The sequence below is a fragment of the Spirillospora sp. CA-128828 genome (assembly GCF_050945415.1).
GTDB lineage: Bacteria > Actinomycetota > Actinomycetes > Streptosporangiales > Streptosporangiaceae > Spirillospora.
Genome location: NZ_CP191986.1, coordinates 1,712,631 through 1,943,316, shown reverse-complemented (window position 1 = coordinate 1,943,316; position 230,686 = coordinate 1,712,631). Strand labels below are relative to the sequence as shown.

Annotated in this window: 195 protein-coding genes, 2 tRNA genes and 1 riboswitch (2 of these 198 only partly in view); of the genes, 81 read left to right on the top strand and 116 right to left on the bottom strand. The window is 71.7% G+C overall.

Annotated features, from left to right (window positions below; genetic code table 11):
* The 6 genes from ACQPXG_RS09780 to ACQPXG_RS09755 all read right to left on the bottom strand — a co-directional run.
* Positions 1–700: the 5' portion of a nuclease-related domain-containing protein gene (locus tag ACQPXG_RS09780; protein ID WP_433467309.1), read on the bottom strand. 14 nt of this gene lie to the left of the window's left edge; only the first 700 of its 714 coding nucleotides appear in the window; the start codon lies at positions 698–700; the stop codon falls past the left edge of the window.
* Positions 701–737: 37 nt separating this feature from the next.
* Positions 738–1,451 (bottom strand): hypothetical protein, encoded by a 714-nt coding sequence (locus ACQPXG_RS09775; RefSeq protein ID WP_433467308.1) that lies wholly within the window; start codon positions 1,449–1,451, stop codon positions 738–740.
* Between the two features lie 5 nt (positions 1,452–1,456).
* On the bottom strand, positions 1,457–3,418 hold the full coding sequence (locus ACQPXG_RS09770; RefSeq protein WP_433467307.1) for a helicase HerA-like domain-containing protein: 1,962 nt from the start codon (positions 3,416–3,418) through the stop codon (positions 1,457–1,459).
* A gap of 28 nt (positions 3,419–3,446) precedes the next feature.
* Positions 3,447–3,773, bottom strand: coding sequence for a hypothetical protein (locus ACQPXG_RS09765; protein ID WP_433467306.1), 327 nt, complete (start codon positions 3,771–3,773; stop codon positions 3,447–3,449).
* 30 nt (positions 3,774–3,803) lie between these two features.
* Complete coding sequence (locus tag ACQPXG_RS09760) at positions 3,804–4,967, bottom strand: hypothetical protein (RefSeq protein WP_433467305.1); 1,164 nt, start codon at positions 4,965–4,967, stop codon at positions 3,804–3,806.
* 106 nt (positions 4,968–5,073) lie between these two features.
* On the bottom strand, positions 5,074–5,652 hold the full coding sequence (locus ACQPXG_RS09755; protein WP_433467304.1) for a hypothetical protein: 579 nt from the start codon (positions 5,650–5,652) through the stop codon (positions 5,074–5,076).
* 101 nt (positions 5,653–5,753) lie between these two features.
* On the opposite strand from ACQPXG_RS09755, the gene ACQPXG_RS09750 reads away from it, so the two are divergent.
* The 3 genes from ACQPXG_RS09750 (at position 5,754) to ACQPXG_RS09740 (ending at position 11,378) form a co-directional block, all read left to right on the top strand.
* On the top strand, positions 5,754–6,401 hold the full coding sequence (locus ACQPXG_RS09750; RefSeq protein WP_433467303.1) for a hypothetical protein: 648 nt from the start codon (positions 5,754–5,756) through the stop codon (positions 6,399–6,401).
* A gap of 129 nt (positions 6,402–6,530) precedes the next feature.
* The gene (locus ACQPXG_RS09745) at positions 6,531–10,478 is read left to right on the top strand and encodes a hypothetical protein (RefSeq protein ID WP_433467302.1); all 3,948 of its coding nucleotides are present in this window, start codon (positions 6,531–6,533) and stop codon (positions 10,476–10,478) included.
* 315 nt (positions 10,479–10,793) lie between these two features.
* Positions 10,794–11,378 carry a hypothetical protein gene (locus ACQPXG_RS09740; protein ID WP_433467301.1) on the top strand — a complete coding sequence of 195 codons (585 nt, stop codon included), beginning with the start codon at positions 10,794–10,796 and terminating at the stop codon, positions 11,376–11,378.
* A 105-nt stretch (positions 11,379–11,483) separates the two neighbouring features.
* Here the strand turns inward: ACQPXG_RS09740 and ACQPXG_RS09735 are convergent, their stop codons facing one another.
* Both ACQPXG_RS09735 and ACQPXG_RS09730 read right to left on the bottom strand, forming a co-directional pair.
* Positions 11,484–15,428 (bottom strand): hypothetical protein, encoded by a 3,945-nt coding sequence (locus tag ACQPXG_RS09735; protein WP_433467300.1) that lies wholly within the window; start codon positions 15,426–15,428, stop codon positions 11,484–11,486.
* Between the two features lie 113 nt (positions 15,429–15,541).
* Complete coding sequence (locus ACQPXG_RS09730) at positions 15,542–18,169, bottom strand: ATP-binding protein (protein ID WP_433467299.1); 2,628 nt, start codon at positions 18,167–18,169, stop codon at positions 15,542–15,544.
* A 152-nt stretch (positions 18,170–18,321) separates the two neighbouring features.
* Here ACQPXG_RS09730 and ACQPXG_RS09725 point away from each other — a divergent pair, with 152 nt between their 5' ends.
* The gene (locus ACQPXG_RS09725) at positions 18,322–20,124 is read left to right on the top strand and encodes an AAA family ATPase (protein WP_433467298.1); all 1,803 of its coding nucleotides are present in this window, start codon (positions 18,322–18,324) and stop codon (positions 20,122–20,124) included.
* 42 nt (positions 20,125–20,166) lie between these two features.
* Complete coding sequence (locus tag ACQPXG_RS09720) at positions 20,167–21,468, top strand: hypothetical protein (protein WP_433467297.1); 1,302 nt, start codon at positions 20,167–20,169, stop codon at positions 21,466–21,468.
* Between the two features lie 139 nt (positions 21,469–21,607).
* On the opposite strand, the gene ACQPXG_RS09715 is transcribed toward ACQPXG_RS09720, so the two are convergent.
* Positions 21,608–22,117 (bottom strand): hypothetical protein, encoded by a 510-nt coding sequence (locus ACQPXG_RS09715; protein WP_433467296.1) that lies wholly within the window; start codon positions 22,115–22,117, stop codon positions 21,608–21,610.
* A 43-nt stretch (positions 22,118–22,160) separates the two neighbouring features.
* Complete coding sequence (locus ACQPXG_RS09710; protein ID WP_433467295.1) at positions 22,161–23,168, bottom strand: hypothetical protein; 1,008 nt, start codon at positions 23,166–23,168, stop codon at positions 22,161–22,163.
* A 276-nt stretch (positions 23,169–23,444) separates the two neighbouring features.
* Here ACQPXG_RS09710 and ACQPXG_RS09705 point away from each other — a divergent pair, with 276 nt between their 5' ends.
* From ACQPXG_RS09705 to ACQPXG_RS09685, 5 genes are all read left to right on the top strand, one after another.
* Positions 23,445–24,593 carry a hypothetical protein gene (locus ACQPXG_RS09705; protein ID WP_433467294.1) on the top strand — a complete coding sequence of 383 codons (1,149 nt, stop codon included), beginning with the start codon at positions 23,445–23,447 and terminating at the stop codon, positions 24,591–24,593.
* 209 nt (positions 24,594–24,802) lie between these two features.
* Positions 24,803–27,136 carry a protein kinase domain-containing protein gene (locus tag ACQPXG_RS09700; protein WP_433467293.1) on the top strand — a complete coding sequence of 778 codons (2,334 nt, stop codon included), beginning with the start codon at positions 24,803–24,805 and terminating at the stop codon, positions 27,134–27,136.
* A complete protein-coding gene (locus tag ACQPXG_RS09695; protein WP_433467292.1) occupies positions 27,133–28,260 on the top strand; it encodes a response regulator receiver protein in 1,128 nt (375 codons plus the stop codon). Before ACQPXG_RS09700 ends, ACQPXG_RS09695 begins: the two co-directional genes overlap by 4 nt.
* Before the next feature lie 97 nt (positions 28,261–28,357).
* Positions 28,358–30,259: an AAA family ATPase gene (locus tag ACQPXG_RS09690; protein WP_433467291.1), complete on the top strand. Its 1,902-nt coding sequence runs from the start codon at positions 28,358–28,360 to the stop codon at positions 30,257–30,259.
* The gene (locus ACQPXG_RS09685; protein WP_433467290.1) at positions 30,256–31,002 is read left to right on the top strand and encodes a 4Fe-4S single cluster domain-containing protein; all 747 of its coding nucleotides are present in this window, start codon (positions 30,256–30,258) and stop codon (positions 31,000–31,002) included. The genes ACQPXG_RS09690 and ACQPXG_RS09685 overlap by 4 nt, the downstream gene beginning before the upstream one ends.
* Here the strand turns inward: ACQPXG_RS09685 and ACQPXG_RS09680 are convergent.
* On the bottom strand, positions 30,906–31,793 hold the full coding sequence (locus tag ACQPXG_RS09680) for a hypothetical protein (protein ID WP_433467289.1): 888 nt from the start codon (positions 31,791–31,793) through the stop codon (positions 30,906–30,908). The two genes, ACQPXG_RS09685 and ACQPXG_RS09680, sit on opposite strands and share 97 nt — an antisense overlap.
* 45 nt (positions 31,794–31,838) lie before the next feature.
* Between ACQPXG_RS09680 and ACQPXG_RS09675 the strand changes: the two genes are divergently transcribed.
* Positions 31,839–32,231, top strand: coding sequence for an FHA domain-containing protein (locus tag ACQPXG_RS09675; RefSeq protein ID WP_433467288.1), 393 nt, complete (start codon positions 31,839–31,841; stop codon positions 32,229–32,231).
* Positions 32,232–32,425: 194 nt separating this feature from the next.
* Here the strand turns inward: ACQPXG_RS09675 and typA are convergent, their stop codons facing one another.
* Positions 32,426–34,279, bottom strand: a complete 1,854-nt coding sequence (gene typA, locus ACQPXG_RS09670; protein WP_433467287.1) for a translational GTPase TypA — start codon at positions 34,277–34,279, stop codon at positions 32,426–32,428.
* A 191-nt stretch (positions 34,280–34,470) separates the two neighbouring features.
* Positions 34,471–34,606, top strand: a riboswitch (cyclic di-AMP (ydaO/yuaA leader).
* A 7-nt stretch (positions 34,607–34,613) separates the two neighbouring features.
* Between typA and ACQPXG_RS09665 the strand changes: the two genes are divergently transcribed.
* Positions 34,614–35,627 carry an NlpC/P60 family protein gene (locus tag ACQPXG_RS09665; RefSeq protein WP_433467286.1) on the top strand — a complete coding sequence of 338 codons (1,014 nt, stop codon included), beginning with the start codon at positions 34,614–34,616 and terminating at the stop codon, positions 35,625–35,627.
* A gap of 57 nt (positions 35,628–35,684) precedes the next feature.
* Here the strand turns inward: ACQPXG_RS09665 and ACQPXG_RS09660 are convergent, their stop codons facing one another.
* The 3 genes from ACQPXG_RS09660 to ACQPXG_RS09650 are packed head-to-tail and all read right to left on the bottom strand — an operon-like array spanning position 35,685 to position 38,190.
* Positions 35,685–36,077, bottom strand: coding sequence for a (deoxy)nucleoside triphosphate pyrophosphohydrolase (locus ACQPXG_RS09660; RefSeq protein WP_433469933.1), 393 nt, complete (start codon positions 36,075–36,077; stop codon positions 35,685–35,687).
* 5 nt (positions 36,078–36,082) lie between these two features.
* Positions 36,083–36,871, bottom strand: coding sequence for a Mut7-C RNAse domain-containing protein (locus tag ACQPXG_RS09655; protein WP_433467285.1), 789 nt, complete (start codon positions 36,869–36,871; stop codon positions 36,083–36,085).
* A 38-nt stretch (positions 36,872–36,909) separates the two neighbouring features.
* Entirely contained in the window at positions 36,910–38,190 is a 1,281-nt protein-coding gene (locus tag ACQPXG_RS09650) for an amidohydrolase family protein (RefSeq protein ID WP_433467284.1), read from the bottom strand.
* Between the two features lie 61 nt (positions 38,191–38,251).
* Here ACQPXG_RS09650 and ACQPXG_RS09645 point away from each other — a divergent pair, with 61 nt between their 5' ends.
* Complete coding sequence (locus tag ACQPXG_RS09645; RefSeq protein ID WP_433467283.1) at positions 38,252–38,794, top strand: MarR family winged helix-turn-helix transcriptional regulator; 543 nt, start codon at positions 38,252–38,254, stop codon at positions 38,792–38,794.
* Between the two features lie 18 nt (positions 38,795–38,812).
* Here ACQPXG_RS09645 and ACQPXG_RS09640 read toward each other — a convergent pair whose 3' ends face one another.
* The 8 genes from ACQPXG_RS09640 to ychF all read right to left on the bottom strand — a co-directional run bounded on the left by ACQPXG_RS09640 (position 38,813) and on the right by ychF (position 51,163).
* Positions 38,813–39,871 (bottom strand): NlpC/P60 family protein, encoded by a 1,059-nt coding sequence (locus ACQPXG_RS09640; protein WP_433467282.1) that lies wholly within the window; start codon positions 39,869–39,871, stop codon positions 38,813–38,815.
* Entirely contained in the window at positions 39,868–40,503 is a 636-nt protein-coding gene (locus ACQPXG_RS09635; protein WP_433467281.1) for a hypothetical protein, read from the bottom strand. The genes ACQPXG_RS09640 and ACQPXG_RS09635 overlap by 4 nt, the downstream gene beginning before the upstream one ends.
* Complete coding sequence (locus ACQPXG_RS09630) at positions 40,503–42,944, bottom strand: type IV secretion system protein (RefSeq protein WP_433467280.1); 2,442 nt, start codon at positions 42,942–42,944, stop codon at positions 40,503–40,505. Before ACQPXG_RS09630 ends, ACQPXG_RS09635 begins: the two co-directional genes overlap by 1 nt.
* Positions 42,941–45,424: an ATP-binding protein gene (locus tag ACQPXG_RS09625; RefSeq protein WP_433467279.1), complete on the bottom strand. Its 2,484-nt coding sequence runs from the start codon at positions 45,422–45,424 to the stop codon at positions 42,941–42,943. The genes ACQPXG_RS09630 and ACQPXG_RS09625 overlap by 4 nt, the downstream gene beginning before the upstream one ends.
* A gap of 166 nt (positions 45,425–45,590) precedes the next feature.
* A complete protein-coding gene (locus ACQPXG_RS09620) occupies positions 45,591–48,389 on the bottom strand; it encodes a TcpE family conjugal transfer membrane protein (RefSeq protein WP_433467278.1) in 2,799 nt (932 codons plus the stop codon).
* Between the two features lie 56 nt (positions 48,390–48,445).
* Positions 48,446–48,568 carry a hypothetical protein gene (locus tag ACQPXG_RS09615; protein WP_433467277.1) on the bottom strand — a complete coding sequence of 41 codons (123 nt, stop codon included), beginning with the start codon at positions 48,566–48,568 and terminating at the stop codon, positions 48,446–48,448.
* Between the two features lie 11 nt (positions 48,569–48,579).
* Positions 48,580–49,605, bottom strand: coding sequence for a conjugal transfer protein (locus ACQPXG_RS09610; RefSeq protein WP_433467276.1), 1,026 nt, complete (start codon positions 49,603–49,605; stop codon positions 48,580–48,582).
* Between the two features lie 466 nt (positions 49,606–50,071).
* Entirely contained in the window at positions 50,072–51,163 is a 1,092-nt protein-coding gene (gene ychF / locus ACQPXG_RS09605; RefSeq protein WP_433467275.1) for a redox-regulated ATPase YchF, read from the bottom strand.
* A 154-nt stretch (positions 51,164–51,317) separates the two neighbouring features.
* Here ychF and ACQPXG_RS09600 point away from each other — a divergent pair, with 154 nt between their 5' ends.
* Positions 51,318–52,697, top strand: coding sequence for a DNA recombination protein RmuC (locus ACQPXG_RS09600; protein ID WP_433467274.1), 1,380 nt, complete (start codon positions 51,318–51,320; stop codon positions 52,695–52,697).
* Positions 52,694–53,293: a DUF6542 domain-containing protein gene (locus ACQPXG_RS09595; RefSeq protein WP_433467273.1), complete on the top strand. Its 600-nt coding sequence runs from the start codon at positions 52,694–52,696 to the stop codon at positions 53,291–53,293. Before ACQPXG_RS09600 ends, ACQPXG_RS09595 begins: the two co-directional genes overlap by 4 nt.
* On the opposite strand, the gene ACQPXG_RS09590 is transcribed toward ACQPXG_RS09595, so the two are convergent.
* On the bottom strand, positions 53,275–54,255 hold the full coding sequence (locus ACQPXG_RS09590) for a 4-hydroxy-3-methylbut-2-enyl diphosphate reductase (RefSeq protein ID WP_433467272.1): 981 nt from the start codon (positions 54,253–54,255) through the stop codon (positions 53,275–53,277). The two genes, ACQPXG_RS09595 and ACQPXG_RS09590, sit on opposite strands and share 19 nt — an antisense overlap.
* A 108-nt stretch (positions 54,256–54,363) precedes the next feature.
* Here ACQPXG_RS09590 and ACQPXG_RS09585 point away from each other — a divergent pair, with 108 nt between their 5' ends.
* A complete protein-coding gene (locus tag ACQPXG_RS09585; protein ID WP_433467271.1) occupies positions 54,364–55,251 on the top strand; it encodes a hypothetical protein in 888 nt (295 codons plus the stop codon).
* A gap of 51 nt (positions 55,252–55,302) precedes the next feature.
* Here ACQPXG_RS09585 and ACQPXG_RS09580 read toward each other — a convergent pair whose 3' ends face one another.
* Both ACQPXG_RS09580 and ACQPXG_RS09575 read right to left on the bottom strand, forming a co-directional pair.
* A complete protein-coding gene (locus ACQPXG_RS09580) occupies positions 55,303–56,526 on the bottom strand; it encodes an MFS transporter (RefSeq protein ID WP_433467270.1) in 1,224 nt (407 codons plus the stop codon).
* A gap of 20 nt (positions 56,527–56,546) precedes the next feature.
* Positions 56,547–56,972 (bottom strand): MarR family winged helix-turn-helix transcriptional regulator, encoded by a 426-nt coding sequence (locus tag ACQPXG_RS09575; protein WP_433467269.1) that lies wholly within the window; start codon positions 56,970–56,972, stop codon positions 56,547–56,549.
* 125 nt (positions 56,973–57,097) lie between these two features.
* Between ACQPXG_RS09575 and xseA the strand changes: the two genes are divergently transcribed.
* On the top strand, positions 57,098–58,306 hold the full coding sequence (gene xseA / locus ACQPXG_RS09570; RefSeq protein WP_433467268.1) for an exodeoxyribonuclease VII large subunit: 1,209 nt from the start codon (positions 57,098–57,100) through the stop codon (positions 58,304–58,306).
* A gap of 13 nt (positions 58,307–58,319) precedes the next feature.
* Complete coding sequence (locus ACQPXG_RS09565) at positions 58,320–58,556, top strand: exodeoxyribonuclease VII small subunit (protein WP_433469932.1); 237 nt, start codon at positions 58,320–58,322, stop codon at positions 58,554–58,556.
* Positions 58,557–58,559: 3 nt separating this feature from the next.
* Here the strand turns inward: ACQPXG_RS09565 and ACQPXG_RS09560 are convergent, their stop codons facing one another.
* Complete coding sequence (locus tag ACQPXG_RS09560; RefSeq protein WP_433467267.1) at positions 58,560–59,213, bottom strand: DUF4245 domain-containing protein; 654 nt, start codon at positions 59,211–59,213, stop codon at positions 58,560–58,562.
* Positions 59,214–59,233: 20 nt separating this feature from the next.
* On the bottom strand, positions 59,234–59,899 hold the full coding sequence (locus tag ACQPXG_RS09555) for a TetR/AcrR family transcriptional regulator (protein ID WP_433467266.1): 666 nt from the start codon (positions 59,897–59,899) through the stop codon (positions 59,234–59,236).
* Between the two features lie 179 nt (positions 59,900–60,078).
* Here ACQPXG_RS09555 and glpX point away from each other — a divergent pair, with 179 nt between their 5' ends.
* Complete coding sequence (glpX, locus tag ACQPXG_RS09550; RefSeq protein ID WP_433467265.1) at positions 60,079–61,113, top strand: class II fructose-bisphosphatase; 1,035 nt, start codon at positions 60,079–60,081, stop codon at positions 61,111–61,113.
* A 16-nt stretch (positions 61,114–61,129) separates the two neighbouring features.
* Here the strand turns inward: glpX and ACQPXG_RS09545 are convergent, their stop codons facing one another.
* Positions 61,130–61,741 carry a DUF1707 SHOCT-like domain-containing protein gene (locus ACQPXG_RS09545; protein WP_433467264.1) on the bottom strand — a complete coding sequence of 204 codons (612 nt, stop codon included), beginning with the start codon at positions 61,739–61,741 and terminating at the stop codon, positions 61,130–61,132.
* A gap of 82 nt (positions 61,742–61,823) precedes the next feature.
* Between ACQPXG_RS09545 and ACQPXG_RS09540 the strand changes: the two genes are divergently transcribed.
* The 3 genes from ACQPXG_RS09540 (at position 61,824) to ACQPXG_RS09530 (ending at position 64,945) form a co-directional block, all read left to right on the top strand.
* A complete protein-coding gene (locus tag ACQPXG_RS09540) occupies positions 61,824–62,777 on the top strand; it encodes an ABC transporter ATP-binding protein (RefSeq protein WP_433467263.1) in 954 nt (317 codons plus the stop codon).
* 49 nt (positions 62,778–62,826) lie between these two features.
* The gene (locus ACQPXG_RS09535) at positions 62,827–63,624 is read left to right on the top strand and encodes an ABC transporter permease (RefSeq protein WP_433467262.1); all 798 of its coding nucleotides are present in this window, start codon (positions 62,827–62,829) and stop codon (positions 63,622–63,624) included.
* A 91-nt stretch (positions 63,625–63,715) separates the two neighbouring features.
* On the top strand, positions 63,716–64,945 hold the full coding sequence (locus ACQPXG_RS09530; RefSeq protein ID WP_433467261.1) for an MFS transporter: 1,230 nt from the start codon (positions 63,716–63,718) through the stop codon (positions 64,943–64,945).
* Between the two features lie 59 nt (positions 64,946–65,004).
* Here the strand turns inward: ACQPXG_RS09530 and ACQPXG_RS09525 are convergent, their stop codons facing one another.
* Both ACQPXG_RS09525 and ACQPXG_RS09520 read right to left on the bottom strand, forming a co-directional pair.
* Complete coding sequence (locus ACQPXG_RS09525) at positions 65,005–65,235, bottom strand: hypothetical protein (protein WP_433467260.1); 231 nt, start codon at positions 65,233–65,235, stop codon at positions 65,005–65,007.
* A gap of 29 nt (positions 65,236–65,264) precedes the next feature.
* Positions 65,265–66,689, bottom strand: coding sequence for a PLP-dependent aminotransferase family protein (locus ACQPXG_RS09520; protein WP_433467259.1), 1,425 nt, complete (start codon positions 66,687–66,689; stop codon positions 65,265–65,267).
* Between the two features lie 114 nt (positions 66,690–66,803).
* Between ACQPXG_RS09520 and ACQPXG_RS09515 the strand changes: the two genes are divergently transcribed.
* The 4 genes from ACQPXG_RS09515 to ACQPXG_RS09500 all read left to right on the top strand — a co-directional run bounded on the left by ACQPXG_RS09515 (position 66,804) and on the right by ACQPXG_RS09500 (position 72,313).
* Positions 66,804–67,745: a DMT family transporter gene (locus ACQPXG_RS09515; protein ID WP_433467258.1), complete on the top strand. Its 942-nt coding sequence runs from the start codon at positions 66,804–66,806 to the stop codon at positions 67,743–67,745.
* Between the two features lies 1 nt (position 67,746).
* Positions 67,747–69,417, top strand: coding sequence for a fumarate hydratase (locus tag ACQPXG_RS09510; RefSeq protein ID WP_433467257.1), 1,671 nt, complete (start codon positions 67,747–67,749; stop codon positions 69,415–69,417).
* 149 nt (positions 69,418–69,566) lie between these two features.
* On the top strand, positions 69,567–70,832 hold the full coding sequence (locus ACQPXG_RS09505; RefSeq protein ID WP_433467256.1) for a serine/threonine-protein kinase: 1,266 nt from the start codon (positions 69,567–69,569) through the stop codon (positions 70,830–70,832).
* 80 nt (positions 70,833–70,912) lie between these two features.
* A complete protein-coding gene (locus tag ACQPXG_RS09500) occupies positions 70,913–72,313 on the top strand; it encodes a class II fumarate hydratase (RefSeq protein ID WP_433467255.1) in 1,401 nt (466 codons plus the stop codon).
* Between the two features lie 61 nt (positions 72,314–72,374).
* Here ACQPXG_RS09500 and ACQPXG_RS09495 read toward each other — a convergent pair whose 3' ends face one another.
* The 4 genes from ACQPXG_RS09495 to ACQPXG_RS09480 all read right to left on the bottom strand — a co-directional run bounded on the left by ACQPXG_RS09495 (position 72,375) and on the right by ACQPXG_RS09480 (position 76,708).
* Positions 72,375–73,259, bottom strand: a complete 885-nt coding sequence (locus tag ACQPXG_RS09495; RefSeq protein ID WP_433467254.1) for a lytic transglycosylase domain-containing protein — start codon at positions 73,257–73,259, stop codon at positions 72,375–72,377.
* Positions 73,260–73,766: 507 nt separating this feature from the next.
* Positions 73,767–75,083 (bottom strand): PhoH family protein, encoded by a 1,317-nt coding sequence (locus ACQPXG_RS09490; RefSeq protein ID WP_433467253.1) that lies wholly within the window; start codon positions 75,081–75,083, stop codon positions 73,767–73,769.
* Positions 75,084–75,158: 75 nt separating this feature from the next.
* A complete protein-coding gene (locus tag ACQPXG_RS09485; protein ID WP_433467252.1) occupies positions 75,159–76,046 on the bottom strand; it encodes an isoprenyl transferase in 888 nt (295 codons plus the stop codon).
* 140 nt (positions 76,047–76,186) lie between these two features.
* Positions 76,187–76,708 carry a hypothetical protein gene (locus tag ACQPXG_RS09480; RefSeq protein WP_433467251.1) on the bottom strand — a complete coding sequence of 174 codons (522 nt, stop codon included), beginning with the start codon at positions 76,706–76,708 and terminating at the stop codon, positions 76,187–76,189.
* A gap of 115 nt (positions 76,709–76,823) precedes the next feature.
* Here ACQPXG_RS09480 and ACQPXG_RS09475 point away from each other — a divergent pair, with 115 nt between their 5' ends.
* Together ACQPXG_RS09475 and ACQPXG_RS09470 are read left to right on the top strand one after the other, a co-directional pair.
* Positions 76,824–78,362, top strand: a complete 1,539-nt coding sequence (locus ACQPXG_RS09475; RefSeq protein WP_433467250.1) for an MFS transporter — start codon at positions 76,824–76,826, stop codon at positions 78,360–78,362.
* The gene (locus tag ACQPXG_RS09470) at positions 78,343–78,984 is read left to right on the top strand and encodes a TetR family transcriptional regulator (RefSeq protein ID WP_433467249.1); all 642 of its coding nucleotides are present in this window, start codon (positions 78,343–78,345) and stop codon (positions 78,982–78,984) included. The genes ACQPXG_RS09475 and ACQPXG_RS09470 overlap by 20 nt, the downstream gene beginning before the upstream one ends.
* A gap of 1 nt (position 78,985) precedes the next feature.
* Here the strand turns inward: ACQPXG_RS09470 and ACQPXG_RS09465 are convergent, their stop codons facing one another.
* The 4 genes from ACQPXG_RS09465 to ACQPXG_RS09450 all read right to left on the bottom strand — a co-directional run bounded on the left by ACQPXG_RS09465 (position 78,986) and on the right by ACQPXG_RS09450 (position 84,732).
* On the bottom strand, positions 78,986–80,173 hold the full coding sequence (locus ACQPXG_RS09465) for a C40 family peptidase (protein WP_433467248.1): 1,188 nt from the start codon (positions 80,171–80,173) through the stop codon (positions 78,986–78,988).
* 210 nt (positions 80,174–80,383) lie between these two features.
* A complete protein-coding gene (locus ACQPXG_RS09460; protein ID WP_433467247.1) occupies positions 80,384–82,366 on the bottom strand; it encodes a thioredoxin domain-containing protein in 1,983 nt (660 codons plus the stop codon).
* 46 nt (positions 82,367–82,412) lie between these two features.
* The gene (locus ACQPXG_RS09455) at positions 82,413–83,771 is read right to left on the bottom strand and encodes a dihydrolipoyl dehydrogenase family protein (RefSeq protein WP_433467246.1); all 1,359 of its coding nucleotides are present in this window, start codon (positions 83,769–83,771) and stop codon (positions 82,413–82,415) included.
* Positions 83,764–84,732 (bottom strand): ribonuclease Z, encoded by a 969-nt coding sequence (locus tag ACQPXG_RS09450; protein ID WP_433467245.1) that lies wholly within the window; start codon positions 84,730–84,732, stop codon positions 83,764–83,766. Before ACQPXG_RS09450 ends, ACQPXG_RS09455 begins: the two co-directional genes overlap by 8 nt.
* 80 nt (positions 84,733–84,812) lie before the next feature.
* On the opposite strand from ACQPXG_RS09450, the gene ACQPXG_RS09445 reads away from it, so the two are divergent.
* Positions 84,813–85,289 (top strand): pyridoxamine 5'-phosphate oxidase family protein, encoded by a 477-nt coding sequence (locus ACQPXG_RS09445; protein ID WP_433467244.1) that lies wholly within the window; start codon positions 84,813–84,815, stop codon positions 85,287–85,289.
* A 67-nt stretch (positions 85,290–85,356) separates the two neighbouring features.
* On the opposite strand, the gene ACQPXG_RS09440 is transcribed toward ACQPXG_RS09445, so the two are convergent.
* Genes ACQPXG_RS09440 through mca form a run of 3 tightly spaced genes read right to left on the bottom strand, consistent with a single transcriptional unit; the run spans position 85,357 to position 87,328 of the window.
* A complete protein-coding gene (locus tag ACQPXG_RS09440; protein ID WP_433467243.1) occupies positions 85,357–86,163 on the bottom strand; it encodes a hypothetical protein in 807 nt (268 codons plus the stop codon).
* Positions 86,164–86,219: 56 nt separating this feature from the next.
* Positions 86,220–86,465: a hypothetical protein gene (locus ACQPXG_RS09435; RefSeq protein WP_433467242.1), complete on the bottom strand. Its 246-nt coding sequence runs from the start codon at positions 86,463–86,465 to the stop codon at positions 86,220–86,222.
* On the bottom strand, positions 86,465–87,328 hold the full coding sequence (gene mca, locus ACQPXG_RS09430; RefSeq protein ID WP_433469931.1) for a mycothiol conjugate amidase Mca: 864 nt from the start codon (positions 87,326–87,328) through the stop codon (positions 86,465–86,467). The genes ACQPXG_RS09435 and mca overlap by 1 nt, the downstream gene beginning before the upstream one ends.
* Before the next feature lie 181 nt (positions 87,329–87,509).
* Here mca and ACQPXG_RS09425 point away from each other — a divergent pair, with 181 nt between their 5' ends.
* Together ACQPXG_RS09425 and greA are read left to right on the top strand one after the other, a co-directional pair.
* On the top strand, positions 87,510–87,893 hold the full coding sequence (locus ACQPXG_RS09425; RefSeq protein ID WP_433467241.1) for a DUF4307 domain-containing protein: 384 nt from the start codon (positions 87,510–87,512) through the stop codon (positions 87,891–87,893).
* 210 nt (positions 87,894–88,103) lie between these two features.
* Complete coding sequence (gene greA, locus ACQPXG_RS09420) at positions 88,104–88,604, top strand: transcription elongation factor GreA (RefSeq protein WP_433467240.1); 501 nt, start codon at positions 88,104–88,106, stop codon at positions 88,602–88,604.
* 75 nt (positions 88,605–88,679) lie between these two features.
* Here greA and ACQPXG_RS09415 read toward each other — a convergent pair whose 3' ends face one another.
* Complete coding sequence (locus ACQPXG_RS09415; protein ID WP_433467239.1) at positions 88,680–89,213, bottom strand: Lrp/AsnC family transcriptional regulator; 534 nt, start codon at positions 89,211–89,213, stop codon at positions 88,680–88,682.
* A gap of 128 nt (positions 89,214–89,341) precedes the next feature.
* Here ACQPXG_RS09415 and hppD point away from each other — a divergent pair, with 128 nt between their 5' ends.
* The 6 genes from hppD to ACQPXG_RS09385 all read left to right on the top strand — a co-directional run bounded on the left by hppD (position 89,342) and on the right by ACQPXG_RS09385 (position 97,144).
* A complete protein-coding gene (gene hppD / locus ACQPXG_RS09410; RefSeq protein WP_433467238.1) occupies positions 89,342–90,433 on the top strand; it encodes a 4-hydroxyphenylpyruvate dioxygenase in 1,092 nt (363 codons plus the stop codon).
* Between the two features lie 103 nt (positions 90,434–90,536).
* Complete coding sequence (locus tag ACQPXG_RS09405) at positions 90,537–91,337, top strand: RDD family protein (protein WP_433467237.1); 801 nt, start codon at positions 90,537–90,539, stop codon at positions 91,335–91,337.
* A 100-nt stretch (positions 91,338–91,437) separates the two neighbouring features.
* Complete coding sequence (locus ACQPXG_RS09400) at positions 91,438–92,304, top strand: RDD family protein (protein ID WP_433467236.1); 867 nt, start codon at positions 91,438–91,440, stop codon at positions 92,302–92,304.
* Positions 92,305–92,385: 81 nt separating this feature from the next.
* Positions 92,386–93,999 carry a M1 family aminopeptidase gene (locus ACQPXG_RS09395; RefSeq protein ID WP_433467235.1) on the top strand — a complete coding sequence of 538 codons (1,614 nt, stop codon included), beginning with the start codon at positions 92,386–92,388 and terminating at the stop codon, positions 93,997–93,999.
* A gap of 135 nt (positions 94,000–94,134) precedes the next feature.
* Positions 94,135–95,586, top strand: coding sequence for a M1 family metallopeptidase (locus ACQPXG_RS09390; protein ID WP_433467234.1), 1,452 nt, complete (start codon positions 94,135–94,137; stop codon positions 95,584–95,586).
* A 136-nt stretch (positions 95,587–95,722) separates the two neighbouring features.
* Positions 95,723–97,144, top strand: a complete 1,422-nt coding sequence (locus ACQPXG_RS09385) for a M1 family metallopeptidase (protein WP_433467233.1) — start codon at positions 95,723–95,725, stop codon at positions 97,142–97,144.
* Positions 97,145–97,149: 5 nt separating this feature from the next.
* Here the strand turns inward: ACQPXG_RS09385 and ilvA are convergent, their stop codons facing one another.
* The 3 genes from ilvA to ACQPXG_RS09370 all read right to left on the bottom strand — a co-directional run bounded on the left by ilvA (position 97,150) and on the right by ACQPXG_RS09370 (position 100,577).
* Positions 97,150–98,373, bottom strand: coding sequence for a threonine ammonia-lyase (gene ilvA, locus ACQPXG_RS09380; protein ID WP_433467232.1), 1,224 nt, complete (start codon positions 98,371–98,373; stop codon positions 97,150–97,152).
* Between the two features lie 78 nt (positions 98,374–98,451).
* On the bottom strand, positions 98,452–99,402 hold the full coding sequence (locus tag ACQPXG_RS09375) for an ROK family protein (RefSeq protein ID WP_433467231.1): 951 nt from the start codon (positions 99,400–99,402) through the stop codon (positions 98,452–98,454).
* Positions 99,399–100,577 carry an FIST signal transduction protein gene (locus ACQPXG_RS09370; protein ID WP_433467230.1) on the bottom strand — a complete coding sequence of 393 codons (1,179 nt, stop codon included), beginning with the start codon at positions 100,575–100,577 and terminating at the stop codon, positions 99,399–99,401. Before ACQPXG_RS09370 ends, ACQPXG_RS09375 begins: the two co-directional genes overlap by 4 nt.
* A 209-nt stretch (positions 100,578–100,786) precedes the next feature.
* On the opposite strand from ACQPXG_RS09370, the gene ACQPXG_RS09365 reads away from it, so the two are divergent.
* The gene (locus ACQPXG_RS09365; protein WP_433467229.1) at positions 100,787–102,169 is read left to right on the top strand and encodes a sigma 54-interacting transcriptional regulator; all 1,383 of its coding nucleotides are present in this window, start codon (positions 100,787–100,789) and stop codon (positions 102,167–102,169) included.
* A 37-nt stretch (positions 102,170–102,206) separates the two neighbouring features.
* Positions 102,207–104,258: a vWA domain-containing protein gene (locus ACQPXG_RS09360; protein ID WP_433467228.1), complete on the top strand. Its 2,052-nt coding sequence runs from the start codon at positions 102,207–102,209 to the stop codon at positions 104,256–104,258.
* 60 nt (positions 104,259–104,318) lie between these two features.
* On the opposite strand, the gene ACQPXG_RS09355 is transcribed toward ACQPXG_RS09360, so the two are convergent.
* Both ACQPXG_RS09355 and ACQPXG_RS09350 read right to left on the bottom strand, forming a co-directional pair.
* A complete protein-coding gene (locus ACQPXG_RS09355; RefSeq protein ID WP_433467227.1) occupies positions 104,319–105,425 on the bottom strand; it encodes an alpha/beta hydrolase fold domain-containing protein in 1,107 nt (368 codons plus the stop codon).
* An 80-nt stretch (positions 105,426–105,505) separates the two neighbouring features.
* Entirely contained in the window at positions 105,506–106,654 is a 1,149-nt protein-coding gene (locus ACQPXG_RS09350; RefSeq protein ID WP_433467226.1) for a cystathionine gamma-synthase, read from the bottom strand.
* Positions 106,655–106,809: 155 nt separating this feature from the next.
* Here ACQPXG_RS09350 and ACQPXG_RS09345 point away from each other — a divergent pair, with 155 nt between their 5' ends.
* Positions 106,810–108,972, top strand: coding sequence for an MMPL family transporter (locus ACQPXG_RS09345; RefSeq protein WP_433467225.1), 2,163 nt, complete (start codon positions 106,810–106,812; stop codon positions 108,970–108,972).
* A 134-nt stretch (positions 108,973–109,106) separates the two neighbouring features.
* Here ACQPXG_RS09345 and ACQPXG_RS09340 read toward each other — a convergent pair whose 3' ends face one another.
* Positions 109,107–110,495: a cystathionine beta-synthase gene (locus tag ACQPXG_RS09340; protein WP_433467224.1), complete on the bottom strand. Its 1,389-nt coding sequence runs from the start codon at positions 110,493–110,495 to the stop codon at positions 109,107–109,109.
* Between the two features lie 186 nt (positions 110,496–110,681).
* Here ACQPXG_RS09340 and ACQPXG_RS09335 point away from each other — a divergent pair, with 186 nt between their 5' ends.
* The 3 genes from ACQPXG_RS09335 (at position 110,682) to ACQPXG_RS09325 (ending at position 113,722) form a co-directional block, all read left to right on the top strand.
* Positions 110,682–111,818: an SGNH/GDSL hydrolase family protein gene (locus ACQPXG_RS09335; RefSeq protein ID WP_433467223.1), complete on the top strand. Its 1,137-nt coding sequence runs from the start codon at positions 110,682–110,684 to the stop codon at positions 111,816–111,818.
* Positions 111,819–112,100: 282 nt separating this feature from the next.
* Positions 112,101–113,321, top strand: a complete 1,221-nt coding sequence (locus tag ACQPXG_RS09330; protein WP_433467222.1) for an acetyl-CoA C-acetyltransferase — start codon at positions 112,101–112,103, stop codon at positions 113,319–113,321.
* Between the two features lie 173 nt (positions 113,322–113,494).
* The gene (locus tag ACQPXG_RS09325; RefSeq protein WP_179843986.1) at positions 113,495–113,722 is read left to right on the top strand and encodes a DUF4287 domain-containing protein; all 228 of its coding nucleotides are present in this window, start codon (positions 113,495–113,497) and stop codon (positions 113,720–113,722) included.
* 161 nt (positions 113,723–113,883) lie between these two features.
* On the opposite strand, the gene ACQPXG_RS09320 is transcribed toward ACQPXG_RS09325, so the two are convergent.
* From ACQPXG_RS09320 to ACQPXG_RS09310, 3 genes are all read right to left on the bottom strand, one after another.
* On the bottom strand, positions 113,884–114,696 hold the full coding sequence (locus ACQPXG_RS09320; protein WP_433467221.1) for a Bax inhibitor-1/YccA family protein: 813 nt from the start codon (positions 114,694–114,696) through the stop codon (positions 113,884–113,886).
* Positions 114,697–115,084: 388 nt separating this feature from the next.
* Positions 115,085–115,157, bottom strand: a tRNA-Leu gene (locus ACQPXG_RS09315).
* 113 nt (positions 115,158–115,270) lie between these two features.
* A complete protein-coding gene (locus ACQPXG_RS09310; protein WP_433467220.1) occupies positions 115,271–116,620 on the bottom strand; it encodes an NAD(P)/FAD-dependent oxidoreductase in 1,350 nt (449 codons plus the stop codon).
* Between the two features lie 234 nt (positions 116,621–116,854).
* On the opposite strand from ACQPXG_RS09310, the gene ACQPXG_RS09305 reads away from it, so the two are divergent.
* Positions 116,855–117,508 (top strand): DUF4232 domain-containing protein, encoded by a 654-nt coding sequence (locus ACQPXG_RS09305; RefSeq protein WP_433467219.1) that lies wholly within the window; start codon positions 116,855–116,857, stop codon positions 117,506–117,508.
* On the opposite strand, the gene ACQPXG_RS09300 is transcribed toward ACQPXG_RS09305, so the two are convergent.
* Positions 117,505–118,326 carry a uracil-DNA glycosylase gene (locus ACQPXG_RS09300; protein ID WP_433467218.1) on the bottom strand — a complete coding sequence of 274 codons (822 nt, stop codon included), beginning with the start codon at positions 118,324–118,326 and terminating at the stop codon, positions 117,505–117,507. The two genes, ACQPXG_RS09305 and ACQPXG_RS09300, sit on opposite strands and share 4 nt — an antisense overlap.
* A 139-nt stretch (positions 118,327–118,465) precedes the next feature.
* On the opposite strand from ACQPXG_RS09300, the gene ACQPXG_RS09295 reads away from it, so the two are divergent.
* Complete coding sequence (locus ACQPXG_RS09295) at positions 118,466–119,230, top strand: DUF2510 domain-containing protein (protein WP_433467217.1); 765 nt, start codon at positions 118,466–118,468, stop codon at positions 119,228–119,230.
* A 4-nt stretch (positions 119,231–119,234) separates the two neighbouring features.
* Here ACQPXG_RS09295 and ACQPXG_RS09290 read toward each other — a convergent pair whose 3' ends face one another.
* From ACQPXG_RS09290 to eno, 4 genes are all read right to left on the bottom strand, one after another.
* A complete protein-coding gene (locus tag ACQPXG_RS09290; protein ID WP_433467216.1) occupies positions 119,235–120,191 on the bottom strand; it encodes an exopolyphosphatase in 957 nt (318 codons plus the stop codon).
* A gap of 73 nt (positions 120,192–120,264) precedes the next feature.
* Positions 120,265–120,786, bottom strand: coding sequence for a DUF501 domain-containing protein (locus ACQPXG_RS09285; RefSeq protein ID WP_433467215.1), 522 nt, complete (start codon positions 120,784–120,786; stop codon positions 120,265–120,267).
* Between the two features lie 133 nt (positions 120,787–120,919).
* On the bottom strand, positions 120,920–121,384 hold the full coding sequence (locus tag ACQPXG_RS09280) for an FtsB family cell division protein (protein ID WP_433467214.1): 465 nt from the start codon (positions 121,382–121,384) through the stop codon (positions 120,920–120,922).
* 83 nt (positions 121,385–121,467) lie between these two features.
* Positions 121,468–122,751, bottom strand: a complete 1,284-nt coding sequence (gene eno / locus ACQPXG_RS09275) for a phosphopyruvate hydratase (RefSeq protein WP_433467213.1) — start codon at positions 122,749–122,751, stop codon at positions 121,468–121,470.
* Positions 122,752–122,966: 215 nt separating this feature from the next.
* On the opposite strand from eno, the gene ACQPXG_RS09270 reads away from it, so the two are divergent.
* The 4 genes from ACQPXG_RS09270 (at position 122,967) to ACQPXG_RS09255 (ending at position 127,142) form a co-directional block, all read left to right on the top strand.
* Positions 122,967–124,010, top strand: coding sequence for an ABC transporter substrate-binding protein (locus ACQPXG_RS09270; RefSeq protein ID WP_433467212.1), 1,044 nt, complete (start codon positions 122,967–122,969; stop codon positions 124,008–124,010).
* Positions 124,007–124,783: an ABC transporter ATP-binding protein gene (locus tag ACQPXG_RS09265; protein ID WP_433467211.1), complete on the top strand. Its 777-nt coding sequence runs from the start codon at positions 124,007–124,009 to the stop codon at positions 124,781–124,783. Before ACQPXG_RS09270 ends, ACQPXG_RS09265 begins: the two co-directional genes overlap by 4 nt.
* On the top strand, positions 124,773–125,648 hold the full coding sequence (locus ACQPXG_RS09260) for an ABC transporter permease (protein WP_433467210.1): 876 nt from the start codon (positions 124,773–124,775) through the stop codon (positions 125,646–125,648). Before ACQPXG_RS09265 ends, ACQPXG_RS09260 begins: the two co-directional genes overlap by 11 nt.
* Before the next feature lie 177 nt (positions 125,649–125,825).
* The gene (locus ACQPXG_RS09255) at positions 125,826–127,142 is read left to right on the top strand and encodes a sensor histidine kinase (protein ID WP_433467209.1); all 1,317 of its coding nucleotides are present in this window, start codon (positions 125,826–125,828) and stop codon (positions 127,140–127,142) included.
* Positions 127,143–127,147: 5 nt separating this feature from the next.
* On the opposite strand, the gene ACQPXG_RS09250 is transcribed toward ACQPXG_RS09255, so the two are convergent.
* The 7 genes from ACQPXG_RS09250 to mfd all read right to left on the bottom strand — a co-directional run bounded on the left by ACQPXG_RS09250 (position 127,148) and on the right by mfd (position 136,653).
* Positions 127,148–127,504 (bottom strand): tetratricopeptide repeat protein, encoded by a 357-nt coding sequence (locus tag ACQPXG_RS09250; RefSeq protein ID WP_433467208.1) that lies wholly within the window; start codon positions 127,502–127,504, stop codon positions 127,148–127,150.
* Positions 127,505–127,583: 79 nt separating this feature from the next.
* Entirely contained in the window at positions 127,584–127,802 is a 219-nt protein-coding gene (locus ACQPXG_RS09245; protein WP_433467207.1) for a hypothetical protein, read from the bottom strand.
* A gap of 64 nt (positions 127,803–127,866) precedes the next feature.
* Positions 127,867–128,811 (bottom strand): NADP-dependent oxidoreductase, encoded by a 945-nt coding sequence (locus tag ACQPXG_RS09240; protein WP_433467206.1) that lies wholly within the window; start codon positions 128,809–128,811, stop codon positions 127,867–127,869.
* Positions 128,812–128,898: 87 nt separating this feature from the next.
* Complete coding sequence (locus ACQPXG_RS09235) at positions 128,899–131,367, bottom strand: penicillin-binding protein (protein ID WP_433467205.1); 2,469 nt, start codon at positions 131,365–131,367, stop codon at positions 128,899–128,901.
* A gap of 70 nt (positions 131,368–131,437) precedes the next feature.
* Positions 131,438–132,412 carry a MazG family protein gene (locus ACQPXG_RS09230; RefSeq protein ID WP_433467204.1) on the bottom strand — a complete coding sequence of 325 codons (975 nt, stop codon included), beginning with the start codon at positions 132,410–132,412 and terminating at the stop codon, positions 131,438–131,440.
* Positions 132,413–132,417: 5 nt separating this feature from the next.
* Positions 132,418–133,074 (bottom strand): hypothetical protein, encoded by a 657-nt coding sequence (locus ACQPXG_RS09225; RefSeq protein ID WP_433467203.1) that lies wholly within the window; start codon positions 133,072–133,074, stop codon positions 132,418–132,420.
* A 57-nt stretch (positions 133,075–133,131) separates the two neighbouring features.
* Entirely contained in the window at positions 133,132–136,653 is a 3,522-nt protein-coding gene (gene mfd, locus ACQPXG_RS09220; RefSeq protein ID WP_433467202.1) for a transcription-repair coupling factor, read from the bottom strand.
* Between the two features lie 228 nt (positions 136,654–136,881).
* Here mfd and ACQPXG_RS09215 point away from each other — a divergent pair, with 228 nt between their 5' ends.
* The 4 genes from ACQPXG_RS09215 (at position 136,882) to ACQPXG_RS09200 (ending at position 141,181) form a co-directional block, all read left to right on the top strand.
* Positions 136,882–137,760 carry a class I SAM-dependent methyltransferase gene (locus tag ACQPXG_RS09215; protein WP_433467201.1) on the top strand — a complete coding sequence of 293 codons (879 nt, stop codon included), beginning with the start codon at positions 136,882–136,884 and terminating at the stop codon, positions 137,758–137,760.
* A 110-nt stretch (positions 137,761–137,870) separates the two neighbouring features.
* Entirely contained in the window at positions 137,871–139,340 is a 1,470-nt protein-coding gene (gene cysC / locus ACQPXG_RS09210; protein ID WP_433467200.1) for an adenylyl-sulfate kinase, read from the top strand.
* A 103-nt stretch (positions 139,341–139,443) separates the two neighbouring features.
* Entirely contained in the window at positions 139,444–140,409 is a 966-nt protein-coding gene (locus ACQPXG_RS09205) for a sulfite exporter TauE/SafE family protein (protein WP_433467199.1), read from the top strand.
* Positions 140,387–141,181 (top strand): WecB/TagA/CpsF family glycosyltransferase, encoded by a 795-nt coding sequence (locus tag ACQPXG_RS09200; protein WP_433467198.1) that lies wholly within the window; start codon positions 140,387–140,389, stop codon positions 141,179–141,181. The genes ACQPXG_RS09205 and ACQPXG_RS09200 overlap by 23 nt, the downstream gene beginning before the upstream one ends.
* 21 nt (positions 141,182–141,202) lie before the next feature.
* Here ACQPXG_RS09200 and ACQPXG_RS09195 read toward each other — a convergent pair whose 3' ends face one another.
* Positions 141,203–141,742 (bottom strand): hypothetical protein, encoded by a 540-nt coding sequence (locus tag ACQPXG_RS09195; protein ID WP_433467197.1) that lies wholly within the window; start codon positions 141,740–141,742, stop codon positions 141,203–141,205.
* 180 nt (positions 141,743–141,922) lie between these two features.
* Here ACQPXG_RS09195 and ACQPXG_RS09190 point away from each other — a divergent pair, with 180 nt between their 5' ends.
* Entirely contained in the window at positions 141,923–143,182 is a 1,260-nt protein-coding gene (locus tag ACQPXG_RS09190; RefSeq protein ID WP_433467196.1) for a hypothetical protein, read from the top strand.
* A gap of 111 nt (positions 143,183–143,293) precedes the next feature.
* On the opposite strand, the gene ACQPXG_RS09185 is transcribed toward ACQPXG_RS09190, so the two are convergent.
* The 4 genes from ACQPXG_RS09185 to ACQPXG_RS09170 form a co-directional block, all read right to left on the bottom strand.
* Entirely contained in the window at positions 143,294–145,627 is a 2,334-nt protein-coding gene (locus ACQPXG_RS09185) for a fibrinogen-like YCDxxxxGGGW domain-containing protein (RefSeq protein WP_433467195.1), read from the bottom strand.
* 286 nt (positions 145,628–145,913) lie between these two features.
* Positions 145,914–146,807 (bottom strand): sulfotransferase domain-containing protein, encoded by an 894-nt coding sequence (locus tag ACQPXG_RS09180; protein WP_433467194.1) that lies wholly within the window; start codon positions 146,805–146,807, stop codon positions 145,914–145,916.
* A 2-nt stretch (positions 146,808–146,809) separates the two neighbouring features.
* Positions 146,810–148,420, bottom strand: coding sequence for an oligosaccharide flippase family protein (locus ACQPXG_RS09175; RefSeq protein WP_433467193.1), 1,611 nt, complete (start codon positions 148,418–148,420; stop codon positions 146,810–146,812).
* On the bottom strand, positions 148,395–149,753 hold the full coding sequence (locus ACQPXG_RS09170) for an O-antigen ligase family protein (RefSeq protein WP_433467192.1): 1,359 nt from the start codon (positions 149,751–149,753) through the stop codon (positions 148,395–148,397). The genes ACQPXG_RS09175 and ACQPXG_RS09170 overlap by 26 nt, the downstream gene beginning before the upstream one ends.
* Before the next feature lie 196 nt (positions 149,754–149,949).
* Here ACQPXG_RS09170 and ACQPXG_RS09165 point away from each other — a divergent pair, with 196 nt between their 5' ends.
* Positions 149,950–151,047, top strand: coding sequence for a hypothetical protein (locus tag ACQPXG_RS09165; RefSeq protein WP_433467191.1), 1,098 nt, complete (start codon positions 149,950–149,952; stop codon positions 151,045–151,047).
* Between the two features lie 183 nt (positions 151,048–151,230).
* Positions 151,231–153,081: a Wzz/FepE/Etk N-terminal domain-containing protein gene (locus tag ACQPXG_RS09160; RefSeq protein WP_433467190.1), complete on the top strand. Its 1,851-nt coding sequence runs from the start codon at positions 151,231–151,233 to the stop codon at positions 153,079–153,081.
* 25 nt (positions 153,082–153,106) lie between these two features.
* Here the strand turns inward: ACQPXG_RS09160 and ACQPXG_RS09155 are convergent, their stop codons facing one another.
* The 10 genes from ACQPXG_RS09155 to ACQPXG_RS09110 all read right to left on the bottom strand — a co-directional run bounded on the left by ACQPXG_RS09155 (position 153,107) and on the right by ACQPXG_RS09110 (position 163,606).
* A complete protein-coding gene (locus ACQPXG_RS09155; RefSeq protein ID WP_433467189.1) occupies positions 153,107–154,003 on the bottom strand; it encodes a glycosyltransferase family 2 protein in 897 nt (298 codons plus the stop codon).
* 64 nt (positions 154,004–154,067) lie between these two features.
* Positions 154,068–155,330 (bottom strand): sulfate adenylyltransferase subunit 1, encoded by a 1,263-nt coding sequence (locus ACQPXG_RS09150; protein ID WP_433469930.1) that lies wholly within the window; start codon positions 155,328–155,330, stop codon positions 154,068–154,070.
* Positions 155,331–155,374: 44 nt separating this feature from the next.
* A complete protein-coding gene (gene cysD, locus ACQPXG_RS09145; protein WP_433467188.1) occupies positions 155,375–156,292 on the bottom strand; it encodes a sulfate adenylyltransferase subunit CysD in 918 nt (305 codons plus the stop codon).
* Between the two features lie 122 nt (positions 156,293–156,414).
* Positions 156,415–157,401: a 3'(2'),5'-bisphosphate nucleotidase CysQ gene (locus tag ACQPXG_RS09140; RefSeq protein WP_433467187.1), complete on the bottom strand. Its 987-nt coding sequence runs from the start codon at positions 157,399–157,401 to the stop codon at positions 156,415–156,417.
* A gap of 122 nt (positions 157,402–157,523) precedes the next feature.
* On the bottom strand, positions 157,524–158,996 hold the full coding sequence (locus tag ACQPXG_RS09135; RefSeq protein ID WP_433467186.1) for a sugar transferase: 1,473 nt from the start codon (positions 158,994–158,996) through the stop codon (positions 157,524–157,526).
* 251 nt (positions 158,997–159,247) lie between these two features.
* Complete coding sequence (pth, locus tag ACQPXG_RS09130) at positions 159,248–159,823, bottom strand: aminoacyl-tRNA hydrolase (protein ID WP_433467185.1); 576 nt, start codon at positions 159,821–159,823, stop codon at positions 159,248–159,250.
* Positions 159,824–159,946: 123 nt separating this feature from the next.
* The gene (locus tag ACQPXG_RS09125) at positions 159,947–160,570 is read right to left on the bottom strand and encodes a 50S ribosomal protein L25/general stress protein Ctc (protein ID WP_433467184.1); all 624 of its coding nucleotides are present in this window, start codon (positions 160,568–160,570) and stop codon (positions 159,947–159,949) included.
* A gap of 217 nt (positions 160,571–160,787) precedes the next feature.
* The gene (locus ACQPXG_RS09120; RefSeq protein WP_433467183.1) at positions 160,788–161,768 is read right to left on the bottom strand and encodes a ribose-phosphate diphosphokinase; all 981 of its coding nucleotides are present in this window, start codon (positions 161,766–161,768) and stop codon (positions 160,788–160,790) included.
* Between the two features lie 167 nt (positions 161,769–161,935).
* Complete coding sequence (gene glmU, locus ACQPXG_RS09115; protein WP_433467182.1) at positions 161,936–163,378, bottom strand: bifunctional UDP-N-acetylglucosamine diphosphorylase/glucosamine-1-phosphate N-acetyltransferase GlmU; 1,443 nt, start codon at positions 163,376–163,378, stop codon at positions 161,936–161,938.
* A gap of 155 nt (positions 163,379–163,533) precedes the next feature.
* Positions 163,534–163,606, bottom strand: a tRNA-Gln gene (locus ACQPXG_RS09110).
* A gap of 480 nt (positions 163,607–164,086) precedes the next feature.
* Between ACQPXG_RS09110 and ACQPXG_RS09105 the strand changes: the two genes are divergently transcribed.
* Positions 164,087–165,040 carry an acyl-CoA desaturase gene (locus ACQPXG_RS09105; RefSeq protein ID WP_433467181.1) on the top strand — a complete coding sequence of 318 codons (954 nt, stop codon included), beginning with the start codon at positions 164,087–164,089 and terminating at the stop codon, positions 165,038–165,040.
* 17 nt (positions 165,041–165,057) lie between these two features.
* Positions 165,058–165,840, top strand: coding sequence for a TetR/AcrR family transcriptional regulator (locus tag ACQPXG_RS09100; RefSeq protein ID WP_433467180.1), 783 nt, complete (start codon positions 165,058–165,060; stop codon positions 165,838–165,840).
* Here the strand turns inward: ACQPXG_RS09100 and ACQPXG_RS09095 are convergent.
* Positions 165,832–166,194, bottom strand: coding sequence for a VOC family protein (locus ACQPXG_RS09095; protein WP_433467179.1), 363 nt, complete (start codon positions 166,192–166,194; stop codon positions 165,832–165,834). The genes ACQPXG_RS09100 and ACQPXG_RS09095 overlap by 9 nt on opposite strands.
* Positions 166,195–166,369: 175 nt before the next feature.
* Positions 166,370–167,161, bottom strand: coding sequence for a trans-aconitate 2-methyltransferase (locus ACQPXG_RS09090; protein ID WP_433467178.1), 792 nt, complete (start codon positions 167,159–167,161; stop codon positions 166,370–166,372).
* Positions 167,162–167,265: 104 nt separating this feature from the next.
* Between ACQPXG_RS09090 and ACQPXG_RS09085 the strand changes: the two genes are divergently transcribed.
* Complete coding sequence (locus ACQPXG_RS09085) at positions 167,266–168,069, top strand: patatin-like phospholipase family protein (protein WP_433467177.1); 804 nt, start codon at positions 167,266–167,268, stop codon at positions 168,067–168,069.
* Between the two features lie 43 nt (positions 168,070–168,112).
* Positions 168,113–168,616: a MarR family winged helix-turn-helix transcriptional regulator gene (locus ACQPXG_RS09080; RefSeq protein WP_433467176.1), complete on the top strand. Its 504-nt coding sequence runs from the start codon at positions 168,113–168,115 to the stop codon at positions 168,614–168,616.
* Here ACQPXG_RS09080 and ACQPXG_RS09075 read toward each other — a convergent pair.
* The 12 genes from ACQPXG_RS09075 to metG all read right to left on the bottom strand — a co-directional run bounded on the left by ACQPXG_RS09075 (position 168,613) and on the right by metG (position 179,443).
* Positions 168,613–169,728: an amidase gene (locus ACQPXG_RS09075; RefSeq protein WP_433467175.1), complete on the bottom strand. Its 1,116-nt coding sequence runs from the start codon at positions 169,726–169,728 to the stop codon at positions 168,613–168,615. The genes ACQPXG_RS09080 and ACQPXG_RS09075 overlap by 4 nt on opposite strands.
* A 57-nt stretch (positions 169,729–169,785) precedes the next feature.
* Entirely contained in the window at positions 169,786–171,543 is a 1,758-nt protein-coding gene (locus ACQPXG_RS09070) for an ABC-F family ATP-binding cassette domain-containing protein (protein ID WP_433467174.1), read from the bottom strand.
* Between the two features lie 50 nt (positions 171,544–171,593).
* On the bottom strand, positions 171,594–171,797 hold the full coding sequence (locus tag ACQPXG_RS09065) for a hypothetical protein (protein ID WP_433467173.1): 204 nt from the start codon (positions 171,795–171,797) through the stop codon (positions 171,594–171,596).
* 3 nt (positions 171,798–171,800) lie between these two features.
* The gene (locus ACQPXG_RS09060; protein WP_433467172.1) at positions 171,801–171,992 is read right to left on the bottom strand and encodes a hypothetical protein; all 192 of its coding nucleotides are present in this window, start codon (positions 171,990–171,992) and stop codon (positions 171,801–171,803) included.
* A gap of 2 nt (positions 171,993–171,994) precedes the next feature.
* Positions 171,995–172,453, bottom strand: a complete 459-nt coding sequence (locus ACQPXG_RS09055) for a hypothetical protein (RefSeq protein WP_433467171.1) — start codon at positions 172,451–172,453, stop codon at positions 171,995–171,997.
* 43 nt (positions 172,454–172,496) lie between these two features.
* Positions 172,497–172,712: a hypothetical protein gene (locus ACQPXG_RS09050; protein WP_433467170.1), complete on the bottom strand. Its 216-nt coding sequence runs from the start codon at positions 172,710–172,712 to the stop codon at positions 172,497–172,499.
* 113 nt (positions 172,713–172,825) lie between these two features.
* A complete protein-coding gene (locus tag ACQPXG_RS09045; protein ID WP_433467169.1) occupies positions 172,826–173,749 on the bottom strand; it encodes a 4-(cytidine 5'-diphospho)-2-C-methyl-D-erythritol kinase in 924 nt (307 codons plus the stop codon).
* A 21-nt stretch (positions 173,750–173,770) separates the two neighbouring features.
* Positions 173,771–174,895, bottom strand: a complete 1,125-nt coding sequence (locus ACQPXG_RS09040; protein ID WP_433467168.1) for a glycoside hydrolase family 26 protein — start codon at positions 174,893–174,895, stop codon at positions 173,771–173,773.
* A gap of 52 nt (positions 174,896–174,947) precedes the next feature.
* Positions 174,948–175,829, bottom strand: coding sequence for a 16S rRNA (adenine(1518)-N(6)/adenine(1519)-N(6))-dimethyltransferase RsmA (gene rsmA / locus ACQPXG_RS09035; RefSeq protein ID WP_433467167.1), 882 nt, complete (start codon positions 175,827–175,829; stop codon positions 174,948–174,950).
* A 58-nt stretch (positions 175,830–175,887) separates the two neighbouring features.
* On the bottom strand, positions 175,888–176,694 hold the full coding sequence (locus tag ACQPXG_RS09030; RefSeq protein ID WP_433467166.1) for a transglycosylase family protein: 807 nt from the start codon (positions 176,692–176,694) through the stop codon (positions 175,888–175,890).
* Between the two features lie 134 nt (positions 176,695–176,828).
* The gene (locus ACQPXG_RS09025) at positions 176,829–177,653 is read right to left on the bottom strand and encodes a TatD family hydrolase (protein ID WP_433467165.1); all 825 of its coding nucleotides are present in this window, start codon (positions 177,651–177,653) and stop codon (positions 176,829–176,831) included.
* On the bottom strand, positions 177,650–179,443 hold the full coding sequence (gene metG, locus ACQPXG_RS09020) for a methionine--tRNA ligase (protein ID WP_433467164.1): 1,794 nt from the start codon (positions 179,441–179,443) through the stop codon (positions 177,650–177,652). Before metG ends, ACQPXG_RS09025 begins: the two co-directional genes overlap by 4 nt.
* Before the next feature lie 56 nt (positions 179,444–179,499).
* Here metG and ACQPXG_RS09015 point away from each other — a divergent pair, with 56 nt between their 5' ends.
* Positions 179,500–181,125 carry an ArnT family glycosyltransferase gene (locus ACQPXG_RS09015; RefSeq protein ID WP_433467163.1) on the top strand — a complete coding sequence of 542 codons (1,626 nt, stop codon included), beginning with the start codon at positions 179,500–179,502 and terminating at the stop codon, positions 181,123–181,125.
* Here ACQPXG_RS09015 and ACQPXG_RS09010 read toward each other — a convergent pair.
* On the bottom strand, positions 181,122–182,942 hold the full coding sequence (locus ACQPXG_RS09010; RefSeq protein WP_433467162.1) for a hypothetical protein: 1,821 nt from the start codon (positions 182,940–182,942) through the stop codon (positions 181,122–181,124). The two genes, ACQPXG_RS09015 and ACQPXG_RS09010, sit on opposite strands and share 4 nt — an antisense overlap.
* Positions 182,943–183,153: 211 nt before the next feature.
* On the bottom strand, positions 183,154–184,506 hold the full coding sequence (locus ACQPXG_RS09005; protein WP_433467161.1) for a glycosyltransferase family 2 protein: 1,353 nt from the start codon (positions 184,504–184,506) through the stop codon (positions 183,154–183,156).
* A gap of 311 nt (positions 184,507–184,817) precedes the next feature.
* Between ACQPXG_RS09005 and ACQPXG_RS09000 the strand changes: the two genes are divergently transcribed.
* Positions 184,818–186,593: a hypothetical protein gene (locus ACQPXG_RS09000; protein WP_433467160.1), complete on the top strand. Its 1,776-nt coding sequence runs from the start codon at positions 184,818–184,820 to the stop codon at positions 186,591–186,593.
* 144 nt (positions 186,594–186,737) lie between these two features.
* Here the strand turns inward: ACQPXG_RS09000 and ACQPXG_RS08995 are convergent, their stop codons facing one another.
* Together ACQPXG_RS08995 and rsmI are read right to left on the bottom strand one after the other, a co-directional pair.
* Positions 186,738–187,040, bottom strand: coding sequence for a hypothetical protein (locus ACQPXG_RS08995; protein ID WP_433467159.1), 303 nt, complete (start codon positions 187,038–187,040; stop codon positions 186,738–186,740).
* Positions 187,041–187,180: 140 nt separating this feature from the next.
* On the bottom strand, positions 187,181–188,017 hold the full coding sequence (gene rsmI / locus ACQPXG_RS08990; RefSeq protein ID WP_433467158.1) for a 16S rRNA (cytidine(1402)-2'-O)-methyltransferase: 837 nt from the start codon (positions 188,015–188,017) through the stop codon (positions 187,181–187,183).
* A gap of 212 nt (positions 188,018–188,229) precedes the next feature.
* Between rsmI and ACQPXG_RS08985 the strand changes: the two genes are divergently transcribed.
* Positions 188,230–189,921, top strand: coding sequence for a dolichyl-phosphate-mannose--protein mannosyltransferase (locus ACQPXG_RS08985; protein WP_433467157.1), 1,692 nt, complete (start codon positions 188,230–188,232; stop codon positions 189,919–189,921).
* 7 nt (positions 189,922–189,928) lie between these two features.
* Here ACQPXG_RS08985 and ACQPXG_RS08980 read toward each other — a convergent pair whose 3' ends face one another.
* Positions 189,929–191,122: an MFS transporter gene (locus ACQPXG_RS08980; RefSeq protein ID WP_433467156.1), complete on the bottom strand. Its 1,194-nt coding sequence runs from the start codon at positions 191,120–191,122 to the stop codon at positions 189,929–189,931.
* A 113-nt stretch (positions 191,123–191,235) separates the two neighbouring features.
* On the opposite strand from ACQPXG_RS08980, the gene ACQPXG_RS08975 reads away from it, so the two are divergent.
* The 3 genes from ACQPXG_RS08975 to bla all read left to right on the top strand — a co-directional run bounded on the left by ACQPXG_RS08975 (position 191,236) and on the right by bla (position 194,356).
* Positions 191,236–192,252, top strand: a complete 1,017-nt coding sequence (locus tag ACQPXG_RS08975) for a LacI family DNA-binding transcriptional regulator (RefSeq protein WP_433467155.1) — start codon at positions 191,236–191,238, stop codon at positions 192,250–192,252.
* Positions 192,253–192,260: 8 nt separating this feature from the next.
* Positions 192,261–193,295, top strand: coding sequence for a magnesium transporter CorA family protein (locus tag ACQPXG_RS08970; RefSeq protein ID WP_433467154.1), 1,035 nt, complete (start codon positions 192,261–192,263; stop codon positions 193,293–193,295).
* Positions 193,296–193,402: 107 nt separating this feature from the next.
* A complete protein-coding gene (bla, locus tag ACQPXG_RS08965; protein WP_433467153.1) occupies positions 193,403–194,356 on the top strand; it encodes a class A beta-lactamase in 954 nt (317 codons plus the stop codon).
* 48 nt (positions 194,357–194,404) lie between these two features.
* Here the strand turns inward: bla and ACQPXG_RS08960 are convergent, their stop codons facing one another.
* A complete protein-coding gene (locus ACQPXG_RS08960) occupies positions 194,405–196,054 on the bottom strand; it encodes a penicillin-binding transpeptidase domain-containing protein (protein ID WP_433467152.1) in 1,650 nt (549 codons plus the stop codon).
* 112 nt (positions 196,055–196,166) lie between these two features.
* Between ACQPXG_RS08960 and ACQPXG_RS08955 the strand changes: the two genes are divergently transcribed.
* The 3 genes from ACQPXG_RS08955 to ACQPXG_RS08945 all read left to right on the top strand — a co-directional run bounded on the left by ACQPXG_RS08955 (position 196,167) and on the right by ACQPXG_RS08945 (position 200,830).
* Positions 196,167–197,129 carry a LysR family transcriptional regulator gene (locus ACQPXG_RS08955; RefSeq protein ID WP_433467151.1) on the top strand — a complete coding sequence of 321 codons (963 nt, stop codon included), beginning with the start codon at positions 196,167–196,169 and terminating at the stop codon, positions 197,127–197,129.
* Positions 197,126–198,028, top strand: a complete 903-nt coding sequence (locus ACQPXG_RS08950; RefSeq protein ID WP_433467150.1) for a serine hydrolase — start codon at positions 197,126–197,128, stop codon at positions 198,026–198,028. Before ACQPXG_RS08955 ends, ACQPXG_RS08950 begins: the two co-directional genes overlap by 4 nt.
* Positions 198,029–198,118: 90 nt before the next feature.
* Positions 198,119–200,830: an AAA family ATPase gene (locus ACQPXG_RS08945; RefSeq protein WP_433467149.1), complete on the top strand. Its 2,712-nt coding sequence runs from the start codon at positions 198,119–198,121 to the stop codon at positions 200,828–200,830.
* A 7-nt stretch (positions 200,831–200,837) separates the two neighbouring features.
* On the opposite strand, the gene ACQPXG_RS08940 is transcribed toward ACQPXG_RS08945, so the two are convergent.
* Entirely contained in the window at positions 200,838–202,142 is a 1,305-nt protein-coding gene (locus tag ACQPXG_RS08940; protein ID WP_433467148.1) for an amidase, read from the bottom strand.
* Between the two features lie 437 nt (positions 202,143–202,579).
* Between ACQPXG_RS08940 and ACQPXG_RS08935 the strand changes: the two genes are divergently transcribed.
* From ACQPXG_RS08935 to ACQPXG_RS08925, 3 genes are all read left to right on the top strand, one after another.
* Positions 202,580–204,940 carry a phosphoketolase family protein gene (locus ACQPXG_RS08935; protein ID WP_433467147.1) on the top strand — a complete coding sequence of 787 codons (2,361 nt, stop codon included), beginning with the start codon at positions 202,580–202,582 and terminating at the stop codon, positions 204,938–204,940.
* On the top strand, positions 204,928–206,013 hold the full coding sequence (locus tag ACQPXG_RS08930) for an acetate/propionate family kinase (RefSeq protein ID WP_433467146.1): 1,086 nt from the start codon (positions 204,928–204,930) through the stop codon (positions 206,011–206,013). The genes ACQPXG_RS08935 and ACQPXG_RS08930 overlap by 13 nt, the downstream gene beginning before the upstream one ends.
* Before the next feature lie 72 nt (positions 206,014–206,085).
* A complete protein-coding gene (locus ACQPXG_RS08925; protein ID WP_433467145.1) occupies positions 206,086–207,300 on the top strand; it encodes a PP2C family protein-serine/threonine phosphatase in 1,215 nt (404 codons plus the stop codon).
* Between the two features lie 8 nt (positions 207,301–207,308).
* Here the strand turns inward: ACQPXG_RS08925 and ACQPXG_RS08920 are convergent, their stop codons facing one another.
* Positions 207,309–207,791 carry an Lrp/AsnC family transcriptional regulator gene (locus tag ACQPXG_RS08920; RefSeq protein ID WP_433467144.1) on the bottom strand — a complete coding sequence of 161 codons (483 nt, stop codon included), beginning with the start codon at positions 207,789–207,791 and terminating at the stop codon, positions 207,309–207,311.
* Positions 207,792–207,894: 103 nt separating this feature from the next.
* Between ACQPXG_RS08920 and ACQPXG_RS08915 the strand changes: the two genes are divergently transcribed.
* Positions 207,895–211,374, top strand: a complete 3,480-nt coding sequence (locus ACQPXG_RS08915) for an indolepyruvate ferredoxin oxidoreductase family protein (RefSeq protein ID WP_433467143.1) — start codon at positions 207,895–207,897, stop codon at positions 211,372–211,374.
* Between the two features lies 1 nt (position 211,375).
* Here the strand turns inward: ACQPXG_RS08915 and ACQPXG_RS08910 are convergent, their stop codons facing one another.
* Entirely contained in the window at positions 211,376–212,182 is an 807-nt protein-coding gene (locus ACQPXG_RS08910; protein WP_433467142.1) for a DUF6338 family protein, read from the bottom strand.
* Between the two features lie 258 nt (positions 212,183–212,440).
* Between ACQPXG_RS08910 and ACQPXG_RS08905 the strand changes: the two genes are divergently transcribed.
* Genes ACQPXG_RS08905 through ACQPXG_RS08895 form a run of 3 tightly spaced genes read left to right on the top strand, consistent with a single transcriptional unit; the run spans position 212,441 to position 214,781 of the window.
* Positions 212,441–213,688 carry a protein kinase domain-containing protein gene (locus ACQPXG_RS08905; RefSeq protein WP_433467141.1) on the top strand — a complete coding sequence of 416 codons (1,248 nt, stop codon included), beginning with the start codon at positions 212,441–212,443 and terminating at the stop codon, positions 213,686–213,688.
* The gene (locus ACQPXG_RS08900; RefSeq protein ID WP_433467140.1) at positions 213,685–214,269 is read left to right on the top strand and encodes a hypothetical protein; all 585 of its coding nucleotides are present in this window, start codon (positions 213,685–213,687) and stop codon (positions 214,267–214,269) included. The genes ACQPXG_RS08905 and ACQPXG_RS08900 overlap by 4 nt, the downstream gene beginning before the upstream one ends.
* A 47-nt stretch (positions 214,270–214,316) precedes the next feature.
* On the top strand, positions 214,317–214,781 hold the full coding sequence (locus tag ACQPXG_RS08895; protein ID WP_433467139.1) for a MarR family winged helix-turn-helix transcriptional regulator: 465 nt from the start codon (positions 214,317–214,319) through the stop codon (positions 214,779–214,781).
* Here ACQPXG_RS08895 and ACQPXG_RS08890 read toward each other — a convergent pair.
* Positions 214,745–215,443: a helix-turn-helix transcriptional regulator gene (locus ACQPXG_RS08890; protein ID WP_433467138.1), complete on the bottom strand. Its 699-nt coding sequence runs from the start codon at positions 215,441–215,443 to the stop codon at positions 214,745–214,747. The genes ACQPXG_RS08895 and ACQPXG_RS08890 overlap by 37 nt on opposite strands.
* A 133-nt stretch (positions 215,444–215,576) precedes the next feature.
* On the opposite strand from ACQPXG_RS08890, the gene ACQPXG_RS08885 reads away from it, so the two are divergent.
* From ACQPXG_RS08885 to ACQPXG_RS08870, 4 genes are all read left to right on the top strand, one after another.
* Positions 215,577–216,116, top strand: coding sequence for a DUF2231 domain-containing protein (locus ACQPXG_RS08885; RefSeq protein WP_433467137.1), 540 nt, complete (start codon positions 215,577–215,579; stop codon positions 216,114–216,116).
* The gene (locus tag ACQPXG_RS08880) at positions 216,113–216,541 is read left to right on the top strand and encodes a hypothetical protein (RefSeq protein WP_433467136.1); all 429 of its coding nucleotides are present in this window, start codon (positions 216,113–216,115) and stop codon (positions 216,539–216,541) included. Before ACQPXG_RS08885 ends, ACQPXG_RS08880 begins: the two co-directional genes overlap by 4 nt.
* 72 nt (positions 216,542–216,613) lie before the next feature.
* Positions 216,614–217,219 (top strand): DUF2975 domain-containing protein, encoded by a 606-nt coding sequence (locus tag ACQPXG_RS08875; protein WP_433467135.1) that lies wholly within the window; start codon positions 216,614–216,616, stop codon positions 217,217–217,219.
* Positions 217,219–217,446, top strand: coding sequence for a helix-turn-helix domain-containing protein (locus tag ACQPXG_RS08870; protein ID WP_433467134.1), 228 nt, complete (start codon positions 217,219–217,221; stop codon positions 217,444–217,446). The genes ACQPXG_RS08875 and ACQPXG_RS08870 overlap by 1 nt, the downstream gene beginning before the upstream one ends.
* A gap of 107 nt (positions 217,447–217,553) precedes the next feature.
* On the opposite strand, the gene ACQPXG_RS08865 is transcribed toward ACQPXG_RS08870, so the two are convergent.
* Positions 217,554–218,978: an MFS transporter gene (locus ACQPXG_RS08865; RefSeq protein ID WP_433467133.1), complete on the bottom strand. Its 1,425-nt coding sequence runs from the start codon at positions 218,976–218,978 to the stop codon at positions 217,554–217,556.
* A 65-nt stretch (positions 218,979–219,043) separates the two neighbouring features.
* On the opposite strand from ACQPXG_RS08865, the gene ACQPXG_RS08860 reads away from it, so the two are divergent.
* The gene (locus ACQPXG_RS08860) at positions 219,044–219,541 is read left to right on the top strand and encodes a winged helix-turn-helix transcriptional regulator (protein WP_433467132.1); all 498 of its coding nucleotides are present in this window, start codon (positions 219,044–219,046) and stop codon (positions 219,539–219,541) included.
* Positions 219,542–219,563: 22 nt separating this feature from the next.
* Here the strand turns inward: ACQPXG_RS08860 and ACQPXG_RS08855 are convergent, their stop codons facing one another.
* From ACQPXG_RS08855 to ACQPXG_RS08800, 12 genes are all read right to left on the bottom strand, one after another.
* The gene (locus ACQPXG_RS08855; protein ID WP_433467131.1) at positions 219,564–220,181 is read right to left on the bottom strand and encodes a GTP-binding protein; all 618 of its coding nucleotides are present in this window, start codon (positions 220,179–220,181) and stop codon (positions 219,564–219,566) included.
* Positions 220,162–220,581 (bottom strand): DUF742 domain-containing protein, encoded by a 420-nt coding sequence (locus tag ACQPXG_RS08850; protein ID WP_433467130.1) that lies wholly within the window; start codon positions 220,579–220,581, stop codon positions 220,162–220,164. Before ACQPXG_RS08850 ends, ACQPXG_RS08855 begins: the two co-directional genes overlap by 20 nt.
* A 6-nt stretch (positions 220,582–220,587) precedes the next feature.
* Entirely contained in the window at positions 220,588–221,007 is a 420-nt protein-coding gene (locus tag ACQPXG_RS08845; RefSeq protein ID WP_433467129.1) for a roadblock/LC7 domain-containing protein, read from the bottom strand.
* Positions 221,004–223,706 (bottom strand): nitrate- and nitrite sensing domain-containing protein, encoded by a 2,703-nt coding sequence (locus tag ACQPXG_RS08840; protein WP_433467128.1) that lies wholly within the window; start codon positions 223,704–223,706, stop codon positions 221,004–221,006. The genes ACQPXG_RS08845 and ACQPXG_RS08840 overlap by 4 nt, the downstream gene beginning before the upstream one ends.
* A gap of 72 nt (positions 223,707–223,778) precedes the next feature.
* Positions 223,779–224,144, bottom strand: a complete 366-nt coding sequence (locus tag ACQPXG_RS08835; protein ID WP_433467127.1) for a hypothetical protein — start codon at positions 224,142–224,144, stop codon at positions 223,779–223,781.
* Between the two features lie 39 nt (positions 224,145–224,183).
* The gene (locus ACQPXG_RS08830; RefSeq protein ID WP_433467126.1) at positions 224,184–224,681 is read right to left on the bottom strand and encodes an ATP-binding protein; all 498 of its coding nucleotides are present in this window, start codon (positions 224,679–224,681) and stop codon (positions 224,184–224,186) included.
* A 135-nt stretch (positions 224,682–224,816) separates the two neighbouring features.
* Positions 224,817–225,398, bottom strand: coding sequence for a PadR family transcriptional regulator (locus ACQPXG_RS08825; protein WP_433467125.1), 582 nt, complete (start codon positions 225,396–225,398; stop codon positions 224,817–224,819).
* Positions 225,399–225,527: 129 nt separating this feature from the next.
* A complete protein-coding gene (locus ACQPXG_RS08820; protein ID WP_433467124.1) occupies positions 225,528–227,405 on the bottom strand; it encodes a fatty acyl-AMP ligase in 1,878 nt (625 codons plus the stop codon).
* 6 nt (positions 227,406–227,411) lie between these two features.
* Entirely contained in the window at positions 227,412–229,229 is a 1,818-nt protein-coding gene (locus ACQPXG_RS08815) for an acyl-CoA dehydrogenase family protein (RefSeq protein ID WP_433467123.1), read from the bottom strand.
* 45 nt (positions 229,230–229,274) lie between these two features.
* A complete protein-coding gene (locus ACQPXG_RS08810) occupies positions 229,275–229,715 on the bottom strand; it encodes a nuclear transport factor 2 family protein (RefSeq protein ID WP_433467122.1) in 441 nt (146 codons plus the stop codon).
* A gap of 34 nt (positions 229,716–229,749) precedes the next feature.
* Positions 229,750–230,580: an SGNH/GDSL hydrolase family protein gene (locus ACQPXG_RS08805; protein ID WP_433467121.1), complete on the bottom strand. Its 831-nt coding sequence runs from the start codon at positions 230,578–230,580 to the stop codon at positions 229,750–229,752.
* 35 nt (positions 230,581–230,615) lie between these two features.
* Positions 230,616–230,686, bottom strand: partial view of an SGNH/GDSL hydrolase family protein gene (locus ACQPXG_RS08800; protein WP_433467120.1) — the 3' portion only. Its footprint extends 562 nt past the window's final position; the window shows 71 of its 633 coding nt (coding positions 563–633); its start codon lies off the right edge, out of view — the gene reads right to left on this strand; it ends in the stop codon at positions 230,616–230,618.

The following is a 230,686-nucleotide window of genomic DNA, read 5'->3' as shown; positions in this document are numbered from 1 at the left end:
CCTCCCAGAGATTCCGCATGGTCTCCTGGGCCTCCTCGGCCGCTCTGAAGACACGCGGGGCACGGTCCAGCACCCCTTTCAGGTCTTTGGCGGAGCACACCCACACTCCGTTGGCGGCGGTGAACGGCCGGTTCCGCATCCCGGGCACGCACACGACGGCGAGCACCGTCCTGCCGCCCATCTTGCGGGACAGCCGCCGGGCCTGGTTCGCCGCCTGCCGGACGGGGTCGCCGTGCAGCACGCGCGCCCCCACCCGCATGGTCCCGTTGTCGGCGGACACCTGACCGTGCCCGGTCTTCACCTCGATGGCCGCGGCCCCGCCGCCGCGGGTGAAGACCACCGTGTCGCAGTCGCCGCCGCGGTTGCCCAGAACGAGCCCGTACGCCGCCGCGATCGATCCCGTGTGCCGGACGGCGGCACGCACCTCCCTCTCGGAGCGCGCGCCGATGGCGGACCGGCGGGCCTGCCGCAGCACCCGCGTGGCGCGGATCCACGCGTACCCGCAGCCCACCAGCGCGGCCACTCCCGCGATCGCCGCCAGCACCCGCGGCACACTGGCGTCGAAGACCAGCAGCCCCAGGAAGCATCCGGCCGCCGCGACGGCCAGCGCCACTGCCGCGGCCGCGTAGAGCGAGCCGACGGTCCGGTGGCGCCACATCTGCCGGGAGACGAAGGCTCCGGCCCGCCCGACCTCGTACATTGTGTCTCTCCTGGGACGCTCGTGTCCGGAACCCGGATCAGGCGCGGGCGCGCAGCCGTTTGCGCCGGGCCCGCTCGGCGTCCGCCCGGCGCGGCGTCGGCCGGCCCTTCGGGTCCTGGGGGCCGCGGGCCGACTCGTCCGCCTTCTCCGCCTTCTCCGCGCCGGCCCGGCGCCGCCGGATGTTCCGCAGCGCCTTGAACCAGATGACGCCCTGCTCCGACCCGTCGCGGATCACCGATCGGATCTCCCGCGCCAGTTTCCGGACGAGCCGCCAGAACCCCAGCGCGAAGCCGGCGATCATGAAGTTCAGCACCGCCCCGAGCCCGGCCACCTGTCCCCAGGCGGCCGCCTCGCGCACGCCGCACCGTCCCGTGCTGAAGAGCCCGCCGGGGCACTCGCTCGGGATCATCACCACGAGGGCTCCCGCGGCGGCGGCGAGGGCGCACAGCGCGGCGGCGGCGGTGTACCTGCCGATCGTCTTCTTCCAGCGGCGGTGGAGCCGCACGGTGAGCCGGACGACCGCGCCGGCCGCGACACCGGCCGCGCCGGCGGTGATGAGGTCTCCGGCGTCGAAGGTGACCACATCTCCGTACTGGAGGATGAGGAGCTCGATCGACAGGCCGGCCAGGACGAATCCGAGCAGCACGATGATCGAGGCTTCGAGCGCGATCGCCAGGGGATCGAACCGGCGCGTCCGCGCCTCGTCGGGTGGCGGCGCGTCGTCCTTCGGCCGGCGGCGCGGCCTCCTCACGGCCTTCACATCGGCCCCGTCGTCTGCTGGGGCGGGAGACCGGGCGCGGTGGGGACCGGCACCGCGAACGGGTCCGGCGGCTGGTAGCGGTCCAGTTCCTGCTTCCGCATCGGAATGATCACGTACTCGACCCGGCTGGCGGGCTTGTTCACCCGCAGATAACCCTCACCGGTGCCGAGGGCGCGCAGTTCCTTGGGGGCGACGATGTACTGCTCCTCCCCCATGGCCTGCAGGTTCTGGGTGTGCCCGTCCTGGCCGACGCGCTCGCTGAACTTGTTGTTGTCCCGCATGCCGAGGAAGTCGGCGCATTTCTCCGCGGCCTCGGGGGACGACTGGGCCATCGCGACCAGCCAGTTGATGTTCTGGGTGAGCCGGGACCAGTCGTCGCCGTCCTTGTCGATCCAGTCCGTCGGGCCCTGGGTGCAGAGGATCATGTTGAACAGCGCGGACCGGACTCGCGACAGCATGTTCATCGCGATCTCCCGGTCGATGAAGTTCGCCTCGTCCACCACGATCAGCCGTGGCCGGTCCTTGGGGGCACGGCCCTGGATCCGCTGCGCGGCGTAGACCGACAGGCGCTGCAGCGCCGAGGAGGAAAGGATCTTGGCCATGTCGGGCTGACCGAGGGAGTTGAGCCCGATGTAGGTCAGCCCCTCCTTCCGGACGTCGATCATCTGCCGGTCTCCGGCCGGGACGAGAATGCGCCGGCCGGCGCCGGAGTCGTACAGCCCGGTCAGCTTGGTGCCGAAGCTGGCCGCGGAGACGCCCTCGTCGCGGGACGGCCGGAGCACGTTGGTGTAGCGCTCCGTGCAGTACCCGATACCGCGCGCCCGGTCGATCGTGAGGACGTGCTCCTTGACGGCGGCCTTCATGGTCTCGCCGTGCTCCATGATCTTGCCGATCCCCAGCATGGTGGGGTGGCCGAACGTGTCCGGCGCGATCTCGTTGGCCTCGTAGCACATCTGGACGACCTGCTGCAGGACCTTGCGGTTCAGGGCCTGCCAGTACGCGTCGTCGAACTCGACCATCGTCATGATGGTGTCGAACGCCTCGTCGGCGGACATGCCGGCCAGGGCGTTGAACCAGTAGGACGGGCTGTCGTCGCCGAGGGCGATCTCCTGCATCGGCACCCGATGCGCCTGCCCGTAGGCGCGCAGGAAATCACGCAGGCCGCCCGGCTCGGTGTCCTCCTTCATGTCGATGACGGTCACGTCGAAGCCCATGTCGAGCGCCGCCCCGATGATCCACATCAGCGTGACGGTCTTCCCGCTGCCGGTGGAGCCGACCACGGCGCCGTGCATGCCCATCTCCTGGGTGCTCAGCCACACCGGCCGGTCCCTGGCGCCCAGGCCGAGCGGGACGGCCTTGGCCTTGTACGGCGTCCTCCGGGCCTTCTCCGTCGCGTGCGGGCCGTGCACCGCGGAGATGTCGGCCACGGTCACCCGTGTGGACACCCGCTTCTTCAGCATCTCGCGCCGGCCGTCCCGCGGAGTGATCGGGTCGTCGACCAGCTCCTTGTGCCGGAACCAGGTGCCGTCGAAAACGTCGATGAACTTCTTCTTCTTGCGCAGGAAGGACGCGAGCCCCGCGATCGCCGAGCCCCTGGCCTTGCCGACGATCAGTCCGAAGCAGCCCGCGAGGACCGCTGTCAGGGACAGCAGCACGGTGACGGGCACCTTCCCGGGCTGACCCGGGCCGAAGTCGGCGAAGCTGGCCAGCCAGTAGCCGTACGCGTACGCGTTCTCCTTGGCCCGCAGGGCGAACCCCACCACTCCCGACAGCGTCACGATGGCCCAGTCCCGGCGGGCCAGGAATCGGCGCAACGCGATCAGCAGCATCCAGGCGCAGAGGGCCGGAACGAGCACGGCCAGAATGACCGCGAACACCAGCAGGACCACGGTGGGGAAGACGTAGCCGCCGCCGGCATAGTCCGTGGGCCTGCTGTCCGGCCCCCTCGGGTCCGCCATGTTCACTCCCTACACTGAGATGCCTGTCTCAGTTGTTGCTGTTGCTGACGGTGTTGACGCTGGAGAAGACCTTGCCGACGAGGTCGCCCATCATGTTGACCCCGGTGAGCGTGAGATTGAGGTTGAACAGAAGCCCGCCGATGAGCAGGGCGAAGATGAGCGACTTGAACGCCTCACCCGGCCTGCCCCGGCCGATGCCGTTGATCATCCGGAAGACTCCGAACACCACGATGACGACGGCGATGGCGCCGCAGATCGCGACCAGTGCCTTGCCCGCGGGCGAGTCGTCCAGGAAACTGTTGGCGCCTTTGTCTCCGACAGGCGCCGCGAGCAGGTAAAAACCAGGAGCTGACATCCTCATTACCTCCATGTTGTGAGGTCCCGGTCAGTTTTTCTGTGCGTTGTAGTAGGGCTCCAGATCCGCCGCGGAACCGGCCGGTCCCCAGGCGAGCACCGGCGGCTGAGCCCCACTGGCTCCGACCAGCAGGTCGAAGTCGGCGAAGTTAGTGAACGGCTGTACGTTGCTCTTCTTTCCAGGAACCGTCCCGATTTGATCCGTTCTGGCAAGCATGAGACGTACCCGAACGATGATTTGTTCGTCGGTGGATTTGATCGCCGAGAGAACCTGTACGGCCTGAGCGGAGTTCGCCAGGCCGAACCCGGATAGGCCCTGGTAGCTGTGTGAGTTGTCCTGGTCGCCGGTGACGGCGAGCAGGCCCGCCGAATCACCTGTGGCGTAGGCCGTCGCCCACCGCAGGATCTGGTTTTTCGCCTCCTCGCTGACCTGGACGGTCAGTCCGGAGTAATTGGTGTAGTCACCGGTTCCCTCCGGCTTGCCGGCCCCGTTCTTCCAGACCGAGAAGGCGGGTGAGGCGGCCAGCCGCGGCCCCGAGGTGTCGAGCAGCACCGGCACGTCCAGCTGGAGCACGTCCGAGACAGGTGCGGGCGTCTCGGTGCCCCCGGTCGGCGGAGTGGGCCCAGAGCTGATCGAGGGAGTGATCTGTGGGGTGGGCGTCGTGCCCGGGGACGGCGCGCCCGCCGCTCCCGTCTGGGACGCCCCACCGCTCGGCGTCGAGGACGGTGAGCCGCCCGGCGTCGAGGGCGACGCGCCACCCGGCGTCGAGGACGGGGTCTGCGAGGCCCCCTGTCCCGGATCGCTCATGACGACGAGGAAGTGATGGACCTCGAAATCGGTGAAGCCGAGCTTCTCCGATCCGAAATGCTGAGGGGTGAACCCCACCCAGTTCAAAGACCGGTAGTCGAGGGCGGCGGCGCGCCTGCCAGGGGTCTGCGCGGACGCCTTCTGCGGGTCGAAGGTGTCGGCGTGGGGCACGTCCTGCTCCTTGCCGGCCAGGAAGTTCACCGCCGCGGTGTAGGCCAGGTCGCGGCCCTGCGGGTCGACCGCCGACAGATCGGGCGTGGTGCTTCCCTTGGAGAAGGCGACGACCAGGGCGACGATGCTCAGGCCTGCCGCGAGGAAGAGCGCACCCAGGATTCTCCTGGCCCGCCTGCGAGCGGTCGGCTCGCTTGAACGCCGGGCGGGCACCATGGTGAAACGAGTGGGTGACTGTTCCGGCATTGTGTCTCTCCTCGATTTGTTCACGCTGCAGCCAGGACCGTGCGGCACTCACGCGGATGCGCAAGTGCCGGTCGGCTCAGCGCCTGCGCTTCGGGCGACGGCGGCCGCTGGACAACTGGGTGGACGCCTTCAGCCCGCGGCCGCCGCCGACGCGGGGACGCAGCCGGTCCGCCCCGGGCATCTTCTGCTGCGGGTAACCGCGCGAGTCCCATTGGACGGCGTCCACCGGAACACCGCCGGGCAGCATCCGGACGGTGCCCGCGGCGGTGCGGCGAAGCGGCGCGATGCCGACGTACAGCCGGACCTGCCGGCCGTCGACGACGAGCCTCCGGTTGCGGGTCCCGTTAACCTGCAGCCCCAGCCACTTGGCCAGCGACTCCCCGCGCAGCGGGGAGAAGTTGACGGCCGACCAGCCGGCCGCTCCGCCGAGCACCGGTCCGTACATCAGCGCGTTCAGGCCAGGGCCGAGGACCATGAAGGCGATCAGGAAGCCGAGCGACGATCCGATGACCACCGCGATGAGTGTGGTCAGCCGGACGGTACGGGGCAGCGTGACGCTCTTGTTCAGGCTGCCGATCACCGCGGGCGGCGGCTTCAGCATGTTGGTCGCGGCCAGCATCGCCGGCCCCCTGACGCGGTCGTCCTCCTCGCTCATGCCTGGGACCGTGCGCGGTTGCGCTCCGGGCGCCATAACGATTCGCAACATGTCGCCGTCCGCGGGTTGCTCGGACGCCCTGGTCGGCGACGGTCAGAGGCATGCCGAAGTTGACCGACTACGCTCGCCAGGGCTTCCGGCGGCGTCGCCTCCTGAGCGAGAGCGAGCTGCCCGAGTGGTGGAACATCGCCGTGTGGGCCGGTGTCGGGGGCATCGTGCTGATGCTGGTGGCCGGTGCGGTGTTCGGCCGTGACGATTCGTCCGGTACCACCACCACCGCTCAAAGCCAGGCGCCGCGCTACCAGGTCCAGACGCTGGATCCCCGCGGTCTCAGCGCCTCACCGAGCCCGGGAAGCACGACGCCCGGCGCCGCGCCCACACAGGTGCTCCCGACGGGGCCCTCCGCGAAGAACTTCACCGCGACCGCCGCGACCAAGATCCCGATGACCGGCGGCGGCACGACCGTCGTCCCCGCCGGCGCCCTGAACGCGGCCATGGCCGCCGCCCAGGCCGCGGTGACCGGGAACTGGAAGGACGTCCCCCTCATCGGCACGACACGGCCTCCGGCCAAGAAGGCCATGCCGCAGGGATCGGTGGTGAAAGGGATCAGCGTCACGGATCCCTCGATGACCGGAAACAGCCAGTACCGGTTCAGTGCGACGATCACGCATGCCGGCGGGGCCCGGCCCGACGTCGTGGAGCTTCTGGTGGAGCCGGACGGGAGCGGATACGCCGTCCGGGCGAGGTAGCGCTTCCCGCGTCCCGCGCACGGCCTTCCCTTGCCGCCGCCACGAACCGACGGACGGTCATGATCGATCGGCTCCCACGCCGGGGGCGACCGCAGAGCTGAGCAAGGTACCGAACAGAGGTAGCGGCCGATGCCCTGGATGGACGAGAACAGCATCCCCGGGGGGCAGTCCGACCCGCCGGTCGAACTGCAGCGTCTGAACGGCGATGAACTGCTCGACGACTCGTCGGAGGAGCCACCCGCCCCGACGGCCGCGGGGGCGGAGCTGCGGCCGGTGGCCGAGGGTGAGCAGCTGGACGACCTGGCCGAGCTCACGCCCGAGGACGCCGCCACGCTGGGGTCGGACCCTCGCATCGGCGCGTCGTTCCAGCGACCGGAGAACGTCTCCGACATCCTCGCCGCGCATGCACGCGACGACCGGGGGACGGACGGGCAGGGCAAGAACCCGTACGGCGACGCGGCGGTTCTGGGCGGGCAGGTCAAGAACGATCCCTCGAACCCGCTCGGACTGCAGCGGATGCTGGACGCGGCCGCGCAGGCGGCACAGCTGGCCAAGGACCTCAAGAACCCGCCCACCGGCTCGCCGTCGGAGCCGCCAGCGGCCAACAACGGCAACGGAGCGACCACCGGCAAGGACACGCTCAAGAAGGCGGCGGGCGACTTCGCCGAGGGCAAGCTGCGCGAGGCCGCCGAGAAAAAGGGCCTTCCGACGAACTATGTTCCGTCGATGCCAGAAGGCGACAACCTGGCGGAAAAGGGCCTCAACCTCTTGGGGCAGGCCGCCGACATCGGCGCCCGAGCCGTGTCCGATCGGTACGCGCCCCAGGCATACGACACGGTCAAGGACTCCAGCGCCGGCGGTGGCGCACTGGACAAGCTGGAAGCGTCCAAGATCGGGCAGAAGATCCCGAAATCGTTCTGGGACGGTTTCCGGCGCCGTAAGGGCGGCCAGAACGCGGCCGGAGCCGGTCAGGGCGGTCAGGGCGGCCAGAGCAGGGCCGACGGTTCCGAGAAGAGCAAAGACAAGAGCCACGGGAAGCTCAAGATCCTTCTCGCCGTCACCCTGCCGGTCGTCGCCGTCCTGGTCTCCATTCTCCTGATCGCCGCGCTGATCCTGGGCGTCAACGTCGACGACGACGTCGCAGAGTCGCAGCCGGAGCAGGCCTCGGACAACAAGGTTTCCGAGTACTTCCCGGGGAATTGGCAGCGGATCCTGAAGCAGGCGTCGGAGCAGACGTCGGGCAATGCGCAGGACTACTCCGAGGTGCCCTGGACGATCCTGGCGGGTCTGGTCAAGACGCAGACCGATTTCGCCCGCTACAGCCCCTACGACAACGTCGACCGTGACCCCGGGCGCAAGTCCAAGGAGGTTCCCAGCGGGAACGGTTCCGGCGGTAACGGCGACGGTGTGAACACCGACGTCAGCAACACCGTGGGGGCGGGACCGGGGCCGGTCCAGGGGATCTCCGGTGAGGGCTCGGCAGCCACCGTGCCCGGCACCGGCAGTAACCATGTCGCGCCGCCGGACGGGGATCTGAGCCACCAGCTGGGCTGGTTTCTGTGGGCGCTGCGAATGCAGGAGTCCAACGGTAACTACACCATCGGAGCCGGCACGAGCCAGAGCACCGCGTGTGGCGCCTACCAGTACATCACCAGCACCTGGAACAACTACGGGGGTTACACCAGGGCGTGTGACGCTCCGCCGAGTGTGCAGGACCGGCGGGCCAAAGAGGACGTGCTGCGCAAGTGGAACCAGTACCACAAGTGGCAGCCGATCGCGGTCGACCACTTCACCGGGAGCTGGGGACCCAACCCGGAGAAATGGGGTCAGTGCCCGGGGGCGTGTGACTTCAACCCGACGGCGTGGGAGTACGTCGACGGCGTGATGACCAAGATGCGGGCCGCGGCGCGGGACCACCCTGCCGGCGGCGTACAGCCCGCCTCCTTCCGCATCGCGCCCGGGTCCGACACGCCCGGCGGGTCCGGGACGCCGTCGGCCGCCCCCCGCGCGGATGCCAGGCCGGCACAGGGCAGGCCCGCACAGGGCGCGCCGTCACAAGGCGGATCGGCAGAGGGCCGCCGCCCCGGCGTCTACGCCTGGGGTTGCGATGTGGAGAACCCCGACCCCGATATCGGCGGCAAGGACAACCAGGGCACTGGGCCGTATCTGTTGACACCGGCGGCGGCGGGTCAGATGCGGTCTCACTTCCTCGATCCACAGAATCCCTGCCAATCTTCCTACTTCGTCGCGTACTCCCTGGTCAAGGCGGCCGAGCAGGTGCACCGCGACCCGAAGAGCCCCAAGTGGAAGGCGGACGGGAACGCCAAGGACCAGGAGAACGCGCGCAAGTACTGGAGCAAGGTGATCGCGTCCTCGGGGATCTTCATGGACCGCTCGGCCAACCCCGACGGGCCGTGCGCGGTGCCCCCGCCCGACGACCCGGAGAAGCCGTGGTCGATCAGCTTCAAGATCATCACGGTCTGGCGGTGCGAGGCCAACCGCATCCAGGACCTGTACCTGGTCACCGGCGGCAAGTACGACAACGGCGAGTTCAAGTACGCCGTCCAGGACAACCGGGCCGCCGCGGTGGAGACCCTGGTCAACGAGGCGATGTCGGTCAGCTACGGGGCCGGCAAATGGAAGACCGACAAGTGCGACAACGGCAAGGACTCGCGCCAGGGCGTCTTCCCGATGACCAAGAAGGAGGCCGAAGAGGCCGACCTGGAGGACCGCTGCGATGTCGACAAGAACATCGCCGCCGCCGCCAAGCTGGTGCTCTCGGTGGAGAAGACCAAACCCGAAGACCGCCCGCACGACCTGGGCGTCTTCCAGCCGATGATCGGCGGCTGGCAGAAGATCAGCATCGCCATGGGCACCGACCTGGAACTGTTCTCCCTCATCGGGCCGGGCCAGAACAGCTTCAAAGCGACTGATGAGTGCACCGCGGTGATGCGCAAGTTCCTCACCGACATCGCCCCGCACGCCACCGAGTTCGGCAAGATGGACAAGGCCCCAGACGCCGACGAGGTCTACAGCAAATGGCAGCCGAAACTCGAGGCCCTGGAACAGGCGCACAACATCAAGGACCCGAGCAGCGATCCCGCCTGCCAGATCGGGTCCTGGGCTCCCGGATTCAACAGCTCGCTGGCCCAGATCGCCACCGACCTGGTCGGCAACGGGACCGACAGCGCCAACCTCAGCGGCCTGGGCAACTACTACCAGGCTCGGGAGGACGCCAACCAGGAGACCCCACCGGTCGTCGGCGAGGACACCCTGGTCATTCCCCGGCTGGCGCTGCGCCCGCTGAAGCCGATCGGCGCGCCGGTGGCCGCCGACGCCACCCAGGCATGGTCCCGGCTCGGCAACACCGACGGAGTGCTGCTTCCCCTTGAGCAGGTCGCCGTCGAGTACGCCTGGTTCTTCGGCGGCGTCATTCCTCCGTTCAGCAGCGCGGGCAAGTTGATCGGCTCCCTCGCCACCGGCGAGGGCACGACGGGAGACTCGGGCACCGTCCAGACAACGGTCGGACCCGACGGATGCCCCGAGGACGTCCCCTCAAACGCTCTGCACGACGGGGTGGTGAACAAGGGGAAGGGGAAGGGGAAGGACTCTGGCGAGCTCACCGTCCACCAGCTATGCGTGGACTCCGTGAAGGAGGCCCGCACCCCCCAAGCCGCAATGGCCATCAAATGGGCACTGACCCACCTCGGCTGGCCCTACGCCTCGCTCACCCCCGGCAAACCCGGCTACGGGAAGCGGAACGAACCCGGCTGGGCCGACTGCTCCAGCTTCGTTTCCCGGGCCTACCGCGACAGCGGCGCCATCCCGAACCTTTACCCGAAGGGCAGCAATGCCCCCATCACCGACACGTTCAGGACTGTCCGCTGGACGCACAAGATCTCGCTGAATCAAGCAAAGCCCGGTGATCTGGTGGAGCCGCATCCCGGCCACGTGGCAATGCAACTCGCCGACGGATACAAAGTGCACACCAACCAGACCGGAGACGTCTCCAAGGTGGAACGCGCCTACACCGACGGCGTCTACTGGGTTGGCTGGATCGACCCCAGCAAGGTGTAATTCACAAACCGCGACCGCTACCTCCATGTGATAGAAATCTCTCCCTTGCCAGAGGGGTCTTATCTACTAAACAGCCTCTCCCTGCACCAGGCAGGGAGAGGCTGTTTGATTTTGGCGCGAAATCGGTCCACAAAGCCTATCCATATGGATGCATCGAGCAGTCGACTTGCGATCACGGTGCGCTATAAGCGATAATTGACGGGTACCATAGCAAACGGAGCCCGTTCCGGTCTCGTTTGCGCACGTCACATAAGACGCGCGCAGAGGCCGGGATGTCATCCGGCCTCGCGCGCCTTTCATCCGGAAGGATTAACCATGAGCGCGAAGCCGAACAACAACTGGCGGCCTATCGCCATCATCGGCGCCGTGGTCGCCGCAGTCGGACTGCTCGCCGGCCTGGCGTTCGCCGCGCTGACGACGAACTCGGACAGCGACAGCGAGGTGCACCGTCCCACGGCCTCGGCCACCACTCCGGCGGCCGAACCCGTCAAGATCATCGCCTCGGTGGACAACGGCATGCCGGGCAACGACCGACAGTTCGCCATGCTGGAGTTCGAAGTCAACCCGGAGGGCGGTCAGATCACTGGGACGTACACGAAGGTGACCATCAACGGCTCCGGCAACCCGGTCGGGATGGACCACCCGACCCCGATCGGCGGCACCGGCGGGGCCACCACGTTCGAGCTCCAGGTGCCCGACGGGACCGTCAACGGCAACCTCCTCGGCGACAACTCGCCGGGGACCATCCTGAAGTTCGACCGGACCTTCGGCGTGGAGAACTACGAGTGGAAGATCATCCGCTCCGCGCAGGAGTTCAAGGACGCGGTCGCGACGTACCTTCAGCGGTTCGCCGACTGCTCCAAGAAGCACGCGGTCGACCCCTGCGAGGGCGTCGTTTGAGCCGCGCGCAGCAGCGCGCAACAGCGCGCAGCGCCAACATCAGCCGGCCTCCACCCCCGTGACGGGAGTGGAGGCCGGTACTGTTTTGGGATCAGCGGCTTTCGGCTACGTCCTGGACATCTCGTCCTGGTACATGTCCCGCAGCACCCTGCGAATGTCGACCGGGGTGTTCGCGTTCGCCGCCAGCCGGGGGTCGACCTGAGTCATCCGCCTGCTGGCCTGCAGGGACTGCTGAAGGTCTTCCAGCCGGTGAAGCACAACGTCATTATCCGCACTCTCCATACGCGCATGGCCCTCGAGCGTACGTCGGAGATCATCTAGGTCGTCGATGATGGCTCCGGCGCCACTGGCGTTTTGCGGTATCTGTGAGATGGCGCCGACCAGCCTGTCGAGCTCCTCATGCCAATGCTGCTGTGCCTGTTGGTTCTGCCTGCCGATCTGGTCGGCGAGCCGCGCCAGCTCGTCGGTGTCGATCATGGTGCTCGGATCGGCCATCTGGACCCGCAGATCGCAGACTCCGCGCGCCGTCCGGGACGCGTCGACAGCGTCACGGAACATCGCGCTCAGCCTGTCGACCCGCTGGGCAGAGTCCTGGTACTCCGTGGTGAGACGAATCTCTTCCGCATTGAAGAATTCTGGGGTGAGCACGAAGCGCGTATCGTGCAGATCCTTCGTTTGCCGAGCGTTGTTCACCATGGAGGCGATTTCCCGCTCGATCTGACTCTGAACATTTCCAGCCGACGTGGCGGTGCCGTCCGGCAGGTCGATACGAATATTGTTGAAGTCCAGCTCGTTCTGCGCGGCTTGCATCACGCCGCTCACCGCCCCCAGATCGCGCAGGTTGCGGACGTCGGGGGTCGGCATGTCGACGTCAGCGGCCCAGTTCCGGGCCATCTCCACGGCGGCGGTCTCCCCCCGCCGGGGGGCGAGGGTGATGCGTGTGATCTCGTCGTCCTTGCCCCCTTCGAGCCAGCGCTCCACCCGCACCTTCACCTCGGGAAGGCGCGTGTCGAGTCCGTTGGCTTCGAGGATGTTGACGATCTCGCCGTCATCGGTCATGTAGCCGCGTTCCCTGACCTGCGCCGTCATCCGGGCGATCTGCTGATCCTTGGTCTCCAGGACCCCCTCGGCGGTCATCTGGGGCCGCCGGTCGCGCGCGGGGAGCATCAAGAACGCCCCGAGTTGGCCGAACTGCTCGGCCGTGAGGCCCTGTGGCCGCCCGTTCGCGAACTCCACATCGGGGGCGATCAGCCCTTGGTTGCTGATCTGGAGTTGGTTGGCATTCAGGCCCATCGCGTTCGCCGCGTCGGCGAGCGCCCGCATCTTCTCCTCGTCGTTGACGAACCCGGTGAACTCCGGGTTGAGCCCTCCGTGCATCCCGGCTCCCCACAGCCGGGCTCGATGCATGTTCAGGCCGTCCTCGGTGTGCTCTCTCTCCAGCCGCCGCTGCTCCTCGGGGTCGCTGACCCGGATGATATTGCGATGCCAGTCGTCGGCCTGCCGCAGGCCCGTCCGGGCGCTCGCCGCCGTGGGCATGCCGGCGGCCGAGATCGGCGTGCCCGACCCGTCGCCGTTCGGGCCGCCGTTGCGCGCGCCGGAGATCAGGCCGCCGGCGGCCTGACCGCCGCGCAGGGCCGCGGCACTGCCGGTGAAGGCCATCAGCGGCAACGTCGCCAGCACCGCCGGCGGTGCCACCATCGTCAGGCCGGCCAGGCCCGCGGTCAGGCCGGCGTACGCCGCCGCACGCTGCCCGGGCGAGCCCGACGCTGCCTTCTGCTGCAGCGTGTTGACGCCCCGCTGCAGACGCGCACGCGTGCCGTCGTACCGGTCCTTCGCCCAGTCGGTGATCGGGCGGGTGGCACGCTGCGCGCCCCGTTTGGCGACGCCCGCCACCGCCCGCGTCGCACGGTTGTTGACCAGACGCCGCTGCAGCGACTTCTCGTCCAGCGCGGCCAGCCGCGCCTTGCCCACGCCGAGCCGGCCGAGCCGTTGGCCCACCTGCTGGCCGGGGTTGCGCGCCATCCTCCGGTCGCCGCTGCTCTTCAGGATGATGGCCGAGGCGAATCCCGTGGCCCCGGTGGTGGACGAGATGTCCCCGAGGCTGAGGATCCTGCTGATCTTCCTGAACAGGAACAGCGCCACCAGCGGAGCCGCGCCTTGCGCGACCTGCTGGAAGAAGTTCGGAGTGCCATCGTTGGTGGTCGCCTCGACGGCCTGATACGTGGTGTCGGTGAGCATCACCATGAACGTCAGGCCCAAGGTGAACAGGAAGTCACCCGCCGCCGCCGCGCCGGTCAGCTTGAGCAATCGCATGCCTTGTGGCAGGCCCGCGCCTATCAGCAGTAATGTGATCGGCAAAATCATTACCAGACCTGCCAAGCCCACACTCGAGACCGTCATACCGATCGCCATGGGTCCCATGACGAACAGGAAGACGAAGGCGACGATCATCGCCATCAGGCCCTGGGTGAGCCGCTGAGCCTGGTTCTTGCCCAGCCATGCGGAGGCGAAGTTCCAGTCGGCACGGCATTCCGGCTTGGTCGAGTAGCAATCTCCCAGCTTGTCCTTGAGCTCATCATCGCCGTTGAAGTAGAACGGGCCCATCGTGCCGTTGTCACACATGAAACAGAGCACGTCGATGCCAGCGACACTGAACTGAGTCCCGCTCTTGTCGTCTTCGTAGCTGATGTCGCTGAAGAGCTTCTTGCAAGCCTTCGATTTATCCGCGATCTTGGTGGCCGCGTCCCATTGCAGGATCGTGTGCCCGCCGTCGTCGTCGCCGTCGTCGCCGTACCTTCCGCCGTCGGGGCCCTTGCAGGCACCCCAGGCGATGAAGATCATCTGCTCGTCCGCGCCGGGGTCGATGTAGTACCCGCGGGCCATGCTCGGCTGGGTGGTACCCGGCTCGTTACCGGTCGACAGGTCGTAGGCGATCAACTTCTTGTCGTTGCCCACGTCGGATTTGGCTTCGAGGAAGCGGCATGACGCATGGGCCGGCGAGGGGAACTTCTTCGTTCCCTCGCCGAACTGTGCGGCCTGCCAGGAGCGGACGAGCGAGATCTCCCACATCTTGCTCACCTGGGCCATGGCCGTTTTGCCGTCGTCACCGATAGTGGTGCCGGCATTCTCGCTCGAGTACTGCTCGTAGAGCGTCTTGTCGAGTTTCGCGCAGGTGACCGGCCCGGCCCCGGCTTCAGAGTGGTTGTCGTAGAACACGGGGTTGGTATCCGTGCCGTCGTTGAATCTCCCGAGCTGCTGCAGGCTGTTCAGAGAGTCCGCCGCGGTGCCGAACCAGCCCTGCACCGTCGTGGCCGCCCACGGCGCGGTGTACGGCGCCGTCGGATTGTCCTGGTGCTGGTCGGCCTGGTCGCCCATGAAGAAGATCACCCCGTTCGCGGCGAGGAAGACCGCGATCAGGCGCATCCCGGACGCGGGCCCCTTGCGGGCCCCGCTGGTCCAGCGTTTGACCACCGCCGCCAGGACGAACAACCACGAAGGGATCAAGAACCAGGCCGCGTACAGGGAGAAGGTCCGGAAGACCGAGTTGATCGCCTTCGCCGCGTCCGGCTGGCAGATCATGTCGAAGGTGTAGCCGAACCCCATGAGAGAGCCGATGATCCGCCAGCACAGGCCCCCGGCCATGAACATCAGGCTGGCGATCATCGAGACGAACCGCTGGGTCTTGAAGATCCGGGCGTTGTCCACCACGAAGAGCTCGAAGGACGTCCACCGGTGCAACGGCAGGTAGTCCCTTTGCTCGTTGTAGACGGAACAGGCGTCGCCGCCCCCGTTGCCGTCGTCCTCTGTGGGCCTCTGGGCCGCCGCGAGCAGGCGCCCGTCGGCGCTCGTCCCGGTCTGCGCCGCCGGCGCGGACGCCGGTGCAGGTGCAGACGCCGGTGCGGGCACGGATGACAGGGCGGGCGCGGATACCGGTGCGGGCGCGGACGCCTGCGGCTTCTGATTGCCGGGCGTGTTGCCGGGCGTGATACCACTCCCCTGACCGGACAGCATGGCCAGGCCACCGAAAACGGTCACGGCCAGCAGCCACACCAGTAGCTGCTTCCCGCGGCGGGGACGTTCACGAGCTGCCTTCGCGCCTCCCCGCGCCGCTCCAGCGGAGCGGGCCTCCCACCGCGGCTCGCCGCCGCGGGGCGGGCCTGGCCTCAGCCGACGAGCCATTGATTCTGCTCCTCCCCCGCCTGCGGCGCGGTGGTGATGTCGTGCCCCGTGTGCGCCGCCGCTGTGACGTCCTGTCCGTTCGAAGCGGGTGCCGGAGAACCGCCCTGCTCCATCCGCGTCGCGGCCTCGACGGCCGCCTCGTACTCGGCCCGCTCGACCTCTTCCCGCTCCCGGCGTTGCTCCTCGCGTTTGCGGCGGTCCTCGGGGTTGGTGCTGTACGCCTCGGCCGCCTCGGGCGGCGTGGGCCCGAGCACGACCTGGGCGTGCCGCTGCCACAGATCACGGAAGATGCCCCGGGCCCAGCGCGCCGGCTTGCCGTTCTCCGCCGGCAGCGGGCCGAACTCACGGATCTGCGCGAGCCGTTCGGGGGTCGGCTGCAGACCGCACAGGCTCAGCGCCGTCTCCGCCTCCCGCTTCTCGTTCAGCTTCAGGACCAGCACCCGGCTGAGGTAGGACTCCAGGTCCTTGGTCACCACGTCAGCGATCCGCTGGGTGAGGAACACCGGCATGATGTTCAGCGACCGACCCTCACGGGAGATGCGCTGCAGGGACGCCAGACCCTCGGCCTGCGAGAGGAAGGTCCACGCCTCGTCCACGATCAGCACACCGGAGCGGTTGGCGATGAGGATCTCCAGCGAGGCCCGGATGACCAGGCGTACCGCCGCGAGGGCGATGCGCTCCGACACCGAGTACTCGCTCGGCGTCTTCCCCTCGGGCAGGCCGAGCTCGCGGTCGAAGTCGACCAGCGTGAGCCGCTGCGACATGTCCAGGCGGGGCAGCGGCTGGAGCGCGATGCCGAGGGAGAACATGGAGGACGCCTCCATCTGCTGCTCCACCAGGCTGCGCACCCGCTCGGCGTCGTCGCCGGGGACGAACTTCAGGGCGTCCCACACGCAGCGTGCGCCGTTGAGCGCGCCCCGCTTCAGTCCGGAACCGAGCGCGAGCCGTTCCGACAGCGAGAGGCCGTCACGGGAGTCGTCCAGCGCGGACAGGATGTGCACGTTCGCGATCTCGGCCGCGATCGTCGGCGGCGCGTACCGGAACGGGTCGAAGGCCCCGGGGGACTCCTCCAGCGCCGACATCGACACCCGCCCCGCGGGAATGCCCAGCCGCTGGACGTAGTCCACCATCCCGTAGAGCGAGTCGCCGCCCTTGGGGTTCACGAAGATCACCGGCAGGCCGTTCAGCGCGGACTGGGTGGCGACCGACTGTGCGAAGAAGGTCTTGCCGCTGCCCGGGTCCCCGAAGATCCCGAAGACCGGGGGCAGGTTCTTGCGGGGCGCGCCGAGCGGATCAACGAAGAACGGCGTGCCGTCCGGGTCGATGAGCCCGCCGAAGACCCCGGCGTCGTCACCGAGGTCGGAGAATGCCTGAAGCCCCGCGTGCGAGACCATCGGCACGTTGACGTCCTGCAGGAACGGGTTCACCCGGACCGAGGAGCAGGGCAGGGTCTCCTCCAGCGCCTGGATCTGCCGGTGCTCCAGGGCCTTCATCTGGATCCCGTAGTACTGGTTGAGGAACTCCAGGTATGTCTCGGTGGCCTCGGTCATCTCCCGGGCCATGATGAAGCTGCACCTGGCCAGCATCGGCTGGTTGGAGTTCGCGAGGTAGTCCTCGACCTCCTTGGCCTGCTGGAAGGTCTGGGACAGCTCCACCTTCTCCAGGTCCTGGGTCTTGCGCTCCTCTTCCATGTTGGACATGATCCGGCGCTGCGCCCGGCGGGCCCGTGCCCGCGTCAGGTTCGCCGGTTCGAGCTCGGCCCGGATCGAGATCACGTGCGGCGCGTCGCCGGGATGGCTGATCACGTCCAGCGCCCACTGGGCCTCCGGGGACGGCATGACCGGCTGGTCGAACCGCATGACGGCGGCCATCTCCAGTTCCCCGATGCCGGCGACGCCGAGCCGCGTCGGCATCTCCTCGATCACCGCGTCGGGGCCGCGCCCGAGGTTGTACCAGGACTCCAGCTGGTCCATCTCCTGCCGGGTCGGCAACTGCGCGTCCGCCCGCTTGAAGATCGACTCGATGTGCTCCTGATCCTTGACATAGTCGGACAAATCGGGGGTGTCGTCGGCCATGGAGTCCTTGACCAGGTCAGTCAGCGCCTGGACGGTCGACATGGCCCCCTGCGAGCCCGAGCCCTTGCCGGCGCGGGACGCCTTGTCCATGATCGACGACCGCAGTTCCACACCGATGAAGAGGACGCGCTTGGGCGCCAGGAAGCCGAAGGCGCCGGCCTGGTAGGCGCGCAGTTCCTCGGTGTTCTCCTTCGGCGGCGTCACCAGGTCGTCCCAGGTGATCGAGACGAGGTGGACGTTCCGATTGTTGGACAGCGTCGCCAGCCCGCCCACCGGCTGCCGGGAGGTCCGGCCCAGGTCACCGAGGAGCCTGGCCAGCGGCGCGGCCATCGACAGCTGCTCCGCCGGGTCTTCCCACTTCATCGGCGACAGCCGCACGGTGCGGTACATCCACACCTCGCCGTTGTAGCCGACGTAGATGCCGTCGGCGGTCCGCCATGCGTACGGAGTGGTCCACATGGTGGCCGTGTCAGCCTCGGAACGACCCGCGCGGCTGGTCCCGGTGAGTCGCCCGAGCGCCGCCCTCAGGTTGGCCATGCGTGTCATCTCCCAGGTTGTGATTGCTCTCAGGGAGACAGTCCGGCATCCGAGGCTGGCGGCAGCCGACATTGTCCGCACAGTCGCTTATAGAGAAACTCCGGCCGGTCCGCCGGCCGGGTGACAACCAGAGCACCTGAGGACACTGAGTGATGGCAACTGCGCCGAACCTCGTCGTGGCGGGGGATCCTGGCGTCGCCCGCAGCCTGCGGGCGACCGGCCGGTTCTCTTCGGTCTTCGACGCCGCCTCCGCGGCGGAACTTCGCGACCTGTCCAGGAGTGGGAGGGTCGGCTCGCCGGCCGCGTTCATGTTCGCCCCTGGGTTCGTCGAGGACCTCCCGGGGGCCGGGGTGGCCGTCCTTGCGAACGGGCTCGCCGGCAACGGGTTCACCGTGCTGGTGCACGGATACTTCGCCGAACGCGGCGACGTCTTCGACCCGGGGGTGAAGGTCACCGGAAGACAGCTCAAGATGTCGGACCTGCTGGCGACCTTCGGCATTAGCGATCCGCCGCCGGCACAGCCGGCCGATCCGCCGCAGGCACAGCCCGATCCGCCGCCGGCTCCCGCACAACCGCCGGCGCCGCCCCGAACGACCCCTCCTGCCCAGACGCCGGCCGCCGACCAACCTCCGGTCGCCGCCCAGCCTCCCGCGGCCGGTCAGCCCTTCGGGGCGGCCCAGCCGCCGGCCACCGGCCAAACGCCTGCCACCGGCAGGCCTCCCGCGGCCGGTCAGCCCGCCGCCGGCGGCTGGCCATCGGCTCCCGCGCAACCGCAGGGCTTCGGCCAGGCGCCGGGTGCCGTGCCGCCGTCGGCCGGACAACCCGCGCCTCCGGCCCCGGCTCCGAACCAGCAGCAGCCGTGGCCCGCGCCGACACCGGGACAGCCGCCCCTCCAGGGGCAGCCACCCGCCGCGGGAGCGCCGCCGCAGCAGACGCCCGGGTCAGGGGCCGCGACGAGGCACGACCAGAACGCGCTTCCGGCCCAGCCGCCCTCGAACGCCCAGCCGATCTCGAACGCCCAGCCGACCTCGAACGCCTGGCCGGGCCCGCAGCAGACGCCCCCGCCCGCACCGGCCGCGGCCCCGGCGCCCGCCCCGAGGCTGGGACGGGTCATCGCCGTCGCCTCGGCCAAGGGCGGCGTTGGCAAGACCAGCACGGCCGTGAACCTGTCGGTCTACGCGGCCAGGCATCTGCAGGCGGCCGGCCGGCCGGGGTCGGTGGCGCTGGTGGACACCAACTTCCAGCAGGCCGACGTCGCGCGCTACCTGAACCTGGAGTCGCCGACGGTCCTCGACCTGCTCCGGGTCAACGGAGCGTTCACGGCGATGAGCGTGCGCGAGCATCTCGCGCGGCTCCCGGACGTCGAGCTGTACACGCTGCTCGGGCCGATCGACGTCACCATGGCGGACCCGGCCTTGATCAACGCGATGCTGTACAAGCGGATCCTCGGGGTGCTGCGGCAGGCGTTCGACTACGTGTTCGTCGACACGCCGGTCGCCGAGCTCTACCACATGACGTTCACCGACCTGATCCTGCCCGAGGCCGACGCGATCCTGATCCCGGTCGAGCCCAACCGGGTGACGCTGGAGGCCGCCCGTGCCTGGCTCGGGGCGATCACCATGCCCCGGCACTCCCGGAGCGGCGGCGTCGATCCCGAGAAGCTGTCGCTCATCCTCAACCGGGCCCGCACCGACGTGGACTGCAGCCCGGAGGACGTCATGGACCTGTTGCCGGGCTGGCGGTTCGTCGGAATGATCCCGGAGGACCCGGAGTGGACGCAGGCGGCCAACAACCGCCGGCTGAACGCCCTGCAGATCGGCCCGGACCTGGACGCGACCTTCCGCGAGATCCTGCAGTTCGTCACCGGGGATCCGGTGTTCGGCCAGCCCATGGCGACGCAGGCGAGCGGCCGGGGCGGCATCTGGAGGAAGCTCCTCGGCATGGACCCCAAGTGACCATCCTCCCGCCGGCCAGATACGAAGAAAGGAAACGGCCATATGCCAGCGCAAAATGAGCCCGCCACCGGGATGGACTTCTGGGCGGCCATCGGCGTCGGCCAGGAGCCGGAGGACGAGCCGGAAGAGAGCCCCGCGCAGGACCAGCTCCTGGTGAACGGCGCCGCCGCCCCGGCGGACACGGCCGCCCCGGAGTCCCCGGCAGGGGCCGAGGAGCAGAAGCCGCAGGACGACTGGGCCTCACTGTTCTCCGCCTGGGACGACTCCGCCGGCGGCGCCCCGCCCGCGGCGGCGCAGCCCGCCGCGCCGCCGGCCGCTCCGAAGACCCAGGGGCGGAAGCCGAAGAAGCCCGAGGACGCCGCGGGGAAACAGCCCCCCACGGACGTCAAGGTCGCGCAGGCACCGGAAACGCCGGCCCCGGAGGCGGGACAGGCTCCGTCGTCCGCACGGGCGTCGTCGGCTCCGCCGAGCACGCCTTTCGCGCCGGCCGGGCAGGCGGCGCAGCCCGCGGCGCCCCCGCAGGCTCCGAAGACCGCGCAGACCTCGCGGGAGGTGAACGGCGCCACGGCGCAGGCCGCGCCCGCGGCGGATCCGGCGTGGACCACCGCGGAGCGCATCGCCACCTCGCTCCGCCCGCGGGTGGCCGAACTCTGGCTGGAGGTGCTCACCCGGCACACCGACGGGGATCCGGCCATGGCCAGCAGGGTCTACCACGTCCTGAACGGCACCCACCTGCTCGGTGAGCTGATGCGCGACGAGACGATCGACGAGGTGCACGTCCACGGCACCCAGGTCACCGTCTGCGGAGCGAACGGCATACGCCAGATCCCCGGGTTCCCCAACCTCACCGCGTCCCGCCGGGCCGTCAAGACGATCGCGGCCTCGCGGGAGAAGAGGGGCCTCGTCGTCTCGAAGGTCGGCGACTCCGTCGTGATCAGCCGGCGGGACGGCACGGTGCCGAACACGGACGTCCTGCTGGCCGGCGGAGTCGTCACCGAGGACCAGATCGCCCGGATCCGCGGGGCGCTCGGGCAGATGCAGGCGGTGACCGTCACCGGCCCCGCCGCGCGGATCGTCATCCGCGCGCTCGCCTCGCTGATCCCGGACGGCAGCCGCGTCTTCCTCGGGGCCTACGCGGCGCTGCCCGCCGGGTGCGTCACCGCGGTGAGCCCGATGGAGGCCGACTACGTGCTCGGGGTGCGTCCGGGAGCGGTGGCCGAGGAGATGGCGGCCGCGGGTCAGGTCGGCGCCCTCATCGCCAACCCGGAGACGCAGTTCCAGCCGGCGCTGCGGTTCGCCGTCACCGGCCCCTCCGCGGCCCCGGAGAAGCTCGTCGACCGCTGAGATAGCCAAGGCCGCCCAGACCACTGGCCGGCCCGCCTCCGCGGTGGTGACGCCGCCGCGGAGGTGGCGGCCGGGTCTCTGCGGAAACGCCATGGGGCGCCGCCCGCCACGTCTGCGGCGGGCGGCGCCCCATGGCGCGTCAGCCCAGGTGTACGGCGCCCTTGTGCTCCCAGTCCCCCACTTCGAGCACCCGGGCACGGGCCGCGGCCTCGGCCAGCGGCGCGATGAGGCGGCCCAGAGAGGTGCGCTTCGGGGTCCCGGGCACGTCGGCGAGTTCGGTGACCCGCCGGACGCCGGTCTCCCCGTGCAGTTCGAAGCCGCGGACCGGATGCACCCAGAGCTTTCCCTGCTCCGTGTCCATTACCGGCATCGCCCGGTCGCCGGGGGCGACGGCGATCTCCCCGAGCACCCAGCCCGTGCGCCGGGCCGCGTCCGAGAAGGCGATGATCTGCTCCAGGTCGCGCCGCAGCCGCGGCAGGCAGGAACCGGCGAACGAGACCGGCGGGCTGCCCAGTGCCACGGCGCTGCGGCAGCCCAGCCGGCCGGCGATCTCGCCGACCCGCTCGAGGACACTGCGGTGAACGAGGCCCACGTCCGCTCCATCCACGGTCAGCAGCACCACGTTCACGCGGCCCTGCGAATCGGCCATCGGATTCCCCCTGCCCGGACGGCCCCCGGCCGTCCGGGACCGTTCAGGCGGTGCGCATGTCCACAACGCGGTCGGAGTCCAGGATGAAGCTCGCGGCCTCGTCCGGCGTGACGCCCAGCACGTCGACGACCAGCCGGATCGGGCCGACCTTCTCGGCGTCACAGCGGTGGCATCTGGTGCGGTTGTCCCCGTACACCTTCATCGACGGGTTCTCGTCGCCGTTGCTGTGCCGCCGCGGGCGGGGGCAGTGCCACAGGTTCTCGTCGTCGGACGAGGACCCGAGCCGCGTCAGCACCGTCCGGACGTCCACGGCCTTGGCCTCGGCGATCCGCTGGTTGTGCGGCGACACGGGCAGGGGCGCGACGATGTCGGCGGCGCGGCGTCCGGCCCGCAGCTCCTGGCGGTACTTGCCCGCCTCCCGCCGCAGCTTCTCCAGGTCGACGCCCTGGGCCGGATCGTCCTTGACGATCGGGACGGGTTCGGTGCCGGTGGACAGGTAGGGGAAGCGGTCGTCGGACCGCCGCCGCAGCGCCGCGACGAGGACGAAGGTGGCCAGCGCGTCCCTCGCCGACTCCGGCGGGACCATGCGCAGCCGTGCCGCGTACCGGATCACCGTGGCGGCCTCCGGCGCGACCAGCTGCTGCGAGCCGGAGCCGACCTGCACGGTCGGGACGCCTTCCGCGTCCGGACCGCCGACCTGGCCCCACATCAGGTGCCCGGGCGGCCGGCCCGCGTCGGGGAACGCCTCACCCTTCGGGTCCAGCCGGGAGAACTCCAGGACGGTCCCGCCGGCGTAGGCGTCGACGCGGCGGCCGGCGAACCCGCACAGGGCCGCGTACGGAATGAGGCAGTCGGGGCTCTCGGGCGCGAGGAAGATCACCCGGGATCGGAAGTCCGCCGCGGTCAGGCCGCTCGCCCGCAGCCCGGCCATGGTCGCCGCGATCACGTCATCGTCCTCGCCCGGAACCAGGTCGACCGACTTGACCCCTTCGATCGCCGGAGGTGAACCGGTCGTCCGAACGGCCAGCACGTAATCGCTCAACTGGTGCATCAGGTCTCCTTTGTAGTGTGCCGCCCCCGTGTGTCACGCATGACCGTCCCGGCAGTGGGGCGACTCGCACGTCTTTCTTTGCGTTTCGTTGGCCTGGACGCTGTCGTCTGATTCTCTGGTACTTGCCGATCCGACCTGGCCCGAAACGGTTAAGGGGTGAGGAGTGGACACCGGACCAGTGCCACCGGTGCCGCACCTGGCCGGAAGCGGCCGGGTGCCGACGTTACCGCCGGCCGTTCGCGCGGTCGGCGGCAGGACACGGAGAAGGGTGCAGAAGTGCCAGCACAAACCAAGGAAGAATTCTACGTCCGGCGCCTCTTCGACGACGACGTCCCTGTGTTCGTGGACGCGACCAAGAACGTCCGGCAGGATCTTCCGTACCCGCTCAGCGCCAAGAAGGCGCTGAAGGCGACGTGCGGGGTGCGGACGGACAACGAGGTCGTGGCGTTCAGCCTGCGCAACTACACCGGCAAGCAGGCCGAGCGGGAGGTCGAGCACGTCGAGAGCACCGTCGACGGGAGGGTGACGGCGCAGAACCAGCTGCGGCTGCGAATGCCCCGCAGGACTCTGCACGGCCTGAACGAGACGGCGCGCGCCCTGTCGGTCGTCCTCGGCGACGAGGTGATCACCGAGCTGGACGGCGACCTCTACGTCCTCACCCTCGCCCGCAACGGCAACGAGGGCGAGCTGACCCTGGCCGGCAAGCTGGCCAGGTCGGAGGGCGGCTACGTCCGGTCCGAGCTGTCCGACGCCGATACCGAGTTCGAGCTCCCGGTCGCGGGGGTGCGGCTGCGCATCTTCCTGCGCTCCCCGGTCCGCGAGCGCATCATCGCCTACGGTTTCAGCGGCTACCTCACCCGCAAGCCCGGTGAGATGGAGACGGTGACCCGGGCGACCGCGCTGGCCCTCAACAGCATCCTCGGCCTGGCGACGTTCCGGATGCTCTCCCAGCTGGAGCGCATCGACGTCCCGCCCGTGCCGCGCGGCAACGCGGCACGCCCGCGCAAGGCGGCCGACCGGGTGACCTTCACGGTCCCGGCGCTGCTGTTCACCGAGGACGGGACCCCGGCGGCCCGCGGCCACGCCGCCGCCGAGATCGATCTGGACCAGGTGGACCCGGTGACTGGGGGCCTGCAGCTCCACGTCACCGCGGGCGACCAGCTGGAGTGGAACCCGGCGGTGGCCGAGACGGTGCAGTTCGACGCCTACGAGCGGGTGCTCACCGAGACCATCGGTGCCATGCTCCACTCGGTGCTCGGCGCCGACACGGTCCGTGACCTCGCCTACGACATCATGCTGGGCGACCTCGGACCGGATTCCATCACCCGCCTGCGGGCGGCGACCACGGGCCTTCCGGGGCTGGCCGCCAAGCCCAGCCAGGCCGAGGTGCGGTCCGCACAGCCGACCGGCGCGCCCGCCGCCTGACCCGGCACGGTCCTCACCGTTCGCTCAGCCCGGTTGTGCCGGGGCCGCACGGCCCCGGCACTCCGGTGTGGGAGCCTGGCCGCACGAACGGTCCTCGCGCGATGCGGGATCGCCGTGCGGCGGGTTCCGGCGGGGGCGCGGGCCAGGCTCTAAAGTCTCCTGTAGCGGCCCCTTCGGGCCATCGAGGACAAGGGCTGGACGGGACGGCTGTGGGCGAGTTCGATGGCACACCGCCGCGGGACACCCGGCGGGATGCCGGGACGACGCGGCGGGACGCGCGGGTGCCCGGGCAGCGCCCGGCCGCGGAGACCCGGCGGGAGGGGCACGCTCCCGGGGGTCCGCTCATGCGGCTGCCGGCCGTGCTCGGCGAGCGGTACACGGTGGTCGCCGAGCTGCCCGTGACGGGCGCCGAGTCCGACCTGCTGCTGGTGCGGGACGAGCACGGCGGCGAGTACGTGGCGAAGATCTTCCGCCGCGGGTACCGCGCCGACCGGGAGGTGTGGGCGAAGCTGCCCACGCTGGACTCGCCGAACGTGCTGCGCGTCCTGGAGACGGGCCACGCGGACGGGCGCGACTACGAGGTCGCCGCCTACGTGCCGGACGGCAACCTGCGGACGCTGATGGAGGAGGGACCGCTTCCCGGGGAGACGGCCGGCGAGGTCGCCGCGCAGCTCGCCGCCGGTCTCGCGGCGCTGCACCGGGCGGGCATCGTCCACCGGGACCTCAAGCCCGAGAACGTCCTGGTGCTGGGCAAGGAGCCGCTGCGGCTCGCGATCGCCGACTTCGGGCTGAGCAAGGTCCTCGACCAGAGCGTGGTGTTCGCCTCGTCGTCGCGGACGCTGGCCTACGCGGCGCCGGAGTCGCTGTCCGGCCAGGTGTCGCCGGCGCGCGACTGGTGGTCGCTCGGCATGATCGTCCGGGAGCTGGCGACGGGCCGGGCGCCGTTCCAGGGGCTGAGCGAGACGGTCGTGGTCGACCATCTCGCGACGCGGCCGGTCAGCGCGGACGACGTTCCCGACCCGAGGCTGCGGCTGCTGTGCCAGGGGCTGCTGACCCGGGACCCGCGCAGAAGGTGGGCGGGCGAGCAGATCCAGGCCTGGCTGGACGGGGGCTCACCGCAGGTCGCCGAAGAGACCGTCTCTGCAGGCAGCGGGCTGCCGTTCCGGGGGCGGCGCTACACAGACAGGGGCGAGCTGGCGCGCGCCCTTGTCGAGAACTGGGACCACGCCGCCCAGTACTTCTTCGGGCGTGGAGAAACGGGCGAAGCCTGGCGGAGCTTGCGTGAGTGGCTCGCGGACGTCCCGGACGACGGCCGCATCGCGCTCGTCGACGACTACCTCATGACCGCCCTGCCGCCGGATGTGAAGCTCGTCCACCTGGTGCGGTGGCTGGACCCGGCGATGCCCCCGCATTTCCTCGGCCGGCGGGTCACCGCCGCCGACCTGCCCGGCCTCGCGGCCCTGGCCGATGACCGGCGCCATCCCGACCACCGCACCGCCTGCCTCATCGGGCGGGGGCTGTGGGAGCACGGCCTGCTGCGGGTGTTCGCGGGATTCGAGGGTGGCGAGGACCTCGCCCGGGTCGACGACCAGTGGCGCGCCCACGCGTCGGCGTGGAACGACCTGGCGCGCTGGCTGCGCGGGCAGGGAGCCACGCCGCCGGGTCTCGCGCGGCGCCTGCCCGACGCCGGGGCAGAGGACCCGCCCGTCGTTCTCCTGACGCTGCTCGCCCTGGCGGCGCGTCCGGCGGAGGGCCACCGCCTGATCGCCGAGGGCGCGGCGCGGGCGCGCGCGTCGGTCCCCGAGCCCGTCCCGTGGTTCGCGTGGATGGCGGACGGGGCCGGCGACGACCCGCTGCGGCTGCTCGCTCTGACGCGCGCCGCTCCCGAGGCCGTCGCGGCGAGCGAGTCGCGAGCGCGTGAACGGCACGCCGCCGAGCAGCGGGACGAGGCGCTCCGCACGCACCGGGCCGACCGCGAACGACGGCGGCTCGCCGGGCGCAACGCGGCCACGGGGAAGGCCGTCGCGCTGACGTTGCCGTTCCTGCTCTTCTGGCTGCTGGGCAGCTGGGTGATCGGCTCCCTGTTCGGCGGCGGCGAGGATGACGGGACGGCGTCGGTCGGCCTGCACAGTTCCTCCTCGGGCATCTCCTTCGGCGTCCTGGCGGCCCTCTCCTTCTTCGCCTGGGCGGTCCAGTGCGGCGGCGAGGTGCTCCTGGCGCGCGTGCAGGGCAAGGACTACCTCCCCCACGGGCCGTGGGGGATCCTTTCGGGGATCCTCGGCGCGGGCGGCCGCGGGCTGTCCTCGGCGTCCCAGACGATGTCGGGCGCCGCGCAGCGGACCGGGCGGCGCGGCTGCGGGTGCGTGCTCATCGCCGCGACGGTGCCGCTGCTCCTCTTCCTTCTGCTGCTCGCGGCGGTCACCTCCATCGCGAGCCTGCTGTGGGCTCTCGTCCTCGTCGCCGCCCCCGCCGCGCACGCCCTCGCGGCGGGTGTGCGGCTGCACCGCTGGCGGCAGGAACGGACGAACGGGGGAGCCCCTTGAGCAGCGGGATCGACGCGGACATCGCGCTGGACGCCGCGGTGGTGCTCAGCCTCGGCATGACACGCCTCCTCGGGGGCGGCGCGGGCCTCGCCGGACGGGGCACGGAGGCGCTGGCCGCGCTCGCCGCCGGACGCGCCGAGGCGCGGGCCGCGGCGCTCGCCGAGGCCGAGACGCACGAGCGGGCGCTGCGCGAGGTCGTGGAGCGCAACGCGCGCATCGCCGCGCTCACCGAGACCCGCGCGAAGATCGGCGCGAACGTGCCGCTGCCCGGCCGGCTCGACCCGGGCGAACGGTCCCCCGAGGAGCTGATCGCCTGGTGCGCCGCCACCGACCCCGTCCTGGACGAGGCCGAGCGGCACCTGTCCGAGCATCTCGCCGCCCAGGTCGGCACGCAGATCTTCGAGGTCCCGGCCGAGGGGCTCACGGCGGACGTCCGGCGCGGCGCGCCGCCGCCACCGCGGACCGGCGACGTCCGGGACCACCTCGAACGGATCATGACGCGGCTGCTGCCCGACGCGGAGGACGCCGAGCGCCGGGCGGTCGTGGAGGCCGCGGGGCTGCTGGCCGGCGTGGCGACGCCGGAAGAGGCGGAGGGCGTCCTGCACGAGGTGCGGCTGCGGATCCAGGACGCCAACCGCCGCACCAGGGAGCGGCGGGACGAGGAGCGGCGGCGGGCGGCCCAGCAGGACGCCGCCGAGCAGGCCGAGGCCGAGCGCCGCTACGTCCTCGGCTCGATCACGGCCGCGTTCGAGGACATGGGGTACGAGGTCCAGGCCGGGTTCGAGACGCTGACCGCCGACGACGGCACCGTGACGCTGACCAAGGGCGCCTGGCCCGACCACAGCGTGCGCATGCGCGTGGACGGCGCCGCCCACGTGCGGGCTTCGATGGTGCGCGAGCGCCCCGCCGAAAGCGAGGACGACCGGCGGGTGGACGTCGAGCGGGAGCGCGAGTGGTGCACCGCGTTCGAGGCCGCCCGGGAGCGCCTGGCGGAGGCCGGGATCCGCTCCGACGTGGCCTGGCGGCTGGAGCCCGGGGTGCGTGAGCTGCCCGTTCCGGCGGAGTCACGGCAGACTGGGAGCCGTGCGGGGCAACGCGTACGCTCTCGCGAGCGTCACAAGTGAGGTGCGGGGGGCGCACCGGCGAAGCGGAGTGGAGTCGACGGGATGAGCGGAGCGAACCGGGGGCTACGGGGGCGCCGCCTCCCACGGAGGAGCACGGATGAGCATTGAATCTCCGACCCTCGGGGGCCGGTTGCAGGGCTGGCCGCCGTTCATCCGGGAGCTGGACGCGACACTGTCGGTGCACTCCCAGTACGTGCTGTCCGGAAACCTCCACGACAGCTTCCTCGCGCCGCCGCAGGAGGGCGGGGGCCCGGCGCGGCTGCTGCCGCTGCGCGGGCTGCTGTGGGAGACGCTGCGGTCCAGCGGCGCGTCCTGCATGATCGTTTACGACCCGGTGGACGGCCTGCAGGTGTACCCGGAGGGAGCCGGGGACGCGGCGCAGGCGGCCGAGACGCTGCTCGGCAAGATCAAGCCGGACGAGAAGCCGTCGCTGGAGGCGCTGACCCGGCAGCTGGCCGCGATCGCCCGGCCGAAGGAGAACGTCCGCGCCGCGTTCGTGATCGACTCGGCGTCCCGCATCGCCCGGACCCCGACGGACCTGGAGCCGGCCGAGCGTGACTTCTTCCGCTTCTGCACGAAGCTGTCGCGCAGCGCCCGGCCCGTGCGGGTGACGGGGGCGCGGCCGAAGCCGCTCTACAACCCGATCATCTGGCTGGTGGAGCGGCCCGGCGATCTGCCGCCGTGGCTGACGGCCGACAACGAGAACATCCGCGAGATCACCATCCCGCGCCCGCACCTCGGCGACCGGCAGGAGACCGCGCGGCTGCTGGCCCGCGCCTTCGGCGTCAGCGACGTCGGATCGGACGAGGTGGCGGCCGCCGCCTGCGACGCGTTCGCCGAGCAGGCCGACGGGCTCACCCTGCAGTCGATGATCGAGGTGACCCGGCTGGCGAAGGAGCGCAACGTCGACCTCGCCGACCTGCCGGACGCCGTCCGCACCTACAAGCTCGGCGTGCTCGACAACCCGTGGAGCCGCGGCCATCTGCGGCGCCGGGTGCTGGACGGGGAGAAACGCGTCCCGGAGCGGGTGATCGGCCAGCCGCAGGCCGTCACCAAGACCCTCGACATCCTCAAGCGGGCGGTACTCGGGCTGTCGGGCGCGCAGGCGACCAGGTCCGGGAGCCGGCCGCGCGGGGTGCTGTTCTTCGCCGGCCCGACCGGCACCGGCAAGACGGAGCTGGCCAAGGCGATCACCGAGCTGGTCTTCGGGGACGAGTCGGCCTACCTGCGCTTCGACATGAGCGAGTTCTCCGGTGAGGGCTCCGGCGACCGGCTGATCGGGTCGCCGCCCGGCTATGTGGGGCACGAGGCCGGCGGCGAGCTGACCAACGCCGTCCGCGAGGACCCGTTCCGGGTGATGCTCTTCGACGAGATCGAGAAGGCGCACCCGCGGATCCTGGACAAGTTCCTGCAGATCCTGGAGGACGGCCGGCTCACCGACGGGCGCGGCAACACCGTGCACTTCTCCGAGTCGATCCTGATCTTCACCTCGAACCTCGGCCTATTCGTGCCGGGACGGGACCTCACGACCCGGGACGCCGCCCATGGCGCCCCGGACCGTGTGCAGAACATCACACCGGGGATGTCCTACGACGAGGTCGAGCAGCGGATCAAGGGCGCCGTCGCCGATCACTTCACCGAGGTCCTGAACCGGCCGGAGCTGCTCAACCGGTTCGGCGACAACATCGTGGTGTTCGACTTCATCTCCGGCGAGGCGGCGCACAAGATCTTCGACCTGCAGTTCGCGAACATCTGCCGGCGGGTCACCGAGGAGCACCGGCTCGTCCTCGTCGTGAAGGGGGACGCGCTGGAGACGCTCCGCGGATGGTGCACGGAGGAGCTCGACAAGGGCGGGCGCGGCATCGGGATGGCCCTGGAGTCGCACTTCGTCAACCCGCTGGCGCGCGCGCTGTTCGACCGGGAACTCGTCCCGGACGAGAAGATCACTGTGACCGGGGTACGGCGCGAGGGCAGCATCGTCCATCTGGACCTCCAGTGAGCCCGGGACGTCCGGCGGACGAGGGCCCCGGCGAGACGCTGCTGCTCGCCAAGGCGCACTATCCGGTGACCACCCTCGGCCCGGGCACCCGGGCGGGCATCTGGACGCAGGGCTGCACGCTGCACTGCCACGGCTGCCTGTCCCGTGACACCTGGGAGGCCGACCCGGGGAAGGCGGTTCCCGTCGAGGCGGTCCTAGGATGGCTCGCGTCACTGCCGGAACCGGTCGACGGGGTGACCATCTCGGGCGGGGAACCGTTCCAGCAGCCGGCCGCGCTGGCTACCCTGCTACGTGGGATCCGCGCGTGGCGGGACACCCTCGGCCGTGAGACGATTAAGTTGGACATATTGATTTACAGCGGATATGTCTACTCTCGGCTCTCGCGCACCGGTGAGACGCGCGAGATCCTGGACATGTGTGACGCCGTGATCACGGGGCCGTACGTCGACCGGCTCAACCCTGGGGGGCGACACCCCGGGGACGGCTCTCTACTCTGGAGAGGGTCGGCCAACCAGCGCGTCGTGCCGCTGTCCCCGCTGGGACGCGAACGGTACGAAACGGTGGCCGGCGTCGGGAAGACTGGAGAAGGAACAGGGCCCCGAGTACAGGTGTCCGTGGACGAAGGGCCGGAGGGAAGGCGGGTGTACTACATCGGGATCCCGCGAAGAGGTGACATGGAGCACCTCACGTCGAGGCTCGACCGCGCCGGGGTGCGCTCGGGGGATGTGTCATGGCGACCTTGAAATGCCCTGTCTGTGACGAACCGTTCCAGCCGGGCGACCTGCTCTGCATGAGCTGCGGGGCCAACCTCGCGCGCGCCGGTGGCGGCGCGCCGCAGCAGGGCCAGGGCGGATACGACCCGCAGCGGGTACCTCCGCCGCCGGGGCCGCAGCAGGGGGGCCAGCAGTACGGCGGGCCTCCCCAGCACGGCCAGCCCCAGCATGGGCAACCGCAACACGGGCAGCAGCAGTATGGGCAGCAGCAACAGCAACAGCCGCCCGCGGACCCGTGGGGGGCACCGCAGCAGCAGCCCCAGGACCAGTGGGGGCCCCCGCAGCCACAGCAGCAGCCCCAGGACCAGTGGGGCGCGCCGCAACAGCAGCAGCCGGCCCCCGATCCGTACCAGCAGCAGCCCCAGGACCAGTACGGCCAGGGGCAGCAGGGACACGGGCAGCAGCAGTACGGGCAGCAGCCCCAGCAGGGCCAGCAGCAGTACGGGCAGCCGCAGCAGCAACCGCCCCAGGACCAGTGGGGGGCGCCGCAGCCACAGCAGCAGCCCCAGGACCAGTGGGGCGCGCCGCAACAGCAGCAGCCGGCTCCCGATCCGTACCAGCAGCAGCCGCAGGACCAGTACGGCCAGCCGCAGCAGCAGTACCAGCCCCCGGACCAGTACGGCGCCCCGCAGCCCGGCGGGGGCGACCACCAGTTCGGCCCGCCGCAGCAGCAGCCCCAGTACGGCCAGCCCCCGCAGCCGCAGCACGGGGGCCAGCCTCCGCTGCCGCCGCACGGGCGTGAGGCGACGCTGCTGCCGCACGAGCAGAACCAGCCGCGCCCGGCCGCGCCCGACAGCACGGCGTTCATGTGCCCGTACTGCGAGGCGGTGCTGGCCAACCCGGGCGCCGCGCAGTGCGACTCGTGCCTGCGCCCGCTGCCGCAGAAGGGCACGCCCGTCCTGCGCGTGCAGTTCCCGACGGGTGAGCTCAAGGTCTCCGTCGGGCAGCACCTGGTGCTCGGCCGCGACGCGGGCCAGTCGCCGGTGGCGGCCACGTTCACGCAGTACGACAACGTGTCGCGGCGTCACTCGACGGTGTGGCTCGACCCGTCCGGGACGGCGTGGGTGCGCGACGAGGGTTCGACCAACGGGACGTTCGTCAACGGCGAGCGGCTCCCCCGCGGTGTGGAGGCCCCGCTCCGCGACGGCGACCAGCTCCGCCTGGCCGCCGACGTGACCGGAACCATCCAGCTGGCCTGAGCAGTACGCTACGGCGAACGGCGGCCCCGGGGATCCGATCCCCGGGGCCGCCGCCGTTCATGGTCCGGACATGCGAACGGGGGCCGCCCGGTACCGGACGGCCCCCGTCCCCTTCGGCGCTCGGTCGGCCGGAAAGCTCGGTCCACCGCGGTCAGCCGTAACGTCGGTCCGCCGTAACGCCTGGTCTTCTCCGGTCAGCCGGCCCGCTTGGTGCGGGCGCGGGTGCGCTCGCGCTCCTTGGCGTCCAGGACGACCTTGCGGATACGGACGGCGGTCGGGGTGACCTCCACGCACTCGTCCTCGCGGCAGAACTCCAGCGCCTCCTCCAGCGACAGGTTCCGGGGCGGGGTGAGCCGCTCCAGCTCGTCGCCGGTGGAGGAGCGCATGTTCGTGAGCTTCTTCTCCTTGGTGATGTTGACGTCCATGTCGTCGGAGCGGGAGTTCTCCCCGACGATCATGCCCTCGTACACCTCGGTGGTCGGGCCGACGAAGAACGTCCCGCGCTCCTGCAGGTTCGTGATCGCGTACGCGGTGGCGGCGCCGGACCGGTCGGCGACCAGCGACCCGGACGGGCGGGTGCGCAGCTCGCCGAACCAGGGCTCGTAGTCCTCGAAGACGTGGTGCGCCATGCCGGTGCCGCGCGTCTCGGTCATGAACTCGGTGCGGAACCCGATCAGGCCCCGGGCCGGGACGAGGAACTCCATCCGGATCCAGCCGGTGCCGTGGTTCGTCATGTGCTCCATGCGGCCCTTGCGGACCGCCATCAGCTGCGTGACGGCGCCGAGGTGCTCCTCGGGGATGTCGACGGTGAGCCGCTCGACCGGCTCGTGCCGCTTGCCGTCGACGTCCTTGGCGACGACCTGCGGCTTGCCGACGGTCAGCTCGTAGCCCTCGCGGCGCATGTTCTCGACCAGGATCGCCAGGGCCAGCTCGCCGCGGCCCTGCACCTCCCAGGCGTCGGGACGCTCGGTCGGGAGCACCCGGATCGACACGTTGCCGACCAGCTCGCGGTCGAGCCGGTCCTTGACCATGCGGGCGGTGACCTTGGTGCCCTTCTCGCGGCCGGCCATCGGCCCGGTGTTGGTGCCGATCGTCATCGAGATGGCCGGCTCGTCCACCGTGATCAGCGGCAGCGGGCGCGGGTCGTCGGCGTCGGCGATGGTGTCGCCGATCATGATCTCGGGGATGCCGGCGATCGCGATGATGTCACCCGGCCCGGCCTCGTCGGCGGGCTTGCGGGCGAGCGCGTCGGTCATCAGCAGCTCGGTGATCCGCACCCGCTCGATGCTGCCGTCGTGCCGGTACCAGGCGACCTGCTGGCCCTTCTTGATCGTGCCGGCGTGCACCCGGCACAGCGCGATCCGGCCGAGGTAGCTGGAGGCGTCCAGGTTCGTCACGTGCGCCTGCAGCGGCGCGTCCGGGTCGTAGGACGGCGCCGGGATCGTCTCGGTGATGACCTTGAACAGCGGCTCCAGGTCGTCGCTGTCCGGCATGTCGCCGTCGGCGGGCTTGCCGAGCGAGGCCCGCCCGGCTCGGCCGGACGCGTACACGATCGGGAAGTCGATCTGGTCCTCGTCGGCGTCGAGGTCCATGAACAGCTCGTACGTCTCGTCCACGACCTCGTCGATGCGGGCGTCGGGACGGTCGGTCTTGTTCACGACCAGGATCACCGGCAGCCGAGCGCCGAGCGCCTTGCGGAGCACGAACCGGGTCTGCGGGAGCGGGCCCTCGCTCGCGTCCACCAGCAGGACGACGCCGTCCACCATGGACAGCCCGCGCTCGACCTCGCCGCCGAAGTCGGCGTGGCCGGGGGTGTCGATGATGTTGATCGTCAGCCCGTTGTGCTTGACGGCGGTGTTCTTCGCGAGAATGGTGATCCCCTTCTCGCGTTCAAGATCGTTGGAGTCGAGCACCCGGTCGTCGACGTCCTGGTTCTCGCGGAAGGCCCCGGACTGCCAGAGCATGGCGTCGACCAGCGTCGTCTTGCCGTGGTCGACGTGGGCGACGATCGCGACGTTCCGGAGGTCGTCGCGCGTGGAGATGGGCATGCGGGTTCGCCTTGCGTGAGAGTTCGGGAGTCGCCGCAGACGCGCGGCACCGATCCATTCTACTCGGCGGTGCGTACCACCCTTTACGCGTCGTTCGCACCAGCGCTCACAGCAGCCCCGATTGGCCAACTTTGCTCATCCTTTGTAATCTGCCCGTGATCCGGTCGTCCGGAGCCCCTCCCCCCGGGGCTGCGGCCGGAACGCCGAATCTCCCGATCGCGGGAGAACCGGGGACCCAAACCCCCTGGGGTGAATCGACGCACGTCGTAGGGCGACTCCTGGCCCGAACCCGTCAGCTAACCCGGTAGGCGTACGAGGAGAGGAGAACACCGGCTTGGCTCCGGATCTTCGCCGGCGGCGCCGCCTCGCGCCCGCCGCCATCGTCACCATGCTCCTGGCCGGCCTCGGCGCCGCCCCGCCCGTCACCGCCCACGCCGCGCAGCCGTTCCGGCTCGCCGCCGCGTCGTCGCCCAGCCCGACCCCGACGACGGAGAAGGGCCTGCGCAAGACCCTGGACGCGCTGAACGAGGAAGCCGAGATCCTCACCGAGAAGTTCAACAAGGCCCGCGTCGACTTCGGCAAGGCCAAGAAGGCGCAGCAGGCCGCCACCGCGGAGGCGCAGCGCCTGCGCACCCTGGCCGAGCCGGCCCGCGAGCAGCTCGGCCGGATGGCCGCGGCGAACTACATGGCCGGCGGCCCGGACGTGCTCTTCGGCTCCGGCGGATCGGCGGACGGGCTGTCCGACCGCGCCTACCTCGCGCAGAACCAGGCGGCCGCCGTCCTCGCGCTGAAGAAGCAGATCGCGCAGGCCGACGCCGCACAGCGCACCGCGGAGGCCAAGACCGCCCAGCTCAAGAAGGCGTGGGACGACGCCAAGCAGGCGCGCGGGGCGGCCAAGGCCAAGGTCACCGAGGTGATGAAGCGGCTCGACAAGCTGACCACCACCCACGTCAGCGACCCGCGCACCGGCCTCACCGCGACCGTGAAGGGCTCCGGGCTGCCCGCGAAGGTGGCCCGCAAGGCGCTCACCAAGCTCGGCAGCCCGTACGTGTGGGCCGCCGCCGGGCCGAGCAGCTTCGACTGCTCCGGCCTCGTCGTCTGGGCCTACGCGCAGGTCGGCAAGTCCGGCCTGCCGCACTACACTGGCGACCTCTTCGCGCTGGGCACGAAGGTCTCGCGCGGCGAGCTGCGCTCCGGCGACCTGGTGTACTTCGGCAGCAACCTGCACCACATGGGCATCTACCTCGGTGACGGGAAGTTCCTGCACGCCCCGCAGACCGGCGATGTGGTGAAGATCTCCAATCTCTCCGACCGCTCCGACTTCGCCGGCGCCAACCGCATCACCTGACGCCATCGCCCCGAGACGTACAAGGGCCTCCCGCGGCGCGGCGGGAGGCCCTTGTATTCATCCTCGCAAGAGGCCCTCGCGGACGAGGGCGCCGATGACGGGACGGTCGCCTGGAAGCCAGTCGACGTCGTAGACCTCGTGCGGGGCCAGCCAGCGCAGGGCCAGGTGTTCCAGGGCCTGCGGCTCGCCTTCGACGATCTCGGCGGTCCAGACGCGCAGAAGGGCGCGTTCGCTCAGCCGCCAGTCGCCGCCGACGCGGCGGCCCAGGCGCACCTTGACGGCGAGTTCCTCGTCGCACTCGCGGACCAGGGCGTCCTCGTCGGACTCGCCCGGATCGACCTTTCCGCCGGGCAGCTCCCAGCCGCCCGCCATGTGCGGCGGCTCGGCCCGCTGCGCGCCCAGCAGCCGCCCGGCCGAGACGATCGCCGCGCCCACGACCACGAGATCGATCGCGATCAGCTCCCCTCCGTCACGGCGGCCCTTGTCCGACCGTTACCCCGAACGGCGTCGACCAGACGCGTCGACTCCCGGACGATCTCCTCCAGGTGGTCGCCGTGCGCGCCGCGCCAGTACACCTGCCCGCAGTCGGCGCAGCGGCCGTAGACGTCGTAGCTGCGGCGGGTGCCCGCTTCGAGGTGCCGTTCGATCTCCTCCTTGTCGACCGGTACCAGTTCGCCGTTGCAGGCGGTGCAGCGCGTCCACGGGCGCAGGACGGGGGCGAAACGGTCGAGCAGGTCGCGGAGCTGGTCGTCCGGCCGGGAGCCGCGGACGTACGCGCCGAACCACAGCGCGCGGCGGCGGAGCAGCCCGCGATCCTGCGTGAGCAGGACGCGGCGTTCCTCGTTGGCCTGGACGACCAGCGCCGGGTCGTCCATGTCGTTGTGGTAGGCGGTGTCCAGGCCGAGCAGGCGCATCCGCCGGGCGAGCGTGCCCAGGTGAACGTCCAGGAGGAAGCGGGGCGCGACCTGCCCCGGCTCCAGCGGCACGGGCTGCGGGCGCGGGACGGCCGCCACGTTCGCCTCGGCGCCGGCGTCCGGCCGGGTGGCGGGCCCGGCCGGCTCGCCGTCGACGGTCATCGGCCCCGCCTCGGGCAGCGGCACGCCGAGCGACTCCACGAGGTGCCCCAGCGTCGAGGTCCCGTCGTGGGACACCCTGGTCACGGCCTCCCGCCGCGCGGCGGGCAGGAACATCAGCAGCTCGTCGGCGACACGGATCGTAATCTCGGGCTCCACGACGCTCAGCATGCCACGCGCCGCCTGCGAATCCCGCCGTATTATCCGCCTCAGGCGGCGGCGAGGCGCGCGGCGGAGTCCGCCAGGGAGGTCAGCAGGGACGGGACGTCCTGGTCCTGCAGCACTCCCCCGCGCTTGACCACCCGGCCGCCGACGAGGACGGTGTCGACGTTGCGCGTGTCCGCCGACAGGACCACGGCCGCCACGGGATCGTGGGCCGCCGCCACGCCGAACGTGTCGGTGCGCAGGACGAGAAGGTCGGCCTGCTTGCCCGGTGCCAGCGACCCGGTGACGTCCGCGAGCCCCGCGACCTCGGCGCCCTCGATCGTGGCCGTCCGCAGCGCGTCGGCCACGGTGAACCCGATGCCGGCGGCATCGGGGCGCCCGCGCTCAAGGAAGTACGCGGCCCGCATCATGCTGAACATGTCGCCGGGGCAGCTGGCGACCGTGTCGGCGCCGAGGCCCGTCGGGGCGCCCGCGGCACGGGCCCGTCCGGTGGGCGGCGCGCCGATGTTCAGGGCGGCCTCGACGCCGGGCGCGACGGACACCGTGCCGCCGCTGCCGGCGATCCGTCTGAGCGCCTCGTCGGTGTAGAAGTTGGCGTGCACGTACGTCGTCGGGTGGTCCATCAGCCCGTTGCCGCCGAGGAACGCCAGCCCGCGCGCGGCGCTCTCGGCCCCGTGGCCGCCCATGTGCGCGGTGACCGGGAGCCCGAGGTCGCGGGCCAGCCGCCATTCGGCCAGCGCGCGCTCCTCGCCCGCGATCTCGGGGCCGAGCGCGGCCAGCGCCATGGTGATCGTCCCGTCGGCGTACTCGCGGTGGACGCGGGCCGTCTCGGCGGCGAGCGCGTCGAGGTCGCCGTCGCCGCCGTAGCAGTAGCCGAACACCGCCCTGATGCCGGATGCGCGCAGCGCGGCGACGTTCGCCTCGGTGTGGCCGGGGCTGAGCTGGATGTGCGACCAGTCGACCAGAGTCGTGATGCCCGAGTCGAGGCACTCCAGTGCGCCGGCGAGCGTCCCGGCGTACACGTCCTCAGGACGGTATCGGGGCGCCAGTTCGCCGAGGACGCGCTGCAGGTAGGCGGGGAGGTCGGTGTCGGGGAGGATCGCGCGGATCCCCGCCTGCCAGGTGTGCCGGTGGGTGTCGACGAACCCGGGCATGACGATGCGCCCGGTCACGTCGATGACGTCGGCGCCCGCCGGAGCGGCCAGGCCGGGGCCGACCGCGGCGATGCGGCCGTCCTCGACGAGCACGTCGGCGTTTCCCAGCACCGCCGGCTCGGGTGCGGTGTCGATGACGAGCCCGTTCGTGAGCAGTAGAGTCGTTGCCATGCCGAAAAGCTTAAGAGTTAGCTTTTCCAAAAGCAACTGAGCGAGCGAGTATTCTCGGTGCGTGCAGGCGGACGAGGGTGCGGGCAAGAACGACGGCGCGGGCAGGGACGACATCGACGTCGTGGCCGAGGCGTGGCGGCGCGACGGCATGTCCGAGCCGCTCATCGCGATGCTGGAGGTCGGCAAGCGCGCCGGACGCATCGCCATGCTGGTACAGCAGGCCCTCCGCGGCCCGCTCGCCGAACTCGGCCTCACCTACGCCGAGTTCGAAGTACTGACCGTCCTGCGCCGAGAGGGCGAGCCGTACCGGCTGCGCCCCAGCGAGCTCACCCGGTCGGCGTTCCTCACCTCGGGCGGAACGAGCAACGTCCTGCAACGGCTGCAGAAGGCCGGCCACGTCGAACGCGAGGCCAACGCCGGCGACGCCCGCAGCCGCTTCGTGCAACTGACCGCAGACGGGCTGCGCATCACCGAACAGGCCCTCGCCGCGTCGGCCGCCGCACACGAGGAAGTCATGGCCCGGGTGCCATCGGAGGAGATCCGGGACGCCGCCGACGCGCTCCGCGAAATCCTCCTCGTCATCGGCAGCCGCCGGTTCCGCTGAGCACCACGCTCCGCCGCCCTACTGCCGCGCGGCCAGGGCGTCCACCTTCTTCTTGAAGTCGGGCCGCGCGAGCGGACGCGTCACGCCCACCCAGTCCGACCGCTTGTAGGACTTCACGCCGATCGCGGGAACGCAGGTCGAACAGCTCGCCACGATCATCTTGCCCTTTCCGATGACCATGCCGACATGACCGGGGTTGTTCGACGACGTCCCCGGGCCCGAGTTGAAGAACACCAGGTCGCCGGGCAGCTCCTTGCCTTTGCTGATCTTCACGCCGAACGGCCACTGCTCGAACGTCGTGCGGGGGATGTTCAGGCCGACCTGCCGGTAGGCGGCCTGGATGATGCTGGAGCAGTCCCACGCGTCCGGCCCGGTCGCGCCGAACACGTACGGCTTGCCGCGCTGCGCCAGCGCGAAGGCGATGATCTGCTTGACGAGGGCGCTCATGTTGGCGGGGAGCTCGTTGTCCTCGCAGTTGACGCCGTTCGCCTGTACGACCTTGAAGTCACCGCCGACATAGCGTTTCGCCCAGCTCAGGACGAGGTCGACGTAGTCCCACGAGTGGTTGTACTGGAAGATCGCGGTCTTCATCCGCTGCGGGGCACCGTTGTGCTTGAGGTAGGCGGCGGCCGAGGGGATCGCGTCCGCCGGGTCGTAGCGGTCCTTCTTGCCGTCCTTGTTCCCGTCGACCGCGAACTCCTTGAACGTCCCGGCCAGGAACTGCATCGGCCCGCCCGCGCCCGCGTAGTTCTCCCCGCTGCTGACGCCCGGCATGGTCGACCTGCCGTGGTCGGTCTCCACCTTGCCGACACCGGCCAGCACGTTCCATGGGATGCCGTACTGCTTGCCAGCGGCCTGGTACAGCGACAGATAGTTCGATGGGACGGCCTTCGCGTCGTTCGCCGCCGCGGGCTGCGTGCCCGCGTCGGCCACGTTCACGCAGTTGCCGCCGCCGCCAATCCCGCCGCCGAAGATGAACTGGCTCACGCCGAACAGGATCGGGACGAAGACCAGTGCGGCGAACATCACCGCGGCGACGCCGAGGGCGGCCGCGATCAGCAGCCTCCGGGGAGTCATCCGGTGTCACCGGCCTGGCCGGCATCCGCGGGCTGGAAGGAGTACACCTTCAGCGCACCGCCGTCCCGCGCCACGGTCACGGCGTACTGCTTGCTGTCGTCGCTCGTCTTGCCGCTCCTGGTGACCTGCTGGTGGCCGGTCACCAGAAAGATGATCGAGTTGTCCTCGATGTCGCGGACCCGGTCGAGCGACGCCGATCCCTGCGCGACGAGCTGCACTCGCTGCCGCTCCTCCGTCATCGCGGGGGTCGCCGCGTCCTGCCCGAGCCGCTGCTTCAGGTCGTCGGTGGTCAGGCCGGTGAACCGACCCATGTAGGTCTCGGGGGTCTCGTCGTAGCGGTAGGTGCCGTAGGCGGCGACGAACCGCTGCGCCAGGTCCGCCGCCGTGGCGAACTCCTGCCGGGAGAACGTCAGCAGCCGGTAGATGTCGAAGTCGCCCGGGTTCACCGCCTTCTGGATCCCGGACGGCGTGGACGACGGGCCCGGCGCGCGAGTGGCCGTGGCGCTCGGGCGGGCATCGGGCTCGCCCGACGATCCGCCGGGCGACGCGACCGTCAAGTAGACGCCGACGGCGGCGAGCACGACGACCAGGCCCGCGAACAGAAGCTTGCGCCGGCGGTCGGTCAGGTTCATCACTCGTCCCGCCGGTCGACCGGGCGCAGCCAGAACGGGATCGGCGGGCCGTCGCCCGAGCCGCGCTTGCCCCACAGCGGCGGGGGCTGACGCCGTCCGCCCGGTGCGGGACGCGACGGGCTCCCGCCCGAGCCACCACCCGAGCCACCGCCTGAGCTGCCGCCCGAGCCACCGCCCGAGTTGCCGCGCTGCCGGGGAACGTTCGACCCTCCGCCGCCGGAACCACCGGAACCACCGGAACCGCCCGAACCACCGCTCCCGCCGGGGCCGCCGCGGCCACCGGGCTCGCCCCGCCTGCCGGGCTCACCTCGCCTGCCGGGCTCGCCACGCCTGCCGGGCTCGCCACGCCTCCCCGGAGCGCCCTGCACACCGGGCGCGCCCCGGACGCCGGTACGGCCGGAGCCGCCGTTTCCGCCCGAGTCGCCGCCGTCGGTTACACCGCGTCCCGTCCAGGAGGTCGGCCGGACGCCGCTCTTGCCGGAGCCGCCGCCGGAGGGCTCCTCGTCGCCCTTCGCCATGATGATGCGGCCCAGCCGGGGCTCGCCCGCCTTGGCGCCGTCCTTGCGGCGGTCGCCGAGCGCGCCCGCCCTGGTCGGCAGGTTCAGCGGCGGAGCACCGCGCCGGGATCGTCCCTGCGCCGCCGCGGCGCCCGCGCCGCGCGGCTTGGCCGCGAGCACCGGCGCGTCCTCGGGCGACTGCTCCTCGCCCGCCCCGGCCGCCGACCGGTCGGACGCGGTCACCGCTCCGGCCATGGCGCCGCCCGCCCCACCGCCTGCGGCGGCGGCCACCACCGGTGTCGGGTCGTTCTTGAGCTTGCGGAGCGCCTGGTAGGCCGCCACGGGCGGAATCGCCTCGGTGCGCCTGCGGGCCGCCGCGACCGACTTGCCGAACTCCGACTCGCCCTTGTCCCGCGCCCCGACCGCCGAGTAGCCGACGGCGGAGAACAGGTGCTGGAACGGCTTGCGGTAGATGAACGCCGCGAACGTCACCAGCGCGATCAGCAGCACCTGCAGTCCCCAGGGCAGCGTCTCACCGAGGATCAGGCTGTACGCCCACAGCAGCAGCGAGAGCACGCCGATGAGCGCTGCCTGTTTCAGCAGCATGGACAGCAGCAGTTCAAGCCAGCGGATGGCGATGACCCGCCCGACGCCCGGATGTATCCCGATCCCGAGGAAGATCGGGCCCGCGACGAGGAGCAGCAGGAACGCGATCTTCACCACGATCAGCGCGAGCGCGATGACCATGATGAGCAGCCCCGCGACCAGCGCCGCGAACAGCGCGATGATCGCCACTCCCAGCCGGTTCTGCCAGTCCTTGCCCTGGAACAGCGCGTAGTTCTCCGAATGGTTGTCGTCGATGTCCTTCGTGACGTCCTTGTAGGCGTCGGACTTCTTCCCCAGATCGACCTTGTTGGTGCCGTACGTCTCCGGCAGATCGACCGCCTGCGACCAGAGCAGCTTGTCGGCGTTCTGCTTGACGATCTCCGCGTTGGGGTCGTTGGTGCCGAACTCGCCCTGCAGCCACGGCTTGCAGACGAGCGCCACCCACAGCGCGTTCGCGTTGCGGGACGTCGCGTCCAGGTTCTCCGACGTCGCCGGGTCGGGCTTGCCGTTGGGGACGGGAATACATGTCCCGCCCTTGGTATCGCTCGGCGGCAACGCGGCGTTGAACGCGGCGGACGTCGCCTCGGACGTCTTCGTCCCGAGCGTGGTGAAGTCCGCGGGCCGGGCGATCAGCCAGGTCAGCGCCACCATCGCGGCCACCATCCAGACCACGCCTTCGGTGACCTTGCTCGCCCGCTTGCGGACGAGGCCCCACCAGGCCAGCCACATCGCGCCGAGGATGATCACCCAGGACCAGTAGCGCGCGTTGAACGTCTTGCCGATGCCGGTGATGACCCCGTCGACGGTGTCCTTCAGCCAGCTCAGCAGCGACTCCGACGCGGCCGCCTGGTAGACGCTGATCGTCGTCCGGTCGATCGTCCGGACGAAGGTGAACACGGTGTTCGCGACCGCGTTGCCCATCATGGCCATCGCGTCCGCGCACCCCATGTCGACCGCGTACCAGGTCTGGCCGGCGGTGCCGTACCGGTCGTAGTACGTCAGCCCCTCGACGTGGGTCTTCTGCAGTTTCTCGTTCGGGTAGTCGGGCGGCTTGATCATGCCGTCCGTCCCGGACCCGTACCGCTCGGGCGGAGGATGGTCGGCCGGTTTGCACGCGTCGTTCAGCGGATTCGGCGGCAGCGGCGGACCCGACGCGGACGCCGGGAACAGCGGCCCCACCATGAGCAGCGCCATGATGGTCAGCAGCAGTATCGAGCGGCGGGTGCGCGGCCGCCGGCGGCGGGTGGTACGGCGGCGGGACCGGCCCAGGGCCTTGCGGTCGAGTCCTTCGCCCGGTGAGCGCTGCAGGCGCGCCATCCGGTCGCCGGAACCCCTCATCGAGTGGCCTCCTCGGCCTCGGCCCCCGCGGCGGTGAGTTCGGACGGGCCCGGACGGGACCGGGTCGGGTTGGTGTCCAGCCAACGCTGCAGTTCCTCGGAGATCAGGTCGACGCCGATGCGCCCCGCACGGCCGTCGAGGTCACGGAAGATGCATTCGCCGTTGCCGAGGTTGCGCAGCACGGCCTTGTGCTCGTCGGACGCCTCCACCCCGAGAAGCGACATGACGTTGCTGACCTCGACCCGCTCGGTGGAACGGAACGAGAACACCGACGACAGGCAGTTCGTCACCTGCTCGTTCAGCAGGTCCCCCGCGTTCTGGGAGACCAGGATCAGCGCGGTGTTCCGGGAGCGCCCCATGCGGGACACCTCCGGCACCAGCTTGGCGCCCTCGGGAGTCGCGGTGATCGCCCACGCCTCGTCCAGGAAGATGGCCTTCGGCAGCCGCCGGTCGAGGCCGTGCATGAGCCGCCGCGCGAACTGCGACACCAGGTACATCAGCGCCACCGACAGCCGCTGCTCGTAGGAGTAGTCCTCCCGCGCGATGGCGACGTCCGGCAGGGTGAGCCCGCCGAGGGTGAACACGGTCGTCCACCCGGCGGTGTCGATGCGCTCGCCGCCGGACGGGTCGAAGCACAGCCGTGCGAGCCGCATCTCCGACATGGACCGCAGCACCGCGCCGAGGTTCTTGGACGCGGGGTCCTCCGCGGCCTCCAGGTGGTCGACGACGCGTCCGAGGGACGGCCGCTCGGCGTTGGCGACCGCGCCGACCGCCTGGATCATCGCGGACTCGCGCTCCTCCGACATCCGCGGCAGCAGCAGCCGCAGCGTCTCGGTCGCCATCGTCTTCATCGTGGCGAGGTCGTCGCCGAACGAGAACGGGTCGAGCAGGCCGGGCGCCGCCGAGCCGAGCGGCAGGATCCGCGCCTTGCGGCCCCGCGCCTTGAGCAGTTGCACCAGCGCCTCGGCGTCGCCCTTCGGGTCGATCGCCGCGATGGTGACGCCGCGCAGCGCCATCTGGTAGATGAGCAGCAGCGCGAGCGTGGTCTTGCCGCCGCCGGGCTCGCCGGTGATCGCGACGGCGGTCGGGCGGTTCCGGGCCGCGGCGACGAGCGGGTCGAAGTGCACGATGGACCGGGCCCGGCCGAGCGTCTCGCCGACGTACGGGCCGATCCAGCCCTCGGCCTCGTCGTCCGGGCGGTCCCCGAGGTCGACGGTCGCGACCGGCATGCCGCCCGCGATCGTCCGCAGCGGCTGGCGCTGCGCGTAGGCGTTCAGCCGGATCTGGTCGCCAGGCAGCGACTCCAGGAACAGCGAGAACTGGTCGCCGGTCGAGTTGACGACGTCGATGCCGATGTCGCGGTAGTGCTCGACGACGGCGTCCACCCGCTGTGCGAGCAGCTCCTCGGTCGGCGCGGACACGATCAGCCGGTGCCACCCGTACACGAACGGCAGCCGCTCCTTGGTGATGCCGTGCTCCAGCATCCGGGCCGCGTCGATCTGCTCGGCGAGCGCGATCGGCGCCTCCGCGCCCGCCTCCCGGATGTGCTGGTCCATGTCGCGGGCGTGCGCCAGCTTCCGGGAGACGTCCTTGGACGCCTTCGCCGGCGGGATCAGCTTCATCCGCGCGCTGATCTCCACCGGGAACGGGAGGGCGTCGGCGTAGTGGAACCAGGGCTCGCCGTCCGGGAACGGCATCATGTCCGGGAACCGGGCGAACGACAGGTAGGCGACATACGACGCGGCCGTGGCGCTCGTGCCCGCGCCCGTGAAGTTGGGCTGCTCGATCCGCAGGTACGAGCGCCCGTTGTGGATGGCGCCCTCCACCAGCGACTCGATCTCGCCCTTGCCCCACGTCCGGCGCGGGACGGCGGACGGCGGCGGATCGGCCAGCGCCCCCGTCACCGCGTGCTGGAACAGCCACGCCACCTCGGTCGAGGTGGCGTGCCGGGCGTACAGCGCCGACCCGCCGAGCGCGCGCCCGACCCGCTCGGCCTGCTCCGTCCAGCGGGTGATCTCCTTCTTGTCGATCGCGTCGTCGTGCACGCCGAGGACGCCCTCGCTCCGCTTGTACAGGACCCTGAGCTGCGACAGGACGCTGCCGGACAGGTGCATCCCGCGCTGGCCGAGCCGGACCCCGAGGTAGACCTCCTTGGTCCAGAAGTCCTTGGCCCACACGTGCGCGTAGGTCTCCTCCAGGTACTCCCGCCACCCCGCGCCGCCGTCGGACGTCTGGTCCAGCGCCAGCGCCCACTCCGCCGCCGGGTAGGTCCGGTGCGCGATCCGCAGATGCACCTCGGCGTCCTGCATCCGGATGCCCGCGAGCGCGATGGTGATGTTGGTGGCGAGCGCCTCGCGTTCCTCGCCGGTGGTGAACTCGTAGGACACCGTGGGCAGCCGGAAGTACGCCCACGCGGCGTTGTCGGTGAACAGCACACGGTCGTCGAAGTACCGCACGGCGAGCCGGCTGGACTTGCTCATGCCGACCTCCCGTCCCGTGTCCCGGCCCCCGATTCTCCCGCCGCGCGGGCGGCCGCGCAGGGCTGGCCGGGAGAGTCTTCGCCGTCCGGACGGTCATGAAGGTCGAACGCGTCCGCCAGGAATGCCCGGCTCGCTGCGGTCTCCGCTCGGTGCCCGCGGGGGGCGCTCATCGGGTGGCCTCCTGCTCCTGCTGAAGCTCCTGGTAACGCTCGGGCATGACGGTGAAGCCGCCGGCGACCACGCCGGCGAGGGCAAGATAGGCACGCCGCGTCGGCGTCCGCAACGACTTCAGCTCGTTGCGCGGCGCGCGGTCCATGCTCAGGTGATCATCCCATGGGATGCGCACCAGCGCCCGGCACCGCCCCCGCGCCACGGCCTCGGCCTGCTCGACGTCGTCCATGCTGCGGCGGCTCACGCCGTTGATGACCGTGACGGCGCGGGACCGCAGCTCCTCGTAGCCGTGGCCGTCCAGCCACTCGAACGTCATCGCGACCGCGCGCGGGGCGTCCGCGCTGGCCGGCGTGACGAGGACGATCTGGTCGGCGTACGGCAGGACGCGCGCGACCACGGCGGCCGCCGCGTCCAGCAGCGTCACCGAGTAGAACTTGTCGATCGTGCGGATCGCCAGGGCGTAGTCGCGGTCGTCCAGTGCCTGCAGCGGGTTCTTGCCCGCCGCGATGACGTCGAGCCCGGACTTGGCCTGCGAGGTGTACCGGCGCATCGCGGTCAGGCTGCCGACCTGGTCGGCGCGCGTGATGAGCCCGGTCAGCGTCTCGTTGGTGTCGCTGCGCGTCCGCCGGGCGAGCGCACCTGGGCCGGGGTTCACGTCGATCGCGACGACCGGTTCCCCGTTGTACTGCGCGAACGTGTGCCCCAGCATCAGCGACGTGACGGTCTGCCCGGCGCCGCCGGTGCAGCCGAGCACGACGACGTGCCGCGTCCCGTGGAACGGCTGCTGGATCCGCTGCTGGTAGTCGGCGTCGACCTCGCCGTGCCCGCCGCCGACCGCGTGGATGAGCCGGCGCAGCCCGCCGCCGCTGACCTCGTGCTCGGGACCCGGCGGGGTGATCGCGGGACCGGAGGGCGGCGGGGACGGTGGCGGCGGCAGCGGCCGCGGCCGGACGGGCGACGCGGGCTGCGACCGGACCTCGCGCGGCGGGGCCGCCTCCTCCGCGGGAGGCGGCGGCTCGACCGGTGCCTCCGGCGCGGACGGGGGCCCCGGCTCGGGGACGGGCGGCCACGTGAGGTTCTCCGAGGCCGCCGGACGCGGCGGCTTGGAGAGCCCGTTCGTCCAGGGCCTCGGCGGCTCCAGCCGGGGCGCCTGCTGCTCGGAGGGCTCCGCGGGCGGCTCGCCCTGCGTTCCGAACGCGCCCGGCACCATCGGGATGTCCGGCCGCGTCGCCGGGGGCCGCGGCGCGGGCGTCCACGGCCGCGGCAGATCCCGCCGCGTCTCGCCGGCCCGCGGGCCCTCGGCCCCCTGGGCGGCCGGACGCTCCGCACGCGGAACATCCCGCTCCGCCTCCTGGCTCCCGGAGTGCCGGGCGGCCGCGGGCCGCTCGGCGGGCGGCGCATCCCGACCTTCCCGCTGCCCCGGTCCCTGAGCGGCCGGACGCTCCCCGGCCGTGTCCGGAGCTCCCGCGTCCCCGGGTTTCTGCCCGGCCGGACGCGCCACGGACGGGACGTTCCCGGGTGTGCCCGGAGTTCTCGCGGCTCCAGGCCTCTGCGCGGCCGGGATGTCCTCGGCCGTGTCGGGAGTTCCCGCCTCTCCGGGCTTCCGCGCGGCCGGCGCGTCCTGTTGCGGCTTCCGGTCTCCCGGTTCGTGAGCGGCCGGTCCCACCGCGGGCCGGACGTCTTGCGGGGGTTCTTGGGATCCGTGATCGCCGAGGGGGGCGAGGGCTCGCTGCCCGGCGACCTTCCGGTCGCCTGGCTCTCCGTTGAACGCCTGCACCGCACGTATGCGCTCGCCGTCGGCGGCGTGTGCCTGCTCCGGCTCTGCCGGCGGCTCCCGTGTCACGCCCTCGCCCGGCTCGGCGGGGCGTACCCAGCGGATGTTCGCCGACGCGGGCGGCCGGACGTCCTCGCGGGTGTCCGCGGACGGCGGCGGGGGCGCCTGCCGCTCGCCGGGGCGCGGGTCGTGGTCGGGGGCGTTGGCGATCTCCTCGGCGGCCTTGCGGACGTCGGCGCCGGGGGGTTCGGCGGCCTGCCAGAACGCGGCCGGGGCGCCCGGGCGGCGGACGCCGGAGGCCAGCGCCCGCTTGCCGGAGCCGGGAGGCGGCGGGGGCGCCTCCAGCCGCGGGGTCGCCGGGGGCCGGTCGAGTTCGGCGGAGGCGGGCAGGACGTCGTCCTCGTGGGAGATGTCGCGGGTGCCGCGGCGCCACGGTCTCGGCGGAGCGGTCTCGGCGGGTGCGCCGGGCCGGGGGGCGAGGACGGGCTCGCGCTGGGCGGCGTACTCGCCCAGCGACGGCGGCGCCGCGGCGGCCGAGGGCCGCGGGACGAGGGCCGGGGTCGCGACGGGAACCGGCTCGGCTTCGGGCCGGCGGACGCGGCGGCGCGACTTGATCGCGGCGCGTTCCATCGCGGCGGCCGGGGCGGGGGCCCCGGTCCGGCGCCAGACGCGGGCGACGATGACGACCTCGCGGGGCTCCCGGATCGGGGTGAGGCGGCACCAGGTGCGGGGCTCGGCCAGGTAGCGGCTCTGGGAGATCAGCAGTTCGGTGAGCCGCTTGCCCTCGATGACGGGGCGGGTCGCCAGCCAGGTGAGGACGCCCGGCGGGACGATGTAGAGGACGTGCCAGGGTGACTCGAAGGGGATCCCGACCACCCTGAGCAGCAGGATCCACGGCACGAAAATGCCGAGGAACACGCCGATCTGGACGAGCGGCAGCGGCATGGGCAGCCGCAGGTCGTACAGCTTGTAGAGCCGCTTCTCGATGCGCCAGATGTTCGTGTACGTGGGTAGATCCACGCCCCTACTCCCCTAACTGAGCGAGCACCGTGCCGCCTGCCGACCTCCTCCGGTGGTCAGGTGACGTCCACGCCGAGGGCCTCGGCGATCGCCTTGGCCGTGGTCTCGATGATGTTCGGCACGTAGAAGACCACTACCTTTCCCAGGTCGGCGGATTCGCTGGGGGTCGTCGTGTTCACGTCGCGGCCTCTCATGATGCTTTCGGTTCCGTGGTGCCGCGAATGTCCTGGACGAGCCAGGTCGAATTCTTCTTGACCATGGCGAGCTGGTAGGTCTGCTCCAGCTCGCCCCCGCCGCCTCCGGCGGGCTGCCACACCACGGTCGCGGTGACGGTGCGCTCGCCCTCCGGCCCTCTCGGCGCGACGACCTCCTTGACCTGCACGAAGTTCACGGAGCTGGCGAGGCCCGCGATGGTCGTCCCGTTGGAGAAGCGGGACAGGGCGGCCTGGTTGCCGGTCGCGTACTCCTGGAAGAAGGTGCCGAGGAACGGCTGGAGCTCGGTCTCCAAGGACGTGTCGCGGTCGTCGACTCCGCCCTGGGGAAGCTGCGCCTTGGTCGGCGGGGGGAGCAGGGCGGGACGGGCCGAAACGACCAGTGAGCCGCTCTTGTCCGCGTACACGGGAACGGCGAGGCGGAGCCACCTGTCGGCCGTCCGGGCGAGCAGCGTGACGGTCGCGTTGTTGGCGTCGCGGGCGTCCACTCCGGCGACCTGGACGGACTGCACCTGCATCTTCCCGACGCCGTTCCAGCCGAATTGGGCGTCGGCGCCGTCGGGCAGGAAGGTGCGCAATTGCACCTCGCGGACGGGCGCGGTCTTCTGGTCGAAGTTGAGGTAGACGTTGGCGAACTGGATGGCGAACGCACCCGCCGCGCTGCTGGGGAAGCCCGCGCTCTTCGGCGGCTTGGACGGGGTGTCCGACCCGCCGGCGGTGTCGTCCGCGGTGAACCGCTCGAACGGGGCGCGGACGCCGTTGACGAGGATGACGACGATGAGGGCCCAGAGCACGGCGCGCCCGACCCACACCCACCAGCGGCCGCCGGAACCGCCCCACCGGCCGCCGCCGCGCGCGCCGCCGTCGCCGGACCCTCCGCGGCCCCGGCCCGTCTCCGGCAGGTCCCACGGGTCGGCGGACGACGCGAGCGCCCGGCCGGGCGCCGCCGTCTCGTCGACTACGGCGGTGTCACGGCCGCGTCCCACGGCCGACCTGCGAGCCATCCTGCCTCCGCTCGCGCCTCGCCCCCGGTCGGCGCGGTCCTCTGTGCCTGGTCATGTTCCGGTGGTCCTTTCTGAACCCACCTCGGGCCCAGGGTAACCACGGGCGTCAATTGTTCCAGCGCATCGCAGCGAAGCACACCCCCGGCACGCGGTTGTGGATAATGCAATCCACCTCAGCAGGAACGGGGAAGATTGCCAAACGGTGACGATCCCCTATCCAAGGCTCCGAACAGTGCGCAGGTCCACGTTCCGGACAAGCACGGCGACTCGGAAGTTGATTGGTTACCGGGTGACGACGGCGACCGCAATCTGTTCCCAAAAATATCGGGCAGACTGTCGGATTCGCGACATTTCACGACAAAACACCCAGCTCGGTGGCCACAGGAGCCTCGGCGGCATCAGCTGTTGCCAAAATCACACGGGCCACGCCCGCGCTCCGGCGCGGCGGCCCTGCCTCAAGGCGCCGTCAGACGTTGAAGCGGAACTCCACGACGTCGCCGTCCTGCATGACGTAGTCCTTGCCCTCCATGCGGACCTTGCCGACGGTGCGGGCGGCCGCCATCGAGCCGGCCTCGGTCAGGTCGTCGAAGGAGACGATCTCGGCCTTGATGAAACCGCGCTGGAAGTCGGTGTGGATGACGCCGGCCGCCTCCGGCGCGGTGGCGCCCTTGCGGATCGTCCACGCCCGCGACTCCTTGGGCCCCGCGGTCAGGTAGGTCTGCAGGCCGAGGGTGCCGAAGCCGATCCGGACGAGCTGCGACAGGCCCGACTCCTCCTGCCCCATGCCCTGCAGCAGTTCGAGCGCCTCGTCGTCCGGCAGCTCGATCAGTTCCGCCTCGATCTTGGCGTCCAGGAAGATCGCCTCGGCCGGTGCGACCAGTTCGCGCAGGCGCGCGCGCAGCGACTCGTCGGTCAGCTCGCTCTCGTCCAGGTTGAAGACGTAGAGGAACGGCTTCGCGGTGAGCAGGTGCAGCTCGCGCAGGAGCGCCAGGTCGATCCCGGCCTTCTCCGCGCCCGCGAAGAGCGTGACGCCGTCGTCCAGGAGCTTCTGCGCGGCGTTGACGGCGTCGACGACGGCGAGCTTCTCCTTGTCCTTCTTGGTCCGGGCCTCCTTGTCGAGGCGCGGCAGCGCCTTCTCGATCGTCTGGAGGTCGGCCAGGATCAGCTCGGTGTTGATCGTCTCGATGTCGCGGGACGGGGCCACGTCGCCGTCCACGTGCGTGACGTCCGGGTCCTCGAACGCGCGGATGACCTGGCAGATCGCGTTGGTCTCCCGGATGTTGGCGAGGAACTTGTTGCCGAGGCCCTGCCCCTCGGACGCCCCCTTGACGATGCCCGCGATGTCGACGAACTCCATCGTGGCGGGGATGATCTTCTGCGAGCCGAAGATCTCCGCCAGCGCGGTCAGCCGCGGGTCGGGCACGCCGACCACGCCGACGTTGGGCTCGATGGTCGCGAACGGATAGTTGGCGGCCAGCGCGTCGTTCTTGGTCAGCGCGTTGAACAGGGTGGACTTGCCGACGTTCGGCAACCCGGCGATTCCGATGGAGAGGCTCACGGCCGTCAAGTTTATGGGCGTCCGCGCACCCCTCGGGCTGCCCGGAACCTCCGGCGGGCCGCCTCCGGGTGGACTCTGGGCCAAATGTCCGGGGACGCGGGGCGTCACGGCGCGTCGCGGTCGCCGATCGGGGCCTCGCTGTCACGATGAACGGATGGACCTCGCGCTGTTCGCCGGACTCCTCGTCGGCGCCGTCTTCGGCGTCGTCGCCGGGTACGCGCTCGCGACGGGCCGGCAGGGCGCGCTGATCGCCCGGGCGCGGGCGGCCGAGGAGAAGCTCGCCTACGCCGAGGAGCGGATGGCGGAGCATTTCGAGAGCCTGTCCGCCAAGGCGCTGGACGCCAGCAACCAGCGGTTCCTGGAGCTGGCGGACGCCCGGCTGAAGGCGGCGGGGGCCGAGGCGGCCGGTGAGCTGCAGCGCCGGCAGCAGGCCGTCGAGCATCTGGTCGCACCGCTCAAGGAGACGCTCGCCAAGGTCGAGGAGCAGCTCCGCGAGGTGGAGACCGGCCGGCGCGAGTCGCACGCGATGCTGGCCAAGCAGGTCGACTTCGTCCGGCAGAGCTCCGACCAGTTGCGCCGCGAGACGCAGTCGCTCGTCCGGGCGCTGCAACGGCCCGAGGCCAGGGGACGCTGGGGCGAGCTCCAGCTCCGCCGGGTGGTGGAGCTGGCCGGGATGACGCACCACTGCGATTTCGACGAGCAGGCCAGTTCCGCCACCGTGGACGGCATGGTCCGTCCCGACATGGTCGTGCGGCTGGTCGGCGGCAAGAGCATCGTGGTCGACTCCAAGGTCTCGCTGGCCGCGTACCTCCAGGCCGCGGAGAGCGGAGACCCGGTGCGGCTGGACGCGCACGCCCGGCACCTGCGCGATCACGTCGACCGCCTGGCGGCCAAGTCGTACTGGCAGGCGTTCAGCCCGTCGCCGGAGTTCGTCGTCCTGTTCATCCCGGGCGAGGCGTTCCTGGCACCGGCGCTCGACCGCGACCCGGGGCTGCTGGAGTACGCGATGAGGCGGCGCGTGCACATCGCCACTCCGACGACCCTCATCACGATGCTGCGGACGGCGTCCTACGCGTGGCAGCAGGCCGCCCTCTCACGCAACGCACGCGCGGTCTTCGAGCTGGGCAAGGAACTGTACGAGCGCCTAGGCACGATGGGGCAGCACGTCGACGAACTCGGTCGCGCGCTGACCGGAGCCATCAAGTCCTACAACCGGACGGTCGGTTCGCTCGAAACCCGCGTGCTGGTGAGTGCGCGCAAGCTGAACGAACTGGGCGTGGTCGACGGCGGGCTGGACGGCCCGGGTCCCGTCGAAGAAAGCCCCCGCGCGCTCTCTGCGGCCGAACTGACCGGCCATGGCGAACCATTCGGCGACGATGACCGTCTCCCCGATGAGAAGCGGTCTCAGTCCGACCCGGCCGCGGAACCGGTAGGTTTCGGCGGGCGGGTCATCCCCGAGCAGAGCGATCGGCTGAACACCCATGAGCGGGGCGAGCCGGGCGGTCGTCCTGCCGGCGGGAAGAGGTGGCCATGAGTTCATCGACGGTACGCGACGCGCCGGGCGGCGCCTCGCCGGGCCCGGGGGATCCAGTGACTCGTCAGCGCGGTTCTTCCTCCCGGGCGAGGTCGGCCGGCCCGATCACGCTCACCGGACGCGGCGGGATCGTGGTCATGTTCGCCGCCGGGGTGGTGTGCGGGCTGTTCTCGCGGTGGTTCGGCGTGCCGCTGCTCGCCGGCGCCGGGTTCGCGATCGGCTGCGCGCTGGCCGCGTTCGCCACCCGTCCCGCCGACCTCCTCACGCTCGTCGTCAGCCCGCCGCTGGTGTTCTTCGCCGCCACGCTCACGGTCGTGTTCGTCACCACGCTCGGCGACGGCTCGCTCCTGCGCGGCATGTCGGTCGGCGTCCTCACCGCGCTGGCGGCCACCGCGCCGTGGCTGTTCTTCGGGACGCTGCTCGTCCTCGTGGTCTGCCTGGCCCGCGGTCTCCGGACGAACGTCAGGGAGCTGCGGGACAAGCTCGTCGGGGTCCGCCTGTTCGAGAAGGAGGAGAACGAGAACCCCGTCCGCTGGGACGAGTCCCCCACGACGACGCAGGAGCGCCGCCGTGCCCATCACGGCGATGTGGACTGAACGGGCGTGATGCGGAGGTCCTTGCGGAGTTCCTTGGGCAGCGAGAAGCGCATGCTCTCCTGGACCGACTCGATCTCTTCCGCCTCGCCGAAGCCGCGTTCCGCCAGCCACGCCAGGACCTCCTGGACCAGTTCGTCCGGGACGGACGCGCCGCTCGTGACGCCGACGGTGGTGACGCCGCCAAGCCAGGCCGGGTCGATGTGCTCGGCGTAGTCGACGAGGTAGGCGCTGTCGGCGCCGTGCTCCTTGGCGACCTCGACCAGCCGCACGGAGTTGGAGGAGTTCGTCGACCCGACCACGATGACGAGGTCGGACCGCGCCGCCATCTCCTTCACCGCGACCTGCCGGTTCTGCGTGGCGTAGCAGATGTCGTCGGACGGCGGGTCCATCAGCTTGGGGAACCGCTCGCGGAGCTTCTCGACGGTGGCGATCGTCTCGTCCACCGACAGCGTGGTCTGCGACAGCCACGCCACCCGCTCGGGGTCGCGGACGGTCACGTTGGCGACGTCGTCCGGGCCGTCCACGAGGTGGATGTGGTCGGGGGCCTCGCCGGTGGTGCCGATGACCTCCTCGTGGCCCTCGTGCCCGATCAGCAGGATGTCGTAGTCCTGGGCGGCGAACCGGACGGCCTCCTTGTGGACCTTGGTCACCAGCGGGCAGGTCGCGTCGATGGTGCGCAGGTCCAGGCCCTTGGCCTCCTCGTGCACGACGGGTGCGACGCCGTGCGCGGAGAACACCACGATGGAGCCCTCGGGGACCTCCTCGGTCTCGTCGACGAAGATCGCGCCCCGTTCCTCCAGCGTCTTGACGACGTGCACGTTGTGGACGATCTGCTTGCGGACGTAGATCGGGGCCCCGTACTTCTCCAGGGCGATCTCGACCGTCTGCACGGCCCGGTCGACGCCCGCGCAGTAACCACGCGGCTTGGCGAGCAGGACACGGCGCTGGCTGTTGGCGGTCATGGCTCTATCGTACGAGTGACGGGCTGTGACCCACCCGGGGGTGACCACGATCGCACCCATGGGGCAGAGTGAGATTCGACGAGCCGACGCAGGAAGAGGAATAGTCCGATGACGAAATCGCCGCGCCGCCTCAGGGAGCAGGTCCGCGACACGGTGGGCGAGCAGGTCCGGGACCTCCCGCTGCACGCCGTCCGGCTGGCCATGTTCGGCGTCGGCCGGGCGCTGCTGCTCAGCGACCGGGTGACCAGGGACTACAAGGAGATCACCGAGGGCGGCGGCGTGAAGCCGGTGATCGGGCGGCTGCGCGACGACGTCCAGAGCACGGCCGAGAAGGTGGTCGGGAAGGTCGTCGAGCGCGTCCGCGGTGAGGAGCCCGAGCCGGAACCCGTGCGCCGCACGCGGACGGCCGCCGCGCGGACCGACACCGCGCCGGCGGACGCCGCGGAGATCTCGATCGGCAAGCCCGGCGCCGAGACCGGGCACGCGCCCAAGCACGCCCGCCCCGGGGCGTCCAAGCCCCCCAAGCCGACCAAGCCCGGCGCGCTCGGGAGGCACCACGCCAAGCCGGCGGACGAGGCCGGTCCCGTCGCCGAGCCCGCGCCGAAGCCGGTGCCGTCCGAGCCGAAGCCGGAGCCCGCGCCGCAGGCCGAGCCCGCGCCGAGCCCGAAGGCCGCCGAGCCCGCGAAGCCGAAGTCCGAGGCCGAGCCTGCGGAGCCGAAGGCCAAGTCGGAGCCGAAGGCCGAGCAGGACGAGGCGGCGTTCGAGCCGAAGCCGGAGTCCAAGCCCGCCGCGCCGGCGGAGGCCGAGCACATCGCCGCGGACCTGCCGGTGCCCGACTACGACAGCGCCACGCTGCCGCAGCTGCGCGCGCGCCTGCGCGGCCTGTCCGTCGACCAGGTGAAGCTCCTGCGCGAGTACGAGACCAAGCACGCGGGGCGTGAGGACGTCATCCGCATGTACGAGCGCCGCATCGCCAAGCTCAACGGAGCAGGCTGAGCGACGTAGGAAAGCCCCCGGCCGGTCGCCGGGGGCTTTTCCATGCGAGGGTCAGGCCGCGGCGGAGGCGTCCTGGAAGGCGTGGTCGATGTCGACCCGCTCCAGTGGCGCCAGGTGCCGGCGCCGTATCGCGAGGATCCCGATCGCGACGGCGCAGCAGGCGGCCCCGACGACGTACGGGAGGTTCGCGTCGACCTCCTCGGCCAGCTTCGTCGCGATGTACGGGGCGAGCGCGCCGCCCATCCAGCGGACGAAGTTGTACCCGGCGGACGCGACGGGCCGCGGGCTGTCGGACACCTCCATGGCCGCCTCGGTGAACGCGGTGTTGTTCAGCCCGATCGGGATCCCGGAAAGGATCGTGCACACGATGATCCCGCCGTGGCCGAGGAAGGCGAGGCCGAGCTGGAACACGATCAGCAGCACCAGCGCCAGGTACATGACCCGGACGGTCCCGATCCGCCGCTGCAGCAGGGGGGCGCCGAACACCGAGGCCAGCGCCACCATCACGCCCCAGCCGAAGAACACCAGGCCGATGCCGTGCGCGCTCATCCCGAGGACGAACGGGGTGAAGGCCAGGACGGTGAAGAAGGCGTAGTTGTAGAACAGCGCGGTGAACGCGGTCGTGGACAGGCCGCCGTGTGAGAGAGCCCGGATGGGGGCGCTGAGCCTGGTCTTCTGGGGCGGCTTCGACGGCGCCTTGAGCAGCACGCTGATCAGCAGGAAGCCGATCGCCATGAGCGCCGCGGTGCCGAAGAACGGGAACCGCCAGTTCATGTCGCCGAGCAGGGCGCCGGCGAGCGGGCCGAGCGAGATGCCGAGGCCCAGTGCGGCCTCGTACAGGATGATCGCCGACTCGGCGCCGCCGGAGGCCGCGCCCACGATGACCGCGAGGGCGGTGGCGACGAACAGGGCGTTGCCGAGCCCCCAGCCGGCCCGGAAGCCGACGAGCTGCCCGACGGTGCCGGACGTCCCGGCGAGCGCGGCGAAGACCACGACGAGCGCAAGCCCGATGAGCAGGGTCTTCTTGCCGCCGATCCGGCTGGACACCCAGCCGGTGATCAGCATCGCCACCGCGGTGATCAGGAAATAGCTCGTGAACAGCAGGGACACCTGGCTGGGCGAGGCGTCCAGGTTCGCCGCGATCGCGGGCAGGATGGGGTCGACGAGGCCGATGCCCATGAAGGCGACGACCGCGGCGAACGCGGTCGCCCACACCGACATCGGCTGCCTGAGGATGCCGCCGCCCTTCGGGGCCGCCGAGGGCTTCGCGTCCATGGATACCTCCGTGCTGGGGTTCAGGGGGCACCGAGGAGCTTGTCGAGGGCGGGCAGCGCAGCGGCGACCGCCGCGCGCTCCTCGTCCGTCAGGTCCGCGAACCGCTCCGCGAGGAAGCCGATCCGGCGCTCGCGTCCGGCGGCGAGCCGGTCGCGGCCCGCGTCGGTGAGCCCGGCGGTGACGACCCGCGCGTCGGCGCCGTCCCGGCGGCGCGCGACGAGCCCGTCGCGTTCGAGCCGGTTGATCTGCGCCGTCATGGTCGGCAGCCGGACGCCGTGCTCGGCGGCCAGTTCGGTCATCCGCCGCGGGCCGTGCTCCAGGGAGCCGAGCACGGACAGCTGCTGGCTGGTGATCGGCTGGTCGGCGCTGACCCGCCGGAGCATCAGCACGACATGGCGCAGGCGCCGGTTGAGCTGTTCGGCGAGCTCGCGTTCGGATGCGGTCACGGTCTCTCCTCGGAATTACTTAGCTAGTCTAAGTTAGCTGGGCTAATCAGTGAACCCCGGAAACATGTCTCGTCGGTCACACAACGTGCGGCCGGGCGGCATGGTGCGCACCGTAGGCTGCCTGCATGGCGATGGAGACCACGGCCGAATCCCCGGTTCCGGTGCGGACCGTCCTGCAGGCGGTGAGCGGCTGGATCGGCAAGCTCGGCCGCATCTGGGTGGAGGGCCAGATCACCGACCTCAACGCCCGCGGCGGGACGGTCTACATGACGCTCCGTGACCCCGTGGCGAACATGTCGGTGCGGGTGGTCGGCCCGCGCGCGGTGTTCGAGGCCGCCGGGCCGGCGGTCACCGACGGGGCCCGCGTCGTCGTCCACGCCAAGCCCGACTTCTGGATCAACCGCGGGACGTTCTCGCTCAGCGCCCTGGAGGTCCGGCCGGTCGGGGTCGGCGAGCTGCTGGCCCGGCTGGAGCGGCTGAAGCAGGTCCTCGCCGCGGAGGGGCTGTTCCGGCCCGAGCGCAAGCGCCCGCTGCCGTTCCTGCCCGGGAAGATCGGGCTGATCTGCGGGCGCGACTCCGACGCCGAGCACGACGTCCTGCAGAACGCGCGGCGCCGGTGGCCGGCGGTGGCGTTCCGGGTGGAGAACACCGCGGTGCAGGGCTCGTACGCGGTCGGCGAGGTCATGGAGGCGCTGCGCGCGCTGGACGCCGATCCCGAGATCGATGTGATCATCATCGCGCGGGGCGGGGGCGCGATGGAAGACCTGCTGCCGTTCTCCGACGAGGCGCTCGTCCGCGCGGTGTCGGCGGCCCGGACGCCGGTGGTCAGCGCGATCGGGCATGAGCAGGACGGCCCGATCCTGGATCTGGTCGCGGACGTCCGGGCCTCGACCCCGACCGACGCGGCGAAGAAGGCCGTCCCGGACGTGCGGGAGCAGCTCCAGCTCGTCCGGCAGCTGCGCGACCGGGGGCGGCGATGCCTCGGCGGCGCGGTGGAGCGGGAGGTGGCCTGGCTGCGCGCGGTGCGGTCGCGGCCCGCGCTGGCCGATCCGGTGCGGGAGATCGAGCGGCAGTCCGAGCAGGTCGCGGCGTTGCGCGACCGGGCGCGGCGGTGCCTGTCCGGCGCGCTGGACCGGGCCGGGGACGAGCTGTCGCACACCCGCGCCCGGCTGCTCGCCCTCTCCCCCGCCGCGACGCTGGAGCGCGGATACGCGATCGTCCAGCGGGAGGACGAGACGGTGGTGCGGGAGTCGGCGGCGGTCAAGGACGGTGAGCGGCTCCATGTCCGGCTGGCGGACGGGCGTCTGGGCGTGACCGTCACCGACCGGGAGTGAGAGGGTGGAGTCTGTGGCGGACGAGAAGGAGACGGTGGACAAGCCGTCGTACGAGCAGGCGCGCGACGAGCTGGCCGAGGTCGTCAAGCGGCTGGAGGCCGGCGGCCTGACGCTGGAGGAGTCCCTGAACCTGTGGGAGCGGGGCGAGAAGCTCGCCGCGATCTGCGAGGAGTGGCTGGAGGGCGCCCGCGCGCGGCTGGCCGCGGCTCTCGACCGGCCGGAGAACGGCGAGGCCGCCGCACCGTTCTGAGCGTCAGGAGCGGGGCGTGGCCGTCGCCGACGGGGCGACGCTCGCGTTCTTCTTCTGCGGCTGCAGCGACCCGGCCAGCACCGCCAGCTCCTGGTAGGAGGCCGTACCGGTCACCACCAGGCTCAGCCCGTCCGGGAGGGTCCGGGCGAGGGAGTTCGCCTTCTTGTCCTTGCGGTAGTACTTGGTCCAGGCGACGCCGTTCACCTGCTGGGTCCCGACCGGCTTGCTGCTGTTGGCCATGCGCGGGACATACTCGGACGCCTTCTCGTTGCTCTGCTCCAGCGCCGCGTACTCGTCGCTGGGCGTCACGAACCCGAGGTGCCACGACACGGGCTTGTCGCCGCCGGAGTCGAGCCCGTTCAGCCGTGAGCTGGTGGGACGCCACCGGGCGGGAAGCCCCTCCGGGGCGTACACGGTGAAGGGCGCGTCGTTGCGCATGGCCCAGAGCTGCGAGCCGTAGTCGACGGTCGGCAGGACCTCCTTGTTGCTGCGCGGCGTGATGACGTAGATCGCCAGCACCAGCAGCAGGCAGGCGCCCATCGCCATGGCGAAACCGCCGAGGCCCGTGGTCAGCCGCTTGTGCACGCCGGGGCTGACCTCGATCACGGGCCGTGCGGCCGCGGTGTCCGGGGCGGAAGGCGGGGTCTTGTCGGTCACCCCTCCAGGATCCCGCACGGTCAGCGCTGCTCCGTACCGGGGTTCCTTATCGTGCCGACGATGGCCATGACCTCGTCGGCGAGGCGGCGGGCGGCGTCCTCGTCGTCCATCAGCGAGATCTCCGACACCGCGCCCGCCATCGCGCCGGTCAGCACCGTGACCAGGGCGTCGTCCACCCCGCCGTCGGCGGTGTGGAACAGCGCGGCGTTGCGGCGCGCCCACTTGTTGAGCCGCTGCCGCATGACGCGGTCGAATCCGGGCGGGCCGTCGCCGGAGATGAACAGCCGGGCGACGTCGCGCTCGTCCAGGCAGCCGGTGAGGTAGGCGCCCGCGCCCGCGATGAACTGCCGCATGGGGTCGGCCTCGCCCGCCTCCCGGACGGCGTTGATCGCCTCGCGGGTGCGTTCCTGCTGGCGGCCCTGGAAGTCCTCGAACAGCGTCAGGTACAGGTCGGCCTTCCCGTTGAAGTGGTGGTACAGGCTGCCCACGCTGGCGCCCGCCCTGGCGACGATGTCGGTCACCGCGGCCTGGGCGAAGCCGGAGTCACAGAAGACGTCCCTGGCCGCGGCCAGCAGGGCGCCGCGCGTGGCCGCCCCGCGGTCGGAGGTCCGCGCGGGGACCTCCGCGGGCCGGGCGCCCCCGTCCTGTGTCACCCCGCCGGACGAGACGTCGATGTCGCTGCTCATGACGCCTGAGATTACGCCCTCTCCCATGGGGAAACGATCCCTTGCCCGCGCGACCGTCAAATCCCGTCCGCACGCGGTGCCGGTGAAACCCGTGCCCCGGCTGGTCTGGTCCAATTTGTGGCCCGCCATCCGGTCCACGGAGAATTCGAGGCACCACCGACCGAAGGGGCCGCCCCGTCATGTCCGATGAGACCACCGTTTCCTCTCCGCTCACCACCGAGCCGGCGGCGCCGGACCGCAACCTGGCGATGGAGCTGGTCCGGGTGACCGAGGCCGCCGCCATGGCCGCGGCCCGCTGGGTCGGCCGGGGAGACAAGAACGGCGCCGACGGGGCCGCCGTGAACGCCATGCGCCAGTTGATCAACACGGTGTCCATGCGGGGCGTCGTGGTGATCGGCGAGGGCGAGAAGGACAACGCGCCGATGCTGTTCAACGGCGAGGAGGTCGGGGACGGCTCCGGCGCCGAGTGCGACGTGGCCGTCGACCCGGTGGACGGGACCCGGCTGACCGCGCTCGGTATGAACAACGCGATCGCGGTGCTGTCGGTGGCGCCGCGCGGCTCGATGTTCGACCCGTCCGCGGTGTTCTACATGGAGAAGCTGGTGACCGGCCCGGAGGCGGCGGACGTCGTCGACATGGAGCGTCCGATCGCCGACAACATCCGCGCGATCGCCCGGGCCAAGGGCTCCTCGCCGCACGACGTGACGGTGTGCATCCTGGACCGCCCGCGGCACGAGGGCATCGTCAAGGAGGTCCGGGAGGCCGGGGCGCGGATCAAGTTCATCATGGACGGCGACGTGGCCGGCGCGATCATGGCGTGCCGGCCCGGCACGGGCGTCGACCTGCTGCTCGGCATCGGCGGCACCCCGGAGGGCATCATCGCGGCGTGCGCGATCAAGGCGCTGGGCGGGGTGATCCAGGGCCGGCTGTGGCCGCAGGACGAGGAGGAGAAGCGGAAGGCGGCCGACGCCGGCCACGAGCTCGGCCGGGTGCTGACCACCGACGACCTGGTGACCTCCGACGACGTGTTCTTCGCCGCGACCGGCATCACCGACGGCGAGCTGGTCGACGGCGTCCGCTACAGCAAGGGCACGGCGGTCACGCACTCGCTGGTCATGCGGTCCCGCAGCGGCACGATCCGGACGATCTCCAGCGAGCACCAGCTCGGCAAGCTGCGCGCCTACAGCGCCATCAACTTCGACACCGCGGTCTAGGGCCGGCGGCGCAGGGCTATCGGCCGCGGGTGAGGCGGTTGCGGACGCGGGTGCGCAGCGGGCGTTTCGGCGCGCGCGCCCGCACCGAACCGAAGATCAGGGTGCCGGCCACCTCGACGGTGGGGCCGTCGGAGGCGGGCCGGTCCCGCAGGTCGCGGGTGCTCAGGATGGTGCGGCCGGTGACGTCCACCCGGACGCCGTCGGGGACGAGGAGCCGGATCCGGCCACCGAGCACCATCGAGTCGACCACGATGTGCCGGCGCTGCAGGACGGCCTCGCGCAGGTCGAGCTCGACCGTCCCGAACAGGGCGAGGAGCGGGAGCTTGACCGGGACGACCCACCGCCCGTCCCTGCGGGTGCGGCCGAAGAAGACCGAGACCGGCCGGTCGTCCACGAGGATGGGCTGCGCCTCCTCGGGGATGAGGTCGCCGGTGAGACCGGTCAGCTCGCCCAGCGTGCGGGCGGCGTAGGCGCGGGCGGTGCGCTCGGAGTGCTCCTCCATGGTGAGCCGTCCGTCCGCGAGCGCCTCGCCGAGGACGGCGGCGACGCGTTCCCGGTCGGCGTCGGACGCGCGCAGATCGCGCACACGGGTGACCTTTTCGCCGGCCGGTCGATGGGGGACGTCCACAGGTAGAGATTAGCCTCCGGCCGGGACGGGCCCGCGAGAAAACGTGTGGGGTTCTGTCGGCTGAATTTCCTAGTGTGAAGGTATGACCTTGCAACGTCCCCCGATCGCGGCTGCCCGGGAAGGCACCGAGGCGGCGGCGATCAGGCTCCGCGGCGTCGTGAAGCGGTTCGGCGACTTCACCGCGGTGGACGGGCTCGACCTCGAGGTCCCGAACGGGGTCTGCCTGGGACTGCTGGGCCCGAACGGCGCCGGGAAGTCGACGACGATGAAGATGCTGACCGCCCAGGCGATCGCCGACGAGGGCAGCATCCACGTTCTCGGCTTCGAGGTTCCGCGGGAGTCCAAGCGTGCGCGGGCCGTGATGGGGGTCGTCCCGCAGCAGGACAACCTCGACGAGGAGCTGACCGCCCGCGAGAACCTGGAGGTGTTCGCGCACCTGTACCGGGTGCCGCGGAAGGCGCGGCGCAAGGCGGTGGACGACGCGCTGACGATCGCGCACCTGACCGAGCGGGCGCTGACCAGGGTGGACGACCTGTCCGGCGGCATGCGGAGGCGGCTGCTGATCGCGCGCGGGCTGGTGCACCGGCCCGCCCTGGTCCTGCTGGACGAGCCGACCGTCGGCCTCGACCCGCAGGTGCGGGGGGAGCTGTGGGGGCTGATCGACGGGCTCCGGGCCGGCGGCACGACCGTGCTGATGTCGACGCACTACATCGAGGAGGCCGAGCGCCTCGCCGACGAGTGCGCCCTGATGTCGCACGGCAGGGTCATCGCCCGGGGGTCGCCGGCGGAGCTGGTCGCCGAGCACGCGGGCGAGCGGGTCGTCGAGCACTACGGGCCGCCCGGCCGGCTGAGCGAGGTCGAGCGGCTGGCCAGGGCCGCCGGGCTCCCGACGCGCCGCACCGGCCCGTCGGTGTCGGTGCTCAAGGCCGAGACGATCCCGCCGTCGCTGGAGGACGAGCTGGGCCCCGACGGCGTCCGCCGCGCCTCCAACCTCGAAGACGTGTTCGTCGTGCTTACCGGGGAGCGTGTGGAATGAGCGAAGCGAACCGGGGGACGCGGGGGTCGTCCCCCCGCGAGGAGCAGGAATGAGCGTGGAGGCGGAACGGGCGCCGCGGCTGCGGAGGTTCGAGATGGCCCCGGTGCGGGGCATCTGGCGGCATGAGCTGGCGCTCTACAAGCGGTACTGGAAGTCGCAGTCGTTCGCCTCGATGGTGGAGCCGACGTTCTTCCTGCTGGCGTTCGGCTACGGGTTCGGCTCGATGGTCGCGATGATCGGCGACTACCGGTACCTGGACTTCGTCGCGACCGGCGTCGTCGGGACGGCCGCGCTGTTCACCTCGGTCTTCCCGGGCATGTTCAACGGCTACATCAGGCGCGTGTTCCAGCACACCTATGACGGGATGCTCGCCGCGCCCGTGGACGTCCACGAGCTGGTGACCGCCGAGGCGCTGTGGATCGCGGCCAAGTCGGCGGTCTACTCGTGCACCCCGATCGTGGTGGCGCTGTTCTTCGGCCTCGATCCCTCGCCGGGGATGCTGCTGGTCCCGTTCGTGACGTTCTTCACGGCGCTCGGCTTCGGCCTGTTCGGCATGTGGACGTCCTCGGTGGTGCCGTCGATCAACTCGTTCGACTACGTGATCACCGGTGTGGTGACGCCGCTGTTCCTGATCGCCGGGACGTTCTTCCCCATCGGGTCACTGCCCGGCTGGGCGCAGAAGGTCTCCTACTTCAACCCGCTCTACCATTGCGTGGAGCTGGTCCGCGACGCCGTCTTCGGCCTGCGTCCGCTCGCCGATCTCGGGCATCTCGGCGCGCTCGTGGCGTTCGCCGCGCTGATGTGGCTCATCGCCGTCCGCGGCATGCGCAACCGCCTCATCGACTGAGCGCCTCCCCCGCGATTGACCTGGGGCGTACCCTGTCCCTACGCTGACGCGAATCTTCTTCACATTGCGCAGCTCAGAGAGGTCGGGCCGCATGAGCCAGGGCATCACCGCGCGGGACCGCCGGGCGCGGCTCGCCGCGTACACGGCGTTCGCCGTCCAGGGGCTCTGCTTCGCGTCGCTGGTGACGCAGGTCCCGCAGATGCAGAAGGCGCACCACCTGAGCGACGCGACGCTCTCGCTGGTGCTGCTCATGGTGCCGCTGGTCGCCGGGGTGGGCAGCGTGGCGTCCGGCGCCCTGTTCCAGCGGCTCGGCAGCGGCCCGGTGCTGCGCGTCTCCCAGCCCGCCGTCGCCGTCACGATCGCGCTGATCGGCCTGACCGGCGACAACGACGTCGCGCTCTACGCCGCGGTGGCGCTGTTCGGCCTGTTCGTCGGCGCGGTGGACGCGTCGATGAACGCGCAGGCGATCGCCGTCGAGCGCCGCTACGGGGTCAGCCTGATCACCGGCTTCTACGCGGTGTGGAGCGTCGCGGGGATCCTCGGCGGGCTCTGGGCGTCTCTCACCAACAAGCTCGACCTGTCGCTGTTCACCGGCTTCGCGATCGCCGCCGCCATCGGCGTCGCGGCCTCGCTCGCCACCGGCCCGCGCCTCTACCGCCGCGCCGAGGAGGGGGACGGCCCGACCGCCGAGGAGCTGAAGGCCGCCGGACGCAGCGTGCCGTGGCGTCCGATCCTCGTCGTCGGGGCCGCGATGGCCGTCGCCTACCTCGCTGACTCGGCGATCTCCAGTTACGGCGCCAAGTACCTGGACGACGAGCTGTCCGCGAGCGACTGGGTCGCGCCGCTCGGCTACGTCGCCTACCAGATCACCATGGTGATCAGCCGGGCGGTCGCCGACCTCGCCGTCCGCCGCTCGGGCGCCGTCCTCGTTGTGCGGATGGGCGGGCTCGTCGGCATCGTCGGCATGTTCGGCGTGGTCGCCGCGCCCAACGCGGCCTTCGCGATCGCCGCGTTCGCGCTCGCCGGCCTCGGCCTCAGCGTGATCGCCCCGGTCTCGTTCTCCGCCGCCGGACGGGTCGACCCGACCGGCCTCGGCGTCGCCGTCTCGCGCGTGAACATCTTCAACTACGTCGGGTTCGTCCTGGGCGCCGCCGTGGTGGGCGCCATCGCCCCGCTCAGCGCCGACCACGGACTCCGCCTGGCGTTCATCGTCCCGAGCGCCCTGATCCTGGTCGTCTTCGCCACCGCCAAGGGCTTCGCCCCGGCTGTGCCCGCTCAGGGCGACGACCCGCTGGAAACCGCTGTGTCGGCGCAGGGGTAGCGATCCCCGTAACCGCACCGCTCATGGGCCGGCCGGCCCATGAGCGGTGTGGCTGAGGTTCAGACCTCTTCCAGGGAACGGATGGCCTTCTCTCCTTCGGCCTGGGCTTGTTCCGGCGTCAGGTCCTGCAGGGCGCGGCTGAGCGCCACTTCGGCGGCGTCGGCGGCGGCCCGGAGGGTCACGGCGTGTTCCTGTGCCCTTTCGAGGTCGCCCAGGCCCACACAGTCGAAGGCCACCTGCGCGTCGTGCCCGGCCATCCTCAACTGCCGTGCGGCCTCATCCAGACTCATGCATACCTCCTACACCGGGGATGCTGGTCCTACCCTTCAACACCGTCTGTAACCGCTTGGCCCAGCAGTTGCGCCGCCTTGACCAGGCGCGGCTCGGAAAGCCTGGCGTAGCCGAGGACGAGCGCGGGCGGTGCGTCGGCCGCGCGTCCGCGCGACCACATCTGCCGGGCGCCCGCGACCGACACCCCGGCTCGCGCGGCCCTGGCGACCACGGCGTCCTCGTCGCATCCGTCCGGCAGTTCCACGTAGAGGTGGATGCCCGCTGAGACGCCGCGAACCACGGCGCCGGGCAGATTCTCGGCGAGGGCGCCGACGAGGGCGTCGCTGCGGGTCCGGTACCGCCGCCGCATGGTGCGCAGGTGCCGGTCGTAGCCGCCGCCGCTGAGGAACTCCGTCAGCGCGAACTGCTCCAGGACGGGCGCGCCCAGGTCGGTGTTGACGCGGTGCTCACGCAGCCGTCCGGCGATGGACGGCGGCGCGACGACCCAGCCGAGGCGGAGCGCGGGGGCCAGGGACTTGCTGACCGAGCCGAGCAGGACGACCCGGTCGGGGTCGACGCCCTGGAGGCAGCCGACGGGGTCGCGGTCGTAGCGGAACTCGGCGTCGTAGTCGTCCTCCAGGATCAGGCCGTCCACCTCGCGCACCCAGGCGATCAGCTCGGCGCGGCGGGCCGGGGACAGGACGACGCCGGTCGGGTACTGGTGCGCGGGCGTGACGAGGACGGCCCGCGCCCCGGTGCGGCCGAGCGCCTCGACGTCCAGGCCCTCGCCGTCCACGGGGACCCGCGCGACCCGGATCCCCGCGGCCTCCAGCATCGGCAGCTGCCGGTCGCTGGTGGGGTCCTCGACGGCGAGCGCCGTGTGACCGCCGGCGCGCAGCATCCCGAGCAGCGCCGACAGGCCGTGCGCCACCCCGTTCATGATCACGACCCGGCCGGCGTCGGCGTGCGCGGCGCGGACCCGGCCGAGGTAGGAGGCGAGTTCGGCGCGCAGGTCCGGGACCCCGGCGGGGTCGGGATAGGTGAGCGCGTCGTGCGGGAGGGTGCGCAGCGCGGCGCGCGCGGCCGCGATCCACCGCTCGCGGGGGAAGGCCGACAGGTCCGGCCGGCCGGGCCACAGGTCGTACCGGACCGCCGGCTCGGGCGCGGGTTCGACCGGCCGGGCGGCGGCGGGCGGCCGGGCCGGCGGCGCGGCGTCCTCGTCGGGACGGGCGAGCGGCGCGATGCGGGTGCCGTCGCCTCGCCGGGCGATCAGGAACCCCTCGGCGGTGAGCTGCTCGTAGGCGGTGACGACGACGCCGCGCGAGACGTCCAGGTCGCGCGCGAGGTCGCGGCTCGACGGCAACCGGGTCCCGGCGGTCAGCCGGCCGGACCGCACCGCCGCGCGGAAGCCGGCCGCGATCTGCGCCGCCAGCCGGCCCGCGGACCGGTCGAGTGAGAGATGAAGGTCGGTCACATGACACTCAGCGTCAATAGGGAGCGCGGACGTCACGGGGTCTTCTATTGGTCCACGATGGAGCATTTCGATTGGCTCTGCCGAGTGGACCAAGCAGCTTCTAGCTTTGCGTCCATGAACACGTCCCACAAGCGCGGCATGGCCGGGGCCGGATCCGCGATGTTCCTCGTCGGCACGCTGACCGCCGTCTCGGCGACCATCTCCGGCTACCCCGTCTTCGGCGGTCAGGCGGTCCGGTACGCCGTGGCCGCGCTCGTCCTGCTCGCCGTGGCCCGCCTCGCCGGCGGGGCCGCGCCCAGGCCGTCGGCGCGGGACTGGCTGCTGCTGGCGGCGCTGGCGGCGACCGGGCTGGTCGCGTTCAACGTCTGCATCGTGGCGGCCACCCGGGACACGAGCCCGGCCACGATCGGCACGGTGATCGCGACCGTCCCGGTCGTGCTGGCGCTGGCCGGGCCGCTGCTGGAGGGACGCCGCCCGGCCCCCGCGCTCCTCCTGTCGGCGTGCGTGGTGGCGGCCGGCGCCGCCCTGGCCAGCGGCTTCGGCGGCGGCAGCGCGCGCGGCCTGCTGCTGTCGCTCGGCGCGCTCGCCGGGGAGGTGTGCTTCTCGCTGCTGGCCGTCCCGCTGCTGCCGCGCCTCGGGCCGCTGCGGGTCTCCGCCTACTCCGCCGCGCTGGCCGCCCCGATGCTCGTCGCGGTCGGCCTGGTCACGGACGGGACGGCGCTGCTCCGCGTCCCGACCGCCGCCGAGCTCGCGGGCTTCGCCTACCTGTCGGTCGTCGTCACCACGATCGCGTTCCTGCTCTGGTACGACGCGATCGGACGGCTCGGGGCCGACCGCGCGGGGCTGTTCGCGGGCCTGATCCCGGTCAGCGCGGTGATCACGACCGTGGCGCTCGGCCTCGGCCGGCCCGGAGCGGCGGACCTGGCGGGGGCCGCGCTGGTCGCGGCCGGGGTCGTGCTCGGCCTGCGGACCAGGGTCGCCCCCCGTGAGCCCGCGCGTTCCGAGCCCGTAACCTGTGAGACGGCCCCCATCGGAATCGCGCGAGGATCTGCCTGAGATGCCTGAGTTCTCCTACACCGACCTGCTGCCGCTCGGCCCGGACGAGACCGACTACCGGCTCCTGACGTCCGACGGGGTCTCCACGTTCGAGGCGAACGGGCGGACGTTCCTGCAGGTCGAGCCGGAGGCTCTGCGGCTGCTCACCGAGACGGCGATGCGCGACATCGCGCACCTGCTGCGTCCCGCGCACCTGGCGCAGCTCCGCCGCATCCTGGACGACCCCGAGGCGTCCCCGAACGACCGGTTCGTCGCGCTGGACCTGCTGAAGAACGCGGGCATCGCGTCCGGTGGCGTCCTGCCGATGTGCCAGGACACCGGCACCGCGATCGTGATGGGCAAGCGCGGCCAGCACGTCCTGACGGATGGCAAGGACGAGGAGCACATCTCACGCGGCGTGTACGACGCGTACACGAAACTGAACCTGCGCTACTCGCAGATGGCGCCGGTGTCGATGTGGGACGAGAAGAACACCGGCTCCAACCTGCCCGCGCAGGTCGAGCTGTACGCGACGCCCGGTGACGCCTACAAGTTCCTGTTCATGGCCAAGGGCGGCGGCAGCGCGAACAAGTCGTTCCTCTACCAGGAGACCAAGGCCGTTCTGAACCCGAAGCGGATGATGTCCTTCCTGGAGGAGAAGATCCGCTCGCTCGGCACCGCCGCGTGCCCGCCGTACCACCTGGCGATCGTCGTCGGCGGGACGTCCGCGGAGTACGCGCTGAAGACAGCCAAGTACGCGTCCGCCCACTACCTGGACACGATGCCCACCGAGGGCTCGCCGCTCGGGCACGGGTTCCGCGACCTGGAGCTGGAGCTGCAGGTGTTCGAGCTGACGCAGAAGCTCGGCATCGGCGCGCAGTTCGGCGGCAAGTACTTCTGCCACGACGTGCGGGTGGTCCGGCTGCCGCGGCACGGCGCGTCCTGCCCGGTCGCGATCGCGGTGTCGTGCAGCGCCGACCGGCAGGCCCTCGCCAAGATCACCGCGGAGGGCGTGTTCCTGGAGCGGCTGGAGACCGACCCCGCGCAGTACCTCCCGGACACCACCGACGACCACCTGGACGAGGGCGTCGCCCAGATCGGGGCGGGCGGGGGGAGTGCGATCAGCATCGACCTGAACCGTCCGATGGCGGAGATCCGGGCGGAGCTGACCAAGTACCCGGTGAAGACGCGGCTGTCGCTGACCGGTCCGCTCGTCGTGGCCCGCGACATCGCGCACGCCAAGATCAAGGAGCGGATGGACGCGGGCGAGCCGATGCCGCAGTACCTGCGCGACCACGCCGTCTACTACGCGGGCCCGGCCAAGACGCCGGAGGGCTACGCGTCCGGGTCGTTCGGCCCGACCACGGCCGGGCGGATGGACTCCTACGTCGAGCAGTTCCAGGCCGCGGGCGGCTCGCTGGTCATGCTCGCCAAGGGCAACCGGTCCAAGCAGGTCACCGACGCCTGCAAGGAGCACGGCGGGTTCTACCTCGGCTCGATCGGCGGCCCCGCCGCCCGGCTCGCCCAGGACTGCATCAAGAAGGTCGAGGTCCTGGAGTACCAGGAGCTCGGCATGGAGGCGGTCTGGAAGATCGAGGTGGAGGACTTCCCCGCGTTCATCGTGGTCGACGACAAGGGCGAGGACTTCTTCGCCGACACCACCGGCCCCGTCCTCACCATCGGCAGGCGGTGACGTTCGGCAGCGGCCGACGGCGCCCCGGTGACGGCCGGCCCACCGGTCATGAAGGTTTCTTGCCGGTAGGTCACAGTATTGGGCCAAAATCCGAGTTGGTGATGAGGTCTCCCGGATGACCAGCGGGCCACTCCGGTATCTTTTCCGCCATGTCTCAGTCAGAGCGCCTCGTTCTCGCGACGCGCTACCGGCTGGTCTCGGAAATAGGTCAGGGTGCCAACGGCACCGTGTGGAGAGGGCATGACGAGCTCCTCGATCGCGCCGTCGCGATCAAGGAGCTACGGCTCCCCGAAGACCTTGCCGAGGACGACCGGGTGGTCTTCTACCGCCGTACCCTCCGGGAGGCGCGCGCGCCCGCACAGCTGCGCACGCACTCCATCGTCGAGGTGTACGACGTGGTCATCGAGCAGGGCCGTCCCTGGATCGTGATGGAGATGATCGAGGCGCCCAGCCTCGAACAGCTCATCGAACGCTCGGGCCCGCTCCCGCCCGACCGCGTCGCGCACATCGGGCGGGCGCTGCTGGACGCCCTCAACACCGCGCACAAGGCCGGCATCGTGCACCGCGACCTCAAGCCGAGCAACGTGCTGCTCGACGGCGACCGCGTCGTGCTCACCGACTTCGGGCTCGCGTTCTCGTCCGGTTCGGTGAGCCTCACCAAGACGGGCCACTTTATGGGCTCGCCCGCCTACGTGGCGCCCGAGGTCGCCGCCGGGGACAAGGCGACCCCCCGGTCCGACCTGTGGTCCCTCGGGGCGACGCTGTACGCCGCGCTGGAGGGCCGTCCGCCGTTCGAGCGCGAGAACGTGATGGCGACGCTGTCCGCGCTGGCGAACGAGTCGACCCCCGCCCCACAGAACGCCGGCGCCCTCGCGCCGGTGATCACCGGGCTGCTGGAGAAGAACCCGACCCGCCGGCTCAGCCACGCCCGCGCGGTCGACCGGCTCGAACGCGCCATGGCGGGCCCGCGCTCGGGGCGCCGCCCGCCGACGCCCCGCTACCGGCTGATGGTCGTGATCGGGCTCATCGGCGCGACCGTCGCGTCCTGCGGGATCGGCGCCACCGCCCTCATCGTCGGGATGATGCGGGAGAGCCCCGGGCCGTCCCCCACCGCGACGTCGTCCAGCCCGGCGGGCACCACCACCCAGGCCGCCGCGCCGCCCGGCGTGGCGACGAGCACGCTCGTCGTCCGGGCGCGCACCGACGCCTGCAAGATCTTCGTGTCGGTGCCGGGCGACGCGATCACCGTGCTCAGCGACGAGACGCTCCACCAGGGCGACGCGCGGCAGTACGGCCAGCCCCGCCTGAACGCGGTGATCTACGACGCGTCGGCCTGCGACGTCTGGGTGAACGGCCAGCAGAAACCACCCGGCAAACCCGGCGAACGCCAGAACTACGCCCTGAACAAGGAGTGACGAGCCCCGCCGCGGGGAATGCGGGAGCCACCGGATGGGCTGGCCTGTAGGACGGCCGAAGATCCGAGCGGGAGGCTTCCATGTCCGAGCAGGGGTTCCGGATCGAGCACGACTCGATGGGCGAGGTCCGGGTGCCGGCGGCGGCCAGGTGGCGGGCGCAGACGCAGCGGGCGGTGGAGAACTTCCCGATCTCCGGGCGGGGGCTGGAGGCCGCGCACATCGCCGCGCTCGGCCGGATCAAGGCCGCGGCGGCGGTCGTCAACGCCGAGCTCGGGGTGCTCGACGAGGACCTGGCCGGCGCGATCGCCGAGGCCGCCCGCGAGGTCGCCGACGGGCGGTGGAACGACCAGTTCCCCATCGACGTGTTCCAGACCGGGTCGGGGACGTCGTCCAACATGAACGCCAACGAGGTCGTGGCGACGCTGGCGCAGGAGCGGCTCGGCCGTCCGGTGCATCCCAACGACCACGTGAACGCCTCCCAGTCGTCCAACGACGTGTTCCCCTCGTCCATCCACGTCGCGGCGACCGGGGCCGTCCTGAACGATCTGATCCCCGCGCTGCGGCATCTGGAGGCCGCGCTGCGGCGCAAGACGGACGAGTTCCGGGACATGGTGAAGTCGGGCCGCACCCACCTGATGGACGCGACGCCGGTGACGCTCGGCCAGGAGTTCGGCGGGTACGCGGCCCAGGTCGGGCACGGCGTGGAACGGCTGGAGGCCGTCGTGCCGCGCCTCGCGGAGCTGCCGCTCGGCGGGACCGCGGTCGGCACCGGCATCAATGCTCCCGCCGGCTTCGCCGCCCGTGTCATCGCGGAGATCGCCCGGGCCACCGGGCTGCCGCTGACCGAGGCCCGCGACCACTTCGAGGCGCAGGGCGCGCGGGACGGCCTGGTCGAGGCCAGCGGCGCGCTCCGCACGATCGCGGTGAGCCTCAACAAGATCGCCAACGACCTGCGCTGGATGGGCTCCGGCCCGCGCGCCGGGCTCGCCGAGATCCGGCTGCCCGACCTGCAGCCCGGGTCGTCCATCATGCCGGGGAAGGTGAACCCGGTGATTCCGGAGGCGGTCACGCAGGTCGCCGCGCAGGTCATCGGGAACGACGCGGCGGTCGCGTTCGGCGGCGCGTCCGGCAGCTTCGAGCTGAACGTGATGCTGCCGATGCTGGCCCGCAACGTGCTGGAGTCGATCACCCTGCTGGCGAACGTGTCGCGGCTGCTGGCGGACCGCTGCGTGGACGGCATCGAGGCCGACGAGGACAGGCTGCGCGAGTACGCCGAGTCCTCACCGTCGATCGTGACGCCGCTGAACCGCTACATCGGGTACGAGGAGGCGGCGAAGGTCGCCAAGCAGGCCCTCAAGGAGCGCAGGACGATCCGTGAGGTCGTCCTGGAGCGCGGTTACGTGGACGACGGGAAGCTGACCGTCGAGCAGTTGGACGACGCCCTCGACGTGCTCGGGATGACCGGCCCGTCCGGCCGCTGACCGCGTCGGCCGCAGGAGTCCCAGGAGCCTCTCTGGCGCCTGGGGCTCGCCCGCCCGAGGGTCAGTACCAGCCGACGGACTCCGAGTGCGACCAGGCCTTACAGGGGGTCCCGTAGCGGTTGTCGATGTAGCCGAGCCCCCACTTGATCTGGGTGGTGGCGTTGTTCTGCCAGTCGGGACCGGCGCTGGCCATCTTGGAACCGGGCAGCGCCTGCGGGATCCCGTACGCGCCCGAGGGGTTCGCCGCGTGGGTGTTCCAGTGGCTTTCCTTGTTCCACAGGTTGACCAGGCAGCCGAACTCGCCGCTGCCGGTGAAGCCGTAGCTCGGCATCAGCTTCTTGGCGATCGTCTGCGCCTCGCCGGCCGGGACCGGGTCGCCGACCGGTCCGCTGCCACCGTTGCCGCCCTTGTCGTCCTCGGGCTTCTTGGTGGGGATCGGCTTGCCCTTGGGGCGCAGGGACGGGGCCTTGCCCTCGTCCGCGCGCGTCGCCCGGGTGGCGCGTTCGAGCGCCAGCTTCTTGCGCTGCTGCTCCAGCACCTTCGGGTCGACCTTCGGAGCGGCCTCCGCCAGCTGCTTGGTCGGCGTGACGGTCTTGGCGCCCTCGTCGCCGGAACCGCCGGTCAGCGCAAGCGCGGCGACCGCGCCACCGCCGAGCACCACGGCGGCGCCGGCCGCGACCGCGGCGATCCGCAGGCCGTTGCGCTTGCCGGAGCGGGAGCGCCGGCCGGCCGCGCGCGGCGTGTTCGACGCGATCTCGTCATGGGGGTCGTCCGTGGACACTCCGGTGCGGAGCGGCTCCTGGACGGCCTGGATCCCGAGCGTGTCACCGGCGGGCGCGCCGACCTGGGTGCGGTCGGTGCCGGCGACCCGCACATCGTCCTCGTGCGGCGCCGGGGCGGCTTCCGGGGCAGCGGCGTAGGCCGGGGCGGGGGCCGATGCCGCCACCGGGATCCGGGGGTCGAAGCTCTGTCGTTCGTCTCGCCTAGGGGACCCGGGACGGTCTCCGTACAAGGCGGTCCTTCCGACGGTCGCACGCGCATGGGCACGCGCACGAACTGTTGTCCACCCCGGCCCGGCCGGCCGTCAGGAGATCAGGCGGCCCCGGACCCGGGGCGGCGCCGTGCCCGTCGCGCGTGTTCTGGGGGGTCGCGCGCCGACCTGGCACCGCTCGGGGGGTGCTTACGGGGAGACACAATGCCCGAGGTGACGGGCTGCTTCGCAACCGAAACGAGACGAATGCGGCGCGTGGGACGGTTGTCAACCCACCCGGAGCAGCCCCGAAACCGCCACCAGACCTGCACATCTCCACCGCTCGGGCCTTAATTGTGACCTTCATCACAACTCTACGTTACGGGGTTTAACGATCACCCTCCGTAGGAAATTCAGGGACGTTCTCAGACGCGAAGACCCCGGTGCCCCTTCCCGGGCCCCGGGGTCGTCGCCTGCCGGAAATCACACCCCGACGTCGCCGAGCATGTCCGTCACCAGGGCGGCGATCGGGGACCGCTCCGACCTGGTCAGCGTCACGTGCGCGAACAGCGGGTGGCCCTTCAGCCGCTCCACCACCGCGGCGACGCCGTCGTGGCGGCCGACCCGCAGGTTGTCGCGCTGCGCCACGTCATGGGTCAGCACGACCCGCGACCCCGCGCCGATCCGCGACAGGACCGTCAGCAGCACGCCGCGCTCCAGCGACTGCGCCTCGTCCACGATCACGAAGGCGTCGTGCAGCGACCGCCCGCGGATGTGCGTCAGCGGCAGGACCTCCAACATGTCACGGTCCACGACCTCGTCGATGACCTCCGGTGTGGTCACCGCCGACAGGGTGTCGTAGACCGCCTGGGCCCACGGCGACATCTTCTCGTTCTCCGACCCGGGCAGGTAGCCGAGCTCCTGGCCACCGACCGCGTACAGGGGACGGAACACCAGGACCTTGCGGTGCTGGCGCCGCTCCAGCACGGCCTCCAGGCCCGCGCAGAGGGCGAGCGCCGACTTGCCGGTGCCGGCCCGCCCGCCGAGCGAGACGATGCCGACGTCCTCGTCCATCAGCAGGTCGATCGCGATCCGCTGCTCCGCGGACCGGCCGCGCAGCCCGAACAGCTCACGGTCGCCCCGCACGAGCTTGACCGACTTGTCCGGCTGGACGCGGCCGAGGGCCGAACCGCGCTCCGACAGCAGCCGCAGGCCCGTGTGGCACGGCAGGTCCCGCGCCTCCTCCAGGTCGGCGGTCCCCTCGTCGTACAGCTCCTCCAGGACCCCGCCGGGCACCTCCAGCTCCCGCATGCCGGTCCAGCCGGACTCCACGACCGCCAGCTCCGCGCGGTACTCCTCGGCGGCGAGGCCGACCGCGGACGCCTTCACCCGCATCGGCAGGTCCTTGGAGACCAGGACCACGTCGCGTCCCTCGTCCGCGAGCCACGCGGCCACCGAGAGGATCCGGGTGTCGTTGTCGCCGAGCCGGAACCCGTCCGGCAGGACGCTCGGATCGGAGTGGTTCAGCTCGACGCGGAGCGTGCCGCCCTGGTCGCCGAGCGGCCCCTCGACCGCCACGGGCTCGTCCAGCCGGCCGTGCCGCACGCGCAGGTCGTCCAGGGTGCGCAGGGCCTGCCGGGCGAAGTAGCCGAGCTCGGGGTGGTGGCGCTTGGCCTCCAGTTCGGAGATGACGACGACGGGGAGTACGACCTCGTGCTCGGCGAACCGGGTCATCGCCCCCGGGTCGGCGAGCAGGACGCTGGTGTCGAGGACGTACGTGCGCCGATCCGGTGTGGCCACTCGATCTCCCTGAGAATGGGGGAACTGCCGGTGGCGCGCCGGTCCGCCGCGATGGCGGTGGTCAGCAGAGGACGGTCAGGTACCGTAGCGCCGATGCCGCGCGGCATACGAGCGCATGGCCCGGAGGAAGTCCACCTTGCGGAAGTCCGGCCAGTGGACCTCGCAGAAGTAGAACTCCGAGTGGGCGCTCTGCCAGAGCATGAAGCCGGAGAGACGCTGCTCCCCCGAGGTGCGGATGACCAGGTCCGGGTCCGGCTGGCCGCGCGTGTAGAGATGCTCCGCGATGTGCTCCACGTCGAGGATCTCGGCGAGTTCCTCGATGCTGGTGCCCCGGCTCGCCTGCTCGATGAGCAGTGAGCGCACCGCATCAGCGATCTCACGCCTACCTCCATACCCAACCGCGACGTTCACAATCAGGCCGGGTGCGTCGGATGTGGCCTCACCCGCATCTTTAAGGACGCGAGCGGTCTTATCGGGCAGCAGGTCGAGGGCGCCGACGGGCTTCACGTGCCAGCCGTCGGCGGCGAGCTTGCGGACCGTGTTCTCGATGATCTCCAGCAGCGGTGCCAGCTCGGCGGCCGGCCGGTTCAGGTTGTCGGTGGACAGGAGCCAGAGCGTCACGTGCTCGACGCCGGCCTCCGCACTCCACTGCAGCAGCTCGGAGATCTTCTGGGCGCCGCGCTGGTGCCCGGTGTTGACGTCGGCCAGCCCCATCGACCTGGCCCAGCGCCGGTTCCCGTCCAGGATGACGCCGACGTGCCGGGGGGTGATGTCGGTCGGCAGGTCCGCCTCGACCCGGCGCTCGTACATCCGGTAGACGACGTCGCGGACGGCCGCGTACGGGCCGCTGCGGCGGAGGGCGGAGATCAGCCGCCCGCCCTCGGCGGGGCGGCGGCGCACACCGTCACGCCGTGCGCCGCGCGACCACCTGGTGCGCGGCTCTCCCGTACGCCGAACCCCCATGTGGGCTTCCCTTCGAGCGACCGACCCTGGCGGGAAAGACGCTCAATTATGGCCCGACGGCGACACTTCTCCCACCGCCCCCGTGATGCCAGGCTAACGCGCGCGCGGCCCGTGCGGGGCGAATGGCCTGCTCTGGCCCGTCAGGCCCGGGGCCCGGCGGCGCGGGCACGTTCCACGTGCTCCAGGGCGGTGCGCAGCTCGGCCAGCCACTCGTCGGTGTTCTTGCCGACGAGCCGGACGCACCAGGCGAGCGCGTCGCTGCGGCTGCGGGCGACCCCGGCCTCCACGAGCGTGTCCAGGACGCGCCGCTCGGGCTGCCGCAGCCGCGTCATGACCGGCACGGACAGGGTGGTGAACATCTCCCGTTCGCCGCCGCATTCGACGCCCCACGAGACCTTGTGGCCGAAGCGCTGCTCGGCCTCGCGGGCGATGCCGATGCGCCGGTCGCGGGTCTCGTCGCGGAAGCGCTGGACGTGCCCGGCGATCACGCCGGCGCGCTCGGCGTCCGACACCTGCTCGGCGGCCGCCGGGACGGGCAGCCGGCCGACGACACTGACCTCCTCGCGGTCGAGGACGACCTCGGGCGCTCCCTCGAACCAGTCCTCCGGCAGCCGCCCCGAGAACCAGCCGCGCAGTTGTTCCGCCGCTTCGCTCGTATTCATGTAATCAAAATTACAACGCATCAGGGTCCAACACCACCCTCTCTCTCGATTGACAATCACCATCTTTTGAGAGTTACTCTCATTTCAGAGAGAGACTCAATTGGAGGTGCCTGTCATGAGCGTGGGATACGCCCGGCGCTGGTTCGGGCTGGGCGCGCTGGCGCTGAGCATGCTGGCGCTCGGGTTCGACATGACGATCCTCAACGTGGCGCTGACCACGCTGTCGGAGGAGCTGCACGCGAGCACCAGCTCACTGCAGTGGATCGTCGACTCCTACCTGCTCGTCTTCGGCGCGCTGCTGCTGCCCGCCGGGCTGCTCGGCGACCGGTTCGGGCGCAAGTGGCTGCTGCTGGCCGGCCTCGCGGTGTTCGGGATCGCCTCCCTCGCCGGGGCGTTCGCGGACGGCTCCGGCGGCGTCATCGCGGCCCGCATGTTCATGGGGCTCGGCGCGGCGATCGTGACCCCGCTGTCGATGTCGATGCTCCCCGCGATCTTCCCGCCGGAGGAGCGCACCCGCGCCGTCGCGGTCTGGTCGTCCTCGATGGCGCTCGGCCTGCCGCTCGGCCCGCTGCTCGGCGGCTGGCTGCTGGAGAACTTCCGGTGGGGCTCGATCTTCCTGGTCAACGTGCCGGTCGTGGTCGTCGGCGGCGTCGCGGTGGCCCTGCTGCTGCCGGAGACGAAGGACCCGTCCGCGCCCCGGGTCGACGGGTTCGGCGCCCTGCTGTCGATGGCCGGCATCGTCGCGCTCGTGTACGGGGTCATCGAGGCTCCGGTCCGGGGCTGGGGCGAAGCCGTCGTGCTGGTGGCCTTCGCGCTCGCAGCCGTCCTGCTGGCCGGGTTCGTCCTCTGGGAGCGGCGCGCCGCCGAACCGATGATGGACATGGGACTGTTCCGCGACCCCGGATTCGTGTGGGCGATGGTCGCCGCCATCACCGCGAACCTGATGATGGCCGGGGTCCTGTTCGTCCTGCCCCAGTACCTGGAGGCGGTCCAGGGCAACGACGTCTTCGGCACCGGGCTGCGGCTGATCCCGATGCTCCTCGGCCTGCTCGCCGGCGGCATCGTCACCGACCGGATCGCACCCCGCTCCGGCCACAAGCCCATCCTCGTCACGGGTCTGCTCGTGCTCGCGGCGGGCTTCGGATGGGGCGCGTTCACCGAGCTGGGCGACGGCTACTCCACCACCGTCCTGTGGCTGCTCGTCCTCGGCCTCGGCTGCGGCCTGACCATGGTCCCGGCGATGGACGCGGTGCTCGCCGCCCTCCCGCCCGCGCAGGCGGGACGCGGCTCGGGCCTCGTCCAGACGCTCCGCCAGACGGGCGGGACGCTGGGCGTCGCGGGCCTCGGCAGCCTGCTGTCCGCGCTCTACCGGGACCGCGTGTCCACCGGCGGGCTGCCCCACGAGGCGGCCGACGCGGCGCACGACTCCATCGGCGGCGCCGTCGCCGTCGCCGGCCGGCTGGGCGACGGCGGGCTGCTCGCCTCCGCCCGCGACGCCTACGTCCACGGCATGGACGCCGTCTTCGCCGCGTGCGCGGCCGCCGCCGTCGCGGTGGCCCTGCTCCTGTTGCTCTTCCAGCCCGGACGGGCCCGGGAGGATGCGGTCACCGCCGCCGATGCCCGAGAATCGGACCATGAGCACGTCGTCCCCTGAGCACGCCATCGACCGGCTGGAGGACCGGCTCTCCCGGCTGCCGCTGCGGGAGCGCAAGAAGCTGCGGACCCGGAGGGCGATCCAGGACCACGCCCTCCGGCTCTTCACCGAGCAGGGCTACGACGAGACGACGGTGGAGCAGATCGCGGCGGCGGCGGAGATCTCGCCGAGCACCTTCTTCCGCTACTTCCCCACCAAGGAGGACGTGGTCGTCACCGACGAGTACGACCCGATCATGGCGGAGATCTTCCGCGACCAGCCGCCGGAGCTGACCCCGATCGAGGCGCTCCGCAAGACGCTCCGCGAGATGCTCCCGCTGATGTACGAGACCGACCTGGACGTCGTCAACATCCGGCTGCGGCTCACCGCGCAGGTGCCCGCCCTGCGCGCCCGCACGTTCGAATCACTGCGCGAAGGCACGCACGCCATGCTGAGCGAGGTCGTCGGCGCCCGGACGGGCCGGCCGTCCGGCGACGCGGACGTGGAGGCGTTCACATGGGCGGTCCTGGGCGTCATGCAGGCGGCGATGTACCAGTGGATCGACGGTCGCGCCACCACGGAGGACATCCCGGCCCTCGTCGACCACAACCTGGAGTTCCTCGGCCGCGGCTGCCCGCTGTGACTCAGCGGCCGATGGCGCCGGCGACCTTGGCCGCCATCTTCGGGCTGACCCGGACCGCGCCGCGCATGTTGCGCGTGTAGACGTTCTGGACCTGCACCACGGTGCCCGTCCGCGGGGCGGCCAGCATCTTGCCCTTGCCCAGGTAGAGGGCGATGTGCGAGATGTAGCCGGGGGCCGTCGGGTCGTTGGCCCAGATGAGCATGTCGCCCGGCTGGGCCTGGCCGTACGGCACGACCCAGCCGGCGCGGGCCTGGTCGGCGGCGACGCGCGGCAGCCGGATGCCCGCCTTCGCGAACGCGTACTGCATCAGGCCGGAGCAGTCGTAGCCGCCCTCCGCCTCGGACTCGCCGCCCCACACGTACGGCCAGCCGAGCCGCGTGTAGGCCGCCTGGATGACCGTCCGGACCTGCCTGGCCGTCATGACCTGGCCGTTGGACGCCGGCACGTCCCCGGACGCCGGGAAGTCGATCTCCGGGTTCACCGCGACCGCCTTGGCCTGCTTCGGCAGCACCTTGCGGAGCTTCTTGATGAACGCCTTCGGCTCGGTCTTCGGGACGCTGATCAGCATCGCGTTGCCGGTCGGCATCCCCAGGGCCTGCGCGGTGGTGTGCGAGACGACGGCGTCGACGTCGCTGATGCCCATCGTCGCGTACGCGCCGACGCGCAGCTGCGACTGGTGCTGCCTGCCGCCGACGGGCACCTGGCTGCCGAGCTTCACGCCGCCGTCGCTGCCCATCGTGAACGAGATCGCGACGTCGCCCGAGGCCACATTGCGCCAGAGCGCGTCCGACTTGGCGGTCGGCTTCGGCGTGTAGTTGCGGAACGTGGACGGGTCGACGCCCAACAGCCCGACCCGCTTGCCGGCGACCATGCCCTGGACGGCGTCCACGACCTCGACGCCCTTCACGCCCTTGGCACCGCGGATTCTCTGGACGACGTCCGCCGGAAGCGTGGACGGCGCGGCCACGAGGACATGCGGAGTGAGCCGCTTGCCGAGCGGCGCGACCGCCGTGGGCGACAGGCTGGTGCTGCCGGACGCGGCCACGTACCGGGCTCGCTGCTCACTGGGACGCGTGGCCGCGGCCGGGTCGTCGTCGTGCGCGACGAGGACGGCGACGTTGGCGGCGAGCGTGGTCAGCACCGAAACGCCGATGATCGTCGGCAGGGCCCGGCGGTTCGGCTTTCCCACTGCCACACTCCCTCGAAGGTCGCCCCTGCACCGGCTCTTGACCGTGCCCGGACACGACTATGACTCAGATGTCCGGCCACCGTCCAGATACCCGGTGCGCCATCGGGCACCCTCGTCCGCCTTGCCCCATCAGGTCACGCCCGTCCCAGCTACTCAGTAGTAACAGCAAGCTCGCATGAGATCAAGGTCACGTTGCCACAAAGTGGACCTTCAATCCAATTGCCCACGTAGTTCGCGCGCCAGGTCGGCCTGGGTCGTGACCGGCAGCCGGCAGACGAACCCGCGGCACACGTACGCGGCCGGCGCCTCGTCCACCAGACCGCGCCCCTCCAGCAGCGGGACGCCCGCCGCGTCCGGCGGGCCGGTGCTCACCACCGCACCCGGCGCGACCGTCATGAGGGCCGTCCGGTGCAGCGCCCGGGTGCGCTCGTCGTCCGGATCGCCGATCACCGCGATCTCCACCGGCCCCGTCGCGGCCGCCTCCGCCACCGCGAGGCCCCAGCCCGCGAACCGGGCGTGCTTGCCGGCGAGCGTGCCTGCCGGGGCGAGCGCCTCCGCCGCGGCCTGCCGGTGCCGGTCCGAGCCGGTCAGCGCGGCGAAGGACAGCAGCGCGCCCGCCGCCGCGAACTGGCCCGACGGCGTCGCGTTGTCGGTCGGGTCCTGCGGCCGCCGGAACAGCCGCTCCGCGTCGTCGGCCGTGTCGAAGAAGCCGCCCTGGCCGTCCCCGAACCGTTCCAGGACGGTGTTGAGCAGCTCTCCGGCCAGCCGCACGTGACGGGGGTCGCCGGTCACCGCGTGCAGGGCGATCAGCCCGTCGGCCACGTCGGCGTAGTCCTCCAGGACACCCGCGTTCGCGCCCGCCGTCCCGTCCTTGGACGTCCGCACCAGCCGCCCGTCGTGCAGATGGACGTCCACCAGCAGCCGCGCGACCTCCTCGGCGGCCCGGACGAGATCCGGCCGGTCGAACAGGGCGCCGCACTCGGCCAGTGCCGCGATGGCGAGCCCGTTCCACGCCGCCACCACCTTGCCGTCCCGTGCCGGCGGAATCCTGTGCGCACGCGCCGACAGCAACGCCGTCCGCACCCGCTCGTACCGCTCGACATCGTCGGGGTCGCTCAGAAGCTGCAGAACGGACGCCCCACGCTCGAACGTCCCCGTCACTTCGAACAGGCTCTCGGCGAACGCGGCGTCGTCTCCGAGAACCTCACGCAACTGCTCGGGGGTCCACACGTAGTACTTGCCCTCGACACCCTCACTGTCGGCGTCCAAGGCCGACGCGAGCCCGCCGTCATCGGTCCGCAGGTCGCGCAGCATCCAGTCGCACGTCTCCAACGCCACCCGCCGCGCGAGCGGCGTCCCCGTCAGCCGCCACAGGTGCGCGTAGACCCGCGCCAGCAGCGCGTTGTCGTAGAGCATCTTCTCGAAATGCGGGACGACCCACTGCGCGTCCACCGAGTACCGCGCGAACCCGCCGCCGATCTGGTCGTACATGCCGCCCCGGGCCATCGCCTCCAGGGTGTGCGACGCCATCGCGAGCGACTCTTCGTCCCTCGTCCGCGCGTGATGCCGCAGCAGGAACTCCAGCGCCATGGACGGCGGAAACTTGGGCGCCGTCCCGAACCCACCGCGCACCGGGTCGTACGAACCGGCCAGCACCTTCACGGCATGCACGAGGACGCCCTCACCGGGCACCTCGCCACCGGCCAGACCGGACCCACGAGAACTCAGCGCCGCGACGACCTGCTGCCCTTGCCCGACGACATCGTCCCGTTGCTCCGTCCACGCCTTGTGGACGGCCTGCAAAAGCGCCCTGAACTGTGCCCGCGGAAAATACGTCCCGCAGTAGAACGGATGCCCCTCCGGCGTCATGAACACCGTCATCGGCCACCCGCCCTGGCCGGTCATGGCCTGGGTCGCCTCCATGTAGACGGCATCGATGTCCGGCCGCTCTTCCCGATCCACCTTGATGTTCACGAACAACTCGTTCATGACCTGCGCCGTCTCGCCGTCCTCGAACGACTCGTGCGCCATGACATGACACCAATGACAGGCGGCGTATCCGACGGAAAGGAGGACCGGGACATCCCGCCGCCGCGCCTCGGCGAACGCCCCGTCGCTCCACTCCCACCAGTCCACCGGATTGCCGGCGTGCTGCAGCAGGTACGGGCTTGTCGCGTCCTTGAGCCGGTTCATGCCCCCGATCCTGCCCGATCCGGCCGCCGCCTCACTCCCCCACCGCCTACCCGGCGAGGTCGGCGAGCGCGGTTTCTATGGTGCGGTGGAAGGTGGGGTAGGCGTAGATCATTTCTCGGAGGGCGGCGGTCGGGGCCTCGGTGTGGACGGCGACGGAGAGGAAGCCGAGGATCTCACCGCCGGAGGGGCCGACGACGGTGGCTCCGGCCAGGGTGCCCCATTCGATGTTCTCGACGAGCTTGACGAAGCCGTCGTTGCCCGCTTTATGAATCCAGCCGCGGGTCGACTCGGGGATCGGCGCCACGGCGGTCCGAACGGGAAGGTTCTGGTCGCGGGCCTGTGCTTCGGTGAGGCCGACGGAGGCGACCTCCGGGTCGGTGAAGGTGACGCGGGGGACGGCGCGGTAGACGGCCGGTGAGCCCTCCTCGCCGAGGATGTCGCGGACGGCGATGGCCGCCTGGTACATCGAGACGTGTGTGAACGCGCCCATGCCGGTGATGTCGCCGATCGCCCACACGCCGTCGGCCGCCCGCATGTGGCCGTCCACGGGGATCTGGCGGGCGGTCTCGTCAAGGCCGACCTTCCCCAGCCCGAGATCCTTCAGGTTGGGGCGGCGGCCGGTCGCGACAAGGAGACGTTCGGCGGTGAGCGTTTCGTCGCCGAGGTGCATCGTGAACTCGTCGCCGTCGTGGGTGACGCGGGTGACGTTCACACCGGTGCGGACGCCGATGCCCTCGCGTTCGAAGACGGCGCGCAGCAGGTCGCTGGACTCGGGTTCCTCGTTGAGGAGGAGGCGGTCGGCGGCCTCCACGACGGTGACGCGGCCGTCGAAGCGGGAGAAGACCTGCGCCATCTCCACCCCGACGACGCCCCCGCCGAGGACGAGGAGCGATTCGGGCGCCCTGGTCGCCATGACGGCGTCGCGGTTCGTCCAGAACGGGGTGTCGGCGAGGCCGTCGATGGGCGGGGCCGTGGGCGACGTGCCGGTGTTGAGCAGGATGCCCCGGCGGGCGCGGAAGACCTGACCGTCCACCGAGACCTCGTTCGGTGCGGTGATGCGGCCCTGGCCGCGCACGAGCCTCGCGCCCTTGCCGGTGAGCCGGTCGGCGGCGACCTTGTCGTCCCACGAGTCGGTCGCCTCGTCGCGGATCCGGGCGGCGACCGGCGTCCAGTCGGGACGGGCGGACGCCTCCCCCGCCATCCCGGGGACGCGGGCGGCCTCGGCGAGCAGCCCCGCGGCGCGCACCATCATCTTGGTGGGGACGCACGCGTAGTACGGGCATTCCCCGCCGACCAGCCGGGACTCCACGGCGACGACCGAGACGCCGGCCTCCGCGAGCCGTCCCGCGGCGTCCTCTCCCCCGGGCCCGAGACCGATCACCACGACATCGACTTCGTCAGCCATGCATGGAGTCCTGCCCACGTTCTCGTCCGGTCAGACGGCGCGGCGGCATCAAGATCCGGTCGAGGTCGTGGACCAGGGTCACGTCCCCGCCGAACACGGCGGACGCCTCGTCCACGAAGCGGTGCTCGTCCTCGATCCGGTACCGCTCTGAGAAGTGCGTCAGGACGAGGTGCCGGACGCCCGCCTCCGCTGCCACCGTCCCGGCCTGGGCGGCGGTGAGGTGGCCGTACTCGGTGGCCAAGGCGATGTCTTCGTGCAGGAACGTCGACTCGATGACGAGCATGTCCACGCCGTCCGCGAGGTCCCGGACGCCGTCGCAGAGCCGGGTGTCCATGACGAACGCGACCTTCTGCCCCGGACGCGCCACGCTGCACTCGTCCAGCGTGACCACGCGCCCCTCGGGCGTGGTGACCCGCCCTTCTTCCTGGAGGCGTCGGATCAGCGGCCCCCTGACGCCCCTCGCCGCGAGCTCCGCGGGCAGCATCGTGACGCCGTCCGGTTCCGCGAGCCGGTACCCGTATGCCTCGACCGGATGGGAGAGCCGCCGCGCGACCAGGGTGAACGGGGCGTCGCCGGTGTCCAGCGGCATCCGCTCGCCGGACACGGGACGCTCGCGGATCACGTCGGTGTCCCGGAAGGCGGCCGCGTGCCGCAGCCGCTCCCAGTACGGCCTGCCGCTCGCCGGGAACACCGCGTCGACCGGGTGCTCGACCCCGTCGCGGGCGATGCGCTGGACGATGCCCGGCACGCCGAGGCAGTGGTCGCCGTGGAAGTGCGTCACGCAGATCCAGGTCACGTCGTTCGCCGAGACGCCCGCGTGCGCCATCTGCCGCTGCGTCCCCTCGCCCGGGTCGAACAGGACGCCGTGGCCGTCCCAGCGCAGCAGGTAACCGTTGTGGTTGCGGGACTTGGTGGGCACCGCGCTGGCGGAGCCGAGGACGATCAGATCGCGCACGGACATCCCCCCATGGTGCCGGGCGAAAGGGCATGCAAGCGCTTGGTTATCGTGTGCACGGTACAGGCGAGCAGAGGGAGGGCCCCTTGGCCGGGAGCAAGCGCGAGAAGATCAAGATGACGCCCGAGGAGGCCGCGGCCTACCTCGCGGAGAACTTCAAGGTGCAGGTCGCCACCGTCGGCAAGGACGGCGAGCCGCACCTGGTGACGATGTTCTACACGCTGTACGAGGGCAAGATCGCCTTCACCACGTACAAGGCGTCGCAGAAGGTGCTGAACCTGCGCCGGAACCCGACCATGACCTGCCTCGTCGAGGACGGCGTCGAGTACAACGAGCTGCGCGGCGTCGCCCTGTACGGGCGGGGCCTCGTCATCGAGGACCCGGAGCCGCGCAGCAAGGTCGGCATGGTCGTCGGCTCCCGCATGGCGGGCCTGCCCGTCCCGAAGCTGGGCGAGCCGATCGACCCGGTCATCGCCGAGGGCATCGAACAGGCCATCGCCAAACGCGTCCTGGTCGTCATGGAACCCGACCGAATCGTCAGCTGGGACCACCGAAAGGCGTGAACAGGCCGCAGAAGCGTCACGGGCCGGGTGGCCGGAGGGCGGTCACGCCCGGAGGTCGCACGGCCCGTTACGGGGGTTCCAGGGGGTCGCCCCCCTGGAGAGACACAGCGCGGTCCAGGGCGGCTCGTTCGGCGGCGTGGTCGCCGCGCTGGCGGGCGGCGTCGGCGATGTGGACGAACATGGCGGCCTGCTCGTCGACGGCGTCCTGCTTGCGGAGGATCTCCAGCGCCTGACCGAAGAAGTTGATGGCCGCGACGGGGCGGTGCGCGCGCAGGTACGCCTCGCCGAGGCTCGCCAGCGCGCGTGCGCGGTTGCCGTCGTCGGGCTCGGGCAGGGCGGCGAACTCGTCCGGCAGCGGGCCGAGCAGCTCGATGGCCCGGTCGAGGGCGCCCGCCGTGGTCAGGGCGCGGGCGAGGTTGTGGCGGGCCAGCAGGACGGTGCGGAGGTCGCCGTCGCGTTCGGCGTGGCGCAGGCCCTCCTCCAGCGTCTCGGCGGCCTCCGTCCAGCGTTCCCGTTCCAGCAGGGCCAGGCCCTCGGCCTCCAGGTCCCCCTCCCCGGTGACCGTGGCGGCGAGGTAGTGGTCGAGGACACGGCGCATGGCGGCGTCCCGGTCCGCCTGGGAGTCCTCACGTTCGGCTCGTTCCCGCGCATAGGCGCGGACGAGCCCCGGGAGGCCGAAGCGGCCGTCGGCGGTGAGCAGTTCCCGTTCGGCGAGCGTCTCCAGCAGTCCGCGGGCCTCGGGCTCCGGCACGTCCGCGAGTGCGGCGGCGGCCGAGGGGTCGATGTCGTCGCCCGGCTGCAGGGACAGCAGCCTGAGGAGCCTGGCCGCCGGCGGCGGGAGGTCCCGGTAGGCGTCCTCGAAGTTCGCGCGCACGTCGAGGGTCCTCCCCGGACCCGGCCGCCTCCAACCGGCCCGGACGGGCAGGGCCGTTAGGCCTCGTCGTCGGACCGGGTCTTCGCCGCCGTGCCGGCCCGCGCCGCCTTCTCCGCCTCCGCGCGCTCCCACTCCTGCTGCCTCAGGTCCTCCTCGCGGGGCGCCTCGATCTTCTTCATCTGCTTGCCCATCGAGCGGATCAGGAAGAACGTGGCGGCCGCCAGGAGGAGGAAGACCACGAAGCCGAGCACGCCAGGGCTGACCGTGTCGTTGTTCAGCGGCATGGCGTAGACGGGAGCCATCACAGACACACCTTCTCCCGGATGCCGGCGAACAGGTCGTCCTCCGGCAGCTCCGTGTCGACCAGGGACCTGGCCAAATGGTAGTCCTCGGTCGGCCATGCCTCACGCTGGAGGTCCAGCGGGACGACGAACCAGAACCCGTTGGGGTCGATCTGGGTGGCGTGCGCGAGGAGGGCGCGGTCCCTGGTCTCGAAGTGGTCGGCGCAGGGGACGCGGGTGGTCACGTCCCACTTCGCGGCCTTGTCGGTCTCGTCCTCGAAGCGCTTCATCCAGTCGCCGTAGGGCGACTCCAGGCCGGCCTCCTCCATGGCGTTGTGCAGGGCGAGGATGCGGTCCTTGCTGAAGGTCATGTGGTAGTAGAGCTTGAGCGGCTGCCACGGCTCGCCCATTCCCGGGTAGCGCTCGGGGTCGCCGGCGGCCTCGAACGCCTCCACCGACACCTCGTGGCACTTCACGTGGTCGGGGTGGGGGTAGCCGCCCTTCTCGTCGTAGGTGAGCATCACGTGCGGGCGGAAGTCGCGGACGGCGCGGACCAGCGGTTCGGCCGCGCTCTCCAGCGGCTCCAGCGCGAAGCAGCCCTCGGGGAGCGGCGGCAGCGGGTCGCCCTCGGGGAAGCCGGAGTCGACGAAACCGAGCCAGCGCTGGGAGACGCCGAGGATCTCGCGGGCCCGCGCCATCTCGGCCTCGCGGACCTTGCCGATGTCGGCCTTGACCTCCGGGCGGTCCATCGCGGGGTTCAGGATGTCGCCGCGTTCGCCGCCCGTGCAGGTGACGACGAGGACCTCGACACCGTCGGCGACGTAGCGCGCCATCGTGGCCGCACCCTTGCTGGACTCGTCGTCGGGGTGCGCGTGCACCGCCATGAGGCGGAGCGGCTCGTCACCGCCGCACGGCCGGTCGAGCGTCGTACCGTCGATGACCTCGGACACTGGGGGTTCTCCCTCTCCGGACTCTTGAGCGGCCCCCGGTTCGAGGCACGCGTCATCACAGACGAGAATGAATTGTCCCTGACAACGTCCGCACCCCGCACGGAGATTCCCCGCCATGACGACGAGCGTGTCGAAAGCAGCGGCGCCCGCCGAGCCCCGGCGGGGCCGGCTCGGGCTGGTGGTGATCGGCGCCCTCACCGCGGTGATGGCGGCCGGCTTCGGCATCCTCGCCGCCCACACGGGGCAGACTCCGGGCATCGTCCCGCAGACGGTGACCTACCAGATCACCGACACCTCGGTAGAGATCAACTATTCGGTGGCCAAGGGGAAGGACGACGAGGTGCGCTGCACGGTCGACGCCTACGACACCGACCTCGCCGTGCTCGCGCAGAAGGAGGTCTCCGTACCGGCCGGGACGTCCGGCGTGAAGGGCACCGAGACGCTGCAGACGCCGCGGCGGGCCACCGGCGCGAGGATCCGCGACTGCCGCAAGGTCTGACCCGGAGATCTGACACCGGAGGCCCGCCGGGAGCCCGATACACCGGGTGAGTGCCGAGACACGATTGGCGGATTGCGGACGCCGAGTTCAGGGAACCTTTACCCGCACACACCGGATAGGCTAGAGGTTTCACCCGGCCGCACTTCATGTCGATGTGACGCCCGCCCGCGGAGGCGGGCGAGGATCGCAACATGTGGATGAGGAGTACCCGTGACCGAGACCCGCGCTGACAACGTCACCTGGCTGACCCAGGAGGCGTACGACCGGCTCAAGTCTGAGCTGGACCACCTGTCGGGCCCGGGCCGCATCGAGATCGCTCAGAAGATCGAGGCGGCGCGGGAGGAGGGCGACCTGCGCGAGAACGGCGGCTACCACGCGGCCAAGGAGGAGCAGGGCAAGATCGAGGGCCGCATCCTCCAGCTCCAGGGCATCCTGGAGAACGCGCGCGTCGGCGAGGCGCCGCGCACCGAGGGCGTCGTCGGCCCCGGCATGACCGTCACGGTCTCGTTCGAGGGCGACGACGAGGAGGTCACCTTCCTGCTCGCGTCCCGCGAGGAGGTCGGCGCCCCCATAGACGTCTACTCGCCGAAGTCGCCGCTCGGCGCCGCCATCGACGGCAAGAAGGTCGGCGACAAGGCCACCTACACCCTCCCCAACGGCCGCTCCATGACCGTGGAGATCATCGACGCCACCCCCTACGGCGCCGCGTAGCGACACCGCCGCGATCGACCGCCGTCCCGGGACGGCGATCACCCCCGGCCGGGAGAACGTCCGGTCCGCCGCCCCTCACCGGGACGGCGGACCGCTCGTTTTCCCGGCCGTTCCCTTTCCACCGCCCGTTCCTTCGCGGGACGCACGCGCGACGGCCCTGAGCAGCGGGAGGGTGCGGTACGGGATCTGGGTGGCGAGGGAGATCACCGAGGAGGCGCGCTCGACGCCGGCGACGTCCACGATCACGTCGATGACGCGCTGGAGGTCGGTGTTGCTGCGGGCGACGATGCGGCACAGCATGTCGCCGGGGCCGGTGATGGTGTGGGCCTCGATCACCTCGGGCACCTGGGCGAGCCGCGCCGCGACGGGGTCGTGCCCGCCCGCCTGCCGCAGCTGGAGGGTGACGAACGCGGTCACCCCGTAGCCGAGCGCCGCCGGGTCGATCTCCGGGCCGTGGCCCGCGATGACGCCGTCGCGGACCATCCGGTCGAGCCGCGCCTGGACGGTGCCGCGCGCGACCCCGAGCCGCCGGGACGCCTCCAGGACGCCGACGCGGGGCTCGGTGGTGAACAGCTCGATCAGCCGGCCGTCCAGCTCGTCGATCGGCATGGCGCCCTCCCGTGGTCGTGGTCACCATGTACAGAGCGACCGGTCCGGACCGCGCTTCACCGGACATATTGTCCAGCGTTTCAAGCCACTCTTGCGCACCTTGTAGGCGCATGTCGAGATTAGGTGGCATGGATGAGTTTCCGGTCAAGGGTATGGACGCCGTCGTCTTCGCCGTCGGCAACGCCAAGCAGGCCGCCCACTACTACTCGACCGCGTTCGGGATGCGCAGGGTCGCCTACCGGGGCCCGGAGAACGGCAGCCCCGACGAGGCGGTGCACGTGCTGGAGTCGGGCGGCGCCCGGTTCGCGTTCCGCGGCCCGGTGAAGGCGGGCACCGGGATCGGCCGGCACATCGCCGAGCACGGCGACGGCGTCGTCGACCTCGCGATCGAGGTCCCCGATGTCGAGCACGCCTACCGGCACGCGGTCGCGAAGGGTGCCACGGGCCTGGAGGAGCCGCGCGTCCTGGAGGACGACTTCGGCAAGGTGACCGTCGCCGCGATCGCCACCTACGGCGAGACCCGGCACTCGCTGGTCGACCGCTCCAACTACACGGGCCCCTACCTGCCGGGGTTCGCGCCCGCCGACCCGATCGTGGAGCCGCCGGAGAAGCGGTTCTTCCAGGCGATCGACCACTGCGTGGGCAACGTCGAGCGCATGGACGAATGGGCCGGCTTCTACCACCGGGTGATGGGCTTCACCGACATGGCGGAGTTCGTCGGCGACGACATCGCGACCGAGTACTCGGCGCTGATGTCGAAGGTCGTGGCGGACGGCACCCGGAAGGTGAAGTTCCCGCTGAACGAGCCGGCGGAGAGCAGGCGCAAGTCGCAGATCGACGAGTACCTGGAGTTCTACGGCGGCCCGGGCGTGCAGCACATCGCTCTGGCCACGAACGACATCCTGGCGACGGTCGACAGGATGCGGGCCGCCGGCGTGGAGTTCCTGGAGAGCCCCGACTCCTATTACGAGGACCCGGAGCTGCGAGAGCGCATCGGCCGGGTGCGGGTGCCGATCGAGGAGCTGCAGAAGCGCCGGATCCTGGTCGACCGGGACGAGGACGGCTACCTGCTGCAGATCTTCACCAAGCCCGTCCAGGACCGTCCGACGGTGTTCTTCGAGCTGATCGAGCGGCACGGCTCGCTCGGCTTCGGCAAGGGCAACTTCAAGGCGCTGTTCGAGGCGATCGAGCGGGAGCAGGAGCGCCGCGGCAACCTGTGACGCCGTCCGGGCCCCGGGGTTACGGCCCCGGACGCGGCCGCGTCCGGGGCCGGACATTCACCGGGTGACCGTGTGCGCCCGTTACGCGGCACACTGTGGGGGCATGAGCGAACCGCCGCAGAATCCCCCGCCCTCGGACGACGACGCCTGGAAGGCCCCCGACTCCCGGCTCCCCGAGCCTCCCGCCGCCGAGGCGCCCGCGTCACCCGAGCGTCCGCCGCCGTACCAGGGCACGTACGGCGGCCCGTCCGGCCAGGCGCCTCCCGTGGCCGGGCACGGCGGGCCGGGTATGCCGCTGCCCCAGGCGCCGCCGATCTCCGGCTACGGCCCTCCGGGCGTCCCGCATCCCGGCGCCGGCGGCCCGCAGGACATGCTCGCCGGACGGCTCGCGCGCCTCGGTGCGGGCATTCTGGACAGCTTCGTGCTCAGCATCGCGGCCACTCCGGCCGTGCTCCTCTCCATCCGCTGGGACAAGATGCAGGACTCCATCGAGTCCGGCGAGCCGATCACGAACCCGCTGGACCTCTACAACATCCCGCGGCTGCTCGCCGGGTACGCGATCGTGTTCCTGCTGGGCTTCGTGTACTTCACCGTCCTGCACGCCAGGTGGGGCCAGACGCTCGGCAAGAAGGCGTGCGGAATCCGGCTGGTGAAGGCCGCGGACCTCTCGGCGGTGAGCTGGCGGCAGGCCCTCGGCCGGCAGGCGTTCGTCTACGCCATCGGCATCGCGACGGGCGCGCTGAACCTCCTCTCCCCCGTCGCGGGAATCCTCGGGCTCGTCGGCCTGCTCGACAACGCCTGGATCCTGTGGGACGAGCGGCGCCAGGCCCTGCACGACAAGGTCGCCGGGACGGTCGTGGTGAAGGCGACGCCGTGGACACCGAACCCGTACGCCCGGCCCTGACCGCGCGTCCCGGCAACCGCTGATCATCCACGGGTAAACATTCCGGCTGCTCCCGGACGCGGCGATGTTTGGGCGGCGGTGACGCGGCGACGCTGACGGCATGACGCAACCGCCGAACGACCCCGCATCCGGGGGAGAGCCGGACGAGAACCGGCCCTATGGGCGGCAGCAGCCGCCGTACGGGCAGGAGCAGCCCGATCGGCCGGGCCCCTACGGCGGCCCCCCGTACGGTGGCGGACAGCCGCCGCAAGGTGAACGGCCCTATGGGCAACAGCAACCGTACGGCGAGCAACAGCAGCCCTACGGTGGCCAGCCGCCGTACGGTGAGCAGCCGTATGGAGGTCAGCAAGGGTACGGAGGTCAGCAGGGGTACGGGGCGCAGCAGGGATACGGCGGTCAGCAGCCTTATGGGCAGCAGTACCCCGGATACGGGGCCCAGCAGCAGTACGGCAACGCCCCCGGCTACGGGATGGGCGGCCCCGCCCATCCCTCGGGCGAGCTCGCGAGCCGCTGGGCGCGGCTGGGCGCCGGCATCGTCGACATCATCCTCGTCGCCGTGGTGACGGGCCTGATCTCGATCCCGTTCGTCAACTGGGACCGCGTGTTCAACCCGGAGCCCGGCGAGTCGATGTACAACGGCGCGCAGGTCGGGACGAATGCGATCAGCGTCGTGCTGGCGTTCTTCTACTACTGGCTGATGCACGCCAGACGGGGGCAGACGCTCGGCAAGATGCTGCTGCGGATCCGCGTCGTCCGGGCGGAGGACGGCCAGGCCATCACCACAGGCCAGGCGGCGGGACGCTCCGCGTTCTACAGCGTGCTCGGCGGTATCTGCGGCTGCATCGGGCTGGTCGACATCCTGTGGATCCTCTGGGACCCGCGCAAGCAGGCGCTGCACTGCAAGGTGGCGCACACCGTCGTCGTCAGGGCCGACCCCTACCAGTCCAACCCCTACGTCCGCCGCTGAGCCGCGCCCGTATGACTTCGTCCCTTCGGCCATCCGAGTTGCCGGGCGGGGCTCCGCCCGGGCAGGCTGGACGACGTGCATATGGCCGGAAACTCCCCCAGCCCCCGCCGTAGCGGCTCGCGGTCCCTTCGCGGCGCCGCGTTCCGCGGTGTCCCGGGGCTGGCCGCCCTCGCCGTCGCGGGGTCGCTGACCGCCTCATGTCAGACCCCGTTCGACGACGATCCGGGCGCGTCCGGCTCTCCGAAGGGCCCGGCGGTCAACGGGCCCGCGGGTCCGACGACCGCGGGCGACGGATACGTCCCGGGCGACGGCAACGGCGGCTACGACGTCCAGCACTACGGGCTCAAGCTCACCATCACCCCGGACGGCGCGAAGCAGCTGGACGGCACCGCGACGATCACGGCGAGGGCGACCGAGCGGCTCGCCCGCTTCAACCTCGACCTGACCGGGCTGGACGTGTCGTCCATCAAGGTCGACGGCGCGCCCGCGCGGCAGCAGCGCGGCGGAAGCGAGCTGGAGGTGACGCCGGCCAAGCCCCTGGAGAAGGGCCGGACGTTCACCACGGTGATCGCGTACTCGGGGACGCCGCGGCCGGTGTCGGATCCGGTGCTCGGCCGGTACGGCTGGATCCGCACGTCCGACGGCGTGTTCGTGGCGTGCCAGCCGAGCGGCGCGCACACCTGGTTCCCGAGCAACGACCACCCGAGCGACAAGGCCACCTTCGACTTCGAGATCACGGTGCCGCAGGGCCTGACGGCGATCGCCAACGGCGAGCCGGACACGCCCCCGGCGAGCTCGGGCGGCGGTGTGCCCACCCTGCCGGGCGGGCCGCCCACCGATCTCCCGAGCCCGGGCGGGCCGCCGAGCGGCGCCCCGAGCACCGGCCCGACGGGCGGTCCCGGGGTCGTGCCGGTCGCGCAGAAGCGCGCCGTGACGACCTCGAAGTGGCACGTCAAGGACCCGATGGCCACCTACCTCGCGACGGTCGACGTCGGCCGGTTCGAGGTGCGGACGGGCAAGACGCCGAGCGGCATCCCGAACATCACCGCGGTGGACTCCTCGACCCAGGGCGTGCCCGTCGACCGGTTCCACCAGCTGAACGGGCAGATCATCGAGGAGTGGTCGAAGCTGTTCGGCCCGTACCCGTTCTCCTCCACCGGCGGGCTGATCGACGACGCCGACGTCGGCTTCGCGCTGGAGACGCAGACGCGGCCGGTGTACGGGGCGTTCGGGCTGCAGCCGACCATCGTCGCGCACGAGCTGGCGCACCAGTGGTTCGGCGACAGCGTGAGCCTGACGCGCTGGCAGGACATCTGGCTGAACGAGGGCTTCGCGACCTACGCCGAGTGGCTGTGGGACGAGAAGACCGGCGGCCAGTCGGTGCAGGAGCACTTCGACGAGGCGTACAACGGCCTCGGCGGGCGGGAGCTGTGGGACGTCCCGCCCGGCAACCCGGGCCGCAAGCAGATGTTCGGCCGTTCGGTGTACGACCGGGGCGGGATGACGCTCGTCGCGCTCCGCGGCCGGGTCGGCGAGGACACCTTCTACAAGATCCTGCAGACCTGGACGAAGGAGCACCGGCACTCCAGCGGGACGACGAAGCAGTTCATCGAGACGGCGAACCGGGTGTCGGGGAAGAAGCTCGACGCGTTCTTCGACGACTGGCTGTACCAGACGGGACGTCCGGCCAAGTGACGGGGTGATCCGGTCGGCCCCGGGTGAAGCTCCGGCAAGGGCTGGGGAAAATCCGGCCCGCCGGTGCGCCGCCGGGCCGTCCGCGGCGCCACCATCGGGCTGGTGAACGGGCCATCTCGGGGAACGACCGCGGCCATGACCGTCGCGATCCTCATCGGGTCGGCCGGCACGGCGTCCGCGACCACGGTGCCGGGCACCACGGCGGAGCGGCGGGCGGCCGCACCTTGTCCACAGCCCTTGCCGCCCGCCGCACACCCGGCGCCGCCGACGGGCGCCTGCGGCGCACCCTCCCCGGGCGCGGCGGGCCTGGGCGACTCCTACTTCCGTGACGCGGGGAACGGCGGCTATGACGCCGCCCACTACGACGTCACGATGGCCTATGCCGGCGCCAGGACGGGCACGGTCGACGCGACGGTGACGGTCACCGCGACCGCGACGCAGGATCTGTCCACGTTCGACCTCGACTTCCGCGGTCCTGAGGTCGGCGGAGTCTCGGTCGACGGACGGTCGGCGCGGTATCGCCGCGACGGCCGGGAACTCGTCGTCACGCCGGCGGAGCCGATCCCCGCCGGCCGCGTGTTCGCCGTCACCGTCCGCTACGCGGGCAGGCCGAAGCCGCTCCGGAGCAAGGCGTTCGGCACCTACGGGTGGATTCCGAGCAAGGACGGCGCGGTCGTCGCCGCCGAGCCGGACGGGGCGTCCACGTGGCTGCCGGTGAACGACCATCCGCGCGACAAGGCCACGTACGCGTTCCACGTCACCGTCCCGAAGGGCCTGCAAGCCGTCGCGAACGGAACGCCGGGGCCAGTCCGGCACGGCAGGACGACGGCCACCTACGAGTGGTCCGAGGGCGCGCCGATGGCGAGCTACCTGGCCACGGTCGCCATCGGCAAGTTCCATATGCGACGGACGCAGGCGGGCGGAACCCGCGTCATCACGGCCGTCGACCCCGCGTTCGGTTCGTCGGCGAAGGAACTGGAGAGCACCACGGTCAAGGTGCTGGAGTGGGCCGCGCCGCTGTTCGGCCCGTATCCGTTCGCGACGGCCGGCGGGATCGTGGACGATCCGAAGCTCAACTACGCCCTGGAGACGCAGGAACGTCCCCTCTACGGCGGGTTCGCGCCGGACGACGACTTCGTCGTCCACGAGCTGGCGCACCAGTGGTTCGGGGACAGCGTCGGCCTGACGCGCTGGCAGGACATCTGGCTGAACGAGGGCTTCGCGACCTACGCCGAGTGGCTCTGGCGGGAACGCACCGGCCGGGACTCCGCCGGAAGGATCTTCAAGCGCTACCGCGCGCAGCCCGCGAGCTCACCGATCTTCAGCCCCCCGCCGGGCGCGCCGGGTGCCGGGAAGCTGTTCGGCTACTCCGTGTACGTGCGGGGCGCGATGTGCCTGCAGGCGCTCCGTGACCGTGTGGGCGACAGGGCGTTCTTCACGATCCTCCGGACCTGGGCGGCCGAGCATCGCCACGCCACCGCCACGACGCCGCAGTTCATCGCGCTCGCCGAGCGGGTGTCCGGAAAGAGGCTCACCGGGCTGTTCCAGACGTGGCTCTATTCGAGGACCAAACCGCGGAGATGGTGACCGGATGCCGGATCCGGCCACGAAAACCACCCCCTGCCAGCGAATTCGAGACCAAAACGCGCTTGTGCGGGCCCGGATCACAAGAAAGTCTTGATCACGCTTGTGACGGCTTACCAAGGTTCCGAGGACGAGGTCGATGAGCAGAACCCCCAGAGCGCTGGCCGCCGTGACGCTGGGCATCGCGGCGAGCCTCGCGGTGACCGCGGCGCCCGCCGGCGCCGCCGCGCGATTCACGCCCGGCGCGCCCGGCGCGGGCGATCCCTACTTTCCGGACATGGGCAACGGCGGGTACGACGTCGCCCACTACGACATCGGCCTGAAGTACGACCCCGGGACGAAGTCGATCCAGGCCGTCACCAAGGTCGAGGCGCGGGCCACGCAGAACCTGTCCCGGTTCGACCTGGACTTCCTCGGCCCGCTGAAGATCTCGTCGCTGACGGTGGACGGGCGCAAGGCGTCCTTCACGCGGACCGGCGCCCAGGAACTCGTCATCACCCCGCGCGAGGGGCTGCGGAAGAACCGGCGCTTCACGGTGACCGTGGCGTACTCCGGCGTCCCGCAGACGATCAACGACGACGCGCTGGGCACGTCCGGCTGGGTGCCGACGCCCGACGGCGCGGTGATGCTCAACCAGCCGTTCGGCGCCGCGACCGTCTACCCGGTCAACGACCACCCGACCGACAAGGCGACGTACACCTACACGCTGTCCGCGCCCAAGGACCTCACCACGCTCGCCAACGGCGACCTGCGCGGCAGGTGGACCAAGGGCGCCTGGACGACCACCCGCTGGGACGTCCGCAACCCGATGGCCAGCGAGCTCGCGATGATCGCGATCGGCAGGTACGACGTCCTCACCGGGCGGACGAAGGCGGGCGTGCCGAACCTGACCGCCACCGACCGGGCCATGGCGATCAAGCCGGAGGACGCGAAGAAGTTCCTTGACCAGACCGCCGAGGTGACCGACTTCGAGGCGGGCCTGTACGGGCGCTACCCGTTCACGTCCACGGGCGGCATCGTGGTCAAGGCCGGTGTCGGCTACGCGCTGGAGACGCAGGGCCGTCCCGTGTACGACCTCGGCCGCCGGCCGGGCAGCATCCCGAGCGCCGGCCTGCTCGCGCACGAGCTGGGCCACCAGTGGTTCGGGGACGCGGTGTCCCCGGCGAAGTGGGCGGACATCTGGCTGAACGAGGGCTTCGCGACGTACTCCGAGTGGCTGTACGGCGCGGCGCACGGCGGCGACACCGTCCAGAAGGTCTTCGACGACACCTACGCGACCCCGGCGAGCGACGGCCTGTGGAAGGGCAAGGTCGCCGACCCGGGCCGCGACCACATCTTCGACGGGCTCGTCTACGACCGCGGCGCGATGGCCGTCCACGTCCTCCGCACGAAGATCGGTGACAAGGCGTTCTACCGCCTGCTGAAGGCGTGGCCGTCCGCGTACCGCTACGGCAACGCCTCGACGAAGGACTTCGTCCGCTTCGCCGAGCGCGTCTCGCACAAGAACCTGGACGCCTGGGCCAACGCCTGGCTCTACTCCGAAGGCAAACCGTCCCTCTAGGCCGGTCAGCTAAGGGTGAGCGTGTAGCCCTTTTCGCGTAGGCGGCCGATCACGTCTTCGGAGTGGTCGGCCCCTCGCGTCTCCAGGTGCATGAGCACTTCGGCCTCCTCGACGTGCAGGCGGGCGGCGACGCGCTCGTGCATCACGTCCAGGACGTTGACGCCCAGTTCCGCCAGCTCGCCGAGCAGGGTCACGAGGGCGCCCGGACGGTCCTTCAGCCGGCAGCGGACGACCAGGTACCGCCCGGCGCCCGCGAGCCCGTGCCGCAGCACCTTCGACAGCAGCAGCGGGTCGACGTTTCCGCCGGACAGCAGCACGACCACCGGTGGCTCGACCGCGTACGAGTGCTCCAGCAGCGCCGCCACCCCGGCCGCCCCGGCGGGCTCGACGACCTGCTTGGCGCGTTCGAGGCAGAGCAGCAGCGCCTGGGAGATCGACTCCTCGGTCACGGTGACGACCGCGTCGACCAGGTCCGTGAACATGTCGAAGGTCAGGTCGCCGGGACGGCCCACCGCGATCCCGTCCGCCATCGTCGGCTCGATCTCGATCTGCGTCGGCTTCCCGGCCGCGAGCGAGGGCGGGAACGCCGCGGCGCGCCTGGCCTGCGCGCCGAGCAGCTTGGTCTCCGGGCCGCCGGTCTCCGCGGCGAGGCCCCTGACCGCCGCCGCGATCCCGGCCATCAGCCCGCCGCCGCCCACCGGCGCGACGATCGTGCGGGCCTCAGGGCACTGCTCCATGATCTCCAGCCCGATGGTCGCCTGCCCGGCGACCACGTCGGGGTGGTCGAACGGGTGGATGAACACCGCGCCGCACTCGTCCGCGTACTCCTGCGCGGCGATGAGGCAGTCGTCCACGGTCGGCCCCGGGAAGACGACCTCGGCGCCGTAGCCGCGGGTCGCGGCGATCTTGGGGAGCGGCGCGCCGGCCGGCATGAACACCGTGGCCCTGCAGCCGAGCATCGACGCCGCGAGCGCGACCCCCTGCGCGTGGTTGCCGGCGCTGGCCGCGACCACCCCGCCGGACCGCTCCTCCTCGGTCAACCGGGCGATCCGCACGTAGGCGCCGCGGATCTTGAAGGAGCCGGTGCGCTGCAGGTTCTCGCACTTCAGCAGGACCGGCCCGCCGAGCTGCTCCGACAGCACCCGGGAGGGGATCATCGGGGTCGGCACCGCCACCCCGCGGAGCAGCTCACGGGCACCCCGGACATCGTCGACACTGACGGAGGTCATGGCGTACTCCTGTGGGAGGCGACCCCCCACACCCCCCGGTTCGCTTCGCTCATTGTGTGATACTCGCACCCGCCGCGCTCAGCCCGCACTCCAATAACGATCTTGAGCGAAGACCAGGGCGGCCGCGCCGACGAGCCCGGCGGTCTGCCCGAGCTCCGCCGGGACGATCCGGACACGGCGCGCGAACTCCATCCGGGCGTGCGCCCGGAACGCGTCCTCCATCGGGTCGAAGAGCAGCCCGCCCGCCTGCGACAGTCCGCCGCCGATCGCCGCGACCTCCAGGTCGCACAGGTGCGTCGCGGACGCGAGCGCGATGCCGATGGCACGGCCCGCCCGGCGCATCGCCGCGCCCGCGACGGGATCGCCGCGGCGGGCGTCGGCGGCCAGCTCGACACCGGTGCCGTCCGGGCTCCCGGGCCGCCAGCCCTGCTCCCGCGCCCACGCGACCAGCCCCGGACCGCGCGCGATCGCCTCCAGGCAGCCGCGGCCCCCGCACCCGCACGGCGGCCCGCCCGGGTCGACGATCACGTGCCCGATGTGCCCGGCGTTTCCGCTGAACCCGTTCACCAGATGCCCGCCGAGGATGAGACCGCCGCCGACGCCCGTGGACACGACCATGCCGAGGACGTTGCCGTGCCCACGTCCCGCGCCGAGCCAGTGCTCGCCGACCGCGACGCAGACCGCGTCGTTGTGGATGCGGACGGGCAGCCCGGGATACCGGGCGCGGAGCCGCTCCCGCAGCGGGAATCCCCGCCATGCCGGGATGTTCAGCGGGGACACCTCTGCGGCCGGCCACGTCATCGGCCCTCCGCAGCCCACCCCGACGCCCGCGAGCGGAGGATCGCCGGCGTCGGCGACGAGCTTGCCGAGCAGCGCCTCCAGCGCCCGCCACAGCTCCTCGCCGTCCACTCCGGGCTCGTTCGGGGTGGGGGCCCGCGTCCGGGCGGAGATGCCGCCGTCGGGTTCGACCAGTGCGGCGGCCAGCTTCGTCCCGCCGATGTCCACCGCGAGGACGGGCGGCCCGCTCAAGTGGTCTCCTCCGCCCGGCCGAACGCCAGGATGGACGCGGTGAAACCGTGCACGTGGTTGCGGCCGGCGACGGGGCCGATCTCGCCGGCGGCGAAGAACCCGCCCACCCCGGCCGGGCCGAACGCGCGGTCGAGCACCTTCGCGTCATGGTCGGAGTCGGGGAACATCGCCTGGCCGCGCCCGTTGCAGGAGAACAGCAGGGCGCCCTCGACCGGCGCCAGGTCGAAGCGTTCGAGCAGCGCGGAGAGGTCCTCCTCGGCGGCGCCCGCGTCCCGGACCTGGAACCGGACGGTGCGCCCCACGTCCACCACGTCGCCGATCGCGATGGCGCCGCTGTCGGTGTCGGCGCCGACCACACCGCGCACGAGGAAGTCGCCGTGCTCGTGCTCGTCGGCGTACTCGTCCATCGCGACGCCGATCAGCAGCCCGCGGCCGGCGAGCTCCTGCTCCTCCTCCGGCAGCCCGATCACGATCTGCTCCAGCTTCTCCAGTGCGGGGACGCCGGCCAGCTCGTACAGGACGTTCTCCTCGGCCTTGGTCACCACCATGTCCGGCCCGATCGGGCGGGCGCCCTGGCTGACCACGGTGGCGGCGGCGACGGATCCGCCGATCACCACGCCGACCGCGCCGTCCCGGTGCACCTCGCCGCCGACGAACAGCCGCACCTCGCCGTGCCCGGTCTCGCCGAGCCCGCTGCCCTCGGCGAGCCCGCCGACCAGCGGCAGTCCGGGCAGCGCCTCGTCGGAACGCTCCACGAACGCGTCCACCGGGAAGCTGTACGGGTCGGCCAGCAGCACGCCGACCACGTCGTCGTCCTGCCCCTCCGGCATCCCGACGACGATGAGCCGGTCGTCGCCCTTGAGCGTCTCCAGGCGGAACGCGTCGAGCCGCGCGCCGGGCAGCACCGCCGCCCACGCGCTGACCGCGCCCCGCTCCTCCACGCCGCGCCCGGCGCCGATCACCCCCGACGCGCTGCAGCCGAGCACCAGCGCGGGGCCCGCCGCCAGCTCCGCGGCCACCGCGGCCGCCTCGACCTCGTCCGGATCGTCCCCCGTCACGAACACGCACACCAGGTCGGGCGCCGCGCTGAGCGGCGCGAGCGCCTGCTCGACCGCCGCCGCGGCGGCACTGGACAGGTCGGGTCCGAGGGCCAGGCCATCACCGAATCGCGCCATCGGCGCCGCCTCCCTCACTCCGTTCGCCGGCTCGGTTCACACCTTCAGTTTCCCCCTCCGGGGGCTCTCCACGCGAACATCAGCGAGTCGGGGCAGGCCGGGCGAATCGCCGGCGGGGGTGCGATTCCGCGTACCGGCGACGTAGTGTCGGTCGCGTGCGTTCATCCACACCACGTGAATCCACACCCCGTGAATCAACTCTGGGCGCCTTGCGCACCAGCGGCCACGTCCGGCTTTCCGTGAAGGCCGAGATACGGCGCAACCTGCTCGACCGGCTGAGATCCGGCGAGCCGCGCTTCCCCGGCATCCTCGGGTTCGACGACACCGTCCTGCCCCACCTGGAACGCGCCCTGCTCGCCGGGCACGACCTGGTACTGCTGGGCGAGCGCGGACAGGGCAAGACGCGGCTGATCCGCACCCTGGCCGGGCTGCTGGACGAGTGGACGCCGGTGGTCGCGGGCTGCGAGATCAACGACCACCCGTACGCGCCGGTCTGCGTGCGGTGCCGCAGGCTCGCCGCCGAGCTGGGCGACGAGCTGCCCGTCGAGTGGAAGCACCGCGACGACCGGTACGGGGAGAAGCTCGCCACGCCGGACACCAGCGTCGGCGACCTCATCGGCGACGTCGACCCGATCAAGGTGGCGGAGGGCCGCACCCTCGGCGACCCGGAGACCGTGCACTTCGGGCTCGTGCCGCGCACCAACCGCGGCGTCTTCTCCATCAACGAGCTGCCCGACCTGGCCGAGCGGATCCAGGTGGCGCTGCTGAACGTGCTGGAGGAGCGCGACGTGCAGGTCCGCGGCTACGCGCTCCGGCTGCCGCTGGACGTGCTGCTCGTCGCGTCCGCCAACCCCGAGGACTACACCAACCGCGGCCGCATCATCACCCCGCTGAAGGACCGCTTCGGCGCCGAGATCCGCACCCACTACCCCCTCGAACTGGACGCCGAGCTCGCGCTGATCCGGCAGGAGTCCGACTTCGCCGACCTCGCGGGCCTGCCCGCCGAGGTGCCCGACCACCTGGTCGAGATCATCGGGCGGTTCACCCGGCTCGTCCGGGACTCGACGGCGGTGGACGCGCGGTCCGGCGTGTCGGCGCGGTTCGCGCTGGCCGGCGCCGAGACCGTCGCGGCGGGCGCGGTGCGGCGGGCGGCGCTCGCCGGGGAGGAACGCGCGGTCGCGCGCGTCTGCGACCTGCCGTCGGTCGTGCCGTCGCTGATGGGCAAGGTGGAGTTCGAGGTCAGCGAGGAGGGCCGCGAGCAGGAGGTCCTGGAGCACCTGCTGCGCCGTGCCGTCGCCGAGACCTACCGCCGGACGCTCGGCGCCGCCGACCTGAACGGGCTGCTCGACAAGTTCGACTCCGGCGAGCGGGTCGAGTCCGGCGAACTGGTGGCGGCGACGGAGCTGCTGCGCCGGATCGGGCACGTGCCCGGCCTCGCCAAGATCATGGAACGGCTCGGCATGAGCGGGGAGTCCCCCGGGCAGGCCGCGGCCGCGCTGGAGTTCGCCCTGGAGGGACTGTTCCTCACCCGGCGGCTCTCCAAGGACGTCGCCGAGGGACGGTCCGACGGGACGGCCACGTACCGGACGTGACGCCGGAACCCGAGGTCTCCACGCGCAAGGAGATTCGATGAGCCGATACCGCTACGGCGCCTACGAGGACGGGCCCGACCCGCTCGCCCCGCCCTACGACGTCCGCGACGCCCTCGACGCGATGGGCGACTCGGTGCTGGACGGCACCCGCCCGGACGACGCGCTCCGGGAACTGCTGCGCCGCGGCCTGCCGGGCGCGCAGAACCGGCGCGGGCTCGACGACATGCTCCGCCAGGTGCGCGAGCGGCGCCGCGCGCTGCGCGACCGGGGCCGGCTGGACGGCACGCTGGAGCAGGCCCGCGCGCTGCTGGACACCGCGATCGGGCAGGAGCGGGCCGAGCTGTTCCCCGACCCGGGCGACGACGCGCGGCTGCGCGAGGCGGAGCTGGACACGCTGCCGTCCGACACCTCCCAGGCGATCCGGCGGCTGTCGGACTACGACTGGCGTTCGGACGCGGCCCGCCGCACCTTCGAGCAGCTGAAGGATCTACTGCGCCGCGAGGTGCTGGACGCGCAGTTCCAGGGCATGAAGCAGGCCCTGGAGAACCAGGACCCGGCCGCCATGGAGCGGGTCAAGGACATGATGGCCGCGCTCAACGAGATGCTGGACCGGGACGCGCGCGGCGAGCACACCCAGGAGGACTTCGACCGGTTCATGGGCGAGTACGGGGACATGTTCCCCGACAACCCACAGAACCTGGAGGAACTGGTCGACTCCCTCGCCCGCCGCGCCGCCGCCATGGACCGGCTCCTCGCCTCGCTCGGCCCCGAGCAGCGCGCCGAACTGGCCGGGCTGATGGAGCAGGCCATGCAGGACGCGGGCCTCGCCATGGAGATGACCCGGCTCGGCGACGCGCTGCGCGCCCGCCGTCCCGACCTCGGCTGGGGCCGGTCCGAGCAGATGACCGGGGACGACCCGCTCGGCATGGGCGACGCCACGACCGCGCTCGCGGAGCTGGCCGACCTCAGCGAGCTGGAAGCGGCGCTCGGGCAGGACTACCCGGGCGCGCGGCTCGACGACATCGACGAGGAGGCCGTCCGGCGGGCGCTCGGGCGGCAGGCCGTCGACGACCTGAACGCGCTCCGCCGCATCGAGGCGGAGCTGGAACGGCAGGGCTACCTGCGGCGCAACCGCGGCAAACTGGAACTGACCCCGAAGGCGGTGCGGCGGCTCGGCGAGACGGCGCTGCGCCGGGTGTTCTCCCAGCTGACGTCCGGCCGGCAGGGCGACCACGACCAGCGCGACGCGGGCCAGGCTGGGGAGCTGACCGGGGCGAGCCGCGAGTGGCGGTTCGGCGACGAGCAGCCCCTCGACGTCGTCCGGACGGTGAGCAACGCGATCCGCCGCAGCGCGATGGAGGGCGGCCCGGCGCTCGTCCCCGGCCCCGCGACCGCGAAGGTGGTGGAGCCGCCGCCGGGCAGGGCCGAGGTCGCGGAGCCCGGCGACGGCTCGCGTCCCGGCGGCGTGAAGCTCGGCGTGGACGACTTCGAGGTGCACGAGACCGAACGCCGCACCGGCGCGGCCGTCTGCCTCCTGGTCGACCTGTCCTACTCGATGGTCCTGCGCGGGACGTGGGCGGTCGCGAAACAGACCACCCTCGCCCTGCACACGCTCGTGACCAGCAAGTTCCCGCAGGACGCGATCCAGATCATCGGGTTCTCCAACTACGCGCGGGTGCTGCACCCGACGGAGATGGCGGGCCTCGACTGGGACATGGTGCAGGGCACCAACCTGCACCACGCCCTGATGATCGCCGGACGGCACCTGGACCGGCATCCCGACTTCGAGCCGATCGTCCTCGTCGTCACCGACGGCGAGCCGACCGCCCACCTGCGTCCCGACGGCCGCTCCCTGTTCGACTACCCGCCGTCCACCGACACGCTCGTCCTCACCCTCGCCGAGGTCGACAAGATGACGCGGCGCGGCGCCTGCATGAACTTCTTCATGCTCGCCGAGGACCGGCGGCTCGTGTCGTTCGTGGAGGAGGTCGCGCGGCGCAACGGCGGCCGGGTCTTCGCACCCGACGCCGAGCGGCTGGGCGAGTACGTCGTCAGCGACTACCTGAGAGTGCGCCGCGGCCGCCGATGACGCGCCCCCGGGGCGCGTCATCGTGGGGGGACGACCCCCCACAGGAGACCGGCCCGGACGTCACTGGCCGGGGTTCAGGAGCTTCTTGAGCCAGGCCAGGATCGTCGGGTAGGTGTGCTCGTCCTCCAGCATCTCGGAGGCGTGCATGTCGCCGTCGATGGTCTTGACGGTCGCCTGGACGCCCGCGGCGCGCAGCGCGCTCGCCAGCCCGGTGCTCTGGGTGACCGGGACGAAGTCGCCGGTGGCGTGCATCAGCAGCATCGGCGCGTCGCCGGCGGAGACGTGGGTGAGGGTGCTCGCGTCGTCCAGCCGCGTCCAGCAGTCCGGGTCGGCGGTCAAGCCGGGCACGCAGTGGACGAGGCCGGTCACGGCCCGCCGCAGCTTGCGCTCGTTGAGCAAGGCGCCCGGCTTCGCGCCGTCCTGGAAGGCCAGGAACGGGTTGTTCGGCGGCGACAGCGCGACCACGCCGCGGACCTGCCGGGTGCCCGTCCCGAACGTGCCGAGCTGGGTCGCGAGCTGACCGCCGGCCGACGAGCCCATCACCGCGACACGGTTCGGGTCGACGTTCCACACCCGGGCGTGCTTCTTGATGAAGGCGAGCGCGGACATCGCGTCGTTGCGCTGCGCCGGCCACTGCGCCTGGGGAGCCAGCCGGTAGTTCGCCGACAGGACGACGAAGCCCTCCTCGGTCAGCCGGCGCGCGAAGTACTTCCAGCCGCCGGCCTTGTCGCCCTCCAGCCAGTAGCCGCCGTGCAGGAGCAGCACGGCCGGGCGCGGCGTGGCCCGCGGCCCCGGCTCGCGCCAGTAGGCGTCGATCCGCTGGGCCGCGTTCCTGCCGTAGGCGTAGGTGCGAACCTTCGGCAGCCGCGGGGTGACCATCACCGCCTGCGCGGTGACGGTCCCGTCGGGCTCGCCGTCCGTGGCGCCCTGGCCGTTCTCCGGCTGCGCCGGAGACGACGCCGACGGTGAGCCGGTCCCGGGCACTCCGGTCCCCGGCACTCCGGTCTCCGGCCCGCCGGACGGCCCGGACCCGTCGGCCGGCGGCACGGACGGGACCGAAGCGCTCGGCGTCGGCACCGGCGCGTTCGCGTGGGCTCCCACGGGAACGGCCACGGCCGACACACACGTCGCGGCGAACGCCGCCCCACAGACCAGTACTTTGCGCACCCCGGGCCCTTTCTTGACGAACCTGGCGCGCCGAGTATAGATGTTTTGATCAAGTCCGGTGGGGAATGGTCAGCTGATTCTCAGGAAAGTGCCTGGTCGAGGTCACGAAGAAGATCGTCGGCGTCCTCGATGCCGACCGACAGCCGCACCAGGTCGGCGGGCACCTCCAGCGGCGAGCCGGCCGCCGAGGCGTGCGTCATCCGGCCCGGGTGCTCGATCAGCGACTCGACTCCGCCGAGCGACTCGCCGAGCGTGAACAGCTTCGTCCGCTCGCACACCCGCACGGCGGCCTCCTCCGACTCCATCCGGAACGACACCATGCCGCCGAACGCCTTCATCTGCTTGGCGGCGACGTCGTGGCCGGGATGATCGGGCAGCCCTGGGTAGAGGACCCGCCGGACGGACGGGTGCCGGGTCAGCATGTCCACGACCTTCTCGGCGTTCGCGCAGTGCCGGTCCATCCGCACGCCCAGCGTCTTGATCCCGCGGAGGGTGAGCCAGGCGTCGAACGGGCCCGCGACGGCGCCCATCGAGTTCTGGTTGAACGCCAGCCGCTCCCCCAGGCCCGCGTTCGCCGCGATCAGCGCGCCGCCGACCACGTCGGAGTGCCCGCCGATGTACTTGGTGGTCGAGTGGACGACGACGTCGGCGCCGAGCTCCAGCGGGCGCTGCAGGTAGGGCGAGGCGAAGGTGTTGTCGACGACCAGCAGCGCGCCCGCGTCCCGGGCGACCCCGCCGAGCGCCGCGATGTCGGCGATGCCGAGCAGCGGGTTCGTCGGCGTCTCCACCCAGATGATCTTCGTCTCGGGCCGGACCGCGGCGCGCACCGCCGCGATGTCCCCGAGCGGTACGGGGTCGAACGCGACGCCCCACGGTTCCGCCACCTTCGCGAACAGCCGGTAGGTGCCCCCGTAGGCGTCGTTCGGGATGATGACGTGGTCACCGGGCCGGCAGACCGTGCGCAGCAGCGCGTCCTCGGCGGCGAGGCCGGACGCGAACGCCAGCCCGCGCGCCCCGCCCTCGGTTTCGGCCAGGCATACTTCCAGCGCAGTACGGGTCGGGTTGGCCGACCGGGAGTACTCGTAGCCGCCGCGCAGCCCGCCGATGCCGTCCTGCTTGTAGGTGGAGACCTGGTAGATCGGCGGGACGACCGCACCGGTGGCGGGGTCGGGCTCCTGCCCGGCGTGAATGGCCAGGGTCTCGAAGCCCTGCGGAACCTCGTTGTCCATGGGTACGAGGCTATCCACTCCCCGACCCTCCTAGAGGAGGAGGGGATCCCCCGCAGGTATCAGCCCCCATTTCGGCGCTGGGGGTGACCTCAACGACCCGTCCGTTCTCTACCGTTTTACAGGTATCCCTACGACAGTGACTTAAGGAATCCCCCATGTTCGCTCGGCTCGCGCGCTTCGTCGTGAGACACCCGTGGTGGACGATCGTGGCCTGGCTCGTGGCCGCGGTTCTCATCATCGCCTTCTCCCCCAAGCTCACCACCGAGTCCGACCAGGGCGACTTCCTGCCCTCGAAGTACGAGTCGGTCCAGGCCATGAAGGTGGCCGAACAGGCGTTCCCGCAGCAGGAGGACACCTCCTCGCTGATCGTCGTGAAGCGGTCCGACGGGCAGCCGCTGACGGCCCAGGACACCGCGAAGGTGAACGCGGCCGCCAAATCCCTCAACGCCCACAAGCCGCCGACGGTGCTGAACTTCGCCACCGGCGCGCAGGCCGTGGCGCCCAACAAGGCCGTCCAGGTGATCATGGTGCCGATGAAGGGCACCTCCCAGGCCGACAGCGAGAAACAGGGCGACGCGGTCAAGCAGATCCGCAAGGACCTGCCAACGTTGCTGAAGGACGGCGGGCTGGAGGCCAAGGTCGGCGGTGACGTCGCCGGCTTCGTCGACAACGAGGACTCCTTCAACAAGTCCTTCGAGATCGTCGGCATCGCCACCTTCGTGCTGATCATCGGCCTGATCCTGCTGATCTTCCGGGCGCCGCTGGCGGCGGTGCTGCCGATCATCGTGATCATGGTGACCATGCAGGTCGCGATGGGCCTGATCGGCGCGGCCTCGAAGGTCTTCGGCTTCTCCGGCGACGACAGTCTCAGCACCATCATCCTGATCGTGCTCTTCGGCATCGGCGCCGACTACTACCTGTTCCTGATGTTCCGGTTCCGGGAGCGGTTGCGGGCCGGCGACGACAAGAAGACCGCGATGATCACCGCGGTGGAGCGGGTCGGCGAGGTCATCTCCTCGGCCGCCGCCGCCATCGCCGTCACGTTCCTGGTGCTGCTGCTCGCCACGTTCGGGGTGTTCAGCGCCTGGGGCCCGGCTCTCGCGATCTCCGTCGTGACCATGGGCATCACCTCGCTGACCCTGTTCCCGGCGCTCGTGTCGCTGCTCGGCACCGCGGTGTTCTGGCCGTCCAAGGCGTGGAAGAAGCAGCCCAAGGAGCGCATCTCCGGCGCCATCGGCCGCGGCGTCGGCCGCCGCCCGGTGGTCGCCGCGCTCGCCTCCGGCCTCGTCATGATCGTGCTGGCGCTCGGCGCCCTCGGGTTCAAGGCGGACTACGACTTCGCCGCCGGCTTCCCGCAGGACACCGAGTCCGCGCAGGCCACCAAGGACATGGAGAAGGGCTTCCCGCCCGGTCTGACCACGCCCGTCCAGGTGTTCCTCAAGAGCGAGAACGGCCGGCCGATCGGCAAGGCGCAGATCGCCGAGTTCAGCCAGAAGGCCAAGGACGCCCCCGGCGTGGGCCGCGTCCAGCCGGCGGTCCCCGGCAAGGACGGCACGGTCGTCCGCGTCGACCTGGTGCTGAAGACCAACCCGGTCTCCAACGAGTCGATCAGCCTGGTCAAGGACAAGCTCTCGCCTGCCGTCCACCAGATCGAGCCGTCCGGCACCCGCGCCTACGTCGGCGGCCAGACCGCGGTCTTCGCCGACATCAACGCGGTCAACAACCGCGACCTGTCGGTGATCCTGCCGGTGGCGGCGGTGCTGATCGCGGTGATCCTGGCGCTGCTTCTGCGGTCGCTGATCGCGCCGCTCTACCTGGTCATCGCGGTGCTGCTCGGCTTCGCCTCGACGCTCGGCTCCGCGGTGTACGTCTTCCAGTACGGCCAGGGCGAGGCCGGAGTGATCTTCCAGCTGCCGATCATCCTCTACCTGTTCGTGCTGGCCATCGGGACCGACTACAACATCCTGATGACGGCGCGGCTGCGTGAGGAGGCCAAGGAGGGCCACGACCCGAAGAAGGCGGCGGCCCTGGCCGTCCAGCACGGCGGCCCGACGGTCGCCGCGGCGGGCCTCATCCTGGCGGGCACCTTCTCGGTGATGATGCTCGCGCCGGTCTCCATGCTCAAGCAGATGGGCTTCTCGGTCGCGATCGGCATCGCGCTGTCGGCCTTCGTGATGTCGACGTTCCTGGTGCCGGGCCTGACCGCGATGCTGGGCCACCGGGCCTGGTGGCCGGGGCACGGCGACGAGCCGAAGAAGAAGCCGGTGCACCCCGCCGACACGCGGGAGGACTTCATCCCGTCCGGGTACCGCGGCTAGGCCGCGGCGCCCCCGAAGACGTCGGGTCGCGGATCCCGGCCCATAACGCCGCCCACCGGCCGGGCGCCGCGACCCGACAAAGGAAGAGCGCCTGGAGATCGCCACGATCTCCAGGCGCTCTGCCGTCTCCGGGGTCAGGCGGTGGCGTCGGACAGGAAGGCGAGCAGGTCCTGGCGGGTGATGAGGCCCTTGGGCTTGCCGTCCACGAGGACGACGGCGGCGCCGGACTTCTCCAGGACGCCGACGGCCTTGCTGACCGGCTCGCCGGAGCCGAGCGTCGGCAGCGGCGCCGCCATGTGCGCCTCCACGGGCTCGGTCATCTTGGCCTGGCCCTTCACCATGATGTCGAGCAGGTCGGTCTCCCCAACCGAGCCCACCACCTCGGCCGCCATGACGGGCGGCTCCTCCTTCATCACCGGAAGCTGCGACACCTCGTACTCGCGCATGATGGCGATCGCGGTCTGCACGGTCTCGTGCGGGTGGACGTGCACGAACTCCGGCAGCGTGCCTCCCTTCCTAGTGAGCACCTCGCCGACCCGGGCCTCCTCGGTGGACGGGGTGAGGAAGCCGTAGTCCGCCATCCAGCTGTCGTTGAAGATCTTGCCGAGGTAGCCGCGGCCGCCGTCCGGCAGCAGCACCACGATCACCGCGTCCGGGCCGGCGCGCTCCGCGACGCGCAACGCGGCGACGACGGCCATCCCGCAGGAGCCGCCGACCAGCAGCGCCTCCTCGCGGGCGAGCCGCCGGGTCATGGTGAAGGAGTCCTTGTCGGAGACCGCGATGACGTCGTCGCAGATGCCGCGGTCGTAGGTCTCCGGCCAGATGTCCTCGCCGACGCCCTCGGTGAGGTAGGGACGGCCGCTGCCGCCCGAGTAGACCGAGCCCTCCGGGTCGGCGCCGATGATCTGCACCTTGCCGCCGGAGACCTCCTTGAGGTACCTGCCCGTGCCGCTGATGGTGCCGCCGGTGCCGATGCCCGCGACGAAGTGCGTGATGCGGCCCTCGGTCTGCTCCCACAGTTCCGGGCCCGTCGTCTCGTAGTGGGACTGCGGGTTCTGCGGGTTGGTGTACTGGTTCGGCTTCCACGCTCCGGGGATCTCGCCCGCGAGCCGGTCGGACACCGAGTAGTAGGAGTCGGGGTGCTCGGGGTTCACCGCCGTCGGGCACACGACGACCTCGGCGCCGTACGCGCGCAGCACGTCGATCTTGTCCTTGCCGACCTTGTCGGGGCAGACGAAGACGCAGCGGTAGCCGCGCTCCTGCGCGACCATGGCGAGCCCGACCCCGGTGTTGCCGGACGTCGGCTCGACGATCGTCCCGCCCGGCCGGAGCTCCCCGGACCGCTCGGCGGCGTCGATCATCCGGACCGCGATGCGGTCCTTCACCGACCCGCCGGGGTTGAAGTACTCCACCTTGGCGAACACCTGCGGTCGCAGGCCGTCCCCCACGCCGGCGGTTACCTTGCGCAGTCGAACGAGCGGGGTGTTGCCCATCAGTTCGACGAGCGAATCGTGTACGTGCACCGCGACATCCTTGTCGTTCAGTCTGGTGATCTGAGCGTTGCTTCGCTGTTCCGCCGCCGGTCACGGCGCGGGTACGGGCCCGGCTCCGGCAGGTTTCCCGGTTCCGACGTTAGCCGAGATCGATGCCGGCAGGTATCGGGACCCCTCCGTGCGGGTAGGAACTAAATCACGGAGGGTCAGCGCAGCATGTTGAGAGCATTCACCGCGCGCCGGATCGCGGCGGCCGCGGCCTATGGCGGCGGGGGCATCACGGCCTTGGGCGGCATCACGTTCGGCCTGCTCGTGATGGAGGCCAAGCTCGCCCGGAAGATCATCTTAGCCACGCCGAACGGCGACCCGCCGGCGGCGGACGGGCTGTACGGCGAGGTATGCGGCGGGGCCCCGCTGTCGCTCGTCATGCTCGGCGACTCCACGGCGGCGGGGCTCGGCGTCCACACCCCGGACGAGACGCCGGCCGCGGTCCTCGCCACCGGGCTGTCCGCGACCGCCAGGCGTCCCGTCCGGCTGACGAACGTCGCCCGCTCCGGTTCCCGCTCCCAGGCTCTCAGCGGCCAGGTCGACCGCGCCCTGGAGACGTGCCCCGACATCGCCGTCATCATGATCGGCGCGAACGACGTGACCGGGCGGGTGCCGGCCGGCGAGTCCGTCCGGCACCTGGCGGACGCCGTGGAGCGGCTCCGCGCCGCGGGCGGTGAGGTCGTCGTCGGCACCTGTCCCGACCTCGGCTCGATCAAGCCGCTGATGCCGCCGCTCAGATGGTTCGCGCGGCGCGCCAGCCGCCAGCTCGCCGCCGCGCAGACGATCGCCGCCGTCGAGCGCGGCGCCCGCTCGGTGTCGCTCGGCGGACTGCTCGGCCGCGAGTTCGCCGCCGACCCGCGCGCGATGTTCAGCGAGGACCGCTACCACCCGTCCGCCCGGGGCTATGCCGCCGCGGCCGCGGCCGTCCTGCCGTCGGTGGCGTCCGCGCTCGGGCTGCGGCACGACCTGGCCGGCCACCTGGGCGAGGACGTCCTGCCCGTCTACCGCGCCGCGGCCGAGGCGGCCGAGCGGGCCGGCACCGAGGTCACGGGCGCCTCCGTGCGGGGCCGCGAGCGCGGCCCCCGCGGCCGCTGGGCCACCCTGCGCCCGCGTCGCGTCGCCATCGGCGCCGGGCCCTGGCGGCCCTCCCGCGCCGGGCGGCACGGCGATCTGCGCGTCGCCCCGGTGCGGCTGGCGACCCGCTGCGCGGCCGGTTTCTCGCGGGCGCGCACCCGGATCCGCACGCCCCGGTGGCCGCGCCCCGCGCGGGCCCGAAGCCTGCCGGCGGCCGAGGCGGACGGCTGAGGCGGACGAGTGAGGTGGGGGCCGGGACCCGTCCGGTCACCTTCGACGAGCCCCGGCCGTCCGGTGCACCGGCCAGACCGCACCCGCGCTTTGGGCGACCTGGCAGGTGGCGCCGGTCTCAGGGTCCGGCCTCCGGCGTCCCGGACACATGGGGCGGCGGTCACCGGGCCGCCGGGACTTCGCCCGGGGGCGGCGTGTACGGGGCAAGGGACCAGCGGTTAGATTGCTGGTGACCGGTGGGTAAGTTAACGCCGTCCCGGCCGCTGAGACAGGAGACCGCACATGCCCGAGGCAGTCATCGTCGCAACCGCGCGCTCGCCGATCGGCCGCGCCTTCAAGGGGTCGCTCAAGGACATCCGGCCCGACGACCTCACCGCCCAGATGATCACCGCCGCGATGGCGAAGGTCCCGGAGCTGGACCCGAGCCGGATCGACGACCTGCTGCTCGGCTGCGGGCTGCCCGGCGGCGAGCAGGGCTACAACATGGCGCGCGTCGTGTCCGTCCTGCTGGGCTGGGACAACGTGCCCGGCGCCACCATCACCCGGTACTGCTCGTCCTCGCTCCAGACGACCCGGATGGCGCTGCACGCGATCCGGGCGGGCGAGGCCGACGTCATCGTCTCGGCGGGCGTCGAGACCGTCAGCCGGTTCGCCAAGGGCAGCAGCGACGGCCTGCCCGACACGCAGAACCCGCTGTTCGCCGACGCGCAGGCCCGCACCGTCACGACCGGCGAGGGCGCCGCGCCGGTGTGGCACGACCCGCGCGAGGACGGCACCCTGCCCGACATCTACATCGCGATGGGCCAGACGGCCGAGAACGTGGCCGGGCTGCGCGGCGTCTCCCGGCAGGCGCAGGACGAGTTCGGCGTCCGCTCGCAGAACCTCGCCGAGAAGGCCCTCGCCAACGGGTTCTGGGAGAAGGACATCACTCCGGTGACGCTGCCGGACGGCACCGTCGTGTCCAAGGACGACGGCCCCCGGCCCGGCACGACCTACGAGAAGGTCTCCCAGCTCCAGCCGGTGTTCCGGCCGGACGGGACGGTCACCGCGGGCAACTGCTGCCCGCTGAACGACGGCGCCGCCGCGGTCGTCGTGATGAGCGACACCAAGGCCGCCGAGCTCGGCATCACCCCGCTGGCCCGGATCGTGTCGACCGGCGTCACCGGGCTCTCCCCCGAGATCATGGGCCTCGGCCCGGTGGAGGCGTCCCGCAGGGCGCTCGCCAAGGCCGGCATGACCATCGACGACATCGACCTCGTCGAGATCAACGAGGCGTTCGCGGCGCAGGTGCTGCCGTCCGCCGAGGAGCTCGGCATCGACATCGACAAGCTGAACGTCAACGGCGGCGCGATCGCGGTCGGCCACCCGTTCGGCATGACCGGCGCCCGCATCACCTCCACGCTTCTCAACGGACTCAGGTTCCACGACAAGCAGTTCGGGCTGGAGACCATGTGCGTAGGCGGCGGCCAGGGCATGGCGATGGTCCTGGAACGCCTGTCCTGACGGCGATTGCGAACACCACCCGGGGGCGCGCGGACCACCCGCGCGCTTCCGGGGAACCTCCCCGTTACAGATGATCTACGTAACGCAATAGATAGGTCCCCGTTAGGGGGTTGTCACATGCGGAGAGGTGTTGCAGAGTCGGCAGGAAGAGCCCCGCGACCTGGAGGTGCCAATTGTCACTGAACCACTCGCCGGAGACGCACAGCAAGTTGATCGCCCGCATTCCGCAAGTCACAGGACGTGACATCCCCGAGTGGTTCACCACCATCGAGAACGGACCCTCGTTCACCCGCTGCGAGGAACGCAGTACCTGGCTGGCCGAGGAGCACAACCTCTCCCACGGCTACGCGGCCGCCCTGGTCCGCGAGCACGAGCGCACACGGCGCGCGCGCCACTACTGACGGCGCCTTACGCGCCGCGCGAACTTCATACGGACGTGGTGGGATCCCGCCAACGGATGCCCCCGCCGTCGTGCCGCTGTGCCGTCACGACCCTGGCGTTGAGATCCCACACAGATCAGCCCCACGCCGTCGCGGCGCGGGGCTGATCATTGCGGGGGACGCTAGTCGCGTCCGCTGAAGTAGCTGAGCAGCCGCAGGACCTCCAGGTAGATCCACACCAGGCTCAGCACCAGCCCGAACGCGCAGTACCAGGCGAACTTCTCCGGCGCACCGGAGCGGACGCCCTGCTCGACCGAGTCGAAGTCGAGCAGCAGGAAGAAGCAGCCGACGAGGATCGCGACGACGCTGAACACGTAGGCGAGCGGGTTGCCGGGGTCGCGGATGCCGATGCCGTGGTCACCGCCGAAGGCGCTCACCAGCAGGTTGACGATCATCAGTCCGATGAGCGCGAGGCCGGCGGCCATCACGAACTTGGCGAACTTGGGCGTGACCCGGACGATGCGCAGCGCGTAGACGGCGAGCGTCGCGCCGAACGCCAGCGCCGTCCCGATCACGGCCTGGAAGACGATCCCGTTGTAGACGTCGTTGTAGGTGTGGCTGACGATGCCGACGACGACCCCGTAGACCGCGGCGAACGCCAGCACCATCGGCGCGTTGGCCTTGCGGCCGAACGAGATGAACGCCCAGATGCCGACCTCGGCGATGAGCGCCACGACCAGCACGGGGACGGCCATCTCGGTGGGCACCAGCGCCCACGCGAGCGCCGCCGTGATCACCAGCGTGGCGAGCGTCAGGAATCCGCGGACGACGACATCGTCCATGGTCATCGGCCGGACACCCGGTGGCGCGTAGGGGGCTCCGTACCCGGCGGGTGCACCGTACTGCTGCGCCCCGTACCCGGGCGCCCCGTAGCCCTGCCCTCCGGTCCGCTGGTAGAAGGCGTTCCCCCGGAACGCGGGGTTTCTGCTCTCCATCAGGTCTCCACTTCGGCCGCAGTGGCCCCCAGTCTAAACGCGAAACCCCCACATGATCAGCCGACACGATCCATCTAGTCACCCTCGGTCAACCACGCCTCAGCCGGAGCAGTTGGACGGGGAAACAGAGGCCCCGGCGAACCCGATCAAAGCTCGGCGAGCAACACCGCCCCGCGACGGGGTTCCAGGGGCGCCCTCTGGGGACATGGCGAAGCCATCGAAGATCGGCGAGCAGCACCGCCCCGCGGCCCGGGTGGCCGGAGGGCGCTCTGCGCCCGGAGGCCGCACGGCCCGCGTGACGGGGGTTCCAGGGGGTCGCCCCCCTGGGAAAACACAGCGGGCCATGGCGAAGCCGATCGAAGATCGGCGAGCAGCCCCAGCCGCCTCGTGCCCCTGGTCGGACTCGAACCGACACATTGGCTCTTTTAGGGAGCCTGCCTCTGCCATTGGGCTACAGGGGCGGCGTCATCATATCGAGTCAGTGGCTGACAGCGCCGGGTCCGAGGGCCGTCTGGGGAGTCGTCGCGCGGCCGGGTCCGGCCAGTGGAATGTTTCGCGTGGTCAAGGGGGTCGGTCAGGTGTCGTGGCTGCGGCCGGCGGCGAGTTCGAATTCCTGGCGCGGCCATTCGAGTTCGCCGAGCGAGACGATCTCCCGCTGGAAGAACAGCGCGAGGGTCCAGTCCATGGTGATCCGGAACTTGCGGTTGGCGGTCGGCATGCGGGACAGGTGGTAGGTGCGGTGCATGACCCAGGCGGGCAGTCCGCGCAGTTTCAGCCCGTAGACGTTCGCGACGCCCTTGTGCAGGCCGAGGCTCGCGACGGAGCCGACGTAGGCGTGCCTGTACGGCTTCCTGGGCCTGCCGCGGAGGTCGGCCACGATGTTGTCGCCGAGGCGTTTGGCCTGCCTGACCGCGTGCTGGGCGTTGGGCGCGGTGAAGTCGCCGGTGGCGGTGAGGTCGGGGACGGCCGCGTTGTCGCCCGCGGCGTAGACGTGGTCGAGCCCGTCCACGGTCAGTTCCGCGGTGGCCTTGAGGCGGTTCTTGTCGTCGAGCGGCAGGTCGCTGTCCTTGAGGACGGGGTGCGGTTTCACGCCGGCGGTCCAGACGAGGGTGCCGGCCTGGAACTCTTCGCCGTCGCTCAGCACGATGCGCCGTTTCTCCGCGGACTTCAGCAGCGTGTTGAGTTTGACCTCGATGCCGCGGCGGCGGAGGGCCTCGGTGGTCCAGCGGCCCATCTCGGGGCCGACCTCGGGCAGGATCCTGTCGGTGGCCTCCACCATCAGCCAGCGCATCTCGCGCTGGTCGATGGCGGGGTACCACTTGCAGGCGTCCCGGGCCATGTCCTCCAGTTCGGCCATGGCCTCGACGCCCGCGAATCCGGCGCCGACGAACACGAAGGTCAGCGCCCGTCTGCGGACCTCTTCGTCGCCCGCGTTGGACGCGGCGATGTCGAGCTGGTGCAGGACGTGGTTGCGCAGGAAGATCGCCTCTTCGACGGTCTTGAAACCGATCCCGCAGTCGGCGAGGCCTGGGATGGGCAGCGTCCGCGAGATGGAGCCGAGGGCGACGACGAGCAGGTCGTAGCCGATGTCGCGCTCGGGCACGCCGGCGGTCTCCGACCCGGCGGGCCGGACGGTGACCCGCCTGGAGGCGTGGTCGATCCGGGTCACGAACCCGTTCACGATCTGGCAGCGGTTCAGGACCTTCCGCAGCGGCGCCACGACGTGCCGCGGCTCCAGGTTCCCCGCGGCCGCCTCGGGCAGGAACGGCTGGTAGGTCATGTAGGACTGTGGGTCGATGACGGTGACGGCGACCTCGCCACGGCGCAGTTCGCCGCGCAGCTTCTTCTGAAGCCGCAGGGCCGTGTACATGCCGACGTACCCGCCGCCGACGATGACGATCTGTTTCGTGCGCTCGGATGGCATGTCGGGAGCGGTACCCGCATATGAGGCGGGCTCACGTATTTGCCCGACTTGCGAACTTCATGACCACATCCGGCATCTCACCGGATGTACCACCAGAAGAGAGACGGCGAGGCCGTGGCCGGACGGGGGCGCCAAGCGGCCGCGGGCGGCGGACCGGTGCAGGGGCCGGTCCGCCGCGCCACGGCCGCTTGGCCAAGGCCCGGCCTCGCCGTCGGCTCGTCACCGGGGGGCACGATGCCACGACTGATCTGGGGGATCCTCGCCGCGGCGGCCGTCGCCGCCGCGCTCGCGGGATGCGGCGCCACCTCGAACGCGAGCCGCACCTCGTCCGGCGGGGCCACCACGCCACCGCCGCCGGGGGCGGCCACCGCCACGAGCCCGGGGTCTCCCGGCACCGGGACGGGCGGCGGAGGGAACGGAACGACCGGCAGGCCCGGAACCGGCGCCTCCGGAGGCGGAGCCGCCGCGCGTCCGCGCTGCACCACCGGGATGCTCAAGGCGTCCCTGACCGACCTCGGCGCCGCAGCCGGGAACCGCTACGCGACGCTCGTGCTGACCAACACGTCGGGCAAGCACTGCACGACGGGCGGCTGGTCCGGCCTCCAGCTGGCGAACTCGGCCGGGGCCGTTCCCACCAAGGTCGTCCGCGAGGGCACGCCCCGGACGATCACGATCTACAACGGCGCCGGCGCCTACGAGCGGCTGCACTGGGCGGCCGTGCCCGCTGGGGACGAGACGGGCGCCGACTGCGAACCCGTCGCGACCGTCCTGAAGGTGATCCCGCCGAACCAGACGGAGCGGACGAACGCGACCTGGACGTACGGTTCCGTCTGCCAGCACGGCCAGATTCGCCTGACGCCCCTCACGACGAATCCGGAACCGCGTTAGCGATGATCGCGGGCGCGGATGAACACCGCGTCCAGCATGTCCTCGGTGACGCGGCCGGTGAAGGTGTTCTGCTGGCTCGGGTGGTAGCAGCCGAGCAGCAGGACGGGATCGCGCCGGGCCACCGAGGACGGCGGCGTCAGCTCGACCTCCGCGCCGTGGCCGAACTTGGGCCGGGGCCGCGGCACGCCGTACCCGGCCTGCTTGAGCGCCGGCCACACGCCCTGCCAGGCGAACCCGCCCAGGCACACGACGCAGCGGACGCTCGGCGCGACCATCTCGACCTCCCGGGCCAGCCACGGCAGGCAGGTCGTCCGCTCCAGCGGGGTCGGCTTGTTGTCGGGCGGCGCGCAGCGGACGGTCGCCGCCATCCGCGCCCCGACCAGCCGCTGCCCGTCCCCGGCGTGGACGCTGTCCGGCTGCGCGGCGAGCCCCACCCGGTGCAGGGACGCGAACAGCCAGTCGCCGGAGCGGTCACCGGTGAAGATCCGCCCGGTGCGGTTGCCGCCGTGCGCGGCCGGGGCCAGCCCGACGATGAGGATCCGCGGCTCCGCCGCGCCCCAGCCGGCTACGGGGCGTCCCCAGTACTCCTCGTCCGCGAACGCCCGTCGCCGCTGGACGGCGACCTTCTGCCGCCACTCCACGAGCCGGTCGCACGCGCGGCACACCGACTGGCGGGCGCACAGCTCGTTGAGATCCGGCGCCTTGGCGGCCAGTTCGACGACCTCGCCGGTGCCGTGCGCGACCGGGGTGCCGGGGACGGCGGGGTCTTCCGGCCAGCCCGATCCGGGCGGGACGAACGGGGCGTTGGCGGGCGGCATACCACCGATCGTCCCACGCCACACGCGGTGGCCGGGTTCCGCCCATGACCCGTGCGACGCGGGTCCGGTCGGTACGATGCGTTCGCCGGTCGGGGAGGCGGGTGTCCGGCACGCCATTGCGCGAAGCGGGAGGCAGGCAGTGTCGCAACCGGGCTGGTACCCAGACCCCTACGGCACGGGAAGCCTGCGCTGGTGGGACGGGGAGAACTGGACCGAGCGGCTGAACCCCGAGCCGGACCGGCCGCCGCGGATCCCCCGGCGGGAGCGGCGGTCCCGCGGGGAGCCCGCCGGCGGGACGCCGCACGCCGCCCCGCAGGCGCCGACCTGGGACCGCGCGCCGTCCGTCCAGCCCCTGGACGTGAACGTGCGCGGCTTACGGCTGCTCGCCGACGACGTGCTCGTCGCCTACGGGAGCACGTCGATCACCTGGGCGCGCGTCGAATGGGTGGCGTACTGGGCGGCGGAACGCCCGGCCGGATCCGGCCACGTCCCCGGCACCCAGTGGATCTTCCAGGCGGGCCGGCACCCGTTCCACGGCGGCCCCCGCGTGGAGGTGGTGATCGAACCCGGCACCCTGCCGGGCCCGGACGACGAGCCCGAGCACGTCTGGGGGCGGCTGATCCAGCTGTGCCAGGACTATGCCGAGGAGCGTCTCGTCGCGGAGCTGGCGTCCCGGGTCCGGGCGGGCGAGTCGGTCGACGTGGCGCAGGGCCTCACCGTCCACCCGGGCGGCGTGCGCGGCAACCGGGTGTCGCTGAGCTGGTCGTCGATCTCCGGCGCGACGGTCGACCGGGGCCGGGTCTGGATCCAGCAGGCGGGCAGCGCCTCGCCGATCCTCTACGTCCCGCAGCAGAACCCGAACGCCGTGCTGATCCCCGCGCTGCTCGCTCGGCTCAAGTACTGACCGGTCAGACCAGCGACCAGGCGATGCCGTCCAGGATGTCGTGCTCGCTGACCACGACGGCGCCGAACCCGTACTCGCGCATGATCCGGTCGAGGATCAGCGCGCCGGCGCCGATCACGTCGACCCGGCCGGGATGCATGACGCCGAACTCGGCCCGCTCCGCGCGGGTGGCGTGCAGCAGCCGCCGGGTCACCTCGTGGACCTGGCCGGCGGTGATGCGCGACAGGTGGATCCGGGACGGGTCGTACGCCGGCAGGTCGAGCGCGATGCCGGCGACCGTGGTGACGGACCCGGCGAGCCCGACGAGCGTGCGTGCCTCGTTCACCGGCACGGTCTCCCGGACGGCGGCGAGGGCCGCGTCGATGTCGGCGGCGGCGTTCGAGATCTGCTCGGGCGAGGGCGGGTCGTCCTTCAGGTGCCGCTCGGTCATCCGCACGCAGCCGATGTCGATCGAGCGGGCCGCGGCGGCGGACGAGGTGCCGACCACGAACTCGGTGGATCCGCCGCCGATGTCGACCACCAGGTAGGGGCGGGCCGGGCGCAGCGCGGCCAGCTCCCGGGTGGCGCCGGTGAACGACAGCCCGGCCTCCTCGTCCCCGCTGATCACCTCGGGGACGACGCCGAAGATCTCGACGACGCCGCTGACGAAGTCGGCCCGGTTCGCCGCGTCGCGGGTCGCGCTGGTCGCCACCACCCGGGTCTTGATCGGCCCGTGCCCGGCGCCGGCGCCGTGCCGCTCGATCAGCCCGGCGTACCCGCGCATCGCGGTGAAGGTGCGCTCCAGCGCGGCGGGCGACAGCCGCCCGGTCTCGTCGACGCCCTCCCCCAGCCGGACGATCTCCATCCGGCGTTCGACGTCGGTGAGGGTCCCGCCGCTCTCGCCGTCGCCGCCGGGCGCGATGTCGGCGATCAGCAGGCGGACCGAGTTCGTCCCGCAGTCGATGGCCGCGACGCGCGTCACCGCGCCCCACCTTTCTGGGGGCGGCCCCCAGACCCCCGGGCCCGGAGGCCCGACGATCCTCGCTTCGCTGCGGTCATCGGGCCTCCCCCGGTTCCGGTTCCACCTGGACGCAGGGCCCCGAGCGCCACCATTCGGGGAGCGCGTCCAGGGCCTCGCGGCCGAACGGGCTGACGCCCGGGACGGCCAGCTCGTGGGCGATGAGGGCGTGCAGGCATTTGACGCGCTCCGGCATGCCGCCGGCGCTCTGCATGCCCTCCGGAAGCGGTTCGACGCCCTCGCCGCGGGCGGCCTCGTCGCGGCGGCGCAGGTAGTCCTCGTGGGCGGCGGCGTACTTCGCCCGCAGGGACGGGTCATCGGCGAGCCTGGCCTGCATGTCCCGCATGATGCCGCTGCCCTCCAGCGTCCCGATGGCCGAGGCGGCCTTCGGGCACGTCAGGTAGAACAGCGTGGGGAAAGGGGTCCCGTCGGGCAGCCGCGGCGCCGTCTCGATGACGGCGGGCAGCCCGCACGGGCAGCGGCTCGCCACCGCGCGGACGCCGCGCGGCTCCCGCCCGAGCTGGGCCGCGACGGCGGCCGTGTCATCTGCTTCGATCATTCGTCCCCACCCGTGGATCCCGTGATCCCGTTCTTCCACCGGCCCCGTTCTCCCGTGCCGTCGCGCCGGCTCCTCGTACGAGTCCGGCCCCACCCGCCGGACGCGTCCGCGGCCGCGCGCGGCCGCGGACGGCTCAGCGCGGCCGGTCGGCGGCCTCCACCGACCGCCACAGCGTCTCGTACCAGGGCGGTCTGGTCGCCGGTCCGCCCTTGCGGGACTGCTGCCCGTCGCCCTCGCTGCCGTCCAGCACGATGTAGCACTTTACGTCAGGACGGCAGTAATGGAGTCTTCGCGTCGCCTCACGCTCAATGTACGACTTATCGCCCAATTGTTGCTTGCGTTGGGCGAGTTCCTCCACCTGCCGGCGGGACATGGCCTCCTGGCGGCGGAGATCGGAGATCTCCTTGCGCTGGGCGATGTACTCCCGGACAGGGTAGGCGAGGCTGAGCGCGATCGCGCACACGACGACCGCGAGGATTGCGGCGCGGCTGGTCAGCGCCGGGTTCGTGCGGCGCGGCCCGGCGCCGTCGCCGCCGCGATCGGTCTCGCCCGCGTCGCGCCCGCCTCGGGGGCCCGCTCGGTCGTCGCCTTGCGCCATCGTGTCCCCTGCCTGTGGCTCGGCTGCCCGGAACCCGGTGCCCGGCGGGCGGGGCGGCGCCCCGCCCGCCGGATCACGCGATCTCAGCCCTGCGCGTCGAAGCGCGGGAACGCGGCGGCGCCGGCGTAGCGGGCGGCGTCGTCCAGCAGTTCCTCGATGCGCAGCAGCTGGTTGTACTTGGCGACGCGGTCGCTGCGGGCCGGGGCGCCGGTCTTGATCTGGCCACAGTTGGTCGCGACGGCGAGGTCGGCGATCGTGGTGTCCTCGGTCTCGCCGGACCGGTGGCTCATCATGCAGCGGTAGCCGCTCGTCTGCGCGAGCGAGACGGCGTCGAGGGTCTCGCTGAGCGTGCCGATCTGGTTGACCTTGACCAGCAGCGCGTTCGCGGCGCCGGACTTGATGCCGCGGCCGAGCCGCTCGGGGTTGGTGACGAACAGGTCGTCGCCGACGAGCTGGACCCGGTCGCCGACGGCGGCGGTGAGGCCCTCCCAGCCGGCCCAGTCCTCCTCGTCGAGCGGGTCCTCGATCGAGACGAGCGGGTAGCCGCCGAGCAGCTCGGCGTAGTAGGCGGCCATGTCGTCGGCGGACCGCTTGGTGCCCTCGAACGCGTACTGGCCGTCGGCGTGGAACTCGCTGGCGGCGACGTCCATCGCGAGGGCGATGTCGCGGCCGGGGGTGAAGCCGGCCTTGCGGATCGCCTCCATGATCAGGTCGAGCGCGTCCCGGTTGCTCGGCAGGTCGGGCGCGAAGCCGCCCTCGTCGCCGAGGCCGGTGTTCAGGCCCCGCGACTTCAGCACCGACTTCAGCGCGTGGTAGGTCTCGGCTCCCCAGCGCAGCGCCTCGGCGAAGGTGGTCGCGCCGATCGGCGCGATCATGAACTCCTGGACGTCGACGTTGGTGTCGGCGTGCGCGCCGCCGTTCACGATGTTCATCATCGGGACGGGCAGCAGGTGCGCGTTCGGGCCGCCCACGTAGCGGAACAGCGGGAGGCCGGCCGAGTCGGCGGCGGCCTTGGCGACGGCCAGGCTGACGCCGAGGATCGCGTTGGCGCCGAGCGCGGACTTGGCGGGGGTCCCGTCCAGGTCGACCAGGAGCTGGTCGATCAGCCGCTGGTCGGACGCGGGGTAGCCGACGAGCTTCTCGTCGATCGTCTCGTTGACGGCCTTGACGGCGTTGCGGACGCCCTTGCCGCCGTAGCGCTCACCGCCGTCCCGCAGCTCGACCGCCTCGAACTGGCCCGTGGAGGCTCCGCTCGGGACCGCCGCGTGCGCCTCGGTCCCATCGGCGAGCAGGACCTCGACCTCGACGGTCGGATTCCCGCGGGAGTCCAGGATCTCCCGGGCGAGTACGGCCTCGATCGACGACACGGGGAACCCCCTGATGGTGCGGATGGTCTGGTGCGGTCACCGAGCCTATCCGCGCGGCCCCCGCGCCGCCCAACCGCCTCGCCGTTCCCGGGGCGGACGGTTCCCATAAGGGACAGGGTGGACGAAACCCTGCTGAGGCGGCGACTTGACGCAGGTATTGCCTACCTTATCTACTGTCCAGGTCAAACAGACTTGATTGGTAGGGAAAGATCATAATGCATCGTGGACTTCGCGGGCGCTTCGCCGCCGTGGCACTGACCGTTCTGGTCGCAGCGGGCACGCTCGGCGCCTGCGGCGGCGACGATGACGGGTCCGGCGCGGACGCGCCCCTCAGACTGGGCTACTTCCCGAACGTCACGCACGCGACCGCCCTCGTGGGTGTCGAGAAGGGCATCTTCGCCAAGCACCTCGGGACCGCGCCGAAGACCGCGACGTTCAACGCCGGCCCCGCCGCCGTCGAGGCGCTGTTCTCCGGCGCGATCGACGCGACGTTCGTCGGGCCCAACCCGTCCATCAACGCCTGGGCCAAGTCGCACGGCAAGGCCGTCCACATCATCTCCGGCGCCGCCTCGGGCGGCGTGTCGCTGGTCGTGAAGCCCGGGATCAAGGGCGTCCAGGACCTGCGCGGCAAGAAGATCGCGACGCCCCAGCTCGGCAACACGCAGGATGTGGCGCTGCGCTACTGGCTGAAGAAGAACGGCCTCACCGCGAACAAGGACGGCAGCGGCGACGTCAAGGTCGTCCCGCAGGAGAACGCGCAGACGCTGCAGACGTTCGCGCAGGGCGAGATCGACGGCGCCTGGGTCCCCGAGCCGTACGCGTCCCGGCTGATCCTGGAGAACAAGGGCAAGAAGCTGCTGGACGAGAAGTCGCTGTGGCCCGGTGGCAAGTTCGTGATCACCAGCCTGCTCGTCGGCCAGGAGTACGAGAAGAAGCACCCCGACCAAGTCAAGAAGCTGCTCCAGGGCGTCGTCGAGGCGACCGACTACATCAACCAGAACAAGGCCGACGCCGAGAAGGTCACCAACGACGCGCTCGCCAAGCTGAGCGGGAAGCCGCTGAAGCAGGACGTCCTCGAATCGGCGTTCAAGGAGATCGACTTCACCACCGACCCGGTCGCGTCCTCGCTGACGGCAGGGGCGCAGCATGCCGAGGAGATCGGGCTGCTGGAGAAGACCGACCTGGACGGCATCTACAACCTCGGCCCGCTCAACGAGGTGCTCAAGTCGAGCGGGAAGGCGGAGGTCAGCGACCGATGACCGGGACGACGGCGGTCCGCCTCAGCGACGTCTCGAAGGCGTTCGGGACCGGCGGATCCGCGCTCCTCGCGCTCGACAAGGTCTCCCTGGACGTGGCGCCGGGCGAGTTCGTGTGCCTGCTCGGCGCGTCCGGCTGCGGAAAGAGCACGCTGCTCAACCTGGTCGCCGACCTCGACCGGCCGAGCGCCGGGACGATCGACAAGGACGGCGCCCGGGTCGCGCTGATGTTCCAGGAGCCCGCCCTGTTCCCCTGGCTCACCGTGACGGCGAACCTCGAACTCGCCCTCAAGATGCGCGGCGTCCCCCGCGCGGACCGCCGGGACCGCGCCGGGGCGCTGCTCGACTCGGTGCATCTCGGCGGGTTCGCGCGCAGGCGTCCGCACGAGCTGTCCGGCGGCATGCGGCAGCGGGTAGCGCTCGCCCGTGCCCTGGCGCTGACCGAGGACGAGGCGGACGGCGGGCAGGGCACCGTCCTGCTGATGGACGAGCCCTTCGGCGCGCTGGACGCGATGACCCGCGACCTCCTGCATGACGAGATCGAACGGATCTGGCGGGACCGGGGGCTGACCGTGATGTTCGTCACGCACAACGTCCGGGAGGCGGTGCGGCTCGGCGACCGGGTCGTGCTGCTCAGCAGCCGCCCGGGCCGGGTCGTGGAGGAGTTCCCCGTCCCGATGCCGCGGCCGCGGCGGATCGACTCGCCCGAGGTCGCCTCGCTGGCGGCGTCCATCACCGACCGGCTGCGCGAGGAGGTCGTCCGGCATGGCGCATGAGGTGCTGAAGGACGAGGGGCGGCTCGACCGGGAGCTGGCCGGCCTGGACGCCCTGGAACTCGGCGGCAGGACGCGGGCGCGGCTCGTCCAGCGGACGTGGTCGGCGGTGTGGCCGATGGTCACGGCCGTGCTCATCGCGCTCGCGGCCTGGCAGCTGGTGGTGTGGAGCGGCTGGAAGGAGCCGTGGGTCCTGCCGGGCCCCCGCGACACCCTGCCGGTGTTCTGGGACCAGATCACCTCGTCCCGGTTCTGGGACGCGGTCGCGCTGACGATGCGCCGCGCCGTCGTCGGGTTCGCCCTCGCCGTCGCCGCCGGGGTGGTCGTCGGCGCGCTGGTGTCGCAGTTCCGGGTGCTGCGCCGCGCGTTCGGGTCGCTGATCACCGGCCTGCAGACGATGCCGTCGATCGCCTGGTTCCCGCTCGCCATCCTGCTGTTCCGGCTCAGCGAGAGCGCGATCCTGTTCGTGGTGATCCTCGGCGCGGCCCCGTCGATCGCCAACGGGCTGATCGCGGGCGTCGACTACACGCCGCCGATCCTGCTGCGCGCCGGGAAGGTGATGGGGCTGCGCGGCCTCACGCTGTACCGGCACCTGATCATGCCGGCCTCGCTGCCGTCGTTCGTGGCGGGGCTGAAGCAGGGCTGGGCGTTCGCGTGGCGCAGCCTGATGGCCGGCGAGCTGCTCGTCATCATCGGCGACACGACGTCGCTCGGCGTGCTGCTGTCGCAGGCCAGGGAGCTGAACAACACCGCCGACATGATCTCCTACATGCTGGTGATCCTGATCATCGGGATCCTGATCGACCAGCTGTTCGGGCTCGTGGACCGGTCGATCCGGCGCCGCTGGGGCGTTGACGAGGGGTCCTGAGAATCCTTTTACCTGCCCGCCAGGGTGCTGTTTGCCCTATTCAGGCAAGAAATCCCAGGTACCAGTAGAAACCGTACCCGGGAGGTCGTCATACGCGTCCGGCTCCGCCGGCCGTCCGCCGGCCCGAGCCGCTGGATCTGGCGGGCCGTGCTACGGCACCCGGAGATACGGGTCCGGGTGACGGTCACGGCCGTGCTGATCGCCCTGGTGCTTTCGTCGGCACTGTGCGCGGTGCTGCTGGCCCTGATCCAGCGGGACGCGGCCAACCAGACCGTGAAGGAGCTGGCCCGCGAAGGGCGGGTGGTGGCCGCGTCGATGAACACCGGGAGGCTCACCGATCCGATCCCGGCGCCCGATGGCGAACTCCTGCAGGTAGCGGACCGGCGCGGCCGGATAATCGCGGCCTCGCCGCTGATGCAGGACCGCGCCCGGGTGCCCATCCGCCCCCCGCCGCGCGACGAGGACCGCCGCGACGGCCACTTCTGCGGGATCGACGCGCCCGGCGGCCGCTGCTTCCTGGTCGTCGAGTACCAGGTGGGCCTCGGGGCGCCCGCCAAGTTCGTCTACTCCCTCGCCCCCGCGCCGGGACCGCTGCCGCGCCCGCTGGCGGCGAGCCTGGTGCTGATCAGCATCCCCTTCATCACCGGCCTCGCCGGCTACGGGACGTGGCTGGCGGCGAGCCGGACGCTGCGTCCGGTCGACGGGATCCGCCGGGAGCTGGACGAGATCACCGCCACCGACCTGGAGCGCCGCGTGCCGGTGCCGCCCCGCCGCGACGAGGTGGGGCTGCTCGCCGAGAGCGTGAACGCGACGCTTGACCGGCTGGAGCAGGCGGTCGCGCGGCAGCGCGGGTTCGTCTCCGACGTGTCGCATGAGCTGCGCAGCCCGCTCACCGCGCTGCGGATGGAGCTGGAGCTGGCGCTGTCGGCCCCGGACGAAGCCGATCTGCCCGAGACGCTGCAGGCCGTCCTGATCAACGCCGAGCGGCTGTCGGCGGTGGTGGACGACCTGCTGGCGCTGACCCGGCTCGAGGCCGACCCGAACTTCACCCGCGAGCCGGTGGACCTCACGGAGATCACCGACGAGGAGGTGCTGCGGCGGCCCCGCCGCACCCAGGTGACGGTGCTGTCGGAGGGCCCGGTGACGGTGCACGGCGGGCGGAGCGAACTGGCCCGGCTCGTGACCAACCTGCTGGACAACGCCGACCGGCACGCGGCGTCGGAGGTGACGGTGATCCTGCGCGCGGAGCCGCCCGACACCGCGGTGGTCGAGGTGATCGACGACGGCACCGGCATCCCGCCGGAGGACCGCGAGCGGGTCTTCGAGCGGTTCGCGCGGCTGGCCGAGGGCCGGCACCGGGACGCCGGCGGCACCGGCCTCGGCCTCGCCATCGCCCGCGACATCGCCGAGGCGCACCGCGGGTCGCTGATCCTCACCGACCGGATCGACGGCGTGCCCGGCGCCCGGTTCGTCCTCCGGCTGCCGGGCGGATAGCGGGCTCAGGCCAGGTCGGCGGCCGTCACCGAGACGCCGGCCCGCTCGGCCGGGCCGACGCCCATGGCGCCCGCCAGCCTGCGGAAGGCGCGGGCCTCGTCCGGGCGGCTCTGCCGCTCCAGGGTGCGGGCGAGGGCCTCGTGCGCCCAGCCGTTGCAGGGGTCCAGCTCGACGAGCCGGCGGAACGTTTCCTCCGCCCGGCGCAACTGCGCGCTGTGGAAGTACGCGCGGCCGAGCAGCTCGACCGCCGAGCGGTTGCCCGGGCCGGCGGCGACGATCGGCGCCAGCATGCCCGCGGCGGCCGCGTAGTCACCGGCGTCGAAGAACAGCGTCGCGCGCTCGAACTCCTCGTAGGTCGTCATACCGGCCCCCTTCTCAGTTGCTTGACACAACTCGGTGAACCGGGGCCGGTCGGGCTTTGTTCCCGTCCCGCGTCCGGCCTCAGGAGAGGCCGAGATCGGTGCGGAGCCGTTCGCGTTCGGCCTCCAGCAGCTCGATCTGACCCTGCAGTTCCTCGCGGGCGGCCAGATACTGCCCGGAGTCCACGAAGTCCGTGGCGTCGCTGGGGGGCGGGGGAAGGTCGGCGCGCAGCCGCTCCAGCGACGCCTCGATGTCGCTCAGACGGGTGCGGCGGTCGTCCTCGGGCCGGCTCTGGTTCATTAGCTCCTCCTGTGGCTCTGCATGCCCGCCCCGCCGCCGTCCTCACCTGTGCGGCCCGGCGGGGTCAGATGCGCAGCACGGTCTTGCCGCGCGCGCCGCCGATCCGGTTGCCGGCCAGGGCGTCGGCCGCGTCCGCCAGCGGGACCTCCCGCTCGACCCGGACGCGCAGCGCGCCCGCGTCGATGAGATCGGAGAGGCCGTCCAGCGCCTCCACCGAGGGCTCGTTCTCGAAGTTGACGCCGCGCAGCCCCTTGGCCTCCATCAAGTCGGGGTTGACCGACCAGGTGGTGGTGACGTAGGTCCCGCCGGGCCGGAGCAGCTGTGCGATGTGCTCGGTAGCCCGCGTGTCGCTGACCATGTCGAGGACGGCGTCGATCCCGTCCGAGTGGACGGCGAGCACCTGCCGGTTGAGGTCGCCCGCCGAGTGGTCGACGGTCTCGTCCGCGCCGAGGCGCCGCATCGTGCCCGCCATGTCGTCGCGGGCCGTCGCGATGACCTTGGCCCCCGCGCGGGACGCGAGCTGCACCACGCCCTGCCCGACGCCGCCGGTCGCACCCACGACGAGGACGGTCCGGCCGGTGTCGATCTGCGCCGCCTCGACCATGCCGAGCGCGGCCATGCTCGCGGTCGGCACCGCCGCGGCCTGCGTGTAGATCATCCCCTGCGGCATCCGCGCGACCGGGCCGTCCTCGCGGACGACGGCGTACTCGGCGAAGCTGCCGACCCCGCGCTCGACGTCGCGGAACGACCCGTAGACCTGCTCGCCCTGCCCCAACCGGGTCACGCCCTCGCCGACCTCGTCCACGACTCCCGCGCCGTCCCCGCCGAGGATCAGCGGGAACGGCGCGTCGACGGAGTCCTTGAGCATGCCGTCGGCGATCTTCCAGTCGAGCGGGTTCAGCCCGGCGGCGATCAGCTTCACCAGGATCTCGCCTGGCCCGGGCTCCGGGCGCGGCAGGTTCATCAGCGCCGGTGTGGCGCCGTACTCGGACACGGCGATGGCTCGCATGACGATCGTCCCCCCGAACGGATCGGTGCGGTGTGCGCACCCAATGACGATCTACCCGGCGACCGGACGATCACACGGACGCGCAGGTCACGCGGGTGCCTGCTGGGCCGGGTCACCGGCCCGCGGCGTGCTGGTGGCCGGCGGGACGGGCGCCCGCTGCCCGCCGCCGCGTCCGGGCCGTCCGCCCGCCTCGCCGCGCTTGGAGCCCCTGCTGACGTACAGGGTGATGGTGTTGCCCGGCTCGGCCGAGCCCGGCCCCGGCGACATGCCGGCGACGGTGCCCTTCGGATAGCGGCGGGACGGGACGGGCGCGCCGATCCTGGCCCTGAAGCCGGCGGCGCGGAGCCTGGCGACGGCCTCGGCCGGCCGCATGCCCCGAACGTCCGGCACCTTGGCCCGGTCCTCGCCGGAGCCCTTGCTGAAGTAGCGCGACGGCGGCCGGTGGAACGAGCCCGGTTCCGTGTGCGACAGCGCCCCCAGCATGCTCTGCCGCCAGATCGGCGCCGGGATCGTCGCCCCGAACACGGCGCCATAGCACTGGCCGTCCATGCAGAGGCTCTCCATCGGGTGCTTGTAACCGCCGCGCGGGTCGCCGACCCAGACGGCCGCGGCGAGGTCCGGGGTGTACCCGGCGAACCAGGCCGCGGAGAAGTTGTCGACGGTGCCGGTCTTGCCGGCGGCGTCGCGGCCGAGACCCATGCCGCGCGCGGTGCCCTTGGTGAGGACGCCGCGCAGTACGTAGTTGACGGCGTCGGCGACGCCCTCGTCCATCGCCTGCTTGCAGTCGCGCCCCGGGACCTTCAGCTTCTTCCCCGCCGGGTTCCGGATCTCCCGGATGGCGATCGGCCTGCAGTACTTCCCGCGGGCGCCGAACGCAGCGTAGGCGGCCGCCATCCGCAGCGGGGAGACGGGGTTGAAGCCGAGCGTGAACGACGGGTACTCCTCCAGCGGCTTGCCGTTCGCCTGCTTCATCCCGAGGCGTTCGGCCATCTTGACGGTGTCGCAGAGGCCGACCTTCTTCTCCAGCGCGAGGAAGAACGTGTTGACCGAGTGGTGCGTCCCGGTGACGATGCTGAACTCCCTGCCGCCCTCACCGTCGGCGGCGTTGCGCAGCGAGGCGGTCGGATCGCCGACGCGGTCGCCGTCGCAGTTGCGGTAGCCGACCGGCGTGTACGCGCGCGGCGCCATCAGCCGGGTGCCGAACGGCAGGCCCTCGTCCAGCGCGGCGGCCAGCGTGAACGCCTTGAACGTGGACCCGGCCTGCATGCCGATGCTGGAGCCGTGGCTGGCGTCGGCGGCGAAGTTGATCCACGTCTTGCCGCGCTCCTTGTCGGGGCCGAGCTCGCGGTCGACGACCATCGCCTTGATGTCGCCGGTGCCCGGCTCCACCATCGCCTCGGCGGCGGCCTTGTGCGCGGAGTTCTTCTGCGGGACATGCCCGTCCACGGCGCGCTGCGCGGCCTTCTGCGCCCGCCTGTCCAGCGTGGTGCGGATCGTGAGCCCGCCGCGTTTGAGCAGCTTCTCCCTGTCGACGGCCGTCTTGCCGAACACCGGGTTGGTGAGGATCTCGCGCTGGACGTAGTCGCAGAAGAACGGCGCCTTGCTGGAGACGCAGCCGCTCCGCACGTTGTCGACGTCCAGCTTGATGGGCTGCCTCTTGGCCGCCTCCGCCTTGCCGCGGTCGAGCCGGCCGAGGTCGGCCATCCGGTCCAGGACCGTGTCGCGGCGCTGCCGGGCCGCGCCGGGGTGGCGGGTCGGGTCGTAGGCGTAGGGGTAGCGGATGACGCCGGCGAGCAGCGCCGCCTCGGGCAGGTTCAGTTCGGAGGCGTGCTTGGAGAAGTAGTGCCGGGCCGCCGCCTCGACGCCGTAGGCGCCGTCGCCGTAGTAGGCGATGTTGAGGTAGCGGCGGAGGATCTCGTCCTTGCTGTACCTCTTCTCCAGCGCCACCGCGTACCGCAGCTCGCGGATCTTGCGGGCCGCGGAGATCTCCTTGGCCGCCTGCCGTTCGGCGTCCGAGTCGGCCTGGGTGAGCAGCAGGTTCTTCACGTACTGCTGGGTGATGCCGGACCCGCCCTGGTCCACCTGCCCGCTGCTGAGGTTGGTGGCGAGCGCCCGCAGCGTGCCCTGCGTGTCGATGGCGCCGTGCTCGTAGAACCGGCTGTCCTCGATCGCCAGCACCGCCTCCCGGACGATCGGGGCGATCTTGTTCATCGGGACGTCCACCCGGTTCTGGTAGAAGAACGTGGCGATGGTGGAGCCGTCCGCGGCGAGGATCTTCGACCGCTGCGGGACGCCGGAGGTCGTCAGCCCGTCCGGCTCGGACTCGAACCAGCCGGCCGCGTCGCGGGCGCCGACGCCCGCCGTGCACGCGGTCGGCAGCAGCATGAGCGCGACGAGCACGCCGGCGAGCCCGCCGAGCGCGCCCAGCCCGCGCAGCGCACGGGCCTTCTCGGCGCGGGTCGTCGACCGGGTGAGCAGCCGGCGCGGACGCCGGCGGCGCGGGCCGGGGGCTCCGCTGTCGGGGTCCCCTGTGTCACCTTCGCCCTCGGTCGGCACGCGCTTAGCGTAAACGCGCCTTCTCCGCCCGACCACCCCATCGGCGAGGTTCCGGTCGATATCCCCCGAATCAGCCGGACTGCTCTCGCCGTTCCCACGCGCGGACACGATCGCGGAATACCCGGGATACGGCGCGCAACTCCGCCTCCGGGTCCACTCCGCGTTCGGCCGCCTCCCGGACCAGCGCGAAAAGCCGGGCCCCGAGCTCGTTCCCGCCGCCGGTCAGGTCGTCGGCGAGGCCCGCCGGGGCTTCCATCCGGGCGGCGCGGCGCTGGAGCTGCGCGGCCAGCGACAGCGCGGGCTGGCCCATCGGCACGCCGTCGAGCGCGGACGCCTCGGCGCCGCTCTTCTCCGCCCGCTCGGCCGCCTTGATCTGCTCCCAGTTGGCGTTGACCTCGTCGGCGCCGGAGACCGTCACGTCCCCGAACACGTGCGGGTGGCGCCGGACGAGCTTGTCGACGATCGCGCCCGCCACGTCGTCGATCGTGAACGCGGTCTCGTCGTCGCGTTCCGCGGCCACCACCGAGTGGAACGCCACCTGCATCAGCACGTCGCCCAGCTCCTCGCGGAGCGCGCCGTAGTCTCCGGACTCGATGGTGTCGAGGACCTCGTACGCCTCCTCCAGCAGGTACGGAACGAGGGTGACGTGCGTCTGCTTGCGGTCCCACGGGCATTCGCGGCGCAGTGTGTCCATCACCGACACGAGGTCGAGCAGGCGCGCTCCAGGAAGGTCGTAGGAGCCGTGCAGCACCTCGACGTCCAGGGGGTCGTTCACGACCAGGTTCCCGATCCCGCGCATCAGCTCCTCGTCGCCCTCGGGCGCGGCCACCCACAGGACGTCCGCCCGGCGGCCGTCCGCGACCAGCGCGGCTGGGTCGGGCTCGTCCACGACGTCCGGGACGATCCCGGCGTCGAGGAGTGCGGGCAGCAGCGGATGCCCGTCCCGGAGCCGGACGGCGTCCGCCGACCGGAGCGCGTCCCAGGCCCGCCAGGTCAGCAGGCCCGGCGCGACCCGGTGCGTGGTCGCGAGCAGGGTCAGGCTCATACGGCTCAGATACCCGACTCGGGGCTGGACAGCCGGTACACGATCGGGCCGATCTCGAACTTGGACGCGTCGTAGTGCCCGTAGCGCGGGTTGACCTTGACGTGCATGTCGCCGGCGGTCCGCTGGAACAGCTCGTTCCACTGCTGCCCGGCCTGCTGCGTCGCCGGGTTCAGCGGGTTCTTCAGATCGGCGCCGAACCGCTGCATGACGGCCCGCTGCGTCGCGACGAGCCGCGCGAGGTCGCGGGTGTGCGCGCGGGGCAGCCCGCTCGCCAGGGTGATCGACGCGGCGCCGCCCTCGTCGTTCAGGTCGTGGACGGCGGCGTCGACCAGCCCGCCGGTGACGTCGACGCCGGCCTGGTCCGCGACCTTGGCGGCGACCTTGAAGTTGATCAGCAGGGTCAGCGCGCCCTGCAGGTCCGACTCGGAGTCGCCGGCGAGCTGCGGCGTCAGGCCGGTCGCGTTCGCGCGCAGCTCGTTGGCCGCCGGGTCCGCCCGGAACTGCGTCCGCCAGTCGCGGACGTTCTGGCTGAGCGTGGTGACGGTGATGCGGTCGTCGCCGACGAGGGCGGCGGTGCCGACCTTCGGGGAGCCGCCGCAGCCGGCCAGCGCGACGGCCGCCACCACGGCCGCCACCGCTGCCTTCACGGACTTACCAGGCACGGATTCCTCGTCTCGTCGCTTGAGCTGTCTCGGGGGCTGGGATCGCCCTCAGAGAGGTTAGCGCTGCGTGGCGGGTTGCAGGAAAAGGGCGTCGACCAGCCCGGTCGCCCACGTCAGCAGTTCCTGGTCGCGCAGCGGCCGGCCGCCGAACTGCGCGGTCTTCGGCGCCGGGACGAGCAGGGTGTCGGTCGCCGGCTTCAGGATGCTCTTCGGGTAGAGCCGCTGCAGCCTGACCTGCTTGGAGTCGGGCAGATGCACGGGCGTGAACTTGATGAAGTTGCCCTGGACGGTGACGTCGGTGAGCCCCGCCTTGCGGGCCTTGGCGCGGAACCGCGCGACTTCGAGAAGGTTCAGCACCGGGACGGGCAGCGGCCCGAACCGGTCCTTCAGCTCGTCGTGCACGGCGCCGATCTCGTCGTCGGACGTGATGGCGGCGATGCGGCGGTAGGCGTCCAGCCGGAGCCGCTCCCCCGGCACGTACTCGTGCGGCAGGTGCGCGTCGACGGGCAGCTCGACCTTCGTCTCGACGGCCTCGGGCTCGCCGCCGCCGCCGTCCTTCAGCTCCCGCACGGCCTCCCCGACCATCCGGACGTACAGGTCGAAGCCGACGCCCGCGACGTGCCCGGACTGCTCGGCGCCGAGGATGTTGCCGGCGCCGCGGATCTCCAGGTCCTTCATCGCGACGTACATGCCGGCGCCGACCTCGGTGTGCTGCGCCAGCGTCGCGAGCCGCTCGTGCGCGGTCTCGGTCAGCGGCTGCTCCGGCTGGTAGAGGAAGTAGGCGTACGCCCGCTCCCGGCCGCGCCCGACGCGTCCGCGCAGCTGGTGGAGCTGCGACAGGCCGTACATGTCGGCGCGGTCGACGATGAGGGTGTTGGCGTTCGGCACGTCCAGGCCGGACTCGACGATCGTGGTCGCGACGAGGACGTCGTAGTTCTTCTCCCAGAAGTCGACCATGACCTTTTCGAGCTCGTGCTCGTTCATCTGGCCGTGCGCGATGCCGATCCGCGCCTCCGGGACGAGCCGCGCCAGGTTCGCCGCGACCTTGTTGATCGACCGGACCCGGTTGTGCACGAAGAACACCTGGCCCTCGCGCAGCAGCTCGCGGCGGATCGCGGCGGCGATCTGCTTCTCCTCGTACGGGCCGACGAACGTCAGGACGGGGTGCCGCTCCTCCGGCGGGGTGAGGATCGTCGACATCTCCCGGATGCCGGTCAGGCCCATCTCCAGCGTGCGCGGGATCGGCGTCGCGGACATGGCGAGCACGTCCACCTGCGTCCGGAGCCGCTTCAGCTCCTCCTTGTGCTCGACGCCGAACCGCTGCTCCTCGTCGATGACGACCAGGCCGAGGTTCTTGAACCGGGTCTGCGACGACAGGATCCGGTGGGTGCCGACGACGACGTCCACGGTGCCCTCGGACAGGCCGCGGAGCGTCTCCTCGATCTCCTTGTCGGACTGGAACCGGCTGATCGGCTTCACCACGACCGGGAACGCCGCGAACCGCTCGGAGAAGGTCGACATGTGCTGCTGGACGAGCAGCGTCGTCGGGACGAGCAGGGCGACCTGCCGCCCGTCCTGGACGGCCTTGAACGCCGCCCGCACCGCGATCTCGGTCTTGCCGTAGCCGACGTCGCCGCAGATCAGCCGGTCCATGGGGACGGCCTTCTCCATGTCGCCCTTCACCTCGTCGATGGCGGCGAGCTGGTCGGGCGTCTCCACGTACGGGAACGCGTCCTCCAGCTCCCGCTGCCACGGGGTGTCGGTCGCGAACGGGTGGCCGGGGCTCGCCATCCGCGCCGAGTAGAGCCGGATCAGCTCCCCGGCGATCTGCTTGACGGCCTTGCGGGCGCGGGACTTGGCCTTCTGCCAGTCGGCGCCGCCGAGCCGGTGCAGGCTCGGCGCCTCGCCGCCGACATAGCGGGTGAGCTCTTCGAGCTGGTCGGTCGGGACGAACAGCCGGTCGCTCTTCGCGTACTCCAGGATCAGGTACTCGCGGGTGGCGCCCTGCACCGTCCGGCTGACCATCTCCACGTACCGGCCGACGCCGTGCTGCTCGTGCACGACGTAGTCGCCGGGCTTGAGCCGCAGCGGGTCGATGCCGCCGCGCCGCCGGGACGGCATGCGCCGCGCGTCCTTCGTGGACGACTTCTGCCCGGACAGGTCCGTCTCGGTCAGGACCGCGAGCTTGACCGCTTCCCAGGTGAAGCCGTTCTCCAGCAGCCCGGTCGTGACCGTGGCCAGGGACGGCTCGGGCGGCCCGCCGAGGCCGGCGAGCCGCGCGCCGATCCCCTCCTCGCCGACCAGCTGGACGAGCCGCTCCGCGGGCCCGTGCCCGGCGGTCACCATCACGACCCGCCAGCCGCCGTCGATCCAGCCCTTGAGGTCGCCGACGACCCGGGACGTGTCGCCCCGGTACGCCTCCGCCGGCTGCACCCCCAGGTTCAGCGCATCGCCCTCGGGATTGAGCGCTGTCACGCTCCATCGGGGCAGCCCCAGCTCGGTGCTGTGCTGACGGACCTCCTCCAGCGAGCGGAACGCGGCGGCGCCGAGGTCGATCGGCGCCTCGCCCCCGGCGGCCGCGTTGACCCAGCTCGCCTCCAGGAACTCCTGGCTCGTCCGGACCAGCTCGACCGACCGGGTGCGGATCCGCTCCGGCTCGCACACCAGCAGCACCGACCCCTCCGGCAGCAGGTCGGTGAGCAGTTCCATGCTCTCGGCGAGGACGGGTGAGAAGGCCTCCATGCCCTCGACGGTGTCGCCGTCGGCGATCCGGCCGAGGATCTCCTCCAGCGCCGGGTGCTCCTCGGCGAGCAGCTTGGCGCGCTCGCGCACCTGCTGCGTGAGCGGCAGCTCCCGGCATGGCGGCGCCCAGAGCCCGCCTTGCGCGACCTCCAGGGAGCGCTGGTCGGCCGCCTTGAAGTAGCGGATCTCCTCGACCGTGTCGCCCCAGAACTCCACGCGCAGCGGGTGCTCCTCGGTCGGCGGGAACACGTCGAGGATCCCGCCGCGCACCGCGATCTCGCCGCGCTTCTCCACCAGGTCGACGCGGTGGTAGCCGGCATCCACGAGGTTCCGGACGGTGTCGTCCATGTCGGCGTCCTCGCCGGAGACGAGCCGTACCGGCTCCAGGTCGGCGAGCCCGGACACGATCGGCTGCAGGACGGCGCGGATCGGCGTGACGACCACGTCCAGCGCGCCACCCTTGCCGTCCTCGTCCGGCTGGGCCGCGTCCGGGTGGACGAGCCGCCGCAGCACCGCGAGGCGCTGCCCGACCGTGTCGGAGCGCGGCGAAAGCTTCTCGTGCGGCAGCGTCTCCCACGCGGGGAAGTGCGCGATGCGGCCCGGGTCGAGCAGGCTCGCCAGCGCGGCGGTCAGGTCCTCGGCCTCCCGGCCGGTCGCGGTCACCGCGAGCACCACGCCCCCCGCGCCGCCGGCGCGCAGGCTGCGGCTCAGCGCCGCGGCCAGGATCGGCCACAGCGCGGCGGGCGCGACGACCTCCTGGTCGGCGCGCGCCCGCTTGAGAGCGCGCTCCAGACCGGGGTCGGTGCACGCAAGGTCAACAAGTCCGGAAAGCGTCATCTTCGCCCGCAAAAAATCGCCGATCACCCCGAGGGAGGGCAGCCCGAAAACCGGGAATCCGCGCGGACCCCGGTACCGCGTACCAGGGTACGCGCCCGCGCGGGCTCCCGTTCAGGCGACGCCGCAGCTCGCGGACGACCCCCCGGCGGGTACGCAGGGCGACACGACGGTCACCAAGAAAGGGCAAATAGCGGACGGAGCGGAGTCGGACGATTACGCTGCGAGATTGTGACCGATCTGCGTACGCCGCCGGTCAACGACGGCGATCTCTTCTCAGAACGCGCCCGTCAGTACGCCCACGAGAAGCCCCTGCAGCGGATCCACATCCTCGAAGCGGGCTGCGGCTGGGGCACGGGGCTGGACCTCGGCGACCGCGAGCACCACGTCACGGGCGTCGATCTGGAGTCCCCCGAGCTGCGCGCGTACACCTGCGAGCGGCCCGACCTCGACACCTGGCATCTCGGCGACCTGCGCACCGTCCCGCTGCCGCCGCGCGCCTTCGACGTCGTCCACGCCTCGTACCTGATCGAGCGGGTCCCGCACGCCGAACTGGTGCTCGACCGGTTCGTCGCCGCGCTCAAACCCGGCGGGCTGCTGCTGATCCACCTGCGCGACCGCAACACGGCGTTCGGGTTCCTGGACCGCACGCTCCCCAGGTGGCTGCGCCTGCCCGCCCGCAGGCGCCGTCCCGGTCCGGGACGGGGCCAGGGGCGCGGCGCCCATGCCCGCGTCCCGCACCCGGCGGGCGACACGAAGGCCGAGCCCGCCGTGCCCGGCGCGCGGCCCGGCGGCATGCCCGCCGCGGTACCGGCCGCGGAGCCGCCCGCCCGCCCGGTGCCGGTCGTGCGGACGAGCCCGCCGCCCGCCATCTACGACCGGGTCGCGTCGCAGGGCGGCATGCGCTGGTACTGCGTCATGCGCGGGCTCGTGATCGCCGAGGAGTACACCTCCCGGCAGGCCATCGACGCGCTCGGGGCCGGAACCGGCCTCGCCGAGCTGCTCTGCCGGCTGGTGTCGGCGGTCAGCCGGGGCCGCCTCACCGCCGACCACAGCGAGGTCACGCTCGTCATCCGCAAACCCGAGAACCGCTTCGCGCGGGTCATCTGATCCGGGGGCGCACGTGCGCGGGTCCGGGCCGGGGCAGTATTTTTCCTGCGGAAACCCCTAATCGCCACGGACGAGCCCGGCCGCTCCGCCGGGCGGGATCGGAGATCGCGGTGACCGCCGACGCCGGCCTTCCCGACACGCTGCGCGACCTGCCCGCCTGGACTCCGGACGCGGTGGAGCTCGCCGACCTGGACCTGATCCTGGCCGGGGTGTACCGCCCGCTGACCGGGTTCCTCGGCTCGTTCGACACCGCCATGGTGATCGCCGGGGGCCGGCTCGCCGACGGCACCCCGTGGCCGGTCCCGGTCACGCTGACCGTCCCGAAGGAGCTGACCGGCCACGAGCGGGTCGTCCTCCAGGACCCCGAGGGCGTGCCACTCGCGGTGATGCGGGTCACTGAGACCTGGCAGGACCCGACGAGCCAGGCGTGGCGGCTCGCCGGTCCGCTGGAGCCCCTCCGCGCCCCCGCGCACGGACCGTTCCACGGTCTGCGCCGCCGCCCCGACGAGCTCGACGCCTTCGAAGGCAACGTGCTGGTGGCGGCCACCCGCGAGCCCCTCCACCGCAAGCAGCTGGGCCAGCTGCGGCAGGTCGCCGAGCGGCTCGGCGCGAAGGTCCTCGTCCTGCCGATGCTGAGCGGGCAACACGACGAGTCCCTCGTCCGGGCGCTGCTGGGCGTCCGCAAGGAGCTGCCGGACGGCGCCCAGATCATCCCCGTGCCGCTGCCGGCGCGCGGCGACCGCGAACGCGACGTCCTCCTCCACGCGCATGTCGCCGCCGCGTACGGCGCCACCCACCTGCTCGCCGAGGAGGAGATGGACGGCACCGCGATCCCGCTCGTCGTCCCCGAACCCTGGGCATACGACGCCGACGTGGAGGTCTGGCGGCCCGTCGCGCGCATCGAGCCCGACCACGTCCAGGCGGAGCTGACGGCCGAGCGGCTCAACGAGCTGCTGGACGCCGGGGAGCCCGTGCCCGACTGGTTCACCCCGCCCGCCGTCGCCGCCGAGCTGGCGCTGGCGCGTCCCCCGAAGCGCTCGCGCGGCATCACGGTGTTCTTCACCGGCCTGTCGGGCTCCGGGAAGTCGACGGTCGCCCGCGGCCTGGCCGACGCGCTGGTCGAGCGCGGCGGCCGGACGGTCACGCTGCTGGACGGCGACGTCGTCCGGCGGATGCTGTCGGCCGGCCTGACGTTCTCCCGCGCCGACCGCGACCTCAACATCCGGCGCATCGGGTTCGTCGCCGCCGAGATCACCCGGCACGGCGGCACCGCCATCTGCGCACCCATCGCCCCCTACGCGGCGACCCGCGCGGAGGTGCGGCGGATGGTGTCCGCCGTGGGCGACTTCATTCTGGTGCATGTCGCGACGCCGCTGGAGGAGTGCGAGCGCCGCGACCGCAAGGGCCTGTACGCCAAGGCCCGGGCCGGCCAGATCCCCGAGTTCACCGGCATCTCCGACCCCTACGAGGCGCCGGACGACGCCGATCTGACGCTCGACACGTCGCACATGACGCCGGACGAGGCGGTCGGCGAGGTCCTCGGCCTGCTGGTGGACGGCGGCTGGGTGCGGCCCGAGTAACCCCTTCCGTCCCGTTTGTCCCACCCCACCCGGGTTACGACTCCGGAGAAGCGTCGCTTAGTCTGTTAAGCGAGTTTTCCTATATGCCAGGTAGGTCATGCCAATGGACTTCGATTGGACGATGGCGCTGGGCTCGTTCCTCGTCGCCATCATCGTCGGGCTGACCGGCATGGGCGGCGGCGCACTGATGACGCCGATGCTCGTGACGTTCTTCGGGGTCAGCCCGCTCGCCGCCGTCTCCAGCGACCTGGTCGCCGCCGCCGTGATGAAGCCCGTCGGCAGCGCCGTCCACTACCGGCAGGGCACGATCAACATGCGGCTGGTCGGCTGGCTGTGCGCGGGCTCGGTGCCCGCCGCCTTCTCCGGCGTCCTGGTCGCGAAGGCCCTCGGCCACGGCGGCTCGATCGAAGACCTGATCAGCAAGGCGATGGGCGCCGCACTGATGATCGCCGCCGCCGGCCTCGTCCTGCGCGGCTACCTGGCGTACCGGGGCCGGAACGGATCCTCCGACGACGGGGAGAACGCCCCCGAGATCAAGGTCCGGCCCGTTCCGACCGTGCTGATCGGGATCGTCGGCGGCCTCGTCGTCGGCATCACCTCGGTCGGCTCCGGCTCCCTCATCATCGTCGCGCTGCTCGCCCTCTACCCGACGCTCAAGGCCAACCAGCTCGTCGGCACCGACCTGCTCCAGGCCGTCCCGCTGGTGTTCGCGGCCGCCATCGGCCACCTGCTGTTCGGCGACTTCCGCATGGAGGTCACCACCGCGCTTCTCGCCGGCTCCATCCCCGGCGTCTACCTGGGCTCCAAGATCTCGTCCCGTGCCCCGAGCGGGCTCATCCGGCGGGTCCTCGCCCTGGTCCTGGTCGCGTCCTCGCTCAAGATGTTCGGCATGGCCGCCGTCCCCCTCGCCTGGACGATGGTGGCTCTCACCGCCGCCACGATCGCCGTCTCCCTCTACCTCCGGCGCACCGCACGGAACCGGGATACGCTGCCCTCTCCGGTCGTATCCCCCGGCGTCGCCGGTGCCTCGGGAGGGCAGAGCGAACGTGGACCAACGATGGCCGCATGACACCGTCGACGTCCTCGGCGTACGGGTCAGCCGCTCCGACGTCGCCCTGTTCCGGTCCTTCGTCGAGACGGCCGTCAAGGAGCGGACGAAGCTGACCGTCACCTTCGCCAACCCGGACTACGTGCTCAAGGCGCAGAAGGACGCCGGGCTGCGCGACCTGATGAACGGCTTCGACCTCAACCTGCCGGACGGCTGGGGCGTGGTGCTGGCCGCGAAGATCTTCGGACGCCCGGTGCCCGGCCGGATGGCCAACGACGACCTCACCGACCATCTCTTCGGCCAGCCCGCCGAGCAGGGCTGGCGCGTCTTCCTGTTCGGCAACGCCCCGGGCGTCGCCGAAGCCGCCGCGGCGAACGTCCGCGCATGGTACCCGGGCCTGAGCATCGCGGGCACCCTGCACGGCCACTGGGCGGACGACCAGGGCCGCATCCCCGCCGAGACCGCCGAACGCCTCGTCGCCGAGATCAACGACGCCGCCCCGGACATCCTCCACGTCGGCCTCGGAACCCCGCTGCAGCAGCGCTTCGTCACCGAGTACCGCGACCGCCTCACCGCACCCGTCATCATCACGTGCGGCGCCTACTTCGAGCACCTCGCCGAACGCCGCGACTACTACCCGGCCTGGGTCCTCAAGCTCCGCGTCGGCTTCCTCTACCGCCTGGCCCGCGAACCCCGCCGTCTCTGGCGCCGCTACACCATCGAACTGGGCGCCTACCTGACCCGGGTCCTCCTGCACCGCCTCCGCCACGGCAAGGCCGGAAAGCCCTCCTAGGCAGCCGGCCCACCGTGCCCGTCAGCTGGGCAGGAGTGAGGCGTTCGCGAGTGCGCCGCCCTTCGCGCAGTCGATCGAGCGCAGGGTCACGTCGCCCTTGGTGTGCGGGCGGCAGGTCCAGCCGGCCGACTTGATCGGGTGGCCGTCGTAGCCGTAGCCGCGGGTCTCGACCTCGGCGATGTAGCCGAAGTAGGTCGTGAAGACGGTGCGCACCTCCGAGCACTTCGCCTGCCCGCGGGCCATCTTCAGGCCGTACTGCGCGGCCTGGTTGTTCTGCGCGGTGCCGCACACGGTGCCCGCCTTGCCCACCTTCGGCGGGTAGAGGTAGGGCCGCGTCTGCGACACCGGCGTCGGCTGCGTCGTCGGCTTGCTCCCGGTCTTCGACTTGTCGTTGTCGCCCGTGTCCGGCACTCCGGGCGCGCCGCTCGCCCCGGCGGAGGCGCTCGGCCCGCGGGGATCGGGTTCGGCGGACCTGCCGTCGCCGCCGCCGCACGCGGACGCCGCGGCCAGCAGTGCGGCCGTCACAACGCAGAACGCCATGGTGCGCCGTCGGAACAGCATCGGGGGTCCCCCACTTCTCACTATCAGCCGACCCGTGAAGCGATACCAGAGGTCATGGAACCCTATGGCATCCGGCGTCGGCGCCAGGCCACTTCCAGGCATCTCGGCCGCCCCGAACACACGGTGCGAGGGCCGCTAGACTCACGCGCATCCCCCGCCCGGATCGCGACAGGAGGCGTCGTGCCCACGTCCGTGCCACTGCGCGAGCTCATCCTCCGGCTGTGGGGCGAACCCGGCCCCGGCGCGCCGGTTCTGGCCACTCTCGACGGCCTGCCGAGCGGTTACCGGCCCGTGGAGAGCTACGCCGTCGTCCCCAGTCCCGCGAACGCGAAGTTCCTCGTGCCCATCGCCGGGAACGCCGCCGCGGCGGCCACCTTGACCTGCTACAACCGGTTGCGGTCGGGGCAGGTGCGGGCCACCCGGCGCGTCCTCGGCGCCGGGTTCCGGACGGGGCTCGCGCAGCGCCTGCTGAGGCACCGGCTGACCGTCGGCATCCGCTCCGACATCCCCGCCGAGCAGGCCGCGGACCATCTGCTCGGCGAGCACCTGCGCCGGGTGCTGGACGCTCCGGAGCTCGTCTTCGGGCTGGGGGTGCGGCCGATCGACCCCAACAGCAAACCGACCCTGCAGGTCTTCTCCGGCGACGGCGCTCCGCTGGGCTACGCGAAGATCGGCTGGAGCCCGGCCACGAAGGAACTGGCCACCACCGAGGCGGAGGCGGTGCACGCGGTCGCGACGGGCCTGGCGGCGCGTGCCGGCGAGGCGAGCGGGCCCCGCCCGCACGTCCCCGCGCTGCTGCACCACGGGCCGTGGCGGGACCTCGTCATCACGGTGACCGCTCCGCTGCCGGCCCGCGTGACCGGCCACGGGGATCCCGGCAGCCCGCCCGAACCGGCCTTCACGCTCGCGATCGCGGAGAGTTCGGGCTCCGGATGGGAAAGACTCACCGGCACGGCGTTCTGGCGGCGCCTGCGGGACGAGGCCGCCGCGATGGACGACGAGCCCGACCTCGCCGAGGCCCTGAACGCGGTCCTGGACGCGCTCACGGACCGGTTCGCGGAGTTGAAACTGCGGATCGGCCGCTGGCACGGCGACTGGGTTCCGTGGAACATCGGCCACCACGGCGGCGACCTGCACGTGTGGGACTGGGAGCACAGCGCCCTGGGCGCGCCGGTCGGGCTGGACCTTCTGCACTGGCGCTTCCAGGTCGAGCTCGTGCTGCACGGGGCCCCGCTGGACACGGCGGTGGCCGCCGTCGAACGCGCGGCCCGGGACGAGCTCGCCGCGTACGGTGTCGCCGCGGAGGCCCGCGACCTGATGGCGCGTCTCTACCTGCTGGAGATGTTCACGCGCACGTACAGGCTCAAGCGCGGCGGCGGGGGCTGGAACCCGGCGCTGTTCCCCGCGATGCTCGACGTCCTCGCGCGCTGGCGGTCCTGAGAGCCGTCCCCGTCATCCGGGGACAGGCGCGGGGCGCGTCCATCTCCGAACATGGGTCAGGCCCGGGCTCGGCTCCCGCCGAACCCGGGCCTGACTCCCGTCGTCACCCGGTTACGGGGTCACGACCTCCGTCGAGGCGGAGCGGTTGCCCGCCGTGTCGATGGCGCGCACCCAGTAGCGGCCGCCGGTCCCCGAGTCGTCCGTGAGGTGCCAGCCCCACGTGACGCCGATGACCCGGTCGTCCTTGATGACCTCGTACTTGGCGGTGTTGGCGTTCGCCGAGGGCCCCTGCCAGGTCAGCTTGACCCCGCCGTCCTCGGAGCTCGCCTTGAGGTCGGTGGGCTTCCCCGGTGGCGAGGTGTCCTGCTGACACACCCGGGTGAACCCGCCGGCCCATTGATAGCCGGAATTCAGCCACGACCCGCGGTTGATGTCGCCGCCGATCCACATACAGCCCTGCTTGTCCTCGGTGAGCTCCCACGGCCCGTTGCCGGCACGGGTGCCGAGGCTCGGCCAGAAGTCCGACATCGGCTCGGCGGTCTTGCCGTCGAAGGCCATCACCGCGTTGGCCGTCTGGATCTGCGACCACGTGGTCGGCGTCGGCCACGCGTCGCCGTCGTGGTAGACGAACTTGTAGCAGTGGCAGCTGCCGTACACGATGCCGTTGATCTCCACGGCGGCCTGCATGTCGCCGCCCGGCTTGGTGATGACGCTCTTGATCCGGTCGAACTTGCTCTTGGTGTAGGCGCTGAAGATGTGCTCGGAGCCGCCCACCCAGACCTTGTCGCCGTACTCCCGGATGATCTGCTGGTACTGCTTGTCGATGTTCGACGAGCTCGGGTGCCAGCTCTGGTCGTTCAGACCGGCCACCTGAGCCGCCGGGGCGGCCGTGCCGAGCACGGCGATCTTCCGCGCGGGCTGACCGTTCACCTGGGTGAAGTAGCCGGCGTAGTAGACCCGGTCGCCGCCCGGGTTGGCGTCCAGCTCGATCACCGAGCCGTTGAAGTTCGGCTTCCACGTTCCGTCGGGCTTGCCGTCGGAGACGCGGATGCGCGCGGTGCGTCCCACGGACACCTTGGTGCTGAGAGGGTTACCGCCCCAGATGCGGGTGAAGCTGCCGCCGACGTACAGCCAGTTGCCCTGCACGTCCAGGGCGCGGGCCATGGCGGCGCCACCGGTGGAGTTGGAGACGCTCGCCGCCCATCCGGCCGCGTTCTTCCCGGTCGCCAGGTCGAGCGCGGCCAGCCCGGCGGTGTTGTCGGCGTCGTTGGCCTTGGTGAACTCGCCCGCCACGATGAGCTTGTTCCCGGCGACCTCCAGGTCCCAGACGCCGCCGTTCAGCTTGGGCCGGAACGAGGACTTCCACTCGCCGGTCGTGGTGTCGAAGGCGGCCAGGTACGACTGCTCGACCTTCTCGTCGGCGGCCGGGGTCGCGCCCTTCTGCACGTACTTGAACTCGCCGCCGACATACATGGTGTTGCCCGACACGGCCATGGCCTGCACCTCAAGGTGCTTCTCGCCGGTACCGCCGCTGACCACACCGGTGACGCCCCACGCCCCGCCGGAGGTCTGGTTCTTCATCAGCGGCTTCTCGGTCGTGGCCGGGGTACCCGAGTCGGGGACGGACGGGTACTCCAGGTCGGTCAGCTTCGGCCGGATCCACACCTGGGTGAACGGGATGGTGTTGCCGCCCGCGACGCCGGAACGCCAGAGGTAGCTGGTCGGGCTGTTGTCTCCGGCCGTGACGTACGACCGGTAGGCGAAGCCCCGCTGCCAGCTGTTCTCCTTGGTCTCGTAGGTGTAGAACCCGTTCGTCGGCCTGAGGACGCTGTCCTTGGCGACGAGCCGGGTGTTACCGCCGGTGGAGGTGCTGCCGTCGAAGCTGACGGAGGTCAACGGGTTCGCCGGATCGGCGTCGAACGTCCAGGACCACGGAGCGGCCTTCTGGAACTTCCACCGCATCTCCTGCCACTTGCTGCCGTCGACGTTGGTCGCGCGGCGGACCCGGACGCCGTCGGGGAGGTCGTCGACCGTGTGGCCGCCCAGTAGCCCGTCGATCGTCTCCGCGGGCAGGGTGGCGGGGGTGAACGCGCCGGTGCCCGTCGGGTTGCTGCGCACCTCCGCGACGCCGTTCTGGCCGGGGTAGGCGAAGTTCCAGCCCTGCCGGCCGCGGCCGACGAGGACCCAGCCGCCGCCGTCCGTCGTCATGTCGCAGTAGAACTGGTCGGGCGCGATGAGCTTCGGCGTCTGCAGCCAGTAGACCCCGTTCGCACTGGAGGGGAACTGCTGCTTGATGGCCCAGCAGGAGGCCGCGGCGCGGGCGGAGCTCTTCCCGTCCCGCTGCACGCTGGCCGCGCTGAGCGCCGCCGTCCGGCCGCCGCCCTGCGCGGAGACGGTGGCGACGACCGTGCCGGTCAGCACGGCCGCCGTGGCGACTATGGTCACGGCGCTTCTGCGATACCGGACACCACGCAGGAAACGCAATCGATCTGGCATGAACTCCCCCGGGGGGATTCGACGGAGGGGATGGCGCTGAGCAGGCGATTCGTCCGCCGCTCCAGGCGCCACGCATGAGAATGAAGTTACGTTAGTGCAGGTGGAGACCGTTGGTCAATGAATTCCACAATGCTGGAATGGCAATGTGAACAAACTCCCAGTTCGTCCGGCGGCAACGAAAAAATCAGTGATACGGCGGTAAACCGGCCCGCTTGTTCGCGCGTCCGGGACCCGCTCAGCTCGGCCAGCCGAAATCGACGCCCAGCCACTCGAACAGCTCCCGGTTATGCGGCCGGTAGAACTCGGTGAGCTCGGCCTTCGTTCCCGCGTCCATCGGCGGGGCCGGCAGGTAGTTGTGCCGCTCGGCGCTCTCCATCCGGTGCGGCGGCAGCCCGAGGAGGCCGCAGACGCGGTCGAGCGCGGCCTGCTCGTCCGCGTAGAGCTCCTCCGCGGACATGACCAGGAGGTTCTCCCGCGGGTAGTGCTCGCACCACCGCTCCAGCTGCGGCCGGTAGACGCCGCGGTCCCGGTAGCTGTTGAAGTCGTGCGGCTCGCTGTAGTACAGCGGCTCGGCGAGCATGCGCTCGACCTCCCCGCGGAGCCGTTCCGGCTCGGCGGCGAGCGCCTCCTCGAACCCGAGGTCCTCCGCGCCCTTGCCGACGGCCTCCCAGTAGTGGGAGTAGGCGCGCTTGACCGGGTCGCGCAGCACGACGATCGCTTTGAGGCCGGGCATCCGCGCGTGGATCCGCTCCACCGCGCGCGGGTCGTAAAGGTAGTACGGGCACGCCTCACCGGTCAGCGGACGCGTTCCCGACTTCTGCTCGATCCGGTCGAGTTCACTCTCGGTGGCGAAATGAGAGCGATACCAAGCGTCGCCCTTCGCATAGTTGACGTAGAAGTACCAGGGGCTTTTGAGTCCGCGTGACGCCGGAAACATCGGCATGACCAGCGGATGCTGGATCAGGTAGTTCCACAGCGATGTCGTCCCGCCCCGTTTGGTGCCGATGACCATGAAGTCGGGCAGGTGCCGTTGTTCCGCCGTGCGCATCCCGTAGGCCCGGGTGACCGAATTGGCCACGTCCTTGACGGCCCGCGGTGAGCGGTCCTTGAGACCGGCGACAAGACCCATGGTCAGGCACTCTCCCCTTGTCGGGCGCTCTTTTCCCCGGCGCCCCTGTTGCGGACCGCGCCGAGGAACTCGGCACCCCCGAGCGAGTGGCGCAGACGCCACAGCGTAGCGGCGTACCCGGCGCAGGCGACGACGGTGTAGACGGCGAAGACCAGGGCCGAGGCCCCGAAGAGGGCCCGCAGCACCACCCCGGTCAGCCCGAACCACACCAGCGCCCACAGCCCGGTCACGGCGACGCGCCGCACGTCCAGCCGCAGCCCGAGCAGATAGCGGACCTGCAGCGCCGCCGCGACCGTGTCGATCAGCATCGCCACCGCCCAGGCGGCCGCCGCGCCCGCGATGCCGAACGGCGGCACAAGCACGAAGGTCAGCACGATGTTCACCGTCAGCGCGACGGACTTGTTGGCCAGGCTCCAGGAGCTCTTGCCGCCCATGAGCAGCACGGTCTGGACGTTGCCGGCGCTGAGCGCGAGCAGCATCGAGCCGGACAGCACCGCCAGCGCGACCGCGCCGCCGGTGAACCCCTCGCCGAACAGTGCCAGCAGGAACGGGCCGAAACAGGCCAGCACCAGGTAGATGGGCCAGGACGCGAGGACGACCCACCGGGTGGCCAGCGAGTTCAGGTGCCCGGCCCGGCCTCGCTCGTCCCGCGCGAGCATCGCGGCCACCTGCGGCGCGATCGCGATCCGCGCGGCCTGCAGCACCAGCGTCCCGGTGCTGACGAACCGGTTGGCGGTCGCGTAGACGCCCGCCTCCTCGCTGGACACGAGCATCGCGACGAGCGGGACGTTGGCCCACACCAGCGCGATCTCGACCGCGGCGGCCACTCCCCGAGGTCCGGAGAACGCCCAGAACTCCCGTCCCGCCGACTTCTGCGGCGCGGGGTCCGCGACCGTTTCGTCTTCCTGCCCGCGCTCGCGTTCGGCTCGGGGCACCATCCGCCACAGCACCAGGACGGCCGCGATGAACGACGCAGCGACCGGAGCCGTCCAGGCGACCATGACGCCGGCGGCCCCCATGCCGAGCACGAACACCAGGCCGACCAAGATCGGGCGCGCACCGGGCAGCAGCACGTTGTTGATCAGCGAGTAGGCGGTGACGCTGCCCAGGCCGCGGGTGCCGCCGAGCGCCACCCGCGTCAGGGCCATGAGGCCTAGGAACGGCGCGGCGATCCGCAGCAGCGTGACGGCCGTGTCGGCATGCGCCGGGTCGATGAACCGGTCGGCGATCCAGGGGGCCGCCAGGTACGCGCCGGCCGAGCAGAGAACGCCGACGACCACCACCGGCAGGTGCGCCACCGCCATCAGCCGGCGCAGCTCGTCCCCCCGGCCGAGGACGCGCAGCCGCGCCGTCGTGCGCACCAGCCCGGTGTCCGCGCCCAGCTCGGCGATCTCGGCGACGATGGTGAACAGCGCCACCACGACGAAGAACACGCCCGCCTCGGCGGCGCCCAGCGTCCGGGCGACCACCACGGTCAGCAGGAACCCCGAGGCCGCCGCGACGATGGAGCTGATCAGCCCGATCGCCCCGCCGCGCGCGAACTCCCGCAGGTCGCGGCCGTGTCGCCGGCCGTCCCCGGACTTCTGCTCAGTCTGCGGCAACGCCGCGGTCATCCACGCCTCCCGCCTTACCGCCGGCGGATCCACGCAGGATCAGTGCGGCCGCCACGAACACCAGGACGAGCTCGGTCTGGTCGAGCCCGTAGTAGAAGAGCATCAGCGATGCCATCACCTGCACCGCGTGGAGCCAGAGCAGCGAATCCGGTCTGACGCCCCGGGTCCGCAGCGCCAGCCACCATATCCACGCGCAGAAGAACACGAGCCCGGGAAAGCCGTAGGAGAACATCAGGTGCCAGAACTCCCCCTGGGTGCCGACGGACACCACGAAGTTCTCGGACGGCCGCGGCGCCCCGTACCCCAGCACAGGGGAGTCGAGGGTCCGCACGAAGGTCTCGGTGTAGAGCCCGAGACGGTCGTTGTTGGTCGAGCTGTACTCCGTCCGGCTGTTGATCCCCGCCCCGACGCCCGACAGGAGCGCCGCGATGCCGCCGATGACCACGAGGGCGATGACCATGGCCGGCCAGCGGACATGCCCGCGGCGCAGGAAGCGGATCGCCGTGTACAGGACGCCGGCCAGGATCGCCAGGAACATCCCGCGGTTCAGCGTCGCGAACGCCGGGATGAGCGACGCCGCCATCAGGCCGACGAGCACCAGCCGCGTGAGCATCCGAGCCTGCGTGATGTACAGGACGACGAAGGGGAAGAGGAGCGCGAAGTGGCCTCCCCAGGAGTTGGTGTAGGGGAAGGGCGCGCGGGGCCGGTTGTAGGGCTTGGGCGCACCCCACGGCTGCTGGATCTCCGCGAACTGCGGATGCACGAGGGCCTGCACGTAGTCGTTGCTCTTGATCGCGCCGGGCAGGATGCGCTCGAACGGCGTCGTCAGCCCCACCTTGGGCAGCAGCACGCCGAGGAAACCGCCGATCACCACCCACACCCAGAAGACGACCACCATGCCGAGCGCGCGGCGGATCGGAAGCCGTTTCAGGCTGCAGTTGTAGGCGTAGACGAACACGACGGTGGCGGAGCCGTAGTTCATGAACTGGAACAGGAATCCGACGCCGCGGCCGAACGTGTCGATCTGCGTCCCGGCGGCGATCATCCACACCAGGAACATCACCCAGAGCCCGAACCGCGGCGGGACCCGGGTCCCGCCGCGCAGCATCAGGTGCAGCGCCATCACGGACGCGGCGATGGGCGCCGCGAACGCGCCGAGGCCGAGCAGCCACCAGACGGGGAAGGCGATGAACAGCAGCCCCAGCGGCCAGGCGGGCAGGTCCTTACGGGAGGGTGTGGCCGGAGGCGCCTCGCGCTCGCCGGGATCGGAGAGCCCCCGGTTCCGCAGACCCGGCATGGGCCCGGCGGAGCGCCGCGGCGCGGTCGTGACCACCCTCGTCGCCTCCCCTGGGAACCGGGCCGTTTTCCGTGTGGGGGAACGACCCCCCGCGCCCCCGGCAACCGCACCGGACTCCACCCGTTCCCGACCGGCAGGCGGATACGAACCATACACTCGGAGGCCGAGCCTACGCCCCTGCGCCCGGGGGATCGCGCGGCTCGGGGCCGTCGCGATCGGGGAGAGTGGAGCAGTGGACGAACGCTGGTACCAGAGGCGGTCGGTGCTGGGGGGCACCGCCTTCGCCGCCGCCGGCATCACCGCGGGCGTCGCGGCGGAGACGCTGCTGTCGCCCGGTCCGTCCCCGGCCGAGGCGGAGCAGAAAGGGCCCTGGACGTACGTCCCGCCGAACGGCTCCATCCAGAAGGCCATCGAGGACGGTGCCACCGCCATCCTGCTGGGGAACGGCGACTACCGCCTCACCGAGCCCGTCGTCCCCGTGCGCGGCTGCACCATCCGCGGCGCCGGGCAGCGGACCAGGCTGCGCGCGACGCGCTCCATGGACGCGATGATCGCGATCGGCGAGGGCCGGTCGGTGGACGGGGTGTCCGTCTCCGATCTGGTCCTCGACTGCGCCGGCCAGGCCGGCATCGGGATCGACCTCGACATCACCGGCACCGGCAGGTTCTACAAGGGGGAGCCGGACGCGGTCTGCCGGATCGACAACCTCGCCGTCTACACGCCGGAGCTGGACGGCATCGCCTACCGCGGCAGCGACACCCAGGCGTGCGTGACCAGCAGGGTCCGGGTCCGCCAGGCGGGCCGGTACGGCTTCCGGGTGGAGGCGCCCGACAGCTGGTGGATCGCCTGCGAGGCCACGACGCGGCGGCAGACCGGCGCGAGCGCCGGCTTCTACGTCGGCCCGGCCATCGCCGGTTCCGACGGCATCGGCGGGGCCAACAACTTCTTCCAGGCGTGCAAGGCCTGGTACTGCCGCGACTACGGCTGGCACGTCAAGGGGACGCGCAACAAGTTCGTCGGCTGCGAGGCGCAGGACACCAGGAGCCACGGCTGGTTCATCGAGTACGACCAGAACGTGTACACCGGATGCGTCGCCGACACCGCGAGCTCCCGCGACCTCGGCGCGAACGCGAACGAGGCCGACGGGTTCTTCGTCGGCCAGGGCGACCAGACGTCCCTGGTGGGCTGCCAGTCGTTCGACCGCCGGCCCGGGGGGCGAGGTCCTCAGCAGCGCTACGGGTTCAACGTGCCGGCCACGATGGCGGACCAGGGTCGGCTGGTGGGCCAGACCGGCTGGGACAACGCGACAGGGCTCGTCAACCGGCGGTGACCGCACCCGGCCAGTCCCGGCGCGGGCGACCCGGTGATCGGCGGGGCGTTCTCGCCCGTCTCCGTTAAGCGGTTCGCCACGAATGGGTCAAGGTATCTTGGATCGAACTCCGACGGGGAGTGGACCGCGCGGCACGCACGGCGCGCACGGCGAATCGACGGCGGCGAGAGGAACACCCGGCTGATGGACTCCACTTCGAGAGCCGACTCCACGGAGCTGGCGGAGTACGCGGCCATGCTCCGGCGGCGCTGGTGGGTGGTCGTCGCCGGTGCGCTGCTGGGCCTCGCGATCGCCGTCGCGGGCCTGTTCCTGCTGCCCAAGTCGTACGTGTCCACGGCCGTCGTGCAGGTGTCGCCCACCGACCCCGAGCAGCGCCAGAACAACAACAACAAGTCCGACATCAGCCTGGAGACCGAGGCGCAGCGGCTGCGCTCGACCGAGGTGACGTCCCTCGTCCAGAAGCGCATCGGGTCCGGGGAGTCGCCGCTGGACCTCGGGCGCCGGGTCCAGGTCAACGTGCCGCCGAACTCGTCGGTCCTCGTCATCGACTGGGCGGCGCCGAGCGCGGCCAAGGCCCGTGCGGGCGCGCAGGCGTTCGCCGAGGCGTACCTCCAGAACCGCAACGACAAGACGGTCCAGCGGCTGCAGACCCAGGCGGCCGCGCTGGAGAAGCAGATCAGCGACGTCCGCACGAAGCTCGCGACGGCCGGCGCCACGCAGCGCCGCGTGCTTGCCGGGCAGATGACCGCCTTCAGCAACAAGCTCACGGACATCCAGGTGGCCATGGCCAACGTGGACGGCGGTGAGATCATCACCAGCGCGTCGCCGCCACCCGGCCCGGCCAGCCCCGACCCGGTGAAGTTCCTGCCGAGCGGCCTCGCCGGGGGCCTGCTGCTCGGCATCGTCCTGGCGATCCTGTACGACCGGATCGACCGGCGGGTGCGGGTCGCCGGGGACGTCGAGCGCGTCCTCGACCTGCCCGTCCTGCTGTCCATCCCGCAGCGGCGCGGCAAGGAGGGGCTCGGGCTGCTGCCCGCGCGGAGCCGCAGCGGGCAGAACTTCCACGAGCTCGCGCACGAGATGACCGCGACGCTCGGCCACGGCAACCACGTCATCCTGGTCACCGGCGCCGCGCCCGGCCCCGGCTCTAGCATCGTGTCGGTCAACCTCGCCGCCGCGCTCGCCCGCACCGGCTCGAACGTCCTGCTCGTGTGCGCGAACCTCCAGTCGCCGCTGGCGTCCGACCTCCTCGGCCTGCATCGCGGCGCGGGGCTGTCGGAGCTGCTGCTCGGCCGGGTGGAGCTGCGGGACGTGGTGCGCCGCAACCACGCGCTGCCGTCCCTCGCCACCATCACCCCCGGCGCCGACGCCGACCTCGCCGCCGAGATGCTGCAGCGCGAGCAGATGGCGCGGCTGATCGGCTCGCTGCGGGAGAAGGCCCGGTTCACCGTCATCGAGGCCCCCTCCACCGAACTCGGCGCCGACGCGCAGGCCCTCGCCGACCTGTCCGACGCCGCCCTCATCGTCGTGGAGACGCCGCGCACCAGGTACGCGCAGATCCGCGACGGCGTCCGCCGCATCCACCGGATGGGCGCGGCCGTGCTCGGCGCGGTCGTCCTGCCGAGGCAGGACGAGACGGCCGTGGCGGCGCCCCCGCCCACGCTGCCCCGCGAACCCCGCGACATGCCGCCCCGGCGGCGGGACGGCTCGGCCGGCCCCGCGGCGCCCCCCCTGTCGCCGCCCGCTTCGCCGCCCGGGTCCAAGGAGCCGCGCCGCGCCGCGGCGCCGGCCGCACGCGAGCCCGGGCCCCGCCGAGACCCGCTCGGCGAGCCGGAGGGTCAGCGCCAGCGCAAGCACGCGCGGCCGCCCGCCCCGGACGCGTCCGAAGGCGGTGGCCAGGACAAGCCGAACGACAAGACCATCACGCTGGGCGCGATCAACCTGGACGCGTTCGCCTCCCCCGATGAGGACGCCGTTTCGCCCGCCGCGGACACCCTGACCGACAAGACGGCGAAGAAGCTCAACCGCCCCTGATTCCGGCGAAGGCGGAAGAGGCGGATCAGATGCCGCGGCCCCGGGTGTGGAGGGCCAGGAGGACGCGTTTGCCGGAGACGACGCCGGAGGCGACCGCCAGGGCGAACGGGACACGGCGTTCGGCCGGGTTCGCCTTGAAGGCGCGGGCCGACCAGCGGAGGGCGTCCTTGCGGCGGCCCACGGTCGCGCAGCCGAAGGCGAGCTGGCCGTACACGCGTCCGGCCGCGCCCGACTCCTCGCCGATCTCCGGGTAGTGCTCCAGGAACCACTCCAGCGCGGCCACCTTCGTCTCCCACGCCTGCGCGTAGTACGACGTCAGCCCCCACAGGACGCGGACGTACGGCTCGTCGACGTTCAGGACCGGGTGGCGGCGGGCGGCGCGCAGCGCGAGGTCCCAGTCCTCGCCCTGGCTGCCGGGGATCGTCTCGTCCACCATGCCGATGTCGATGAGCGGCTCGCGCCGCGCCACATAGGTGGACGAGTGGACGCTCATCATCCGGTCGCGGATCAGCTCGTCGTAGGTGACGCGGCCGGCTCCGGCCAGCCGGGGCAGCTCCCGGCCGTCGAAGTCGATCAGGATCCCCGAGCTGCACAGCACCGCGTCCGGCTCGCCCTCAAGGGCCTTCACCTGGGCGGCGAGCTTGCCGGGCAGCCACTGGTCGTCGTCGTCGCAGAACGCCACCAGATCGGTGTCCAGGGCCAGGATGCCGGAGTTGCGGGCACCCGCGAGGCCCGGCTCCCGGGTGTTGGCGATCACCTCGACGCGGTCGCCGGCGAGCGACACGTCCGGCTCGGCCCGGTCGAAGACGACGACGGCGCGCAGCTCGCCCTCGTAGTCCTGCGCCAGCACCGACTCCAGGGCGCGGCGCAGCAGCTCCGGCCGGTTGTGCGTGGGAAGCACGACTCCGACGGATGGGGGCATCGAGGGCCTGCCTTGTGGTCGAGGGGAGAGGGCCCGCGGGGCCGGCGGGCCCCGCGGGGCGCGGTCAGCGCGCGCCGGTGATCATGCCGGCGGCGACGGTGTTGTTGGTGGCCTCGTCGATGAGGATGAAGCCGCCGGTGAGGCGGTTGCGGCCGTAGTCGTCCACGAACAGCGGCTGCGTCACGCGCAGGGAGACACGGCCGATCTCGTTCAGGCCCAGGCCGCTCGCCTGCTCGTCGCGGTGCAGCGTGTTGACGTCCAGCCGGTAGTGCAGGTTCTTCACCAGCGCCTTCGCGGTGCGGGTGGTGTGCTTGATGACCAGCTTCGACCGCGGCGCGAGGGTGCTGTCCGGGGTCATCCAGCAGACCATCGCGTCGATGTCCTGCGCGACCTCGGGACGGTTGTGCGGACGGGCGATCATGTCACCGCGGGAGATGTCGATGTCGTCGGCGAGGCGGAGCGTGACCGACATCGGCGCGAACGCCTCGTCGACCGGGCCGCCCGGCCCGTCGATCTGGGTGATCCTCGTGGTCAGCCCGGACGGCAGGTGCACCACCTCGTCGCCCGGCTTCAGCACGCCGCCCGCGACCTGGCCCGCGTAGCCGCGGTAGTCGTGCAGGTCGGGGTCGGTCGAGGCGTGCGGACGGATCACGTACTGCACCGGGAACCGCACGTCGATCAGGTTGCGGTCGGACGCGATGTGCACGTGCTCCAGGTGGTGCAGCAGCGAGGAGCCCTCGTACCACGGCATGTTCACGCTGCGCTCGACGACGTTGTCGCCGTGCAGCGCCGAGATCGGGATGAAGGTCAGGTCCGTCACCTCCAGCTTGGAGGCGAACGCCGTGAACTCGTCCACGATCTGCTCGTACACGTCCCGGTCGTAGCCGACCAGGTCCATCTTGTTGATCGCCACGACCAGGTGCGGGACCTGGAGGAGCGTGGTGAGGAACGCGTGCCGGCGCGACTGCTCCAGGATGCCCTTCCGCGCGTCCACCAGGATGATCGCCAGGTCGGCGGTGGAGGCGCCCGTCACCATGTTCCGGGTGTACTGGATGTGCCCCGGCGTGTCCGCGATGATGAACTTGCGGCGCGGCGTCGCGAAGTACCGGTACGCCACGTCGATGGTGATGCCCTGCTCCCGCTCGGCGCGCAGGCCGTCGGTCAGCAGCGCCAGGTTCGTGTACTCCTCGCCCCGGTCGACGCTGGTCTTCTCGACCGACTCCAGCTGGTCCTCGAAGATCGACTTGGAGTCGAACAGCAGCCTGCCGATCAGCGTCGACTTGCCGTCGTCGACGCTGCCGGCGGTCGCGAACCGCAGGAGGTCCATGGTCTTCGCGGCGCCGGTCTTGGCGGCCTGGTCCGTGCCGGCCATCAGAAGTAGCCCTCCTTCTTGCGGTCCTCCATCGCGGCCTCACTGGTGCGGTCGTCGGCGCGGGTCTGGCCGCGCTCGGTGATCCGCGTCGCAGCGATCTCCTCGATCACCTCGTCGAGCGTCGCCGCGTTCGACTTCACCGCGCCCGTGCAGGACGCGTCGCCGACGGTGCGGTACCGGACCGTCGCGTCGAACTCCGGCTCGTCGTCGCCGCGGTTCGCGTAGCCCGTCTCGGCGTCCAGGAGCAGGCCGTCCCGCTCGAACACGCGCCGGGTGTGCGCGAAGTAGATCGGCGGGAGGTCGAGCTCCTCCCGCCGGACGTAGTCCCAGATGTCGAGCTCGGTCCAGTTCGACAGCGGGAACACCCGGACGTGCTCGCCCTGGACGATCTTCGTGTTGAACAGGTTCCACAGCTCCGGACGCTGGTTCTTCGGATCCCACTGCCCGAACTCGTCCCGGAACGACACCACCCGCTCCTTGGCGCGGGCCTTCTCCTCGTCCCGCCGCGCCCCGCCGAACGCCGCGTCGAACTGGTTCTCCTCGATCGCGTCCAGCAGCGGCGTGATCTGCAGCCGGTTCCGGGACGCGCGGCGCCCCTTCTGCTCGGTCACCCGGCCGCTGTCGATCGCGTCCTGCACCGACGCCACGATCAGCCGGACGCCGAGCTCGGAGACCCGCCGGTCCCGGAACTCGATCACCTCCGGGAAGTTGTGCCCGGTGTCGACGTGCATCACCGGGAACGGGATCGGCGCCGGCCAGAAGGCCTTCTCGGCCAGGCGCAGCATGACGATGCTGTCCTTGCCGCCCGAGAACAGCAGCACCGGCCGCTCGAACTCGGCCGCCACCTCCCGGAAGATATGGATCGACTCGGCTTCGAGCACGTCTAGCTGGGACAGCAGGTAATCGCAACGCTGCATGGTCTGGGGCTCTCTCCACGCTGTTCTGGCAGATGCAACCGGTGGCACGGGACGGGCGCTCGCCTTCCCACCGGGTCGAACGCCGGCCCGCCGTGTTTCAGTCCCGTCCGTGGGGCGGACGGTCAGGGCAGGGCGCCGTTTGTCTCCCGTATGCCGGTCAGCAGCGTTGACGCCGACATGGGATGGCACACCAGGATATCCGGGAGCAGGGGGTCCTTCCGGTTGTACGCGAGCGTCGACCCGTCGATCCGGGACGCGTGCGCCCCCGCACCGAGCGCGACCGCCGCCGGCGCCGCCGAATCCCACTCGTACTGGCCGCCCGCGTGCACGTAGGCGTCCACCTCGCCGAGCAGCACCGCGGAGATCTTCGCCCCCGCCGACCCGATCGGCACCAGCTCCACGTCGATGCCGTCCGAGGGGGGACGACCCCCCACACCCCCCGGAACCGCTTTGGCCAGCCTCTGAGCCAGTTGCCGCACGAACTCGGGCGGGCGCGTACGGCTGACGGCGATGCGGAGCTTGCCCGCGTCCGGCGCCGGAATGTGCAGCGGCACCTCGCGCGGAAGCGTCTTGCGCCCGGCCTCGGGCCCGGCGGTGACGGGGTCGGGGTCGCCCGAGTCCGTGCGGACGAGAGATGCGCCACCCGTCGCGTCGGTGCGGAGCGTCAGGCCCTGCGCGGGCAGCGCCACCGCCCCGGCGACCAGCCGGCCGCCGTTCTCGTCGCGCTCCCAGAGCGCCACGTGGACGGCCCAGTCACGGCGGCCCTCCTCGGAGAACTCCCGGGTTCCGTCCAGCGGGTCCACGATCCACACCCGGCGGGCGGTGAGCCGCTCGGCGTCGGCGGTGTTGCGGGTCGGGGCGCGGTCGTCGCCCTTCGACCGCTTCCCCGCGACCGACGAGCGCCCCTCCTCCGACAGGACGGCGTCGCCGGGACAGCGCTCGGCGAGCGCCGCCATGAGGTACTCGTGCGCCCGCAGGTCGCCCGTGTCCTTCAGGGCGCGCGCGTCCGCGAAGCCCATCTCGTCCCGCACGCCCAGCAGCAGCCGCCCCGCCGTGCCGGCGAGCTCCGCCGCCAGCGCGTGGTCGTCCGCCGCCCCTGCCCCGGTCATTCGTCCATCACATTCCCGACTCGACTGGTCTGCACGGTCAACTTTCTCATGCATACCCGATGACACCGCGTGCCAGGGTCACCGTCCCACCCAGCGGACGGACCGGCGCGGGCCGGTACGGGCTAGTACGCGCCCGAGCCGCGGAACACCGCCGACCAGGTCTTCCACATGATCTGGAGGTCCAGCGCGAGGGTCCAGTTGTCGACGTAGCGCAGGTCGAGCCGGACCGACTCCTCCCACGACAGGTCCGAGCGGCCGCTGACCTGCCAGAGCCCGGTCAGGCCGGGCTTGACCACCAGCCGCCGGTACACGTCGCCGCCGTACTGGGCCACCTCTTCGGGCAGCGGCGGGCGCGGACCCACCAGCGACATCTCGCCCCGCAGCACGTTGAACAGCTGCGGCAGCTCGTCCAGCGAGTACCGGCGCAGCCGGCGCCCCACCCGCGTCACCCGCGGGTCCTGCCGGATCTTGAACAGCACGCCGTCGTTGTCGTTGGCGGCGAGCAGGTCCAGCCGCCGGGCCTCCGCGTCCGCCACCATGGTGCGGAACTTCAGGACCGTGAACTCGCGGCCGCCGCGCCCGACCCGGGTCTGCCGGAACAGCACCGGCCCCCCGGACATCTTGATCAGCACCGCGATCAGGCCGAGCAGCGGGCTCAGCAGCACGATCCCGGCCAGCGCCGCCACCCGGTCCACCAGGCCCTTGAGCACCTTGCGGCCACCGTCCAGCTCCGGGTGCTCCACGTGCAGCAGCGGCAGCCCCGACACGGGCCGGATCGAGATCCGCGGCCCGGTCACGTCCATCAGCGCCGGCGCGACCACCAGTTCCACGTCGTTGCGCTCGATCTGCCACGCCAGCCGCCGCAGCGCCACCCCGTCCATCTCCGGGCAGGCCAGCACCGCCACCGAGTCGGCGCCGATCCGGTCGGCCACCGCCGCCGCCTGCGCGAAGTCGCCCAGCACCGGGACGTCCTCGACCTCGGCGACCGCGTCGTCGCCCGAGGCCAGCGCCGGCGGCAGGCACACCGCCACGATGTCCATCCCGTGGTACCGCTTCTTCCGCAGCACCCGGATCAGGTCGGCCACGGACGTGCGGTGCCCGACCGCCACCACGCGCCGCATGCACTCGCCGTTCCAGCGCTTCCGGTGCAGCCACTTGCGCAGCCGGTACCGCGCCAGGAACGCCAAGAACGTCCCCAGCGGCAACGCCATCACCACATAGCCGCGCGCCACATCGGTCTTGGTCGCGTACGCGACGATCGCGACGACCGCGGTGAGGATGAACCCGGCGCGCAGCACCCGGTGGAACTCCTCATAGCCGACGCCCACGTACCGGGGCTGGTACGCCCGGCACAGCACCAGCGTCGGGACCCACGCCAGCGGAAGCACCACGGTGAGCGCCACGTACGGCGCGTCCAGCTCCGTCGGCACTCCGGGGAACCGGAGCACGAACGCGATCACGCCGGCCATCAGCATGCTGGCGAAATCGAGGAACACCGCGAACCGGCGGTAGGATCCGCTCCAGTTCGGCGACGAGGAGCGCTTCTGGTCATGGCGGATCGATGACTCGGCCTGGACCTTGTCAACGACGGCCATAAACCACTCACCAATCCTCTGTAACACGCGCCCCGTCAGCGCGATTCACACCGAAGACGGTTGAACGCAGCCTGAGGTTCACATGCATCCTGAACCTCATTCGACCTGCATCTTACGGCCGCTTTGCCGTGGTCACGGGTGGAACGCGGGCATCCGCCCGGCAATGCACGCGAACCAGGGTGGACGCGCACAAAACGGCGCCGTGGGCGGCCGATCACCGCCGGACCGGCGCATCCGGCGGCCGGATCCGGTCACCCGGCGTGGAAGGCGTTCTGCGCCGCAGCCAGCCCGCCGGACAGCAGCGCCTCCACGGCGTCCGCCGCGCGGTCCACCTCCAGATCGAGGTCCTTGCGCTCCGCCGCGGAGAAGTCCTTTAGCACGAACGCCGCCGGATCCATTCGCCCCGGCGGCCGGCCCACCCCGAACCTCACCCGCAGATAATCCTTCGCACCCAGCGACTTCGTCACCGAACGCAGGCCGTTGTGCCCGTTGTCGCCGCCGCCCTGCTTCAGCCGCACCGCGCCAAAGGGAATGTCCAGTTCGTCATGGACGACGATCAGCCGCTCCACCGGCACCTTGAAGAAATCGCACAGCCCCTTCACCGGGCCGCCCGACTCGTTCATGAACGACCGGGGCTTCGCCAGCACCACCCGCGCGCCGGCGAGACGTCCCTCCAGCACGTCGGCCCGGGCCCGGTGCGACCTGAACTTCCCGCCGGCCCGCGCGGCGAGGACGTCCAGCACCATGAACCCCGCGTTGTGCCGGTTCTTCGCATACGAGGGCCCCGGATTGCCCAGCCCCACCACCAGCCAGAGATCCGCGCTCACCCGCACAACACTCCTCACCCAGCAGAAAACCGGCACCGACAGAACACGGTCCCCGCCGGTGCGAACACCGGCGGGGACCGTGAGAAGACCAAGCGGCCCGCGTCCCGCGCGGCCGCGCCCGCGTCACTCGGCGGCGGACTCGCCCTCGCCCTCGGCGGCCGCACCCTCGGCCGGCGCCTCGGGCGCCTCGGCCGCCGCCTCGGCCGACACGGTCGCGTCGGTGATCTGCACGATCAGGATCTCCTCGTCGGCCACCAGCGTGGTGCCGGACGGCAGCTTGAGGTCCTTCGCCAGCACCTGCGAGTCGATCTCCAGCCCGGTGATGTCCAGGTCGACGGACTCGGGGATGTGCGTCGCCTCCGCCTCCACGGAGATCTCCACCACGGCCTGCGCGAGCCGGCCGCCCGGGACCACGTCGCCCACCACGTTGACCGGCAGGTCCACGACGACCTTCTCGCCGCGCTTCACCAGCAGCAGGTCGACATGCTCCAGGAACCCCTTGACCGGGTCGCGCTGGACGTCCTTCGGCAGCGCCAGCTCCGCGCCACCGGCGAGCCCCTCGATGGTCAGCAGCACGTTCGGCGTCTTCAGCGCCAGCATCAGGTCGTGCCCCGGCAGCGAGATGTGCTGCGGGTCGGTGCCGTGACCGTAGAGGACGGCGGGCACCTTGCCGGCCCGGCGGGTGCGCCGCGCGGCACCCTTACCGAACTCGGTGCGCGGCTCGGCGGCGATGCGTACCTCGGACACGACGAAAACTCCTCAGTTGTTGCGATCCACGGCCGTCCGGCACTGGACGTCCGCTACGGACAGAGCGAATCAGGCGTTGCTCGATGCGTCAGGCGCCTCGAAGATTCTTTGCGTATCCCGGGGAGTGCGGCCCCTGTCCCGACACCGCACTGAACGACCCGGGGCATACGCGGTTGCACAAGTCTAGCCCAACCCCGCGACGCCCAACGCCAAGGCCCTAGCTGTGGCCGCCGAAGAGGCTCGTGACCGAACCGTCGGAGAACACCTCGTTGATCGCACGGGCGATCAGCGGCGCGATCGACAGCACGGTCAGCTTGTCGAACTGCTTCTCCTCGGAGATGGGCAGCGTGTTCGTCAGCACCACCTCGGAGATCCGCGAGTTCTTCAGCCGGTCCACCGCCGGGCCCGACAGCACGCCGTGCGTCGCCGCGACGACGACCTTCGTGGCGCCCTGGTCGAACAGCGCGTCCGCCGCCTTCACGATCGTCCCACCGGTGTCGATCATGTCGTCGACCACGACGCACGTCCGGCCCTTGACCTCGCCCACGACGTCGAACACCTTGACCTCGTTCGCCACGTCCGGGTCGCGCTTCTTGTGGATGATCGCCATCGGGACGCCGCCGAGCCGGTCGCTCCACCGCTCGGTGACCCGCACCCGGCCCGCGTCCGGTGCGACGACCGTGACCTGGGAGGTGTCCAGCCGGCTCTCGAAGTGCTGCGCCAGCAGGTCCAGCGCGAACAGATGATCCACCGGGCCGTCGAAGAAGCCCTGGATCTGGGCGGTGTGCAGGTCGACGGCGATCAGCCGGTCCGTGCCCGCCGTCTTGAACAGGTCCGCCATCAGCCGCGCCGAGATCGGCTCCCGGCCGCGGTGCTTCTTGTCCTGCCGGGCGTAGCCGAAGAAGGGCGCCACCACGGTGATCCGCTTGGCGGACGCGCGCTTCAGCGCGTCCACCATGATCAGCTGCTCCATGATCCACTGATTGATGGGAGCCGTGTGACTCTGGATCACGAACGCGTCGGAGCCGCGGACCGACTCCAGGAACCGCACGAACGTCTCACCGTTGGCGAAGTCGTAGGCGGACGTCGGCGTCAGGTCGACGTGGAGGTTGTCGGATACTTCCTTGGCCAGGTCCGGGTGGGCTCGGCCGGTGAAGAGCATCATCTTCTTCTGGCCGCTCGCTTTGATCCCACTCACCTCTGACAACTCCCCCTCAATGGAACTCTGCCTTACATGTGGGGTGTTGTCCCCACTCCCCGCGCACCACAACAAGACTCCGGTGCACGGTTTGCTCTGTTGTTCCGGAGGACGCCGCTGTCCCCCGCGTTCCCGCCGAAGGCGGGACGGTCCTCATCGGGCGCGCGCTACGGCGCGCCGTCCTCGTCCTTGGCCCGGCGGGCCGCCTCGGCCGCCGGCGTCCCCGGCCGCTTCCGCTCGACCCAGCCCTCGACGTTGCGCTGCCGCGCCCGCGCGACCGCCATCGCCCCCGGCGGGACGTCCTGGATGATCACCGAGCCCGCCGCCGTGTAGGCGCCGTCGCCCACCGTCACGGGCGCGACGATCATGTTGTCGCTGCCGACCTTCACATGCGACCCGATGACGCTGCGGTGCTTCTGCACCCCGTCATAGTTCACGAACACCGAGCTCGCGCCGATGTTGGAGTACTCGCCGATCTCGGCGTCCCCCACATAGGTCAGATGCGGCACCTTCGTGCCCTCGCCGATGTCGGCGTTCTTCGTCTCGACGTACGTCCCGACCTTGGCCCCGCTCGCCAGCCTGGTGCCCGGCCGCAGGTACGCGTACGGCCCGACCGACGCCTCCGGGCCGATCTCCGCACCCGCGCACACCGCGTTGATCACCGACGCGCCCGCGCCGACCGTCGTGTCGGTCAGCGTGCAGCCCGGGCCGACCCGCGCGCCTTCGCCGAGATGCGTGCGGCCGTGCAGCTGCGTTCCCGGGTGGATCTCCGCGTCCTGATCCGCGGTCACGCCCACGTCGATCCAGGTGGAGGCCGGGTCGATGATCGTGACACCGGCCCGCATGTGCGCTTCGAGGATCCGGTCGTTCAGCTGCCTGCGCGCCTGCGCCAGCTGGACCTTGTCGTTCACGCCCTGGGTCTCCACCCAGTCGGCGGCCAGGTGCGCGCCGGCCCGGTGCCCGTCCCCGCGCATGATCGCGACGACGTCGGTGAGGTACTCCTCGCCCTTGGCGTTGTCGGTGGTCACCCGCTTCAGCGCGTCCGCCAGCAGCGCCCCGTCGAACGCGTACATGCCGACGTTGATCTCGTTGATGGCGCGCTGTCCGGCGGTCGCGTCCTTGTGCTCGACGATCGCCTCGACGCTGCCGTCCGCGGCACGGATCATCCGCCCGTACCCGGTCGCGTCGGGCATCTCGGTCGTCAGGACGGTGGCGGCGTTCCCCTCGTCCTCATGCGCCTCGACGAGCGCCCGCAGCGTCTCGCCCCGCAGCAGCGGGTGGTCGCCGTTCGTGACCACCACGGTCCCGTTCAGCGCGCCGGTCTGCTCCAGCGCCATCCGCACGGCGTGCCCCGTCCCGCCCTGCCGTTCCTGGACGGCGGCCTCGGCGTCCGGCGCGTGCTCGGCGAGATGTGCGACGACCTGCTCGCGCCGGTGCCCGACGACCACGACGAGCCGCTCGGGCTCCAGTTCGCGGGCGGCGGCCAGCACATGGCCGAGCATCGTGCGCCCGCACAGCTCGTGCAGCACCTTCGAGGTGCGGGACTTCATCCGGGTGCCCTCGCCCGCGGCGAGAACGATGACGGCGGCCGGGCGGCTCGCAGCGCTCACAAGGAGGCTCCTCGGCATCGCGGACGGGATCGGTTCACGGGCCCGCCACCTGCGACATCACGCCACGGCGAACCCGACACGGGCAGGATACCGCCCGCTCCGCACCTGTCACCCCGCCGCCCACCCCGAGGCGACCCTTCAGACATTTCAGGCAGTTCCGCCGCCAGGAGTCGAACCTGGAGTCTTTGGGACCAAAACCCACTGCGTTGCCAATTACGCCACGGCGGATCGGCAGGACCTCATCCCCACCCGGGGCGCCTGCGGGGCCCACGATACCGGCCGTGGGCACACGACCCCACACCTATTACCTCGGCCTGCGCTGGGCGATGCCCGAAGTCTGCCTGTTCGTCGGGATCGGTTTAGAGCGTCCCGTGCGGGCAAGCCATCTCGGTGTCGTCCGGCCCGAGCCAGGGCGCGGACGGCGCGGCGGTCTCCGCGGGGGCGGGCACGCCGCGGCACAGGGGTCGAGTGTGTCGCCGGTCGGCGGCACATCCCGGGATCCTTTGCCGCCGGTCGAGCGTTCGTCCTGGTGAGGGCCTTCCATGCGCCCTTCCGCGGCAGGCCGGTCGTTGTCTGTTTCGCAGGAGAGTTTTGTGGCGTATGAGGCAGTTTCTCGCTGATTTTACCGTTCGCCACTGGGCAACTTACGGATGCGTAGGTTACGTTGGCGTAGGTAAGGCTGCCGCGAGTCGCAGGAAGTGGTGACGCATGACAACAGCCCCGACCATGGATCCTCCCCGCCCGCAGGGGCGTCCCGAACTCTCGCCCGATACGCAGGGCAACGCCGAACGGGCGCTCGTCGCCGCGTTCACCGGGCTGCCCTTCCTGGCTCTGTTCGCGGCCGTGCCGCTCGCCTGGGGCCGGTTCCTCGGCTGGACGGACGTCGTGCTCACGATGGTCTTCTACGTGCTGTCCGCGGCGGGCATCACGGTCGGGTACCACCGGTACTTCACGCACGGGGCGTTCAAGGCCAGGCGCGGGCTGAAGATCTTCATGGCGCTGGCCGGGAGCATGGCCATCGAGGGGCCCGTCATCACGTGGGTCGCCGATCACCGGCGGCATCACAAGCACTCGGACAAGGAGTTCGACCCGCACTCGCCGTGGCGGTTCGGCAACGACTGGAAGGCACTGAGCAAGGGGCTGGCCTGGGCGCACTACGGCTGGCTGTTCGACGCCAACAGGACGTCCAAGCCGCGGTTCGCCAAGGACCTGCTGAACGACCGCGACATCCGGCGCATCCACCTGGCCTTCCCCGGGCTGGTCGCGGTGTCGTTCCTGCTGCCGGCGGTGATCGGCGGGCTGGTCTCGATGTCGTGGACGGGGTTCCTGACGGCGCTGTTCTGGGCGGGGTTCGTCCGGATCACGCTGGTGCACCATGTGACGTGGTCCATCAACTCGATCTGCCACACCTTCGGCAAGGAGGAGTTCGAGGTCCGTGACAAGTCCCGCAACGTGTGGTGGCTGGCGATCCCGTCGCTGGGCGAGTCGTGGCACAACCTGCACCACTCGGACCCGACCTGCGCACGTCACGGCGTCCTGAAGGGGCAAATCGACATCAGCGCGCGAATCATCTGGGCGTTCGAGAAGATGCGCCTGGCCCATGACGTCCGGTGGCCGAACCGCGACAGACTGGCGGCGAAGCGCACTAAGCAGGCGGTTTGACCGTCACAATTGATCCCGTGACAGAACCCGCTCCCAGGCCCCGCAGAAAGCGGATGACCGGCAAGGAACGACGCGAACAGCTTCTCGACATCGGCCGGACGCTGTTCGCCGAGCGCGGCCTGGACGGCACGTCGGTGGAGGAGATCGCCTCGGCGGCCGGTGTCTCGAAGCCCGTGGTGTACGAGCACTTCGGCGGCAAGGAGGGGCTGTACGCGGTCGTCGTCGACCGGGAGTTCGAGCGGCTGCTGAAGCTCGTCACGGACGCGCTGGACTCGGCGATCCACTACCGCAGCAAGCTGGAGAAGGCCGCGCTGGCACTGCTGGAGTACATCGAGGAGCACCCGGACGGGTTCCGGATCATCGTGCGCGACTCGCACGGCGGTACGGGCACCGGCAGTTACGCCAGCCTGCTGAGCGAGATCGCCGGTGAGGTGGAGTACATACTGGCCCAGGAGTTCGACCGGCACGGGTACGACGACAAGTTCGCGCCGCTGTACGCGCAGAGCCTGGTCGGCATGGTCGCGTTGACGGGCCAGTGGTGGCTGGACGTGCGCAAGCCGCGCCGCGAGGACGTCGCCGCGCACATAGTGAACCTGGCGTGGAACGGGCTGGCGGGGCTGGAGCCGAGGCCGTCGCTCGACCCCCGCCAGCGCCGCAAGGAGCTGGAGCGCATGGAGAAGCGTGCGGAGAAGGCCGCGGCGAAGGCCGAGAAGGCTGAGGAGCGGGCGGCGGCGAAGGCCGAGAAGGCCCAGCGCAGGGGGCGGCGTGATTTCGAGGAGATCACCGACCCGTCAGCGTGACGGCTGCAGGAATTCGAGCCGGTTGCCGACCGGGTCGTCGGCGTAGAGCCGGCGGTGCCCGGGAAAGAGATCGTCCGGCCTGGCCTCGTGGCCGGCGGCGTGCAGGCGCGCGGCGAGGGCGTCCAGGTCGTCGGCGAGCAGCCCTGGATGGGCCTTGCGAGCGGGCCGGAAGTCATGCTCGATGCCGAGGTGGAGTTCGACGCCGGGGCCGCGGAACCAGGCTCCGCCGCGCTTGGCGAGTTCCGGCGGCTTGGGGATCTCGTCGAGTCCGAGTACGCCGGAGTAGAAGGCGCGGAGCCGGTCCTCGCTGCCGGGCGGGGCGGCGAGCTGGACGTGGTGGACACCGGTGATCATGGTCGCCTCCGGAGGGTGGCAACCGGCGGCCGCCCGGAGTTCGTCCGGGCGGCCGCCGGCCAGGGGTCGCCGGTCTCGGGTCGCGAGTCCGGGTTCTGCGGACGCCGCCCGTCCGTCCGGGTTGGCACCGCAGGGGAACGAGTCGCTTCCCCCGGCGGGCCGGGCGGCATCACGTCTAGGGCCTCCGGGTGGCGATCACGAAGATCCTCCGGAAGGGGAACACGGTGCCGTAGGGGGCGGCGGGGTAGGCGCGCCGGAGCCTTTCCCGGTAGTCGGCGAGGAACTCTTCGGTCTCCTCGGGGTCGAGTGCCGTCAGGACGGGTCGCAGCGCGGTCCCCTTGACCCATTCGAGGACGGGGTCGTCGCCGTGGAGGACCTGGGCGTACGTGGTCTCCCAGGCGTCGACGGCGCATCCGTGGCGGGTGAGGAGGTCGAGGTAGCCGGCGGGGTCGAGGACGGGCGCGTCCCGCTGGAAGGACCCGAGCTTGCCGCGCCACCTGTCGGAGCGGCCGAGTTCGCGCAGCAGGACGTGGCTGGGCGCATTGAAGTTGCCGGGGACCTGGAAGGCGAGTCGTCCGCCGGGCGTGAGGGCGTCGGCCCATCGGGGCAGCAGGTCGAGGTGTTCGGGGACCCACTGGAAGACGGCGTTGGAGAAGACGAGGTCGACGGGCCCTTCGGGCTTCCAGGTGGCGACGTCGGCGACGCGGAAGGCGAGCCGTCCCGGGATCTCGTGCTCGCGGGCCTTGGCGATCATCTCGGGTGAGGAGTCGAACGCGTCGATGACGGCGTCCGGCCAGCGGGCGGCGAGGGTGGCGGTGAGTTCGCCGGAGCCGCAGCCGAGGTCGGCGACGCGGGCGGGCGGGGTGCCGCCGAGGCGCCCGGCGAGTTCGGCGAAGGGCCTGGCGCGCTGATCGCTGAAGATCCCGTACTGCGCGGGGTCCCATACGGCTTCGCTTTGTCTTGACATCAAGAGACATCTTGCCCGACCCATATCTTGATGTCAAGAGTCTTGGCGCGGCCCAGTCGGTCGACGGATGCGGCCGCGCCTGCGCTGTTCCTAGGCTCCCCGGCATGACGAACGACAGCGGATGGGCCCTGGCGCTCGGCCCCGGCGGACCGGTGGGAACGGCATGGCTGCTCGGCCTCGCGGCCGGACTGCGCGAGGCGGGCGTGGAACCGGCGGACGCGGGGCTGGTCGTCGGCACCTCGGCGGGCGCGATCGCCGGCGCCGCGATCACCACGGGACGGGATCTGGCGGCACTGGCCGAACTGCCGCCGCCCAGCGGCCCGCCTCCGGCGGTGGACGGCTCGGTCATGGCGCGGGTGTTCGAGCTGGGCCGCGACCCGGCGCTGGATCCCGGCGAGGTCAGGCGGCGGATCGGCCGGCTGGCGCTGGACACGGGGGCACTGCCCGCGCAACGGCACCACGCGAGCATGAGCTACCTGGTGGGGACGGACACCTGGCCCAAGACCCGGCTGCTGATCACCGGAGTGGACGTGGAGTCGGGCGAACCGGTCGTGTGGGATGCGTCGAGCGGCATCCCGCTCTCGCTCGCGGTCGCCGCGAGCAGCGCCGCGCCGGGTTTCGCCGAGCCGGTCACGATCGGCGGGCGCCGCTACCTGGACGGCGCGTTCGCGGGCTGGTCCAACGAGGAACTGGCGAACGGGGCCCGACCCCTGGTCGTCATCGAACCGCTGCCCCACATGTCACACGGCGGCGGGGACGTCTGGATCGTCCCCGACGAGCGGGCGCTGGAGGCGTTCGGGCCGAACGTCGGCGACCGGTCCCGGTGGGCTCCGGTCTACCGGGAAGGGGTCCGGCAGGCGCCGGAGGCCGCGGAACGGATCGCCGGAGCGCTCGCCCTCCATCGCTGATCGGCACCGGCTTTCTCGATATCAAGACAGGTAGGGTGTCGGCATGCGCGATGAGGTCGACAGGCTGGTCGAGGCGTGGAACACCGAGCGTCCGGACCTGGACGTCCGGCCGCTTCAGGTCCTCAGCCGCGTGTCCCGGCTGGCCCGCCACCTCGACCGCGCGCGCCGCGCCGTCTTCGCCGACCACGGCCTGGAGTCGTGGGAGTTCGACGTCCTCACGGCGCTGCGCCGGGCGGGCGCCCCGTACCAGCTGAGCCCCGGACGGCTGCTGCGCGCGACCCTGGTGACGTCCGGCACCATGACCAACCGCATCGACCGGCTGGCCGCGGCCGGGCTGGTGGAGCGGCACCCCGACCCCCAGGACAAGCGCGGCGTCCAGGTCCGCCTCACCGAGGTCGGCCTGACCCGCGTCGACGCGGCCTTCGCCGACCTGCTGGCCCGCGAGCAGGCGATCCTGGAGACCCTCTCCCCCGACCAGCACGACGCCCTCGCCGCCCTCCTCCGCACCCTCCTCATCCCGTTCGACTCCGACACCGAACGCCACTAGGTCAGGGTGGTCTCCAGAGCGGCGGCCAGGCCGCAGAGGTGTTCTTCGGCGTCGGCGGGGCCTATCAGCTGGACGGACGCGGGGAGGTGTGAGCCCGGCAGCGGGACGGGCAGGGCGAACGCGGGGAGGCCGGCGACGTTGATCTGGCCCACCAATGAGGTGAGGACCAGGTCGGATTCGTCTGCCTCGTCGGGTTCGGGGGTGACGCAGGGCAGCACGGGCAGGGCGATCGCGGCGTGCCGGGTGAGGATCGCGTCCAGTTCGGCCCTGAGCGCCTTCTTCACGCCGAGGGCCCAGTCGAGCTTCCCAGCGCCGGACACCTCGTGCATGGTCTGGAGGCGCCTCGCGATTCGTCCGCTCAGCCTGGCGGGTTCGGCGAGCAGGTGCCCGTCCAGCCTCCACGCCTCATCGCTGATGATCATGCCGTTGGCCGTGGCCGCGTCGGCGTAGTGCTCGGACGCCACATCGGTGATGGGGCCGAGGCGGCGCAGCGCCTCGTCGACGGCGGCGTCGATCGCGGGGTCGACGCCGTCCACGCGGAGGCGCGCGATCGTCCCGGCCGGGTCGTACGGGACGGGGGCGAAGCCGGGTTCGAGCAGCGTCATGCCGAGGACGACGGCGGCGACGTCGCGGCCCATCGGCCCGACGATGTCCAGGGTCGGCGAGAGCGGGTACACGCCGTCCAGGGGGATGCGGCCGTTGGTGGTCTTCAGCCCGGCGATGCCGCAGCAGGCGGCGGGGATGCGGACCGACCCGGCCGTGTCGGTGCCGAACGCGACGTCGGCCTCGCCGGTGGCGACGGCGACCGCGGAGCCGCTGGACGAGCCGCCCGGCACGCGGGACGGGTCGAGCGGGTTCACCGGCGTGCCCGTCCACGGGTTGACGCCGTCGGCGACCATGCACAGTTCGGTGAGGTTGACCTTGCCGGTGATGCGGGCGCCCTGCGCCCGGGCGGACGCGACGACGGGTGCGTCGGAGGCGGCTGGTCCGGCGCGCTCGGCGACGGCCCGGCAGCCCGCGGTGGTGGGCAGGCCGGCCACGTCGATCGCGTCCTTGACGGCGAGGCGCGGGCCGTCGCCCGGCTCGTCCGTCCTGATGATCCAGGTCGTCATCCAGGGATGATCCCCGCTCCGACCCGGATTTTCCAGCCCGTGCCGGTCAGGTGCCGGTCAGCCGAGATCCTCGGCGAGCATCAGCCACTCCTCCTCGACCGTGGCGGCCTCGGACTGGATCTCCTTGAGGCGGGCGTCGAGCTCCTGGAGCTTGGCGTAGTCGGTGGCGTGCGCGGCGAGCTGCTCGTGGAGGCCGGCCTCCTGCCCGGCGAGCTTCTCCAGGCGGCGTTCCAGCCGGTCGAGCTCCTTGCGGGCCTTCCAGTCCTGTCCGCCGGCCTTTGGTTTCGGGGGCGCCGGCTCGTCCCGGGCGGCGCCGGGTTTGGGCGCGGTCCCGGCCGCGCGGCGTTCGAGGTACTCGTCGACGCCGCCTGGCAGCATCGACACCCGGCCGTCGCCGAGCAGCGCCACGACGTGGTCGGTGATGCGTTCCAGGAAGTACCGGTCGTGGCTGACGACGACGAGCGTCCCGGGCCAGCCGTCCAGAAGGTCTTCGACCTCGGTGAGCGTCTCGATGTCGAGGTCGTTGGTGGGCTCGTCCAGGAGGAGGACGTTGGGTTCGCCCATGAGGAGGCGGAGAAGCTGCAGACGGCGGCGCTCGCCTCCGGACAGGTCGCCGACGGGCGTCCACTGCCGGTCGCCGGGGAAGCCGAGCCGTTCCAGGAGCTGGCTCGCCGTCCATTCGCGCTTGCCGACCGTGATGCGGCGGCGGATCTCCTCGACCGACTCCAGGACGCGCCGCGAAGGGTCGAGATCCTCCAGGTTCTGCGACAGATGCGCGAGCTGGACGGTCTTGCCCTGGACGACCGTGCCGGAGGCGGGCCGCACCGAGCCGTCGAGCAGACGCAGCAGGGTGCTCTTGCCGCTGCCGTTGACGCCGACGAGTCCGACGCGGTCGCCGGGGCCGAGCCGCCACGTCATGCGCTTGAAGAGGTCACGGCCGCCGAGTTCGACGGTCGCGTCCTCCACGTCGTAGACGGTCTTGCCGAGCCGCGCGGTCGCGAACCGGGTCAGCTCCACCGAGTCGCGCAGCGGCGGCTCGTCGGCGATGAGCGCCTGCGCCGCGTCCACCCGGAACTTGGGCTTGGACGTGCGGGCCTGCGGGCCGCGGCGCAGCCACGCCAGCTCCTTGCGGAGCAGGTTCTGCCGCTTGGCCTCGGTGGCGGCGGCGATCCGGGAGCGCTCGGCCTTGGCGAGGACGTAGGCGGAGTAGCCGCCCTCGTAGCGTTCGACGCTGCCGTCGACGACCTCCCACGTCCGGTCGGTGACCTCGTCAAGGAACCAGCGGTCGTGGGTGACCACGAGCACCGCGACCTTGCGGTCCTTCAGGTGCCGCGCCAGCCAGTCGATCGCCTCGATGTCGAGGTGGTTGGTGGGCTCGTCCAGCATCAGCAGGTCGGACTCGGGGACGAGGAGCCGGGCCAGCGCGACGCGGCGGCGCTCCCCGCCGGACATGCCGGCGAGCGGAGCGTCCAGGTCGAGGTCGGCGAGCAGCCCGCCGAGGATGTCGCGGACGCGGACGTCGCCCGCCCACTCGTGCTCGGCGCGGTCGCCCAGCACCACGGACCGGACCGTGGCGCCGTCCGGGAACTCGTCCCGCTGGGTCAGGTAACCGAGGCGGACCCCGCGCGCGTGGGTGACGCGGCCGTCGTCGGGTTCGGTCTCCCGCGCGAGGACGGACACGAGGGTGCTCTTCCCACCGCCGTTGCGGCCGACGACGCCGACGCGGTCTCCCTCGTCCAGGCCGAGGGACACGGCGTCGAGCAGCGGCTGGGGCCCGTAGGACTTGGCGACGTTCTCAAGATTGATCAGATTCACGACGCCTGCAGTTTATTAGCCCGCGGAGGCCCCTCGGCGCGGCCGGGCCTTCAGACACCCGGCGGCGGCCCGCCCGGCGCTCCCGGCGGCGGCGCTCCCGGCGGCGGACCGCCCGGCGCTCCCGGCGGGGGACGGTAGCCGGTCCCGCCCTCTCGCCGCCTCTGCATGCTCAGGACCACGATCAGCGGAACGGCGACGACCGAGCCGAGGACGACCGGGATGAGGATGATCTGGACCAGGCCGATGGACGCCATTCCTCACGCTCCAGGCGGAGGGCCCACAGGGCCGCCCGGTGGCGGACCGCCCGGTGCTCCCGGCGGACGGTAGGCGGTCCCGCTCTCCCGCCGCTTCCGCGCACTCACGGCCACGATCAGCACGATCACCGGAACGGCGATGACCGCGGCGAGGACGATCAGGATGAGAAGGATCTCGACCACGCCGATCCCCATGCTCACGCTCCAGGCGGCGGGCCCGCCGGCCCGCCCGGCTGACCAGGCTGACCTGCCTGACCCGGCTGACCGAACTGATCCGCCTGATCGGGCTGACCCGCCTGATACGGCTGACCCGGCTGACCCGGCTGATCGGGCTGGCCTGGCTGATCGGGCTGGCCTGACTGATACGGCTGACCCGCCTGATACGGCTGGCCCGGCTGACCGGACTGGCCAGGCTGATACGGCTGGTCGGGCTGATACGGCTGACCGGGCTGACCCGGCTGACCGAACTGACCCGCCTGATCGGGCTGGCCTGGCTGATACAGCTGACCCGGCTGATAGGGCTGGCCGGGAGCGCCGGGCGGGCGGTAGGCCGTGTCCGTGCGCTTCCGGGAGCTCGTGACCAGGACCACGACGAGGACCCCGGCGCCGATGAGGACGACGAGGAAGATGATCGCGAGGAGGAGCGCGGCCGTCATGCTTTGTCCGCCAAATCGTGGTTGAAGCCGGGACGCCCCGAGCCTACTGGCCGCCCGCCTCCCCCTGCACGACCTTGCCGGACACGACCGTCCCGGAGCCGGCCGTCCCTGGTCCGGCCGTGCCCGGCCCGCCTGTGCCGCCCACGACCTTGTCGGGCGCGTTGCGGCTGAGGGCCCGGTCGCGGCGCACGGCCAGCAGGACCAGCGTCGCCATCATGGCGAGCGCCACGAAGCCCAGCAACCCGGACAGATACGTCATCGCTCCACCTCGCCGGATGAATCGGTGCCGGAGGGAATCGGTGTCACGGGTAGATGACGCGCAGTGTGGGGGTGAAGTTCGCTTGTGTGACGAGCGCAGCTACCGCCGCGCGGTCATACCAGTGTGGCGCCGGGGACAGGGCCGTGCGCCCGGACGATCTGCTCCGCGACGCCGGCGCCGTGCAGCGCCTCCGCGAGGCCCACGGCGTCGTCGTCCGTCTCGGCGAGGAACGCGCAGGTGGGACCAGAGCCGGAGACGAGCGCACCGATCGCGCCGAGATCGCGTCCGGCGTCGATCGTGCGGCGCAGCGACGGGCGCAGCGACAGCGCCGCGGGCTGCAGGTCGTTCGACAGGGTCGCGCCGAGACCCTTGGGGTCGCCGGTGGCGAGCGCGGTCATCAGCCCCTCGGACACGGTCGGCCACTGCGCCGTCTCCTCCGCCTCCATCCGGAGCCGGTCGCACTCGGCGTAGACGGCGGGGGTGGACAGGCCGCCGTCCGCGGTGGCGAACACCCAGTGGAAGGTTCCGCGGGTGAGGGCGGGGGTGAGCCGCTCGCCGCGCCCGACGCCGACGGCGGTCCCGCCGAGGACGGCGAACGGGACGTCGCTGCCGAGGTCCGCGCCGATCTCCATCAGGTCGTCGCGGGTGAGCTGATCCCGGTCGTCCCAGAGCCGGGCGCAGGCGACGAGCGCGGCGGCGGCGTCGGCGCTGCCCCCGGCCATGCCGCCGGCGACCGGGATCGCCTTGCGGATCCGCAGCCGAACGTCCGGCCGGACGCCGAGGCGCTCCGCGACGAGCCTCGCCGCCCGGGCCGCGAGGTTGTCCTCGTCGGTGGGGACGCCGCCGATCGCGACGCGCGAGTGCGGGGCCGCCTGGACGCTCACCTCCAGCCGCCCCGACGGCTCGGCCGTCACCTCGTCGAACAGGGACACGGCGTGGAACACGTTGACGAGGTCGTGGTAGCCGTCATCGCGGAGCGGCCCCACGCCGAGCTGCAGGTTGACCTTGGCGGGGACGCGTACCGTCACTGCGTTCACGACGGAAACCCTAGAGGACGCCTACCCGCCACTGGTCACGGGTAGGTTGCGGGGGTTGAAGTAGGGCGTGGTGGCGAGCTCGCGCAGCGCTGACGTCGCGTGCTTGTCACCGGTCACCGAGTACGCGCGGCGCTTGTCGCGGGCGTTCTCGGCCTGCTCGTCGGAGTTGAAGTACACGACCGCCTTGACCTGCGGGTCCTGCAGGGTCTTGGCGGCCGCGCGGAGCCATTCGGCGCGGCGCGGGCCGTAGGACTTCGGCACCCCGAACTCGGCGATCATGATGGGCTTGTGCCGCTTGCGCGCCCACTCCATGAACAGCTTCACGGCCTCCGACAGGTCGCGGTAGTCGTAGTCGCCGCCGGGTGCGGCGTCGGCGCAGATCCAGTCGACCTGGTCGTCGCCGGGGTAGTAGGAGCCGGCGTCCGCGCCGCTGAAGCCGCGGGCGGTGGGGCACCACACCCACGCGACGTTGTCGACGTTCTCCCGCTTGAAGATCTCACGCAGGTGCTTCCAGGCGGCGATGAAGTCGGCCGCCGAGTGGACGCGTTTCCGGCCGGACGACTTGTCCATGTCCCGCGACCAGCGCAGGAAGACCGGCTTTCCGAGGGCCTTGATGGCGCGGGCACGCTGTTCGATGAGGTCGTCGTACTCGCCCTGGGCGATCTCCCGGGTGTCCGCGCCCGCCCAGGTCAGCAGCAGGTAGCGGTTGCCGTCGGCGACGGACTTCTCCAGCCCGCCGGGGAAGTCGCTCTTCCAGCCCCGGTAGCTCTGCACGATGTCGAGCTGCCGGCCGAGCTGCTGCTCGAACCCGGCGACGGGCGCCATGCCGGGCTTGCCGGCGTCCTTCCCGGACGGCGACGCCGACGGCGAACCGGACGGAGAGCCCGACGGAGAGCCGGAAGGAGACGCCGAAGCGGAGGCGGACGGCCTGCCGGTGCCCTCCGGCGGCACCCAGGCCCCGAAGTAGGCCCCGTTCGCCGGCGGGACGGGGGCGACGCCCGCCCGCGCCGTCGTCGTGATCTTGGGTGCCGCGCCCGCGCCGTCACCGCAGCCCGCGGCCATCGTCGCGACCATGCCGACGGCCGCGAGCAGCGCCGTCCCCACGATCGGCAACCTGGCCCGCGACGTCCGCGAACGCGCCTTCACATCGACCTCCGGCTCGTGCTGATCCGCTGAGTTCCCCCGAGGGAGCCTTCGCCTAGGGTGTCTGAGGGTGATCTCCCCGGCGTGAAGGACCATACTCGGCAATCCGGGCGAAGGCGGCCACGTCCAGCGCTTCGCCCCGGATCCGCGGATCGACGCCGGCGGCGCGCAGCGCGTCCTCGGCGGCGGACGGGGACCCGGCCCACCCCGCCAGAGCGGCCCGCAGCGTCTTGCGGCGCTGCGCGAACGCGGCGTCGACCACGGCGAACACCTCCTCCCGGGACACCGCGCCCGGCGGCCGGTCGCGGCGGGTGAACGCGACGAGGCCGGAGTCCACGTTCGGCGCGGGCCAGAACACGGCGCGGCCGACGGCCCCGGCGCGGCGGGCGTCGCCGTACCAGGCGAGCTTCACCGACGGCACCCCGTAGATCTTCCCGCCGGGCGCGGCGGTCATCCGGTCGGCGACCTCGGCCTGCACCATGACGAGCGCGGTCCGCAGCGACGGCAGCCGGGCCAGCAGGTTCAGGACGACGGGCACGGCGACGTTGTAGGGCAGGTTCGCGACGAGCGCAGTGGGCGCCGGCCCCGGCACATGTGTGATCTTCATCGCGTCGGCCCGCACGACCTCCAGGCGTCCCGCGAGATCGGGCTCGCGCGTGGCCGCCGTGGCGGGCAGCTCCGCGGCGAGCACCGGGTCGATCTCCACGGCGACGACCCGCCGCACCTCCGGCAGCAGCGCCAGCGTGAGCGACCCCAGCCCCGGCCCCACCTCAAGGACGACGTCCTCGGAGGACAGCTCGGCCGCCCGGACGATCCGCCGGACGGTGTTCGCGTCGATGACGAAGTTCTGCCCGAGCGTCTTCGTCGGCCTGATGCCGAGCCGCCCGGCCAGTTCCCGCACGTCGGCCGGCCCGAGCAGTCCCCTGGTCTCCCCCACGCCCCGATTCTCCCCTGTCATTCCGGGGGGACGTCCCCCGGGACCTCCGCCCGCCCGGTCAGGAGAACAGGAACCTCCCGCAGTTGGGCCACTGCCCCTGCCAGCGGCCGTTCACCTTGTTGTAGAGGAGCTGCGCCCGGTAGGTCTGCTCGCCCGCGCTGGCGTCGGAGGGCTTGCCCGTCCCGCCCACCGACGCCCAGGACGCCAAGGAGAACTGGTAGAGGCCGTAGTAGCCGGCCGGGTTCACGGCCTTCGGGTTGTTGTGGGACTCGCAGTTGGCGAGCCCGTGCCAGTTCAGCCGCGCCGCCGAGCCCCCGCCCCCCGACTTCGGGCCCACCGCGAGGATCCGCGCGACCGGCTTGCGCGTCACCTTCTGCGCGATGACCTTCTTCACCTTCTTGCCCTTGCGCCGGACGTACGCCATCTTCACGATCTTGAGGCCGGGGCGCCCCTTGCGCAGCTCCTTCTCGCTCCACGGCGGGACCGACGAGCTCTTCTTGCGGACCGTCGGCGCGGGCGTCTTCACGACCTTGGTCACCGGGTCCGACAGCAGTCGCATGATCTTGATCACGTCCCCGGCGGGCCGGTCGGCGGCCGGCTTGACCAGGTCGTGCGGCCCGAGCGCGACCTTCGCCTGCTCCAGGACCTGCTGGACGGTCGTGCCGGTCGTCATCGTCTCGGTCTTCTTCGCGTCGACCACGATGACGACCTTGCGCGGCGCGGGGGCGCTGGTGCGCGGCGCGTCCGCGACGGCTCCGGTGTTCTTCTGGCCCGCCCCGTCTCCGCCGCACGCCGCGGCCAGCAGCACGGTCGCCAGCAGCGCGGCGGTGGGCATGAGCGTGCGACGCACGGGTTTCCAAGGCACGGGGGGTTCCTCCAGGGGGCCGGGCTCGGGGGCGCCCGTTCAACGGGCCAGAGATTAGAGCCCCTCGCCCGTCTCCGCCACCTCAACGCCCCCACAGGCCCCTTATGGGCGGTATGTCCCCGTCTGTCCGCCGGTCACCAGGAACCGAAGGCGCGCTCCCCGTTCGCGGCGATCGCGGCGCACAACTCCGCCAGGTCCACGTCCTTGACCTCGGCCATCGCGCGCACGGTGTGCGGGATCAGGTACGAGGCGTTCGGCTTGCCGCGGTGCGGGATCGGCGTCAGGAACGGCGCGTCGGTCTCCACGAGCAGCAGGTCGAGCGGCGCCGCCTTCAGCGCCTCCCGCAGCGGCTCGGCGTTCTTGAACGTGACATTCCCGGCGAAGCTCATCAGATAGCCGCGCTCGGCGCAGATCCCGGCCATCCGGGCGTCGCCCGAATAGCAGTGGAAGACGACCGTGTCCGGCGGGCCCACCTCGTCCAGGACCGCGAGCACGTCGTCGTGCGCCTCCCGGTCGTGGACGACCAGGGCCTTGCCGGTGCGCTTGGCGATCTCGATGTGACCGCGGAACGACCGGTGCTGGTCGTCCTTCGGCGCCCAGTCCCGGTAGTAGTCCAGGCCGGTCTCGCCGATCGCGCGCACCTTCGGGTGCGCGGCCAGCAGCTCGATGTCCGCCAGGACGGCGTCGGAGATCCCCGTCGTCTCGTTCGGGTGGATCGCGACCGCCGCGTACACGTCGTCGAACTCGTCGGCGGCGTCCACGGCGAACCGGGAGGACGGCAGGTCGCAGCCGATCGTGACGATCCGCGTGATGCCCGCCGCTTTCGCCGACTTCAGCTGCTCGTCGACGGGCGTCTCGACGATGTCGAGATGGCAGTGGCTGTCGAAGACGTCGACAGGCAGGCGCTCGGGAAGCGGCGGGTACGACCGTGAGGCCTGCCCGTCCCCGTCTCGGCTCACGTGTTCTCCAGCCTCGCGAGTTCCTCGTCCACCACGGAGGCGTCGAGCTTCTTGAACAGCGGTGTCGGCTTGGCCAGCGGCACGCCCGGCTTGATCGGCGTGGACTCCCAGCGCGCCTCGGTCGCGTAGTCACCGGTCAGGACGCGGTAGTCGGGGCCGCCCTCCTCCGACACCGTCGTCAGCTCCGGCATCCCGCTCCACACGCCCTGCCCGCCCAGCATCTCGTAAACCTTCTGGGACGAGTTCGGCAGGAACGGAGTCAGCAGCGTCTTGGCGTCGTCCACCACCTGGAGGGCGGTGTGCAGGATCGACTTGACGCGCTCGGGGTCGTCCTTCAGCTTCCACGGCGCCTGGTCGGACAGGTACTTGTTGGCGTCGCGGACGACGTCCAGCGCCTCGGTGATCGAGTTCTTGAAGCGGGACCGTCCGAGCTCGGCGCCCACGGCCGCGAACGCGGCGCGGCTGCGCTCCATCAGCGCCCGGTCGGCGTCGGTGAGGTCGCCCGCCTCCGGGATCGCGCCGAAGTTCTTCGCCGCCATGTTCACGGACCGGTTCACGAGGTTGCCCCACGCGGCGACCAGCTCGTCATTGTTGCGGCGGACGAACTCGGACCACGTGAAGTCGGTGTCCTGGTTCTCCGGCCCGGCGACCGCGACGTAGTAGCGCAGCGCGTCCACGTCGTAGCGCTCCAGGAAGTCCTTCACGTAGATGACGACCTGGCGGGACGAGGAGAACTTGCGGCCCTCCATCGTCAGGAACTCCGACGACACGACCTCCGTCGGGACGTTCAGCGCGCCCAGCGAACCCGGCGTGCCGCCCTTGTCGCCCTGGCCGCCGTAGCCGAGCAGCATCGCCGGCCAGATCTCGGCGTGGAAGACGATGTTGTCCTTGCCCATGAAGTAGTAGGACAGGGCCTCCGGGTCCTGCCACCAGGCGCGCCACGCCTCCGGGTCGCCGGACCGCCGCGCCCACTCCACCGACGCGGAGAAGTAGCCGACGACCGCGTCGAACCACACGTACAGCTTCTTCGCCGGGTTGTCGCGCCAGCCGTCCAGCGGGATCGGCACGCCCCAGTCGAGGTCGCGGCTGATCGCGCGGGGCTGCATGCCGTCGAGCAGGTTCAGCGCGAACTTCAGCACGTTCGGCCTCCACTGGCCCTGCTTGCCGCGCAGGTACCGGCCGAGGACCTCGGTGAACGCCGGCAGGTCGAGCATGAAGTGCTCGGTCTCCACGAACTTCGGCTTCTCGCCGTTGATCCGGGACACCGGGTTGATCAGGTCGATGGGGTCGAGCTGGTTGCCGCAGTTGTCGCACTGGTCGCCGCGCGCCCCGTCGTACCCGCAGATGGGGCAGGTGCCCTCGATGTAGCGGTCCGGAAGCGTCCGGCCGGTGGACGGCGAGATCGCGCCCATCGTCTTGGTCGGGTAGATGTAGCCGTTGTCGTACAGGCCCTTGAAGATCTCCTGGACGACCGCGTAGTGGTTCAGCGTCGTCGTCCGGGTGAACAGGTCGTAGGTCATGCCGAGGCCGTGCAGGTCCTCGGCGATCACGCCGCTGTACCGGTCGGCCAGCTCGCGGGCGGTCACGCCCTCCTTGTCGGCCTGTACCTGGATCGGCGTGCCGTGCTCGTCGGTGCCGCTGACCATCAGGACCTTGCTGCCCGCCATCCGCTGGTAGCGGCTGAACATGTCGGCGGGCAGCGCGAAACCGGAGACGTGCCCGATGTGACGGGGCCCGTTGGCGTACGGCCAAGCGGGCGCGGTCAAGATATGACGGCTTGACGAGGACATGGAATCAAGGGTAGTCGCGTCACGGGCGCCCCGGCACGCGAGTAACCTTGCCAGGCATGCCCCAGACCACCTCCGGCGAGGCCGTCGAGCCTGCGGTGACCGGCGTCGCGCCGGACGACGGGCCGCCCCGGGGACTCCCCGTACGGCTGGCGCGCCGGGTGCGGCGGACCCGCCGGGTCGTGTGGCTGTCGCTGCTGGTCGCGGCGTCTGCGGTGGCCGCCCAGTGGGCGGTCATGACGCCGCCGCTGTACTTCGACCCGTACTACGTGTGGCTCGCCGCCCGCGACTGGCCCGACATCCCGCTCGGCCAGTGGCCGTTCGACGAGGTCCCGCACCAGGTCACCCGGATCGGGCTGGTGCTGCCGGCGCGGCTCGTCCAGGAGGTTCTCGGCGACGGGCAGGCCGCGTACTTCGTCGTCGCCGGGGCCGGCGGCGCCGCCTTCTTCGTCGGCACGTACCTGGTCGTCCGCTCCCTGTTCGGGGACGTGGCGGGCGTCGCGTCCGCCGCGACCCTGCTCATCCACCCGTTCTTCACGATGACCAACCCGTACGGCCACGAGATCACCTGGTCGACCGGGGTGATGCTGCCGGACATGCCGGGCGCCGGGCTGTTCACGATCGGGATGGCGGGCCTCGTCGTCGCGGGCCGCAGAACCGGGCGGGCGCAGACGCGCATGCTGCTCGCCGCCGGAGTGTTCCTCGGCGCGTCGTTCCTCGTCCGCGAATTCTTGGCGTTCCTGTTCCTCGCCATCCCCGCCTACCTGGCGCTGCTGCGGATCCCGTGGCGCCGCAACGTCACGGTCGGCGCGCCGATGCTCGCGATCCTCGTCCTGAACTTCGTCCACAACCAGATCGTGTGGGGCGACCCGCTCGCCGGGCTCATGTCGGCGGCCGAGCACGGCGGCCAGTCCCGCGACTATGTCACCCGGGAGCTCGCCGCCCGCTCGTTCCTGCGCGCGATGCACGACTGGAACCCGCTCGGCCTCGTCTTCACCGCCGCGCTGGCCCTCACCATCGCCGGCTGGGCCGTCACCCGCGACCGGCGGCTCGCGCTGGTCCTGGTGTGGTTCTTCACCCTCGCCGTCCCGCTGACGCTGTTCTCCGGCGTCCTCGACCCGGACAGCATCTCGCTGCGCGCCTGGCTGCAGCGGTACTGGTTCGCGGTGCTGCCGGCGCTGCTCGCCGGCGGGTTCGGGTCGCTGATCCTGATGTTCCGGATGGTGCCGCCCGGCCTGGTGTCCCGGCTGCGGCTGCGGACCGTCGTGGTGCCCGTCCTCGCCGTCGCGCTCGGCGGGACGTACGCGGTCGCCGCCGTCCGCGCCGTCCCGGACCTGCCGCGCGACAAGGCGTGGAACGAGCTGCGCGGCTACCTCGGCGACCACCGCGACATCACGCTGATCTGCGCCGACCGGCGGCTCGCGCAGACCCTCACCTTCTACACCCGCGACATGTGGGGCCGGCCGATCTGGCGCGGCGAGATCCGCGACTTCCCGCACTACCTGGGGCAGGTCCCGCGCAACGCGACGGAGGGGCCGATGCTCTACACGCGCTGGCGCGGCATGGAGTCGCAGATCGGCGGCGGCTGGCGCCCGTCACCCGCCGCGGGATGGACGCTGATGTGGCGGTCGTCCGACGGGATCCTGCAGCTCTGGAATCCGCCGCCGCCCGCGCCCGGGGACTAGCGGGACCAGGCGACCCAGTCGCCCTCGACCGTGCGGCGTCCGTCGACGACGTGCCAGCCGGGCGGGGCGCCCTTCGGCCAGGACGCGGTGGCGGGCTTGCCCTTCGGCCATGCCAGCACGACCAGGTCGACGTTCTGCGGCGGAGCGGTCCAGCGGGCGTCGAAGACGCTGCCGTCGCTCCACCAGGCCCAGTAGTACTGGGAGAGCCGGATCGTCCACCAGACGTTCCAGTCGACGGCGATGGACCGCTGCTTCGCCAGGTCGACGTTGCGCCGCAGGTCGGTGTGCGCGGTCTCGGCGCGCACGAGGGGCCGCGCGATCCGGTCGGTCGCGGTGACGCACATGCCGACCGCGACGAGGGTGAGCAGGCCCGCCAGCAGCAGCGGGCCGTGGCGGCGCAGTCCGGCGGCCGCGACCGCCAGGGCGAGCAGCACCAGGCCGGTGAGCGTGGCGTGCCAGAGGCGGAACGCCGTCCAGTCCCAGGTCAGGAACGACGTCTCCGGGAAGTCGTAGGCCGTGTAGGTGTACTGGGTGAGCAGGTCGCCCGCGTACCACTGGACGACGCACGCGGCCATGACCGCCATCCCGGCCGCCGCGCACGCCGCGCACAGCAGCGTCCGCCGTGACGCGCGCGCGAGGACCGCGACGCCCACCATGAACAGCACCGGCGTGACGCAGGCGAGGTAGCGGCCGTACACGTAGTTGCCGATCCGGTACTCCACCGGCAGCGCCGCCGAGGTCGCGAACGCGATGCCCGCGACGATCGCGAGGAGACCGAGCGCCAGCGCCCGCACCTGCCCGGGCGTGCCCGGCGCCGTACGCGGGCGGATGGCGAGGAACGCCACGGTGACGAGGCCGATCGCCGCCACGCCGCCGGTCGCGACGGCCTGGTACCAGACCTGGCCTGTGCCGAGCGACAGCATCCAGCCCCACCCGTCCAGCGTGGTGAGGCGCCGGACGACGTTGCCACCGAGGTCGTTGTCGCCGGCCGGGTACATGTGCGGCAGCAGCGATCGGTTCAGGAGCATCCCCGCGCCGGTCCCGGCGGCGAGGACGAGCGCGGCGGCGGACGCGTCGCGCCAGGACCGCCAGCGCCGCACCATCGCGATGCCGAGCAGCGCCGCGTGCACGACCAGCAGGATCGCGCCGCGCGTGTGGCAGGCGTAGGCGTACGCGACCAGCAGCGAGGCGCCCGTCCCGGACAGCGTCAGCCGGACGGACGCGCGGCGCCCGGCGGGCGGCGGAGCCGTCAGCCACGCGTGCGCGAGCAGCAGCCAGCCGACCAGGATCACCGGCAGGATCGCGTCCGTCAGCACGAACTCGGAGTAGAACAGCACGCACGGCAGCAGCGCCGTCACGTGCGCGAAGACGTACGACCAGCGCCGCCGCAGCCGCAGCCGGCGCAGCAGCAGGTAGGCCAGCGGCAGCATCGCCGCGCTGACCAGCGCGTTGATCACCAGGGCGGCCCGGTACACGCCGACCGGGCCGGCGCCGATCCAGAACGCGGGCGTCAGCAGCAGCGGGTAGCCGCCGCGGTAGACCGTCCCGAACGACATGTCGGCGTCCGGGCCGCCGGTCAGGACGCGGGCGGCGAACAGGTAGCCCGACTCGTCCGGCGTCGCCACCGGCACCGTCTGCCCCGATCCGAGCCACAGCCGGACCGCGACCTGCGCGGCCCAGCCGAGCACGAACAGCCAGGCCCAGCGGCGCCGGTCGAGCCGGGACGGGGTGGCGACCGGATCCGGCGGCGCGGCCTGTGGCCGGGTGACCGCCGCGGCGGTCGGCGACGCGGCGTCCGGCGGCGTACGTGTGCTCATGGGCGTACGGCGCGCCGGGCGCGGGCTGCCGGGGAACGAAGATCCATCGACGGTCAAGCCTGTCACAGTGCGGGCGGTGCGCCGGTCCCCGGCTCGGGAACATTCAGCAACTTCTCACGATTCGGCACGGTCCGTCCTGTCATGTTCTCAGATGGTGACGAACATCGGACGGCCCGGAGCACGCGCCGCTCCGGGGGGTGCCCGCGGCCGGTCAGCTCTCGGGTGCGTCGCCCTCGTCGCCGTCGTCGTCCGCCGACAGGTCCGCCCTGCGGGCGCCCGCCTTCGCCGGCTCCTGCCCGGGCTGCTCGGCGTCCGTCCTCCCGGCCTTGTCGGCCTTCGCGGCCTCGCTCCTGGCGACCTCGTGCGCGGCGGCGTCCACGACGCCCGCGGCCTCCTCCGCCACGTCGACGATCGGCGGGTGCTGGCGGCGGCGGATGCCGAGGATGCTGACGAACAGGGACGCGAAGATGGCCTGGAAGCTCATCACGAGCGCGGTCGCGGCGGGCACGACGATGCGCAGCGAGTGCCGCGGGTCCAGCTCGCCGAAGCTGTTCACCCGCCAGTGCAGCAGGGACGCGACGAGACCGCCGAGACCGGCGACCGCGAGCAGCCCGCCGATCAGCAGGCCGCGCTCCAGGCTCCACCAGTCGATGAGCTTCTGCACCCGGCGGTCGTGCGGCAGGAATCCCTCCTGCATCGCATAGACCTTTGTGAGCAGCGCGAACAGCACCGCCTGGAAGCCGATGATCAGTGCTGCGGACGCGCCGACCAGCGTGTCGACGTCGAACGCGATCTCCCCGACGGTGACCGGGCCGGTCGACAGCGCGATCCCGGCGACCAGGCCGAGCGTCATGAAGACGAGACCAGGGATGAGGAACAGCCAGCGGGGGCTGTAGAGCATGAGGAAGCGGAGATGACGCCAGCCGTCACGCCAGGTGTTCAGGTGCGGGGCGCGGGTCCGGCCGTCCGGCGACAGCGTGGTCGGCACCTCGCGGATGTCGTAGCCCTGCAGGGTCGCCTTGACGACCATCTCGCTGGCGAACTCCATGCCGCCGGTCTGCAGGCCGAGCCGCAGGATGGCTTCCTTGTCGAAGGCGCGCAGCCCGCAGTGGAAGTCGCCGATCTTGCTGCCGAAGAAGAGCCGGCCGACGAAGCTGAGCACCGGGTTGCCGAGGTAGCGGTGCAGCGGCGGCATGGCGCCGTCGGCGATGCCGCCCTTGAACCGGTTGCCCATCACGAGGTCGGCGCCGTCGCGCAGCTCGTCCAGGAACGGGCCGAGGGTCGTGAAGTCGTAGGAGTCGTCGGCATCGCCCATCGCGACGTACCTGCCGCGCGCGGCCCGGATGCCGCCCATCAGGGCGTTGCCGTAGCCCTTGTCGATCACGGGCACGACCCGGGCGCCCGCGTCGCGGGCGAGCTGCTGGCTGCCGTCGGTGCTGCCGTTGTCGGCGATGACCACCTCGCCGTCGATGCCCTTGTCCTCGAAGAAGCCGATCGTCTTGCGGACGCAGGTCTCGACCGTCTCCGCCTCGTTCAGACATGGCATCACTACGGAGAGTTCCACGCGTTCTCCTTCGTTACCCCTGGTGACCGTCTGCGGTGTTTTCCGATAATCTCTGTTGTTCCGCGGAGGCGGCCCGTCGTCGTTCATGATGCCTGCCGAGGACGGGTAATGATGGCCGCTCTCGTCAAGAGCACCCGTATCGTGTTGCCCACTTGCAACCGAAAATCCCACTCTGGATCGGTCGCGGGCGGCAGGCTAGGACGTCAAGCATACGGGCACGGCGGCCCGGAAAGGGTGGGACGGCTGTGACGCGTGCGGGAGAACGCAGTGCCACCGGACCGGGGGCCGGACATCGAAGGGGAGGTGCGGCAGTGGCGGGGGAATCGCCGCGGGGCACCGCGCTCGACGAGACGGCACAGGGCGGCACGGCCCTGGCCACGGCCGATGAGGCCGCCACGGCGGACGACACGGCGGGCGGTGCGGCCCCCGATCCGGACGCCTCCCCGGACGCCGCCGCGGACACGGCGCCGGACGACACGCCCGATGGCACGGCGACGGCCACCGACACGGAAAAATCCGTTAAGGACCGTCCGGAATCCAATGCCAAGGCGGGACCGGAAACGGGCGCCCCTGCGGACGAGACCGCCGAGCCGGACGTCCGGCGGCGGGCCCGCGGCCTCTGGACGCTCGCGCGCCGCCACCCCACGTTCAGTGTGATCATTGCCACAGCGGCCCTGCTCCGGCTCGTCGCGATGCTCGGCTACCAGCCGGTGATGTTCTTCAACGACAGCTTCGACTACCTGAACGTCGCGATGGACCCGTACCCGCATCCGCTGCGGCCCGACGGGTACTCGTTCCTGCTGGTCGTCCTCAAGCCGTTCCACAGCTTCGCGCTCGTCGCCGCGATCCAGCACCTCATGGGCCTCGCCATGGGCGTGATGATCTACGCGCTGCTGCGGCGCAAGTTCCGGCTGCCCGGCTGGGGCGCGGCCCTGGCGTCCGCGCCGGTCCTGCTGGACGCCTACCAGCTGCAGCTGGAGCACCTCGTCCTGTCGGACACCATGTTCACCTTCCTGGTGATGTGCGCGGTCACCCTGCTGCTGTGGCACGACCGCCCGACCTGGAAGATCGCCGCGGCGGTCGGGCTCATCGTCGGGATGGCGTGGCTGACCCGCTCGGTCGGGATGCCGGTGCTGCTCGGCGTGCTGGTGTACATGCTGGTCCGGCGCAGCGGCTGGCGGCTGATGGCGGTCACGCTGGCGGCCTGCATGCTGCCCGTCCTGGCCTACATGGGCTGGTACAAGGCCGACAGCGACAAGTTCGCGATCACCGAGAGCAACGGGATCTTCCTGTACGCGCGGGTCTACAAGTTCGCCGACTGCCACGAGATGAAGGACCTGCCGGTCAGCGAGTACCCGCTGTGCACCGAGCCCGCGAACCGGCTGCCCAACTCCCAGGACGGGATCTGGAACGCCCGCTCCCCGCTCAACCGCTACACCGGCACGCGGTTCAGCCCCGAGAACAACAAGCTCGGCAACGACTTCGCCAAGCGGGCGATCATCGCGCAGCCGGACGACTACCTGCGGGTCGTCGCGCACGACTTCTTCCGGGTCTTCCGGTGGAAGCGGACCGTGTTCCCCGACCCGGCGACGTACTCGCAGTACGAGTTCGGCAAGACCGGCCGCCCGCTGCCCGACTGGCACATGCCGCACGGCGGGACCGCGTCCCAGGACGCGCGGGGCTACGAACAGGGCGACGCCCGCACGCAGGTCGTGGAGCCGTTCGCCGGGGTCGCCCGCGGCTACCAGGACGTCTTCTACCTGCGCGGCACGATGGTCGGCGGCATCCTGCTCATCGGCCTGGCCGGGCTGATCCCGCTGTGGCGCCGGTTCGGCGGCGAGGCGCTGCTGCCGTGGACGCTCGCGACCGGGCTGCTGCTGGCGCCGGCGGCCACCGCCGAGTTCGACTACCGCTACGTGCTGCCCGCCGTCCCGCTGGCGGCACTCGCCGCCGGGATGGCGTTCACCCCGGGGGCCCGCCGCACGGTCACCGGCTGGACCCGCACCCTCGCCGCCCGCGTCAGGACCGGGAAGACCGCCGAAGACGCACCGCAGGAGAGCCGGCCGAGCACCGGCGTCCCCGCCTGACCGGCGCCTGGAGCGGAGCTCCAGCGGAGCGGAAGGCGCCGGTCAGGCGGTACTTGCCGGGGGGGTGTGGGGGGTCGCCCCCCACACGGGTACCGACCCGGCCCCGGCGTCGCGCCGGGGCCGGAGAGCGACCGCGGGTCGGGGCTACCAGGCGTGCATCCGGCGGAGATGGAAGACCATCGCCACGTCGCTGCCACCGCGGGCCTTCGGGACCTCGGCCTGCTTGCCGCGCACCGCGGACAGCGCCTTGACGTTCTGGCCGCCGCAGGTCGGGCAGGACCGGTCCATCCAGGGCGTCGTGCAGGGCTGGCCCTTCATCTCGTAGATGACGGCCTCGTTGCCGTGACCGTCCCCGGAGTGCCGGACCTCGAAGTCCTCGTCCCAGGTCGTCGCGCAGCTCAGGCACTCGAAGACCCATACCTCATGGCTCGACCACACATCCTGCACGGCACTCACCCCCTCGCTGACCATCTCGCCCGCGTTCCGATTCCATGGTGACTCGGCCGAGCCCATACTGGCCCCCGGTCGCACGCCACCGAGTTGCGTTATTCCCAGAAAGAACCGTTTGGACCGTTCCGATGCCGTGACTATTTCCTGGCTTTGACGACTGCGTCGTAAACGACTCGCTTGGGGGCGCCGTTCTCCCGGGCGATCTCCGCGATGGCCTGCTTGCGGGGCGTCCCGGCCTCCTCCCGGGCGGCGACCGCCGCGGCCAGGTCGGCCGGGTCGGACAGCCCGCGCGGCTCGGGCGCGCCGCCGACGACCAGCGTGATCTCACCGAGCACGCCGTCCGCCGCCCACGCGGCGAGGTCGGCGAGCGGCCCGCGCCGGACCTCCTCGTAGGTCTTGGTCAGCTCGCGGCAGACCGCGGCGGGACGGTCCGCGCCGAACGCCTCCGCCATGGCCGCGAGGGTGGCGGGCAGCCGGCGCGGCGACTCGAAGAACACCATCGTGCGGGGCTCGCCGGCCAGCGCGCCCAGCCGCCGGGCGCGCTCGCCCGGCTTGCGCGGCGGGAACCCCTCGAAGCAGAACCGGTCGGTCGGCAGCCCCGACACCGCCAGCGCGGTCGTCACGGCGGACGGCCCGGGCAGCACCGTCACCGGGACGCCCGCGGTGACGGCCGCGACGACGAGCCGGTACCCGGGGTCGGACACACCGGGCATGCCCGCGTCGGTGATGACCAGCACGTCCCGGCCCGCCAGCAGCTCCTCCACCAGCCCCGCCGCCCGCGCCCGCTCGTTCAGGTCGTTGTACGACACGACGCGCGCGGCGAGCCCGACGCCGAGATCGCCCGCGAGCCGGCGCAGCCGGCGGGTGTCCTCGGCCGCGATCACCGGCGCCTCCGCCAGCGCCGCCCGCAACCTCGCCGACGCGTCCTCGGCCCGTCCGATCGGCGCCGCGGCGAGCAGCAGGGTCCCAGTCACGCACCTATCCTCCCAGGGGGCGACCCCCTGGAACCCCCGTTACGGGCGGAAGGCCGTTTCCCGATCCGCTCCGCGTCTCGTGAAACGGCCTCCCGCCCGACGGGCCGTGCGACCTCCGGGCGTGACCGCCCTCCGGCCACCCGGCCGGTGACCGTAGCCGTGCCGTCTTTACCCAGGGCGGCGCCCCACTCGAACCCCCGTACGATGACAGGATGGCGACGACGGATCTGGCTTCCGCCCCGGCCATCGCGTCCCGGCGCAGGCCGCCACCGCTGCGCGAGTGGCTCGCCCCCGCGATCCCGGGGAGTCCATGGCTGTCCTGGCTGGGCCCGCTGCTGGTCACGGCGCTCGCCGGGTACCTGCGGTTCGCCGGGCTGGGGTCGCCGAAGGCGGTCGTGTTCGACGAGACCTACTACGCCAAGGACGCGCTCGCCCTGCTGAAGTTCGGCTGGGAGCACAACACCGTCGAGAACGCCGACAAGATGCTCATCGCCGACACGCACGCGAACATCTGGGGCAGCGGGCCCGCGTTCGTCGCGCATCCGCCGTTCGGCAAGTGGATGATCGCGGTGGGCGAGTGGATGTTCGGCGCGACGCCGTTCGGGTGGCGGTTCATGCCCGCGCTGGTCGGGACGCTGTCGGTGCTGATCCTGTGCCGGGTCGCGCGCCGGATGACCGGCTCGACGCTGCTCGGCTGCGCCGCCGGGCTGCTGCTGGCGCTGGACGGCCTGGAGTTCGTGACCAGCCGGGCCGCGCTGCTGGACATCTTCGTGATGTTCTGGATCCTCGCCGGGTTCGCCTGCCTGGTGAACGACCGGGACCGCTCCCGCCGCGACCTCGTCGACAGGATCGAGCGCGGCGAGACCTCGGTGTACGGCCCGTTCCTCGCGCACGGCTGGCGATGGGGCGCGGGGATCTGCCTCGGCCTCGCCTGCGCCACCAAGTGGACGGGGATCTTCTACGTCGCCGCGTTCGGGGTGATGACCGTCCTGTGGGACTACGGCGCCCGCCGCGCCGCCGGAGTGCGGTCCCCGTTCGCCGGGATGGTGCTGCTGGAGGCCGTCCCGGCGTTCGTGCAGATCGTCGTGGTGGGGCTGGTGGCGTACCTGGCGACCTGGTGGGGGTGGATCTTCAAGCCGGGCGGCTGGGGGCGCGGTGACGTGTCCAGCAGTGTGCTGCTGCGGCCGTTCGAGGCGATGCCCGACCTGTGGAACTACCACGCCCAGATGCTCAACTTCCATACCGGGCTGGACGCCAAACACCCGTACCAGTCGTGGCCGTGGGGATGGCCGATCCTGCGCCGTCCGGTCGCGTTCTTCTATACCGAGCCGAAGTCGTGCGGCGCGGACCGCTGCTCCCGCGAGATCCTCGGGATCGGCACCCCCGCGCTGTGGTGGGGTGCGCTCGCCGCACTGATCGTCGTCGTGTTCATCTGGTTCTTCCTGCGCGACTGGCGGGCCGGGGCGATCCTGCTCGGTTTCCTCGCGGGCTGGCTGTCCTGGTTCCCGTCGGCGTTCGCCGACCGGACGATGTTCCTGTTCTACGCGACGCCGCTGATCCCGTTCATGGTGCTGGCGGTGGTCCTGGTATTGGGCTACCTGATAGGACCCGCGCCTGCCGTGATGGCGGGCGCGCACGCGGCGAGACCTGGGCAGGGCCCGTACGGCGAGGCATTCGCCACCGCGCACGACCTGCCCGCCGATGCGCATGAGGACGGCGGGGCGTACGCTCCGGTCCCCCTCGCCCAGGGGGCGGGGATCAGGCGGCTGGTCGGCGCGGCCGCCGCGGGGGCGTTCCTGCTGGTGGTGCTGGCGAACTTCGCCTACTTCCATCCGATCCTGTCGGCGCAGACGATCCCGTACGACGACTGGCACAACCGGATCTGGTTCAAGAAGTGGGTATGACGCGCGGCTAGGCGACGGCCTCCACGGGGACGGCGGCGGGACGCAGCGTCCTGGCGCCCAGCAGGCACAGGACCAGGGCGAGGGCACCGCCCGCCCCGGCTCCCGCGAACGCGCCGGGGACACCCGCCACGTCCTGCCCGACGCCGGAGACGAACGAGCCGAGCGACCCGCCGGCTCCGACCGCCGCGACGACCCACGCGAACGCCTCGGTGACGGTCCCGCTGGGCGCGAGCCGGTCGACGAGCGTGAAACTGCACGCCAGCACAGGCGCGAGGAAGACGCCGGAGACGAACGCCAGCGCCGACATGACGACCAGGCCGGGCGCCATGACGAGCGGGACGTATCCGGCGGCGAGCGCGGCCAGCAGCCAGGGCAGCCGGTGGTGCGGCTCGCCCGCCCACGACCGGGCGCCGTAGACGATCCCGCCGGTGAGGGCGCCGCCCGCCATGCACGCCAGGAGCAGCCCGGAGGCGAGACCCCGGCGCTGCTCCTCGGCGTAGGCGACGACCGCGACGGCGTAGACGCCGAGCGCGATCCCGGCGCAGGCGAGCGACAGCAGCAGGACGCGCAGGCCCGGGGAGCGCAGCGGCCCGGCCCAGTCGGAGGCGCGCGGCGCGCCCCGCCATCTGCGGGACGGCCCGGACAGTGCGACGACGAGGGTCCCGGCGATGCCGAGGGCTCCGGTGATCAGCAGCGCCGTCTCGGTGTTGACGACGGCCGCGGCGACGACGAGCAGCGGCCCGACGGTGAAGATGATCTCCTGGGCGGCGGCGTCCAGCGCGTAGGCGGCGTCGACCTGCTCCGGGCCGTCCAGGACGTCCGGCCACAGGGCGCGCAGCCCGGCCTCCAATGGCGGTGTGGCGAATCCGGCGACGAACACGGCGGCGACCGAAACCGGCAGCGGGTGCGCGCCCACGGCGGCGAGCAGGACGAAGCCGGCGGCGGCGGCGCAGGCGGCCGGCAGCAGGACGCGCGGCTGGCCGAACCGGTCCATGGCGCGGCCGAGGACGGGCTGCCCGGCGGCCGTCGCCAGCCCGAGGATCGCGGCGAGGGTGCCGGCCAGGGTGTAGCCGCCGCCGTCCGCGCGGACGTGCAGGACGACGGCCAGCATGCCCATCCCGTTAGGCAGCCGGCCGAGCAGGGTGCCGCCGAGCAGCCGTCCCGCGTACGGCCTCCGCAGGAAGACGACATAGCCGCGCATCGATTCGGCCCCCGGATTCCCGTCATACGTAGTACTTACCGCGTCATACGTACCACTTCCGGGCGGGTCCGCTCTAGTCTGAATTCGTCACATTCATCCTCCGGGAGGCGCAGGTGCCGGCAATCAGCCGTCCCACCAGCAAGGACGTGGCTCAGGAGGCCGGGGTCTCGCAGTCCACGGTCTCGCTCGTGCTGGGCGGCAAGTGGAGCGGTCGTGTCTCCCCCGCCACCGCGCGCAGCGTGCGGAGCGCGGCCGAGCGGCTCGGCTACCGGCCCAACCAGGCGGCCCGGAACCTGCGTCTCGGCACGACCCGGACCGTCCTGCTGATGGTCCCGACCCTGACCGCGCCGTTCTTCGGTCCCGTCTACACGGGCGCGGCGAGGGTGGCGGCCCGGCACGGCTTCGGGGTGGTGGTCTCGACCTGGCCGGACGACGCGGTGGGTCCCGCCGACAGCCCGTTCGGGTCGGACGAGGCGATCGACGGCGTCCTCGCGTCCTCGATGGCCGTGGAGGCGCTCGCCGAGTTCCGGGGCACGCCGGTCGTGATGCTCGACAGCGGCCCGGACGAAGCCGTCCCCACGGTCGGCTTCGGAGTCGCCGACGGGATGCGCGCGATCGCCGGGCACCTCGCCGGGCTCGGCCACCGCCGGATCGGGCACGTCGCCGCCGCCGTGGACCAGTGGACGTTCCGCGCCCGCGGCGACGCCCTCACCGCCGCCGTCGCGGCCCTGCCCGGCGGCGTCCTGACCCGGGACCCGTGCGCGATCGACGTCACGGCGGCGAAGGACGCCGCGACCCGGCTGCTGGCGAGCTCCGATCCGCCGACCGCACTGGTCTGCGACGACGACCTGATCGCGGCGGGCGCGTACAAGGCGGCGCGCGCGCTCGGCCTGGACGTCCCGTCCGATCTGTCGGTCACGGGGTTCGACGACGTCCTGCTGGCGACGGCGCTGGAACCCGAGCTCACGACGGTCCGGCTGCCCGCCGAGGAACTGGGCGCGCAGGGCATGACGGCCCTGCTCGACCTTCTCGCCGGCCGCCGCCCCGCCTCCCGCGTCCTGCCCGGCGAGCTCGTCGCCCGCGCCTCGACGGCCATCCCCGCGGACCGGGTGCGGCAAAGCCGGGTATAAGGGGGCTCATGGGATCCCATCCGTCCGAGACCGATATCGAGCGGCATCCGGAGAACCGGATCGGCAGCGCACCGCCGCGGACGCGGGCCTGGCGGGACGGCAAGGTCGAGGCGGAGGGCTTTCCCGTCGCGGAAGTGAGCGACTACCTGGAGCGCCCGGACGTCGTCGTGTGGCTCGACTTGTGCGGGCCACGGCACGAGGACCTGCACGTCGTCAGCGACGAGCTGGGCCTCGACCCGGTCGCCGTCGAGGACGCCGTGTCCCGGCACGAGCGGGCGAAGCTCGACCGCTACGACGGCTACGTGTTCCTCAACGCCTACGTCCCGCGGGTCCGCGACGGCGAGCTCGCGATGAACGAGCTGTCGGCGTTCATCAGCGAACGCGCGCTGGTCACGGTCCGGCAGGACGGCGCCTTCGACGTGGACGAGCTGATCAAGCGGTGGGACCAGAGCCCGGACACCGAGGTCGGCGAACCGACCGCCGCGTTCCTGCTCTACGGCCTGCTCGACCTGGTCGTCGACCTGCAACTGGAGGCCGTGCAGGCGCTCGACGACGAGGCCGACGCGGTCGAGGACCTGGTCTTCGACGACAAGTTCCCGGTCAAGGAGATCCAGCGGCGCAGCTACCGGCTGCGCAAGAACCTGACCGCGCTGCGGCGGGTGGCGCTGCCGATGCGGGAGGTGCTCAACACGCTGCTCCGCCGCGACCTGCGGATCGTCCCGCCGCCGCTCGTCCCCTACTACCAGGACGTCTACGACCACACGCTACGCGCCGCGGAGTCGACGGACGGCCTGCGCGACCTCGTCGCCGACCTGCTCGACACGCGGCTGGCGCTGCAGGGCAACCGGATGAACGAGGTGATGAAGAAGGTGACCAGCTGGGCGGCGATCATCGCGGTGCCGACCGCCGTCACCGGGTTCTACGGGCAGAACGTCCCCTATCCGGGGTTCTCCCAGCACTCCGGGTTCATCATCAGCACGATCATCATCGTCGTCCTCAGCGTCATTCTCTACCTGATCTTCAAGCTCCGCGACTGGCTCTGATCGATTCACCTCGCCAGGTCACGGCACACAAATATCAATTTCCATATTGAATTCCGCGCTATATCAATATTGGACATGACCTTCGCCGTTCTGGTCTGCTCTCCGGCATGACGAAGAACACCACCCGAGCCGGGCGGCTCAGCGCCGCCGTCCTGGCCCTGACGGCCTTCGCCGGAGTCACCGGCTGCGGTTCCGGGGGAACCGCCGTGAAGAGCGCGGCGCCGCGGAGCAACACTTCCCACGCGCTTTCTCCCGACCCCGCCCAAGCGACGGTCACCCAGCAGATCAGCCGTATCGAGACGACGCACCACACGCGCATCGGCGCGTACGCGATCGACACCGGCACCGGGCGCGTCGTGTCCCACCGGCCGGACGAAAGCTTCGCGTTCGCCTCCACGTTCAAGGCGATGGCCTGCGGCGCGGTCCTGCGGAAGGCGCGGCGCACCGATCCGGGCCTGCTCGACAAGGTGATCCACTACACGAAGGACGATCTCGTCGAGTACTCCCCCGTCACCGAGAAGCATGTGGACACGGGCATGACCGTCGCCGCCCTATGCCATGCCGCGATCACCGAGAGCGACAACACCGCCGGGAACCTGGTGCTGAGGCAGATCGGCGGGCCGGCGGGCCTCACCGCCTTCTTCCGCTCGCTCGGCGACCGCGTCAGCCGCAGCGACCGCTGGGAGACCGCGCTCAACGACTGGAAGCCGGGTGAGAAGCGCGACACGACCGCGCCGCGCCCGTGGGCGAAGGACCTGCGGGCGCTCACCGTCGGCGACGCGCTCGCGCCCGCCGACCGCAGGCGGCTCATCGGCTGGATGAAGGCCACGGTGACCGGGGACAAGCGCATCCGCGCCGGGCTCCCGAAGAGCTGGACGGTCGGCGACAAGACCGGCACCGGCGGCACCTACGGCACCGCGAACGACATCGCGATCGCCTGGCCGCCGTCCGGCCCCCCGCTGATCATCGTGATCACCACGAACCGCCCCGCCGCCCACGACGAGGCCGACGACCAGGCCGTCGCCCAAACCGCCCGCATCCTTTCCCAGGCTCTCCGCTGACCGCGCCGGCCCTCGGCGCCGGAGGACGCCGGGGGCCGCACGGGTCGGTCAGACCTTTTTGAGGAAGGCGGCGGCGATGGGGGCGGCGGCTTCGGCGCCGGTGCCGCCGCCCTCGACGATGACGGCGAAGGCGACGTCCTTGCGGTAGCCGATGAACCAGGCGTGGGTCGGCGGGTTGTCGCCCTGGCCGAACTCGGCGGTACCGGTCTTGCCGGCCGTACCGGACGGGAAGGCGACGCCGGACGCGGTGCCCTCGCTGACGACGGCCGGCATGAGGGAGTGCAGCGCGTTCCTGACGGCCGGTTCCAGCTTCTTCGGCGCCTCCGGCTTGCGGCCTCCGGCGTCGGCGGCCTGCGCGGCGAGGGCGGCGTCCACCAGGCGGGGCGAACGCCAGGTGCCGTCCGCCGCCGCGGCGGCGACGCCCGCCATGTTGAGCGGGCTGGTCAGCACCTCGCCCTGGCCGAAGGAGGCGGAGGCGAACGCGGTGTCGTCCTTGTTCTCCGGGAACGCCGCCCGGACGGCCGGGAGCCCGGCGATCACCGGGGCGTTGAACCCGAACTGGGCCGCGACCTGGGCGAGCCGCTTCTCGCCGAGCTTGTCCACGGCGAGGCGCGCGAAGGTGGTGTTGCAGGAGTGCGCGAAGGCCTCACGGAGCGGGATCGTCCCGAAGTCCTCGTGCTTGTAGTTGTGGAACGAGCGCCCGCCGACGTTGGTGGTCGCGGGGCATCCCACCTTCGTGGACGGGGACATGCCGCCCGCGACCAGCGCGGCGGCGGTGACGACCTTGAACGTGGACCCCGGCGGGTACCGGCCCATGAGGGCGCGGTTGTAGCCGCCGGGCTTGTTCGCCACGGCGAGGATCTCCCCGGTGGACGGGCGCAGCGCCACCATGGACGCCGGCTCCTTCGCGGCCGCGAGCGCGTTGCCCGCGGCCGCCTGCACCTTCGGGTCGATGGTCGTCTTCAGCGGCTTGCCCTCGGTGCCGCCGAACCGCTGCAGCGTCTTCACCGCGTTGCCGTCCGCGTCCACGATCTGGACGGCGAGCGCCGGTGTTCCGGCGAGCCGCCGCTCGTACTGCTTCTGCAGGCCGTCCGCGCCGGCCGGGTCGCCTTTCTGGTAGGGGGCGCCGAGCTTCTTCGCCGCCTCGGCGGACGCGGGCCCGACCGGCCCGGCGAGCTGCTGCGCGGACCCGGACGGCGAGGTGCTCAGGTCACTGCCGTCCGCCGCGAGGACGGCGGCGCGGTCCGGCCAGGTGCGGCCCGCGCGAAGCCGCTGCCCCTCCTTGAGCTCCGGGTACACGACCTGCGGCGACCACCGGACGAGCCACTTCCCGTCCTTCTCGGCCAGCGGCAGGGACCCGGTGTACTTCCACGTCCGGTCACCGGCCAGCGTCAGCTCGGCGCTGTAGGAGCCGCCCGCCCGGTCGTCCTTGGGACGTCCCACGGAGGCGACCGTGTAGCGCTGCCGGGTGACGCCCAGGTCGTCCCGCATACGGGTGAACCGGGTCTCGAAATCCGCGGGCGGACGGTCGGTCAGCGTCTTCATCGTGGCGACGTCGCCACTGCTCCAGGCCGCGAGGTAGCGCTCCGCGGTGTCCCTCGGATCGGCTCCGTCGCGCAGGAACCACACCGCCCCCGCCCCCACGATCACGACCGCCGCCACGATCGCGGCGGCGGCGAGCACACGGGATCGGCTCATCGCCTGAACTCCTTCCCCCTCGATGAAGGCACAAGGACACCAGCCGCCGCCCGAAAAGTCCAAGATTGATATCGATGTCGGGAAGATATGAGGATTGATATCATCGCTTGTCGTGAACCTGGTGGGGCATCTGCGATGCTTCGTCGTGGTCGCCGAGGAACTGCACTTCGGCCGCGCGGCGGAGCGGCTCGGCATGGCCCAGCCGCCGCTGAGCCAGCGTATCCAGCGGCTGGAGAAGGAGCTCGGCGTGCGGTTGTTCGACCGGTCCAGCCGGCGGGTCCGGCTCACCGCCCCGGGCGGCCTGCTGCTGGACGAGGCCCGTGACATCCTCACCCGCGTGGACCGCATCTACTCCGTCGCCGAGCGGGCCCGGCTGGGCGAGGTCGGCACGGTGCGCGCCGGGCTGCCGAGCGACCTCGGCGGGCCGATCGTCGCCGCGCTGATCGCCTCGTTCCGGGAGCGCCGCCCGGACCTGCGGCTCGATCTGCGCGAGACGGGGACGGACGAGCAGGTCCGCGCGCTCGCCGAGGGCGCGCTGGACGCCGGGGTGGTCCGGCATCCGTGCGACTCACGCGACCTGGAGCTCGGCCCGATGCTGGGGCAGCCGCTCGGGGTGCTGCTGCCCGCAGCCGGGGAGCTCGCCGCGTCGCCCGAGGTGCATCTCGCCGACCTCGGCGCCCGCGACCTCGTCGTCCCGCCGCGCGGCGAGGCGCCCGGCGCACATGACGAACTGCTCGCGGGCTGCCGGCGGCACGGGTACGCGCCCGCGGCCGTGCACGAGGCACGGCATCCGGGGTTCGCGCACGGGCTCGTCCTCGCGGGGACGGCCGTGGCGATCGCCCCGCGCACCGACGACACCGCCGGGGTGACGTGGCGCCCGCTGGTGGGCGAGCCTCTCGCATGGCGGACGTCCTGCGCGTGGCGGCGGGCGGGCGACCCCGACCACGCCCGCGCGATCGCCGACTTCACCGCCGTCGCGACCGCCGTGCTGCGCGACGAGGCGGACATGACGCCACTGGACGGCGCGCCCACCCGCCGCGTGGTTCCTCGGCCGTCTTCGGGGTTCCTGGCATGAGCGAGACGAACCAGGTCGTGGACGTCAGGGCGCGCATCGAGGCGGAGTTCCAGTCCGCCGGAGTGACCGGGTTCCTGCACGTCGTGGACATGGACACCGGGCGGGAGATCGCGGCCGGCGCGGACGAGCCGGTGGTGCTCGCGTCGGTGTTCAAGGTGCCGCTGCTCGTCGCGTTCCACCGGCAGGCCGCGGACGGCCTGCTCGACCCGGCCGAGCAGGTCACGCTGCGCCCGGACGACCGCACCGCCGGCCCGACCGGGGTGTCGGCGCTGCTGGACGACGTGCGCATGTCACTGCGCGACCTCACCTGCCTGATGATCACCGTCAGCGACAACGCCGCCGCCGACCTCGTGCTGGACCGGGTCGGCCTGGACGCGGTCAACGCGACGGCCGCCGCCCTCGGGCTCCGCGACACCGTCATCGAGGTCGACGGCCGGGGACTGCACGAGTCCCTGCTGACCGACGCAGGGGTGAGCGACTTCGCCGAGGTCTGGGCCAGGCTGGACGACCCGGCCGTCCGGGCCCGGCTGCGCGCCCTCGATCCGCTCCGCACGAGCCGCAGCACGCCACGCGACATGACGCGGCTGCTGTCGATGATCTGGCGGGACGAGGCGGCCCCGCCGGACGGCTGCGCGGCGATGCGGCGCCTGTTCGGCCTCCAGGTGTGGCCGCACCGCCTCTCGTCCGGCTTCCCCTACGACGACGTGGTGGTCAGCGGCAAGACCGGCACCCTGCCGACCGTCCGCAACGAGGTCGGCGCCGTCGAGTACCCGGACGGCGGCCGCTACGCGGTGGCGGTGTTCACGAGGTCGCTGCTGCCCATCGCCGTCCTGCCACAGGCCGACGCCGTCATCGGCACCGCCGCCCGCCTGGCCGTGGAATCGCTCCGCCGTCCCTGACCGCGCGGCAAGGGTGACGCAATGAGCACACCACGTCCCCGGGAAACGTAGGCTGTACCCCGGTTTTAAGCCTTCTTGGGGAGAGTTTCGTTGCGGCTGCCGGATCATCTGGAGCTACTGCTCACCGACGAGCCGGTGCTCGACGTCTACTCGCATGGTCCGTGGCGCGTCCCGGACGGGCTGTTCGAGGAGATCTCGGCGCGGATCGACGGGCTGGCGGCCGACCCGCGGGCCGTGGAGCTGACCACCGACGAGCACAAGCTGCTGACGCTGCCGGCGTCGCTGGTCACCGCGGAGATCTTCGGCATGCTGGCGTTCCTGCCGGGCGGCGGGGCGATCAAGGCGGGGTCGTGGTCGCAGCTGCCGGAGCGGCTGCTGCACCGGCACCTGGTGAACCCGGGCCCGCTCAGCACCCGGATGACCCGCTGGGACGCGCCGGGCGGCCGATGGCGGCCACCGGTGGACTGGCTGATCGAGGCGCCCGACCGGGAGCTGGCGATCGAGCTGGCCCGCGACTGCCTGTCGGTGCTGGAGGGCATCGAGCCGCTGGAGGAGCGGCGCAAGGCGCTGCTGCGGCTGTACGACGACCCGCCGGTCTGCGACGTGAACCTGCCCAAGATGGAGCTGCGGGAGCACTGGCACGCGCACGCGGGCGACGACATCGTCGCGGCCGTGCCCGAGCTGCTCGGCCCGGTCGGCTACCTGGAGTGGGTGTCCGCCGGGCTGCTCGCGTCCTACGAGCATCTGACGGAGGCGGCGCCGCGCGAGGAGAGCGTCGAGGTCCACCTGATCCAGCTGCTGCTGCAGGGCAGCATGGAGCACGTCCCGGCCGAGCTGGCGGTCGCGCTGGGCGAGGACCGCTACGACGAGCTCCAGCGGCGGTTCGCCACGGAACGCCGCGGGTTCAAGGCGGGCGCGTGGCAGGAGCGGACGCGGGCGTGGCTCGTCCGCGCGCTGGTCGCGGGCGCCGCCGACGCGTGCCGCGGCTGGCTCGACATGGCGATGCGGTTCATCGCGGTCGTCCAGGGCCTGCCGGGCGACCCGTGGTTCCCGAAGGCCGAGTGGATCCCGGTCGGCCAGTTCCAGACGGACCTGCGCCGCCTCTACGCGCCGCGCCGCCGCGTCGTCAACCCGCTCACCGAGACGCTGACGAGCGCGCCCGCGGCGGACGGGGCGGCCGGGCAGAAGGCGGCCGCGCGTCCGGAGATCGCCACATCGCTGGTGGAGCAGCCGGAGGTCGTGGCGGCGCTGGACGAGCTGACCCGCGGCAGCGACCCGGTGCGGTTGCTGATCTGCGGCCCAGACGGCACCGGCAAGCGGGACGCCGCGCAGGAACTGGGGAAGGCGCTCGCGCTCGGCCGCGACCCGCACTGGGTCACCGACAACCTGTTCACCGGGCAGCGCCTCTCGGACGCCGTCGCCAAGCTGCACGCCGACGCCCGCGACTGCGCCGGCGACCGGCTGCTGATCATCGAGGGCCTGGACGGCGTCGTCGCCGACCCCGGCAACGGCGAGGCGCTGGCCGCCGAGCTGCACCGGCTCCTCGCCGTCCACCCGGACCTGAACCTGGTCGCCCTGTGCGACGCGGGCGGCGAGGAGCGGATCCGCGAGGTCAACCCGGTCCTGCCGCAGCGGTTCCGGATCGCGCGGACCCGGCCGTTCACCGCGGCGGGGCACGCCGAGCTGTTCCGCCGCGCGCTGGACGCCCGCGGCGTCCGCGGCACCCGGCCGGCCGTCGAGGCGGCGGGCGCGCTGCTGGCCGCGACCCCGCCGATGCAGACGCTCCGCAACGCCCGCCTGGCCCCGCACCTCGCGGACCAGGTGGTCGCCGCGGTCCGGGCCAGGACCGCGGCGGACGCCGAGCCGGTCGTCCGCAAGCCCGACATCCCGCTCGCGCTGGACACCGCGCAGGCCGCCGGCGACCCGCTGGCGGAGCTCGCCGACCTCACCGGTCTCGACACCGTCAAGCACGAGATCGCGCTGCTCGTGGCCGGGACGCACGCCGCGCGGCTGCGCAGCGAGTCCGGTCTGAGGATCACCCCGCCGACCCGGCACATGGTGTTCACCGGCAATCCGGGCACCGGCAAGACGATGGTGGCCCGGCTGCTCGGCCGCATCTACAAGCGGCTCGGCGTCCTGTCGTCCGGGCATCTGGTGGAGGCGTCCCGCGCCCACCTCGTCGGCGAGTACATCGGGCAGACCGCGCCCCGGACGCGCCGCCTGGTGGAACGCGCGATCGGCGGCGTCCTGTTCATCGACGAGGCGTACACGCTGACGCAGTCGCCGCTGAAGGGCGACTACGGGCACGAGGCGATCGCCGAGCTGGTCAAGCTGATGGAGGACCACCGCGACGACCTCGTCGTGGTCGTCGCCGGCTACCAGCAGGAGATGGCCGAGTTCCTCGCCGCCAACCCCGGCCTGGACTCCCGGTTCCCCAAGCAGATCCACTTCCCCGACTACACCGATGACGAGCTGATCACCGTGTTCGGGCAGCTCGCCGCCGCCGACGGGTTCGAGCTGGCGCCCGGCACCGACGACGTCCTGCGGACGATGCTGCGGGGGGCGCCGCGCGGCCCGTCCTTCGGCAACGGCCGCCTGATGCGCAACATGCTGGACGTCGCCGTCGCCAACCAGGCGGACCGCGTCGCCTCCACCGCCGTGCCGGTCGCGAGGGACGCGCGGACCGAGAAGGGGAGCGAGCCGGTCCAGGCGCCGTCCAGGGAAGAGCTCATCACGCTGACGGCAGAGGACCTGCCCCCGCTCCTCGACCACCCCGAGGAGTTCTTCGGCCTTTATCTCTGAGCGGCGCCTACCTCTGAGCGGAGCCGGCGAGCCGTTCGGCGGCGCGGAAGAGCAGGTCCTCCGCGCCGGGCCGGGTGATGAGCTGCGCGCCGACGGGCAGCCCGGCGGCGGTTCCGGCGGGGACGCTCAGCGCGGGCAGGCCGAGGACGTTCCACGGGAACGTGAGGCTGACCAGAAGCGCGGTGAGCGGGCCGAGCTCGACCTCGGTCGCGCCAATCCGCGGCGCGGTGATCGGCATGGTGGGCATGGCCAGCAGGTCGTATCGGTCCAGCAGCCCGGCGATCTCGCGTGCGTACCGGTCCCGCTCGCGGAGCGCCCGGACGAGCCGCCAGCCGGGCATCTGGGCGGCCTTCTCCAGGCGTGCGAGCGTCACCGGCTGGTACAGGCCGGGCGCCTCCGCGACCCGCTCGGCGTGCACGTCGTGCGCCTCGCTGAACTGGATGGCGAGGAACACCTGCCGGAGTCCGGTGAAGTCGATCCGTTCGGTCGCCGCGTCCGGGAACAGCGCGCGGACGACCCGTTCCACCTCGGGGTCGGCGGCGGGCGGCTCGATCCAGGCGACGCGCCCGTCCGGCGCGCCACCGTCCGCGCCGCCGTCCTCATGCGGGGGCTCCGCGGGTCCGGCCAGGGCGTGGTAGGCGATCCGGCAGTCGGCGGCGGTCGCGGCGAGGACGCCCACATGGTCGAGCGAGCGGGACAGCGGGAACACGCCGCCGGCCGGGATGGCACCGTGCGCGGGCTTGAACCCGGCGACCCCGCAGAACGAGGAGGGGATGCGCACCGATCCGCCCGTGTCCGTGCCGAGGGCGAGCGGGACCATGCCCGCGGCGACCGCGACCGCGCTGCCGCTGCTGGACCCGCCGGACATCCGCTCCCGGTCGTGCGGGTTGCGGACGGGCCCGTTCACCGACACGTCGCCGGTGCCGCCGAACGCGAACTCCTGCGTGCCGGTCTTCCCGACGATCACGGCGCCGGCGTTCCGGAGCCTCGTCACACATACCGCGTCGTCCTCGGCGAGGTGCCCGTCGAAGTGCGCGGATCCCATCCCGGTGGGCAGCCCGGCGACGTCGATGATGTCCTTCACCGCGACGGGGACGCCGTGCAGCGGGCCCCGGTCGGCGCCGGAGGCCAGCTCCTCGTCGGCCGCCGCGGCCGCGGCCTCGGCGCCCTCCGGATCGAGGGTGACGAAGGCGTTGAGGTCCGGGTCGACCGACTCCAGGGCCCGCGCGGCCAGGCTCCGTGCCGACTCCCGCCCGGTCCGCAGGTCGCGTCCGATGTCCGCCAGCGTCCGTCCGGTGAAGAACCCGCCCACTCCGCCTCCTTGCGGCTTGTCCGTACCGATCTGCGTAGCATCGCAGACCGCGGCCGCCACTACCGTCACCCCACCGGTCGCTCCATGTCCCCCATCCGTCGCTCAACGTAAGCCGCTCGTCGCAGACCGTAGCCCGCTCATCGACCGCACGCCGGGATCAGTGAACCTACGCGCGGGTACGAGGCAAGCTTCAACGCACCTAGTGGAGACGCTCCCGCCGGTTCGCTGGGGGGCGGGGCGGAGGCCGTCGCGTTCCGCGCGCGGCAACCGCCCCTGTAACCGGTGACGTCCACATCCGGGTGGGGGGACGAGGTCACGGCCACGCGCCGTGGCCTCGTCATTTTTCGCGCCAGGCCCATTCGTGGCGACGGTTGAGAGCGCCGATCGCGGGGACGGGATGTCCCCAGGACGGTATGAGCACCGGAGGGACGCGCGCCATGACCGAGTCCGTCGCCATGACCGACGACGAAGTACGGGAGATCGACGCGTACTGGAGGGCCGCCAACTACCTGTCCGTGGGGCAGATCTATCTGCTGGACAACCCGCTGCTGCGCGAACCGCTCGAACGGCGGCACATCAAGCCACGGCTGCTCGGGCACTGGGGCACCTCGCCCGGACTGAACTTCTGCTACGCCCACCTCAACCGGGTGATCAGGGCACGCGACCTGGACATGATCTACATCATGGGGCCGGGGCACGGCGGGCCCGCGGCCGTCGCGAACGCGTGGCTCGAAGGCACCTACAGCGAGGTGTACCCGGACGTGTCGCCGGACGCCGCCGGGATGCGCAGGCTCTTCCGGCAGTTCTCCTTCCCCGGCGGCATCCCGAGTCACGTCGCGCCGGAGACGCCCGGCTCCATCCACGAGGGCGGCGAGCTCGGGTACTCACTGGCCCACGCGTACGGGGCCGCGCTCGACAATCCCGGCCTGGTCGTGACGTGCGTCGTCGGGGACGGCGAGGCCGAGACGGGCCCGCTGGCCGCGAGCTGGCATTCCAACAAGTTCCTGGACCCGGTGAAGGACGGGGCCGTCCTGCCGATCCTGCACCTCAACGGCTACAAGATCGCGAACCCGGCGGTGCTGGCGCGGATCCCCGAGGAGGAACTGGTGCAGCTGCTCGACGGGTACGGCTACCGGCCGTTCCTCGTCAGCGGGGACGAACCGGCCTCGATGCACCGGAAGATGGCCGCGGCGCTCGACCAGGCGCTCGACGAGATCGCCGGAATCCAGCGCGGCGCACGCGAGGGGCGGGTCTCCGAGCGGCGCCGCTGGCCGATGATCGTCCTGCGGTCCCCGAAGGGCTGGACGGGCCCGAAGGAGGTGGACGGGCTTCCGGTCGAGAACACGTGGCGGTCCCACCAGGTGCCGCTCGCCGGTGTCCGCGACGATCCCGGGCACCGCGCGCAGCTGGAGGAGTGGCTGCGCTCGTACCGTCCGGAGGAGCTGTTCGACGGCGAGGGACGTCCCCTGGCCGCGCTCCGGGCCCTCGCGCCCGCGGGCGAGCGGCGGATGAGCGCCAACCCGCACGCCAACGGCGGCCTGCTGCTGAAGCCGCTGACCCTGCCGGACTTCCGCGACTACGCCGTCCCGGCGGACAAGCCCGGCACAACGTCGTCCGAACCCACCCGGACGTTCGGGACGTTCCTGCGCGACGTCGTGAAGGGCAACCCGTCCAACTTCCGGATCATGGGCGCGGACGAGACCGCGTCCAACCGTCTCGGCGACGTGTTCGAGGCGACCGACCGCGTCTTCCAGGGCGAGCGGCTCCCGGCCGACGAGCACCAGGGGCCGTCCGGCCAGGTGATGGAGGTGCTGAGCGAGCATCTCTGCCAGGGCTGGCTGGAGGGCTACCTCCTCACCGGGCGGCACGGACTGTTCAACAGCTACGAGGCGTTCGTGCACATCGTCGACGCCATGTTCAACCAGCACGCGAAATGGCTGAAGGTGACCCGCGGCCTGCCGTGGCGGCGGCCGATCGCCTCGCTGAACTACCTGCTGTCGTCGCACGTGTGGCGGCAGGACCACAACGGCTTCACCCATCAGGACCCCGGCTTCCTCGACGTCGTGATGAACAAGAAGCCGGAGATCGTCCGGGTGTACCTGCCGCCGGACGCCAACACGCTGCTGTCGGTCGGCGACCACTGCCTGCGGTCTCGCGACTACGTCAACGTGATCGTGGCCGGTAAGCAGCCGGCGCTGAACTGGCTGCCGATGGACGCCGCGATCGCGCACTGCACCCGGGGCATCGGGATCTGGGAGTGGGCGTCAAGCGACGACGGCGCCGACCCGGACGTGGTGATGGCGTGCGCGGGCGACATCCCGACCCTGGAGACGCTCGCCGCCGTGGACCTGCTCAGGCGGCTGTTCCCCGAACTGCGCGTCCGGGTCGTGAACGTCGTGGACCTCATGCGGCTGCAACCGCCCAGCGAGCACCCGCACGGGATGCCGGACCGTGACTACGACGCCCTGTTCACCACCGACAAGCCCGTCATCTTCGCGTTCCACGGCTACCCGTACCTCATCCACCGGCTCACGTACCGGCGCGCCGGACATCACAATCTCCACGTCCGCGGCTACAAGGAGGAGGGCACGACCACCACGCCGTTCGACATGGTCATGCTGAACGACCTGGACCGCTACCACCTGGTCATGGACGTCATCGACCGCGTCCCATCGCTCGGCGGCCGGGTCGCGCACATCCGGCAGCGCATGGCCGACCAGCGCCTCTTCCTGCGCGGGTACACCCGCGAGCACGGCGAGGACGCGCCGGAGGTCCGCGACTGGACGTGGCCGTACTGATGCGGGTCCTGACGGTCAACCCGGGGTCGAGCAGCCTGAAGGTGAGCCTGCTCGACGCCGACGACACGGTCCTGGCCGCGGACGCAGGCGCGGGCCACGAGATGGCCGGGCTGGTCGCCGGCATGCCGCGCCCAGACGCGATCGGCGTCCGGTTCGTGCACGGCGGCATCGACTTCACCGAGCCGGTGCGCGTCGACACCGAGGTCACCGAGCGTCTCCACAAGCTGGCGGACCTGGCGCCTCTGCATCAGCCGGCGTCGCTGCACGCGTTGTCGGAGATTACGGGTGAGCTGCCGGACGTCCCGGCCGTCGCCTGCTTCGACACCGCGTTCCACGCCACCCTGCCGGACGCCGCCGCGACCTACGCGCTCCCGCCGGAGTGGCGCGAGCGGTTCGGGCTGCGGCGCTACGGGTTCCACGGGCTCTCGTTCTCCTACGCCGTCCGCCGCACGGGCGAACTGCTCGGCAGCGACCCGGCGGCGCTGCGGATGGTCGTCTGCCACCTGGGTTCCGGCGCGTCCCTGTGCGCCGTGGCCGAAGGCCGGTCGGTCGACACCACGATGGGGTTCACCCCGCTCGAAGGGCTGGTCATGGCGTCCCGGGCGGGCAGCATCGACCCGGGCATCCCGCTGTGGCTGATCAAGCACGGGCTCGACCCCGGCGACGTCGGCCGGGCGCTCGAACGCGAGTCCGGGCTGCGCGGCCTGACGGGGACGGGCGACATGCGCCGCGTCCGCGAGCTCGCGGGGGAACGCGACGTCATCGCCCTCGCCGCGCTGGACGTCTTCCACCACCGTCTCCGCGCCTGCGCCGCCGCGATGACGGCCTCCCTCGGCGGGCTCGACGTACTCGTGTTCACCGGCGGCATCGGCGAGCACGATCCGTCCGTGCGCATGCGGCTGGCCGAGGACCTCGCCTACCTGGGCGTCTCCGTCGATCCCGACCGCAACGCCGAAGCGGACGGAGACACCGACCTCACCGCCGCCGGGGCGCCCGTCCGCACCCTGGTCATCGCCGCCCGCGAGGATCTGGAGATGGCCGCGGACGTGCGGCGTTGCCTCCGGCCCCGGTGACGCCGTCACGGCGATCACACCGTGACCATCGCTTTCTGGTGAATCATCAGGAAACGCCCATAAAGTGGGAAGGTGGAGAACGCGTCAGGCGCTTTGGAGGGCGTCACCCGGAAACTGGAGAACATCCAGGCGATCACCGACGAGATGTTCGCCCATATGGATGTCGACGAGTTCCTGGACACCCTCCTCGAACGCGTCCGCGAGGTCCTGGACGTGGACACCGCGGTGGTCCTGCTTCTCGACCGGGCGGGGCGCGATCTCATGGCGACGGCCGCGAAGGGCATCGAGGAAGAGGTCAGCCAGGCGGCCCACGTCCCGGTGGGCCGGGGGTTCGCCGGACGCGTGGCCGCCGAGCGGCGGCCGATCCGCATCGCCGACGTGCCGAGCGCCGACATCTTCAACCCGCTCCTGGTCCAGCGGGGTCTCCGGTCCCTGCTCGGCGTACCGCTCGTCGGCGGCGGCAGGCTGGTGGGCGTCATGCACGTCGGGACGCTCACCCCGCGCCGCTTCACCGCGGAGGAAGAAGAGTTCCTGCAGCTCGCGGCCGCACAGGCCGCCATGGCGGTGCGGTCGCTGCTCAGCCGCGCCGAACGTGCCGGAGCGCTGGAGCTGCAGCGCAGCCTGATCCCGTCGGAGCTTCCGGAGATCCCCGGTCTCGACATGGCCGCCCGCTACCGTCCGGGCAAGTCGATCGTCGGCGGGGACTGGTACGACGTCTTCACGCTCCCGTCCGGCGAGACCGGCATCGTCATGGGGGACGTGGCCGGGCACGGCCTGCCGGCCGCCGTCGTCATGGGACGGCTGCGGAGCGCCCTTCGGGCGTACGCGCTGGAATCGGCGGGTCCGGCCGAGGCGCTGCACAGGCTCAACCGGAAGATGCTGCACTTCGAGCCCGATGTGACGGCCACCGTCCTGTACGCGGTGTGCGGTCCCGAGGGCCGGGTACGGGTCTCCTCGGCCGGCCACCCTCCCCCGGTCTTCGCGGCGCCGGGCTCCCCCGCGCACGCCGTCGACGTGGACTTCGACGTCCTCATCGGCCTGGACGAAGCGATCCCCCGCCGGACCACGACCATCGAGCTTCCCCCGGGCGCCCTGCTGTGCTTCTACACCGACGGGCTGATCGAACGGCGGGACGACTCGATCCGCGCCGGCATCGCCAAGCTGTGCGAGGCGGTGTACGCCGGCCCGCCCGAGGACGTCGGCGCCGCGGTGATGTCCGCGCTCATCGGGCGGGAGCCGGCCAAGGACGACGTCGCCCTGCTGCTGATGCGCCGCCGTCTTTCCTGAGCCGCCGTTCAGCGGGTGCGGGCGCGTTTCTCCTCGTCCTCCAGAAGGGGACCGACGCGGAACGGGACCTGGTGGGTGAGGACGATCGAGGTGGTGCTCCGGCGGACGCCCGGACACGCGAGGATCGAGTCGATCACCTCGTGGAGCTGCTTGCCGTTCGGCGCGACCGCCCGCACCAGGAGGTCGCCCTGACCGGTGATGCCGAGCACCTCCAGGACGCGCGGGATCGCGGACAGCGCGACGGCCGCCTCCCGGAGCCGGCCCTGCGCGACCTCCAGCGTGACGAACGCGGTGAGCTCGAACCCGATGGCGCCGAGGTCGACCTCCCGGCCGCGATGCCCGATCACGCCCTCGCGTTCGAGCCGCTCGACCCGGGCGTGCGCGGTGTTGCGGGCGATGCCGAGCTTGGCGGCCAGCTCCGTGACGCCGATGCGGGGCTGCTCGACGAGACGGCGGAGGATCTGCAGGTCGAGGAGAGTGGTACGGGTCACAACGCTCAGCTCCGGCGGGTAACTCGGTTCTGACTTGAGCAATCCGCTCAATTATCGCCCAGCCATCTTGCACACCGCTCAGCGACATTGGCTCAATGCAAGCATGAGCACCAGCGTTTCCCCCTCTCCGCTCCGCGACCGGCTCGAGCTGGAGCGCGGCCGGATCGCGATCGGCGGCGTGCACGCGCTCGTCCGGCTGCTGCTCGACCAGCGGCGCGCGGACGCCCGCCGCGGCTGGACGACCGCCGGGTTCGTGTCCGGCTACCGGGGGTCGCCGCTCGGCGGCCTCGACCAGCAGCTGATGCGGGACGCCGAGCTCCTGGAGGGCCACGACATCCGGTTCGTGCCCGGCGTGAACGAGGAGCTGGCGGCGACGGCGGTGTACGGGTCGCAGCTCGTGGACCACCTGCCCGGCCCGCGCTACCAGGGCGTCTTCGGCCTCTGGTACGGCAAGGCGCCCGGCGTGGACCGGTCGCTGGACGCCTTCAAGCACGCGAACTGGCTCGGCACGTCCGAACGCGGCGGGGTGCTCGCGGTGGTGGGCGACGACCCGTCCGCGAAGTCGTCCACGCTGCCGTCCGCGACGGAAGGCGCGCTCGCCGAGGCGTTCATGCCGGTGCTGGTCCCCGCATCGGTGGGCGACGTGCTCCGGCTGGGACGGCACGGGTTCGAGATGTCCCGGTTCAGCGGCGCCTGGACGGGTTTCAAGGTCGTGACCGATGTCGCCGACTCCCACGAGACCGTGACCGCGGAGCCGGTGCCGGACCCGGTGCTCCCCGAGTTCACCTGGCGGGGACGCCCGTGGAAGCCGACCCGCAGGCCCGGCGTCGACCTCAAGGACACGACGGCCCTGGAGACCGAGGTCCTGCAGGGCCGGCTGCAGGCTGCCACAGCCTACGCCGCCGCGAACGGCCTCGACCGGATCGAGGGCGCCGCCGGCGACGCGGCCATCGGACTCGTCGCCGCCGGACGCACCTACCTGGAGCTGCGCGAGGCCCTCGACCGCCTCGGCCTGGACGACGCGGCACTGACCCGGCGCGGCGTCCGGCTGCTGCGGCTCGCCATGATCTACCCGCTGGACGCGGGCCGGCTCAAGGAGTTCGCGACCGGGCTCCGAGAGATCGTCGTGGTGGAGGAGAAGCGCGCGTTCGTCGAGACGCAGATCCGCGACGTGCTGTACGACCTGGCGGAACGTCCCGCCGTGTACGGCAAGCGCGGAGTGGACGGCGCCGGTCTCGTCCCGCCCGACGGGGGCCTGGACGCAGACCGGATCGCCAGGGCCCTCGCCCGATTCCTCGCCGACCGCGTCGGCGAGGAGCACGTCGACCTGCGCGACCCGGTGCTGAAGCCCCGCACGCCCAAGATCAACCTGCTCGGAGCCACCCGCACCCCGTACTTCTGCTCCGGCTGCCCGCACAACCGGTCGACCGTCGTCCCGGACGGGTCGGTCGCCGCGAGCGGCATCGGGTGCCATGTGATGACGGTGTTCCAGGACCGCAGCATCGGCACGACGCAAATGGGCGGCGAGGGCGCGATGTGGGTCGGCGCGGCCCCGTTCAGCGACACCGGGCACATGTTTCAGAACCTCGGGGACGGGACGTTCTTCCACTCGGGCAGCCTCGCCGTCCGGCAGGCGGTCGCGGCCGGCACGAACATCACCTTCAAGATCCTCTACAACGCGGCCGTCGCGATGACCGGCGGGCAGGACGCCGACGGCGGCTCCGACCCGGCCGCGATCACCCGGATGCTGCACGCCGAGGGCGTCACGAAGATCACGGTGGTGGCGGACGACCCGTCCCGCTACCCGCGCGGAACGGACTGGGCGCCCGGCGTGAAGGTCCGGCACCGCGACGACCTCGACGCCGTCCAGCGGGAGCTCCGCGAGATCCCCGGCGTGACCGTGCTGCTGTACGACCAGGCGTGCGCGGCCGAGACGCGGCGCAAGCGCAAGCGCGGCCTCCTGCCCGACCCGCAGACCCGGGTGCTGATCAACGAGGCCGTCTGCGAGGGCTGCGGCGACTGCGGCACCAAGTCGAACTGCCTGAGCGTCGAACCGGTCGAGACCGAGTTCGGACGCAAGACGCAGATCAACCAGACGTCCTGCAACAAGGACTACTCCTGCGTGGACGGCGACTGCCCCTCGTTCGTCACCGTCATCCCCGGCAAGAGGAAGGCCGCCCGGCCGATGCCGGAGATCGCCGAGCCGGCCGAGCCCGCCTCGCGGCCGGAGTCGGCGGACGTCCTCCTCGTCGGCATCGGCGGCACCGGGGTCGTCACCGTCAACCAGGTCCTCGCCACCGCGGCCCTCATCGACGGGCGGCACGCCCGCTCGCTCGACCAGACGGGGCTCAGCCAGAAGGCCGGCGCGGTCGTCTCGCACCTGCGCATCGGGCCCGCCGACCGTGACCGGCCCGGGATGGTGGGCGCGGGCGGCGCCGACGCGTACCTGGTCTTCGACTCCCTGGCGGGGACGTCCGAGACGAACCTGCGCCGCTGCGCCCCGGACCGCACCACCGCGGTCGTGTCGACCAGCGAGGTCCCGACCGGGCGGATGATCGTCGACACCTCGGCGTCGCTGCCGCCGAGCGCGTCCCTCGTCAAGCGGATCGCGGACCACACCCGCGCGGACCGGCTGGTCGCGCTCGACGCCCTCGCGCTCGCCGAGCGCTGGTTCGGCGCCACGACCACGGCCAACTTCGTCGTCGTCGGCGCCGCCTACCAGTCGGGGCTGCTGCCGCTGTCCGCGCGGGCCATCGAGGAGGCGCTCACGCTGAACGGCGTCCAGGCGGGGGCGAACATCCAGGCGTTCCGGGCGGGCCGCCGCCTCGTCCTCGAACCGGAACGGGCGGCCGAGCCGGCCGCGGTGAAGGCGACCCCGCGACCGCTGGACACCACCGCGCCGACCGCGATGAACCTCGTCGACGCGGCTGGCACGGAGGGAGAACTGGCCCGCGTCCTGCGGATCCGCGTCCCGGACCTCGCCGCGTACCAGAACCTGGCGCTCGCCAAGCGGTACCTGGACGCCGTCCTGCGCGTCGCCGAGGCGGAGGAACAGGCCGGTGCGGGCGGACAGCGGCTCGCGGTCGCCGTGGCGCGCAACCTGCACAAGCTGATGGCCTACAAGGACGAGTACGAGGTCGCCCGCCTGCACCTCGACCCGGAGCTCACCCGGAACGTCGAGGAGCGGTTCGGCCCCGGCTCCACCGTCGCGTACATGCTGCACCCGCCGCTGCTGCGGGCGGTCGGCCTGGACAAGAAGATCGCGCTCGGCCGCTCGGCGCGCCCGGCGTTCCACGCGCTGCGGGCCATGCGCCGGCTCCGCGGCACCCCGTTCGACCCGTTCGGCGCCACCGCACAGCGCCGCGCCGAGCGCCGTCTCGTCACCGGGTACGTGGCGGTGGTGAACGAGCTGGTCGCCGGGCTGGACGCCGACCGCCACGACACGGCGGTGCGGATCGCCGAGCTGCCCGACATGATCCGCGGGTACGAGGACGTCAAGACCGCGAACATCGCCCGCTACGAGGAGACCCTCCGCGAGTTGCTCGCCGCGTGGCGCGCCGAACGGTCGCCGAGCCGGGTATGAGTCAGGTGATCGCGCTGGTCACCGCGCCGACCAGCGCGATCACCACCAGCTCCAGCGCGAGGAGCTTCGTCAGCGGGCCGGGCGTCAGCCGGTACTCGTAGCACTGCTCGACGAGGATCTTCAGCTGGTCGCCCAGGTGCATCCGCGGCGCGGAATGCCGCGACGGGACGCCCCGGAGCGTCGGCGGTGGCGGCGGCTGTTCCTCGACCGGACGCACGAGCACGCTCGTGACCGCCCTGGTCGGGACCACCATCCGGTCCCAGTGCAGCGCGTCCAGCGGCAGCGGTTTCCCGTGCCCGTCCAGCTGGAAGATCGGGCCGCACAGGGTGATGAAACGCGGCTCGGTCCCGCGCGCCACCGACTCCTCCCCGAGCAGTCCCCGAAAGGTCTCTCCGCTGCTCAGCGTGATTTCGAGTTCGACTTCGCGATCTGTATAGTCGCCGCGCGAACCGGCTATCGGCCGGGCCGCAGGAAATGGCCCGGGCCGATTCTCCAACCGCACGAGAACCGCCGCGACCAGCGACGACAGGGTGAGTGAAAGCGCGAGGAAACAGCCCACCGACCAGGCTGCCAGAAGTGGCGTGGCCGTCGGGGTGCCGCTCTCGTCCAGGATGTGGCGCAGGTTCGGCATGGAGCTCTGGCCCAGCGCACCGAGCAGGATCAGCGTGATGGTCGTGACGACCGTGCCCGCGATGACCACGCGGGAGAATCTCGGCGCGTTCTCCCGCCGGGACCGCTCCCGGCGGCCGCGCGTCATATCGAAATGCAGACCCGGGACCGCCGCCAGAGCCAGCAGCACAACAGGCACGACAATGGAATTTTCGGTCATGGTCACCCCAGCCCGCCATCAGGGGTCATTGGCGTTCAGATCCTGTCAGCTGGCCCATGAAATCTCAACATCAAGACAACTGACGGCCGATCCAATTGACGTTCAGTTCGCATTACCGCAGAAAGGCGCTATCGCCACCGTCCGTAGGTCCGGTCGAACTTCCCAGGCGGGCGGCGCGTACCTCCTGACGCGCCGGGGACCACGCCCGGCACCGGAGTGCGACGAAGGTGACGTCGAGTGGAATCGGGCTTGCGGCTGACGGAGCGCTACCGCCTCGTGGAGCGCCTGGACGACGGCGGAACGATGGAGGTCTGGCGCGCCTGGGACGAACTGCTCGGCCGTCCCGTCGCGGTGAAGCTCCTGACGCCCGCGCGCGGAGACCTGCACCGCACCTTCCAGGAGGGCGTGAACCGCGCCGCCGGGCTGTCCCACGCGGTGCTGGAGACGGTCTACGACAGCGACCAGACCCGGGACGCGGCCGGGCGCCTCACGTCCTTCGTCGTGACCGAGTTCCTGGACGGCGAGACCCTCGCGGACCGGCTCCGGGGCGGCCCGCTCACCGCGTCCGAGGCGTCCGACGTCTGCGGCCAGATCGCCGGTGCGGTGGACGCCGCCCACACGGCCGGCGTGGTGCACGGCGACCTGAGGCCGGGCAAGGTCATGCTCTGCTGCGGCGAGGTGAAGGTCGTCGACACCGGCATCGGCGGGATCGTTCGCAGCGCGCGCACGTCCGCGGGCCGCGACACGAGCCTCGTCCGGGCCGCCGAGGTCGAGACCGCCGACGTCCGCGCGCTCGGCACGATCCTCAGCGCCTGCCTCGCCCCCGGAACGTCCGAGGCGCTGTCCGCGCTCGCCGCCCGCTGCCTGAGCCCCGACCCTCCGTCCGCCACGGAGATCGCCGACCTCCTCGCCCGCGACGACGAACCGCCGAGCGCGGTCTTCGCGGCGCCGGGAAGCACGACGGGCCCGGCCGCGCCGAACGACCACCGGACCAGGGCGCTGCGCCCGCGGCCGCGGCCCCGGCACCGCCGCCGCGGCGTCCGGCTCGCCACGGTCGCCCTCGTGCTGACGATCCCGGGCACGGCCGCCGCCGCGATCCTGGCGTCGGCGCCGCGGTCCCCCGGCACCGTCCCGCCGTCCACGCCGGCCAACGCCGTCCCCGCGCCCCGCACGACGCCGCCGCGGACCGAGCCGGCCGTCCCGGACCCGGCCGTCCCGGACACCGGCGTGTCCGACGCGCTCGGACGGCTGCGCCCCATCGTGAGCCGCGGATACGCCTCCGGCGAGATCCGCTCCGACGTCGCCGTCGATCTCAACAACGTCATCACCAACCTGGAGAACGATCTCACCTCCAACCCGAACGTCGACGTCGGCGGCCGCGTCGCCCAGCTGCACGACAAGATCGTCACCCGGCAGCGGGAACGGGGGCTGACCCCCGGCGTCGCGGACGATCTGAACCGCGTCCTCGCGACGATCCAGACATGACGGAGGACCGGCCCCCCACGCAATGGCGGCGCGAGGAACTCGCCCGCCCAGCGCGCACGTTCCGCCTCCCCTGGCTCGCGCTCGCCGGCGTCGCCGCCACGATCATCGCCGCGAGCACCCTGGTCGTCACCATCGGCGACACGCTCTCCAGCCGCGACCGTTCGGCCGGGAGCCTGCTCCCCCTCCAGGCGGCGTCTCCGTCCGCGACGGCTCCGCCGTCCACGCCCGAACCGCCCCCGCCGACACCCGAGCCGTCACCGCCCGAGACACCGGACCCGCCCCGGTCGGAAACGCCGGACCCGCCCATGGCCGCTCCCATGGCGGACATCCACGACGCCCTCCTGAAGCTGCGCCGCTCCGTCGACCAGGGCGTCGCCGTCGGCGATGTCCGCGACGACGTCGGTCTCGACCTCACCAACGTGATCGAGGGCATGCTCGACGAGGGCCGCGGCCCGCGCCGGCGGGCCCGCGCGAACATCACCTACCTGCAGAACAAGATCGCCACCCGCACCCGCGAGGGCGGCATCTCCGACGACCGCGCCGAAGAGCTCCACCTGATCCTCGACCGCGCGACCCCCTAGCGACCCGTACCATCGAGGCACCGCAGGCCGGCACGGACGGGGGGCGTGTGCAGGAGCTCAGCCAGGAGGACTTCACCGCTCTGCTGGCCTTCCGCACCGGGCTGCGGCGCTTTCTGCGGTGGAGCGAGGAGGCGGCGCGCGCGGCGGGGCTGACCCCGGCGCAGCACCAGCTGCTGCTCGCCGTCAGGGGCCACGGCGCCGGACGTCCCCCCACCATCGGCGAGCTGGCCGACTACCTGCTCCTGCGGCACCACAGCACCGTCGAGCTGATCAACCGGGCCGAGAACGCGGGCCTCGTCGAACGCGAGCGCGACCCCGCGGACAACCGGGTGATGCGGGTACGGCTGACGACCACCGCCGACCGGGTCCTCGCCGAGCTGACCCGGGTCCACCTCGCGGAACTGCGCAGCCTCGCGCCGATCCTCGACCGCCTGAACACCGAACTGAGCGCGCTGGAGAGCCCACCTGACTCCCGTCAGCCGTCGCGCAGGCCGAACTCCACGCAGCAGTAACCGGTGTGGGGGGCGAGCGCGGCCTCGACGCTGGACGCGCCGAGACCGTCCACCATGCCCGACAGGAACGCGTGGTTCACGCCGCACACCAGGTCGGGATCGTCCTCGGCCATCGGATGGAACGGGCAGTTGCGCAGCCGCAGCCGGGTCGGTCCCTCCCGGTCGGGTTCGAACCCGTGCCGTTCCAGGATCTCCGCCGCGCAGGTGAGGGCGCGTTCCGCGCCCAGCCGCCCGCCCCGGACGGGACGGCTCTCCGCCTCGCCGAGCGCATGCCCGCGCTCCCCTGCGGCCCGCAGCGCCGCGTCCTGCCCGCTCTCCCCCTCGGCCTGGCCACGGACCGCGTCCAGCAGGATGCTCGCCAGCAGACCGTGCTCGCGCTGCGGGATGCTGACCCGCACATCGAGACCGGACGGCTCGTACACCTTCGGCGCCCGGCCCACCCGCCGGACTCCGGCCGGGCTGCCGTAGCGGGCGCGCAGCAGCCCCGCGTCCACGAGCTTGTCGAGATGGAACGCTGCCAGCTTGCGGGAGATGCCGACGCTGGCCGCGGCCTCGTCCCGGGTCACCGGCGCCTTGGCCGAACGGATGAACGCGTACATCCCGCGCCGCAGGTCGTCGCTGAGGATGGCGGCGGCCTCCAGCCCGGTGGAGTCTGAGGTCACCCCATCACCCTAACGCGCGATCTCCATAACGCCCAGAAAGTTACCCGAAACAGGACAGCGCCCCAGCCAGCCGCACCGTGTTGACGGCCCTCTGCTATAACACCAATACTTGTTGGTGAAACAGGAGGTCGTCATGGACGATCCGCAGTACCTGGCGAAACAGCCGGTGAGCCCGCTCGCCGGAAGCTACGGCCATCCCCTGCACCCGATCCTCGCGACGGTGCCGATCGGGGCGTGGACGGGCAGCCTCGTGTTCGACATCGCCTCGCATCTGGTCGATGACCCGGACTTCCTGGCCAAGGGGTCGCTGTGGCTCATCGGCGTGGGCGTCATCGGCGCGCTCGCCGCCGCGGCGGCCGGCTTCCTGGATCTGCTCGCCATCCCGCCGGGGACGCCCGCCTTCCGCACGGCCCTGGTCCACATGTCGCTGAACCTCGCCGTGACCCTCGCCTACGCGATCGGATTCGGCTGGCGCATGGGGGACGTCACCGGAGCCGTCGACCTCGGTCAGATCGCGCTTTCCGCCGTGTCGCTCGCGTGCCTCGCCGTGTCCGGGTTCCTCGGCGGGAAACTCGCCTACCGCTACGGCGTGCGCGTCGCCGACGAGAGAACCCAGGCCGAGGGCTTTGCCCGCACACCACGTCCCCACACCGACCAAGGAGGAACACCATGAACATCGCCGCACTCGTCACCTGGCTCGTCACCGCCCTGGGCGGCTTCTACATGCTCGGCACCTGGATCGCGCGCGGCGGGGTCCGGGGCGGGAACTCCCGGCTCCCCGTCCCGGTGATCTTCGGCCACTTCCTGCTCGCCGCCGCCGGCCTCGTCGTCTGGATCATCTACCTGTTCACCGACACCGGCGCGCTGGCCTGGACGGCGTTCGGCATCCTGCTGCCGGTGGCGCTGCTCGGCTTCGTCATGTTCGCCCGCTGGCTGACAGTGTCCCGCACGCCGTCCGTCCGCGCCGCGGGCGCCCCGGGCTCCGCCCAGGCCGACGCCGCCCCCGAGAGCTCCTTCCCCGTCCCGGTCGTCCTCGGCCACGGCCTCTTCGCGGTCGCCACCCTGCTCCTCGTCGTCCTCAGCGCACTCCAGGGCTGAGGGGCTTGACGGCGGCATATCGTTTATCGTTATTATCGAAAAACGATATGCCGCTGCGCGAGGAGACACATCATGACCACGGCCTTCCGCTGGACGCGGGTGGACAGCCATGTCCTGGAACTGGTCATCGGGCTCGGCCTGCTGCTGGTCGGCCTCTTCCAGGCCCTCTTCCCGCTCCTCGGGGTGACCGGGCCCCTGCCCCCCATCGACACGCGCGACGTGCGTCTCGACACCGCCGCGCAGGTGCCGCACCTTCAGTCCGGCGGGGCGACCCTGCGCGGCACCCACCACGCCGAACTGGCGTTCACCGACCCGGCCCTCTGGGACCGCGTCCTCCTCGCCGCCCCGCAGATCGTCCACGCCGGCCTGATCCTCGTGATCCTGTCCATTCTCATGCGGATGGCCACGACGTTCCGGAGGGGCGACGTCTTCGTCCCGGCGAACGTGTACCGCCTCTACGGCATCGCCGTCGCCCTCATCCTGACCGGCACCGCCGTCCCCGCGCTCGACATGATCACCACGGAGGCCCTGATCAGCGGCACCCCGTTCACCAAGGAGGTCGAGTCCGGGTTCACGATGTCCGCGTCGACCGTCCTGCTGTCCATCCTCGTCGCCGCCCTGGCCGGCGCGTTCGGCCACGGCACCCGCCTGCGCGCCGACACCGAGGGCCTGGTCTGATGCCCCCGGAGGACCCCCACGAGATCACCGTCCATCTGGACGCCCTCCTCGCCGAACGCGGCCTCACCCTGACCGAACTGGCCGAACGCGTAGGCGTGACCCCCGTCAACCTCTCCATCCTGAAGAACGGCCGCGCCAAGGCGATCCGCTTCACCACCCTCAGCGCCCTCTGCAGGGAACTCGACTGCCAACCGGGTGACCTGCTGGCCCACGAGAAGAACCAATAAATACAGCAGGCACCTCTCCGGATGAGGTGCCTGCTGTGCGGGGTTCGGACGAACCGGGCCTTGCGGTCCGGGTCAAGGCTTCGCCCGTCTCCCGAGTCTTCGAGAGGTCATGAGGCGCCGGCGATCACTTCCGTTTCTGGCTCGGGGACGGGGCGGGTCGGCTGCAGGCGGCGCGGGGTCATGCCAAGGGCGGCGATCGCTGCGATCACCATGAACCCGCCGACCATCAGCCAGGCGTGGACGTAGGCGGTGTGCGCGTCGGGGTAGCCGTGCGGGGTGCCGAGCACGGCGACGGCCAGACTGACCCCGAGGACGGTGCCGATCTGCCGGCTCATGTTGACCACGGCGCTGCCGGTGGCGTAGCGGTGGGACGGCAGGTCGACGGCGGCCGCGGACAGGATGGTGGGGAGGGCGAGGCCGACGCCCGTCCCGCCGATGAGCCAGCCCGGCAGCATCTCGGACGCGTAGGCCGGTGCCGGGCCGAGGCTCATCGCGATCATGACGACGCCGAACGCGCACAGCATGCACCCGACGGCGGTGATCAGTCCGACGGGGACGCGTGCGGCGGCCATGCGTCCGGCGATGAGCGCCATGATGGGGACCATCAGGGGGCCGGGCGCGACGGCGAGCCCGGTCCTGATGGGCGAGTAGTGCCAGACCTGCTGCATCCACAGCACGCCGATCAGCAGGTTGGCGGCGAACGCGACGGTGAAGAGCAGGACCGCGGCGTTCGACCAGAAGAAGGTGCGGACGGCGAGCAGCGCGGGTTCGATCACCGGCGCGGGGTGCCGCAGCGAGCGCAGCCAGAACCAGGCGAGGCCGAGCAGCGCGGCGCCGACGACGACGGTCGTCCGCTCGCCCGGCCAGTCGTTGATCCGCACGAGGCCGAGCGCCAGCAGCGCGACGGCGCCGGTCAGCACGGCGGTGCCGGGCAGGTCGGGGAAGCGGGCGGTGACGCCTTCGCGGGAGTCGGGGACGAGGCGGAGCGCGAGCAGCACCGCGATGATCCCGACGGGGACGTTGACCTCGAACACCCAGCGCCAGGAGACGTCGACGAGGACGCCGCCGATCGCCGGCCCCGCCGCGGCGGCGATCGCGGAGGCGGCGGACCAGATCCGCACGGCGCCGCCGCGCCGTGCCGCCGGGAACGCCGACAGCAGGAGGCCGAGGCTGGTGGGGATGAGCGCCGCCGCTCCCGCGGCCTGCACGACGCGGAAGGCGACCAGCCACCACAGGGACGGGGCGGCGGCGCACGCCTGGGAGGCGAGGGTGAAGACGATGAGGCCGAGGACGAGGCCCTTCTTGCGGCCGTAGCGGTCGGCGAGCCTGCCGAGCGGGACGAGGAGTGCGGCGAAGACGATCGCGTAACCGTTGAGCACCCACGACAGGTCGGCCATCGGTTCCCCGGCGAAGTCGCGGCCGATGTCGTTGAACGCCACGTTGACGATGAACAGGTCGAGGCCCGCCATGAAGGAGGCGACGGAGAGCACCGCGAGCACCGGCCCCGTGCGTACCTGACTTTGTTCCACCATAGTCAGGGAGGCTAGCGAGCCACCTGACTTTGGTCAAGCGAAGTCAGCAGGTTTATAGTGGACGGGTGACGATCGCACTTGAGGGGCACTTCGCCGACCGCGAAGCCTGGTCGATGCAGAACTGCCCGGTCGCGAGAACACTGGCCGCGCTGGGTCCGCCGTCGGCGGTCCTGGTGCTCAGCGAGGCGTTCTTCGGGACCAACCGTTTCGGCGACTTCGTGCGCAATCTCGGCATGACCGAATCGGCCGTCACCGCCCGGCTGCGCCATCTGGTCGACGCCGGCCTGCTGGTCCGGGAGCCCTACCAGGAACCCGGGCAGCGCACGCGCTACGAGTACCACCTGACGAAGATGGGCCTGGACCTCGCGCCCACCCTGGTCAGCCTCATGGAATGGGGCGAGACCTACCTGCCCCACGAGGAGGGCCGCCAGGTCATGCTGACCCACGCCCGCTGCGGGGAGCGCGTGACGGCGCAGGTCAGATGCGCGGACGGCCACGACGTCGGTGTGGACGAGATCGTCATGGGCCCGCCGGAACCCGGCGAGCAGCACACCGGCGCCTGACGGCGCCCGCGCCATACGCGGGTCAGGGGCGCCGGGTGCCGCCGGCCAGGCGGAGGGCGTGTTCGACCAGGGAGACGAGGACCTGTTTCGCCGAGACCGTATGGCGGGCGTCGCACAGCAGGACGGGGACGTGCGGGTCGATGTCCAGGGCAGTCCGGATCTCCGGCGGGTCGTAGCGGTCGGCGTCGTCGAAGCAGTTGACGGCGACGACGAACGGCGTGCCCTTGCGCTCGAAGTAGTCGATCGAGGCGAAGCTCGCCATCAGCCGCCGCGTGTCGGCGAGCACGACCGCGCCGAGCGCGCCGCGCGACAACTCGTTCCACATGAACCAGAACCGCTCCTGTCCCGGCGTCCCGAACAGGTAGATCGCGACGCCGTCGCGCAGGGTGATGCGGCCGAAGTCCATCGCCACGGTGGTGGTGGTCTTGGCGGCGACGCCGTCGAGGTCGTCGACGCCGACGCTCGCGTCGGTCAGCGCCTCCTCGGTGCGCAGCGGCCGGATCTCGCTGACCGCCCCGACCAGGGTCGTCTTCCCGACGCCGAACCCGCCGGCGACGAGTATCTTCAGCGCGACGCGCGGGCCGTCCGCCCGGTCGTCGGTCTCCTCGACTTCGTCGAGATCAGAGCGCGCGGAGCTCATCGAGCACCCTCCTGAGCAGGTTCGGATCGGTGTGCGGCTGGACGGCCGGCGCGGACGGCGTGGACCACCGCTGGACGTCCACGAGGCCCGAGTCGAGCAGGTCGCCGACCAGCACGCGGATCACGCCGAGCGGCAGGTTCAGGTCCGAGGCGAGGTCGGCGAGGGCGTGCGGACGCCGGCACAGCGCCAGCAGCCGGCGCTGCTGGCGCGACAGCCGGCCGGGCTCGGACGGCGGCCGGCCGGTCGCGACGAGGATCGCCACGATGTCGAGCGGCTCCCCGCTCGGCCGGGTGCGGCCGCGCGTCACCGCGTAGGGGCGGACGACCGGTCCGGCGGCGGCGTCCAGCCACCGCTCCCGGCCGGGACCCCGAGGAGCACCGGGCACGTCGCTGGGGTCCATTCCGGGTCACCTGTGTCCAGGTCCGGGCGCGCCCTGTCTCAGTCCGGTGGACAGCTGCCTGCCGACGCGCTTGACCAGCATCGTCATCTCGTAGGCGACCAGGCCCGCATTGGCGCCGACCTCGCTGAGCAGGGCCAGGCAGCTGTTGGCCCCGGCGGGGACGACGAAGAACAGCCCCTTGTCCATCTCGACGAGGGTCTGCCGGATCTCGCCGGAGTCCAACTGCGGCCGCGCCCCGACGGCGAGGCTGTGGAAGCCGGCGGCGAGGGCCGCGAGGTACTCGGAGTCCTCCCGTCCGACGCCCCGCGACATACCCATCACGAGCCCGTCCCGGGACAGCACGACGACCTTGCGGATCTGCGGCACCCGGTCGACCAGATCGTCGAGGAGAAAGTTCAGCTCGGTGCCCGCTCCCTGCTGGGTCATGATCTTCCCTCCATGCCGTCCACGGGTCCGTCCGCGGGTGCTTCGTCCTCGTCCCGGCCGCGCAGCCAGCCCGCCTGCAGCGACGCGAACAGGTCACGGGACGCCTCCGCCGACCGTTCCTCCCAGGCGGCGATGGCGTCGCCGGGGTCGGGCGGAGCGGGTTCCTCTTCGTACGGGTTCGGGTCGCGCAGCTGGGGCGCCAGGTTGCCGCCCCGCACCCGGCGCGGCAGCGGGGCGCGCCCGCCCCCGGCCGCCTGGACCTGCGCCTCCCCGAACGACTGCTCCCCGAAAGACTGCTCTCCGAAGGCCGAGGGGGCTTCGTACCGGCCCGGCCCGGCGTAGGGGTCGTGGCCGTAGGCCGGGATGTGCGGCCCCGCGGCCTGGAACGGACGCGTCGCGTCGAACACCGGCGCCGGTCCGGGCAGCCGGGTCCCCGCCGGGGGTGTCTCATGCGGCGGTGGGGTTCCGTACGACGTCGGGGTCTGGTCGCCGTTGTCGAACCCCACCGCCGCGTCCTGTTCCGGCCGGTCCTCCATCCATTCGGGGTAGGACGCCGGGGCGTCGGGCGGCACCGCCGTGTCCTGGACGGGCGCGATGTCGTACACCGGGGCGTTGAGCATCGTCGTTGACGAGGGCCCCGGCGGCGTGGGCCACGGCTTCATCCCGTTCGCCGGGGCGGACCCGTTCTGCGGGGCGGCCCCGTTTCCAGCGACCGCCACATCGCCACCCGGAACGCTTTCGGCTCCGACTTCGTCCTCAGGCTGGTCGACGTCCACGATCAGCTGGCGCGGGATCAGCACGACGGCGCTGACACCCCCGTACAGGGAGGGCTGGAGCGCGACCCTGATGCCGTGCCGTCCGGCGAGCCGGGAGACGACGAACAGGCCGAGCCGGTCGGTGACCGCCAGATCGAACTCCGGGGGCCGCGACAACCGCAGGTTCAGCGCGTCCAGCTCGGACTGGTCGAGCCCGATGCCGCGGTCGATGATGTCCACCGCGAACCCGTTCGCGCCCATCTCACCGCGCACGAGGACCTCGGTCGGCGCCGGGGAGAACACCGTCGCGTTCTCGATCAGCTCGGCGAGCAGGTGGATGATGTCGGCGACGGCCTCGCCGATCACCGCGGCCTGCCCGGACACCACGACGACCTCGACCCGCGTGTAGTCCTCGACCTCGGCGACCGCGGCGCGCAGGACGTCCTCGACGTGGACGGGGCGGCTCCAGCCTCGGCCCGGGGACGTCCCGGACAGGATGACCAGGCCCTCGGCGTGCCGGCGCATGCGGGTGGTGAGGTGGTCGAGGCGGAACAGGTCTTCGAGCGCCTTCGGGTCGGACGCGCCGCGCTCCATCTCGTCCAGCATCCGGAGCTGGCGGTGCAGCAGCGACTGGCTGCGCCACGCGACGTTGAGGAAGACGCGGCTGATGCCCTGCCGCAGGTACGACTCGCGGACCGCGGTCTCGATCGCCGTGTGCTGCACCTTCGTGAAGGCGTCGCCGACCCGCGCCACCTCCCTGCTCTTGCCGATGACGAGCGGCGGGGCCTCGGCGTCCACGTCGACCTCCTCACCGCGCCGCAGCCGGGCGACGACGCCCGGCAATCGGTCCTCGGCGAGGTTCAGCGCGGCGCGCTGGAGCCCGCGCAGCTCGCGGGACAGGCTGCGCGCGGCCAGCAGCGACAGGATGATCGACGCGATCACGGCGAGCAGCCCGAACCCGCCGGCGAGGACGAGCCGCAGGACGATCCGCTCACCGATCGGCTTGGCCAGCTCGTTGAGCGCGAGGCTCGCCTCGGTGACCTTCTGCGCCCACGCCTGCGACAGCAGCTGCGTGGTGGCCTGCCAGTCCGCGGCCTCGGGCGGCAGCCGGTCGCCGCGCGCGTTCACGATCGCCGTCTCGGCCGCCCGGTACCGCCGGTAGCCCTCGGACGAGGCCAGCTTCTCCAGCGGCCCGCGGATCTGCCCGTTCAGGTCGGCGAGCCCGGCGTCGAACTCGCGCCGTCCCTCCGCCGCCCACTGGACGAACGCGGTGTGCTCGGCCTGGGTGAACCGCCCGTTGCGCGCCAGTGCCGCGGTGACGAGCGAGTCCTCCCGCAGCATGTAGGCGCGGGCGTTGCCGATGCCGATCAGCGCGCGGCCCTGGGTGAGGATGGCGACGTCGTTGACCGTGACCAGGCCGTCGAAGACCGTGATGACCTGGTCGAGGACGGTGCTGTAGGAGTTGATGACCTCCAGCGGCTGGGCCGTGCCCGAGTCGACCTGGGCGCGCAGCTGCGGCAGCCGGTCCAGCGCCTTGATCGCCTCGGCGAGCCGCTGCTTGGTCTCCGGCTGCGCGGCGTCCCTCGCCTCCGGCGACAGCGCGGTCGCGCGGAACGCCTTCTCGACCGCGCTCACCCGGGCGCGCTGCCCACCGAGCTTCTGCCTGTCGGCGGGGCTGCGCGTGCTCAGCGCGACGACACTGAGGGAGCGTTCCGCCTGGAGCTGGTTCACCAGGTAGATGCCGGGAAGCCCCATCTTCTCGTACGTCGTCGAGAAGTCGTACTTGTCGAACGCGTCGCCGAGCGTGATGTTCGCGGCGAACGCCCACAGGGCGATGAGGGACACCAGCGGGACCAGCAGCAAAGCCGTGATCCGCAGCCGGATGGGGCGCCTCCGCCGGGTGCTGCCGCCGGACGCGCCGTCGCGGGGTGTCTTCGAGGTCATCAGATCACTACCTCAAGCCGGGGACGGGCCGGATGTCGCGGCCCGTGTGTCGGGGGTCAGGGGGCGCGGGGGTCAGGGGCGCGCCTCGTCCAGCGCGGCGCGGGCGACCAGGCCGCGCAGCCGGCTGGTGATCATGGAGACGGCCTGCGCGTGCCCGCGCGCGGCCTTCTCCCGCGTGGTGTACTGCCCGATGTCCGCGTGCATCGCGTGATCGGACACGATCGTCTGCCATAGCAGCGGCCTTCCGTTCGCCGCGAGCCCGAGATCGATCACGGTGAACCAGGTCGAGACGACCACGACGACGGCGCCGACGCGGATGACGTCCTGCGCGAGCAGGCGTCCCCGCACGTCGAGCAGCAGCCCTTGGGCCTCCTCGGCCGTGATGCGTCGGCCGTCCCACCGGTAGTAGTCCGGGGGGCGGTGGTACTCAGCAGGCATGGCACGTCCCATCGCCGGACCGGGGTGCGCGGGAGGTGCTCAGTGACCGGGGTGCTCGTCCCGCGGCCAGGCGCGCACTTCGCACCAGACCGACTTGCCGGACGCGGTGTGGTCGGTGCCGTGCCGGTCGGCCATGACCGCGACGAGGAACCAGCCCCGTCCCGTCTCCTCCATGAGGTCGACCGGCCGCTCCCTGGGGACGGCGGCGCTCTGGTCGTGCACCTCGATGCGGAGCCGGGTGCCGGCGCGCAGCAGCCGCAGGCACAGCGCGGAGCCGGGGATCGGCGCGTGCCGGACGGCGTTGGTGACCAGCTCGGACACCAGGACCTCGGCGTCGTCGGCGACGTGCCCGATGCCGGACGCGGTGGTGACGGACCGGCTGAAGCGCCGCGCGCGCGGGACGGACTCCCGCTCGGCGGGCAGCGTTAGCTCGCCCAGCAGAAGCGGGGCGGGCTCGTCCATGGTGGGCAGGCCGTGCGGTGGTGTGGTGGTGGCCAGGGTGCTAGGGAGTTCGATGGTGTGGTGTTCGCCCGACATGATGAACGCCTCCTTGACTAAGGCGTGTCGCCCGGATGCGGCCCGGCCGGGGTGCGAGGCCGCGGGCATGGGGGGATGGTGCCGGCGCCGCCGTTCGGGCGGACGGGGGCACGGTGCCCGAGGGACGCGGCGCGGTCATGACGCGTCGCCTCCCTCGGCCTGGGTGCCCGCCCGGGCGCGCAGCAGCCGGGCGGTGCTGGTGAACCACTCGTAGTTCTCCTGCTCGAAGCGGCGGCCTCGCAGGCAGGTGAGGTACGGGCCGAGTGGGGACCCGGTGCGCAGGAAGGTCTCCTCGTCCAGGTCGCCGCGCAGGTGCTTCAGGGTGCGCTCGAAGACCTCGACCTTGGCGGCGGAGGCCACCGCCCGGTCCTCGAGCTGCGCGATGACGGAGGCGGCGGAGATGTGGTCCACGGCCTGGACCATGACGAGCAGGTTCTCGCGGATGATCCCCGGCTTGGCGGGGACCGCGGCGAACCGTTCGAGCTCGTCGACCCCGGCCGGGGTGACGGTGTACACGCGTTTGTTGGGACGGTCGTGCTGGATGATCTGCCGTCCGTTGATCAGGCCTTCCGTCTCCAACCTCGACAGCTCCGAATAGAGCTGCTGCGGTACGGCATGCCAGAAGTTGGAGACCGACAAATCGAAGATCTTGGCCAGCTGGTAGCCGCTGTACTCGCCGTCGAGCAGCGCCGCCAGCACCGCGTGACGTAGCGCCATCGGCCTTCTCTCCCCGCCTTGACTCAGGGTGATGCCCGACGTTAGCAGACAACGACATGATTAGTCATCATTTTGACTAGGATTGGTCAGCCCGAATTTTCGCGATCTTCGAAATCGCCCGGCCCGCGCTCATGCGCGCACCCGGCGAAGCTCCGCGACGCCCGGTTCGAGGTCGCCGGCGAGCCCGGCTATCTCCCCGTTCAGGAACGCCTCCCGGGTCAGCCGGCGCTGCATCTTGCCGCTGGTCGTCCGCCTGACGGTGCCCCGCGCGGACAGCACGACGCTCACCGCGGGCAGCTCGAACGCGCGGGCGACACGGGTCTTGATGAGGGACGCGAGCTCGTCCAGCGGCGTTCCGGCGGCGGCCCGGGTGCTGATCTCCTGGACGATGACGACCTGTTCCCGGCTCGCGTCGACCGGCCCGCCGGCGCCCGCGTCGATGCCGGGGCCGATGTCCGGGTCGATATCGGGGTCGATCGCGAAGGCGGCGCCGACCAGCGCGGCCGGATGGGCGGCCCGCGCCGCCTCCTCGATGTCGTGCGCGTGGATGTTGCGGCCGTTGACGATGATCAGATCCTTGATCCGGCCGGTGACGTAGAGCTCGCCGTCGGCGATGAATCCCAGATCGCCCGTCCGTAAGAACGGGCCCTCGTCCGCGGATGTGCGCGCGCCGAACGTCGTCCGGCTCTCCTCGGGACTTCTCCAGTAGCCCCGGGCGACGCTGCCGCCGCGGACCCAGATCTCGCCGACGCGTCCCTCCGGCCGCTCGGCGCGCGTCTCCGGGGCGACGATCCGGACGTCCAGGGTGACGGGACGCCCGCTGCTGACGAGCCGCCTGACCCCGTTCTCGGCACTGCCGTTCGGAGAGTCACCGTTCGGGGCGCCGCGGGCGACGGCCTCGTCCCGGGTGAGGGCCTCGGCGTCGAAGTCGCGGACCACGGGTCCGCCGCCCAGGGGCGCGCCGGTGACGAGCAGCGTCGTCTCGGCCATTCCGTAGCAGGGCATCCACATGGCGGGCCGGAAGCCGACCGGCCCGAACCGCTCGGTCATCGCCTCCAGGGTCGCCGCCCGGACGGGCTCGGCGCCGTTCTTGACGACCCTCAGCGACGACAGGTCCAGCCCCTCCAGCTGCCGGTCGGTGACACGGCGCAGGGCCAGCTCGTACCCGAAGTTCGGCGCGAGCGTGATCGTCCCCCGGTACCGGGTGATCAGCTCCAGCCACAGCGCGGGACGTTTGATGAAGGTGATCGGCGAGGTGAACACGTACCGGCAGCCGAGGTAGAGCGGCTGGAGGAACTGACCGACCAGCCCCATGTCGTGGTAGTGGGGCACCCAGCCGACGCCGACCGTGTCGGCCGTCCCCTCGATGCGGCGCTTGATCTCCTCGCCGTTGCACAGCAGGTTGCCGTGCGTCACCATCACGCCCTTGGGCTCGCTGGTCGAACCCGACGTGTACTGGAGGAACGCCAGCGTGCCGGGGCCGAAATCCGGGGGCTTCCAGCCGCCCGGATCGGACTCCTTGCCCGCCTGGGTGTCCAGGCAGTGGACGCGTCCCCTGAGCCCGGCGGCCGACAGCCACGCGTCGAGGGTGCCCCGGTGCGCCGTGTCGGTGAGGATCAGCGCGATGTCGGCGTCCTCGATGATCCGGCGGGTGCGTCCGAAACGGCCCGCGTCCAGGTCCGGGAGCGGGGCCGGGACGGCGACGACCCGCGCGTACAGGCAGCCGAGGAACGCCGTCAGGAACTCCAGCCCCTCCGGATACAGCAGCAGGACGGCCCGATCGCGCAGCCCGCGCGCCTCCAGGCGGCAGCCCAGCACACGCGCCTTCCGGTCCAGCTCGGCGAAACCGACGACGTTCTCCTTGTACCTCCTTCCCAGCCCAGGGGACGCCGGGGGTCGCCGCCCACGGGAGACAGGGCCCGGTTCCTCGCTGATGAAGGTGAACGAGCGGTCGTCACCATGCGCCCGGATGTTCTCCCGGACCAGCGACACGAAATCCGTGTACACAGGGACTCACTCGTCCTCGGCCAGGGACAGCAGGGAGAACCACCGTCGTTCGGCGGCGCCGCGGAACATCACGTCCTCCAGCGGCGGGAGGAACTCCTCCGACAGGACGGTGTCGGGCTGCGCGCGCTGGAGCAGCCGCTGCAGGCACAGCACGAGCCACTGCCCGTCCGCGAACGGGCCGCCGAACGCGTGCCGGTTGTGCAGCCACGTGAGCATGCAGGAGGCCATCGCGTGCAGCTCGCAGTACCGTTTGGCGCGGGCGAGCGCCGCCACCGACGAGGTGTCGCCCTCGTTCGCGCGGATGCCCGCCTCCACCTTGGCGCGCAGGCCGCCGATGCCGGACAGCAGATCCTTCAGCTCCGCAGCGACGCCGGGCGCCGCGTGCGCGTTCGCCGCGGTCAGCAGCTCCTCGGCGATCTCCTCGAACCGCTGGCCGACCTCGTCGCGTCCCTCGTTGGTGAGCTGCAGCAGCCGGCCGTCCGGGTTCCAGGCGGGCGGCGTCCGCGTCCAGCAGAACAGGTCGGCGAGCAGTTCCTCCTCGCGTCCCGTCTCCGCCGGCGGCTCGACGAGGTACGGGAGCTGCCCGGCGACGTTGGCGAGGTTCACGTGCGTGGTGCCCTCGAAGATGCTCGCGATCGCGTGGTCGCGCTGAAGCTTCTGGAACACCCCGTGCGCCACGCCTTCCCGCAGGTAGCCGCGTGCGGCGAGGACGGTCCCGATGCTGGCCACGACCTCCTCCCCGAGGACGGGGACGAAGTACTTCACGATCGACGACCACAGGCTGAGCCGCCCGGGCGCGACCGTCAGGCAGCGCGCCACGGGGATCGCGACGCACTCGGCTATCAGCAGGTCCAGATGCGCCTTGACCAGATGGTCGCGGATCACGGGGATCTTGTAGATGTCCGATCCGTAGAGAGTGCGCTGCCTCGCGTACTCCATCCCGATGCGCACGACCGCGTCCATCGTCCCGACCGACAGCGCCGCGATCGCCGTCCGGGTGATCTGCAGGGTCTTCAGCGTCTGGACGAGCCCGGAACCGCGCCGCCCGATCACCCGTTCCGCGGGCAGCCTCGCGCCGGAGAACGCGACGCCGCTGAGGTCGTGGCCGCGCAGCCCGACCGTCCGGACGGGCGGGAGCGTCGACCAGGCGGCGGGGTCGAGCTCCCGCTTGTCCACAAGGATCAGGGAGAAGTCCCGCGGGCCGGTCTTGGCATAGGTGGTCACGAACCGTCCGCGGGTGGCGTTGCCGACTGGCCACTTCACGCCGGTCAGCACCAGCTCGTCCCCCTGGATGTCGGCCTCCGACTCCGACGCCATCACGTCGCTGCCATGGTCGGCCTCCGAAACGCCGAAACAGGCCAGGTCGCCGCGCAGCACCCCGTCGGCGACGGTCTTGCGCTGCCATGGATCACCCCACAGCCACACCGGGTTCACCGCCAGCAGCCCCGACCCGTACATCACCGCGACGGTGACGCTGCGGCGCGAGATGCCGCGGGTGACGAAGAACAGCTCCTCCAGTGTCGTCAGGCGCCCGCCCAGCGTGCTCGGCACCAGGTACTTCGGGAAACCCCACGCCCTGACGGCGTCCACCGCGCCCGGCGGCAGCTCGTCGCGCTCCTCCGCCTCCACGATGGCCTTGTAGGAGAAGGGGCCGGCCTCGTCGTCCATCGGGTCGCCGAGATGGCGGTTCAGGTCGGCGGCTATCCCGTGCGCCGGGGACAGCCTCTCGGGAAAGGGCTTCCCTGGAGCCGGCGTCCTGGTGGACGACTCCGCCGGCGCGGGATGTACGGGGTATGCGGGGTGTACGGGGACCTTACTGTCCATCTTTCCTTCGACTCCCTATGTCTGGGTCGCTCCCTGTGGCTGCCCCTAGGCCTGCTGAGTACCGGACGGACCCCCCGCTTCCCCCGCGTCCTCCATCCGCCTGCCGACCACCCGGGCGAGCGTCATCGCCGCGGGCAGCGGGCGCACCATGACGGTCAGGCCGGTGACCAGCCCGCTCTCGCCGAACCTGAGCAGGTCGAGTCCCTGGACCGCCTTGCCCAGCACCCGGGCGCTGAAGATCAGCGCCTGCGCGGGCGGGCCGGCGCCGTTCGTCCCGTTGGACGGGACGCCCGCGAGCTCGTCGGTGTAGCGGAAGTCCTCGAAGACCTCCAGCAGGACGCCGAGCAGCGCGGCGACGGCGTCACGGCCCAGATAGGGCTTCACCATCACCGGGCTGTGGAACTCGATGCCCGGGTCGAGCGCACCGGTGATGGCGGCGAGGTCCTTGGCCTCCACCGCCGATCGGAACGTTCCGGGAACGGTCATCTGAGCTGCTCCCTTTCGCTTGCCGTGAGGGCGGTCACTGCGCCGTCCGGGGTGGGACGGCGGCGGCGGCGGGGGGGGGCGCATCCTGCGCGGGAAGGACGGGGGCGGGGGCGGGAATGGGAGCGGCGACGCGGGCGAGGTCCTCCGCCCAGGCCCGGTAGCCGGCGGGCGAGGGGTGGAAGCCGTCGGTGGCGAAGAGCGCGCGGTCGCGCGCCATCGCCTCGTCCATGGGAGCGTGGACCGCGCCGCACGCCGCGGCGGTCTCCCGCATGATCCGGTCCATGGTGCGGGCCCGCTCACCGAGGACCGAGCGGAGCGGGCGCGGGAGGGCGGGGAACAGGTGCACCGGCGGCATCCCGGCGACGAGCACCTTCGCGCCCGCGTACCGTTCGCGCAGGACGCCGACCAGCTCGGCCACGTCGGTCGTCCAGCGGTGCAGCGAACGCCGCCTGATCAGGTCGTTGATGCCCACGGTGACGACCACGAGGTCCGGGGCGGAACCGGTCGCCGGCGGGACGAGACCGGTCGTGATCCTGCGGGCAGTCGCCCCGTTCTCGCCGGAGACCGACCACGCCACGCTGCGCCGCAGGCGTTCCCGCAGCGCCACCGCCAGGAACCCGGGCAGCGCCTCCGCGTGCCGGCGGGCGCCGACGCCCACCGCGGTCGACTCGCCGATCACGACGACCCGGAAGGCCGGGCCCTTCCCCGGGTCGGCGCCGGCGACGAAGCCCTGCTCGTCGCCGGCCGCCGGGTCGAGCCGCGGTGTCCGGCGCACCGTCCGCCATGCCTGCACGACCAGCACCGGAGCGAGCGGGATCAGCATCGTCGAACGGGGGACGCGGACGCTGGCGAATGGTCTCTTCATCTGTTTCCCAGACTGCTGGATCGGCCCCCCGAGGCTCAGATCACCCGCTCGCTGAGCAGGCTTTTCGCAAGGTCCGCGATCACCTCCGCGACATACCCGTGACCGC

Excerpts from the sequence above, each read along its gene's own strand:
- ACQPXG_RS09770 (WP_433467307.1), bottom strand. The coding sequence starts at position 3,418 with ATGGCGGACCCGAGGGGGCCGGACAGCAGGCCCACGGACTATGCCGGC.
- ACQPXG_RS09765 (WP_433467306.1), bottom strand. The coding sequence starts at position 3,773 with ATGTCAGCTCCTGGTTTTTACCTGCTCGCGGCGCCTGTCGGAGACAAA.
- ACQPXG_RS09760 (WP_433467305.1), bottom strand. The coding sequence starts at position 4,967 with ATGGTGCCCGCCCGGCGTTCAAGCGAGCCGACCGCTCGCAGGCGGGCC.
- ACQPXG_RS09755 (WP_433467304.1), bottom strand. The coding sequence starts at position 5,652 with ATGAGCGAGGAGGACGACCGCGTCAGGGGGCCGGCGATGCTGGCCGCG.
- ACQPXG_RS09750 (WP_433467303.1), top strand. The coding sequence starts at position 5,754 with ATGCCGAAGTTGACCGACTACGCTCGCCAGGGCTTCCGGCGGCGTCGC.
- ACQPXG_RS09745 (WP_433467302.1), top strand. The coding sequence starts at position 6,531 with ATGCCCTGGATGGACGAGAACAGCATCCCCGGGGGGCAGTCCGACCCG.
- ACQPXG_RS09740 (WP_433467301.1), top strand. The coding sequence starts at position 10,794 with ATGAGCGCGAAGCCGAACAACAACTGGCGGCCTATCGCCATCATCGGC.
- ACQPXG_RS09730 (WP_433467299.1), bottom strand. The coding sequence starts at position 18,169 with ATGGCCAACCTGAGGGCGGCGCTCGGGCGACTCACCGGGACCAGCCGC.
- ACQPXG_RS09725 (WP_433467298.1), top strand. The coding sequence starts at position 18,322 with ATGGCAACTGCGCCGAACCTCGTCGTGGCGGGGGATCCTGGCGTCGCC.
- ACQPXG_RS09720 (WP_433467297.1), top strand. The coding sequence starts at position 20,167 with ATGCCAGCGCAAAATGAGCCCGCCACCGGGATGGACTTCTGGGCGGCC.
- ACQPXG_RS09715 (WP_433467296.1), bottom strand. The coding sequence starts at position 22,117 with ATGGCCGATTCGCAGGGCCGCGTGAACGTGGTGCTGCTGACCGTGGAT.
- ACQPXG_RS09710 (WP_433467295.1), bottom strand. The coding sequence starts at position 23,168 with ATGCACCAGTTGAGCGATTACGTGCTGGCCGTTCGGACGACCGGTTCA.
- ACQPXG_RS09690 (WP_433467291.1), top strand. The coding sequence starts at position 28,358 with ATGAGCATTGAATCTCCGACCCTCGGGGGCCGGTTGCAGGGCTGGCCG.
- ACQPXG_RS09675 (WP_433467288.1), top strand. The coding sequence starts at position 31,839 with ATGTGCCCGTACTGCGAGGCGGTGCTGGCCAACCCGGGCGCCGCGCAG.
- typA (WP_433467287.1), bottom strand. The coding sequence starts at position 34,279 with ATGCCCATCTCCACGCGCGACGACCTCCGGAACGTCGCGATCGTCGCC.
- ACQPXG_RS09655 (WP_433467285.1), bottom strand. The coding sequence starts at position 36,871 with ATGCTGAGCGTCGTGGAGCCCGAGATTACGATCCGTGTCGCCGACGAG.
- ACQPXG_RS09650 (WP_433467284.1), bottom strand. The coding sequence starts at position 38,190 with ATGGCAACGACTCTACTGCTCACGAACGGGCTCGTCATCGACACCGCA.
- ACQPXG_RS09640 (WP_433467282.1), bottom strand. The coding sequence starts at position 39,871 with ATGACTCCCCGGAGGCTGCTGATCGCGGCCGCCCTCGGCGTCGCCGCG.
- ACQPXG_RS09635 (WP_433467281.1), bottom strand. The coding sequence starts at position 40,503 with ATGAACCTGACCGACCGCCGGCGCAAGCTTCTGTTCGCGGGCCTGGTC.
- ACQPXG_RS09630 (WP_433467280.1), bottom strand. The coding sequence starts at position 42,944 with ATGAGGGGTTCCGGCGACCGGATGGCGCGCCTGCAGCGCTCACCGGGC.
- ACQPXG_RS09625 (WP_433467279.1), bottom strand. The coding sequence starts at position 45,424 with ATGAGCAAGTCCAGCCGGCTCGCCGTGCGGTACTTCGACGACCGTGTG.
- ACQPXG_RS09610 (WP_433467276.1), bottom strand. The coding sequence starts at position 49,605 with ATGGCTCGCAGGTCGGCCGTGGGACGCGGCCGTGACACCGCCGTAGTC.
- ACQPXG_RS09600 (WP_433467274.1), top strand. The coding sequence starts at position 51,318 with ATGGACCTCGCGCTGTTCGCCGGACTCCTCGTCGGCGCCGTCTTCGGC.
- ACQPXG_RS09595 (WP_433467273.1), top strand. The coding sequence starts at position 52,694 with ATGAGTTCATCGACGGTACGCGACGCGCCGGGCGGCGCCTCGCCGGGC.
- ACQPXG_RS09590 (WP_433467272.1), bottom strand. The coding sequence starts at position 54,255 with ATGACCGCCAACAGCCAGCGCCGTGTCCTGCTCGCCAAGCCGCGTGGT.
- ACQPXG_RS09585 (WP_433467271.1), top strand. The coding sequence starts at position 54,364 with ATGACGAAATCGCCGCGCCGCCTCAGGGAGCAGGTCCGCGACACGGTG.
- ACQPXG_RS09580 (WP_433467270.1), bottom strand. The coding sequence starts at position 56,526 with ATGGACGCGAAGCCCTCGGCGGCCCCGAAGGGCGGCGGCATCCTCAGG.
- xseA (WP_433467268.1), top strand. The coding sequence starts at position 57,098 with ATGGCGATGGAGACCACGGCCGAATCCCCGGTTCCGGTGCGGACCGTC.
- ACQPXG_RS09555 (WP_433467266.1), bottom strand. The coding sequence starts at position 59,899 with ATGAGCAGCGACATCGACGTCTCGTCCGGCGGGGTGACACAGGACGGG.
- glpX (WP_433467265.1), top strand. The coding sequence starts at position 60,079 with ATGTCCGATGAGACCACCGTTTCCTCTCCGCTCACCACCGAGCCGGCG.
- ACQPXG_RS09540 (WP_433467263.1), top strand. The coding sequence starts at position 61,824 with ATGACCTTGCAACGTCCCCCGATCGCGGCTGCCCGGGAAGGCACCGAG.
- ACQPXG_RS09535 (WP_433467262.1), top strand. The coding sequence starts at position 62,827 with ATGAGCGTGGAGGCGGAACGGGCGCCGCGGCTGCGGAGGTTCGAGATG.
- ACQPXG_RS09530 (WP_433467261.1), top strand. The coding sequence starts at position 63,716 with ATGAGCCAGGGCATCACCGCGCGGGACCGCCGGGCGCGGCTCGCCGCG.
- ACQPXG_RS09525 (WP_433467260.1), bottom strand. The coding sequence starts at position 65,235 with ATGAGTCTGGATGAGGCCGCACGGCAGTTGAGGATGGCCGGGCACGAC.
- ACQPXG_RS09515 (WP_433467258.1), top strand. The coding sequence starts at position 66,804 with ATGAACACGTCCCACAAGCGCGGCATGGCCGGGGCCGGATCCGCGATG.
- ACQPXG_RS09510 (WP_433467257.1), top strand. The coding sequence starts at position 67,747 with ATGCCTGAGTTCTCCTACACCGACCTGCTGCCGCTCGGCCCGGACGAG.
- ACQPXG_RS09505 (WP_433467256.1), top strand. The coding sequence starts at position 69,567 with ATGTCTCAGTCAGAGCGCCTCGTTCTCGCGACGCGCTACCGGCTGGTC.
- ACQPXG_RS09500 (WP_433467255.1), top strand. The coding sequence starts at position 70,913 with ATGTCCGAGCAGGGGTTCCGGATCGAGCACGACTCGATGGGCGAGGTC.
- ACQPXG_RS09485 (WP_433467252.1), bottom strand. The coding sequence starts at position 76,046 with ATGGGGGTTCGGCGTACGGGAGAGCCGCGCACCAGGTGGTCGCGCGGC.
- ACQPXG_RS09480 (WP_433467251.1), bottom strand. The coding sequence starts at position 76,708 with ATGAATACGAGCGAAGCGGCGGAACAACTGCGCGGCTGGTTCTCGGGG.
- ACQPXG_RS09475 (WP_433467250.1), top strand. The coding sequence starts at position 76,824 with ATGAGCGTGGGATACGCCCGGCGCTGGTTCGGGCTGGGCGCGCTGGCG.
- ACQPXG_RS09470 (WP_433467249.1), top strand. The coding sequence starts at position 78,343 with ATGAGCACGTCGTCCCCTGAGCACGCCATCGACCGGCTGGAGGACCGG.
- ACQPXG_RS09460 (WP_433467247.1), bottom strand. The coding sequence starts at position 82,366 with ATGAACCGGCTCAAGGACGCGACAAGCCCGTACCTGCTGCAGCACGCC.
- ACQPXG_RS09455 (WP_433467246.1), bottom strand. The coding sequence starts at position 83,771 with ATGGCTGACGAAGTCGATGTCGTGGTGATCGGTCTCGGGCCCGGGGGA.
- ACQPXG_RS09450 (WP_433467245.1), bottom strand. The coding sequence starts at position 84,732 with ATGTCCGTGCGCGATCTGATCGTCCTCGGCTCCGCCAGCGCGGTGCCC.
- ACQPXG_RS09435 (WP_433467242.1), bottom strand. The coding sequence starts at position 86,465 with ATGGCTCCCGTCTACGCCATGCCGCTGAACAACGACACGGTCAGCCCT.
- mca (WP_433469931.1), bottom strand. The coding sequence starts at position 87,328 with ATGGCGGTGCACGCGCACCCCGACGACGAGTCCAGCAAGGGTGCGGCC.
- ACQPXG_RS09425 (WP_433467241.1), top strand. The coding sequence starts at position 87,510 with ATGACGACGAGCGTGTCGAAAGCAGCGGCGCCCGCCGAGCCCCGGCGG.
- ACQPXG_RS09415 (WP_433467239.1), bottom strand. The coding sequence starts at position 89,213 with ATGCCGATCGACGAGCTGGACGGCCGGCTGATCGAGCTGTTCACCACC.
- hppD (WP_433467238.1), top strand. The coding sequence starts at position 89,342 with ATGGATGAGTTTCCGGTCAAGGGTATGGACGCCGTCGTCTTCGCCGTC.
- ACQPXG_RS09405 (WP_433467237.1), top strand. The coding sequence starts at position 90,537 with ATGAGCGAACCGCCGCAGAATCCCCCGCCCTCGGACGACGACGCCTGG.
- ACQPXG_RS09400 (WP_433467236.1), top strand. The coding sequence starts at position 91,438 with ATGACGCAACCGCCGAACGACCCCGCATCCGGGGGAGAGCCGGACGAG.
- ACQPXG_RS09395 (WP_433467235.1), top strand. The coding sequence starts at position 92,386 with ATGGCCGGAAACTCCCCCAGCCCCCGCCGTAGCGGCTCGCGGTCCCTT.
- ACQPXG_RS09390 (WP_433467234.1), top strand. The coding sequence starts at position 94,135 with ATGACCGTCGCGATCCTCATCGGGTCGGCCGGCACGGCGTCCGCGACC.
- ACQPXG_RS09385 (WP_433467233.1), top strand. The coding sequence starts at position 95,723 with ATGAGCAGAACCCCCAGAGCGCTGGCCGCCGTGACGCTGGGCATCGCG.
- ilvA (WP_433467232.1), bottom strand. The coding sequence starts at position 98,373 with ATGACCTCCGTCAGTGTCGACGATGTCCGGGGTGCCCGTGAGCTGCTC.
- ACQPXG_RS09370 (WP_433467230.1), bottom strand. The coding sequence starts at position 100,577 with ATGGCGCGATTCGGTGATGGCCTGGCCCTCGGACCCGACCTGTCCAGT.
- ACQPXG_RS09360 (WP_433467228.1), top strand. The coding sequence starts at position 102,207 with ATGAGCCGATACCGCTACGGCGCCTACGAGGACGGGCCCGACCCGCTC.
- ACQPXG_RS09350 (WP_433467226.1), bottom strand. The coding sequence starts at position 106,654 with ATGGACAACGAGGTTCCGCAGGGCTTCGAGACCCTGGCCATTCACGCC.
- ACQPXG_RS09345 (WP_433467225.1), top strand. The coding sequence starts at position 106,810 with ATGTTCGCTCGGCTCGCGCGCTTCGTCGTGAGACACCCGTGGTGGACG.
- ACQPXG_RS09335 (WP_433467223.1), top strand. The coding sequence starts at position 110,682 with ATGTTGAGAGCATTCACCGCGCGCCGGATCGCGGCGGCCGCGGCCTAT.
- ACQPXG_RS09330 (WP_433467222.1), top strand. The coding sequence starts at position 112,101 with ATGCCCGAGGCAGTCATCGTCGCAACCGCGCGCTCGCCGATCGGCCGC.
- ACQPXG_RS09320 (WP_433467221.1), bottom strand. The coding sequence starts at position 114,696 with ATGGAGAGCAGAAACCCCGCGTTCCGGGGGAACGCCTTCTACCAGCGG.
- ACQPXG_RS09310 (WP_433467220.1), bottom strand. The coding sequence starts at position 116,620 with ATGCCATCCGAGCGCACGAAACAGATCGTCATCGTCGGCGGCGGGTAC.
- ACQPXG_RS09305 (WP_433467219.1), top strand. The coding sequence starts at position 116,855 with ATGCCACGACTGATCTGGGGGATCCTCGCCGCGGCGGCCGTCGCCGCC.
- ACQPXG_RS09300 (WP_433467218.1), bottom strand. The coding sequence starts at position 118,326 with ATGCCGCCCGCCAACGCCCCGTTCGTCCCGCCCGGATCGGGCTGGCCG.
- ACQPXG_RS09285 (WP_433467215.1), bottom strand. The coding sequence starts at position 120,786 with ATGATCGAAGCAGATGACACGGCCGCCGTCGCGGCCCAGCTCGGGCGG.
- ACQPXG_RS09280 (WP_433467214.1), bottom strand. The coding sequence starts at position 121,384 with ATGGCGCAAGGCGACGACCGAGCGGGCCCCCGAGGCGGGCGCGACGCG.
- ACQPXG_RS09270 (WP_433467212.1), top strand. The coding sequence starts at position 122,967 with ATGCATCGTGGACTTCGCGGGCGCTTCGCCGCCGTGGCACTGACCGTT.
- ACQPXG_RS09265 (WP_433467211.1), top strand. The coding sequence starts at position 124,007 with ATGACCGGGACGACGGCGGTCCGCCTCAGCGACGTCTCGAAGGCGTTC.
- ACQPXG_RS09260 (WP_433467210.1), top strand. The coding sequence starts at position 124,773 with ATGGCGCATGAGGTGCTGAAGGACGAGGGGCGGCTCGACCGGGAGCTG.
- ACQPXG_RS09250 (WP_433467208.1), bottom strand. The coding sequence starts at position 127,504 with ATGACGACCTACGAGGAGTTCGAGCGCGCGACGCTGTTCTTCGACGCC.
- ACQPXG_RS09245 (WP_433467207.1), bottom strand. The coding sequence starts at position 127,802 with ATGAACCAGAGCCGGCCCGAGGACGACCGCCGCACCCGTCTGAGCGAC.
- ACQPXG_RS09240 (WP_433467206.1), bottom strand. The coding sequence starts at position 128,811 with ATGCGAGCCATCGCCGTGTCCGAGTACGGCGCCACACCGGCGCTGATG.
- ACQPXG_RS09230 (WP_433467204.1), bottom strand. The coding sequence starts at position 132,412 with ATGAGCCTGACCCTGCTCGCGACCACGCACCGGGTCGCGCCGGGCCTG.
- mfd (WP_433467202.1), bottom strand. The coding sequence starts at position 136,653 with ATGACGCTTTCCGGACTTGTTGACCTTGCGTGCACCGACCCCGGTCTG.
- ACQPXG_RS09205 (WP_433467199.1), top strand. The coding sequence starts at position 139,444 with ATGGACTTCGATTGGACGATGGCGCTGGGCTCGTTCCTCGTCGCCATC.
- ACQPXG_RS09195 (WP_433467197.1), bottom strand. The coding sequence starts at position 141,742 with ATGCTGTTCCGACGGCGCACCATGGCGTTCTGCGTTGTGACGGCCGCA.
- ACQPXG_RS09180 (WP_433467194.1), bottom strand. The coding sequence starts at position 146,807 with ATGGGTCTTGTCGCCGGTCTCAAGGACCGCTCACCGCGGGCCGTCAAG.
- ACQPXG_RS09175 (WP_433467193.1), bottom strand. The coding sequence starts at position 148,420 with ATGACCGCGGCGTTGCCGCAGACTGAGCAGAAGTCCGGGGACGGCCGG.
- ACQPXG_RS09160 (WP_433467190.1), top strand. The coding sequence starts at position 151,231 with ATGGACTCCACTTCGAGAGCCGACTCCACGGAGCTGGCGGAGTACGCG.
- ACQPXG_RS09155 (WP_433467189.1), bottom strand. The coding sequence starts at position 154,003 with ATGCCCCCATCCGTCGGAGTCGTGCTTCCCACGCACAACCGGCCGGAG.
- ACQPXG_RS09150 (WP_433469930.1), bottom strand. The coding sequence starts at position 155,330 with ATGGACCTCCTGCGGTTCGCGACCGCCGGCAGCGTCGACGACGGCAAG.
- cysD (WP_433467188.1), bottom strand. The coding sequence starts at position 156,292 with ATGCAGCGTTGCGATTACCTGCTGTCCCAGCTAGACGTGCTCGAAGCC.
- ACQPXG_RS09140 (WP_433467187.1), bottom strand. The coding sequence starts at position 157,401 with ATGACCGGGGCAGGGGCGGCGGACGACCACGCGCTGGCGGCGGAGCTC.
- ACQPXG_RS09135 (WP_433467186.1), bottom strand. The coding sequence starts at position 158,996 with ATGGCCGTCGTTGACAAGGTCCAGGCCGAGTCATCGATCCGCCATGAC.
- ACQPXG_RS09105 (WP_433467181.1), top strand. The coding sequence starts at position 164,087 with ATGACAACAGCCCCGACCATGGATCCTCCCCGCCCGCAGGGGCGTCCC.
- ACQPXG_RS09095 (WP_433467179.1), bottom strand. The coding sequence starts at position 166,194 with ATGATCACCGGTGTCCACCACGTCCAGCTCGCCGCCCCGCCCGGCAGC.
- ACQPXG_RS09090 (WP_433467178.1), bottom strand. The coding sequence starts at position 167,161 with ATGTCAAGACAAAGCGAAGCCGTATGGGACCCCGCGCAGTACGGGATC.
- ACQPXG_RS09085 (WP_433467177.1), top strand. The coding sequence starts at position 167,266 with ATGACGAACGACAGCGGATGGGCCCTGGCGCTCGGCCCCGGCGGACCG.
- ACQPXG_RS09080 (WP_433467176.1), top strand. The coding sequence starts at position 168,113 with ATGCGCGATGAGGTCGACAGGCTGGTCGAGGCGTGGAACACCGAGCGT.
- ACQPXG_RS09075 (WP_433467175.1), bottom strand. The coding sequence starts at position 169,728 with ATGACGACCTGGATCATCAGGACGGACGAGCCGGGCGACGGCCCGCGC.
- ACQPXG_RS09065 (WP_433467173.1), bottom strand. The coding sequence starts at position 171,797 with ATGGCGTCCATCGGCCTGGTCCAGATCATCCTCATCCCGGTCGTCCTC.
- ACQPXG_RS09060 (WP_433467172.1), bottom strand. The coding sequence starts at position 171,992 with ATGGGGATCGGCGTGGTCGAGATCCTTCTCATCCTGATCGTCCTCGCC.
- ACQPXG_RS09055 (WP_433467171.1), bottom strand. The coding sequence starts at position 172,453 with ATGACGGCCGCGCTCCTCCTCGCGATCATCTTCCTCGTCGTCCTCATC.
- ACQPXG_RS09050 (WP_433467170.1), bottom strand. The coding sequence starts at position 172,712 with ATGACGTATCTGTCCGGGTTGCTGGGCTTCGTGGCGCTCGCCATGATG.
- metG (WP_433467164.1), bottom strand. The coding sequence starts at position 179,443 with ATGTCCTCGTCAAGCCGTCATATCTTGACCGCGCCCGCTTGGCCGTAC.
- ACQPXG_RS09015 (WP_433467163.1), top strand. The coding sequence starts at position 179,500 with ATGCCCCAGACCACCTCCGGCGAGGCCGTCGAGCCTGCGGTGACCGGC.
- ACQPXG_RS09010 (WP_433467162.1), bottom strand. The coding sequence starts at position 182,942 with ATGAGCACACGTACGCCGCCGGACGCCGCGTCGCCGACCGCCGCGGCG.
- ACQPXG_RS08985 (WP_433467157.1), top strand. The coding sequence starts at position 188,230 with ATGGCGACGACGGATCTGGCTTCCGCCCCGGCCATCGCGTCCCGGCGC.
- ACQPXG_RS08980 (WP_433467156.1), bottom strand. The coding sequence starts at position 191,122 with ATGCGCGGCTATGTCGTCTTCCTGCGGAGGCCGTACGCGGGACGGCTG.
- ACQPXG_RS08970 (WP_433467154.1), top strand. The coding sequence starts at position 192,261 with ATGGGATCCCATCCGTCCGAGACCGATATCGAGCGGCATCCGGAGAAC.
- bla (WP_433467153.1), top strand. The coding sequence starts at position 193,403 with ATGACGAAGAACACCACCCGAGCCGGGCGGCTCAGCGCCGCCGTCCTG.
- ACQPXG_RS08960 (WP_433467152.1), bottom strand. The coding sequence starts at position 196,054 with ATGAGCCGATCCCGTGTGCTCGCCGCCGCCGCGATCGTGGCGGCGGTC.
- ACQPXG_RS08950 (WP_433467150.1), top strand. The coding sequence starts at position 197,126 with ATGAGCGAGACGAACCAGGTCGTGGACGTCAGGGCGCGCATCGAGGCG.
- ACQPXG_RS08935 (WP_433467147.1), top strand. The coding sequence starts at position 202,580 with ATGACCGAGTCCGTCGCCATGACCGACGACGAAGTACGGGAGATCGAC.
- ACQPXG_RS08915 (WP_433467143.1), top strand. The coding sequence starts at position 207,895 with ATGAGCACCAGCGTTTCCCCCTCTCCGCTCCGCGACCGGCTCGAGCTG.
- ACQPXG_RS08900 (WP_433467140.1), top strand. The coding sequence starts at position 213,685 with ATGACGGAGGACCGGCCCCCCACGCAATGGCGGCGCGAGGAACTCGCC.
- ACQPXG_RS08885 (WP_433467137.1), top strand. The coding sequence starts at position 215,577 with ATGGACGATCCGCAGTACCTGGCGAAACAGCCGGTGAGCCCGCTCGCC.
- ACQPXG_RS08880 (WP_433467136.1), top strand. The coding sequence starts at position 216,113 with ATGAACATCGCCGCACTCGTCACCTGGCTCGTCACCGCCCTGGGCGGC.
- ACQPXG_RS08875 (WP_433467135.1), top strand. The coding sequence starts at position 216,614 with ATGACCACGGCCTTCCGCTGGACGCGGGTGGACAGCCATGTCCTGGAA.
- ACQPXG_RS08870 (WP_433467134.1), top strand. The coding sequence starts at position 217,219 with ATGCCCCCGGAGGACCCCCACGAGATCACCGTCCATCTGGACGCCCTC.
- ACQPXG_RS08865 (WP_433467133.1), bottom strand. The coding sequence starts at position 218,978 with ATGGTGGAACAAAGTCAGGTACGCACGGGGCCGGTGCTCGCGGTGCTC.
- ACQPXG_RS08855 (WP_433467131.1), bottom strand. The coding sequence starts at position 220,181 with ATGAGCTCCGCGCGCTCTGATCTCGACGAAGTCGAGGAGACCGACGAC.
- ACQPXG_RS08850 (WP_433467130.1), bottom strand. The coding sequence starts at position 220,581 with ATGGACCCCAGCGACGTGCCCGGTGCTCCTCGGGGTCCCGGCCGGGAG.
- ACQPXG_RS08845 (WP_433467129.1), bottom strand. The coding sequence starts at position 221,007 with ATGACCCAGCAGGGAGCGGGCACCGAGCTGAACTTTCTCCTCGACGAT.
- ACQPXG_RS08840 (WP_433467128.1), bottom strand. The coding sequence starts at position 223,706 with ATGACCTCGAAGACACCCCGCGACGGCGCGTCCGGCGGCAGCACCCGG.
- ACQPXG_RS08835 (WP_433467127.1), bottom strand. The coding sequence starts at position 224,144 with ATGCCTGCTGAGTACCACCGCCCCCCGGACTACTACCGGTGGGACGGC.
- ACQPXG_RS08830 (WP_433467126.1), bottom strand. The coding sequence starts at position 224,681 with ATGTCGGGCGAACACCACACCATCGAACTCCCTAGCACCCTGGCCACC.
- ACQPXG_RS08825 (WP_433467125.1), bottom strand. The coding sequence starts at position 225,398 with ATGGCGCTACGTCACGCGGTGCTGGCGGCGCTGCTCGACGGCGAGTAC.
- ACQPXG_RS08815 (WP_433467123.1), bottom strand. The coding sequence starts at position 229,229 with ATGGACAGTAAGGTCCCCGTACACCCCGCATACCCCGTACATCCCGCG.
- ACQPXG_RS08810 (WP_433467122.1), bottom strand. The coding sequence starts at position 229,715 with ATGACCGTTCCCGGAACGTTCCGATCGGCGGTGGAGGCCAAGGACCTC.
- ACQPXG_RS08805 (WP_433467121.1), bottom strand. The coding sequence starts at position 230,580 with ATGAAGAGACCATTCGCCAGCGTCCGCGTCCCCCGTTCGACGATGCTG.